Source organism: Streptomyces sp. NPDC041135 (genome assembly GCF_055592085.1).
On the sequence record NZ_JBVIYZ010000011.1, the window covers coordinates 56513 to 269595 of the forward strand.

At 72.0% G+C, this 213083-nt stretch carries 188 protein-coding genes, 3 tRNA genes and 1 riboswitch (1 of these 192 cut by a window edge); of the genes, 67 read left to right on the forward strand and 124 right to left on the reverse strand.

The features are described 5' to 3' along the window. From ACZ6CZ_RS24315 to ACZ6CZ_RS24325, 3 genes are all read right to left on the reverse strand, one after another. Positions 1–859, reverse strand: partial view of an ATP-binding protein gene (locus tag ACZ6CZ_RS24315; protein ID WP_469024808.1) — the beginning only. 1658 nt of this gene lie to the left of the window's left edge; only the first 859 of its 2517 coding nucleotides appear in the window; its start codon is at positions 857–859; its stop codon lies off the left edge, out of view. Between the two features lie 269 nt (positions 860–1128). Continuing rightward, positions 1129–1452: an STAS domain-containing protein gene (locus ACZ6CZ_RS24320; RefSeq protein ID WP_469024811.1), complete on the reverse strand. Its 324-nt coding sequence runs from the start codon at positions 1450–1452 to the stop codon at positions 1129–1131. 168 nt (positions 1453–1620) lie between these two features. Beyond that, positions 1621–2469 (reverse strand): 3-hydroxyacyl-CoA dehydrogenase family protein, encoded by an 849-nt coding sequence (locus ACZ6CZ_RS24325; RefSeq protein ID WP_469024814.1) that lies wholly within the window; start codon positions 2467–2469, stop codon positions 1621–1623. 330 nt (positions 2470–2799) lie between these two features. Here ACZ6CZ_RS24325 and ACZ6CZ_RS24330 point away from each other — a divergent pair, with 330 nt between their 5' ends. Together ACZ6CZ_RS24330 and ACZ6CZ_RS24335 are read left to right on the forward strand one after the other, a co-directional pair. Next, entirely contained in the window at positions 2800–3372 is a 573-nt protein-coding gene (locus ACZ6CZ_RS24330) for a cob(I)yrinic acid a,c-diamide adenosyltransferase (protein ID WP_469024817.1), read from the forward strand. A gap of 209 nt (positions 3373–3581) precedes the next feature. Beyond that, on the forward strand, positions 3582–5408 hold the full coding sequence (locus ACZ6CZ_RS24335; protein WP_469024819.1) for a glycosyl hydrolase family 18 protein: 1827 nt from the start codon (positions 3582–3584) through the stop codon (positions 5406–5408). Between the two features lie 76 nt (positions 5409–5484). Here ACZ6CZ_RS24335 and ACZ6CZ_RS24340 read toward each other — a convergent pair whose 3' ends face one another. From ACZ6CZ_RS24340 to ACZ6CZ_RS24465, 26 genes are all read right to left on the reverse strand, one after another. Beyond that, on the reverse strand, positions 5485–5931 hold the full coding sequence (locus ACZ6CZ_RS24340; protein ID WP_469024822.1) for a DUF2550 domain-containing protein: 447 nt from the start codon (positions 5929–5931) through the stop codon (positions 5485–5487). A gap of 128 nt (positions 5932–6059) precedes the next feature. Beyond that, entirely contained in the window at positions 6060–6434 is a 375-nt protein-coding gene (locus ACZ6CZ_RS24345; RefSeq protein WP_469024825.1) for a F0F1 ATP synthase subunit epsilon, read from the reverse strand. 119 nt (positions 6435–6553) lie between these two features. Further along, entirely contained in the window at positions 6554–7990 is a 1437-nt protein-coding gene (gene atpD / locus ACZ6CZ_RS24350; RefSeq protein ID WP_469024827.1) for a F0F1 ATP synthase subunit beta, read from the reverse strand. Next, the gene (locus ACZ6CZ_RS24355) at positions 7990–8904 is read right to left on the reverse strand and encodes a F0F1 ATP synthase subunit gamma (protein WP_469024829.1); all 915 of its coding nucleotides are present in this window, start codon (positions 8902–8904) and stop codon (positions 7990–7992) included. Before ACZ6CZ_RS24355 ends, atpD begins: the two co-directional genes overlap by 1 nt. Before the next feature lie 21 nt (positions 8905–8925). Further along, positions 8926–10518: a F0F1 ATP synthase subunit alpha gene (atpA, locus tag ACZ6CZ_RS24360; RefSeq protein ID WP_469024831.1), complete on the reverse strand. Its 1593-nt coding sequence runs from the start codon at positions 10516–10518 to the stop codon at positions 8926–8928. A 144-nt stretch (positions 10519–10662) separates the two neighbouring features. Continuing rightward, positions 10663–11478, reverse strand: a complete 816-nt coding sequence (locus ACZ6CZ_RS24365) for a F0F1 ATP synthase subunit delta (protein WP_469024834.1) — start codon at positions 11476–11478, stop codon at positions 10663–10665. Continuing rightward, positions 11475–12020: a F0F1 ATP synthase subunit B gene (locus ACZ6CZ_RS24370; RefSeq protein ID WP_469024837.1), complete on the reverse strand. Its 546-nt coding sequence runs from the start codon at positions 12018–12020 to the stop codon at positions 11475–11477. The genes ACZ6CZ_RS24365 and ACZ6CZ_RS24370 overlap by 4 nt, the downstream gene beginning before the upstream one ends. Before the next feature lie 37 nt (positions 12021–12057). Then, positions 12058–12306 (reverse strand): ATP synthase subunit c family protein, encoded by a 249-nt coding sequence (locus ACZ6CZ_RS24375; protein ID WP_469024840.1) that lies wholly within the window; start codon positions 12304–12306, stop codon positions 12058–12060. Positions 12307–12378: 72 nt separating this feature from the next. Continuing rightward, positions 12379–13215 carry a F0F1 ATP synthase subunit A gene (atpB, locus tag ACZ6CZ_RS24380; protein WP_469024843.1) on the reverse strand — a complete coding sequence of 279 codons (837 nt, stop codon included), beginning with the start codon at positions 13213–13215 and terminating at the stop codon, positions 12379–12381. A gap of 210 nt (positions 13216–13425) precedes the next feature. Beyond that, positions 13426–13863: a hypothetical protein gene (locus ACZ6CZ_RS24385; RefSeq protein ID WP_469024846.1), complete on the reverse strand. Its 438-nt coding sequence runs from the start codon at positions 13861–13863 to the stop codon at positions 13426–13428. Positions 13864–14198: 335 nt separating this feature from the next. Further along, on the reverse strand, positions 14199–15536 hold the full coding sequence (locus ACZ6CZ_RS24390) for an MraY family glycosyltransferase (protein WP_469024849.1): 1338 nt from the start codon (positions 15534–15536) through the stop codon (positions 14199–14201). A 172-nt stretch (positions 15537–15708) separates the two neighbouring features. Further along, on the reverse strand, positions 15709–16971 hold the full coding sequence (locus ACZ6CZ_RS24395; protein ID WP_469024851.1) for a serine hydroxymethyltransferase: 1263 nt from the start codon (positions 16969–16971) through the stop codon (positions 15709–15711). Positions 16972–17086: 115 nt separating this feature from the next. After that, positions 17087–17764, reverse strand: a complete 678-nt coding sequence (locus ACZ6CZ_RS24400) for an arsenate reductase/protein-tyrosine-phosphatase family protein (protein ID WP_469024854.1) — start codon at positions 17762–17764, stop codon at positions 17087–17089. Continuing rightward, entirely contained in the window at positions 17761–18408 is a 648-nt protein-coding gene (locus ACZ6CZ_RS24405) for an L-threonylcarbamoyladenylate synthase (RefSeq protein ID WP_469024857.1), read from the reverse strand. Before ACZ6CZ_RS24405 ends, ACZ6CZ_RS24400 begins: the two co-directional genes overlap by 4 nt. A gap of 52 nt (positions 18409–18460) precedes the next feature. Continuing rightward, positions 18461–19306: a peptide chain release factor N(5)-glutamine methyltransferase gene (gene prmC / locus ACZ6CZ_RS24410; RefSeq protein WP_469024859.1), complete on the reverse strand. Its 846-nt coding sequence runs from the start codon at positions 19304–19306 to the stop codon at positions 18461–18463. 33 nt (positions 19307–19339) lie between these two features. Continuing rightward, a complete protein-coding gene (gene prfA, locus ACZ6CZ_RS24415; RefSeq protein ID WP_469024862.1) occupies positions 19340–20416 on the reverse strand; it encodes a peptide chain release factor 1 in 1077 nt (358 codons plus the stop codon). A gap of 107 nt (positions 20417–20523) precedes the next feature. After that, a complete protein-coding gene (rpmE, locus tag ACZ6CZ_RS24420) occupies positions 20524–20748 on the reverse strand; it encodes a 50S ribosomal protein L31 (protein ID WP_469024865.1) in 225 nt (74 codons plus the stop codon). Between the two features lie 124 nt (positions 20749–20872). Continuing rightward, on the reverse strand, positions 20873–22009 hold the full coding sequence (locus tag ACZ6CZ_RS24425) for an LCP family protein (RefSeq protein WP_469024868.1): 1137 nt from the start codon (positions 22007–22009) through the stop codon (positions 20873–20875). A gap of 206 nt (positions 22010–22215) precedes the next feature. Further along, positions 22216–23991 carry a trypsin-like serine protease gene (locus ACZ6CZ_RS24430; protein ID WP_469025235.1) on the reverse strand — a complete coding sequence of 592 codons (1776 nt, stop codon included), beginning with the start codon at positions 23989–23991 and terminating at the stop codon, positions 22216–22218. A 164-nt stretch (positions 23992–24155) separates the two neighbouring features. Beyond that, positions 24156–26234: a transcription termination factor Rho gene (gene rho / locus ACZ6CZ_RS24435; protein WP_469024871.1), complete on the reverse strand. Its 2079-nt coding sequence runs from the start codon at positions 26232–26234 to the stop codon at positions 24156–24158. 406 nt (positions 26235–26640) lie between these two features. After that, complete coding sequence (gene thrB, locus ACZ6CZ_RS24440; RefSeq protein WP_469024873.1) at positions 26641–27558, reverse strand: homoserine kinase; 918 nt, start codon at positions 27556–27558, stop codon at positions 26641–26643. 453 nt (positions 27559–28011) lie between these two features. Then, positions 28012–29070 (reverse strand): threonine synthase, encoded by a 1059-nt coding sequence (gene thrC, locus ACZ6CZ_RS24445; protein ID WP_469024875.1) that lies wholly within the window; start codon positions 29068–29070, stop codon positions 28012–28014. A gap of 6 nt (positions 29071–29076) precedes the next feature. Then, the gene (locus tag ACZ6CZ_RS24450) at positions 29077–30375 is read right to left on the reverse strand and encodes a homoserine dehydrogenase (protein ID WP_469025237.1); all 1299 of its coding nucleotides are present in this window, start codon (positions 30373–30375) and stop codon (positions 29077–29079) included. Positions 30376–30534: 159 nt separating this feature from the next. Continuing rightward, positions 30535–31926, reverse strand: a complete 1392-nt coding sequence (gene lysA, locus ACZ6CZ_RS24455) for a diaminopimelate decarboxylase (RefSeq protein ID WP_469024878.1) — start codon at positions 31924–31926, stop codon at positions 30535–30537. Positions 31927–31945: 19 nt separating this feature from the next. Further along, a complete protein-coding gene (gene nrtL, locus ACZ6CZ_RS24460) occupies positions 31946–33025 on the reverse strand; it encodes an ArgS-related anticodon-binding protein NrtL (protein WP_469024881.1) in 1080 nt (359 codons plus the stop codon). A 96-nt stretch (positions 33026–33121) separates the two neighbouring features. Further along, positions 33122–33598, reverse strand: coding sequence for a response regulator (locus ACZ6CZ_RS24465; RefSeq protein ID WP_469024884.1), 477 nt, complete (start codon positions 33596–33598; stop codon positions 33122–33124). Between the two features lie 295 nt (positions 33599–33893). Between ACZ6CZ_RS24465 and ACZ6CZ_RS24470 the strand changes: the two genes are divergently transcribed. After that, positions 33894–33965, forward strand: a tRNA-Arg gene (locus ACZ6CZ_RS24470). 176 nt (positions 33966–34141) lie between these two features. Here ACZ6CZ_RS24470 and ACZ6CZ_RS24475 read toward each other — a convergent pair. The 18 genes from ACZ6CZ_RS24475 to ACZ6CZ_RS24560 all read right to left on the reverse strand — a co-directional run bounded on the left by ACZ6CZ_RS24475 (position 34142) and on the right by ACZ6CZ_RS24560 (position 51015). Further along, a complete protein-coding gene (locus ACZ6CZ_RS24475) occupies positions 34142–34525 on the reverse strand; it encodes a DUF6083 domain-containing protein (protein WP_469024887.1) in 384 nt (127 codons plus the stop codon). A gap of 193 nt (positions 34526–34718) precedes the next feature. Further along, complete coding sequence (locus ACZ6CZ_RS24480) at positions 34719–36092, reverse strand: tyrosine-type recombinase/integrase (protein WP_469024890.1); 1374 nt, start codon at positions 36090–36092, stop codon at positions 34719–34721. After that, a complete protein-coding gene (locus ACZ6CZ_RS24485; protein ID WP_469025240.1) occupies positions 36089–36259 on the reverse strand; it encodes a helix-turn-helix transcriptional regulator in 171 nt (56 codons plus the stop codon). The genes ACZ6CZ_RS24480 and ACZ6CZ_RS24485 overlap by 4 nt, the downstream gene beginning before the upstream one ends. Further along, positions 36259–37635 (reverse strand): replication initiator, encoded by a 1377-nt coding sequence (locus ACZ6CZ_RS24490; RefSeq protein WP_469024893.1) that lies wholly within the window; start codon positions 37633–37635, stop codon positions 36259–36261. Before ACZ6CZ_RS24490 ends, ACZ6CZ_RS24485 begins: the two co-directional genes overlap by 1 nt. Before the next feature lie 100 nt (positions 37636–37735). Next, positions 37736–38038, reverse strand: coding sequence for a SpdD-like protein (locus tag ACZ6CZ_RS24495; RefSeq protein WP_469024896.1), 303 nt, complete (start codon positions 38036–38038; stop codon positions 37736–37738). Positions 38039–38057: 19 nt separating this feature from the next. Next, on the reverse strand, positions 38058–38213 hold the full coding sequence (locus ACZ6CZ_RS24500; RefSeq protein ID WP_469024897.1) for a hypothetical protein: 156 nt from the start codon (positions 38211–38213) through the stop codon (positions 38058–38060). Between the two features lie 14 nt (positions 38214–38227). Beyond that, positions 38228–38407 carry a mobile element transfer protein gene (locus ACZ6CZ_RS24505; RefSeq protein WP_073889547.1) on the reverse strand — a complete coding sequence of 60 codons (180 nt, stop codon included), beginning with the start codon at positions 38405–38407 and terminating at the stop codon, positions 38228–38230. Between the two features lie 13 nt (positions 38408–38420). Then, a complete protein-coding gene (locus ACZ6CZ_RS24510; RefSeq protein ID WP_469024900.1) occupies positions 38421–39131 on the reverse strand; it encodes a DUF2637 domain-containing protein in 711 nt (236 codons plus the stop codon). Positions 39132–39215: 84 nt separating this feature from the next. Next, on the reverse strand, positions 39216–40583 hold the full coding sequence (locus ACZ6CZ_RS24515) for an FtsK/SpoIIIE domain-containing protein (RefSeq protein WP_469024903.1): 1368 nt from the start codon (positions 40581–40583) through the stop codon (positions 39216–39218). Positions 40584–40588: 5 nt separating this feature from the next. Continuing rightward, a complete protein-coding gene (locus ACZ6CZ_RS24520; RefSeq protein WP_469024906.1) occupies positions 40589–40936 on the reverse strand; it encodes an SCO3933 family regulatory protein in 348 nt (115 codons plus the stop codon). A gap of 186 nt (positions 40937–41122) precedes the next feature. Continuing rightward, positions 41123–41944 (reverse strand): integrase, encoded by an 822-nt coding sequence (locus tag ACZ6CZ_RS24525; protein ID WP_469024908.1) that lies wholly within the window; start codon positions 41942–41944, stop codon positions 41123–41125. Then, positions 41941–42792, reverse strand: a complete 852-nt coding sequence (locus ACZ6CZ_RS24530) for a sigma-70 family RNA polymerase sigma factor (protein ID WP_469024911.1) — start codon at positions 42790–42792, stop codon at positions 41941–41943. The genes ACZ6CZ_RS24525 and ACZ6CZ_RS24530 overlap by 4 nt, the downstream gene beginning before the upstream one ends. Before the next feature lie 175 nt (positions 42793–42967). After that, positions 42968–43357, reverse strand: coding sequence for an ATP-binding protein (locus ACZ6CZ_RS24535; RefSeq protein ID WP_469024913.1), 390 nt, complete (start codon positions 43355–43357; stop codon positions 42968–42970). A 95-nt stretch (positions 43358–43452) separates the two neighbouring features. Next, the gene (locus tag ACZ6CZ_RS24540) at positions 43453–44301 is read right to left on the reverse strand and encodes a helix-turn-helix domain-containing protein (RefSeq protein WP_469024915.1); all 849 of its coding nucleotides are present in this window, start codon (positions 44299–44301) and stop codon (positions 43453–43455) included. A gap of 477 nt (positions 44302–44778) precedes the next feature. Further along, positions 44779–45372 (reverse strand): hypothetical protein, encoded by a 594-nt coding sequence (locus ACZ6CZ_RS24545; RefSeq protein ID WP_469024918.1) that lies wholly within the window; start codon positions 45370–45372, stop codon positions 44779–44781. Positions 45373–45386: 14 nt separating this feature from the next. Continuing rightward, positions 45387–47153, reverse strand: a complete 1767-nt coding sequence (locus ACZ6CZ_RS24550; RefSeq protein WP_469024920.1) for a DEAD/DEAH box helicase family protein — start codon at positions 47151–47153, stop codon at positions 45387–45389. Then, positions 47150–49675, reverse strand: coding sequence for an ATP-binding protein (locus ACZ6CZ_RS24555; protein ID WP_469024923.1), 2526 nt, complete (start codon positions 49673–49675; stop codon positions 47150–47152). Before ACZ6CZ_RS24555 ends, ACZ6CZ_RS24550 begins: the two co-directional genes overlap by 4 nt. Positions 49676–49758: 83 nt before the next feature. Beyond that, positions 49759–51015, reverse strand: coding sequence for a DNA cytosine methyltransferase (locus tag ACZ6CZ_RS24560; RefSeq protein WP_469024925.1), 1257 nt, complete (start codon positions 51013–51015; stop codon positions 49759–49761). Positions 51016–51104: 89 nt separating this feature from the next. Here ACZ6CZ_RS24560 and ACZ6CZ_RS24565 point away from each other — a divergent pair, with 89 nt between their 5' ends. Then, complete coding sequence (locus ACZ6CZ_RS24565) at positions 51105–51569, forward strand: very short patch repair endonuclease (RefSeq protein WP_469024928.1); 465 nt, start codon at positions 51105–51107, stop codon at positions 51567–51569. Here the strand turns inward: ACZ6CZ_RS24565 and ACZ6CZ_RS24570 are convergent. After that, on the reverse strand, positions 51544–51735 hold the full coding sequence (locus ACZ6CZ_RS24570) for a hypothetical protein (protein WP_469024930.1): 192 nt from the start codon (positions 51733–51735) through the stop codon (positions 51544–51546). The genes ACZ6CZ_RS24565 and ACZ6CZ_RS24570 overlap by 26 nt on opposite strands. Before the next feature lie 431 nt (positions 51736–52166). On the opposite strand from ACZ6CZ_RS24570, the gene ACZ6CZ_RS24575 reads away from it, so the two are divergent. Further along, positions 52167–53375, forward strand: a complete 1209-nt coding sequence (locus ACZ6CZ_RS24575; RefSeq protein WP_469024932.1) for a restriction endonuclease — start codon at positions 52167–52169, stop codon at positions 53373–53375. Between the two features lie 362 nt (positions 53376–53737). On the opposite strand, the gene ACZ6CZ_RS24580 is transcribed toward ACZ6CZ_RS24575, so the two are convergent. Further along, on the reverse strand, positions 53738–53947 hold the full coding sequence (locus ACZ6CZ_RS24580; protein WP_469025243.1) for a DUF3761 domain-containing protein: 210 nt from the start codon (positions 53945–53947) through the stop codon (positions 53738–53740). Between ACZ6CZ_RS24580 and ACZ6CZ_RS24585 the strand changes: the two genes are divergently transcribed. After that, a complete protein-coding gene (locus ACZ6CZ_RS24585; RefSeq protein WP_469025268.1) occupies positions 53868–54089 on the forward strand; it encodes a hypothetical protein in 222 nt (73 codons plus the stop codon). The two genes, ACZ6CZ_RS24580 and ACZ6CZ_RS24585, sit on opposite strands and share 80 nt — an antisense overlap. 589 nt (positions 54090–54678) lie before the next feature. Here ACZ6CZ_RS24585 and ACZ6CZ_RS24590 read toward each other — a convergent pair. Next, positions 54679–55023: a hypothetical protein gene (locus ACZ6CZ_RS24590; RefSeq protein ID WP_469024934.1), complete on the reverse strand. Its 345-nt coding sequence runs from the start codon at positions 55021–55023 to the stop codon at positions 54679–54681. A gap of 386 nt (positions 55024–55409) precedes the next feature. On the opposite strand from ACZ6CZ_RS24590, the gene ACZ6CZ_RS24595 reads away from it, so the two are divergent. Next, on the forward strand, positions 55410–57662 hold the full coding sequence (locus ACZ6CZ_RS24595; protein WP_469024937.1) for a hypothetical protein: 2253 nt from the start codon (positions 55410–55412) through the stop codon (positions 57660–57662). Next, positions 57619–58191, forward strand: a complete 573-nt coding sequence (locus ACZ6CZ_RS24600) for a hypothetical protein (RefSeq protein WP_469024939.1) — start codon at positions 57619–57621, stop codon at positions 58189–58191. The genes ACZ6CZ_RS24595 and ACZ6CZ_RS24600 overlap by 44 nt, the downstream gene beginning before the upstream one ends. A gap of 62 nt (positions 58192–58253) precedes the next feature. On the opposite strand, the gene ku (ACZ6CZ_RS24605) is transcribed toward ACZ6CZ_RS24600, so the two are convergent. Then, positions 58254–59432: a non-homologous end joining protein Ku gene (gene ku / locus ACZ6CZ_RS24605; protein WP_469025246.1), complete on the reverse strand. Its 1179-nt coding sequence runs from the start codon at positions 59430–59432 to the stop codon at positions 58254–58256. A gap of 133 nt (positions 59433–59565) precedes the next feature. Between ku (ACZ6CZ_RS24605) and ligD the strand changes: the two genes are divergently transcribed. After that, positions 59566–60447, forward strand: coding sequence for a non-homologous end-joining DNA ligase (gene ligD, locus ACZ6CZ_RS24610; RefSeq protein WP_469024941.1), 882 nt, complete (start codon positions 59566–59568; stop codon positions 60445–60447). A 112-nt stretch (positions 60448–60559) separates the two neighbouring features. On the opposite strand, the gene ACZ6CZ_RS24615 is transcribed toward ligD, so the two are convergent. Next, positions 60560–61408 carry a nuclease-related domain-containing protein gene (locus ACZ6CZ_RS24615; RefSeq protein WP_469024944.1) on the reverse strand — a complete coding sequence of 283 codons (849 nt, stop codon included), beginning with the start codon at positions 61406–61408 and terminating at the stop codon, positions 60560–60562. Between the two features lie 100 nt (positions 61409–61508). Here ACZ6CZ_RS24615 and ACZ6CZ_RS24620 point away from each other — a divergent pair, with 100 nt between their 5' ends. The 7 genes from ACZ6CZ_RS24620 to ACZ6CZ_RS24650 all read left to right on the forward strand — a co-directional run bounded on the left by ACZ6CZ_RS24620 (position 61509) and on the right by ACZ6CZ_RS24650 (position 68393). Continuing rightward, a complete protein-coding gene (locus ACZ6CZ_RS24620) occupies positions 61509–62015 on the forward strand; it encodes a protein-tyrosine phosphatase family protein (protein WP_469024946.1) in 507 nt (168 codons plus the stop codon). Between the two features lie 174 nt (positions 62016–62189). After that, on the forward strand, positions 62190–62993 hold the full coding sequence (locus ACZ6CZ_RS24625; protein ID WP_469024948.1) for a hypothetical protein: 804 nt from the start codon (positions 62190–62192) through the stop codon (positions 62991–62993). Continuing rightward, positions 62990–64282 carry an ATP-binding protein gene (locus tag ACZ6CZ_RS24630; RefSeq protein ID WP_469024951.1) on the forward strand — a complete coding sequence of 431 codons (1293 nt, stop codon included), beginning with the start codon at positions 62990–62992 and terminating at the stop codon, positions 64280–64282. Before ACZ6CZ_RS24625 ends, ACZ6CZ_RS24630 begins: the two co-directional genes overlap by 4 nt. Positions 64283–64407: 125 nt before the next feature. Next, positions 64408–64902, forward strand: a complete 495-nt coding sequence (locus ACZ6CZ_RS24635) for an SH3 domain-containing protein (RefSeq protein ID WP_469024953.1) — start codon at positions 64408–64410, stop codon at positions 64900–64902. A 43-nt stretch (positions 64903–64945) separates the two neighbouring features. Further along, positions 64946–66307: an FtsW/RodA/SpoVE family cell cycle protein gene (locus tag ACZ6CZ_RS24640; RefSeq protein ID WP_469024955.1), complete on the forward strand. Its 1362-nt coding sequence runs from the start codon at positions 64946–64948 to the stop codon at positions 66305–66307. A gap of 23 nt (positions 66308–66330) precedes the next feature. Continuing rightward, complete coding sequence (locus tag ACZ6CZ_RS24645) at positions 66331–67788, forward strand: penicillin-binding transpeptidase domain-containing protein (RefSeq protein ID WP_469025249.1); 1458 nt, start codon at positions 66331–66333, stop codon at positions 67786–67788. Between the two features lie 44 nt (positions 67789–67832). Next, entirely contained in the window at positions 67833–68393 is a 561-nt protein-coding gene (locus ACZ6CZ_RS24650; protein WP_469024957.1) for a DUF3291 domain-containing protein, read from the forward strand. Here the strand turns inward: ACZ6CZ_RS24650 and ACZ6CZ_RS24655 are convergent. Then, on the reverse strand, positions 68377–69207 hold the full coding sequence (locus ACZ6CZ_RS24655) for a hypothetical protein (RefSeq protein WP_469025252.1): 831 nt from the start codon (positions 69205–69207) through the stop codon (positions 68377–68379). The two genes, ACZ6CZ_RS24650 and ACZ6CZ_RS24655, sit on opposite strands and share 17 nt — an antisense overlap. A gap of 166 nt (positions 69208–69373) precedes the next feature. Between ACZ6CZ_RS24655 and ACZ6CZ_RS24660 the strand changes: the two genes are divergently transcribed. The 4 genes from ACZ6CZ_RS24660 (at position 69374) to ACZ6CZ_RS24675 (ending at position 72570) form a co-directional block, all read left to right on the forward strand. Next, positions 69374–70312 (forward strand): AurF N-oxygenase family protein, encoded by a 939-nt coding sequence (locus ACZ6CZ_RS24660; protein WP_469024960.1) that lies wholly within the window; start codon positions 69374–69376, stop codon positions 70310–70312. Positions 70313–70404: 92 nt separating this feature from the next. After that, complete coding sequence (locus tag ACZ6CZ_RS24665; RefSeq protein WP_469024962.1) at positions 70405–71058, forward strand: TetR/AcrR family transcriptional regulator; 654 nt, start codon at positions 70405–70407, stop codon at positions 71056–71058. 10 nt (positions 71059–71068) lie between these two features. After that, positions 71069–71395 carry a hypothetical protein gene (locus ACZ6CZ_RS24670; protein WP_469024963.1) on the forward strand — a complete coding sequence of 109 codons (327 nt, stop codon included), beginning with the start codon at positions 71069–71071 and terminating at the stop codon, positions 71393–71395. A gap of 116 nt (positions 71396–71511) precedes the next feature. Then, a complete protein-coding gene (locus ACZ6CZ_RS24675) occupies positions 71512–72570 on the forward strand; it encodes a C40 family peptidase (RefSeq protein ID WP_469024966.1) in 1059 nt (352 codons plus the stop codon). A gap of 6 nt (positions 72571–72576) precedes the next feature. On the opposite strand, the gene ACZ6CZ_RS24680 is transcribed toward ACZ6CZ_RS24675, so the two are convergent. From ACZ6CZ_RS24680 to ACZ6CZ_RS24700, 5 genes are read right to left on the reverse strand one after another with little or no spacing between them, the layout of a single operon-like run. Beyond that, a complete protein-coding gene (locus ACZ6CZ_RS24680) occupies positions 72577–73833 on the reverse strand; it encodes a styrene monooxygenase/indole monooxygenase family protein (RefSeq protein ID WP_469024968.1) in 1257 nt (418 codons plus the stop codon). 24 nt (positions 73834–73857) lie between these two features. Continuing rightward, the gene (locus ACZ6CZ_RS24685) at positions 73858–74496 is read right to left on the reverse strand and encodes a GTP-binding protein (protein ID WP_469024970.1); all 639 of its coding nucleotides are present in this window, start codon (positions 74494–74496) and stop codon (positions 73858–73860) included. Further along, positions 74477–74899, reverse strand: a complete 423-nt coding sequence (locus ACZ6CZ_RS24690) for a DUF742 domain-containing protein (protein ID WP_469024972.1) — start codon at positions 74897–74899, stop codon at positions 74477–74479. The genes ACZ6CZ_RS24685 and ACZ6CZ_RS24690 overlap by 20 nt, the downstream gene beginning before the upstream one ends. After that, a complete protein-coding gene (locus ACZ6CZ_RS24695) occupies positions 74896–75393 on the reverse strand; it encodes a roadblock/LC7 domain-containing protein (protein ID WP_469024975.1) in 498 nt (165 codons plus the stop codon). Before ACZ6CZ_RS24695 ends, ACZ6CZ_RS24690 begins: the two co-directional genes overlap by 4 nt. After that, positions 75390–78356 (reverse strand): sensor histidine kinase, encoded by a 2967-nt coding sequence (locus tag ACZ6CZ_RS24700; protein ID WP_469024977.1) that lies wholly within the window; start codon positions 78354–78356, stop codon positions 75390–75392. The genes ACZ6CZ_RS24695 and ACZ6CZ_RS24700 overlap by 4 nt, the downstream gene beginning before the upstream one ends. 371 nt (positions 78357–78727) lie before the next feature. On the opposite strand from ACZ6CZ_RS24700, the gene ACZ6CZ_RS24705 reads away from it, so the two are divergent. Next, positions 78728–79516 (forward strand): protein phosphatase 2C domain-containing protein, encoded by a 789-nt coding sequence (locus ACZ6CZ_RS24705; protein WP_469024979.1) that lies wholly within the window; start codon positions 78728–78730, stop codon positions 79514–79516. A 34-nt stretch (positions 79517–79550) separates the two neighbouring features. Here the strand turns inward: ACZ6CZ_RS24705 and ACZ6CZ_RS24710 are convergent, their stop codons facing one another. Beyond that, a complete protein-coding gene (locus ACZ6CZ_RS24710) occupies positions 79551–80042 on the reverse strand; it encodes a MarR family winged helix-turn-helix transcriptional regulator (RefSeq protein WP_469024982.1) in 492 nt (163 codons plus the stop codon). A 226-nt stretch (positions 80043–80268) separates the two neighbouring features. On the opposite strand from ACZ6CZ_RS24710, the gene ACZ6CZ_RS24715 reads away from it, so the two are divergent. Further along, the gene (locus ACZ6CZ_RS24715) at positions 80269–81090 is read left to right on the forward strand and encodes a lysozyme (RefSeq protein WP_469024984.1); all 822 of its coding nucleotides are present in this window, start codon (positions 80269–80271) and stop codon (positions 81088–81090) included. Between the two features lie 88 nt (positions 81091–81178). Here the strand turns inward: ACZ6CZ_RS24715 and lon are convergent, their stop codons facing one another. Continuing rightward, the gene (lon, locus tag ACZ6CZ_RS24720; protein ID WP_469024987.1) at positions 81179–83602 is read right to left on the reverse strand and encodes an endopeptidase La; all 2424 of its coding nucleotides are present in this window, start codon (positions 83600–83602) and stop codon (positions 81179–81181) included. A gap of 211 nt (positions 83603–83813) precedes the next feature. On the opposite strand from lon, the gene ACZ6CZ_RS24725 reads away from it, so the two are divergent. From ACZ6CZ_RS24725 to ACZ6CZ_RS24740, 4 genes are all read left to right on the forward strand, one after another. Continuing rightward, entirely contained in the window at positions 83814–84503 is a 690-nt protein-coding gene (locus ACZ6CZ_RS24725) for a spermine/spermidine synthase domain-containing protein (protein ID WP_469024990.1), read from the forward strand. Between the two features lie 123 nt (positions 84504–84626). Continuing rightward, positions 84627–85364 (forward strand): response regulator transcription factor, encoded by a 738-nt coding sequence (locus ACZ6CZ_RS24730; RefSeq protein WP_469024993.1) that lies wholly within the window; start codon positions 84627–84629, stop codon positions 85362–85364. Then, the gene (locus ACZ6CZ_RS24735) at positions 85361–86473 is read left to right on the forward strand and encodes a HAMP domain-containing sensor histidine kinase (protein WP_469024995.1); all 1113 of its coding nucleotides are present in this window, start codon (positions 85361–85363) and stop codon (positions 86471–86473) included. Before ACZ6CZ_RS24730 ends, ACZ6CZ_RS24735 begins: the two co-directional genes overlap by 4 nt. Before the next feature lie 281 nt (positions 86474–86754). After that, positions 86755–90600, forward strand: a complete 3846-nt coding sequence (locus ACZ6CZ_RS24740) for a multifunctional oxoglutarate decarboxylase/oxoglutarate dehydrogenase thiamine pyrophosphate-binding subunit/dihydrolipoyllysine-residue succinyltransferase subunit (protein WP_469024998.1) — start codon at positions 86755–86757, stop codon at positions 90598–90600. 114 nt (positions 90601–90714) lie between these two features. Here ACZ6CZ_RS24740 and fxsT read toward each other — a convergent pair whose 3' ends face one another. The 8 genes from fxsT to ACZ6CZ_RS24780 form a co-directional block, all read right to left on the reverse strand. Next, on the reverse strand, positions 90715–93723 hold the full coding sequence (gene fxsT, locus ACZ6CZ_RS24745) for an FxSxx-COOH system tetratricopeptide repeat protein (protein ID WP_469025001.1): 3009 nt from the start codon (positions 93721–93723) through the stop codon (positions 90715–90717). Between the two features lie 128 nt (positions 93724–93851). Then, positions 93852–95279: an aKG-HExxH-type peptide beta-hydroxylase gene (locus tag ACZ6CZ_RS24750; RefSeq protein ID WP_469025255.1), complete on the reverse strand. Its 1428-nt coding sequence runs from the start codon at positions 95277–95279 to the stop codon at positions 93852–93854. Beyond that, positions 95279–96484 (reverse strand): FxsB family cyclophane-forming radical SAM/SPASM peptide maturase, encoded by a 1206-nt coding sequence (locus ACZ6CZ_RS24755; protein ID WP_469025004.1) that lies wholly within the window; start codon positions 96482–96484, stop codon positions 95279–95281. The genes ACZ6CZ_RS24750 and ACZ6CZ_RS24755 overlap by 1 nt, the downstream gene beginning before the upstream one ends. Before the next feature lie 177 nt (positions 96485–96661). After that, the gene (gene fxsA / locus ACZ6CZ_RS24760) at positions 96662–96895 is read right to left on the reverse strand and encodes an FxSxx-COOH cyclophane-containing RiPP peptide (RefSeq protein WP_469025007.1); all 234 of its coding nucleotides are present in this window, start codon (positions 96893–96895) and stop codon (positions 96662–96664) included. Positions 96896–96932: 37 nt separating this feature from the next. After that, entirely contained in the window at positions 96933–100397 is a 3465-nt protein-coding gene (locus tag ACZ6CZ_RS24765) for an SAV_2336 N-terminal domain-related protein (protein WP_469025009.1), read from the reverse strand. Between the two features lie 7 nt (positions 100398–100404). Next, on the reverse strand, positions 100405–101478 hold the full coding sequence (locus ACZ6CZ_RS24770) for an AAA family ATPase (RefSeq protein ID WP_469025011.1): 1074 nt from the start codon (positions 101476–101478) through the stop codon (positions 100405–100407). Between the two features lie 112 nt (positions 101479–101590). Further along, positions 101591–103879 carry a VMAP-C domain-containing protein gene (locus ACZ6CZ_RS24775; protein ID WP_469025014.1) on the reverse strand — a complete coding sequence of 763 codons (2289 nt, stop codon included), beginning with the start codon at positions 103877–103879 and terminating at the stop codon, positions 101591–101593. Beyond that, entirely contained in the window at positions 103876–104490 is a 615-nt protein-coding gene (locus ACZ6CZ_RS24780; protein WP_469025016.1) for a CU044_2847 family protein, read from the reverse strand. Before ACZ6CZ_RS24780 ends, ACZ6CZ_RS24775 begins: the two co-directional genes overlap by 4 nt. Positions 104491–104737: 247 nt before the next feature. On the opposite strand from ACZ6CZ_RS24780, the gene ACZ6CZ_RS24785 reads away from it, so the two are divergent. The 3 genes from ACZ6CZ_RS24785 (at position 104738) to ACZ6CZ_RS24795 (ending at position 107653) form a co-directional block, all read left to right on the forward strand. Continuing rightward, the gene (locus tag ACZ6CZ_RS24785) at positions 104738–104917 is read left to right on the forward strand and encodes a DUF6104 family protein (protein WP_469025018.1); all 180 of its coding nucleotides are present in this window, start codon (positions 104738–104740) and stop codon (positions 104915–104917) included. Between the two features lie 578 nt (positions 104918–105495). After that, the gene (locus tag ACZ6CZ_RS24790) at positions 105496–106503 is read left to right on the forward strand and encodes a DUF4097 family beta strand repeat-containing protein (protein ID WP_469025021.1); all 1008 of its coding nucleotides are present in this window, start codon (positions 105496–105498) and stop codon (positions 106501–106503) included. Position 106504: 1 nt separating this feature from the next. Beyond that, positions 106505–107653 (forward strand): PadR family transcriptional regulator, encoded by a 1149-nt coding sequence (locus ACZ6CZ_RS24795; RefSeq protein ID WP_469025023.1) that lies wholly within the window; start codon positions 106505–106507, stop codon positions 107651–107653. Positions 107654–107758: 105 nt separating this feature from the next. On the opposite strand, the gene ACZ6CZ_RS24800 is transcribed toward ACZ6CZ_RS24795, so the two are convergent. Further along, positions 107759–108724 carry a zinc-binding dehydrogenase gene (locus ACZ6CZ_RS24800; protein WP_469025025.1) on the reverse strand — a complete coding sequence of 322 codons (966 nt, stop codon included), beginning with the start codon at positions 108722–108724 and terminating at the stop codon, positions 107759–107761. Between the two features lie 147 nt (positions 108725–108871). After that, on the reverse strand, positions 108872–110104 hold the full coding sequence (locus ACZ6CZ_RS24805; protein ID WP_469025028.1) for an NAD(P)-dependent malic enzyme: 1233 nt from the start codon (positions 110102–110104) through the stop codon (positions 108872–108874). A 564-nt stretch (positions 110105–110668) separates the two neighbouring features. On the opposite strand from ACZ6CZ_RS24805, the gene ACZ6CZ_RS24810 reads away from it, so the two are divergent. Genes ACZ6CZ_RS24810 through ACZ6CZ_RS24820 form a run of 3 tightly spaced genes read left to right on the forward strand, consistent with a single transcriptional unit; the run spans position 110669 to position 113403 of the window. Continuing rightward, complete coding sequence (locus tag ACZ6CZ_RS24810; protein WP_469025029.1) at positions 110669–111628, forward strand: ABC transporter substrate-binding protein; 960 nt, start codon at positions 110669–110671, stop codon at positions 111626–111628. A gap of 36 nt (positions 111629–111664) precedes the next feature. Next, positions 111665–112600 (forward strand): amino acid ABC transporter permease, encoded by a 936-nt coding sequence (locus ACZ6CZ_RS24815; RefSeq protein ID WP_469025031.1) that lies wholly within the window; start codon positions 111665–111667, stop codon positions 112598–112600. Continuing rightward, positions 112597–113403 (forward strand): amino acid ABC transporter ATP-binding protein, encoded by an 807-nt coding sequence (locus ACZ6CZ_RS24820; RefSeq protein ID WP_469025032.1) that lies wholly within the window; start codon positions 112597–112599, stop codon positions 113401–113403. Before ACZ6CZ_RS24815 ends, ACZ6CZ_RS24820 begins: the two co-directional genes overlap by 4 nt. A gap of 98 nt (positions 113404–113501) precedes the next feature. Here ACZ6CZ_RS24820 and ACZ6CZ_RS24825 read toward each other — a convergent pair whose 3' ends face one another. Then, entirely contained in the window at positions 113502–114260 is a 759-nt protein-coding gene (locus ACZ6CZ_RS24825; protein WP_469025034.1) for a class I SAM-dependent methyltransferase, read from the reverse strand. A 100-nt stretch (positions 114261–114360) separates the two neighbouring features. On the opposite strand from ACZ6CZ_RS24825, the gene ACZ6CZ_RS24830 reads away from it, so the two are divergent. After that, positions 114361–115011 carry a CGNR zinc finger domain-containing protein gene (locus ACZ6CZ_RS24830; protein WP_469025036.1) on the forward strand — a complete coding sequence of 217 codons (651 nt, stop codon included), beginning with the start codon at positions 114361–114363 and terminating at the stop codon, positions 115009–115011. On the opposite strand, the gene sodX is transcribed toward ACZ6CZ_RS24830, so the two are convergent. Further along, positions 114894–115328, reverse strand: coding sequence for a nickel-type superoxide dismutase maturation protease (sodX, locus tag ACZ6CZ_RS24835; protein WP_469025038.1), 435 nt, complete (start codon positions 115326–115328; stop codon positions 114894–114896). The two genes, ACZ6CZ_RS24830 and sodX, sit on opposite strands and share 118 nt — an antisense overlap. A gap of 144 nt (positions 115329–115472) precedes the next feature. Here sodX and sodN point away from each other — a divergent pair, with 144 nt between their 5' ends. Then, complete coding sequence (gene sodN, locus ACZ6CZ_RS24840; RefSeq protein WP_469025041.1) at positions 115473–115868, forward strand: superoxide dismutase, Ni; 396 nt, start codon at positions 115473–115475, stop codon at positions 115866–115868. Between the two features lie 178 nt (positions 115869–116046). On the opposite strand, the gene ppk2 is transcribed toward sodN, so the two are convergent. Next, positions 116047–116934, reverse strand: coding sequence for a polyphosphate kinase 2 (ppk2, locus tag ACZ6CZ_RS24845; RefSeq protein ID WP_469025044.1), 888 nt, complete (start codon positions 116932–116934; stop codon positions 116047–116049). A gap of 165 nt (positions 116935–117099) precedes the next feature. Here ppk2 and ACZ6CZ_RS24850 point away from each other — a divergent pair, with 165 nt between their 5' ends. The 3 genes from ACZ6CZ_RS24850 to ACZ6CZ_RS24860 all read left to right on the forward strand — a co-directional run bounded on the left by ACZ6CZ_RS24850 (position 117100) and on the right by ACZ6CZ_RS24860 (position 118787). Continuing rightward, positions 117100–117498: a helix-turn-helix transcriptional regulator gene (locus ACZ6CZ_RS24850; RefSeq protein ID WP_469025047.1), complete on the forward strand. Its 399-nt coding sequence runs from the start codon at positions 117100–117102 to the stop codon at positions 117496–117498. Between the two features lie 62 nt (positions 117499–117560). Continuing rightward, the gene (locus ACZ6CZ_RS24855; RefSeq protein ID WP_469025050.1) at positions 117561–117977 is read left to right on the forward strand and encodes a VOC family protein; all 417 of its coding nucleotides are present in this window, start codon (positions 117561–117563) and stop codon (positions 117975–117977) included. Positions 117978–118019: 42 nt separating this feature from the next. Further along, positions 118020–118787, forward strand: coding sequence for a VOC family protein (locus ACZ6CZ_RS24860; RefSeq protein WP_469025052.1), 768 nt, complete (start codon positions 118020–118022; stop codon positions 118785–118787). A 13-nt stretch (positions 118788–118800) separates the two neighbouring features. Here the strand turns inward: ACZ6CZ_RS24860 and ACZ6CZ_RS24865 are convergent, their stop codons facing one another. The 4 genes from ACZ6CZ_RS24865 to ACZ6CZ_RS24880 all read right to left on the reverse strand — a co-directional run bounded on the left by ACZ6CZ_RS24865 (position 118801) and on the right by ACZ6CZ_RS24880 (position 122299). Beyond that, entirely contained in the window at positions 118801–119133 is a 333-nt protein-coding gene (locus ACZ6CZ_RS24865) for a DUF952 domain-containing protein (protein ID WP_469025054.1), read from the reverse strand. A 44-nt stretch (positions 119134–119177) separates the two neighbouring features. After that, positions 119178–119396, reverse strand: coding sequence for a hypothetical protein (locus ACZ6CZ_RS24870; protein ID WP_469025057.1), 219 nt, complete (start codon positions 119394–119396; stop codon positions 119178–119180). A 178-nt stretch (positions 119397–119574) separates the two neighbouring features. After that, positions 119575–120777 carry a family 2 encapsulin nanocompartment cargo protein polyprenyl transferase gene (locus ACZ6CZ_RS24875; protein WP_469025059.1) on the reverse strand — a complete coding sequence of 401 codons (1203 nt, stop codon included), beginning with the start codon at positions 120775–120777 and terminating at the stop codon, positions 119575–119577. A 115-nt stretch (positions 120778–120892) separates the two neighbouring features. Continuing rightward, on the reverse strand, positions 120893–122299 hold the full coding sequence (locus ACZ6CZ_RS24880; RefSeq protein ID WP_469025062.1) for a family 2B encapsulin nanocompartment shell protein: 1407 nt from the start codon (positions 122297–122299) through the stop codon (positions 120893–120895). A 295-nt stretch (positions 122300–122594) separates the two neighbouring features. On the opposite strand from ACZ6CZ_RS24880, the gene ACZ6CZ_RS24885 reads away from it, so the two are divergent. After that, on the forward strand, positions 122595–123188 hold the full coding sequence (locus tag ACZ6CZ_RS24885; RefSeq protein WP_469025064.1) for an N-acetylmuramoyl-L-alanine amidase: 594 nt from the start codon (positions 122595–122597) through the stop codon (positions 123186–123188). A gap of 129 nt (positions 123189–123317) precedes the next feature. Beyond that, positions 123318–124211 (forward strand): 1-aminocyclopropane-1-carboxylate deaminase/D-cysteine desulfhydrase, encoded by an 894-nt coding sequence (locus ACZ6CZ_RS24890; RefSeq protein WP_469025066.1) that lies wholly within the window; start codon positions 123318–123320, stop codon positions 124209–124211. A 34-nt stretch (positions 124212–124245) separates the two neighbouring features. Here ACZ6CZ_RS24890 and ACZ6CZ_RS24895 read toward each other — a convergent pair whose 3' ends face one another. Continuing rightward, a complete protein-coding gene (locus ACZ6CZ_RS24895) occupies positions 124246–125841 on the reverse strand; it encodes a Na+/H+ antiporter (protein ID WP_469025067.1) in 1596 nt (531 codons plus the stop codon). A gap of 62 nt (positions 125842–125903) precedes the next feature. Between ACZ6CZ_RS24895 and ACZ6CZ_RS24900 the strand changes: the two genes are divergently transcribed. The 3 genes from ACZ6CZ_RS24900 (at position 125904) to ACZ6CZ_RS24910 (ending at position 128041) form a co-directional block, all read left to right on the forward strand. Beyond that, positions 125904–126164: a UBP-type zinc finger domain-containing protein gene (locus ACZ6CZ_RS24900; protein WP_469025069.1), complete on the forward strand. Its 261-nt coding sequence runs from the start codon at positions 125904–125906 to the stop codon at positions 126162–126164. 318 nt (positions 126165–126482) lie between these two features. Then, complete coding sequence (locus tag ACZ6CZ_RS24905) at positions 126483–126896, forward strand: ATP-binding protein (RefSeq protein WP_004925829.1); 414 nt, start codon at positions 126483–126485, stop codon at positions 126894–126896. Between the two features lie 17 nt (positions 126897–126913). Further along, positions 126914–128041, forward strand: coding sequence for an RNA polymerase sigma factor SigF (locus ACZ6CZ_RS24910; RefSeq protein ID WP_469025071.1), 1128 nt, complete (start codon positions 126914–126916; stop codon positions 128039–128041). Between the two features lie 57 nt (positions 128042–128098). Here ACZ6CZ_RS24910 and ACZ6CZ_RS24915 read toward each other — a convergent pair whose 3' ends face one another. After that, on the reverse strand, positions 128099–128584 hold the full coding sequence (locus ACZ6CZ_RS24915; protein WP_469025258.1) for a hypothetical protein: 486 nt from the start codon (positions 128582–128584) through the stop codon (positions 128099–128101). 144 nt (positions 128585–128728) lie between these two features. On the opposite strand from ACZ6CZ_RS24915, the gene ACZ6CZ_RS24920 reads away from it, so the two are divergent. Together ACZ6CZ_RS24920 and ACZ6CZ_RS24925 are read left to right on the forward strand one after the other, a co-directional pair. After that, positions 128729–129697 carry a diacylglycerol/lipid kinase family protein gene (locus tag ACZ6CZ_RS24920; protein WP_469025073.1) on the forward strand — a complete coding sequence of 323 codons (969 nt, stop codon included), beginning with the start codon at positions 128729–128731 and terminating at the stop codon, positions 129695–129697. 319 nt (positions 129698–130016) lie between these two features. Further along, positions 130017–130274, forward strand: coding sequence for a WhiB family transcriptional regulator (locus ACZ6CZ_RS24925; protein WP_006142322.1), 258 nt, complete (start codon positions 130017–130019; stop codon positions 130272–130274). A gap of 153 nt (positions 130275–130427) precedes the next feature. Here the strand turns inward: ACZ6CZ_RS24925 and ACZ6CZ_RS24930 are convergent, their stop codons facing one another. Continuing rightward, the gene (locus ACZ6CZ_RS24930; RefSeq protein ID WP_469025075.1) at positions 130428–131903 is read right to left on the reverse strand and encodes a sensor histidine kinase; all 1476 of its coding nucleotides are present in this window, start codon (positions 131901–131903) and stop codon (positions 130428–130430) included. Positions 131904–132482: 579 nt separating this feature from the next. Here ACZ6CZ_RS24930 and nagB point away from each other — a divergent pair. Then, positions 132483–133268 (forward strand): glucosamine-6-phosphate deaminase, encoded by a 786-nt coding sequence (gene nagB, locus ACZ6CZ_RS24935; RefSeq protein ID WP_469025077.1) that lies wholly within the window; start codon positions 132483–132485, stop codon positions 133266–133268. 108 nt (positions 133269–133376) lie between these two features. On the opposite strand, the gene ACZ6CZ_RS24940 is transcribed toward nagB, so the two are convergent. The 4 genes from ACZ6CZ_RS24940 to ACZ6CZ_RS24955 form a co-directional block, all read right to left on the reverse strand. After that, positions 133377–134858 carry a glycoside hydrolase family 3 protein gene (locus ACZ6CZ_RS24940; protein ID WP_469025079.1) on the reverse strand — a complete coding sequence of 494 codons (1482 nt, stop codon included), beginning with the start codon at positions 134856–134858 and terminating at the stop codon, positions 133377–133379. A 9-nt stretch (positions 134859–134867) separates the two neighbouring features. After that, complete coding sequence (locus ACZ6CZ_RS24945) at positions 134868–135725, reverse strand: carbohydrate ABC transporter permease (protein ID WP_469025081.1); 858 nt, start codon at positions 135723–135725, stop codon at positions 134868–134870. Next, the gene (locus ACZ6CZ_RS24950; protein ID WP_469025084.1) at positions 135722–136708 is read right to left on the reverse strand and encodes a carbohydrate ABC transporter permease; all 987 of its coding nucleotides are present in this window, start codon (positions 136706–136708) and stop codon (positions 135722–135724) included. Before ACZ6CZ_RS24950 ends, ACZ6CZ_RS24945 begins: the two co-directional genes overlap by 4 nt. 129 nt (positions 136709–136837) lie before the next feature. Continuing rightward, positions 136838–138121 carry an extracellular solute-binding protein gene (locus ACZ6CZ_RS24955; RefSeq protein ID WP_469025087.1) on the reverse strand — a complete coding sequence of 428 codons (1284 nt, stop codon included), beginning with the start codon at positions 138119–138121 and terminating at the stop codon, positions 136838–136840. Positions 138122–138562: 441 nt separating this feature from the next. Between ACZ6CZ_RS24955 and ACZ6CZ_RS24960 the strand changes: the two genes are divergently transcribed. The 5 genes from ACZ6CZ_RS24960 to ACZ6CZ_RS24980 all read left to right on the forward strand — a co-directional run bounded on the left by ACZ6CZ_RS24960 (position 138563) and on the right by ACZ6CZ_RS24980 (position 145217). Beyond that, complete coding sequence (locus ACZ6CZ_RS24960) at positions 138563–139327, forward strand: GntR family transcriptional regulator (RefSeq protein ID WP_469025090.1); 765 nt, start codon at positions 138563–138565, stop codon at positions 139325–139327. Between the two features lie 188 nt (positions 139328–139515). Continuing rightward, complete coding sequence (locus tag ACZ6CZ_RS24965; protein ID WP_469025093.1) at positions 139516–139779, forward strand: DUF3311 domain-containing protein; 264 nt, start codon at positions 139516–139518, stop codon at positions 139777–139779. Continuing rightward, a complete protein-coding gene (gene mctP, locus ACZ6CZ_RS24970; RefSeq protein WP_469025095.1) occupies positions 139776–141404 on the forward strand; it encodes a monocarboxylate uptake permease MctP in 1629 nt (542 codons plus the stop codon). Before ACZ6CZ_RS24965 ends, mctP begins: the two co-directional genes overlap by 4 nt. 178 nt (positions 141405–141582) lie before the next feature. After that, positions 141583–141706: riboswitch (cobalamin riboswitch) on the forward strand. A gap of 122 nt (positions 141707–141828) precedes the next feature. Further along, positions 141829–144204, forward strand: coding sequence for a ribonucleoside-diphosphate reductase subunit alpha (locus ACZ6CZ_RS24975; protein WP_469025098.1), 2376 nt, complete (start codon positions 141829–141831; stop codon positions 144202–144204). 56 nt (positions 144205–144260) lie between these two features. Further along, entirely contained in the window at positions 144261–145217 is a 957-nt protein-coding gene (locus tag ACZ6CZ_RS24980) for a ribonucleotide-diphosphate reductase subunit beta (RefSeq protein ID WP_469025261.1), read from the forward strand. A 13-nt stretch (positions 145218–145230) separates the two neighbouring features. Here the strand turns inward: ACZ6CZ_RS24980 and ACZ6CZ_RS24985 are convergent, their stop codons facing one another. Further along, positions 145231–145515, reverse strand: coding sequence for a hypothetical protein (locus tag ACZ6CZ_RS24985; protein ID WP_469025101.1), 285 nt, complete (start codon positions 145513–145515; stop codon positions 145231–145233). 93 nt (positions 145516–145608) lie between these two features. On the opposite strand from ACZ6CZ_RS24985, the gene ACZ6CZ_RS24990 reads away from it, so the two are divergent. Beyond that, positions 145609–146574 carry a GlxA family transcriptional regulator gene (locus ACZ6CZ_RS24990; RefSeq protein WP_469025103.1) on the forward strand — a complete coding sequence of 322 codons (966 nt, stop codon included), beginning with the start codon at positions 145609–145611 and terminating at the stop codon, positions 146572–146574. A gap of 33 nt (positions 146575–146607) precedes the next feature. Here the strand turns inward: ACZ6CZ_RS24990 and ACZ6CZ_RS24995 are convergent, their stop codons facing one another. From ACZ6CZ_RS24995 to ACZ6CZ_RS25040, 10 genes are all read right to left on the reverse strand, one after another. Further along, positions 146608–147978, reverse strand: coding sequence for a bifunctional albaflavenone monooxygenase/terpene synthase (locus ACZ6CZ_RS24995; RefSeq protein ID WP_469025106.1), 1371 nt, complete (start codon positions 147976–147978; stop codon positions 146608–146610). Continuing rightward, the gene (cyc1, locus tag ACZ6CZ_RS25000) at positions 147975–149060 is read right to left on the reverse strand and encodes an epi-isozizaene synthase (protein ID WP_469025108.1); all 1086 of its coding nucleotides are present in this window, start codon (positions 149058–149060) and stop codon (positions 147975–147977) included. The genes ACZ6CZ_RS24995 and cyc1 overlap by 4 nt, the downstream gene beginning before the upstream one ends. A 352-nt stretch (positions 149061–149412) precedes the next feature. Next, a complete protein-coding gene (def, locus tag ACZ6CZ_RS25005; protein ID WP_469025111.1) occupies positions 149413–150063 on the reverse strand; it encodes a peptide deformylase in 651 nt (216 codons plus the stop codon). Positions 150064–150124: 61 nt separating this feature from the next. Then, the gene (locus ACZ6CZ_RS25010; RefSeq protein ID WP_469025113.1) at positions 150125–151105 is read right to left on the reverse strand and encodes a hypothetical protein; all 981 of its coding nucleotides are present in this window, start codon (positions 151103–151105) and stop codon (positions 150125–150127) included. A 110-nt stretch (positions 151106–151215) separates the two neighbouring features. Further along, positions 151216–152445 carry an HD-GYP domain-containing protein gene (locus ACZ6CZ_RS25015; RefSeq protein WP_469025115.1) on the reverse strand — a complete coding sequence of 410 codons (1230 nt, stop codon included), beginning with the start codon at positions 152443–152445 and terminating at the stop codon, positions 151216–151218. Continuing rightward, positions 152442–153782: an HD-GYP domain-containing protein gene (locus ACZ6CZ_RS25020; protein WP_469025118.1), complete on the reverse strand. Its 1341-nt coding sequence runs from the start codon at positions 153780–153782 to the stop codon at positions 152442–152444. The genes ACZ6CZ_RS25015 and ACZ6CZ_RS25020 overlap by 4 nt, the downstream gene beginning before the upstream one ends. A gap of 179 nt (positions 153783–153961) precedes the next feature. Next, entirely contained in the window at positions 153962–154276 is a 315-nt protein-coding gene (gene rsrA, locus ACZ6CZ_RS25025; RefSeq protein ID WP_469025120.1) for a mycothiol system anti-sigma-R factor, read from the reverse strand. Further along, positions 154273–155133, reverse strand: a complete 861-nt coding sequence (locus ACZ6CZ_RS25030) for a sigma-70 family RNA polymerase sigma factor (RefSeq protein WP_469025123.1) — start codon at positions 155131–155133, stop codon at positions 154273–154275. Before ACZ6CZ_RS25030 ends, rsrA begins: the two co-directional genes overlap by 4 nt. A gap of 91 nt (positions 155134–155224) precedes the next feature. Beyond that, entirely contained in the window at positions 155225–155851 is a 627-nt protein-coding gene (locus ACZ6CZ_RS25035; RefSeq protein ID WP_469025125.1) for an alpha/beta hydrolase family protein, read from the reverse strand. 1 nt (position 155852) lies between these two features. Continuing rightward, complete coding sequence (locus tag ACZ6CZ_RS25040; RefSeq protein WP_469025127.1) at positions 155853–156668, reverse strand: SOS response-associated peptidase; 816 nt, start codon at positions 156666–156668, stop codon at positions 155853–155855. A 142-nt stretch (positions 156669–156810) separates the two neighbouring features. Between ACZ6CZ_RS25040 and ACZ6CZ_RS25045 the strand changes: the two genes are divergently transcribed. The 4 genes from ACZ6CZ_RS25045 (at position 156811) to ACZ6CZ_RS25060 (ending at position 160547) form a co-directional block, all read left to right on the forward strand. Continuing rightward, positions 156811–157533: a M50 family metallopeptidase gene (locus tag ACZ6CZ_RS25045; RefSeq protein ID WP_469025130.1), complete on the forward strand. Its 723-nt coding sequence runs from the start codon at positions 156811–156813 to the stop codon at positions 157531–157533. 255 nt (positions 157534–157788) lie between these two features. After that, the gene (gene aroA, locus ACZ6CZ_RS25050) at positions 157789–159114 is read left to right on the forward strand and encodes a 3-phosphoshikimate 1-carboxyvinyltransferase (RefSeq protein WP_469025133.1); all 1326 of its coding nucleotides are present in this window, start codon (positions 157789–157791) and stop codon (positions 159112–159114) included. A gap of 13 nt (positions 159115–159127) precedes the next feature. Continuing rightward, positions 159128–160138 (forward strand): ribosome small subunit-dependent GTPase A, encoded by a 1011-nt coding sequence (gene rsgA, locus ACZ6CZ_RS25055; RefSeq protein WP_469025136.1) that lies wholly within the window; start codon positions 159128–159130, stop codon positions 160136–160138. 85 nt (positions 160139–160223) lie between these two features. Next, positions 160224–160547: a DMT family transporter gene (locus ACZ6CZ_RS25060; protein WP_361977201.1), complete on the forward strand. Its 324-nt coding sequence runs from the start codon at positions 160224–160226 to the stop codon at positions 160545–160547. Here the strand turns inward: ACZ6CZ_RS25060 and ACZ6CZ_RS25065 are convergent. After that, positions 160501–161205: a TetR/AcrR family transcriptional regulator gene (locus ACZ6CZ_RS25065; protein ID WP_469025139.1), complete on the reverse strand. Its 705-nt coding sequence runs from the start codon at positions 161203–161205 to the stop codon at positions 160501–160503. The genes ACZ6CZ_RS25060 and ACZ6CZ_RS25065 overlap by 47 nt on opposite strands. Positions 161206–161482: 277 nt before the next feature. On the opposite strand from ACZ6CZ_RS25065, the gene ACZ6CZ_RS25070 reads away from it, so the two are divergent. Then, positions 161483–162331: an inositol monophosphatase family protein gene (locus ACZ6CZ_RS25070; RefSeq protein WP_469025142.1), complete on the forward strand. Its 849-nt coding sequence runs from the start codon at positions 161483–161485 to the stop codon at positions 162329–162331. Positions 162332–162366: 35 nt separating this feature from the next. Here the strand turns inward: ACZ6CZ_RS25070 and ku (ACZ6CZ_RS25075) are convergent, their stop codons facing one another. Continuing rightward, positions 162367–163455 (reverse strand): non-homologous end joining protein Ku, encoded by a 1089-nt coding sequence (ku, locus tag ACZ6CZ_RS25075; RefSeq protein ID WP_469025144.1) that lies wholly within the window; start codon positions 163453–163455, stop codon positions 162367–162369. Between the two features lie 317 nt (positions 163456–163772). Between ku (ACZ6CZ_RS25075) and ACZ6CZ_RS25080 the strand changes: the two genes are divergently transcribed. Then, positions 163773–164165, forward strand: a complete 393-nt coding sequence (locus ACZ6CZ_RS25080; protein ID WP_469025146.1) for a CBS domain-containing protein — start codon at positions 163773–163775, stop codon at positions 164163–164165. Between the two features lie 115 nt (positions 164166–164280). Here ACZ6CZ_RS25080 and ACZ6CZ_RS25085 read toward each other — a convergent pair whose 3' ends face one another. After that, positions 164281–165735, reverse strand: a complete 1455-nt coding sequence (locus ACZ6CZ_RS25085; protein WP_469025264.1) for a catalase — start codon at positions 165733–165735, stop codon at positions 164281–164283. Between the two features lie 145 nt (positions 165736–165880). Here ACZ6CZ_RS25085 and ACZ6CZ_RS25090 point away from each other — a divergent pair, with 145 nt between their 5' ends. Next, on the forward strand, positions 165881–166297 hold the full coding sequence (locus ACZ6CZ_RS25090; RefSeq protein ID WP_469025149.1) for a Fur family transcriptional regulator: 417 nt from the start codon (positions 165881–165883) through the stop codon (positions 166295–166297). 142 nt (positions 166298–166439) lie between these two features. Here ACZ6CZ_RS25090 and ACZ6CZ_RS25095 read toward each other — a convergent pair. The 4 genes from ACZ6CZ_RS25095 to ACZ6CZ_RS25110 all read right to left on the reverse strand — a co-directional run bounded on the left by ACZ6CZ_RS25095 (position 166440) and on the right by ACZ6CZ_RS25110 (position 171761). Further along, positions 166440–166513: transfer RNA gene (locus ACZ6CZ_RS25095), tRNA-Met, on the reverse strand. Positions 166514–166610: 97 nt separating this feature from the next. Then, positions 166611–168440: a tetratricopeptide repeat protein gene (locus ACZ6CZ_RS25100; protein ID WP_469025151.1), complete on the reverse strand. Its 1830-nt coding sequence runs from the start codon at positions 168438–168440 to the stop codon at positions 166611–166613. A gap of 218 nt (positions 168441–168658) precedes the next feature. Then, a tRNA-Met gene (locus tag ACZ6CZ_RS25105) sits at positions 168659–168732 on the reverse strand. 89 nt (positions 168733–168821) lie between these two features. Next, complete coding sequence (locus ACZ6CZ_RS25110) at positions 168822–171761, reverse strand: UPF0182 family membrane protein (RefSeq protein ID WP_469025266.1); 2940 nt, start codon at positions 171759–171761, stop codon at positions 168822–168824. Positions 171762–171924: 163 nt separating this feature from the next. Between ACZ6CZ_RS25110 and ACZ6CZ_RS25115 the strand changes: the two genes are divergently transcribed. Continuing rightward, positions 171925–172467, forward strand: a complete 543-nt coding sequence (locus ACZ6CZ_RS25115; RefSeq protein ID WP_469025153.1) for a PPA1309 family protein — start codon at positions 171925–171927, stop codon at positions 172465–172467. 112 nt (positions 172468–172579) lie between these two features. Here ACZ6CZ_RS25115 and ACZ6CZ_RS25120 read toward each other — a convergent pair whose 3' ends face one another. From ACZ6CZ_RS25120 to ACZ6CZ_RS25135, 4 genes are all read right to left on the reverse strand, one after another. Then, positions 172580–173677 (reverse strand): YlbL family protein, encoded by a 1098-nt coding sequence (locus tag ACZ6CZ_RS25120; RefSeq protein ID WP_469025156.1) that lies wholly within the window; start codon positions 173675–173677, stop codon positions 172580–172582. Between the two features lie 60 nt (positions 173678–173737). After that, positions 173738–173902: a hypothetical protein gene (locus tag ACZ6CZ_RS25125; RefSeq protein WP_469025158.1), complete on the reverse strand. Its 165-nt coding sequence runs from the start codon at positions 173900–173902 to the stop codon at positions 173738–173740. 251 nt (positions 173903–174153) lie between these two features. Then, the gene (locus ACZ6CZ_RS25130) at positions 174154–174612 is read right to left on the reverse strand and encodes a molybdenum cofactor biosynthesis protein MoaE (protein ID WP_469025159.1); all 459 of its coding nucleotides are present in this window, start codon (positions 174610–174612) and stop codon (positions 174154–174156) included. A 145-nt stretch (positions 174613–174757) separates the two neighbouring features. Continuing rightward, complete coding sequence (locus tag ACZ6CZ_RS25135) at positions 174758–175870, reverse strand: SDR family oxidoreductase (RefSeq protein WP_469025162.1); 1113 nt, start codon at positions 175868–175870, stop codon at positions 174758–174760. Positions 175871–176062: 192 nt separating this feature from the next. Here ACZ6CZ_RS25135 and ACZ6CZ_RS25140 point away from each other — a divergent pair, with 192 nt between their 5' ends. Together ACZ6CZ_RS25140 and ACZ6CZ_RS25145 are read left to right on the forward strand one after the other, a co-directional pair. Beyond that, complete coding sequence (locus ACZ6CZ_RS25140; protein ID WP_469025165.1) at positions 176063–177583, forward strand: zinc-dependent metalloprotease; 1521 nt, start codon at positions 176063–176065, stop codon at positions 177581–177583. Then, positions 177580–178101, forward strand: a complete 522-nt coding sequence (locus ACZ6CZ_RS25145; protein ID WP_469025169.1) for an NUDIX hydrolase — start codon at positions 177580–177582, stop codon at positions 178099–178101. The genes ACZ6CZ_RS25140 and ACZ6CZ_RS25145 overlap by 4 nt, the downstream gene beginning before the upstream one ends. A gap of 61 nt (positions 178102–178162) precedes the next feature. Here the strand turns inward: ACZ6CZ_RS25145 and ACZ6CZ_RS25150 are convergent, their stop codons facing one another. The 4 genes from ACZ6CZ_RS25150 to ACZ6CZ_RS25165 all read right to left on the reverse strand — a co-directional run bounded on the left by ACZ6CZ_RS25150 (position 178163) and on the right by ACZ6CZ_RS25165 (position 182039). Beyond that, positions 178163–178918: an AIM24 family protein gene (locus ACZ6CZ_RS25150; RefSeq protein WP_469025172.1), complete on the reverse strand. Its 756-nt coding sequence runs from the start codon at positions 178916–178918 to the stop codon at positions 178163–178165. An 18-nt stretch (positions 178919–178936) separates the two neighbouring features. Further along, a complete protein-coding gene (locus ACZ6CZ_RS25155; RefSeq protein WP_469025175.1) occupies positions 178937–179617 on the reverse strand; it encodes an AIM24 family protein in 681 nt (226 codons plus the stop codon). An 11-nt stretch (positions 179618–179628) separates the two neighbouring features. Further along, on the reverse strand, positions 179629–181305 hold the full coding sequence (locus tag ACZ6CZ_RS25160; protein WP_469025177.1) for a TerD family protein: 1677 nt from the start codon (positions 181303–181305) through the stop codon (positions 179629–179631). A gap of 137 nt (positions 181306–181442) precedes the next feature. Continuing rightward, positions 181443–182039 (reverse strand): M48 metallopeptidase family protein, encoded by a 597-nt coding sequence (locus ACZ6CZ_RS25165; RefSeq protein WP_469025179.1) that lies wholly within the window; start codon positions 182037–182039, stop codon positions 181443–181445. A 231-nt stretch (positions 182040–182270) separates the two neighbouring features. Between ACZ6CZ_RS25165 and ACZ6CZ_RS25170 the strand changes: the two genes are divergently transcribed. Then, positions 182271–183485 (forward strand): TOMM precursor leader peptide-binding protein, encoded by a 1215-nt coding sequence (locus ACZ6CZ_RS25170; RefSeq protein ID WP_469025181.1) that lies wholly within the window; start codon positions 182271–182273, stop codon positions 183483–183485. Continuing rightward, entirely contained in the window at positions 183478–184830 is a 1353-nt protein-coding gene (locus ACZ6CZ_RS25175) for an ABC1 kinase family protein (RefSeq protein WP_469025183.1), read from the forward strand. Before ACZ6CZ_RS25170 ends, ACZ6CZ_RS25175 begins: the two co-directional genes overlap by 8 nt. A 133-nt stretch (positions 184831–184963) precedes the next feature. On the opposite strand, the gene ACZ6CZ_RS25180 is transcribed toward ACZ6CZ_RS25175, so the two are convergent. The 4 genes from ACZ6CZ_RS25180 to ACZ6CZ_RS25195 form a co-directional block, all read right to left on the reverse strand. Continuing rightward, on the reverse strand, positions 184964–185287 hold the full coding sequence (locus ACZ6CZ_RS25180; RefSeq protein WP_469025185.1) for a hypothetical protein: 324 nt from the start codon (positions 185285–185287) through the stop codon (positions 184964–184966). Next, the gene (locus ACZ6CZ_RS25185; RefSeq protein ID WP_469025188.1) at positions 185284–185652 is read right to left on the reverse strand and encodes a WhiB family transcriptional regulator; all 369 of its coding nucleotides are present in this window, start codon (positions 185650–185652) and stop codon (positions 185284–185286) included. The genes ACZ6CZ_RS25180 and ACZ6CZ_RS25185 overlap by 4 nt, the downstream gene beginning before the upstream one ends. Positions 185653–185828: 176 nt before the next feature. After that, positions 185829–186140, reverse strand: coding sequence for a hypothetical protein (locus ACZ6CZ_RS25190; RefSeq protein ID WP_469025190.1), 312 nt, complete (start codon positions 186138–186140; stop codon positions 185829–185831). A gap of 162 nt (positions 186141–186302) precedes the next feature. Then, the gene (locus ACZ6CZ_RS25195) at positions 186303–188582 is read right to left on the reverse strand and encodes an ATP-dependent DNA helicase UvrD2 (RefSeq protein WP_469025193.1); all 2280 of its coding nucleotides are present in this window, start codon (positions 188580–188582) and stop codon (positions 186303–186305) included. Positions 188583–188757: 175 nt separating this feature from the next. On the opposite strand from ACZ6CZ_RS25195, the gene ACZ6CZ_RS25200 reads away from it, so the two are divergent. After that, positions 188758–189015: a mycoredoxin gene (locus tag ACZ6CZ_RS25200; RefSeq protein WP_469025195.1), complete on the forward strand. Its 258-nt coding sequence runs from the start codon at positions 188758–188760 to the stop codon at positions 189013–189015. A 90-nt stretch (positions 189016–189105) separates the two neighbouring features. Here ACZ6CZ_RS25200 and nudC read toward each other — a convergent pair whose 3' ends face one another. The 5 genes from nudC to ACZ6CZ_RS25225 form a co-directional block, all read right to left on the reverse strand. Then, positions 189106–190050: an NAD(+) diphosphatase gene (gene nudC / locus ACZ6CZ_RS25205; protein ID WP_469025198.1), complete on the reverse strand. Its 945-nt coding sequence runs from the start codon at positions 190048–190050 to the stop codon at positions 189106–189108. Between the two features lie 84 nt (positions 190051–190134). After that, entirely contained in the window at positions 190135–191538 is a 1404-nt protein-coding gene (locus ACZ6CZ_RS25210) for a dipeptidase (RefSeq protein ID WP_469025200.1), read from the reverse strand. 47 nt (positions 191539–191585) lie between these two features. Next, positions 191586–195164 (reverse strand): ATP-dependent DNA helicase, encoded by a 3579-nt coding sequence (locus ACZ6CZ_RS25215; protein WP_469025202.1) that lies wholly within the window; start codon positions 195162–195164, stop codon positions 191586–191588. A 133-nt stretch (positions 195165–195297) separates the two neighbouring features. After that, positions 195298–198816, reverse strand: a complete 3519-nt coding sequence (locus ACZ6CZ_RS25220) for an ATP-dependent helicase (RefSeq protein ID WP_469025205.1) — start codon at positions 198814–198816, stop codon at positions 195298–195300. 296 nt (positions 198817–199112) lie between these two features. Then, entirely contained in the window at positions 199113–199499 is a 387-nt protein-coding gene (locus ACZ6CZ_RS25225) for an MGMT family protein (protein ID WP_469025207.1), read from the reverse strand. 177 nt (positions 199500–199676) lie between these two features. On the opposite strand from ACZ6CZ_RS25225, the gene ACZ6CZ_RS25230 reads away from it, so the two are divergent. The 3 genes from ACZ6CZ_RS25230 (at position 199677) to ACZ6CZ_RS25240 (ending at position 206107) form a co-directional block, all read left to right on the forward strand. Then, positions 199677–202619, forward strand: a complete 2943-nt coding sequence (locus tag ACZ6CZ_RS25230) for a lysylphosphatidylglycerol synthase transmembrane domain-containing protein (protein ID WP_469025209.1) — start codon at positions 199677–199679, stop codon at positions 202617–202619. A gap of 194 nt (positions 202620–202813) precedes the next feature. After that, a complete protein-coding gene (locus tag ACZ6CZ_RS25235; RefSeq protein WP_469025212.1) occupies positions 202814–204364 on the forward strand; it encodes an alpha/beta hydrolase in 1551 nt (516 codons plus the stop codon). Between the two features lie 195 nt (positions 204365–204559). Then, a complete protein-coding gene (locus ACZ6CZ_RS25240; protein WP_469025214.1) occupies positions 204560–206107 on the forward strand; it encodes an alpha/beta hydrolase in 1548 nt (515 codons plus the stop codon). A gap of 146 nt (positions 206108–206253) precedes the next feature. Here ACZ6CZ_RS25240 and moeZ read toward each other — a convergent pair whose 3' ends face one another. From moeZ to ACZ6CZ_RS25265, 5 genes are all read right to left on the reverse strand, one after another. Continuing rightward, the gene (moeZ, locus tag ACZ6CZ_RS25245) at positions 206254–207432 is read right to left on the reverse strand and encodes an adenylyltransferase/sulfurtransferase MoeZ (RefSeq protein ID WP_469025217.1); all 1179 of its coding nucleotides are present in this window, start codon (positions 207430–207432) and stop codon (positions 206254–206256) included. A 63-nt stretch (positions 207433–207495) separates the two neighbouring features. Next, entirely contained in the window at positions 207496–208245 is a 750-nt protein-coding gene (locus tag ACZ6CZ_RS25250) for a spherulation-specific family 4 protein (RefSeq protein WP_469025219.1), read from the reverse strand. Next, positions 208233–209192, reverse strand: coding sequence for an NAD-dependent epimerase/dehydratase family protein (locus ACZ6CZ_RS25255; protein ID WP_469025222.1), 960 nt, complete (start codon positions 209190–209192; stop codon positions 208233–208235). Before ACZ6CZ_RS25255 ends, ACZ6CZ_RS25250 begins: the two co-directional genes overlap by 13 nt. 241 nt (positions 209193–209433) lie before the next feature. After that, positions 209434–211050 carry a hypothetical protein gene (locus tag ACZ6CZ_RS25260; protein WP_469025224.1) on the reverse strand — a complete coding sequence of 539 codons (1617 nt, stop codon included), beginning with the start codon at positions 211048–211050 and terminating at the stop codon, positions 209434–209436. Then, complete coding sequence (locus tag ACZ6CZ_RS25265; protein WP_469025226.1) at positions 211047–212894, reverse strand: DUF3492 domain-containing protein; 1848 nt, start codon at positions 212892–212894, stop codon at positions 211047–211049. The genes ACZ6CZ_RS25260 and ACZ6CZ_RS25265 overlap by 4 nt, the downstream gene beginning before the upstream one ends. Positions 212895–213083: the final 189 nt, after the last annotated feature.

Here is a 213083-nt window from a genome sequence, read left to right on the forward strand (position 1 = left end):
AGCGCAGCGGCAGGCCCTCGGACTCGAACCAGAGGTCGCCGGCCCAGTTGGCCTCCTCCTCGGTCAGGACCCGGCCGACGGCGCGCTCCAGCAGTTCCACGCCCGCCGCCCGGTCCAGTCCGGTGAGGAAGACCTCCTCGACGGCCGAGTCGGCGGAGGGTGCGGGCACGTCCGGGGTGGCGGCCAGCAGGAAGGCGCACTCGGGGGTGGCGTCGATCAGCTCGTCCAGGCCGGCGCCGCCGAACTCCAGGTCGTCCAGGACGACGACCGCGCCGATCTCGCGGACCAGGCCGAGCAGCTCGTCCGGTGCGGGACGGTGCAGGGGGGCGCGGTAGGCGGCGTGGAAGAGGTCGTGCAGCAGGTCGGTGGCGGTGCGGTGGTGGCCGCTGAGGCGGATCACGCCGTCGGGGGCGAGGTCGGCGCAGTCCTCGGCGACGAGGTCGAGCAGCGCGGTGCGGCCGCTGCCCCCGGGCCCGGTGAGGCGTACGGAGCGGCCGCGGGCCAGCAGCCGGACGAGGCGCTCGCGTTCGTCCTGCCGTTCGAGGAGCGGCAGTGCCGGCCGGGCGGGGCCCGGCGGTACGGACGGCCGGGCGGCGCGTTCGGCCGCGGCGCGCTCGGCCGGGGTGCGCTTCTCGGGTCTGCCGGGCCGCTCGGCGGGCGGGCAGGGCTCTATCTCGCTGCCGTCCACGGGGTTGACCGTGAGCAGGCTGTCTCCCGAGACGAGGCGCACCGTGCGGGCGACGGTGTTCGGTCCCGGGGCGAAGTCGGGTGTCAGGGGTTCCCGCTGCGGGCGCTGGCGCGGCGCGAGGCCGTCACCGTCCCGGCCGTACTCCTCGGGTCCCCGGTTGGTCGGGTCCATAGGTCAAAGCCCCCAAAAGCGTCGTGTGCCGCCCGTGTCCGGCCCCTCCCGGCCTGCTGCACACCGCGCTGTCGCTTCTGGTCCGGGCCCGCTCGAGGGTTGCTCGGGGAGCGGGCGACCGAACCCTAAACCTTCGCTCAGTATCTCCGACAGCCCGGGGTACCGCCCCGCCCGAGACGTCACAGTCTCATGAGGATTGCGCGTGACGTGCGGGTGCGTGCCGTGCGTCCGGGTCTCCCCGACCGCGCGGTTCACACCCGTAGCGGAGGTCACACGCGGGGCAGTGACTCCACGCCGATACCGCCTTCGATGGCCAGGATCCGGTGCAGCCGGGTGGCCACCAGCAGGCGCTGCATCTGCGGCGGTACGCCGCGCAGCACCAGCCGGCGGCCGCAGCGGCCGGCCCGCCGGTGGGCGCCCATGATCACGCCGAGTCCGGTGGCGTCCCAGGAGTCCAGTTCGGACAGGTCGAGCACCAGGTCGCCGACTCCGTCGTCGACGGCCGTGTGCAGGGCCGTACGGGCGTCCGCCGCGCTGCGGACGTCGAGGCGGCCCCCGACGACCAGCTCGGCGTGGTCGCCCCTGATGTGCATATGCGCTCCCCGTGAGTGCGGCGGCGTACTGGCGTGACGATGCTGTGCACCGTCTGACTGCTCCAGCGGCAGAGCGGTTGCTGCTTGTGAGCGAACCGATACCGAATTCACCCCAGGGGGTGAAGCTCCCGGGGACTGTGCGGGGTCAGTGCCTCGACGTACGTGCGATCAGTACGTGTAGAAGCCCTGCCCGCTCTTGCGCCCGATGTCACCGGCGTCAACCATCCGGCGCATCAGCTCCGGCGGGGCGAACTTCTCGTCCTGCGACTCGGTGTAGATGTTGCCGGTGGCGTGCAGCAGGATGTCGACGCCGGTGAGGTCGGCCGTGGCCAGCGGGCCCATGGCGTGCCCGAAGCCCAGCTTGCAGGCGAGGTCGATGTCCTCGGCGGTGGCCACCCCGGACTCGTAGAGCTTGGTCGCCTCGACCACCAGCGCCGAGATGAGACGGGTCGTCACGAAGCCGGCCACGTCCCGGTTGACGACGATGCAGGTCTTGCCGACGGACTCGGCGAACTCCCGGGCGGTGGCCAGGGTTTCGTCGCTGGTCTTGTAGCCGCGGACCAGTTCGACGAGCTGCATCATCGGCACCGGGGAGAAGAAGTGCACGCCGACCACGCGCTCGGGGCGCTCGGTGACGGCCGCGATCTTGGTGATCGGGATGGCGGAGGTGTTGGAGGCGAGCACGGCGTCCTCGCGCACGAGCTTGTCGAGCACGCGGAAGATCTCGTGCTTGACCTCCAGCTTCTCGAAGACCGCCTCGACGACGACGTCGGCGTCGGCGGCGGCGTCCAGGTCGGTCGTGGCGGTGATGCGGGCCAGGGCGGTGTCGGCGTCGTGCGCCTCCATCTTCCCCTTGGCGACGAACTTGTCGTACGAGGCCTTGATGCCGTCGGTACCGCGCCTGAGGGCCTCGTCGGTGACGTCGCGCAGGACGACCTGCCAGCCTGCCTGCGCGGCGACCTGGGCGATGCCGGAACCCATGAGACCGGCCCCGATGACGGCGAGCTTCCGTGCCACTCCGACTCCCCTTACACGCTGTTTACGTAAGCCTCTTCGGCGGACGATAGCGCTCGTGAGGGGCTGTGTGACCGGTAAGTAACGCGCGTCACGTCTCATCTGACGGACATCACACCGGCAGGGGTCAGAACACGCCACGGACGGCGTAGTTGGCCGCCGCACGCCCGCCGGGACGGCCCCCGCGGCCGCTCGCCCGCAGGGGTGACGCGCCTGCTGCGGACGGCCGCGGGCGCCGCTTCCGCGGGCGCCGCGGCGGCCGCGGGCGGGGGCGGGCCGTGACAACGGGCACACGGGTCGTGCGGACGCCGGGCGCCTAACTACGCTGGCCCCATGGTCAATCTGACGCGCATCTACACCAGGACCGGCGACCAGGGCACCACCGCCCTCGGCGACATGAGCCGGGTCGCCAAGACGGATCTGCGGATCTCGGCGTACGCGGACGCCAACGAGGCCAACGCGGTGATCGGCACCGCGATCGCGCTGGGCAACCTGGACGAGGAGATCACCGGGGTGCTCACCCGCGTCCAGAACGACCTGTTCGACGTGGGCGCCGACCTGTCGACGCCGGTCGCCGAGGACCCGGCGTACCCGCCGCTGCGGGTCGAGCAGTTCTACATCGACAAGCTGGAGGCGGACTGCGACCGCTTCAACGAGCGGCTGGAGAAACTGCGCTCCTTCATCCTGCCGGGCGGTACGCCGGGCGCCGCGCTGCTGCACCAGGCCTGCACGGTGGCACGGCGGGCCGAGCGCTCCACCTGGGCGGCCCTGGAGGCGCACGGCGACATCATGAACCCGCTCACCGCGACCTACCTCAACCGGCTGTCCGACCTGCTGTTCATCCTGGCCCGCGCGGCGAACACGGAGACCGGCGACGTGCTGTGGGTCCCGGGCGGGGAGCGCTGAGGCACCGGCGGACAGCCGGGGCCGGGCGCGCCTGGAGGGCAATCGGCGGCGCCGGAAAGGCAGTTGCTGAACCGGCGCCGCCCGGGGGATGGCGTGCGGGAGTGGTCCAGACCTATTGACCTGTGGTCCAGACCTTTCTATTCTCGCGGCACTGTGGGCATGAAGGCTCAGTCATGCCCACGCCATCCCCGACACGAGGGAGGCGCAGCATGCGCTTCAGACACAGAGCCGCGGCAGGGTTCGCGACCCTGTTGCTCCCGCTGGCCGGTCTGGTCGGTCTCGCGAGCCCCGCCCAGGCCGCGGCCAACGCGACCGCCACCTTCACCAAGACCAGTGACTGGGGCACCGGCTTCGGCGGCCAGTGGACCGTGAAGAACACCGGCACCAGCTCCATCAGCTCCTGGACCGTGGAGTGGGACTTCCCCACCGGCACGTCCGTCGGCTCGGCCTGGGACGCGGACGTCACGTCCTCCGGCACCCACTGGACGGCCAAGAACAAGTCCTACAACGGCTCCATCGCCCCCGGCGCCACCGTCTCCTTCGGCTTCAACGGCACCGGCTCCGGCAACCCGTCGAACTGCAAGCTCAACGGCGACAGCTGCGACGGCACCACGGTGCCCGGCGACGCTGCGCCCTCCGCCCCCGGTACCCCGGCCGCCTCCGGCGTCACCGACACCTCGGTGAAGCTCAGCTGGGGCGCGGCCACCGACGACAAGGGCGTCAAGAACTACGACGTCCTGCGCGACGGCAAGGCGGTCGCCACCGTCACCACGACCTCCTACACGGACACCGGGCTCAGCGCCGGCACGGACTACTCCTACACCGTGCAGGCCCGTGACACGGCCGGCCAGACCGGCCCGGTCAGCGGCGCGGTCGCGGTGCACACCACCGGCGGCACCACCACTCCCCCGCCCACCGGCGGCTCCAAGGTCAAGCTCGGCTACTTCACCGAGTGGGGCATCTACGGCCGCAACTACAACGTCAAGAACCTGGTGACGTCCGGCTCGGCCGCGAAGATCACGCACATCAACTACGCCTTCGGCAACGTCACCGGCGGCAAGTGCGCGATCGGCGACTCCTACGCCGACTACGACAAGGCCTTCACCGCCGACCAGTCCGTCAGCGGCGTCGCCGACACCTGGGACCAGCCGCTGCGCGGCAACTTCAACCAGCTGCGCGAGCTGAAGGCGAAGTACCCCAACATCAAGGTGCTGTGGTCCTTCGGCGGCTGGACCTGGTCCGGCGGCTTCGGTGAGGCCGCGAAGAACCCGGCCGCCTTCGCCCAGTCCTGCTACGACCTCGTCGAGGACCCGCGCTGGGCCGACGTCTTCGACGGCATCGACATCGACTGGGAGTACCCCAACGCCTGCGGGCTCAGCTGCGACACCAGCGGTGCCGCCGCCTACAAGAACCTGATGCAGGCGCTGCGCGCCAAGTTCGGCTCCGGCAACCTGATCACCGCGGCCACCACCGCGGACGGCTCGGCCGGCGGCAAGATCGAGGCCGCCGACTACGCGGGCGCCGCCCAGTACGTCGACTGGTACAACGTGATGACGTACGACTTCTTCGGTGCCTGGGACGCCAAGGGCCCGACCGCCCCGCACTCCCCGCTCACCTCGTACTCCGGCATCCCGATCGCGGGCTTCACCACCGCCGACGCGATGGCCAAGTTCAAGGCGATCGGCGTCCCCGCGAACAAGCTGCTCATCGGCATCGGCTTCTACGGCCGCGGCTGGACCGGCGTCACCCAGGACGCCCCGGGCGGCACGGCCACCGGCCCCGCGGCGGGCACCTACGAGCAGGGCATCGAGGACTACAAGGTTCTCAAGACGTCCTGCCCGGCCACCGGCACCGTCGCGGGCACGGCGTACGCCCACTGCGGCACCAACTGGTGGTCGTACGACACCCCCGCCACCATCGCCTCCAAGATGGCCTGGGCCAAGAACCAGGGGCTGGGCGGCGCGTTCTTCTGGGAGTTCAGCGGTGACACCAGCAACGGTGAACTGGTGAGCGCCATCAACAGCGGACTGTCGTAGGCCGCCGGCGGCACACCGCGACACCCGCGTAGCCACATTCGCTCCCTCCGGCCCCGGCCGGGGAGAGTGAGTGTGGCTACGCCACGTTGACCCGCTGTCCGGGCGGCGCCGCCTCCAGCCAGGCGAGGAACCCGGTCAGCGCGTCCTCGCTCATGGCCAGTTCCAGCCGCGTGCCCCGGTGCGTGCAGGCGAGGACCACCGCGTCGGAGAGCAGCGCCAGCTCCTCCTCGCCGTCGGGCAGCCGGCGGCCGGCGACCTCGATCGCGGCCCGCTCCAGCACCCGGCGGGGGCGCAGCGCGTAGGAGAAGACGCGGTACCACTCGATGCGGTCGCCGTTGTAGCGGGCGACGCCGTAGCTCCAGCCCTTGCCGCCGGTCTCCGGCTTCTCGGGCACGTCCCAGCGCAGCGAGCAGTCGAAGGTGCCGCCGGACCGCTGGATCAGCCTGCGCCGCAGACCGAACAGGAACAGTCCCACCACCACGAGCGCGACCACGACCCCGCACACAGTCAGAGCGAGGACCATCGGCACCGACCTCCTCGTCTCCTAGGTAATGGAACGGAAAAAACTTCCACATTCGCCTCAGCCGCGGCCGGTACCGGATTGCTCCGGTGCCGGCCGCGGCTGAGGGACGTCGTCACACGGCGCTGGGGTCAGCGCGCCGCCGCCGCGCGGAGTCGTACGTCCGCCCGGCGCTCGGCGGAGGCGTCACCCTCCGCCTTCGCGCGCTCCAGCTCGCGCTCCACGCGCTGGACATCGATCTCGTCCGACAGCTCGGCGATCTCGGCCAGCAGCGACAGCTTGTCGTCCGCGAACGAGATGAAACCGCCGTGCACCGCGGCGACGACCGTTCCACCATCACTCGTACGGATGGTCACCGGGCCCGACTCCAGCACACCGAGCAGCGGCTGGTGACCGGGCATGACGCCGATGTCGCCGGACGTGGTGCGCGCGACGACCAGGGTGGCCTCGCCGGACCAGACCTGGCGGTCGGCGGCGACCAGCTCGACGTGCAGCTCAGCAGCCAAGGGTGGCTCCTCGGGTCACCACCCGGCGGTAGTGCCGGGTGTTGGGGTCAATTCTAGTAGGCGTGGGAGAGGGGGCGGGACGCGCCCGCCCCCTCTCACGACTCAGGCGGTCGCCCGGGTCAGGAGACGCCCAGCTCCTTCGCGTTCGCCTTCAGGTCCTCGAGACCGCCGCACATGAAGAACGCCTGCTCGGGGAAGTGGTCGTAGTCGCCGTCGCAGATCGCGTTGAATGCGGTGATCGACTCGTCCAGCGGCACGTCCGAACCGTCCACGCCGGTGAACTGCTTGGCGACGTGGGTGTTCTGGGACAGGAAGCGCTCCACCCGACGGGCGCGGTGGACGACGAGCTTGTCCTCCTCGCCGAGTTCGTCGATACCGAGGATCGCGATGATGTCCTGGAGGTCCTTGTACTTCTGCAGGATCGTCTTGACCCGCATGGCGGTGTCGTAGTGCTCCTGCGCGATGTAGCGCGGGTCCAGGATGCGGGACGTGGAGTCCAGCGGGTCCACGGCCGGGTAGATGCCCTTCTCGGAGATCGGACGGGAGAGCACCGTCGTCGCGTCGAGGTGGGCGAAGGTGGTGGCCGGGGCCGGGTCGGTCAGGTCGTCCGCGGGGACGTAGATCGCCTGCATCGAGGTGATCGAGTGACCGCGGGTCGAGGTGATGCGCTCCTGGAGGAGACCCATCTCGTCGGCCAGGTTCGGCTGGTAGCCCACCGCGGAGGGCATGCGGCCGAGCAGGGTCGACACCTCGGAACCGGCCTGCGTGAAGCGGAAGATGTTGTCGATGAAGAACAGCACGTCCTGCTTCTGCACATCGCGGAAGTACTCCGCCATGGTCAGACCGGCCAGGGCCACGCGCAGACGGGTGCCCGGGGGCTCGTCCATCTGGCCGAAGACCAGCGCGGTCTTGTCGATGACGCCGGAGTCCGACATCTCCTCGATGAGGTCGTTGCCCTCACGGGTGCGCTCGCCGACACCGGCGAACACGGAGACACCGTCGTGGTTGTTGGCGACGCGGTAGATCATCTCCTGGATGAGCACCGTCTTGCCGACGCCGGCACCGCCGAACAGACCGATCTTGCCGCCCTTGACGTACGGGGTCAGCAGGTCGATGACCTTGACGCCGGTCTCGAACATCTCGGTCTTCGACTCGAGCTCGTCGAAGTTCGGGGCCTTGCGGTGGATGGACCAGCGCTCGCCCTCGTACCGCTCGTCGACGTTCAGCACCTCACCGAGGGTGTTGAACACCTTGCCCTTGGTGAAGTCGCCGACCGGGACGCTGATGCCCGTACCGGTGTCGGTGACGGCGGCCTGGCGGACCAGACCGTCGGTGGGCTGCATGGAGATGGTGCGGACCAGGCCGTCACCCAGGTGCTGGGCGACCTCCAGGGTCAGCGTCTTCTTCTCGCCGGCGTTGGCCGGGTCGGCCACCTCGACGTGCAGGGCGTTGTAGATCTCCGGCATCGCGTCGACGGGGAACTCCACGTCGACGACCGGGCCGATGACCCGGGCGACGCGGCCCGTAGCCGTCGCGGTCTCAACAGTGGTGGTCATTAGCGGTCACTCCCCGCGGTCGCGTCGGCGAGGGCGCTGGCGCCACCGACGATCTCGCTGATTTCCTGGGTGATTTCGGCCTGGCGGGCCGCGTTGGCAAGACGGGAGAGCGTGTTGATCAGCTCGCCCGCGTTGTCGGTGGCCGACTTCATCGCGCGCCGCGTGGCGGCGTGCTTCGAAGCGGCCGACTGGAGCAGCGCGTTGTAGATGCGGCTCTCCACGTAGCGGGGCAGCAGGGCGTCGAGGACGTCCTCCGCCGACGGCTCGAAGTCGTACAGCGGCAGGATCTCGCCCTTGGGCCTCTCCTGCGCCACCTCCTCGAGGCGCAGCGGCAGCAGCCGTGCGTCGAGTGCCGTCTGCGTCATCATCGAGACGAACTCGGTGTAGACGATGTGGAGTTCGTCCACGCCGCCGTCCGCCGTCTCCTTCTCGATGGCCTCGATCAGAGGCGCCGCCACCTTCTTGGCGTCCGCGTACGTCGGCTCGTCGGTGAAGCCCGTCCACGACTCCGCGACCTTGCGCTCACGGAAGTTGTAGTGGGCGACACCGCGCCGGCCGACGATGAACGTCTCGACCTGCTTGCCCTCGCGCTCGAGGCGCTCGGTCAGCTGCTCGGCCGCCTTGATGGCGTTGGAGTTGAAGGCTCCGGCCAGACCGCGGTCGCTCGTGAGGAGCAGGACCGCGGCACGGACGGGGTTCTCCGCCTCCGTGGTGAGCGGGTGCTTGGTGTTCGACCCCGTACCCACCGCCGTGACCGCGCGCGTCAGCTCGGTCGCGTAGGGCGTGGAGGCCGCCACCTTGCGCTGCGCCTTGACGACGCGCGAGGCGGCGATCATCTCCATCGCCTTGGTGATCTTCTTGGTCGCGGTGACGGATCGGATGCGACGCTTGTAGACCCGGAGCTGGGCTCCCATGAGTCAGGTCCCTTCCTTACGTCACTTGGCGGCAGCGGCAGGAGTGTCCTCGCCGAGCAGCTTGCCGTCCGAGGTCTCGAACTGCTTCTTGAAGTCCACGATGGCGTCGGCGACGGCCGTCAGCGTGTCGTCGGACATCTTGCCGCCCTCGCGGATGGAGGTCATGAGGCCCTGCTCCTTGCGGTGCAGGTACTCCAGCAGCTCGCGCTCGAAGCGGCGGACGTCGGCGACCGGCACGTCGTCCATCCGGCCGGTGGTGCCGGCCCAGACGGAGACGACCTGGTCCTCGGTGGACATCGGCTGGTACTGGCTCTGCTTCAGCAGCTCCACCATCCGCTGACCGCGCTCCAGCTGCGACTTCGACGCGGCGTCCAGGTCGGAACCGAAGGCGGCGAACGCCTCCAGCTCACGGAACTGGGCGAGGTCGACGCGCAGTCGGCCGGAGACCTGCTTCATCGCCTTGTGCTGCGCGGAACCACCGACCCGGGAGACGGAGATACCGACGTTCAGCGCGGGGCGCTGACCGGCGTTGAACAGGTCCGACTCCAGGAAGCACTGGCCGTCGGTGATGGAGATGACGTTGGTCGGGATGAACGCCGAGACGTCGTTGGCCTTGGTCTCGACGATCGGCAGACCGGTCATCGAACCGGCGCCCATCTCGTCGGAGAGCTTGGCGCAGCGCTCCAGCAGACGGGAGTGCAGGTAGAAGACGTCACCCGGGTAGGCCTCGCGGCCCGGCGGACGGCGCAGCAGCAGGGACACGGCGCGGTAGGCGTCGGCCTGCTTCGAGAGGTCGTCGAAGATGATCAGGACGTGCTTGCCCTGGTACATCCAGTGCTGGCCGATGGCCGAGCCGGTGTACGGCGCCAGGTACTTGAAGCCGGCCGGGTCGGACGCCGGGGCGGCGACGATGGTCGTGTACTCCAGCGCGCCGTTCTCCTCCAGCGCGCGGCGGACCGACGCGATGGTGGAGCCCTTCTGGCCGATGGCGACGTAGATGCAGCGGACCTGCTTCTTCGGGTCGCCGGTGCGCCAGTTGTCACGCTGGTTGATGATCGTGTCGACGGCCAGGGCGGTCTTGCCGGTCTGGCGGTCGCCGATGATCAGCTGACGCTGACCGCGGCCGATCGGGGTCATCGCGTCGACGGCCTTGTAGCCGGTCTCCATCGGCTCGTGCACCGACTTGCGCTGCATGACCGTGGGGGCCTGCAGCTCGAGGGCGCGCCGGCTGTCGGTCTCGATCTCGCCGAGGCCGTCGATCGGGTTGCCGAGCGGGTCGACGACGCGGCCGAGGTAGCCCTCGCCGACCGCGACGGACAGGACCTCGCCGGTGCGCCGCACCGGCTGACCCTCCTCGATGCCGCTGAACTCACCGAGGACGACCGCACCGATCTCGCGCTCTTCCAGGTTCAGTGCGAGACCGAGAGAGCCGTCCTCGAACTTCAGCAGCTCGTTCGCCATGGCCGAGGGAAGACCCTCGATCTTGGCGATACCGTCGCCGGCGACGGTGACCGTACCGACCTCCTCGCGCGAGGCCGCGTCCGGCTTGTACGCCTGGACGAAGTTCTCCAGCGCGTCCCGGATCTCCTCCGGCCGGATCGTGAGCTCCGCCATCTGGGTTCCCTGCTCTCCTTGTTGGGCCCGAAGTTTCACTTGGGGGGTATTCCACGAGTCGGGGACTCCCCCCAATGAGAGGTGAATCCTCTGCACGGCCCAACCAGGGCCGTATGTACTGCGTGCTGCTTGTGTGTGGTGCTGCTAGCCCGCCATGCGGCGAGCGGCCTCGTCCAGCCGGTCCGCGAGGGAGCCGTTGATGATCTCGTCGCCGACCTGCACCCGGATGCCGCCGAGGACCGCGGGGTCCACGTCCAGGTTGAGGTGCATCCGGCGGCCGTAGAGCTTCGCGAGGACGGCGCCCAGGCGCTGCTTCTGCGGCTCGCTCAGCGGCACCGCCGAGGTGACGGTGGCGACCAGGCGGTTGCGCCGCTCGGCGGCCAGCTTGGACAGGGACTCCAGTCCCGTCTCCAGGCTACGTCCCCGCGGGGCGGTGACAAGGCGCGTCACCAGTCGCTCGGTGGCGGGCCGGGCCCGGCCGCCGAGCAGCCGGTGCAGCAGCTCGACCTTGGCGGCGGCGCCGGCCTTGCGGTCGGTGAGCGCGGCGCGCAGTGCGGTGCTCGAGGAGACGATCCGGCCGAACCGGAACAGCTCGTCCTCGACGTCGTCGAGCGTGCCCGCCTTCTCCGCGGCGGTGAGGTCGGCGATGTCCGCCAGCTCCTCCAGCGCGTCCACCAGGTCGCGGTTCTGCGACCAGCGGGCGCGGGCGGTGCCGGCCACCAGGTCGGCGGTCTCGCCGCTGACCTGTGCGCCGATCAGCCGCCGGACCAGTTCGGCCTTGGCCTCACCGGGCTGCGCCGGGTCGGTGAGCACCCGGCGCAGGCCGGCCTCGCGGTCGAGCAGCGCGGTGACGGCCGCCAGCTCGTCGGCGAGCCGAGCGGCGTCCACGGACGTGGAGTCCGTCAGCGCGTCAAGACGCTCCCGTGCGGCTGCCAGTGCCTCGCGGCTCGCTCCGTTCATCGCGTGGCCTCTGCCTTCTCCTCGAGCTCGTCGAGGAAGCGGTCGATCACGCGGCTCTGCCGGGCGTAGTCCTCGAGGGACTCGCCGACGAGCTTGCCGGACAGGTCGACGGCGAGCTTGCCGACGTCCTGGCGGAGCGCGGACGCGGCGGCCTTGCGGTCGGCCTCGATCTGGGCGTGACCGGCAGCGATGATCTCCTCACGCTGCCGCTGGCCCTCGGCCCGCATCTCGGTGATGAGCGCGGCACCCTGCTCCTGAGCCTCCTGGCGCAGGCGCGCGGCCTCGTGCCGGGCCTCGGCGAGCTGGGCCTTGTACTGCTCCAGAACGCTCTTGGCCTCGGTCTGCGCGGCCTCGGCCTTCTCGATACCGCCCTCGATCGCCTCGCGGCGCTGCTCCAGAACCTTGTTGATGTTCGGAAGGAGCTTCTTGGCGAGGAAGCCGAAGACGATGACGAAGGCGATCAGGCCGATGACGAGCTCTGGGATCGGCGGGATGAGGGGGTTTTCGGCCTCCTCCGCCGCCAGCAGAACCAGGGGGCTCATATCAGTGCCTTTCGTCTAATTATGCGCGACGGTCGGGTCAGGAGGTCGGGTAGACGAACGGCATGACCAGACCGATCAGGGCGAGCGCCTCACAGAAGGCGAAGCCCAGGATCTGGTTGGCGCGGATGAGGCCGGCCGCCTCGGGCTGGCGGGCGAGGGCCTGCGTGCCGTTACCGAAGATGATGCCGACGCCGACGCCCGGGCCGATGGCGGCGAGGCCGTAACCGATCGAGCCGAGGTTGCCCTTGATCTGGACGCCGGCGGCAAGGGTCTGGAGAGCGGACATGCCGGTTCTTCCTTCTCTTTCAATGACCGGTGGGGGTTGGCCACCGGATGCCTGAGTGGGTGGTCGGGGTGCTCAGTGGTGCTCGGCGAGCGCGCCCTGGATGTAGCTGCAGGTCAGCAGTACGAAGACGTACGCCTGGACAGCCTGGATGAAGAGCTCGAAGGCGGTCATCACGAGCACCATCACGAACGAGACACCGGAGTAGGCGATGCCGATGCCGTTCAGCATGTACCAGCTGGCGATCGTGAAGAGGAGCAGCAGCGTGTGACCGGCGAACATGTTGGCGAACAGTCGCACGGCGTGGGTGAAGGGCCGCACGAGCAGGTTCGAGAACAGCTCGATCGTCATCGACAGCGGGAGCACCGCGCCCAGCGACTTGTCGTAGCCGGTGAAGTTCTTGAAGGCGCCGACGAACCCGTGCCGCTTGAAGGTCAGGGAGACCCAGACGACGTAGACGATGCCGGCGAGCACGGCCGGGTACGAGATGATCGCCGTCACCGGGAACGCCGCGACCGGGATGATCGACCAGAGGTTCATCATCCAGACGAAGAAGAACAGCGAGACGACGAGCGGGACGTACTTCTCGCCTTCCTTCTTGCCGATGGTCTCGTAGACCACGCCGCGGCGGACGAAGTCGTAGCCCGCCTCGGCGACCATCTGGAGCTTGCCGGGGACGACCTTCGGCCGGGCGAACGCGGCCCAGAAGAAGCCGACGATGATGATCGACCCGAGCAGCGCCAGCAGCATCGTCTTGTTGAAGTACAGGTTGCTGTCCGCGTCGCCGAACAGCGGCTTGAACAGGAACGAGTGCAGGCCCGGAGCCGGGAAGCCGCACCCGTCGAACAGGTGGCAGCTCGTGTCGAAAGCGAGCGTCTGCGTCGGGTCAGCACTCACCGCGGGCTCCTTCATCGTGGCGCATAGGTACGGCAACCTCGTTGTGTCGGCGCGGCGTACGGCCGCGGTTCGGCACGGGACTGGTGTTACGGATGTGGGGGCGGCTGAGGGGCATCTCGCCTCGCGATTGAGCAGGCGTCAGCTCAGATGCCCGCGCCCGCGATGCCGCAGTTGGCACCGGACGATAGCAGGATCTCTCGTGCGCCTTTATCCCGGGCCTACCTCTCACGAGGAGTGCCCTGTCTTCTCGGGCTTGTCGCCCGTGGAGGGGTCGGGCTCGACGTACAGGATCTTGGCCTTCATGTGGGCGCGCGTCTGCGCGGCGATCCACGTGAGGGTCGCGACCACCAGCACGATGGCGAAGGCCCTGGGGTTGAACAGGGTGGTGTTCTTGAACGCGGCCATGAAGACGAACAGCAGCAGCAGCTGGACCGCGTAGAGCATCAGGCCCATCATCTGGAACAGCTGCGGGAAAGACTTGGCGGTGCGCTGGAGGACGTACAGACCCAGCCCCATGAACAGGATCACGATCAGCGTCGCGACGACGGCCCCGATCGCTCCCTTGCCGCCGGCGACCACACCGCTGACGACGGCGCCGATCACGCCGACGGCGGCCGTGGGCACGGCGGCCTGAGCCAGGATCCGGACGTCATTGGACGGCATGGCGGCAACTCCGCTTTCGAAGGGGGCAGGGTGTCGTCATGGACGAGCGTAGTCCCGGGCTGAGTGGTCACCTCACACCAATGGACCCTTGTACCAGGGTCCTTCGGATCTGTCCGGGGTTCTCGTGAACCGTATCACAAACTATTTGATGAGGTCTTTACCTGGTTGGTGTGCTTGCTGTCACACATGAGAGTGACAGTGCGCGTCTGTGCAGAAACCGCGCCCACTTGTCTGGTATTGGGGGAGTATGCTCCCCCACGAGTTGGCAATGCTCTAGTCAGATTCTTACCTTGCCGGACTCACCGAGGAGGCTCCGCGGCGGTGAGGAAGCGGTGTCAGCGGGAGCTGCCCGCACCCCGGCGGTCCAGGAAGCGCGACCGGGCGCCGATGGCGGTGGCCCCGCCGACGGCCGTCGCGCCGGCGGGCCGCACCGGCGGTTCCTCGTCCCCGGCGGGCTCAACGGGCGCTTCCGGTTGCGGCGTTGCGGGTGGCTCGGCCACCGCCCGGCGCCTGCGGTAGCGCGGCGGCACGAACGCCTCCGCCCACACCGGCGTGCGCGGCGTGAAGCGCGGCAGCAGGAGCAGGACCAGTCCGATCGCGCTGAGGAAGACCACCGTCAGCACGATCCACATCGACGCCGAGTTCACCGAGTACGCCAGCGCCCCGAAGCCGATCAGCGCCGACCAGAAGTACATGATCAGCACGGCCCGGCTGTGCGAGTGGCCGATCTCCAGCAGCCGGTGGTGCAGGTGCCCCCGGTCCGCGGCGAAGGGCGACTGGCCGCGCCAGGTGCGCCGCACGATCGCCAGCACCAGGTCGGCGGCCGGCACCGCGATGATCGTCAGCGGCAGCAGCAGCGGGATGTAGACGGGCACCGTCTGGTGCACGGCCGCCTTCTCGGAGCCCGCGTACAGGTTGAGCGCGTCCGGGTCGACCTGGCCGGTGATGGAGATGGCGCCCGCGGCCAGCACCAGCCCGATCAGCATCGAGCCGGAGTCACCCATGAAGATCCGCGCGGGGTGCATGTTGTGCGGCAGGAAGCCCAGGCACATGCCCATCAGGATCGCCGAGAACAGCGTCGCCGGGGCGGCGGCCTCGATGCCGTACGAGTACCAGATGCGGTAGGCGTACAGGAAGAACGCCGCCGCCGCGATGCACACCATGCCGGAGGCGAGGCCGTCCAGGCCGTCGACGAAGTTCACCGCGTTGATCGTGATGACCACGAGCGCCACCGTCAGCAGCGTGCCCTGCCACTGGGTCAGCGCCACGTTGCCGACGCCGGGCACGGGCAGCCACAGGATCGTCAGGCCCTGCATGACCATGACGCCCGCGGCGATCATCTGACCGCCCAGCTTGATCAGCGCGTCGATCTCGAACTTGTCGTCGAGGACACCGATCAGCCAGATCAGCGCGGCGCCGGACAGCAGGGCCCGCGGTTCGTTGGAGGTGGCGAAGACCTGGTTGAGGTTGGTCAGGTGGTCGGCGACCAGCAGACCCGCGCACAGCCCGAAGAACATGGCGATCCCGCCGAGGCGCGGAGTGGGCTCCCGGTGCACGTCACGTGCCCGGATCTCCGGCATGGCTCCGGCCACGATCGCGAACTTCCGTACCGGCCCTGTCAGCAGATACGTCACCGCGGCCGTGATGCAGAGCGTCAGCAGGTATTCACGCACGGGCTTCCCCACAGGTCTCGCTGGCCATCACAGCCCCACACCCTAGCGAGGGACGCATATGTGATGGGACTTCCGGGTGGCGACGATGGTTGCACGCGCACCTGTGCGCACGGCCACCCGGCCTCCCGCACGCGGCCCCCGCCCTCCGGTACGCGGCCGCCGCGGCCCGCGTTCAGCCGGCCCACGCAGCGCAGTCCGGTCCCGGGTACGGCGGGAACCGGCCCGTCAGCTCCCGCACCGCGTCCCGGGCCGCCGCCGGGTCCGTCGCACCGCGCAGCACCGCGCCCAGCAGCGCCCCGATCCGCGTCATCTCCGCCTCCCCCATGCCCTGCGTGGTCACCGCCGCGGTGCCCAGGCGCAGGCCACGGGCGTCACCGTGCGGCAGCACGCAGCAGTCCAGGACGATGCCGGCGGCGGCCAGCCGGCCGCGCGCGGTGCGCCCGTCGACGCCGAGCGGGGCCGGGTCGGCGGTGATCAGGTGGGTGTCGGTGCCCCCGGTGGTGACGGCGAGGCCCTCGGCGGCGAGCCGGGCCGCGAGCGTCCGCGCGTTGACGACCACCTGCCGGGTGTAGGCGGCGAACGCCGGGGTGGCCGCCTCGCCGAACGCGACGGCCTTGGCGGCGATGGTGTGCATCTGCGCGCCGCTCTGGGTGAAGGGGAACACCGCCCGGTCCACGCGTTCCGCCAGCTCGGCGCCGCACAGGATCATCCCGCCGCGCGGCCCGCGCAGCACCTTGTGGGTGGTGGCGCACACCACGTCGGCGTACGGCACCGGGCTGGGCGCCGCTCCCCCGGCGACGAGTCCGATGGGGTGGGCGGCGTCCGCGATCAGGTAGGCCCCGGTCTCGTCGGCGACCTCACGGAAGAAGGCGTAGTCGAGGTGGCGGGGGTAGGCGATCGAGCCGCACACGATCGCCTTGGGCCGGTGGGCGCGGGCCAGCGCGCGGACCTGGTCGTGGTCGACGAGCCCGCTCTCCGCGTCGACGCCGTAGCCGACGAAGTCGAACCAGCGCCCGGAGAAGTTCGCCGGGGAGCCGTGGGTGAGGTGGCCGCCGTGCCGCAGGCCGAGGGCGAGCACGGTGTCGCCGGGGCGCAGCAGGGCGGCGTAGGCGGCCAGCACGGCGGAGGAGCCCGAGTGGGACTGGACGTTGGCGTGCGCGGCCCCGAACAGCGTTTTGGCCCGCTCGACCGCGAGGCGCTCGGCGACGTCGACGATCTCGCAGCCGCCGTGGTGGCGGGCTCCGGGGTATCCCTCGGCGTACTTGTTGGCCAGCGGTGAGCCGAGCGCGCCGAGCACGGCGGGCGAGGTGAAGTTCTCGGCGGCGATCAGCTGGAGCGTGGTGGCCTGCCGGGCCCGTTCCGCCAGCAGGATGTCGGCCAGCTCCGGGTCCTGCCGGCGCAGGACATCGGCCTCGAGGGTGCGGGTGACCGACATGGCGGACTCCGGGACGGTCGACGGTGACGTACGTCCAATGTAGGCCCGGGTCGGGTGGGCTGCGCGGTCGCCGGGGCCCGCCGCGCGGCGGCGGGGGCGGCCCGGGGGCCGGGCCCTACGTGCGCGCGGGTACGCCGGTGAGGGCCGTGACGACCGGGTCCAGCGCCTCGTGTATCTCGTCGCCGACCGACCGGAAGAAGGGCAGCGGGGCGCCGTAGGGGTCGTAGACCTCGTCGGCCTCGGCCGTGGGCGCCAGCAGCCAGCCGCGCAGCGCGGCCGCCGCCCGCACCAGCGCGCGGGCGCGCAGGACCACGCCGTCCTCCAGGGGCGGCAGGGTCGCCGGGTCGATCGCGCGGACCAGACGGGTGAACTCCTTCAGCGTGAAGGTGCGAAGTCCCGCCGAATGGCCCATCGAGATGACCTGGGCGCGGTGGTCGCGGGTGGCGGTCAGCACCAGGTCGGCCCGGATGACGTGCTCGTCGAGGAGTTCCCGGCCGACGAAGCCGGAGGCGTCCGCGCCGAAGTCGGCCAGCACCGCCTCGGCGTTGGCCTCCATCGGGGCGCCCTCGTGGCCCCAGGTGCCCGCGCTCTCCACGATCAGCCCGCCACCGAGGACGCCGAGCCGCTGCGAGAGGAAATGGCGGGTCAGCCGCTCGGTGATCGGCGAGCGGCACACGTTGCCGGTGCTGACGTGGAGGATGCGGAAGCTGTCGCGCGGGAACCCGAACGTCGACGTCCGCTCCGCGCTGCGCTCCCCGTTGCCTATGCCACGCCCCGCGTCAGGGGCCGTCAATTCGCCACCTCGAGGTCGGGTACGACCTTGCGCAGCTCGTCCGGGGAGATGGCGCCCTCGCGCAGCAGCAGCGGCACCTCGCGGCTGACGTCGACGATGGACGAGGGCACGTTGCCCGGGGTCGGGCCGCCGTCGAGGTACACGGAGACGGAGTCGCCGAGCATCCGCTGGGCGGCGTCGCAGTCCTCCGGCGCCGGGTGGCCGGTGAGGTTGGCGGAGGACACGGCCATCGGGCCGACCTCGGTGAGCAGCTCGATGGCGACCGGGTGCAGCGGCATGCGCACGGCGACGGTGCCGCGGGTGTCCCCCAGGTCCCACTGGAGGGACGGCTGGTGCCGGGCGACGAGGGTGAGGGCGCCCGGCCAGAACGCGTCGACCAGTTCCCAGGCCAGCTCGGAGAAGTCCGTGACCAGGCCGTGCAGCGTGTTCGGGGAGCCGATGAGGACGGGGGTGGGCATGGTGCGGCCCCGGCCCTTGGCGGCGAGCAGGTCGGCGACGCCCTCCGAGGAGAACGCGTCCGCGCCGATGCCGTACACCGTGTCGGTCGGCAGCACCACCAGCTCGCCCCGGCGGACGGCGGACGCGGCCTCACGCAGACCGGTCGTGCGGTCGGTCGCGTCGTTGGTGTCGTATCGCCGTGCCATCTCTAGCGGGCCTCCTCGTACACGTGCTGCTGGGTTGACGTCACCGGGGTGCTCACGGCAGCGCCTTGCGGGCGGTGGCGAAGCGGGGCCGGTTGTTGAGGTCGGGGTGGTCGGCCGCGTCGGCCCAGCCGCGCTCCTCGGTGAAGATCCACGGCACCTGTCCGCCCTGCGTGTCGGCGTGCTCGACGACGACGACGCCGCCCGGGCGCAGCAGCCGGTGCGCGGTGCGCTCCAGGCCGCGGATCAGGTCCAGGCCGTCCTCCCCGGAGAACAGCGCCAGCTCGGGGTCGTAGTCGCGGGCCTCCGGCGCGACGTACTCCCATTCGGTCAGCGGGATGTACGGCGGGTTGGAGATGACCAGGTCGACCTGGCCGTCGAGGTCGGGGAAGGCGTCGAGGGCGTTGCCCTGGCGCAGGTCGACCCGGGAGCCCTCGACGTTCTTGCGGGTCCAGCGCAGCGCGTCCTCGGACAGCTCCACGGCGTGCACGCGCGAGCGCGGGACCTCTTGGGCGAGGGCGAGCGCGATGGCTCCGGAGCCGGTGCACAGGTCGACGATGAGCGGCTCGACGACGTCCATGGCGCGTACCGCGTCTATGGCCCAGCCGACCACCGACTCGGTCTCCGGGCGGGGCACGAACACGCCGGGTCCGACCTGGAGTTCCAGGTAGCGGAAGTAGGCCCGCCCGGTGATGTGCTGCAACGGCTCGCGCTGCTCACGCCGGGCGATGACCTCCCAGTAGCGGGCGTCGAAGTCGGAGTCCTTCACGGAGTGCAGCTCGCCCCGCTTCACGCCGTGCACGAACGCGGCCAGCTCCTCCGCGTCGTTGCGCGGCGAGGGCACGCCGGCGTCGGCCAGCCGCTGGGTGGCCTGGGCCACCTCTGCGAGCAGCAGGTTCACGCAAGTCCTCCGGGAGTACTCGTTCGGGCCGGGTTACGCGGCTGCCAGCTTCGCCGCCGAGTCCGCGTCGACGCAGGCCTGGATGACCGCGTCGAGGTCGCCGTCCAGGACCTGGTCCAGGTTGTAGGCCTTGAAGCCGACGCGGTGGTCGGAGATGCGGTTCTCCGGGTAGTTGTACGTGCGGATCTTCTCGGAGCGGTCCACGGTGCGCACCTGGCTGCGGCGGGCGTCGGCGGCCTCCCGCTCCGCCTCCTCCTGCGCGGCCGCGAGCAGCCTGGAGCGCAGGATACGCATCGCCTGCTCCTTGTTCTGGAGCTGGCTCTTCTCGTTCTGGCAGGAGGCGACGACTCCGGTCGGGATGTGCGTGATGCGCACGGCGGAGTCGGTGGTGTTGACGGACTGGCCGCCGGGCCCGGAGGAGCGGTAGACGTCGATGCGCAGGTCGCCCGCGTTGATCTCGACGTCGACCTCCTCGGCCTCCGGGGTGACCAGGACACCGGCCGCGGAGGTGTGGATGCGGCCCTGGGACTCGGTGGCCGGGACGCGCTGCACGCGGTGCACGCCGCCCTCGTACTTCAGGCGGGCCCACACGCCCTGGCCGGGCTCGGTGGCGCCGTTGCCGCCCTTGGTCTTCACCGCGACCTGGACGTCCTTGTAGCCGCCCAGCTCGGACTCGGTGGCGTCGATGATCTCGGTCTTCCAGCCGACGCGCTCGGCGTAGCGCAGGTACATGCGCAGCAGGTCGCCCGCGAACAGCGCCGACTCGTCACCGCCCGCCCCGGCCTTGATCTCCAGGATGACGTCCTTGTCGTCGCTGGGGTCGCGCGGCACGAGCAGCAGGCGCAGCCGCTCGGTCAGCTCCTCGCGCTGCTTCTCCAGGTCCTTCAGCTCGGCGGCGAAGTCGGGGTCGGCGGCGGCGAACTCACGCGCGGTCCCGATGTCGTCACCGGTCCGCTTCCAGGAGCGGTACGTGCCGACGATCGGGGTCAGCTCGGCGTACCGCTTGTTCAGCTTGCGCGCGTTGGCCTGGTCGGAGTGGACCGACGGGTCGGCGAGCTTCTTCTCCAGGTCGGCGTGCTCGGCGACGAGTTCCTCGACGGCCTCGAACATCTTGGGCTCCTGTACTGCGGGGTGAAGGGTAGGCGGGCGACCAAAAACGCCGGTCCCGGCGCACCCTCGGACGAGGGCACGGCCGTGGACCGGCGATTGGGGGCTCGCTACTTCTTGGAGCCGGCGGCAGCCTTGCCGAAGCGGGCCTCGAAGCGGGCCACACGGCCACCGGTGTCGAGGATCTTCTGCTTGCCCGTGTAGAACGGGTGGCACTCGGAGCAGACCTCGGCCCGGATGTTGCCGGACTCGATGGTGCTGCGGGTGGTGAACGACGCGCCGCAGGTGCAGCTGACCTGCGTCTCGACGTACTCGGGGTGGATCTCGCGCTTCAAGGTGTCTCCTAGGTTTCGGGAGGGCGCCGGGTCGCCGTTGCGGGATGCGGCAGGCGTGAACCGGAGCCGACGTACCAGTCTGCCAGGACTGGTGCCATCTCCCCAAACCGGGGGGCGAGCCGTTCTATTCCGCCGCCCCGGGCACCGCCCCCTGGGAGGCGCTCACCACGCCCTGCGCCTGGCCGGTGGCGGCGCCCTCGGTGGCGCTCGCCGGGACCGGCCGGTCGTTCCTCAGCGCGGTCCACACCTGCTGGGCCCTGGCCTTGCGCAGCAGGACGCGGTTGGGATCGGCCGGGTCGTAGCGGACCGGCACGGTGATCATGTCGAGGTGCGAGGCGCCGATGCCCTTGAGGCCGTCCGCGAAGTCCACCAGGGCGTTCACCGAGCCCAGCCCGGAGTCGGTGGTGACGGTCCGGGTCGCGGTGTCGGCGAGGTCGTACAGCTTCTTGGGGCTGCTGAGCAGGCCGACGTGGCTCACCTGTGCCAGCAGCGCCTTGACGAAGGCCTGCTGGAGCTGGATGCGGCCGAGGTCGGAGCCGTCGCCGACGCCGTGCCGGGTGCGGACCAGGCCCAGCGCCTGCGCCCCGGTCAGGGTGTGGGTGCCGGCCGGGAGGTCCAGATGGCTCTGCGGGTCCCGGATGGCCTTGCGCGTGGTGACCCGGACGCCGCCGAGGTCGTCGACGAGTGTGCGGAAGCCGGCGAAGTCGACCTCCAGGTAGTGGTCCATGCGGATGCCGGTGAGGGACTCGACGGTCTTCACGGCGCAGGCGGCGCCGCCGGTGGAGTAGGCGGAGTTGAACATCACGCCGGTCGCGGCCGGATGCGCGGTGCCGCCGGGGCCGGTGCAGGCGGGGCGGTCGACGAGGGTGTCGCGCGGTATGGAGACCACGCCGGCCTTCCGGTGGCCCCGGTAGACGTGGACGATCATCGCGGTGTCCGAGCGGGCGGTGCCGTCGTCGGTGCCGCCGCCGGCCTTACGGTTGGCACCCGAGCGCGTGTCCGAGCCGAGGACCAGGATGTTCTCGGAGCCGTTGTCCGCCTTGGCGGGCCGGTCGCCGCCGAGAGCCTGGTCGATGTCGACGCTGTCGAGGTTGCCGTTGAGCCTGACGTACACGTACCCGGCGCCGGCGCCGCCCAGGACGACGATGCCCGCGGCCGTCCAGGCGGTGACGAGCAGGGCGGTGCGTCGGGCGCTGCGGCGGCGCGGGACCGGACGGTCCGGTCCGGACCGGCCGGGCTCCGGGGTGCTCTCGGCGGACACGGTGCTCCTCGGGTATCGGTGGCGGTCGGATACCCCCTGCGTTCAGGGACAGGCACGGTCGGGCGCGGTCGGTACCGCTCCATCGTCGCCCCACCCGGCGGGGCGGGAAACCCGGGCCGGACCGCCGCAACGCACCGTGCCCGATCCGGGGAGGATCGGGCACGGTGGGTGACGGCTGGGCCGCGGATCACGGAGTGAGCCGCGGGTCAGCCCCAGATGTCGTACTGCTGGTAGCCGGTGCCGAGGGAGACCCTGGTGGCGAAGATCTCGCTGGTGGCCTTGCCGGTGCCCTTGTAGAGGTACAGGGTGCCGCCGGGGGTGCGGGCCAGGAAGTCGGCCTTGCCGTCGCCGCTCACGTCACCGACCGCGTCGAAGGCGTTGTAACCGCTCCAGGTGCGCACCTTGATCCGGCCGGAGAACGCCCCGGTGCCCGCCTTGCCGGTGCCCTTGTACAGGTACACGTAGCTGTTGCTGCCGGACCGGGCGAGCAGGTCGGCCTTGCCGTCGCCGGTGAGGTCGCCGCTGCCGCGCAGGGAGTTGTACTGGTTCCAGCCCGTGCCCACCTTCACGCGGGCCGAGAAGGTGCCGTTGCCCTTGCCCGGGTAGATCCACAGCGCGCCGCCGGAGTCCACGGAGAGCAGGTCGGGCAGGTAGTCGCCCGTGACGTCACCGGGCACGACGATGCGCTTGCGGGTCTTCCAGTCGGTGGCGATCCTCGTCTGGGCCCAGCTGCCGCTGGAGATCACGTAGTGCGTCCAGTAGACGTCGCCGGTCGCGCTGTCGCGGACGACGAGGTCCTGGATGCCGTCGCGGTCGAGGTCGGTCTGCAGGACGACGTTCACACCGTCCCAGTTGCCCCAGGAGACGCGGGTGGCGAGGGAGGTCCCCTTGGAGTCCTTCTCGTAGCCGGTCTTCGTGGAGGCCTCGCGCACCCACAGGTCGGCCTTGTTGTCGGCGTAGCTGAGGTTGGCGTCGGCGAGCTGCGCGTAGGCGGCGCCGACGTAGGTGCTGACCTTGGTGAAGACGCTGTACGCGCCCTTTGCCACGCAGTCCTCGACGCCCCAGGAGACGACGCCGACGACACGGCCGCCCACGACCAGCGGGCCGCCGGAGTCGCCGTTGCAGGCGGTCGTGGTGCCGGTGTCGCTGCCGGTGGCGGGGGTGCCCGCGCACACCATGTGGCCCTTGACGAAGTCGTCCGGGAAGGCGCCGGCACACGTGGTGTCCGACTTCACGGGCAGCGTGGCCGTCTTCAGCGTCTCGGAGATGTCCTGGGTGGTGGAGCTGGTGCGGCCCCAGCCGTAGACCTTGGCGCTGGTGTTCACCGCGTACGAGGCGGTGTCGCCGGACGTCGTCATCCGGATCGGCGTGGCCTTGACCGGGGCGGCGAGCGTGAGGACGGCGATGTCGTTGTCGAGGGTCGCCGCCTTGTACGAGGGGTGGTTCCACTGGCGCTGCACGCCGCTCACGGTGCCGCCGTGCAGGTCGCTGCCGCCGGAGCCGTCGCTGGTGGGCAGCTGGGCGGTGCCGGTGACGACGGCGCCGTTGGTGTACCAGTCGTAGCCCTTGACGCAGTGCGCGGCGGTGAGGATCTTCGTCGGCGAGACGACCGAGCCGCCGCAGAAGAAGCCGAGGTCGTCGCCCTCGTCGGCGGTGCCCTTGTCGTCGTAGTACCAGAGCTGGGCCATCCACGGCGCGGTCGTGATCGTGGTCTGGCTGCCGCCGATGATCTTCGCGTCGACGGTGGCGGGCGCCGTGGTGCCGGCGCTCAGCGACGCCTTCTTCACCGGCTGCCCGGCGGTGTCGTCACCGGCGAGCGCACCGGCGACACGCTGCTCCAGGGCGGCCGGCGACGGTGCGGCGAGGGCCGGCCTGACGGCCGGGGTGGGCAGCGCGGTGGCGGCACCGGCGGAGCTGGACAGCAGGGCCGCCGTCACGGCCGCGGCGGCACCGGCGGCGGCCAGCGGCAGGGCGATGCGGATCCGGCGTCTGTGACGACCGCCGGACGTGGGTGTGCTCAAGGGAGGTCCCCCCAGGAAGACGCAGAGTGTGGTGGGGCGCTTCACCGGCGCCCCGCTCTCTCTGCGCCAAAAGGCCGCCCCCCGTTACCGGAGCAACGGGGGGCGGCCTGCGGGGCGTCGGTGACTCAGTCGCCGTTGCCCGGGGTCGGCGTCGTCTTCTGGATCTGCATCAGGAACTCGCCGTTCGACTTGGTCTGCTTCATCTTGTCGAGCAGCAGCTCGATCGCCTGCTGCTGGTCGAGTGCGTGCAGCACCCGGCGCAGCTTCCAGACGACCGCCAGCTCGTCGTTGCCGAGCAGGATCTCTTCCTTACGGGTACCGGAAGCGTCAACGTCCACCGCCGGGAAGATGCGCTTGTCGGCGAGCTTGCGGTCGAGCTTCAGCTCCATGTTGCCGGTGCCCTTGAACTCCTCGAAGATCACCTCGTCCATGCGGGAGCCGGTGTCGACCAGGGCCGTGGCCAGGATGGTGAGCGAGCCACCGTCCTCGATGTTGCGCGCCGCGCCGAAGAACCGCTTCGGCGGGTACAGCGCGGTCGAGTCGACACCACCGGACAGGATGCGGCCGGAGGCCGGGGCGGCGAGGTTGTAGGCACGGCCCAGACGCGTGATCGAGTCGAGCAGGACGACCACGTCGTGACCCAGCTCCACCAGGCGCTTGGCACGCTCGATGGCCAGCTCGGCGACCGTGGTGTGGTCCTCGGCCGGACGGTCGAAGGTCGAGGAGATGACCTCGCCCTTGACCGACCGCTGCATGTCGGTGACCTCTTCCGGACGCTCGTCGACCAGGACGACCATCAGGTGGCACTCGGGGTTGTTGTGGGTGATCGCGTTGGCGACCGCCTGCATGATCATGGTCTTGCCGGTCTTCGGCGGGGCCACGATCAGACCGCGCTGGCCCTTGCCGATCGGCGACACGAGGTCGATGATCCGGGTCGTCAGCACACCCGGGTCCGTCTCCAGGCGGAGGCGGTCCTGCGGGTAGAGCGGGGTCAGCTTGTTGAACTCCGGGCGGCCGCGGCCGTGTTCGGGCGCCATGCCGTTCACGGAGTCGAGCCGGACCAGCGCGTTGAACTTCTCGCGCCGCTCGCCCTCCTTCGGCTGGCGGACCGCGCCGGTGACGTGGTCGCCCTTGCGCAGGCCGTTCTTGCGGACCTGGGCGAGGGAGACGTACACGTCGTTGGGACCGGGCAGGTAGCCCGAGGTCCGGATGAAGGCGTAGTTGTCGAGGATGTCCAGGATGCCCGCGACGGGGATCAGGACGTCGTCGTCGGCGACCTGCGGCTCGGCGATCTCGTCGCGGCCGCGACGGCCCCGGCGGTCGCGGTAGCGGCCCCGGCGGCCGCGCCGGCCGCCCTCGAAGTCGTCGTCGTCCTGCGGGCCGGCGTTGCGGTCCTGACGGCCGCCCTGCGGCTGGCTCTGCTGGCCGCCGCCGCGCTGGCCGCCCTGGCCCTGCTGGTCGTCGCCCTTGCCACGGCGGTCCCGGCCGTCACGGTCGCGGCCCTCGCGGTCCCGGCCGTCACGGTCGCGTCCGTCGCGGTCGCGGCCGCGCTCACGGCGGTCGCGGCGGCGGCCCTCGCCGTCACCGGCGTCGCCCTTGGCCTCGCCCTGCTGCGTCTGCGCGGGCGTCTCGGCCCTGGCCTCGCCCTTCGCCTCGGCGGCGACGGTCTCGGCGCCGGCGGGGCTGCCCGCGTCGGCGGTGGCACGGCGGCGGCGGCGCTCGGCCGGGGCGTCGTCGCCCCCGCGGTCGGCCTCCGCCCCGCGCTCGGCCGCGCTCGCGCGGGAGGGGCCTCCGGCGGGCTGGCCGGGGATCTCGATCTGCTGCTGGGCCACGGCCTTCTCGGCCGGGGCCTCGGCCACCTTCTCGGCCTTCTTCTCGGCGTCGTCGCCGGTACGGGTCCGCGAGGTGGTCCGGCGCTTCGGCTTGGTCTCGGCGCCGGCGTCGGCCTTGGCGGCCGGGGCGCCGCCGGAGGAGGCCTGCGCCTCCTTGATGACCTCGATCAGCTGGCTCTTGCGCATGCGCGCCGTGCCCCTGATGCCGAGGCCCGAGGCGACCTGCTGCAACTCGGCCAGCACCATGCCCTCGAGGCCGGTACCGCGGCGCCGCCGGGAGCCGGCACCGGTGGCAGGCGCGGAGGCGTCCGTGGCGGGCGCGGCAGCGGTCTCCTCGACACGTGCGCCCATCAGATCGGTGGTGTCGCTCACGAAGGGTCCTTCCCTGGAGCGGACGTCGGCCTGTCTGGCTCGGCGACCGGTTGTGCTGTCCGGCTGCGGTCCTGTCTTGAGTGGACCGTGCCGGGGCGGTGGTCCGCCAAAGGCGGCGGAAGAGGAATTTCTGGTGATGGCGCTTCCGCGAGTCGTGGCACCCGGTGTCACGTGGCGTGGTCGCACCGATTCCGGAGCGTGCCCTGCGGCCTGCTCAGCGCCCTCGCACGGCGTACTGCCCAGGTACGACGTACGGAACACGGAGTGGCTTGGGAGGCTCCCGGAAGAATGTCTGTCCCGGACGGGGACACAAAGCACCTCGCCATGGTGGGGTCGGGTGCAGACTTGAGGTTAACACTACCGGATCCAACAAACATTCCCCCTCTCGAAATCCGGCAACCGTGTGTCAGGGCGCAAGCGGCAGCACGCTCGCTCCCCGCGCGTCGAGGTTCAGCCGGTTGGCGGCCCAGCCCTCGCCCGCGAGGTGGGACACCTTGTCGGCGCTGCCGGCGTCGGCCAGCGCCATGACGGTGGGACCGGCGCCGGAGATCACCGCGGGGATCCCGTCGCCGCGCAGCCGCTCCACCAGCGCGGCGCTCTCCGGCATGGCCGGGGCGCGGTACTCCTGGTGCAGGCGGTCCTCGGTGGCGGGCAGCAGCAGCTCGGGGCGCCTGGTCAGGGCCTCGACGAGCAGTGCGGCGCGGCCCGCGTTGGCGGCGGCGTCGACGTGCGGCACGGTGCGCGGGAGCAGGCCGCGCGCGGTCTCGGTCAGGACCGGCTTACCGGGGACGAAAACCACCGGAACGATGGAATCACGGGGCTCCATCCTGATCGCGCGGGCGGCGCCGGCCTCCATCCAGGACAGCGTGAAGCCGCCCAGCAGACAGGCCGCGACGTTGTCGGGGTGGCCCTCGATCTCGGTGGCCAGTTCCAGCAGCGCGGCGTCGTCGAGGCGCGCCTCGCCGCCTATGGTCACCGCGCGCGCGGCGACGATGCCGGCGCAGATGGCGGCGGAGGAGGAGCCCAGGCCACGGCCGTGCGGGATCCGGTTGGCGCAGACGATCTCCAGGCCCCGGGGCTGCCCGCCGAGCAGGTCGAAGGCGGTGCGCAGGGAGCGGACCAGGAGGTGGTTCTCGTCGCGCGGCAGGGTCTCCTCGCCCTCACCCGCGATGTCGATGTGCAGCCCGGAGTCGGCCACCCGGACGACGACGTCGTCGTAGAGCCCCAGCGCGAGGCCCAGGGCGTCGAAGCCCGGGCCGAGGTTGGCGCTGGTGGCGGGGACGCGCACCCGGACGGCGGCGGCGCGGAACGCTGGACCGGCCATCGCTCGTTGACTCTCCTTGAGCTGCGTGATGGTCGAATGACATTCGATACGTACGAAAGGGGCCCCGGGCCGCTGCGAAGGTGCGGCACCGTGTCATATGCCTGGGCATATGCGGCGGGCGGGTTCGGTACAGCCTATCGAAGGAAGGTTCTGTGGCGACATAGGGCGCACGGGAGGCGCACGATGCGTGTCGCAAGCCCCCTGTGCACCGGGCCCCGGAGGGCCGGCTCACCTGGTCCGCGCGGGTGCCGTCGCCCTGGTCCCGGGCGGTGCGGTTCCCCGGCCGGGGAGGTGGGTCGGGCCGGGCGCGGGAGGCCGCCCGCACCGGAGGGGAAGCGGTCCGCCGCACCCGGATGTCCGGATGTCACGGCGGATGCCGGGCCGGATGTCACGCGGTGTTCACGTGCGCGCGCCGCCCGCCCGGGGGTCTCCCGAGCGGGCCGCGAGACGTTCTCAGGCGAGGCCCAGCCGCTCGGCCGCGGTGGCCGCGTCGACCGGCACGGTGACCGGCTGCGGGGCGCCGGCGACGGCCCAGTCGGGGTCCTTCAGACCGTTGCCGGTGACCGTGCACACGATCCGCTGCCCCGGGTCGACCTTGCCCTGCTCGGCCGCCTTCAGCAGACCGGCCACGGACGCGGCGGACGCGGGCTCCACGAACACGCCCTCCTGTGCCGCCAACAGCCGGTAGGCGCGCAGGATCTCACGGTCCGTCACCTCGTCGATGGCACCGCCCGACTCGTCCCGCGCAGCGAGGGCGTAGTTCCAGGAGGCGGGGTTGCCGATGCGGATCGCGGTGGCGATCGTCGACGGGTCCTTGACCACCTCGCCGCGCACGATCGGGGCGCTGCCCGCGGCCTGGAAACCCCACATACGGGGCGTCCGGGATGCGATGCCGTCGGCGGCGTACTCGGTGTACCCCTTCCAGTACGCGGTGATGTTGCCCGCGTTGCCGACCGGCAGGACGTGGATGTCGGGGGCGTCGCCGAGCATGTCGACGATCTCGAAGGCGGCCGTCTTCTGGCCCTCGATGCGCACTGGGTTCACCGAATTGACCAGCGCCACCGGGTAGTTGTCGCTCAGGCTGCGAGCGAGCGTCAGGCAGTCGTCGAAGTTCCCGTCGACCTGGAGGATCTTCGCGCCGTGCACGAGGGCCTGGCCCATCTTGCCGAGCGCGATCTTGCCCTGCGGGACCAGGACGGCCGACACCATGCCGGCGCGCACCGCGTACGCGGCGGCGCTCGCGGAGGTGTTGCCGGTGGAGGCGCAGATGACGGCCTTCGCACCCTCCTCCTTGGCCCGCGTGATGGCCATGGTCATGCCGCGGTCCTTGAAGGACCCGGTGGGGTTGGCTCCCTCCACCTTCAGGTGGACCTCGCAGCCCGTGCGCTCGGAGAGCACCTGCGCGGGCACGAGCGGCGTACCGCCCTCGCGGAGCGTCACGACCGGCGTGCTGTCGGTGACCGGAAGCCGGTCCCGGTACTCCTCGATGATTCCGCGCCACTGGTGGGTCATTGCTGGTTACTCTCCTTCAACCCGCATGATGCTGGCGACACCCCGCACGGTGTCCAGCTTGCGCAGCGCCTCGACGGTCCCGGTGAGGGAGGCGTCGGAGGCCCGGTGGGTGACGACGACGAGGGAGGCCTCGCCGACTCCGTCCTGTCGTGACTGCTGCCGAACCGTGTCGATGGACACGCCGTGCTCAGCGAACACGGTGGCCACCTGGGCGAGGACGCCCGGTTTGTCGGCGACGTCCAGGCTGATGTGGTAGCGCGTGACGACGTGGCCCATCGGCGAGACGGGCAGGGCGGCATACGCCGACTCGCCGGGCCCCGTTGCCCCGCTCAGTCGGTTGCGGCAGACGGCGACGAGGTCGCCGAGGACCGCGGAGGCGGTGGGCGCACCGCCGGCGCCGGGGCCGTAGAACATCAGCTGCCCGGCGGCGTCGGACTCGACGAACACCGCGTTGTACGCGCCGCGCACGGAGGCGAGCGGGTGGGTCAGCGGGATCATCGCGGGATGCACGCGCGCGGTGACGGACGCCCCGTCCTTGGCGCGCTCACAGATGGCGAGGAGCTTGATGGTGCAGCCCATCGCGCGGGCCGAGGCGAAGTCGGCCGCGGTCACCTCGGTCATGCCCTCGCGGTAGACGTCGTCGAGGCGCACGCGCGTGTGGAAGGCGATACCGGCGAGGATGGCGGCCTTGGCGGCGGCGTCGAAGGCCTCGACGTCGGCGGTGGGGTCGGCCTCGGCGTACCCGAGCGCGGTGGCCTCGTCGAGCGCCTCCTGGTAGCCGGCTCCGGTGGAGTCCATCTTGTCCAGGATGAAGTTCGTGGTGCCGTTGACGATGCCGAGCACCCGGTTGACCTTGTCACCGGCGAGGGACTCGCGCAGCGGCCGGATCAGCGGGATCGCGCCGGCCACGGCGGCCTCGTAGTAGAGGTCCTTGTCGTGCTCCTCGGCGACGCCGTGCAGCGCGGCCCCGTCCTGGGCGAGGAGGGCCTTGTTGGCGGAGACGACCGACGCGCCGTGCTCGAAGGCGGTGGTGATGAGCGTCCGGGCGGGCTCGATGCCCCCGATGACCTCCACGACGACGTCGATGTCGCCGCGCTTGACGAGGGCGGTGGCGTCCGTGGTGACCAGGGCCGGGTCGATGCCCTCGCGGACCTTGGAGGGCCGGCGGACCGCGACTCCGGCCAGCTCCACCGGTGCCCCGATGCGGGCGGCGAGGTCGGCGGCGTGCGTCGTCATGATGCGCGCCACCTCTGAGCCGACCACTCCACAGCCCAGCAGCGCCACCTTCAGCGGACGCGTACGCATCATCCGACCTCGTTTCCTCATACCTACGGTTGGACCAGTCTCACTCACCGGACGGCAGTTTCTACCCTTGGTCCGGATCGTGAGACATCAATTTCGTCCGGCGAACGGCAATCCCCGAAAGATCTCCCGCCCCCGGTACGTCAGCCGGCGCCATGCATGTCATCCGACGTCGAGGCGCAGCAGATCCTCCTCCGTCTCGCGCCGGACGATGACCCGGGCCTCCCCGTCGCGCACCGCGACGACCGGCGGCCGCAGCACGTGGTTGTAGTTGCTGGCCATGGACCGGCAGTAGGCACCGGTGGCGGGTACGGCGATCAGGTCGCCCGGCGCCAGGTCCGCGGGCAGGAACGCGTCCTTGACCACGATGTCCCCGCTCTCGCAGTGCTTGCCGACGATGCGCACCAGCATCGGCTCGGCGTCGGAGGTCCGCGAGGCCAGGGCGACGCTGTACGCGGCGTCGTACAGCGCGGTGCGGATGTTGTCGGACATGCCGCCGTCGACGGAGACGTACGTGCGCAGCCCCTCCAGCGGCTTGACCGTGCCGACCTCGTACAGCGTGAACGCGGTCGGCCCGACGACCGCGCGCCCGGGCTCCACGGAGATCCGCGGCGTGCGCAGCCCGGCGCCGGCGCACTCGCGGCCGACGATCTCGGTCAGCGCCTTGGCGATCTCGTGCGGCTCGCGCGGGTCGTCGTCGCTGGTGTAGGCGATGCCGAGGCCGCCGCCGAGGTCGATCTCGGGCAGCTCGACACCGTGCTCGTCGCGCACCTCCCGCAGCAGTCCGACGACCCGGTGGGCCGCGACCTCGAAGCCCGACATGTCGAAGATCTGCGACCCGATGTGCGAGTGGATGCCGATCAGCTCCAGCCCGTCGAGCTTCAGCGCCCGGCGCACCGCCTCGGCGGCCTGGCCGCCGGCCAGCGGGATGCCGAACTTCTGGTCCTCGTGGGCGGTGGCGATGAACTCGTGGGTGTGCGCCTCGACACCGACGGTGATGCGGATCTGCACCTTCTGGCGCCGGCCGAGGGACTGGGCGATGTGGGCGACGCGCACGATCTCCTGGAAGGAGTCGAGGACGATCCGCCCGACACCGGCCTCGACGGCCCGCTCGATCTCGGCGGGGGACTTGTTGTTGCCGTGGAAGGCGATGCGGTCGGCGGGCAGGCCGGCGGACAGGGCGGTCGCCAGCTCGCCGCCCGAGCAGACGTCGAGGTTCAGCCCCTCCTCGTGCAGCCAGCGCACGACGGCCCGGGAGAGGAACGCCTTGCCCGCGTAGAAGACGTCGGCGCCGTCGCCGAAGGCGGTGCGCCAGGCCCGCGCCCGGGCGCGGAAGTCGGCCTCGTCGAGGAAGTAGGCGGGGGTGCCGAACTCCTCGGCGAGCCGCTTGACGTCGATCCCGCCCACGGTGACGACACCGTCGCGGTCGCGGCCGACGGTCTGGGCCCACACCTTGGGGTCCAGCCGGTTGAGGTCGGTGGGCGGAGCGGCGTAGTGGCCCTCGGGAAGGACATCGGCGTGACGGGGCCCGGCGGGGTGTGCGGAACGGCTCATGATGTGTCCGGTGACTCTCTCAGAGGTGTTCGGGGGCGTCGATGCCGAGCAGGGACAGGCCGCCGGCCAGCACCGTTCCGGCCGCTTCGGCGAGCGCGAGCCGGGCACGGTGGGCGGCCGAGGGTTTCTGGTCACCCCGCGGCAGCACCGCCGCCAGGAACGGCAGCGTGGCATCGGCGACGGCGACGAGGTGCCGGGCGAGCCGGTCGGGCGCGCGGTGCGTGGCGGCGGCGGTGAGGACACGGGGGTGATCGGCGAGCGCGGCGACCAGCGCCCGCGCCTCCGCCGCCGCCTCCCCCGCCGTCTCCACGTCCCCCGGCTCCGCGCCGAAGCCGAGGCGGGCGGCGTTGCGGCCGAGAGCCCGGGTACGGGCATGGGCGTACCGCACCCGGAAGAGGGGATTGCCCTCCCGCTGCACGAGGTGCTCCGCGGTGATCCGGGGCCGGTCGTGCGGCGCGGGATACAGCAGCGCCCAGCGAGCGGCATCGGGCCCGAGCGCCGCGGGGTCCTCCGGGGCGGGGACGGGACGGAGGGTGAGGGGCTGGGTGAGACGGGCGGCCTCGCTGGTGAGGTCTCCCGGCCCGCTGTGGCTGAGACGGGCGGCCTCGCCGGTGAGGTCTCCCGGCTTGCCGTGCTGGATCTCGGTGCGGCCGCCCTGCGCGCTCACGAGCCGGCCCACGACCTCGGCGACGACCTCGGCCCGCACCTCGTCGGGCACGCGCAGCACGAGGACCTGGCCGGCGAGAGCGTCACCGTGCCCGTAGGCCGCCCCGCGCTCGCGGATCTCCGTGACGAGAGCGATGCCGGGGTCGGCGTCCCGGCTGAGCCGGATGTTCAGGAACCCCGGCCCGGTGACGACGACGTCCTCGACCCCCTCGACACCGATCAGCCGGGGCCGCAGCACCTCCGCGACCCGCAGCGGCGGCTGCCCCGCGGGCCGGGCGAGCTGCAACGCCACGTTGGTGGCGTAGTCCCCGCACCCTCCGGCCCCGGGCACCCCGACCACGACACGCTCCGGCACGATCACGTCCAGCACCCCGTCATCGACAGCGGCGCGCACTGCGTGCAGCACGGCGCGGGACATCTCGACGGGGGTCACGGGTCAAGGGTAGGGGTGGTTGGGGGGTGGGTGCGCTGGAGGTGGGTGGAGGGAGTCGGGGGGCCAGGGGGGTTCTGTTGTCCTGCCTGCCCCGAGTCAGGTACCGGTCCCGGTCGGGCCGGGCCCCGGTCCCGGGCCGGCACGTCCTCCCCGCCCGGCATGGCCTCCCCGCCCGGCACGCTGGACGGGGAGGGAAGCGCCCCGGTCCCCCGCCCGCTCGGCCTCACGGCGCCGGCTGATCAGCTGGGTGACCAACTGGACCAGCTCGGCGGGCTCGAAGGGCTTGGCGAGGAACGCGTCGACACCGACGTCGAGGCCGCTCTCCACTTCGTACTGCGTACAGGCACTGACGATGGCGAGGGGCACGTGCGCCGTACGCGGGTCGGCACGGAGATGCGCGGCGGTACGGAGCCCGTCGAGCCGCGGCATGACGACATCCAGCGTGACGACGTCGGGCTTCACCTGATGGATGACATCCAGACACTCGGCACCATCAGCCGCGGTCACGACCTCGAGCCCCTCCAGCTCAAGGTTGACCCTGATCAGCTGCCGGATCACCTTGTTGTCGTCCACGACAAGGACCCGGCCAGACGCGCCTGGCACAACTCGAGAGTAGGTCCGGTCCGGCCACCGCGTCCGGCTTTTCCGGAGTTCCACCCTCTGGGGGGACGGGCTCGATCCCGTGTCGGAGTGGCGGGGCCGGAGAGGGGGCGGGGAAGGGCGCGGGCGCTCCAGGTCGCCGTGAGACCGGCCGGGGACAGGCCGACTCCCGGCTCGCCCCGCCACCTGGAAACCCGTTCATGAACACCCCGACGGAGCTGGTAGTGTTCTACCCGTCGCCGCGAGCAACACGCTCCGCAGCAGACACGCCCCCGTAGCTCAGGGGATAGAGCAACGGCCTCCGGAGCCGTGTGCGCAGGTTCGAATCCTGCCGGGGGCACCCTAGATGAGGTGCCCAAAGACCCCGTCACCAGCGGAAACGCTGAGGCCGGGGTCTTCGCGTTTGTGCAGGCGTGTGCGGCCCGGAGCGGCCGTATGCCGGGGCCTGTGGACTATTCGTGGACAGGATCACGGAGCATCTGCCCAGGTCAGCCCTCACTTTGGGCGAGGAAGCCGTCACCCGGCATCCGGCCACTCCTGAGGGAGCTCCAGCGGCTTCGGGGCCTCCTGGCGCTCTGCTCGTCGCGCGTTCTCACCGCGGAGCGTCGTCAACCACGGCCAGAGATCCGGCAGCGGCTGCGCAGAGCAAGCCAACCGATGCTCGATACGACACCGCTGATATGGATCCGGCGGCCCCACCCCATAGACGGCCACTCGACCGTCGGATAGCTCAATCCACCGATACTCCGCCGGCACCGTATGGGCCAGCGGAGACATGTCCGGCTCAAGCAGCACCCAATCATGCTCAAGTGTCGGAACCCGGTCCTGCAGTAGGCCACAGTACGGACAGCGGAACTGCCCGCTGTGCAGTCGACGCGGCCCCTCTTCTGAATGCCCCATACAGTGAGCGTCGACAGCCCGGTGTCATATTCGTAGAAGCGAATTGGACGGGACCTCTGAGGCGTCCGCTCACTGATGATGCAGAAAGCGGCGCGGCAGGTGCACCGAACATCTACCGGCCGCCCCTGATGCGGCTGATACACGACCGAGCCCCCCGCTCATACAAGCGGAGGGCTCCAACGTACGTACGTGATCACTCGTATTCGCGCAACAGGTCCTCGATCTTGCGGTTGGCGATTTCCTGCCGTCCGTCGATGCACTTGGCGTAGCGGCTCAGCAGGACCTCGACGCTATTGCCCGCGCGCTCGGCGACCTCGGTCGGATCCACCCCGGAATTGAGCCAGGTCGACAGGGCCGAGTGCCGGAGGTCGTACGGTCGGGCGGCGAGCGGTGAGGCGACGGCAGCCGGCGGGAGCGCCAGCGCACGGGCCTCCTGCCAGACGCGGTAGTACGTGGACGAGCCGACCACTCCCCCGCGCTCGTTGGTGAACAGCCGCCCGTCCTCGGCGGTGCCGAAGGTGTCGAGGTGCTGCCGGAGGATCGCGACGAGCTGGGGCGGGATCGGCACGATGCGGACCTCCTCCGCCGGCCGGTTCTTCAGACCGCGGTCGTCATGGGTCTCGCCGGAGTCCGTCCACTGCTTGCCGACACTGGGACGCGTCCGGTTCAACAGGACTGTCCCCCAGCCAGTCTCGGGCAGCTTCACGTCCGCCCCGGTGAGACCGACCGCCTCAGCCGGACGCAGGGCGCCGTAGTACATGAGCGCGAACAGGCCGACGAGTCGACGGCCACGCGCACGGCCGTACCCACCGACATACGAAGCGGCGGTCAGCAGGGAACGAGCCTGTTCGGGATTGGCGACCACCCGGGGGTCAACCTCTCCGGTGACCTTCGGCTTCTTCCAGCGGATACCCGTGATCGGGTTCTCCTTGAACTCCCCGAGGTCCACCGCGTAGTGCAGCGCGTTGACGAGGGTCCGACGCTTGCGCCGGACGGTCTCCGCGGCTGCCGCCGTACCGTCGAGCTTCAGCCTGAGCGAGTCCAGGACGGCCCTGCCAATCGCGGCTTCGCCAAGGTTCGAGAGTGGACGCGACGCCTTGGCCACCCAGTGCAAAGCGTTTGCGACCTCGGTCGGCAATTCACGCTCGTCCGGGCCGGGAAGGACAAAGGCCCAGTTGCGAAGCGCCTTCCTGAGCAGTTCCTCGGACGGCTGCCCCGGACGCTCGTCGAGGAGGGCCATCGTCACTGCAGTCAGCGCTTCGTTGATCCCGTTACGTGTGTTCGGCGCCGCGTGCGGCCACTTCATAGCGAGGTACTTCAGAGCGAAGGCGTACCAAGTCATCGAGGCCGCCTTTTCGACCATCGATTCCGGTAGCCCCGTCACCGTGTCGAACTCTTCGCCGGCATGGGTGGCGCGGAGCAGCTTGGACCGGTAGTGGTCCGCCAGCCCTTTGGTGCGAAACTGCTCGGAGAAGACCTTTCCGGCGACCATCCATCGGACGTCATAGGACGGATTCTTGGTGTTCCGCTTCCGGACGCCCCACACCTTCACGTCGAGAGACTTCACGCCGCCGCCTCCAGCTGCCGCAGCCAAGCGGCGAAGTCGGCTCGCCACACCCGAAGTTCGCCGTTGGGCAGCTTGAACGCAGCTGGCCCCTGGCCCAGTTCACGCCACCGGTAGAAGGTGCGGCGGGACACCCCACCCAGCTCCGTGAGGATCTGCGGGACGGTCATCAGTTCGTCGCGCCGGTGGTCCACGTCAGCGCTCCTTCCGTGTCGTCGTCTGCCTGGCCTGTAGGGGCGCCAGTGCCGTGAGTGACGAGGTGTTCCGCTGCAGTCAGGCCCGTCCCGGCGAAGACCCAGTGCGAGAGGACGAGGACGGTGTCCGGGTCGGGCAGCGGGTGGCCGGCTTCGGCCGCGCGTTCACGGGTCAGGGCTTCGTTGTGGTCGGCGCGCTCCTGGCGGAGGGCGCCGAGGGTGACGGAGTAGGCGCGGGACTTGGTGGAGAAGTGGCCGCGGAAGCCGAGCATGTGGGCCCACCTGCGTAGGCGCAGGGCCTCGAGTTCGGGGAGCGCGCCGAGGTGCCAGCAGGTCAGGATCATCCGCCGGGCGTGGTCGGTGACGCCGGAGCCGATCAGGTCGGTGATCGGGTTGCGGATGGGGCGGTCGAGGGTGCCTGCGGTCTCGGCGCCCTTGGTGGCGTACTTGGCGATGTAGGCGGCCACGGCGCGGCTGGACAACTCCGAGGTGCCCGCGAAGTCGGCGGAGCGGATGGGGCGGATGTCGAGCTGCTCGCCGAAGCGGAAGGCGTACGACCGGCCGTCGAGGACGGGGCCGGGGGTTTCGGTGAGACGGACCGCCGAGCGGATCGCGTCGGTGAGCAATTCGGTTGTGGCCCAGGCCGGCGGGGCATCCTCGGCACCGTCCGGGCCGTCGAGGCGGATGACGGCGTGGAAGTGGACGGCGCCGCGCCGCTGGTACTCGGCGACCTTGGCGTACGAGACCTTGAGGCACTCGCGGAGGGCGGAACGTCCGATGCCCGCGCGGGAGGCGAGTTGCTGACGCAGGTAGGTGGTGAAACGGGCCCACAGTGCGCCTGCGTGCGCGTTCCACAGGACGGCCGCGCGGTAGTCGTACCGGTCCGGGTCGAGCGGCGTGCCCAGGGCGGGGTCGTCCTCCAGGTGCCTCCGACCGCAGCGGCACCGACCGCCGGCGGGCCGGTTGTGGACGGGGCCGAAGGAGGGGGCGGTGAAGGTGGCGAAGATGCGGGGGTGTTGGGCGACGGCCGGGCTGATGCCCTTGCCGCCGCTCAGGCCGGCTGTGACGAGGTGGAAGGTGTCCTTGCGGTACACCTCGGCGCAGGCGGCGCACCTGGTGGCGCGGCGGTTGTTGCAGCGGATGAGGAGCTGTCCGGCGGGGAGGTCGCGGTCTCCGATCTCCCGGACGATCTCGCCGGTTGCGGCGTGGACGTCGAGCCGGTGGCCCTCCATCCGTACCGGCCGCTCGCAGCCGCCGAGGCGCTGGATCTGCCGTGCGTAGGTGCTGAGGTCGCCGTGCTGGGCGAGGCTGGCCAGGTGGCGGATGGCTCCGGTCGGAGCCGCGGGACGCATGTGCGGGTTCCTCCTTGGAGAGCGGGCGTTGAGGCCCCCGCCCGACTTGTCCAGGGGGCTAGACATCGTGGGCATGCCGGACGGGGTGGTGCGGATGAGGTCAGCGCCTGGTGAGAAGGGAGCGCATGACGACGGCGCTGACGGCTACGGAGGTGGCCGTGATGGCGACGGCGAGGAGCATGGAGACCAGGACGGCGCCGACGACCAGGACCACGGCGGTGCCGCCGCCGACGAGGGCGAGCACGGTGCCAGGGGTGAGCTGGATGGCGGGGCGGGTCGGTGCCGGGGGGACGACGAGCGGCGGAGTCGGGATGGCCGGGGCGATGGTGGTCGGCTCGACGACGGTGGGCGGGGTGACCAGGCCGATGGGCTGGGGCATGGTCGGGATGTTCGGGCGGAACATGGGCGGATCTCCTTTCGCGTTATTTGATGAGGGAGTTGATGACTGGGGCCAGCAGGCTGTCGGCGAGGAGGTAGCCGCCGAGGAGCAGCACGGCGATGAGCCACCAAGGCGGGCGGATGAGCTTGACGCCCAGGACCCCGATGCAGAGCAGGGCGAGCCAGAGCGGGACGTTCATGCGGTGGTTTCCTCTCAGGCCGAGCAGCGGTGGGTGCGGGCGGCGAGTTCGGCGGCGGCGCGGCTGTCGTACTCGGCGGAGAAGTCGCAGCGGGGCGCGGTGCAGGCGGCCAGGTGGCGGTTCTTTCCGCGGTCGAGGTAGGAGGCGACGTTCACCGGGCCGATACGACGGACGTTGCGGAAGCGCCGGTGCATGGTGGTGCTCCTCTCAGAGGTGGGCGGCGACGGATGCGGTCATGGACGGGGGCAGGCCGAGCCGGGCGCGTACGGCGTCGGGGTCGGCGGGACGACCGGTGGCCGAGCGGTGTTCGTCGGCCAGGACGCGAGCGCGATCGATGAGGGCGGGCGGGAGTGCGACGGCTGGAACGGGAGCTGGGGAGGGCTCGGCGACCGGTTCGGCGGCAGTGGACGTAGCAGCGGGTTCGCAATCGCTGGACGGCGCCGGAAGCGCGTCCCGGTCCGGCGCGTCGGCAGCGGCCGGGGCCCGGCGCGACTCCTCAACCGCGTCAGTACCGTCGCCCGGTGCGGCCGGCGCTTCCGGGGCGTGCGGGGCGTGGACCAGGAGCGTTCCGCCGAAGAAGGCGACGGCGGGCCAACCGGCGACGACAACACGGAGCGAGGCAGGAACGTGGCCCAGGTCGAGGAGTCCGGCGGTGGCGACGTTGGCACCGAGGGACGCGGCCAAAGCGACCAGGAACCACAGCCGCGATCCCCCGGTCGGCCGTCCGACACGGTGCTGGTCACGCATCCGGCGCCAGGCGGCGACGAGCAGCAGGTCGACACTGACCGGGTAGGCCCACGCCTTCCACCCGCCCTGTCCGGACGCTTCGGCGAGATCGTGCAGGTGAGAGAAGGACAGGGCCCCGGCGATGACCGCCTGGACGAGCACGGCGTCTACGCGGACCAGGTGGGCACGCATGGGCACGGCGTTCCTTCCGGTTTCGGGCATGGAGGGGGTAAGGACGTGGCGTGAGGCGGTCACGCCTACCGAGGAAGAGCGCGGCTACCCGGTCACCGGGCGAGCTGTGGGCGCGGTAGCGGCAGGTGAGGCCGGACCGGCGGACTCCACGGCGATGGCGGGCCGGAAGGAGTCGAGCCGGGCCAGTTCCGGCATCAGGCCGGAGGTGTCGCGGCACACGGCCGCCGCTTCGTCGAGGGTCAGGTGAGGCGAGCGGACGCGGGACCAGCCGCCAGAGGAGTCACCGACGATCGCGACGCCGGGACGTTCGGCCGGGATGGAGGTAGCGGCCAGGGCCGCTTCAGGGGCGATGTCGGCCAGCGCCATGTTCGCCGACGCCTCGTCGTTGACCCGGTGGCAGACCCGCCCGGTCAACTGGGCGCGAAGCATGGTGGCGCCTTTGCCAAGTTCGGAGCCGAAGCGCTGTCCGCACACCTCCAGGTAGATGCCGGCGGCGCGGCCGAGCTGGGCGAGGCGGATGAGCTTGGTGACCATCGCGTCCCGTCGCTTCTCGTCGTCCTTTCCCGCGGCGAGGAAGAGTTCCGCCACCTCGTCCACGACGACTACGACCGGCACCGGCCGTACGTCATCCGGCAGCCCCCACACGTCCGAGGTGAGTACCGCGTCCGGGCCGGCCCCGCCACTAAGACCGATGAGGCGGAACCGTGCCTCCATCTCCGCCAGCAGGGCGTCGAGGAGGTCGTTCGCCCGGTCGGGATTGTCAGCGAGCGCGGACAACCTGGGTGCGAACGGAGCGAGTTCGACGCCCCACTTGCAGTCGATGCCCACGAGGACGACCGATTGGCGGGCCAGGCCGCACAGCAAGTTGCGCAGGTAGACGGATTTGCCGGACTGGGTGGCACCAAGGATCAGTTCGTGCGGCACGGTACGGAAGTCCCTTGAATGCCATCGGCCGTCTTCCCGCAGCGCAAGCGGAAAGCAGAGCGGACCAGCCGCCAGCCGACGCCGGGACGGCCGTACGTCCGCGAGTACGTCCCATCCGACCAACCGCAGTTCGAGCCACCCCGGTTTTGTGGGGTGCACGTACACCACGTGGGCGCCCCAGGCGTGCCGAAGCCGGTCGGCCGAGGCGGTGAAGTCCTCGGGCGCCTGCCCGGCCGCCATACGGAGCCGCATCACGAGACCGGACCCGGTCGGCAGCGGGAACGAGTGGCGAGGCGGTACGGGAGCCGCCTGCCGCCCCATCATCCGGGCCGTGGCCCGGCGAACGGCAGACGCCGGAACCGTCAGGCCGCAGGCGTCCATCGTCGCCCGGTATGAGATGAGCACCCGCACCATGACGACCGGATACCCGAGGAGCCACCAGAACAGGACCGGCACCCGCCGGCGCAGCACCAGCAGCGCAACCAGGACCAGCAGGACCGGTAACAGCACCCGGACCGTGTCAGCCATGGCCGTCAGCCCTGCACCGCGGCCGGGGCGTTGACCATGACGGCGTCCGCCCGGTAGGCGATGCCGTGACGGGTGCGGCCGCCGAACTCACTCTCCCAGGGCCGGGCCACCAGACCGGACAGGATGACCGGGGCGCCCATCACCAGGCCCTCACCAATGCCCTGCTCGGGAACGGTGACCTTGATCATGTCGGAGCCACCGGCCGCGATGAAGACCAGCTCCAGCGTCATCAGCCGCTGGTTGGTCACCGGGTCCACGGCGATCTCACCGGTCTGCCGGTCCCTCACCTTGACCTCGGGCAGCTTGGTGACGAGGAGCGTCGCAGCAGCAGTGTCCACGGGGATTACACGCATCGTTCTGTACCTCACTGGGTTGTCGGCGCCCTTGTTGCTCGGCGCCATCCGGTCTGAATACCCCCCTAGACAGTCAAGGAGGGAGCCCGCTCAAACTGTCTAGGGGGGTTGACGGTAAAAGTAGCCGACGATCCGTCAACTGTCTAGGGGGGTATACGAGCGTGTCTCAGAGTCAGCGGGAACGCGCTACGGCAGGACCCAGTGGAGGACGGTCGCGTCGTCGTGGGCCTTCCCGCGAGGCCAGCGCCGGCCGTCGGGGTCACTCTCCTCCGCCTCTCGCACGCGGCGGATCAGTTCGTCCGGCCCGGAGGAAGCGAGCACGGCCAAGCACTGTCGCCAGTCGGCGAGTTGGAACCGGTCGACGAGCCGCGTCGCACCATCGCTCAGCAGCGTCACGGTGGAGAGTGAGCCAAGCGGGACCGTACCGGTCAGCGCGTGCTGGGCCGCTTGCGGATCGGGCCCGGCGATCCAGAAGCCGCCCGGCCGGTTACGCAGCCCGGTCAGAGCCTCCCGGTAGTCGGCGAGCGCGGCGGAATGCTCGGGGGAACCGTTGGGCAGCGCGTCGACCGGCTCGCGCAGCCGCCTGCCGACTTCGTCCAGGCGACGGTCGGTGACGACGGCCGTGCCACCGTCCTTCTCCTCCAGGAGCAGAGAAGAGTCACCCAGGACCAGGTACTCCAACGTTCCCCCGTTGACCCGTGCGACGACGACCGTACTCGTGGGACTGGCCCGGTACGTCAGGTCGCAACTGCCGCTGTGCAGCGAGCGGACGCGGTCGATCGAGTCGGCCAGGCACTCGGTGAGCGGCCGGGTGGGGGGCGCGGAGACGGCTCGGAGCAGCAGGCCGCCCAACGTTCCGGAGAACCAGGCGACACCGTGGGTACACCCGGTCTCGGCACCGCTGACGCCGGCGCCGTCGAGGAGCACGGCCGCGCCGAGAGTAGCGGCGGCGAAGTCCTCGTTCTCTCGTTCCGGGTCGGCGGGGAGCGTGGCGAGGTCAACCCTCACGCCGACGTCTCCTCGTCGTGCCGGTATAGGGGAGAGAGCAGTTCGACGGACTGCGGTTCGCTGGTCTCGGGGTCGTACTCGACACCCACCAAGGTGGAGAAGCAACGGTCCCCCACCTGGCCCCACACCACGTTCAGGTCGGTGGCGAGCAGCTGTACGACACCGAGGGAGCCTTGCGTATGGATACCGGCGATCGCGAGCAGCGACCCGTTGCCGTCCGGGCGCGGCAGCCGACCGAGGTAACCGACGTCAGACGGCCGGGCCGGATCACTGTCCTGGCCCGAGCGGTGAACAGTGCCGGTATGCCGGTCCACCACCGTCCAGGGCCCGTCTTCCGCACGCTCCCAGTGCAGAACCGGGTCCTGGGCGTAGGTGTCCCACATCGCCTGGGACATGCGGGGGCCGCAGACCACGATCAGGCCGTCCCGGTTGAGGTCGATCTCACCGGTCACCGGCACATGCTCCGAGGCGACGTCGAGCCCGTACGACCGAGCCAGGTCCTCCAGCCGCTTGCCGGAGCTGACGTCGTCCACGGCGACAACGGTCCGACCGCGTTCGTCATCGCGCCGAAGCGGTGTGGCCACAGTGACGGCGCCCCGGCCGAGGAAAGCCCCTTCCGGCGCCGGGCCGGTGTGCCGGATCTGGTGAATCCGCCCGCGGCTCAGGCCGGCCTTCGCGGCGATCTGTGCGTACGACAGTCCTTGCGCGTGCAGGTCCTGCACCACTCGGCGACGAAGGCGGGCCAGCTCCGTCACCTCATGCTGCGCATCCGCCAAGCGAGTCGTCACCTCGCGCAGCAGCAGGTACGGATCATCAATCGCCATGATCCGTTGCAGCTCGTCCGACATGACCTCACCTCCTGGCAGTAACCAGGAGTCTAGGGCCCTAGACGGAATAGGAGGCAGTCGCCGCCCGGAACTCACGCCGATCACATAGAAACGCGCTCTTCTCCGGGGCACACCTCTCGGGCTCACACCTCCCGCCCGGCAAAGCAGTCCCCGAAGCGCGTCGAAGGCTGAGCACTCATGCGTTCGCCCGTACCAGATCGGCCCAGACCGAGCGCCCGTCGGGCGAGATCGTGTAACCCCAGTTCTTTGCCAGGACATCGATCAGCCGCAGCCCGCGACCCCCCTCTTCACCGCTGGTGACGGGGCACAGGTGAGGCACGCGATCGCCGCCCTGGTCGACCACCTGAATCCGCACGAAGTCGTCAGCAAGGCCGACCACCACCAGGAACCAGCCATCAGCCACGCCGCTCCGCGTGTGCCGCAGGGCGTTGGTCGCCAGCTCACTCACGACCAGGACGGCGTCCTCGACCGGACCGCGATCCGCGAGCAGGGAGGCGACGAAGTGACGAGCATGGGACACCTCTTCCGGCAGGCCGGGGAAGACACGGCACCACTTGCTGAGCATGGAGACCTCTCCGTTCGTCTAGGGGTCTAGACAGCGTGACGGCAGAGTATTCCCAGCCCGGAGCAGCAATCTAGGCATCAGGAGGAATTATTCCTCTAAGGAGTGAGGGTGTCTCCCAGGTCGCGGAACTCCTTCATCACCAGCAACAGCAGCTCGCGGACCTCGGGACCGAAGACGGCAGCGCGCTGGAAGCGAGCGAAGGTCTGCTCATAGGCGGCCACTTCAGCGGCGTCAGTCGACACCCGTTCGCTGTCGAAGGTCTCGATCACGACCGCCCGCTGGTCGCACAAGGTGAAGCCGTGCCGCGGCAGTACCGGCACCGGCCGGCGCCAGGGGACCACCCCGAGCCGTACCGTGCTCAGACTCTCCACCGCCAGCAATCGGTCGAGCTGCGCAAGCATCAACGCCGGGCTCCCCGGCCAGGTACGCAACACGGCCTCGGTGACCACGAACACCGACTCCCGCCCCGGCTCGTACAAGACGCTCTGCCGATCCACACGGGCGGCGACGGTCCGACCGACAGCCTCGGGCGTTGAACGAGGAGCACCCTCGAAGACATGCCGGGCGTACTCCGCGCTCTGCAACATGGCCGGCAGAACGACGCACTGAAACGAGTGCACCGACTGAGCCGACCGCACCTCTTCATCAACGGTCGTACCCGCAGCGGGATCAAGGGCGGTGGGCGCAGCGTCCTCGGCAGCGACCACGCCCGCCAGCAGCTCCCGGACCTCACGAAAGACCGACTCATCGACGCCAAGGGCGCCCAGGATCCGGTCAAGCACGGCCTGACTCGGAACCATGCGCCCGGTCTCGATCTTCGACACGGTCGGCTGTCCCACACCGGCCCGCTGCGCCAGCACGGCACCCGTCAGACCCGATTGCCCACGAAGCACACGAAGACGCGCCCCCAGCGCCTTCATCCGCTCCCGCCGCTCACTGCCCATGTCCAGGGTTCTACACCACGAGCCAACGGGCGCCGGTACGGCGGACACAGGAGCAGGAACCCAGCGTGATTCAAACTTTCTCTACTGGTTCAAGGCGGCTCGCTCCGCTCCCCGCGCGCGGCCCGGCCCCCGGCCGGGCCTGCGCTCCTGTCTCCGCCCCGCTCCAGCCCGGCCGGCGCCCGTGCCGCGCTCTACAGCGATCAGGCGCTTGAAGTCAGAGAAGGGGTACGTCGTGGCTGGGACGGTCGGCTCCACGGCTTTAGGCAGCCACTTTGGCGCGAGCCTCGAAGATCATGGCCCCAACGTCGTGCTTTAGCGGGCAGGTCCACAGACTGCCCGACGCGCTGGAAGCTTACGGGGCCATGATCACTCGCGCCAAAGCAGCTCCAGCCCAAAGCCGCTCCGCCGACCTTAGTCGCACCAGCGGCCACTTCCGAGCCTGGAAAGTGCAAGTTGACAGCCAGCAGAAGCCATCGCTTACCCCAGGCGATAAATCAAGACTTCCCTCTCCTCTTTCTTGAGACCCTTATCTTGACTGATAAGGTTCTTTGGTATCGAGGGAAGGAGGCTCAGGTCAATCTCAAGCGACTGCAAAGTATACACATCAATGCCCTGCGACTTCGCCGCGACAATATCGAGACCCAGTTCACGCAACTCGCGCATCCGCCGCTCAGTATGGACGGAGTCGGCGCTGATAATGCGGAGCATCATCGCTGGAACGGGAGTTCCCTGATGGTTAAGGAGAATAGTGAAGAGCTCCTCATGCACACGTGAGCCATACGGGACTTTCAGGTACTTCTCAGGGATCAGCCCCCCGTACCGGCGCGACAGTTCTCTGCCCAACCGCTCCCGTAGATCATGAAAGGTGGGGCAGCTCTCCGGCAAACTCTCCCGGAGGAGGGCTTGCATTGACTCTGCTAGTGCGCGCTTAGCGACGAGATACGTGTCGACTATGTCTTGCACCGACTCTTTTGGCGCTGCCAACTGATCCCGAAGTTGTTCCACCGCATAGAGGGTTTCGGACTTGAGGCTGCGCCAGCTCTGCTGCGAATTGTCACTCTTTCTCGGCATATCGCACACCTAACCTATTTGTTGACGACTCTCGCGAGGGCTTCTTCAGGAGGATAGCGGAGAATTTGAACGTCTTCGCCAGCGTTCTCAACCTCCTCAAGATCGCCAAGCCATTCGCGAAGAAACTCAGCCCCTTGACGGTCTTGACTATTGGCTCGCATGAAGGTGACCTGACTACCGATTTGTACCCGTGGATCACGGCGGCCTGTTTGCGTTTTGAGTGAGTCCTGCAGTTCTAGACCGGCAGCGAAGCGTCGGATATCGGAGACGAAATCGAGGACGATGACTCGATCCTTGTCCGGTGCCAGCCTCAAGCCCCTACCGAGCTGCTGCACAAAGATGCGTCGACTGTGCGTGACTCGCTGAAAAACGACGATGTTCACGTCGGGTACATCTACACCCTCGTTCAAGATGTCCACGGCACAAAGAATCCCCGTCCGGCCGTCGGCAAAGTCCCACAGGATTCGATTACGTGTCGCGGCGTCGACGGCCTTGCCTTCTGATGTGCGGGATGCAATCACTTGAGCACTCGTAAATCCCAAGGCATTGATGCGCCCAGCCATGCGCTCAGCATGATCGATGGTGCCGCAGAAGACGATTCCTCTCGGATTCCTCTGCTCCCTCCAGGCCTCAGAGAGTCGCTCTACGACGGCATCGTCCCACTCGTCGATAAAGAGTGTTCGATTCATCCCCCGGGGAGTGAGCGCCGGTGCGGACTTCGACAACCCTGAGCGCAGCAAGTCCCAGTCAATGTTATCGGTATACATTCGGTAATCGACGTTTGCGAGGTAACCGTCCTGAAGACCGCGAACCATGTCCACGTCCACCACTGGAAAATCAAACCACTGGTGCAGCGTCTTTCCGTCTGGGCGCCAGGGAGTGGCCGTCATCCCAACAAGGAACGACCCGCCATCGCCAGCAGAAAGCTCCTCCAAAACGGTGTTGTACGTGCTCGTCCCGAGATGGTGACACTCATCCACGATGACGAGTCCGTAATCGCTGACAGTGCCCCCCGAGGAGACAGTGCTCGCAACACTGTCAACACAGGCAAAAACGATATCAAGATCGGCGAGCGCGCTGGAAGTAGGCCGTTCGATCCCATTCCACACCCCAGTTGAGCGAGAGGCCGGCAGCATCGGCCAGAAAGAGCGCTCCAACTGGTAAACAAGTTCATTTCGGTGAGCAAGGACGAGCGTCTTAACTCCCGGACGCCTCATGGTGAAGCGCCGATAGAACTCTGCCGCGACGAAGGTTTTCCCTAGCCCGGTGGCAAGCACAACGAGAGCACTTCGCGATCCGTTGATCAATTCGCCCATCATGCTGTCGACAGCAGCGGCTTGATAAGAGCGTAGATTGTACTTATCGGGCTCCCTCTGAGAGAGAGCCTCTTCGGGAACTCTATCCGCTTGGCGAATGAGAGTCCGGCGATCCCATAGCTGCAAAGGAAGACCACTAGCCATGAGCTGAGCCTGTTGCGCAGTAGCCTTTGCATCGAACCCGCTTACACTGACAACCACTGGGACGTCTGCGTCGTAACGGCGGCACGCGGCAACTGTCTCTGCTATCACTTCCGAGCCCACAGGCACACGCCAGCGTTTGACCTGAAACAGCCAACGTCGGCCTCTGAGGGTAGCGATGACATCAGCGCCCCCGTCGCCTGAAGCTCCGGCCAGTTGAACGCCGGTATAGCCACGCGCAATAAGCAGGCGCTGGACGGTGCGTTCGAGGGCTTGCCATCCTGTACCGCGAAGGTACAAATCAGTGGCAATACGCTGCCTCATGAAATCTTGTCACCCAGGAATTCAGCTGCTGCACTGGCGCGAATGACGAGCAGTCGCTCAGGCTGCCCATAGCGAAGGTACGAGGCACAGTCTTGCAGGCAACGCAAGTACTTGAGGTGCAGCTCCTCCCGCAACTTCTCGGCGACCACGGGACCGAACTCTGACGCCTCAGGCCAATCATCGGACCACACTTGGCCGTTGAACCAGCTCTCAGGGTGACTATCGAAGAAAGATGCGAGCGTGTCCCGGTCACAGAAACGCAAGTAGCCCCCTGACTTTTTCAGACTGTTCAGCTCCGACAAATCAACACCGGAAGTGATCATCGATTCGGCCATTGAGCGTTGCTGCGCCTCGTCGAGTTCATCGTAAAAGTCCTCGGCTTTCGGGGCAGTTACGATCTTCTCTATGATGAGGTTGAACAAGTCTTTGATGCGGGCCCCGACGGTATCGGCGGTCTCGGTGACAGAGTCACCCCAACCTTCCCTCAGTACCTCAGTCGTAAGAGCTGCGATTGTGTGCCCGGGCTTGCCTTGCAAGTTTGCGTGCAGAGCGTACAAGTACTGAGCAGCTTCGGCAGCGATTAGGTACTCAGGCTTAATGCCTAGCGCAGTGAACGCAGAGTGACTCAAGTCGATGAATACAGAGAGTCGGCCAGGCTTTCGCTCGGTGACCATCGGGACTGACTCATTACCGTAAGAGGCAACTATGGGCCGCTTAACGGAAGATACTTTGATCTCGAGTGGATCACTTGGCTTCCCATTGCTCAGAGTGATGCTCAATGAGGTGGCGCCCAATTCGGGGTGCTCTTCTGCGGCCGAGGAGAGAGCCTCGGGACTTGCAGGGTGTGGGGTGCCCTTAACGCTGTTGCATACTGAGCAGTGCTCATCGCCAGCTTTATTGGCCGTACTACAGAATGCACAAGCCCACGGCAGCTCTACCTTGGGTACCTGCGAGGTGCCGCAGTGCGCACAGGAAACGGCCGATCGAGCGATCTCTTTTTGGCACTCTGAATTCCGACACTTCTTTGCGACGAGGACGTGCCCACAGTCATCACAGACTTCCGCACCTTGGGCATTCTGATAGCCGCACTCAGGGCATTCAACGGTCGCCGCAATAGGCGGGATGCCCGCGGTCTCAACGAGCTCCCACCATTTTTCGTCGTCGTAATAACCAGGCTCATGCCGCAAGAATCGCTGGTAGTACTCGTCCTCAATCTCACGTGAGATGCGGGCCGCCTTACCCTTAACGGGATCGTACTGGCCCATGTACATATCGCCAAGCCCAATCTGCCTGACCTTGCGATATCCCTGAAAAAGTCGGGAGACTGGCGTTTCGTTTGGCGATTCGGCAGGCCACTTTGTCGGCAACAGGGAACCGCCTCGAAGGAACTTCATGGCCGCCTGCCACTCAGCAGTAGCTTGCTGGAAGTTCTGCTTCTGAAAATCGACCGGGACCTGGTCCAGATACACTTCACCGATGATGCGTCCGTACTGCTGGTCAATCGGGTATTCTCGCTCTGGCTTGCCCGTGACCTCGTCGGTGTGCTCGAAGAACGCGGCTTTTTCAGCGACCCGGATAGCACGACCGTTCCTGATTAGATCAATGCCGAAATCGTCCTGGTCGTCAAACCGCTGAATGCCAACCCAGCCACGTACTCGGTGCACTACCTCCCTGCTCTCGGTGCTACCGCAGCGGGGGCAAGAATCCATATCCGCGAACTCGGCTCCGTCCCGCAAACACCTTCGTGAGCGCTCGACAACTTCGTCGAAGTCGATACGTGCGGGGATGTTGCCGTGCGTCTTGTGCTTGACGAAACGATCAGCGGACCATGCACAGTGCTCGAAGGCCTTGCATCGCTCTCCGTTTACGCTGATGTGCACCGGATCACCGAGTTCGCCGCGCAGCAAGGTCGCATAGCGACGACCAATACGCTCACGAAGAGTGTTCTTGGGAATCTTCGCGAGATCACGGATAAATCCGCTGTTTGCGTCGCCGTTCGGCCACCATCCACGGATTTCCACAACTGTGCCGCGCGATAGTCCCTGCGGCTTACTAGTCCGTTCCGCATTTACGGTGAAGGCGCCGTTCTGGATCAGCTTCGGCAAGTCCAGGACGACTTCCACGGCGTAATCATCTTCTTCGCGGGCCGAGACGACTTTCGTGACACGACCAAGCTTGCCGGTGGCAATGTTGAAGCCCATGCCAAACAGGCCAAGCGTGTCGAAGTGGTTTTTACTGCTGAAGCCGGCACGCATCGCGTTAGCGATTTGATCTTCAGACAGCCCCGCCCCGGTATCACGTATCCGGATGAGCCCCTCTCCCCTGCTCACCTCTGCGTTGCCTGGCACGTCGATGAAGACCTGACGGACCGGGGACAGAATTCCCGCTGTTTCTGCAGCCCTGAACGAGTCGATGGCGTTGTCGATAAGCTCGCTTAGCGCATCGAGCGGAGTGATGGGCGTGCGAGTGAGAGCCACCAGAACGTCTGGCGTAGGAGTAATGTCGAGCAACTTGTGCGCCATGAGCGCATCCCCCCCGGGATGATGTAACTGGACTGCCTGTAGATTACACCGTTGCTGCGTACACCGTCGGATATGGACGAGTGTTAACTGATCCGTGACCTAAACTCCGCGAACCGTGCGTGCCGGTCATGATCTTCCTGACCTATGAACCCCTTGAAGCCCGCCAGCTGGTACGCACGGCCTCCGAGTTGCTCGTCTTCCTTGATCACGAAGTCGCGTGCGAGCATCGCCATGCGACGCTCGAAGGTCCGCGCATCCATTTTCTCGCCGGACAGCTTTACTAGCTCTTTCGCCGTGAGTGGGAATGAAGCGTTCTTCAAGGCCAGGTAGAGCCGGTCGTGCATGACCTCATTCTCTACATCAGACAACTCTTTGGGTTGGCCTTTTCTGTTCAACGCGTCGGCGATAGCTGTGCCAACGGCGCGCGCTACGGGCGGAGGGAATGCGTTACCAATCTGCCGATACCTCGCAGTCTTCCGTCCGGTAAATCTCCACTCATACTCGGATCCGTCTTGCCAGCCTTGAATGCGCGCCACCATCTCAGTGGTCAGTTTGGGTACAAAGCTGACGGGGTGTGACTCGTTCGGTGGCGCATCAGCCACGCCCATCGCATCTACACCGAGAGTTCGCCATGCTGCCTTAGCCCGAGTCGGGCCGAGGTCAGCGCCCCCGTGCTTCTTTGAGCCACCCACGATGGTCGGTGCGATGCCCTGGGCCTTCTCCACCCATAGATCGGCACCAGCCCAGCCGCCCGCGCCCATCATCTTCTGCAGCACACTGCCCACCGTCTTGCTGGTAGGCGAAGGCTCAGGCCATTCGAACCACTGAGCATCCTCATGCCGCATGGCGACCAGGACGAAGCGGGGACGCAGCTGGGGCACGCCGTACTCGTTCGCCTGCAGGAGCTGCCAGTCAGACCAGTAGCCAAGATCCCGGAGGCGATCCTTCACGTGCTGACGATAGGCAGAGAACCGAGGCATGGACAGGCCACGCACGTTCTCCAGGAGCAGAGCCCGCGGCTGCATCTTCCCTGCCAGCTCGACCGCCCAGGCGAAGAGGTCCCGTTCGTCGGTCGCGCCCAGCTGCTTGCCAGCGATTGAGAAAGGCGGGCAAGGCACTCCACCAGCGAGTAGGTCCACGCCAACATACTCGTTGGGGTCCCACACGCTGTCGTCAGCTACGTCACCGTGCCGGACGTCCCAGTCCCTGTTCTCACGGAGTGTGTTGACCGCGTTCTCGTCGAGCTCTACCGCGAGGGCATGGTCGAAGCCCGCCAGCTCAAGGCCCAGCGACTGACCGCCAGCGCCCGCGCAGATCTCCACGGCCGACAGATCAGCCACGCTCATACCTCCGGGTTGTGATTGCACAGGTCTACCATCCTGACCCATGAAACACCCAGGGTCTGACAGACTTGACTACGGTGTAACGGATGGCCTCCAACACCGACCCCGCAGCGTCGACGCCGCCGACCCCCGGCCGCTCGCGCAACATGGCTGCAATCAAGCGGCGGGACACCAAGCCCGAGCGGACGATTCGCTCCCTGCTTCACGCCGCGGGGAAGCGGTATCGGGTGGATGTCCGCCTGCAGCTGGAGGGCGCGCGGCCGCGGCCAGACATCGTCTTTACGCGCGCGCGAGTAGCTGTCTTCGTGGACGGGTGCTTCTGGCACTGCTGCCCCGAGCATGGCCGGCAGCCGGGTGTCAATGGTGGCTACTGGGGGCCGAAGCTGGAACGCAACGTAGCACGTGACAGGGCTGCCGACGAAGCTCTGACAGCCGCAGGGTGGACAGTCGTCCGGGTCTGGGAGCATGAGGCTCCAGAGGAGGCCGTCGAGCGCATCATCGAGGTTGTTGACGCCGTTCGTCCTGCTAGTCGAGGCGCCCAAATTCGATGAGGTCCTGTACCGCGTCCTCTTCCCTGCGCAGCACGATCCAGCCGTCGCCATTGCTGTAGGCCAGCACGGAGCTCCCTGGCGACAGCCCCGCCTCGGCGAGTACGCCAAGGGGGAGGATGACCGAGCCGTCTTCTGCGATGGTCAGCTGGATTGGTTCCCTGAGCACGGGACAAAGCCTCCTATGCCTCAGCGATCGCCGCAAGCAGAGGGTGAGGTTGCAGATCGGGGCGTTCCGCAGAGACCTGTTCGTTTTCCCGGTACCCGCCAACCCCGGCTCCGGCCGTGGTCTCACTTCTCGTCTCGTTCGCATGCGTACCGTCCCGTCCCGAGTACCAGCACGAGAGAGAGCCCTGAGCCCCCGAGCGCGCGTAGATGCATGTGAACGGCTCCACACAGCCCTCCGCCTTCAGGCAATCCTCCTCAGCCAGCGAAGAGGTCCATCACAGGTTGCGGCCTCATCGCCCTCACCGTGACCACTCAAGCCCGTGCAGAGGATCTTACGCAGGGCTGTTGGCAGCCCTCACGGGCGGCCGTTCTGATCAGCCAAGCCCGCCACTCGGGCGCCTCTGTCAGTGCCTACTGGTAGATCTTGCGAGCATGGCCCTTCCTGCCGCTTCTGAGCCTCACGTAGCGTTCCCGGATCTGGAAACCGCTGACCTACTCGTCGACGCCTTCTACGCCGGCGGCACGAGTGGCAACACCGGCGACGATCCCATCTCTAAACTTGTAAAGGGAGTTGGTAACCAGGGCGGCTTCCGGTATTCCGGCTCCCCTACCAAGGGGACTGTGAAGTTGGCTGTGCTTTACACGAGCGGTAGCGATGTTGACTGGCCCGACCACCTGGACATCGAGACGGGCACCTTCACGTACTACGGAGATAACAAGAAGCCTGGTCAAGGCCTCCACAACACCCCACGGTCTGGCAACGTCCTCCTCCGGGACGTCTTCGCCGCATCGCACGGAACTGCAGATGACCGGGCCAAGGTGCCTCCGTTTCTCCTGTTCGAGAAGGCAGGCTCCCTAGGCCGGGCAGTGCGTTTCCGCGGGCTCCTGGCACCAGGCGGACCGACCCTCACATCTGACGACGAACTCGCTGCCATCTGGCGGACGACATCGGGGCTCCGGTTCCAGAACTACCGGTCACACTTCACCGTCCTCGACCATGACAGGATTCCGCGCAGCTGGATTGAGCACCTGCTCGACGGCGGTGACCCGCTGGGCGGTGCGTGTCCCGAGGTCTGGCGCACTTGGGTGGAGGGACGTGTCTACCGGCCACTGCTAGCGCCTACGACTACCGTCATCCGCTCCAAGGTCGAGCAGCTCCCGGACGACGCCCTAGGCGCGGCCATGCTGGAGGTGATCCGCGAGTACTTCCGCGAGCGGGAGCACGACTTCGAGGCGTGTGCCGTGGCAATCTGGCGTTTGATCGCCCGGAACACCGGACCAGTGGACCTTACGCGCCCCAGCAGGGACGGAGGGCGCGATGCCGTCGGCACCTACGGCCTCGGGCCGACATCCAGTCGCATCTCCATTGACTTCGCTCTCGAAGCGAAGTGCTACGGCGTCGGCAACTCGGTAGGCGTGCGGGAGGTCTCACGACTGATCTCCCGAATCAGGCATCGCAATTTCGGCGTCCTGGTAACCACTTCATACTTCCAGAAGCAGGTCCAAGAAGAGGTTCATGAGGATGGCCACCCGATCATTCTCATCGCAGGCCGCGACGTGATCGACGCCCTGCGCCACAACGGCCGCACGACTGTTGGCGCCGTCCGCCAGTGGCTGAAGCAGAGCTTCCCGAAGGCGTAGCTCGGAAGTCAGCGGCGGCCTATTTGTGGACTGGCTAGACGATCGAAGCAGCCTCTGCACCCTTAACCTGCTGAAAGCTGAGCGACGCACGGGCTCTCCGGAGCCGTGTGCGCAGGTCTGAATGCTGCCGGGGGCACCCAGTAATACAACGCCCAAGACCCCGTCATCAGCCGAAGCGCTGAGCCGGGGCCTTCGCGTATGTGGAGGCGTATGTGCCCCGGGGCGGTCGGTTGCATGCCGGAACCCATGGACATCGATGGGTCGAGACGCTTGGGGAACGCGGGAGGGACGGACGCCCGATGTGAATGTGCAACCGGTCCCACACTCACCCCACCGCCTGGAGCACCAGCCGGAGATGTCGGCTACCGGTAGAAGACAGCAACGCCACCGTGGTGCGAGCAGGCTCCCTGATGGTGGGCGGCGTACGAGTATGTGCCGTCGTTGCATCGAGCCGTCGCACCGGCCGCCGCGGAGCCCGAGCCACCTGACGAGGTGGACCCACCGCTGGACGATCCACCAGACGTCGAACTGCCACCCGTTCCCGACCCCGCGGCGCGCGCGGTGACGGTCACCTTGACCTTGACCCTCTTCGTGACCGTAGGCGCGGGTTTCGGCCTGGCAGTCACCGTTGCCGTCGCCGTCGCTGTTGCGGTGACCGTGGGCGCAGGCCGTGCCTTGCTGTCAGCCACCGACTTCGTCGTGCCGGAGCCCTGACCGTCCGCGCCGGCGCTGCCGACACCGATGATGAAGGCGACTCCCAGAGCGGGCAGTACGAAGCGCTTGCGGGCCCACTTGGGCGCAGGGCGGAAGGCCGGCGGTCCGGGTGGAGGCTGGAATGGCGGTTGAGGCTGGTAGTAGCTCACAGGACCCCCCTGTTCGAGTACGTGAGCGGCGAAACTACCCACCCAGACAGGACAGATGTGAGGGGCCGGTGAAGACAGTAATCCAGTTGTGACCTCACTCGAAGCTGTTCGCATGCCCGCCCCGCCAACCCCACTGGACGAGGAGTGGCACGACAACACCGATTGCAGCCACTCGGCCGCGTGTACTGCCTACCGCTTCAATCGCCAGTTCGCACTTCGTGGACGCCCTACTCCGCCACCAAGGCCCCAAGCGACTCGGACGGCGGCCGGCTCATGCGATGCGCTCCTGCCTCCGTTCCACCCGGGCCCCTCGGCGCCCGGACCGCGCGCCCAGCAGTCAGCCACCTGACGCCGGGGCCAGGCCCGCTAGGTCCGTCACGCCCCTGTGAGACCCGACCGCTCCCCCGCGCCTCGAAAACCCTGATGCCCAGCCCCTCGCCTCAACCTCGTATCTCACGCACCAACCGACCCTCCGCGTCGTACAGCTCCAAGCCGTACGCCAGGCCGAACCGCTCCAGAAACCCGCCCAGTTCATCCAGTCGCGTCGGATCGACCACCCCGTGCAGCAGCAGCTCCTGTCCCTCCAGCGGGGCCAGCTCCAGCTCGCACCAGTCGGTGCCTACTTCGTAGTCGTGCCAGGAGGAGGGCCGGGACCTCCAGCCGGCCCGGGCGAAGTGCTCGGCGACGGGTGACGCGGCTGGGCAGTTGTGCAGGATGCCGTGCACGTTGTTGGCGGTCTCGGACCACTCGGGGTGGAGGGCTTCGCCTTCTTCGGACGGGGTCACCCTCGCAGTATGGAGCGGTGGGTCCGGGGCCGCGGCGGGCATGGGCGGTAGGCGGTAGCCAAAAGCCCTGTCGGCAGCAGGGCGGGTGGGGAGCGTCGTCACGCCCGGGTGGGGCAATCACCGACCGGCCGCAGGCGGCAGACGGCACCGGCGGTGAGCAGTGGCCGCATGTCAAGGTTCGGTAACTTCCGCTGGTCAGAAGCTCAATCCAAGCTCAACTGAACGCTCGTCAGTGACCGGCGAATCAGTTCAAGCTTGGGCATACCCGTCAACGGCATCCGATAGCGGAATTACGGCCTCCGATTCCTCTGTTGGCAGGGTGAACTGATCATGGTTGTATGCCTCCCCGGCGTGAAGAGACTTATTCATGCCGCTACGGGAGTGAAATGACCAATCACATACACGTCAGGGCATCCAGAGGCGTCGTCGTCGGCGCGCTGGCCTGTGCTCTGGCCACTGGATTCATCGCGGTGCCGCAGGCTGTCGCGCCGCAGGCCGCGTCCGCCGGGGAGTGTGCGTCGAACGTGTCGACGTACGTCCTGGAGAAGAAGCCGGGTGCCGCCGTGAAGGCGGGCTCGTCCTTCACGCTGCGGAAATACCTCGACTGGGACCCGCAGGGCGGTGACGTCAACGGGCCGCTGTTCGACACGGAGAGGACCGCCTCGGTGGCGAGCACCAGTTCGCTGTTCACGGGTGGCCACGGGATCATCTACGAGGTCACCGCGGACGGCGCGCTGAAGACCTACCGGGACGACACCGCGTCCGGCGGCAAGCTGCTGACGCCGGTGCACACGTACGACGTCAACTGGACGGCGCGGCACAGCGCCTGGTCCGACGGCTCGGGGCTCGTCTTCGTCAACCACGACGGCGGCAAGCTCGAGATCTACAAGCAGGGCTCGCCGGCGACGGGTGACGGCACCCTCACGCTGCTCACCATCATCCCGAGCGGGAACCCGCAGGTGGAGGCGTTCAAGTCCGCCGACTCCGTCTGGGCCTACGGGGGCAAGGTGTTCACCCTGTCCCACGGGGAGATCCGCTCCTGGGCGTACGGCGAGGCGGCCGGCAACGTGACCGTCGCCGCCACGTCCACCGTGGTGGCGACCGGGCTGACCGGTGCCGCGCGGGCCTGGAGTCCCGGTCCCGGCACGGTCTACACCGCCAGCGCCCCCGCCGACACGACCACCGGCGTGGTGCGTTCCTACACCGGCTCGCCCCTGGCCCCGGCCAACGACTCGGTCTTCGAGGGTCTCTACGGCCCGGTCATGACCGACACCGCGAGCTGCCTCGCACCCGTGGCGGAGGAGAAGCCGCATCTGGGGGCGCTGCCCGCGGAGGACCCGGACGTGCCGGAGATCGAGCCGGAGCGTGCGCCCGACCCCGCGGGGACGGGGCCGAAGACCGTCTCGGGCCGGTTCACGCTGCCCAACGGCCGGCCCGCCGCGGGCTTCCCGGTGTCGGTCAAGCTCTCGACCGACACCAGTGACAGCACGGGCCCGGTCACGGAGCCGACCGTGGGCACGGTGACGACCGCCGCCGACGGCACCTGGTCCCTGACGCTGCCGGACACCCTGCCGGCCGCCGCTCAGCAGGCCGCGGACGACAACGGCGGCGCCCTCAACCTCAGCGCTACCGTGGAGGGTGCCACCACCTCGGGTGTGCCCGTGGTCGGCGTCGACAACGTCGTCGCGGCGCCCGCCTCCCCCGTGACCGGGCAGCCCACCACGTTCGCGGCCCAGGCGGTCGCGGGCGAACAGCAGCACAGCACCGCGATGACCCCGGCCTCCGCGCCCGACGCCCGGGACCCGGTGGAGCCCACCACCTCGCAGCTGACCAGCACCTACGCGGCGCAGCGCGAGGCCGACGCCTCCCTCGACGACGAGGCGGAGCCGCCGGCCTGGCAGAGCGACCGGTCGTCGCTGAGCGGTTCGTTCAATCCGAACGTCGTGAACGGGCAGGACATCAGCGGTCAGGTGGTCACGCCGTTCAACCCGGATTGCGAGACCGTGAAGTACAAGCTGTCCTCGAAGATCGCGTACACGACGGTCGGCGAGGCGCACGCGTACTGGGACACCAAGGCCACGTTCGACTACGACGCCAAGCTGTCCAGCACGATCGACACCGGCTACAGCGGTGGCGGGACGAACTGGAAGCTGAGCGGGTCGCGTTCGGTCGGCGGCTCCATCGGCCACGCCACGGGGTACACCAACAAGGGCCCCTACTTCGCGAAGCAGTGGAAGGTGCCGATCCGGTACACCAAGTACAAGAAGGTGCACTACTGCAACGGCGTGCCGCACGGCAAGTGGTACACGATCGAGGCCGGCCGGTACGACATTCCCGGCGGCGGCTCCACGGGCAAGTACGGCAAGGACGTGCGCTCCAAGGACGGCACGAAGTTCTACGGCGTGCCCAAGAGCCGCACGGCCGTCGTGCCCAAGGGGTCGTACTTCCAGCTCTCCGGCGGGCGGAGCATCAAGTGGACCGGAGCGGCGACCGTCTACGGCCTGACGATCGGTGCCTCCACCTCCTACGACCGTGATCACAAGCAGCGCATCACCGCGGGCAACGGCCGCTACAAGCACTACATTTGGGGTCTGCATGACAAGCCCTCGGGCAACCCCGGCATCTTCCTGTCGGACTAGTGCCGCCCTGCTTCTGCTGGCCGCGGCGCTGACCCTCTCGGGGTGCGCGGACCCGGCGGCGGACGGGCCGGAGACGGGGCACGCCCTCAGCGGCGGCAACCGGTCCAACGGCACCGTGGGGAGCGACCACGTCAAGGTGGGCGAGGAGTGGTGGGTCGCGTTCCCCAACGTCTCCAACACCACCGACCGGCCGGTGACGCTGACCGGGGTGAAGCTGCTCCGCGTTCCCTCCGGGATGAAACTCCTGGGGTACAAGGCGGTCAGCAGCGTGGAGTCGGAGGGTGAGGTCCTCATGGCCCGCCAGGGCGACCGGGACATGCCCGACATCGCCGGGCTCAAGGACTACTCACACACGCCGATCACCCTCAAGGGCGGCGGCTACGGCGACATCTATTACCTGGCGCACCTCAAGGTGACCGGCACGGTCGAGGGAGACGTTGACGGCTGCCGCTTCGCCTACGAGCAGGACGGCGTCGCCTACACCCAGACCCTGGCCTGTGACACGGCCCTAAGAGTGGAGAAAGGCTGAGACAGGCCCCTCCCGCGACAGGCCCCTCCCGCACCCGCGGGAGGGGCCTCGTGTTGTGCGGCTCACGCCGGGTGTCTGCGGGGCGTCGCCTTCTTGGCCGTCGCCTTGCCCGCGCCGGCCTTCCCCGTCGTCCCGCCCCCGTCGGCCTTCTCCGCCGTCCCGCCACCGTCGGCCTTCTCCGCCGTCCCGCCACCGTCGGCCTTTCCCGTCGCCTTGGCCGAAGTCTTCGCCGCCGCCTTGGCCGGGGTCTTCTTCGCCGCTCCCTTTCCGGCCGACGCCGACGGTTTCCCGGACGCCGGCTTCGCTGTCGCCGCCTTCGCCCCCGCCGCCTTCTTCGTACCCCCCGCCGATCCACCCCCCGCCCTCTTCCCCGTCGACGTCGACTTCTTCCCGCCCGTTTCCTTGGGCGTGGAGCCGCGTCGGCGCAATGGGCTGACCTTGGCCTCCTCGGCGGCCGGGGTCCCGCCGCGGGATTCCTTTGCTGCTCGGACGCTGCGTTCCAGGGCTGCCATCAGGTCGAGGACCTTGCCGCCGTCGGCCGGGGCGGGGGTCTCGGGTGGGGTCTCGCCGGCCGCCTTGGCTGCGATGACCTCCTCAAGGGCCGCCCGGTACTCGTCGTGCAGGTCGTCGAGGTCGACCTCGCCCAGGGTCTCCATGAGGGCGTCGGCGAGGTCGAGTTCCTTGTCGCGGACGGTGACGTTCTCGTCCGGGGCGACGCCCTCGGGGGTGCGTACCTCGTCGGGCCACAGCAGGGCGTGCATGACGATGGCGTCGCCGGTGACGCGCAGCATGCCCAGGCGTTCCCGGCCGCGCAGGGCGTACTTGCCGATGGCTACCTTGTCGCTGCGCCGCAGGGCCTCGCGCAGCAGGGTGTACGGCTTCGCCGCGGGGGCGCCGCCGACCGCCAGGTAGTAGGCGGTGTCCATCTGGAGCGGGTCGATGCGGTCGGCCGGCACGAAGGCGACGATCTCGATCGTGCGGGCCGTGGAGACCGGGATGTGGGAGAGATCCTCGTCGGTGATGGGGATGACCGTGCCGTCGGCGTCCTCGTAGCCCTTGGCGATCTCGCCGGAGCCGACCTCGCGGTCCTCCAGTTCGCAGAACTTCTTGTAGCGGATGCGGCCCAGGTCCTCGGTGTGGATCTGGCGGAAGGAGATCGAGTGGTTCTCGGTGGCGTTCATCAGCTTGACCGGGATGCTGACCAGCCCGAAGGAGATGGCGCCGTTCCAGATCGACCGCACGTGCAGCACCCGTCCTTCCGCCGTACCCGGGGGGCACCGTTCCCCGCGGCCTCCGGGGTGGGACCCGCCGTCCGCGACCCGCTCGGCCCGCCGGTGCGAGGTCCCGTACCGGAATGTCTGAGATTGTCATCTTATGACGCCGATCACAGAGGTGGAGGGGCGGAAGGTCGCGCTCAGCAATCTGGAGAAGGTGCTGTACCCGGCGACCGGCTTCACCAAAGGGGAGCTGCTGCACTACTACGCGACCACGGCCGCCGTGCTGCTGCCCCACCTGCGGGACCGGCCGGTGTCGTTCCTGCGCTATCCGGACGGGCCCGACGGACAGCAGTTCTTCGCCAAGAACGTGCCGCCCGGTACGCCCGAGTGGGTCACCACCGCCGAGGTGCCCCGCGCGGAGGGGCCCGCCCGGATGGTGCTGGTGCAGGACCTGCCGAGTCTGGTCTGGGCGGCGAACCTGGTCACCGAGTTCCACACGCACCAGTGGCTCGTGCAGACGCCCGGTGAGGCCGACCGGCTGGTGTTCGACCTCGACCCGGGGCCGCCGGCCGGGGTCGTCCACTGCTGCGAGGTCGCCCTGTGGCTGCGCGAGCGGCTCGCGGCGGACGGGATCGAGGCGTACGCCAAGACGTCGGGCTCCAAGGGGCTGCACCTGCTGGCCGCGGTGCGCGGGGCCGCCTCCGAGCGGGTGAGCGACTACGCCAAGGAGCTGGCCGTCGAGGCCGAGCGGGCCATGCCCCGGCTGGTCGTGCACCGGATGACCCGGAGCCTGCGGCCGGGGAAGGTGTTCGTCGACTGGAGCCAGAACGCCGCCCGCAAGACCACCGCCGCGCCCTACACCGTACGGGCCCGGCGCGAGCCCCTGGTCTCGGCGCCGGTGACCTGGACCGAGGTCGAGGAGTGCCGCTCCCCGGACCAGCTGACGTTCCGGGCGCCCGACCTCGCGCCCCGCGTCCAGGACCACGGCGATCTGCTCGCCGGCCTCCTCGACCGCGGGCACGCGCATCCCCTGCCCTGACCCGGGGCCGGGGGCCGGAGGGCCGGGGGCCAGGGGGCCGGGGGGCCGGGGGCCAGGGGGCCGGGGGGCCGGGGGGCCGGGGGCCAGGGGGCCGGGGGGCCGGGGGGCCGGGCTACACCCTCGCCCAGGTGTTCCGGTCCCGGGCCATCGCGTGCAGCGCCTCCACGTCCGCCGGCTTCAGCACCCCGCCCGCGCGGGCCAGGGCCGGCAGGTCCGTGTCCCGCAGGACGCGGACGCCGCGCGGCGGGGTGGTGACCGTGACCTCGGCCGGGCCGGCGAGGGCCAGGACCGGGCGAACCTCCGCGGTCAGGGCGTACCCGGCGCGGTCGGCGTCGGCCCGTACCCGGCGCAGCAGCGGACGCGGTTCACGGCGGCCCAGGGCGACGGCCGGGTCGCTCACCCGGACGCGCCGGCCGCGGGCGTCGAGGGTGTGGACGGCGTAGAGGCCGCCGGGGCCGATCAGCAGGTGGTGGATGCGGTCGCCGCCGGGCAGCGGGACGGAGTGCAGGGTGTGCCAGCCGGCGCCGTCCAGCCGGTCCAGGGCCTCGCCCACCACCTGTTCGGCGGCGAGGGCGCGCCGGCGCGGGTCGGGGCGCAGCCGGCGGGCGGGCCCGGGGCTGCGGTCGAGGGCCACCAGCAGGGCCTCGCCGGGGCGGTTGGGCGCCAGGTCGTCGTCGGGGTGCAGGGACAGCCGGGCCAGCTCGGCGGGACCGGGCACGGGCGGCGGGCCCACCGTCACCGGTCCGGTCAGGAACGGGCCGAGGGCGTCGAGCACGTCCTGCTCGTGTTCCTCGCCGAGGAGGCTGATCCGGGCCGTGTCACGGTCGTACCAGGCGACGTTGTGGCCGTCCGGGCGGCAGACGTACAGCCGTTCACGGCCGTGCCGCCAGGTCGGCACGACGCGCAGTGCGCTCGGTCCGCCCGATCCGCTCGGTCCGCCCGGTCCGCCCGGTCCGCTCATGCGCCATCACCCCTCGACCATGGGAACAGGCGGGGTGCTCGTCGGGCAAGAACCCGGTTACCGTGGACAGCGGTCGCCAGGGGAAGTGGGGGGAGCGCCGTTGCGGATTCCCGGGAAGCAGCCCGACGTACCGGCTCCGGAGAGCCCGTGGAACGAGATCGTGCCCGGCCTGTGGATGGGCGGGCACCAGTTCCGGGAGTCCTCGGGGGTGTTGCGGTTCGCCGTCGTCGAGGACGAGTTCGATGTCGTGCAGACCCTGCTCAGGCTGCCGGGCCACGGGCCCGCGCCGGGGGTGGAGCACCACGTGTGGGCGATTCCCGACGGTCCGCTGGACGGTACGCAGCTCGCGGGCGTGATCCGGCTGGCGAGGGCGGCGGGCGAGGCGCTGGACCAGGGCAGGAAGGTCCTGGTGCGCTGTTACCACGGCTACAACCGCTCGGGGCTCGTCGTCGGGCACACGCTGATGCGCGGCGGGCGGTCCGCCGAGGAGGCGATTCGGCTGATCCGCGGCCGGCGGTCCCCGTGGGCGCTGCACAACGAGCTGTTCGTGGAGTACCTGCGGGCCGGGCTGGCCACCGCCCGGCTGCTGGAGGAGCTGACCGAGTAACCCCGCTGCCGGGTGCGCGGACCGAGTGACCCCGACCGCCCGCGCGGGACCCGGCACCCCGCCGGGTGCGCAGCACCGCGTCGGGCACTCCCGACCGACCGCGCACAAGGGACTTATGTCCGCATAAGGTGTACGGCGTCGTGCCTCGCCCGAGCCCCAGGACCCAGGAGCACCGTGCCGTCCCGTCGCCCCGCGCCCGCCGCCCTCGCCGCGGCCGCCGTCGCCCTGCTGTCGGCGGGGGCGGCGGGCTGCGGTGACACCGGTGGGCTGACCGGCGCCGGCGCGACCCCGACGGCGGTCGGTCCCGCCCGGCTCTGGCCCGATCTGCGGCCCGCGTCCAGCCCGGCGTGGCCCTACGACGAGGCCACAAGGGAGGTGCTGAAGGGTCTCGCGGTGCCCGGCGACGACATCCGCCGGGCCGGGCCGGTCGACATCGTACGGGCGGAGATCGCCGCGCACCCGGACGACTACGGCGCCAAGGGGCCGTACCGCGGGACGGCGACGCGGATGAGCGACTGCGCGGCGGGCCGGGACCGGGCCCGCTGCCCGGTGCTGAAGGCGTACTACCGGGACCTCACGGGGGACGGCCGGGACGACCTGGCCCTGGGGTTCCGGTTGTACCCGACCAACCAGACCGCCGTGCGGGTCTACACGGTCGAGCGGCACCGGCTGGTGCAGGTGCTCGCCGACGACGACGCGATCGTCGGCGTGGAGCTGGCCGGGCGGTCGGTGATCGTCCGCTCCCCGGCCGGGATCTCCGGCTACGAGTACCGCACCACCTGGGTCTGGGACCCCGAGCAGCGGGCGATGGTGTTCAGCCGGGACGAGTTCCTGCGCACCGGCCAGGGCGGGCACACCCGGCGCCCGGCAGCCTCCACGGCTCCCCCGCCCTCGACGACGCCCGCTCCCCCGGCAGCCGCGCCCGCCCCGGCCTCCGCGTCCTCCTCCGGCCCGACCTCCCCCGCCGGGTCCCGATGAGGATCGCGCTGCCGCCCTGGTCGGTGACGCTCGCCGCGAAGGCGGCCGTCTTCATCACGGTGATGTGCTGCGCCATGGCCGCGCTGCTCGGCGTCATGGTGCACGTCTCGGTGACCGACCGGACCGTCGGCCAGGCACGGGGCCTGGCCCTGTCCCGGCTGGCCGGTGCGACGGCCGCCTACGAGGCCGGGGACGCGCTGCCGCGGGGCGCCGGCGTGGACCGGGCGGGGCTGCCGGCGGCGCTGCGGAGGCTGGCGGTGGCCGGGCGGCGCGGCACCATGGTCGCCGCGCGCGACGGGCGTCCCGCGATGTGGGCGGCCGGGCCCGTGGAGGGGCACCGGGCGCTCGCGGTGGAGGTCGACTACGCCCAGCAGGCCCGCACCATCGCCGGTCTCGACCGGTCCATCCTGTGGTCGTCGGTGCTGGCGATCACGGCGACGCTGCTGGTCGGCGCGTTCGCGGTGACCCGGGTGACGCGGCGGCTGCACGCGACGGCCCGGGTGGCCCGGCGGATCACCGCGGGCGACCTGGACGCGCGGGTGAACGACCCGCGGGCGACGGACCCGGGCCGTCCGCCGGACGAGGTGGCGGCGGTGGCGGCGGCGCTGGACTCCATGGCCTCCTCGTTGCAGAGCAAGCTGCTGAGCGAGCAGCGCTTCACCGCCGACGTGGCGCACGAGCTGCGCACCCCGCTGACCGGGCTGCACGCGGCGGCCGAGCTGCTGCCGCCGGGCCGGCCGACCGAGCTGGTGCGCGACCGGGTGGCGGCGTTGCGCACCCTCACCGAGGACCTGCTGGAGATCTCCCGCCTGGACACCGGCCGGGAGCGGCTGGAGGTGGACACCGAGGCGCTGGGCGCCCTGGCCCGGCGGGTGGTGCGGGCCTCGGGGACGGACACCGAGGTGCGGGTGGTGCGGGACGCCCGGGTGGAGACCGACCGGCGGCGGCTGGAGCGGGTGCTGGGCAATCTGGTCGCCAACGCCCACCGGCACGGGCGTCCGCCGGTGGTGCTGGCGGTGGACGGGCCGGTGGTGACGGTGCGCGACCACGGGGACGGCTATCCGGAGTACCTGGTGGCGCACGGCCCGCAGCGCTTCCGCACCGAGGGCGGGGCCACCGGGCACGGACTGGGGCTGACCATCGCGCTGGGCCAGGCGGAGGTGCTGGGCGCCCGGCTGGTCTTCGCCGACGCGGACGGCGGCGGCGCCGAGGCGACGCTGACGCTGCCCCAGTCGCCACCCCAGCCCCCGCCCCCGCCCGCGCCGCAGCCGACGGCCCCGGGCACCTAGGCCCCCCCGCGCACCAGCGCACCCGCGCCGCCGTCTCCCCGATGGCGCACTGTGACGGGCGCCGGCGAGACGGCGCTCCTAATGTGGCGAACAGTCAGCTTCGCCCGTGTTACGGAGGCCCCTCCATGTCCCTGCGCTGCTCATCCCTCCGCGGCCTGGCCCTGGCGGCCGCCGCGGCCACCCTCGCCGCCTCCGCCGCGGTCACCCCCGCCTTCGCCTCCGACGACGGAACGCCCCGTACCGGAACCGGCACCGGAACCGGCACCGAAGCCCGGGGCGGCCAGGGGGACAGCGGCGGCCAAGGGGACGGGGGCGGTCAGGGGGACGGGGGCGGTCAGGGGGACGGGGGCGGTCAGGGGAACGCGGGTGACCAGGGTGATCCCGGGACCTACCGGGGGGTGATCACCGCCCACGGCGGTCTGTGGCTGCGCGACCGCCCCGACCGGGGCAGCCGGCGCATCCGGTTCGCCGAGGAGGGCGAGATCGTCTCGATCTTCTGCAAGATCGGCGGGGAGCCGGTGGACGGCAACCCGCTCTGGTACCTGCTCACGGACGGCACCTGGGCGTGGGGCGCGGCGCGGTACATCGGCAACATCGGGCCCGCGCCACGCTGGTGCTGACCCGCACAGCACACAACAAGCCCGATTTGGGTAAGTTCCGGACATGACGAAGGTCGAAGCGGCCGTGGTGGCGGCGCGGGCGCCCGCACCCGCCGTGCGCCCGCCCCGGCGCCGCGGCGTCGAACTCGCCCTGATCGTGCTGGCCGTCGTGCTGTCGGTGTACGGCTACTGCGCGGTGGGGCTGGCGCAGGACGGCACCGTCCCGCCCGGCGCCGCCGGTTACGGCGCCGGGCTCGGCGTGCTGGCGCTGGTCGCCCACATCGCCGTACGCCTGCGCGCCCGGTACGCCGATCCGCTGCTGCTGCCCATCGGGGTGCTGCTCAACGGCCTCGGCCTGGTGCTGATCTACCGGCTGGACCTCCAGACGCCGGGCGACCGGGCGGCGCCGGCCCAGCTGGTGTGGTCCACGCTGGGCATCGGGCTGTTCATCTTCGTGGTGCTGCTGCTGCGCGACTACCGCGTGCTCCAGCGCTACGCCTACGTCTGCGTGGTCGCCGCCCTGGCTCTGCTGCTGCTGCCGATCCTGTTCCCGGCGGTCAACGGCGCCCGGATCTGGATCAGGATCGCCGGATTCTCCATCCAGCCGGGCGAGTTCGCGAAGGTGCTGCTCGCGGTGTTCTTCGCGGCCTACCTGGCCGCCAACCGCAGCGCGCTCGCCTACGCGGGCCGCAGGCTGTGGTGGATGCAGTTCCCCACCGGCCGGGTGCTCGGCCCGATCGTGACGATCTGGCTGCTGAGCGTCGGGGTGCTGGTGCTGGAGCGGGACCTGGGCACCTCACTGCTGTTCTTCGGGCTGTTCGTGGCGATGCTGTACGTCGCCACCGGGCGCACCGGGTGGATCGCGGTGGGGCTGCTGCTGGCCGTGCTCGGGGCGGTCGCCGTGGGCCGGCTGGAGCCGCACGTGCACAGCCGTATCCAGGACTGGCTGCACCCCTTCGCCTCGATCGAGGCGGGTCAGGGCGCGAACCAGGTGGCCCAGTCGCTGTTCGCGTTCGCGGCGGGCGGTGTCCTCGGCACGGGTCTGGGGCTCGGCCACTCGGTGCTCATCGGCTTCGCCGTCAAGTCGGACTTCATCCTGGCGACGGCCGGGGAGGAGCTGGGCCTGGCCGGGCTGTCGGCGGTCTTCCTGCTCTACGGCCTGCTCGTCGAGCGCGGCTACCGGGTGGGCCTGGCGCTGAGCGAGCCCTTCGGCCGGCTGCTCGCGGTGGGTCTGGCCTCGCTGGTGGCGCTCCAGGTCTTCGTGATCGCGGGCGGGGTGACCGGTCTGATCCCGCTGACCGGCATGGCGATGCCGTTCCTCGCCCAGGGCGGCTCCTCGGTGGTCACCAACTGGGCGATCGTGGCGCTGCTGATCCGGCTGAGCGACTCCGCCCGCCGCCGGCCCGACGGGCAGGTGACCGCATGACGACGTACGGCACCGGCGCGTCCATGACCAAGTACATCCGGCACTCGGCCGTGTTCTGCGCCGTGCTGCTGGTGGCGCTGCTGTTCAACGCGGCACGTGTGCAGGTCTTCGGGGCCGGTCCCTACGCCGGCGGCCCGGCCGACCACCGGACGGCGATCGCCCGTTACCAGCAGCCGCGCGGTGACATCCTGGTCGGCGGCGAGCCGGTCACCGGCTCCATGGACACCGGTGAGCAGCTGCGCTACGAACGCACCTACCGGGACGGCCCGTTGTACGCCCCGGTCACCGGTTTCTCCTCGCAGCAGTACGGCACGACGTTCCTGGAGCACAGCGAGGACGCGGTGCTGTCCGGCACCGATCCGCTGATGTCGCCGTTCCCGCTGTGGAACGAGGTGACGCGGGCGCGGACCCCGGGCGGGAACGTCGTCACCACCCTGAACCGGGGTGCCCAGCAGGCCGCGTACCGGGGGCTGGCCGGGCGCAAGGGCGCGGTGGCCGCGATCGACCCGTCCAGCGGCCGCATTCTGGCGCTGGTGTCCAGCCCGTCGTACGACCCGGCGGAGCTGTCCGGCAACGGCGAGGCGGTGACCTCGGCGTGGGCGCGGCTCAACCACGACCCGGAGAAGCCGATGCTCAACCGGGCGGTGCGGCAGACGTATCCGCCGGGGTCGACGTTCAAGGTGGTCACCGCGGCGGCGGCGCTGGACTCGGGTGTGGTCAAGGACCTGGACGCGCCGACGTCCTCGCCCGACCCCTACCGGCTGCCCGGCACCAGGACGCGGCTGACCAACGAGTCCGGCGGCTGTGTGAACGCCTCGCTGCGCGCGGCGTTCGCGTGGTCGTGCAACACGGTGTTCGCGAAGCTGGGGGTGGACGTGGGCCTGCGCGACATGGGAGCGACGGCGCAGGCGTTCGGGTTCAACGACACCCGGCTGCGCATCCCGTTCTCCGCCGCGCCGAGCACTTTCGACACCACTGTGGACAAGGCGCAGCTGGCGCTGTCGTCGATCGGGCAGTACAACACGCGGGCGACGCCGTTGCAGATGGCGATGGTGGCGGCGGCGGTGGCGGACGACGGCCAGCTGCGGCCGCCGTACCTGGTGGAGCGGACCACCCGCCGGGGCGGTGAGACGGTCGCGGGCGGCGGGGCGCGTCCCGTGCGGCAGGTGATGCTGCCGTCGACGGCCGTGCGGATGCGGCAGCTGATGACGGACGTGGTCCGGGAGGGCACCGGCAAGAAGGCGGCGATCCCGGGTGCCACGGTCGGCGGCAAGACCGGTACCGCGCAGCACGGGATCGGCAACGCCGGTGTGCCGTACGCCTGGTTCGTCTCCTGGGCGCAGGCCGACGACGCCCTGGAGCCGGGGGTGGCGGTCGCCGTGGTGGTGGAGGACGCGTCGGCGGACCGGGGCGACATCAGCGGCGGCGGGGACGCGGCCCCGATCGCCAAGGCGGTGATGCGGGCGGTTCTCGGCCTGTGAGACGGGGACTACCGGCGGGGGCGGGGCCGACCTACCGTTCGGCCATGACCGCACCCGCCACCGCGCACGACCTCGCCCAGGTGAACCTCGCCCGCCTCAAGTTCCCACTGGATTCACCGGAGTTGAAGGACTTCGTCGACGCGCTGGACCCGGTCAACGCCGTGGCCGACGCCGCGGACGGGTTCGTCTGGCGGCTTCAGGGTGAGGACGGCAACGCCACCGACATCCCCGTCCTCGGCGACGCGTGGCTCATCATCAACATGTCGACCTGGCGGGACACCGACGCGCTGACGGCGTTCATGTACCAGGGCCGGCACCGGGAGCTGCTGTCCCGCCGCCGGGAGTGGTTCGAGCGGGTGGCGGAGGCGATGACGGCGCTGTGGTGGGTGCCGGCCGGGTACCGCCCCACCGTCGCCGACGCGGAGGAGCGGCTGCTGCACCTGCGGGCGCACGGCCCGACGCCGTACGCCTTCACCCTGCGGACGTCCTTCCCGCCCGCCGGCGACGCCCCGGCGACGGCCGAGGCGCCCGAGGCGCCCGGGGGGACGGCCGGGGCGGCCGGCGAGACGCCCGGGGAGGCGCTGGCGGTCAGCCGATCGCTTTGATCATCTCGGAGCGGACCTGGAGCGTCCGGCGCGCGGCGGCCGCCAGGTCCACGTCGTGCGGGTCCTGGGCCATGGTCGCCGCGGTCACCTCGGCGACCGTGGCGCCGGTGTTGTCGTCGGCCCAGGCGCACACCGGCACGGTGATCTCCGTGCCCAGCTGGGTCTGGGTCAGCACCTCGCAGCTGACGGTGACGCCGAGGTCGAAGTCCTTCGCCGGTACGGCGAGGGTGGCGCTGTCGTTCTTGGCGGCGCCGCCCATCATGTTGTGCCGGGCCTCGTCGGTGTTCTTGAACCGGCCGTACATGCCCGACACGACCAGCGTGCCCTTGGCCTCGTCGCCGCCCAGGCTGTAGCGGCCGACGACGGCGGAGGTGACCTTGGCGTCCCAGGCGCCGTCGGCCTCGTCCTCGATCTTGCCGCCCTCGGAGTCGGAGAGGTCCTCGGTGAGTTCGTACGTCCCGTCCACCAGGGTCTTCGGCAGGGTGAGCATCATCTTCGCCTCGGGGAAGCCGCTCTCGACCTTCATCCCGACCACCGCGAGGGCCACGACGCCCGCCACGATCAGGACGAGGACGCCGCCCACGATCCCGAGCACCAGGCCGACCCGGCTCTTGCGCGGCGGCGGCACCACTCCCGGCCCGCCCCAGCCCGGGTAGGGCTGGGCCGGATACGGCTGCTGGGCCGGATACGGCTGCTGGGCCGGGTACGGCTGATGCTGCTGCGGGAAGGGCTGCTGCGGGGCGGGCTGCTGGGGCGGGTACGGCGTTCCGTAGGGGCCCTGCGGGAACTGCGGCGGCTGGGGCGGTGGAGGCATGGACACGCCAGCACGGTACGCCACCGGGCCCGCCCGCCAGGCAGACGGGCGGTCAACAAGTCGCGCTCAAGGGATTGACGAGCTTGCTGACAGGCAGTCTCATAAGAGGCGGAGCATGTGACCCCGGGTAACCCTTACGCACGCCGTACGACGAGGTGGGACTGCCATGACGACCCTGACGGAAGCGGACGCGCTCGACGGACTGCGCGACGCCCTCGGCCTGCTCAAGGACCGGGAACAGGTGGCCGAGCGCCTGCTCGTCTCTTCCGCCAAGCACTCCTTCGACCCGGACAAGGAGCTGGACTGGGACGCGCCCTTCGAGGAGGGCAAGTGGTTCTGGCCGCCGGAGCTGGTGTCGCTGTACGACACCCCCCTGTGGAAGCGGATGGGCGAGGAGCAGCGCATCCTGCTGTCCCAGCACGAGGCGGCGGCGCTGGCCTCGCTGGGCATCTGGTTCGAGATCATCCTCATGCAGCTGCTGGTCCGGCACATCTACGACAAGGCCGCCACGAGCGCCCACGTCCGGTACGCGCTCACCGAGATAGAGGACGAGTGCCGGCACTCCCGGATGTTCGCCCGGCTGATATCGCGGGGCGACGCGCCCTGGTACCCGGTGAGCCGGGCCCACCAGCACCTCGGCCGCCTGTTCAAGACCATCTCGACGACCCCCGGCTCGTTCACCGCGACCCTGCTCGGCGAGGAGGTCCTGGACTGGATGCAGCGCCTGACCTTCCCGGACGAGCGGGTGCAGACGCTGGTCCGCGGCGTGACCAAGATCCACGTGGTGGAGGAGGCGCGGCACGTCCGGTACGCCCGTGAGGAGCTGCGCCGCCAGATGGTGACCGCGCCCAGGTGGTCGCAGGAATTCACCCGGGTCACCTCCGGCGAGTTCGCCCGCGTCTTCTCGGTGGCCTTCGTCAACCCCGACGTCTACACCAACGTCGGCCTGGACAAGCGGGAGGCCATGGCCCAGGTCAAGGCCAGCGGCCACCGCCGCGAGGTCATGCAGACCGGCTCCAAGCGCCTGACCGACTTCCTGGACGACATCGGGGTGCTGCGCGGCGTGGGCCGCCGGCTGTGGCGCTCCTCCGGGCTGCTGGCTTAGGGCCTGGCGTCGGACCTGGCGTAGGGCCTGCCGCCCGGGTGGGGCCGCCGGGGCCGGTGGCGTCCGGGCGGGGAGCGATTACGCTGCCCGTCATGGCCTCCTCCGCGCCCACCCCCGCCTACCGACGGCTCAGCGTCGAGGAGCGCCGCGGTCAGCTCCTCGACATGGCGCTCACGCTGTTCGCCCACCGCGCCCCGGAGGACGTGTCGCTGGACGACGTCGCGGAGGCGGCCGGCGTCTCCCGCCCCCTGGTGTACCGCTACTTCCCGGGCGGCAAGCAGCAGCTGTACGAGGCCGCGCTCGGGTCGGCCGCCGAGGAACTGCGGCAGTGCTTCGACGAACCCCGCCAGGGCCCCCTCGTGTCCCGCCTGTCCCGCGCCCTCGACCGCTACCTGGCCTTCGTCGACCAGCACGCCACCGGCTTCAGCGCCCTGCTCCAGGGCGGCAGCGTGGTGGAGACCTCCCGCACCACCGCCATCGTGGACGGGGTGCGGCGGGCGGCCGCCGAGCACATCGTCAGCCACCTCGGCGTCACGGAGCCCGGCCCGCGGCTGCGCATGACCGTCCGGATGTGGATCACGGCCGTGGAGGCCGCGTCGCTCATCTGGCTCGACGAGGACAGGCAGCCCCCGGCCGGTGAACTGCGCGACTGGCTGGTCGACCAGTTCGTGGCCGCCCTCACCGTCACCGCCGCCCGGGACCCGCAGACGGCCGCGCTGGTCACCGCGCTGTCCGAGGATGTCTGACACTGGTGCCGTGAAGAGTCAGGACACCCCCTTCGAGGGCGGACCCATGGACGGGCGCGTGCTCCCCGTCCTGCTGGGCATGACCGGCCAGCCCCCGAAGACCTACCGCATCCCGGTCCCGGACGCCGCCGGCGGCCCGCCCACCGTCCTCGTCTACCGCCGCGTCCCGCGCCACCGGAGCAAGCGGCTCGGCACGGTGCGCGGGTGGGCGTACCGCTACGACCCCGAGGGCGGCGCCCGCGGCGGCCGGTCCCGCCTGCCGTGGTCGAGGCGCACCCCGCCGCCCGGATCGCCGGACGCCACGCCGCGCGGCGGGCCGGACGACGCCCACGGGTGACACGGTTGGGCCGAACCGCGCACGCTCGGCGCGCGGAGTGCGCGAAGCCGTGGTGATGCTCGCGGTGCGGAGGAAGGCGGAGAGCCCGCCCTGCCCCTCGCACCGGAGGTGATGACATGTCAGGAAGGTTGCTGCGCCTGGCCTGTACGGCCGCGCTCGCCACCCAGGCCGCCCTCGTGCCGGCACCCGCCGCGGCCGCCCCCGCGCCGGACCGGCCGGTGACCGAGCTGCTGACGGACCTTCAGAAGCTGTACCGGCAGGCCGAACAGGCCACCGAGGCCTACAACGCCACCGAGGAACGGCTGACCCGGCAGCGCGCCGAGGTCGCCCGCCTGGACGGCGAGCTGGCCCGCGCCCGCCTCACCCTCCAGGACAGCCGCGGCGCCGCCGGACGCCTGGCCAGGCAGCAGTACCAGAGCAGCACCGCCCTCTCCCCCTACGTACGGCTGCTGCTGGCCCGCGACCCGCAGCACGCGCTCGACGAGGGGCACGTCATCGGCCGGCTGGCGCGCGAGCGGGCCGGGACGCTCGGGCGGCTCGCGGGCTCCGAGAAGCGCAAGGACACCCTGGCCCGGCGGGCCCGCCAGGCCCTCGACACCCGGCTCACCCTCACCGAACGCCGCAAGAAGGAGCGCGACGACGTCCGCGCACGGCTCGCCGCGGTCGAGCGGATGCTGGCCTCCCTCAGCCCCGGACAGCTCACCGAGGTCGCGGCGCTGGAGAAGTCCGGGGTGGAGAAGGCCCAGCGCGAGGTCATGACCTCCGGCGCCCTCGCCACCGAGCGCGACCCCTCCCCGAGCGGCGACCGCGCGGTGCGCTACGCCGTGCAGCAGCTCGGCAAGCCCTACCGGTGGGGCGCCCAGGGCCCGGCGTCGTACGACTGCTCGGGGCTGACCTCGCAGGCCTGGGGGCACGCGGGCACGCCGATCCCGCGCACCAGCCAGGAGCAGTGGGCCCGCCTGCCGCACGTCCCGCTCGGGCAGCTGCGCCCCGGCGACCTCGTCGTCTACTTCCCCGAGGCCACGCACGTGGCGATGTACCTCGGGGACGGCAAGGTCGTGCAGGCGCCGCGCCCCGGCGAGCAGGTCACCGTCTCCCCGATCGCGTCGAACCCCATCCTCGGGGCCGTGCGCCCGGACCTGCCGCGGGGCACCGGCGCCCCAGAGCGGCTGTGAGGCGGCTCAGGCGTCCGGGGTCAGCGACGCCAGGTAGGCGGCCGTCTTCCCGGGCTCGTAGAAGAACTCCTCGAAGTCGGCCGGGTCGTTGAAGCCGTTCGCGAAGCGGTCGGCGGCCGGCGGGAGCTGGCCGGCGGCGCCGATCAGGTTCAGGACGTGCTCGGGCGGCGGCGCGAGCATGGTGTTGGTCCACTTGGTGACGTGCCGGGCGGTGTCCCAGTAGCGGTCGAAGGTGGCCCGCATCCACTCCTCGTCGAACGGCTTGTCGCCGTGCTCGAGGATGGACGCGAGGTAGGCGGCCGCGCACTTGGAGGCCGAGTTGGAGCCCTGGCCGGTGATCGGGTCGTTGGCGACGACCACGTCCGCCACCCCGAGGACCAGGCCGCCGCCGGGGAGCCGGCCGACGGGGTTGCGCACGGTCGGCGCGTACCGGCCGGCCAGCGTGCCGCCCGCGTCGGTCAGCTCCACGTCCGTGGCCCGCGCGTACTCCCAGGGCGTGAACCGCTCCATCAGCTCCAGGGTCAGGGCGAGGTGCCGCGCGGGGTCCTTGACGCCGTCGAAGACGTCCAGCGGGCCACCGGGTACGCCCTCCCAGAACAGGATGTCCGCGCGGCCCGAGGTGGTCAGGGTCGGCATCACGAACAGCTCGCCGACGCCGGGGACCAGGTTGCAGCGGACCGCGTCGAACTCCGGGTGCTCCGGGCGCGGGCCGAGTCCGTGGACGTACGACACCGCCAGGGCGCGCTGCGGCGCGCTGTACGGGGAGCGCTCGGGGTCGCGGGCGAACATGGACACCAGCTCGCCCTTGCCCGCCGAGACCAGGACGAGGTCGTAGGTGCGGGAGAAGTAGTCGAGGTCGGACACGGCGGCGCCGTGCACGACGAGCTGGCCGCCGCGCTGCGCGAACGTCTCCATCCAGCCGGCCATCTTGACCCGCTGGTCGACCGACTGCGCGTACCCGTCGAGCCGGCCCACCCAGTCGATCACGCGCTGGGTCGGGCCCGGGTCGTGCGAACCGGGTGCCGCGACCGAGACGCCGACGCCCTCGATCTTCGGGGCCTGCGACTCCCAGAAGTTCAGCTGGAGGTCACGCTCGTGCTGGAGTGCCGTGTGGAACATGCACTGCGTCGACATGACCCGGCCGGTGCGGATCTCGTCCGCGGTCCGGTTGGACATCAGGGTGACCTCGTAGCCGTGCGACTGCAGGCCGAGGGCGAGCTGGAGTCCGGACTGACCGGCTCCGACGACGAGTATCTTCCGCATGCGGGTGGTGCTCCTAGTTCGGGACTACTCGGGGGTTTCGTCCAGCGCGTGGCCGACCAGGGCCAGGAGGGTCTCGATCACCGAGATCCGGCGCCGCGCGTCCATGATCATGACAGGGACGTGCGCGGGTATCGTGAGCGCCTCCCGCACGTCCTCCGGCTCGAACCGCTCGCTGCCGTCGAAGTGGTTGACGGCCACGACGTACGGCATCCCGCAGCTCTCGAAGTAGTCCAGCGCGGGCCAGCAGTCCTTCAGCCGGCGGGTGTCGGCCAGGACGACGGCGCCGATCGCGCCGCGCACCAGGTCGTCCCACATGAACCAGAACCGCTGCTGGCCCGGCGTGCCGAACAGGTAGAGCACCAGGTCGTCGTCGAGCGTGATGCGGCCGAAGTCCATGGCCACGGTGGTGGTCAGTTTCCCGGGTGTGGCGGTGAGGTCGTCGGTGGCCTCGCTCGCCTCGGTCATCAGCGCCTCGGTCTGCAGGGGCGTGATCTCCGAGACGGCCGTGACCAGCGTCGTCTTGCCGACGCCGAAGCCTCCCGCCACGACTATCTTCGTGGCGATCGGCGCCCGGGTGCGGTCCGTCTGCCAGGACCTCAGATCCTCGTCGGGCCCGACGAGCGGAGAGACACCTTGAGCGGCGTCAGAGACGACGGAGTCCACTCAGCACCCTTTCCAGCAGAGCGCGGTCCGGCCGGCCCGTGCCGTGGCCGGTACCGGTTCCGTACACACGGATCTTTCCCTGGTCCGCGAGATCGCTCAGGAGCACGCGGACCACACCGAGCGGCATCTTCAGCAGCGCGGCGATCTCGGCCACCGTGCGCATCCGGCGGCACAGTTCGACGATGGCCCGCATCTCCGGCATGATCCGGCTGCTGAGGGACCCGTTCGTCAGTTCCTTGCGCTCCTCGGCGGCCTCGATGGCCGCGGTGCTGGCCACGAACGTCTCCACCAGGAGGACGTGGCCGAAGCGGGTGCGGCCGCCGGTGAGCGAGTAGGGGCGGACGCGGGCGGGCTTGCGGTCGCCGCCGCGCATCGGAAGCCTGTTCGGCACGGTGCTGCTCATCGGGCCCTCCCCGCCGGCTCGGACTCCAGTGACTTGCGTAGCTCGCTGCGCAGTTCCGGCGTCAGGACGTGGCCGGCCCGGCCGACGAACAGCGCCATGTGGTACGCCACCACGCTCATGTCGCACTCCGCGGAGCCGTGCACCCCGAGCAGTGAGCCGTCGCTGATCGACATCACGAACAGGCTGCCCTCGTCCATCGCGACCATCGTGTGCTTGACCGCGCCGGAGTCCATCAGCTTGGCGGCGCCGACGGTGAGGCTGCCGATGCCGGAGACGATGGTGGCGAGGTCGGCGGAGGAGCCGCGGGGGCCCTTCGGCGCGTCGGCCTCACGGGCCGGCGCGTTGCGGCCGGGGTCGGAGGAGAGGAGCAGCAGGCCGTCGGAGGAGACCACGGCGACGGACTGGATGCCGGGGACCTCCTCGACCAGGTTGGTCAGCAGCCAGTGCAGGTTGCGGGCTTCGCTGCTCAGTCCGAAGGTACTGGACGCGGTCAACTGCTTGCCTCCTCGACTGTGCCCCCCGTGGCTGGTGCGTGCGGTTCGCCCGCGTCCGGACGCCGGTTCCGGCCGGTCTGCCCGGCGATCTCCTCGGCGACCTCCCGGGCCCCTGCCTCCGCCCCCCGGCGGAAGCCGCCGAGCCTGCGGCGCAGGGCTTCGGCGTCCACCGTGCCGGTCCGCTGACGCGGGGGCGCGGCGGGGGCGGTGATCCTGGGGGTGCGCTTGGGCAGGCCCTTGTCGGTGACGGCCTCGGTCTCGGTCTCGGCTGCGGCTTCGGCGGCGGCTTCGGCGGCGGCTGTGGCTTCGGGCCCGGTTTCGGCTCCGGGCCCGGTTTCGGCTCCGGTGCCGGCGTCCGCCGAGGTCGCGGCTTGCTCCGCCTCGGTCGCGGCGTCCGGAGCGGTGGGAGCCTGGCCGCCCCGGCCCTCGGTGAAGTGCGTGGTGCCGGTGGGGCCCGCGGTGGCACCGGTGGAGGCGGCGACGTCCGGGAGCAGGAGTTCCATCGTCGTCTCGGCGGCGGTCTCCGCGGCCTGCCGGGGCCGGGTGGCCGACTCCTGCGTGCCGGACCCGGCCAGCTGGTGCACGGCGCTCCCGCTCGCGTCGGGCTCCCGGCCGGCCTCGTCCGCCGCCTGCACGCCAGCGGTGTCCGGCGCCGCGGTGTCCGGCGTGGCGTCCGGACCTGTGTCCGGGGTGGACGCCGCCCGCTCCCCCGCGCCCCGCACGGCCCGCTCCGCCAGCTCGACCAGCGGGTCGGCGTGCTTGGGGCGGGCGGGCAGGACGTTGGAGTTGGCCTCGGCGTGGGCGCCGGGCAGGGTGAAGGCGGGCGCGCCGCCGTGGGCGCTCCCGCCGGACGGGACGGCCACGGGCTCCGCCTGGGCCAGCAGCGACTGCGGCAGCACCACCACCGCCGCGATCCCGCCCTGCTTCTGCTCGCGCAGCCGGACGCGGACGCCGTGGCGGTGGGCGAGACGGGCGACGACGTAGAGGCCGAGGCCGAGGCCGTCGTCGCCCTCCTGGTCGTAGGGCGACTCGGGGTCGAAGGCGGCGAGGCGGGCGTTGAGGCGGTCCAGGCGGTCACCGGCCACGCCGATGCCCTCGTCCTGCACCGACAGCATGACCTCGCCGCTCTCCAGCAGCCAGCCGGAGACCTCGACGGGCGCCTCCGGCGGGGAGAAGGCGGTGGCGTTCTCCATGAGTTCGGCCAGCAGGTGGGAGAGGTCGTCGGCGACGAAGCCCGCGAGGTGCGCGTGCGGGGGCAGGGCGGCGATGCGGACGCGTTCGTAGCGCTCGATCTCGCTGACCGCCGCCCGGACGACGTCCACGAGCGGGACCGGGCCGTGGTGCTGCTGCACGTGCTCGGTGCCGGCCAGCACGAGGAGGTTCTCGCTGTGGCGGCGCATGACCGTGGCGAAGTGGTCGAGCTTGAAGAGGGTGGCCAGCCGCTCCGGGTTCTGTTCGCGCTCCTCCAGGCCCTCGATGACGGCCAGTTGCCGCTCGACCAGGCCCAGGGTGCGCAGGGCGAGGTTGACGAAGGTGCCGCCGATGCTGGTGCGCAGCCGCTCCAGCTGGGCGGCGGAGTCGGCGAGTTCGGCGCGCAGCTCCTCGCGGGCGTCGGCCATCTTCTGGCGCTGGCCGACCAGGTGCCTGCGGTCGGTCTCCAGGGTGGCGACCCGCTCGTGCAGGGCGGCGGCGTGCGCGTGCAGGGCGTTGACGGAGCGGACGACCTGGGCGAACTCGTCGTTGCGGCCGGTGAAGGCGATCGGTTCCTGGCTCGTGGGGTCCTCGGCCTGCGCCAGACGTGCCGAGCCGCGGCGCAGCACGGACAGCGGGCGGGTGAGGGTGCGGGCGAGCGCGGTGGCGATGCCGACGGCGAGGAGCATCAGGGCGCCGAGGACGGCGACGCGGATCTCCAGCGCGGTGACGTCGTCGTCGCGCAGCGCGGCGAGGTCCTTGGTGCGGTGGTCGTAGAGGGAGGACTCCACGCCCCGCATCAGCTCGACCCGGGCGGACAGGGCCGTGTCCAGCTTCTTGGCGCTGGTGGCGAGTTCCCGGCCGGAGAGCACGGGCTCGTCGGTGAGTGAGGCGAGGTAGGTGTCGGCGGAGTTGACCTCGGGGCCGGTGACCGTGGAGTCGTAGGAGCCGACGGCCTGCTTGGGCGCGGTGTCGTGGAAGCCGGCCAGGGCGGCGTCGGCGCGCAGCCGGGCCTGCTGGGCGGCCGCGGTGAGGGCGTCGCGCTGCTTGCGGTCGGCCCCGGTGGCGGTGGTCGTCGTGGTGGGCAGGCCGGTGACGGGGCTGATCACGGTCTGCTGGGAGGTGGGCACGCTGAGCGCGGCCAGCAGCAGGCCGCGGGCGGCGGCGGACTGCTGGACGGCCGTGTCCAGCTCGGCGAGCGCGTGGGCGCCGGAGCCGGCCCGGGGCGGCGTCCGCTCGGCCAGCTCCTCGGCCAGCCGGTGCAGGTCGGTGATGGCGGCCGAGTAGGCCTGGTGGGCCTGGAGGGCGGTGCTCTTGCCGGTGAGCGCGGAGCGGCGGACGGTGTCGATGCCGTCGATGTCCGTGCGCAGCCGGCCGGGGAGGTCGGATTCGGCCCGCAGGTCCTGGACCTGGCGGTCGACGCGGGCGCTGCGCTGCTCGGAGGGCGCCTTGGAGCGGGGCCGGCCCGCGGCGACGTAGGCGGTGACCTCGTCGCGTTCGTCGGCCAGGGAGTGGGCCAGGGCGAGGGCGTCCTGGGTGCGCTCCGCGAGGGTGACCAGGTCCTGGGAGTCGCTCAGCTCACCGGAGGCGGTGAGCAGGGACGGCGCTCCGGCGCCGGCCACGGCGGCGGCCACCGCGGCGACGGCGAGGATCAGCCGGTTGCGCACGTGGGTCGGGCGGCCCGTGCCGACGGGGGTGCGCTCGGCTCCCGCGTCGGGGACCGTCTGCTTGCCTGTGCGCCGAGGCCGCTTCTTCTGCACCGGTGCTCGCATTCCTGAACTCGTCTACCCAAGGGCCCGGATGGCGCTCCGTCATATCGGTGCCAAGTGGTGCGAACACCCGGTTCGTACGGTTCCCGACCCTCCCAGCGCCGGTGGGCAACGGTCGCGCATCACCTGACCCGCCACCCGAAGGAGTGAACATCGAAGGGGAGTTGGCGGGCAAGTTCGCGCGGCCCGTCCGCCGCCCCTGCGCGGCGGGCCGGTTGGACTCGCGCGGCAGGCTTTGGCAGTATTCGCCACCGCGCGGTGCCGGAGTGCGTCATTCCTGCCCAAAACAGGCGTCTGACCTGCGCACCCATCGCATTTCCACGATCGCCACCGGGGCCTGTGAAGGGTGTGGAGGCCTCGTGCAGACTGACCGGATGCGAACTGAACTCGTGTCGGAACCGGGTGCCGCCGACCGCCCCAACGAGGACTTCGCGGGGGTCGGACTACCCGCCTCCGGACAGGGCGGTTGCGTGATCGTCCTGGACGGGGTGACGCCGCCCAGGGACGGGACGGGCTGTCTGCACTCGGTGTCCTGGTACACCGCCCGGCTCGGCGGCGCCCTGACCGAACTGACCCTTTCGCACCGGGATCTGACGCCGGCCGAGATCCTCTCGCGGGCCCTCGCGCGCACCGCGGACGGCCACGCGGACACCTGTGACCTTTCTCACCCAAGGACGCCTCAGGCAACCGTCGCCCTGGTCCGCTGGTCCGCCGAGACCCTGGAGTACCTGGTCCTGTCCGACGCCGCGCTGCTGCTGCAGTCCCGCGACGGCACGGTCACCCCCGTCCTGGACGACCGCCTGGCCCGTCTGCCGCGCGCCGCGCTGGCCACCGACGCGCTCGTGGACGCGCACCTGCGCAACCGGGAGGGCGGCTTCTTCACGGCCGCCGCCGATCCGGCCGTGGCCGCCCGCGCGGTCACCGGCAGCGTCCCCCGCCACGAGGTCCGTGCCCTCGCGGCCCTGACCGACGGCGCGACCCGCTGGACGGACACCTTCCGCGAGGGCGACTGGACGGCCCTGTTCGGCGTCGTCCGCGAGGAGGGCGCCCGGTCCCTCGTCGACCGCGTCCGGGAACGGGAGGCGGCGGACCGCGAGGAGCGGGCGTTCCTCGGGCGCGCCAAGACCCACGACGACGCGACCGTGGTGTTCGTGGAGCTGTGACCGCGCCGGCGGCGGCGCACCGGGCGGCGGGCGGCTACCGCTCCATGACCCCGTTCAGCTCGCGCAGCAGCCGGGCCAGTTCGGCCACCTCGCGGCGGTCCCAGTGGGCGAGCTGGCTGACGTACCGGGCGCGGCGGGCCTCGCGGACCCTGCCGACGCGGCGGCGGCCCTCGTCGGTCAGGGCGACCAGCCAGGCCCGGCCGTCGGCGGGGTCGGGCTCGCGGGCGACCAGGCCGAGGTCCTCCAGGGCGCGCAGCTGGCGGGACATGGTGGCCTTGCCGACGCCGATGTAGGCGGCGAGCGCGGTGGCGCGCTGGCCGCCGTGCTCGTCGAGGCGGACGAGCAGGCCGTACGCGGCGGACTCCAGGTCGGGATGGACCTCGCGGGCCATCTCGCCCTGGTTGGCGCGGGCCCGCCGCAGCAGGACGGTCAGCTCGCGTTCCAGCGCCAGGAACTCCTGGTCCGCACCGCTCGGTGTCGGCTCGCCGGCGGTGTCCCGGCCACCGCCGTTTGCGTCCTCGTGCACGTCAGCACCCCTGCTTCGGTTTCGCGGTCCTGAAAGTTTCCGCCACAGGCCGTCATCGCCGCAGCTCCGCCAGTATTTCGCAGGCGTAGACCAACGGCAGCGTCCGGTTCCCCTTCCCCCGGCTTGTCTACGTGCGTAGCTTCTCTACCAGGCACTCCATGGCATGCCCACGCCAGAAGGTCTTCCGCGGTTCCTCCACCCCACTCCCCGCCCCGGAGGCACGACCATGCCCGTGCACAGACCCCTCCCCCGCTCCCGCACCCGCCCGGCGCTCCTCACGGCCCTGCTCGCCGCCCTCGCCCTCACCGTCCCCCTCACCAGCGCCCACGCCGCGACCACCCCCGCCCGCGGCACCGCCCGGATGGGCGCGGGCGTGGTGGCCCACGACGGCCAGGGCGGCGTCCCCAGCACGGGTGACGCCACCCAGACCGAGGGCGTCGACGTGGCCGGCTACCAGGGCAACGTCGCCTGGTCGACCCTCTGGAACAGCGGGGTTCGCTGGGCCTACACCAAGGCGTCCGAAGGGACGTACTACACCAACCCGTACTTCGCCCAGCAGTACAACGGCTCCTACAACGTCGGCATGATCCGCGGCGCGTACCACTTCGCGACCCCGGACACCACCAGCGGCGCCACCCAGGCCAACTACTTCGTCGACCACGGCGGCGGCTGGTCCCGGGACGGCAAGACCCTGCCCGGCGTGCTGGACATCGAGTGGAACCCGTACGGCGCCGCCTGCTACGGCAAGTCCGCCGCCGCGATGACCTCCTGGATCGCCGACTTCCTGAACACCTACCGGGCCCGCACCGGCCGCGACGCCGTCATCTACACCGCCACCAGCTGGTGGACGCAGTGCACCGGCAACTACGGCGGCTTCGCGGGCAGCAACCCGCTGTGGATCGCGCGGTACGCCGCCGACCCGGGGACGCTGCCGGCCGGGTGGTCGTACTACACGATGTGGCAGTACACGTCCTCCGGGCCGACGGTCGGGGACCACGACAAGTTCAACGGGGCGCTGGACCGGGTGCAGGCACTCGCCAACGGCTGACCTCCCCCGCGCCCGGCGCGCGGCGGCAGGGCGAAGGCCCGGGTTCCCCGCGGAACCCGGGCCTTGTGCGATGTGCCGCCGGCGTCCGTCACGCCGCCACCGGCACCTCCGGCGCCGCCTCGGACGTGGCCGGGGCGAGCGCCAGCTCCAGGACCTGGCGGACGTCGGTCACGGTGTGCACGTCGAGCGTGTCGAGCACCTCGGCGGGCACGTCGTCCAGGTCGGGCTCGTTGCGCTTGGGGATGACGACCGTGCGCACCCCGGCGCGGTGGGCGGCGAGCAGCTTCTGCTTCACCCCGCCGATGGGCAGCACCCGGCCCGTCAGCGACACCTCGCCGGTCATCGCCACGTCCGTGCGCACCAGGCGGCCGGAGAGCAGTGAGGCCAGCGCGGTGGTCATGGTGATGCCCGCGCTCGGGCCGTCCTTGGGGACCGCGCCCGCCGGGAAGTGGATGTGCACGCCCCGGTCCTTCAGGTCGGCCACCGGCAGCTCCAGTTCGGCGCCGCGGCTGCGCAGGAAGCTCAGCGCGATCTGCGCCGACTCCTTCATCACGTCGCCCAGCTGGCCGGTGAGGGTCAGGCCCGCCGCGCCCGTCTCGGGGTCCGCGAGGGACGCCTCGACGAACAGCACGTCACCGCCCGCGCCCGTGACCGCCAGGCCGGTGGCGACACCGGGGACGGCGGTGCGGCGCTCGGCCGGGTCCTGGGCCGACTCCGGGACGTGGTGCGGGCGCCCGATGAGCGCGCGCAGGTCCTCGTCGCGGACGGTGAACGGCAGCTGCCGCTCGCCCAGTTCGTGCTGGGCCGCGATCTTGCGCAGCAGCCGCGCGATCGAGCGCTCCAGGGTGCGCACGCCCGCCTCACGGGTGTACTCGCCGGCGAGCTTGCGCAGGGCGCTCTCGTCCAGCGTCACCTCGTCGCCGGCCAGGCCCGCCCGCTCCAGCTGGCGCGGCAGCAGGTGGTCCCGGGCGATGACGACCTTCTCGTCCTCGGTGTAGCCGTCGAGGCGGACCAGTTCCATCCGGTCGAGCAGGGCCTCCGGGATGGCTTCGAGCACGTTGGCGGTGGCGAGGAAGACCACGTCGGACAGGTCGAGTTCGACCTCCAGGTAGTGGTCGCGGAAGGTGTGGTTCTGCGCGGGGTCGAGGACTTCGAGCAGTGCGGCCGCGGGGTCGCCGCGGAAGTCGGAGCCCACCTTGTCGATCTCGTCGAGGAGCACCACCGGGTTCATCGACCCGGCCTCCTTGACCGCCCGCACGATCCGGCCGGGCAGCGCGCCGACGTAGGTGCGGCGGTGGCCGCGGATCTCGGCCTCGTCGCGCACGCCGCCCAGCGCCACGCGGACGAACTTGCGCCCCATGGCGTGCGCGACGGACTCGCCGAGCGAGGTCTTGCCGACGCCGGGCGGCCCGACGAGCGCCAGGACGGCACCGCCGCGCCGGCCGCCGATCACGCCCAGGCCCCGGTCGGTGCGCCGCTTGCGGACCGCGAGGTACTCGGTGATCCGCTCCTTGACGTCCTCCAGGCCCGCGTGCTCGGCGTCCAGGACCGCCTTCGCGCCCTGGATGTCGTAGGCGTCCTCGGTGCGTTCGTTCCACGGCAGTTCCAGGACGGTGTCCAGCCAGGTGCGGATCCAGGAGCCCTCCGGGGACTGGTCGCTGGCCCGCTCCAGCTTGTCGACCTCCTTCAGCGCGGCCTCGCGGACCTTCTCCGGCAGGTCGGCGGCCTCGACGCGGGCCCGGTAGTCGTCGGACTCCTCGCCCTCGGACTCGCCGTTCAATTCGCGCAGTTCCTTGCGGACCGCCTCCAGCTGCCGGCGCAGCAGGAACTCGCGCTGCTGCTTGTCGACGCCCTCCTGGACGTCCTTGGCGATGGTCTCGGCCACGTCCTGCTCCGCGAGGTGGTCGCGCAGCTGCTGGGTGGCGAGCCTGAGGCGGGCGACCGGGTCGGCGGTCTCCAGCAGTTCGACCTTCTGCTCGGTGGTGAGGAAGGGGGAGTACCCGGAGTTGTCGGCGAGCGCGGAGACGCCGTCGATGGCCTGGACGCGGTCCACGACCTGCCAGGCGCCGCGCTTCTTCAGCCAGCTGGTGGCCAGCGCCTTGTACTCCTTGACCAGTTCCGCGACCTGACCGGGCAGCGGGTCCGGCACGCTGTCGTCGAGCCGCGTGCCCTCCACCCACAGCGCGGCGCCCGGCCCGGTGGTCCCGGCGCCGATCCGCACCCGGGCGCGACCCCGGACGAGGGCGCCGGGGTCGCCGTCGGCCAGCCGGCCGACCTGCTCGACGGTGCCGAGCACACCCGTCGTCGCGTACGTCCCGTCGATGCGCGGCACCAGCAGCACCTTCGGCTTCCCGGGTTCCGAGCGCGCGGCGGCCTGGGCGGCCTCGACCGCGGCGCGCACCTCGGCGTCGCTCAGGTCCAGCGGAACCACCATTCCGGGCAGCACGACCTCGTCGTCGAGCGGCAGCACGGGCAGGGTGAGCGGAGTGAACGCCGTGGACTCAGCAGCCATGATCTCCCCTTCGGCAGTCAAGTTGAGCTATGCCGACTCAATGCTCGGAAGCCCTGTGGTGTTCCCGGGGAGGTGTTCGCTGTGAGCGATCAAGAGCGGGAGCCGGGAAACGCGCAGGTGACGGGCCGTCCAGAGGCGGCAGGAACACCCGGGAGGGGCGCCGCGCGCAAATCCCGTGCCCGGGGCGCCGGGTTCGAGCAGGATGAGGGCCATGACTGCCACGTACGACAGGCCGGTGGTCCTGGACCGGCGCGAGGGCCCCTACGGCGAGGTGGTGCTGCGCCGGCACGGCCCGCTGCTGCAGATCATCGCCAACGGCTGCTTCCTCATGGACACCTCCGACGGCCGTTCCGAGCGGCTGCTCGTCGACGCCGCCCGCGACGCCCTGGACGGGCGGCCCGCCCCCGAGGTGCTCATCGGCGGGCTCGGGGTGGGCTTCTCGCTCGCACACGCCGCAGCCGACCCGCGCTGGGGACGGATCACCGTCGTCGAGCGGGAGCCGGCCGTCATCGACTGGCACCGCCACGGGCCGCTGTCGGAGCTGTCCGGCGCCGCGCTGGCCGACCCCCGCACCCGGATCGTCGAGGCGGATCTCGTGCGGTACGTCAATGAGACGTCCGACACATACGACGCCCTGTGCCTGGACATCGACAACGGGCCCGGCTGGACCGTCACCGAGGACAACGACGGGCTGTACTCCCCCAGCGGACTCACAGCCTGCGCACGGGTGTTGACGGAGGGCGGAGTGCTCGCCGTGTGGTCGGCCGAGCCCTCGCCAGAATTTGAAGGAACCTTGCGGAATGCCGGGTTCCGGCAGGTGCGTACCGAAGAGGTGCCCGTTGCCCGGGGCGTTCCGGACGCCGTGCACCTCGCCGTGCGACCGGCCGTACGACCTGGATAGCGAGGCCGCCGCGAGTCCCCGTAATGTGCTTCCCTGACGCAGGTCATTCAAGCGTCAATCGCAACCATGCGCAGACCGAGGAACCACCCCACTGGTTCCGGAAAGCACACTCAGGGGCGGGCGATGGAGCAGACACACACCTCCCACAACGGCGCGGCGGCCACTCCCGGCGCCCAGCGCCGGATCCTGGTCGTCGAGGACGACCCGACGATCGTCGACGCCATCGCGGCCCGGCTGCGCGCCGAGGGATTTCTCGTACAGACCGCGGGCGACGGCCCCTCCGCCGTCGACACCGCCGAGGCCTGGCAGCCCGATCTGCTGATCCTCGACATCATGCTGCCCGGCTTCGACGGCCTGGAGGTCTGCCGGCGCGTGCAGGCCCAGCGGCCGGTGCCGGTGCTGATGCTCACGGCCCGCGACGACGAGACCGACATGCTGGTCGGCCTCGGGGTCGGCGCCGACGACTACATGACCAAGCCCTTCTCGATGCGGGAGCTGGCGGCCCGCGTGCACGTGCTGCTGCGCCGGGTGGAGCGGGCCGCGATCGCCGCCTCCACGCCGCGCTCGGGCATCCTGCGCCTGGGCGAGCTGGAGATCGACCACGCGCAGCGCCGGGTGCGGGTGCGCAGCGAGGACGTCCACCTCACCCCCACCGAGTTCGATCTGCTGGTCTGCCTGGCGAACACCCCGCGCGCGGTGCTCTCCCGCGAGCAGCTGCTGGCCGAGGTGTGGGACTGGGCGGACGCCTCCGGCACCCGGACCGTCGACAGCCACATCAAGGCGCTGCGCCGCAAGATCGGCGCGGAGCGCATCCGCACGGTGCACGGCGTGGGATACGCGCTGGAGACGCCGACGCCATGAGCGACGGGCGGCCGGCCGCGCGCAGGAGCCCCGGGGAGGAGCCCTGGGGCGGCGTACGCCCGTTCTCGATCAAGACCAAGCTGGGCGCGCTCGTCGTCATCTCGGTGCTGATCACCACCGGTCTGTCGATGATCGCGGTGCACACCAAGACGGAGCTGCGCTTCATCACGGTCTTCTCGATGATCGCCACGCTGCTGATAACGCAGTTCGTGGCCCACTCGCTCACCGCCCCGCTGGACGAGATGAACGCGGTGGCCCGGTCCATCTCGCACGGCGACTACACCCGCCGGGTGCGCGAGAACCGCCGGGACGAGCTGGGCGACCTGGCCGGGACCATCAACGTCATGGCCGACGAGCTGGAGGCCCAGGACCGCCAGCGCAAGGAGCTGGTGGCGAACGTCTCGCACGAGCTGCGCACCCCCATCGCGGGCCTGCGCGCGGTGCTGGAGAACGTCGTGGACGGCATCGCCGAGCCGGACACCGAGACCATGCGCACGGCCCTGAAGCAGACCGAGCGGCTGGGCCGGCTGGTGGAGACCCTGCTGGACCTGTCCCGGCTGGACAACGGGGTGGTCCCGCTGCGCGGGCGGCGCTTCGAGGTGTGGCCGTACCTGTCGGGCGTGCTGAAGGAGGCCAACATGGTCGCCTCGGCGCGCGCGGGCATCGCCTCCGGCTCCGGCAGCCACACCCGGACCGACGTCCATCTGCACCTCGACGTCTCCCCGCCCGAGCTGACCGCGCACGCGGACCCCGAGCGCATCCACCAGGTCGTGGCGAATCTCATCGACAACGCGGTCAAGCACAGCCCGCCGCACGGCCGGGTGACGGTGCGGGCGCGGCGCGGGCCGCAGCCGGAGTCGCTGGAGCTGGAGGTGCTGGACGAGGGGCCGGGCATACCGCGCTCGGAGTGGCGACGGGTCTTCGAGCGCTTCAACCGGGGCGCCGTGAACCGGCCGCACGGGCCGGGCAGCGACGGCGGCACGGGACTGGGCCTGGCGATCGCCCGCTGGGCCGTCGATCTGCACGGCGGCCGGATCCGTGTGGCCGAATCCGATCGCGGTTGCCGGATCATCGTCACTCTTCCGGGAGAGTCATCCGTGCCAAGTTGACGTAAAGTTCGAAGCGGAGCCACAAGATCCACGATCTTCCGCGCCGCCGGACACGTGTGATCAGGGAAGGCCTGCGGCGGAGTCCTGCCCGGGCCCCGCTCCGCGTACCCCTTCCACAGGTGAACCACGCTTGTTTCCCGCCATATCAAGCCCTGAAACAAGATTTCTGATGTGACTTACGCGACGATGAACCGGCCCGACCTGACCTTCACCGGCAGGGAGGCGTAGCCTTTATTCCCGCTGTCCATCACCTTGTGAAGCGGAAGAGGGCGGTTGCCGCCGTGTCGCCACAGTCCCCCAGTAACTCGAGCATCTCCACCGACGACCAAGCCGGGAAGAACCCCGCCGCGGCGTTCGGCCCCAACGAGTGGCTCGTCGACGAGATCTATCAGCAGTACCTCCAGGACCCGAATTCGGTAGACCGCGCCTGGTGGGACTTCTTCGCCGACTACAAGCCGGGGGCGCCAGCCTCCCCGGCTCCGGCGGGTAGTGCGGCCACGGGGGCCGCGGAGACCACCTCCACGGCTGCTCAGGCCCAGCCGGCGGCGCCGACCGCGCCCGCCCCGGCCCCCGCCGCACCCGCGGCCGCCGCACCGGCGCCCGCCGCGCAGGCGCCCGCCTCGGCCCCGGCTCCGGCCCCCGCCGCACCGCAGGCCGCCGCGCCCGCCCCGGCGCCCGCCAAGGCCGCCCCGCCGGCCCGGCCCGCCGCCGCGGCCCAGCCGAAGGCCAAGGCCGCCGAGCCCGCCGGCGCGGCGAAGGAGGGCCCCGAGCTGATCACGCTGCGCGGCCCCGCCGCCGCCGTGGCGAAGAACATGAGCGCCTCCCTGGAGCTGCCGACCGCCACCTCGGTCCGCGCGGTCCCGGTGAAGCTGCTGTTCGACAACCGCATCGTGATCAACAACCACCTGAAGCGGGCGCGGGGCGGGAAGATCTCCTTCACGCACCTCATCGGCTTCGCGATGGTGCAGGCCATCAAGGCCATGCCGTCGATGAACTGGTCGTTCGGCGAGAAGGACGGCAAGCCGACCCTCGTCAAGCCGCCGCACGTCAACCTGGGCCTGGCCATCGACCTGGTCAAGCCCAACGGTGACCGCCAGCTCGTCGTGGCCGCCATCAAGAAGGCCGAGACGCTGAACTTCTTCGAGTTCTGGCAGGCCTACGAGGACATCGTCCGCCGCGCCCGCGACGGCAAGCTGACGATGGACGACTTCACCGGCGTCACGGTCTCCCTGACCAACCCCGGCGGCCTCGGCACCGTCCACTCGGTGCCGCGCCTGATGCCCGGGCAGTCGGTCATCATGGGCGTCGGCTCCATGGACTACCCGGCGGAGTTCCAGGGCACCAGCCAGGACACCCTGAACAAGCTCGGCATCTCCAAGGTCATGACGCTCACGTCGACCTACGACCACCGGGTCATCCAGGGCGCCGCCTCCGGCGAGTTCCTGCGCCAGGTCGCCAACCTGCTGCTGGGCGAGAACGGCTTCTACGACGACGTCTTCGAGGCGCTGCGCATCCCCTACGAGCCGGTCCGCTGGCTCAAGGACATCGACGCCTCCCACGACGACGACGTCACCAAGGCCGCCCGCGTCTTCGAGCTGATCCACTCCTACCGGGTCCGCGGCCACGTCATGGCCGACACCGACCCGCTCGAGTACCGCCAGCGCAAGCACCCCGACCTGGACATCACCGAGCACGGCCTCACCCTGTGGGACCTGGAGCGCGAGTTCGCCGTCGGCGGCTTCGCCGGCAAGTCGATGATGAAGCTGCGCGACATCCTCGGCGTGCTGCGCGACTCGTACTGCCGCACCACCGGCATCGAGTTCATGCACATCCAGGACCCCAAGCAGCGCAAGTGGATCCAGGACCGCGTCGAGCGCCCGCACTCCAAGCCGGAGCGCGAGGAGCAGCTGCGCATCCTGCGCCGCCTGAACGCGGCCGAGGCCTTCGAGACCTTCCTGCAGACGAAGTACGTCGGCCAGAAGCGGTTCTCCCTGGAGGGCGGCGAGTCCGTCATCCCGCTGCTCGACGCGGTGATCGACTCCGCGGCCGAGTCCCGCCTGGACGAGGTCGTCATCGGGATGGCCCACCGCGGCCGCCTGAACGTCCTCGCCAACATCGTCGGCAAGTCGTACGCGCAGATCTTCCGCGAGTTCGAGGGCAACCTCGACCCGAAGTCGATGCACGGTTCCGGCGACGTGAAGTACCACCTGGGCGCCGAGGGCACCTTCACCGGCCTGGACGGCGAGCAGATCAAGGTCTCGCTGGCCGCCAACCCGTCCCACCTGGAGACGGTCGACCCGGTCATCGAGGGCATCGCCCGCGCCAAGCAGGACATCATCAACAAGGGCGGCACGGACTTCACGGTCCTGCCCGTCGCGCTGCACGGCGACGCGGCCTTCGCGGGCCAGGGCGTGGTGGCCGAGACCCTGAACATGTCGCAGCTGCGCGGCTACCGCACCGGCGGCACGGTCCACATCGTCATCAACAACCAGGTCGGCTTCACCGCGGCGCCGGAGTCCTCGCGCTCGTCGATGTACGCCACCGACGTGGCCCGCATGATCGAGGCCCCGATCTTCCACGTGAACGGCGACGACCCGGAGGCCGTGGTGCGCGTCGCGCGCCTGGCGTTCGAGTTCCGTCAGGCGTTCAACAAGGACGTGGTGATCGACCTCATCTGCTACCGCCGCCGCGGTCACAACGAGTCGGACAACCCGGCCTTCACCCAGCCGCTGATGTACGACCTGATCGACAAGAAGCGCTCGGTGCGCAAGCTCTACACCGAGTCCCTCATCGGTCGCGGCGACATCACCCTGGAAGAGGCCGAGCAGGCCCTCCAGGACTACCAGGGCCAGCTGGAGAAGGTCTTCACGGAGGTCCGCGAGGCCGCCTCCCAGCCGGTCTCCGGCCCGGTGCCGGACCCGCAGGCGGACTTCCCGGTCGCCGTGAACACCGCGGTCTCCTCGGAGGTCGTCAAGCGGATCGCCGAGTCCCAGGTCAACATCCCGGACGCCTTCCACGTCCACCCGCGTCTGCTGCCGCAGCTCCAGCGCCGGGCGGCGATGGTCGAGGACGGCACGATCGACTGGGGCATGGGCGAGACGCTCGCGGTCGGCTCCCTCCTGCTGGAGGGCACCCCCGTCCGCCTGTCCGGCCAGGACTCCCAGCGCGGCACCTTCGGCCAGCGCCACGCGGTGCTCATCGACCGCGAGTCGGGCGAGGAGTTCACGCCGCTCATGTACCTCGCCGAGGAGCAGGCGCGCTACAACGTCTACAACTCGCTGCTGTCCGAGTACGCCGTCATGGGCTTCGAGTACGGCTACTCGCTGGCCCGCCCCGACGCGCTGGTCATGTGGGAGGCGCAGTTCGGCGACTTCGTCAACGGCGCCCAGACCGTGGTCGACGAGTACATCTCGGCGGCCGAGCAGAAGTGGGGCCAGACGTCCGGCGTCACCCTCCTCCTGCCGCACGGCTACGAGGGCCAGGGCCCGGACCACTCCTCGGCCCGTGTCGAGCGCTTCCTCCAGCTCTGCGCGCAGAACAACATGACGGTCGCCATGCCGACCCTTCCGTCGAACTACTTCCACCTCCTGCGGTGGCAGGTGCACAACCCGCACCACAAGCCGCTGGTGGTCTTCACCCCGAAGTCGATGCTGCGCCTGAAGGCCGCCGCGTCGAAGACGGAGGAGTTCACGTCGGGTCAGTTCCGCCCGGTCATCGGCGACGCCAGCGTGGACCCGGCCGCGGTCCGCAAGGTCGTCTTCGTGGCGGGCAAGCTGTACTACGACCTGGAGGCCGAGCGGGTCAAGCGCGGCGTCACGGACACCGCGATCATCCGCATCGAGCGCCTGTACCCGCTGCCGGGTGCCGAGATCCAGGCCGAGGTCAACAAGTACCCGAACGCCGAGAAGTACCTGTGGGCGCAGGAGGAGCCGGCGAACCAGGGCGCGTGGCCCTTCATCGCCCTCAACCTGATCGACCACCTGGACCTGGCGGTCGGCGCGGACATCCCGCCGGGCGAGCGGCTGCGCCGCATCTCCCGCCCGCACGGCTCGTCCCCCGCGGTGGGTTCGGCCAAGCGGCACCAGGCCGAGCAGGAGCAGCTGGTGCGTGAGGTGTTCGACGCGTAGGCCTGCGGCACGCGCGCGAGGGGCCGGCCCCGAGTCCTCACGGACCCGGGGCCGGCCCCTTGTGCGTGCCCCGTGACGCGGGCGATGCCCGGGTGGCCGGCAGCCCGGCCGGTGTCAGCTCGCCTGGGGTTCGAAGTCCCAGTACGGGCGGTTGCGGGAGCGGGCCGAGATGGTGTGGACGTGCTGCGGACCGAGGGTGGCGGCCAGGTCGGACAGCGCCTCCTGCTCGACCTTCTCGGCCTGCTGGCGGTCCCGCAGGGCCCGCAGGTCGGCCGCGTGCGCGACGCGGGCGGAGAGGGTGAGCGGGTGGGTGCGGCCCAGGATCTCGGTCGCCCGGGCGATGGTGACCCGGCTCAGTTCAGCGGCGGACTCGGTCTCGCCGACGAGGTTGCGCAGCGCGGAGGCGTTGATGGCGCAGCCCAGGGTGTGCGGGTGGCTCTCCCCCAGTACCGCGGTCATGCCGGCCAGGGCCTGCTCGACGAGGACGTGCGCGTGCTCCCGCTCGCCGACGCTGCGCAGGATCAGGGCGTGGTTGGCGCGGGCTCCGATGGTGAAGGGGTGGTCCTCGGGCAGCAGCTGCTCGTAGCGGGCGATGACGGACTCGCCGGCCTCGCGGGCCTGGTCGATGTCGCCGTGCTCGCGGGCGAAGCAGCTCTGGCTGACGGCGGCGGCGAGGGTGAGCATGTGGGTGTCGCCCAGCTTGCGTTCGTAGCCCTCCAGCACCCGGGTGAGCAGTTCGCCCGCGCTGGCGCGGTCGCCGCCGCGCAGCTGGCACAGGGCCAGGTTGTGCTCGGCCCGCAGGGTGTCCTGGTGGTCGCGGCCCATGACCAGGTGGTACTCGCGGACGTTCCTGGCCTGGCTGGACTCGGCTTCCGAGTAGCGGCCCAGCAGGCGCAGGTCGACGGCGTAGGACACCTCGGAGAAGAGGGTCCAGGGGTGGCGGCCCTTGAGCAGCAGCCGGCGGGCGTCCAGGGTCTTCTGGTCGATGTCCCTGGCCTCTTCGTACCGGCCCAGCAGCCGGAGGGTGAAGCCGAGGTTGTTCAGGGCGCTGAGGGTGCGCGAGTCCTGTTCGCCGAAGAGGCCGCGGTAGGTCGGGTAGAGCCACTGGCACAGCTCGAGCGCCTCGTCGTAGCGGCCCAGGTTCCACAGGTCGGCCGCGAGGCCGCTGGCCATCCGCAGGTGGTCCAGGTCGTCGCGGCCCTTCTCCGCCCGCAGGCGTTCGACCGCGGCCCGCTCCAGGGCCTCGGTCTCCTCGAAGCGGCCGGCGGAGCGCAGCAGGTTCGCGTAGTGGTAGGTGACCTCCCACACGCGGGGGTGCGACGCGCCGAGCAGCCGGCGCCAGGCGCGCAGGGCGCGGGAGCCCAGTTTGACGCCTGCGCTGTACTCGCCCGCGAACCACATGTAGCGCAGGCAGTTGAGGACCAGGCTCTGCACCCTGCGGTCCTTGCTCTGCAGCACGTCGGCGTACTTCAGGTGCGGCACGATCTCGGCGTACGCGTCCCAGTTGCGGGTGTCGGTGGGCCGGCCGGGGTCGGCCTCGGCCAGCGCCCGCCGCACCACCTCGATGAACTCCTTGCGGTCGGCTTCGGGCATGTCCTTGTGCACGATCTGGTGCACCATCCGGTGCAGGTACACGGACTCGCCCGCGGAGGCCGCCTCGTCCAGCGCCGCCTCGTGGGACTCCAGGCGCACCACCGAGTACTGGCGCAGCTGGTTGATGGCCTTGTTCCACAGCAGCGGGTCGTCCAGCAGTCCGGCCAGCTGCTCGGGGAGGTCGTCGTGCGGCATGTCCTTGAGCAGCCGGACCGGGATGAACCCGGGGGCGAAGAAGGTGCACAGGCGCAGCAGGTCGACCGACTCCGGGACGGTCTCGCGGAGTTTGTTCAGCAGTATCGACCAGGCGGTCTGGAAGGCCAGCGGGAAGTCCGCGGACACCTTCACCACGTCCTGGTCGATCCCGCCGTCCAGCAGGGCGATGTACTGCCGCACCGACAGGTCGGAGTCGTTCAGCCAGCCGGCCGTCTGGTCCAGCAGCAGGGGCAGGTCCTCCAGCGCGTCGGCCAGCTGGTCGGCCTCGGGCTCGGACAGCCGGGGCGCGCGGCGGCGGATGAACGCGACCGACTCGTCGCGGTCGTAGACGGGGACCTCCAGCAGTCTGCTGTTGTGCTCGCCCCATTCGGGGTTGCGGGAGGTGATCAGCACGTGGCCGGGGCCGGTCGGGACCAGGTCCCAGATCTGGTCGGGTTCGTCGGCGCCGTCCAGGACGAGCAGCCAGCGGGAGTACGGGGTGCCGCGGCGCAGCGCGTCACGCACCGCGCGCAGCCGCTCGCCGTACTCGGCGCCGGTGGACAGGCCGAGTTTCGGGGCGAGTTCGGCGAGCAGCCGGCGGTAGGTGACGCGTTTCTCGGCGTTGACCCACCAGACGACGTCGTACTCGGAGCCGAAGCGGTACACGTACTCGGCGGCCAGCTGGGTCTTGCCCACCCCGGACATCCCGTGCAGGGTCAGCACGCCCGCACCGGTCTCGCTGCCCTGGAGCAGGTGGTAGGCGTCGTTCAGCAGGGGTTCGCGGCCGGTGAAGCGGGTGTTGCGGCGGGGCACTCCGCCCCAGACGTCGGACACCGAGGCCGGGAAGCGCGGGGCGGGGCGGGTGACCGCCGCCGTCGGCGGGGTGTCGGCGGGCAGGTCGAGGCGGTCCAGCAGCCGCCGTTCGGCCTCGTCCGCGCCCATGTTGGTGAGGTCGACGGGGGCCAGCACGGCGGTGGCGGAGGGCACGGAGGCGTTGGTGACGGACACCGCGGCGAACCGGGAGGGGTCGGGCGCGACGACCTCCCGCAGGGCGGTGTTCCACTCCTCGTGGGTGCGCGGGCCGAGCTGGAAGTACCACTCGCTGACCAGGATCAGGATGCGGCCCTCGGACAGCGCCAGGTCGCTCAGCAGGCCCGACAGCGACTGGTCCGGCGGCGCGTCCCAGCGCAGGTACACCACACGCACGCCGCGCCGCTCCAGCCGGTCGCCGATCCACGCCGCCCAGGCCCGGTTGAACCCGGCGAAGCTGACCGTGACGGTCGGCTTCGCGGCCCCCTTCCCGGTCGGCCCGACCGGTGTACGAGCTTCAGACATGCGGCGGCCTCCAGCGCGTAGTCACGGAATTCTAGAACCTCGGCGTGGCTCCGGGGAGTCCGGCGACTGCGGGAACCGGCGCCTCGGCTCGTCGATCTTTGCGCAGCCGAGGCCGTGAAGTCGGCATTTCACCGATTCGTGAGCGGCGGAGCCGGAGGCCGGCGCTGCGCCCACAGGGTGCGTACGGCTCTGACGTACGCCTGCGCGCGCGCCGTGTACCCCCGGGGTGCGGGGTGTGCGGCGAGCCGTTCGTGGGTGGCGGCCATGCCGTCCACGAACAGCCGGCCCGCCGGTGTCAGGTCCGGCGAGCCGACGAGTGCCGGCAGGGCGGCGCCGACCTGTGCCTGGTAGCGGGCGTGTTCCGCCCACGCGGACGCCGTCTCCCGCCCGGCCTGCTCGGCGGCCAGCGCCCGCCGCTGGAAGAAGTCCGCCAGCGCCAGGTGCGAGTACGCCCCTTGCAGCAGCCCGTCGTACGGCCGCGGGTCCGGGCGCCAGGGCGCGAAGTAGCGGGCCTCGGGTCCCGCGGTGTGCAGCGTCAGCAGGTCGCTCAGCGCGGCGAGTTTGGTGTGCTGCAGTTCGTGGACGAGGGTCGCCGCGAAGGCCACCGGGGTGGCCGGGGCGGTGCTCAGCAGCGCGCCGAACGCCTCACGCCGGGTGCCGCTGCAACTGCCCCGGCCGCCGGAGCCGGGCGGCATCCGGAGCGGGACCAGGCAGCGCAGCAGGGCGAGCGCCTCCGCCGGCCGGTGCTCGCCCCCGTCGCGCAGTACGGTGGCGGTGCCCGCCCAGGTGTGCAGCCAGCGTTTGCGCTCGGCGTCGTCGGGGTCGGCGGGTCCGCTCAGCGCGTACTGGTCGGGTGCCGGGGGCGGGGCGCGGTAGGGGTCGAGGTCGTCCAGCGGCATGGGCGCGCCGCCGGGCAGCAGCCCGGGCAGGGCGTGGGCCGGCGTCCAGGCGGGGGCGCCGGACCAGGCGCCGGTGCCGCTCTCCAGGTACACCGTCACGTCGACGGCGCCGGGCTGACGGAAGGTGACCCGGCCGTCCCGGTGGCTGACCCGGACCCGCTCGTCGCCCGGTCCGGCCGTGCGCAGCGCGCCCAGGGAGGGCAGGGTGAGCACGCCGTCGCGGGCCGTCAGGAAGGTGGTGAACGGCAGGCCGGCCCGGGCCCCGGCGACCGCGGCGACGGCGCTGAAGTGGGCCAGGTCCCGGTCCAGGGCGTGTCTGCGCTCGGGGGTGAGCCGTCCGCCGCGGGGGGCCAGTCCGGTCAGGCAGCGCTTGGCCCAGGGGCCGGTCATCGGGTGGGTGAGCCGTTCCCGGGCCGGTGAGCGCGGTCCGGGGCGGGCCCGGTCGGCGGCCGTCAGCAGCGCCCAGTCCTCGCGCAGCCGCCGCTTCGCCGCCCGGGAGCAGACGTCCGGTCCGGCCGCCTGCGCGGCGTCGAGCACGGCGCGCACCATGAGCAGCCGCCGGGTGTCCTGGTCGCGGACGAGGAGCGCCAGGGTGGCGGGGCCGCCCTCGGTGCGGCTGAGTTCGGTGAGTGCACGGTCCGGGACCGCCGGAAAGATCACGGGGTGCCCCCTTCGGAAGAGGCCGGGACCGGCGGGCGGGTGTCCGCGGTGTCCCCGGCGAGCCGTCCGGCCACGTGCTGGATGAAGCGCTGGAGGTCCGCGCAGTACACGGACGGGTTGCGGAAGCCGTGTCCGGCCCGGTAGCGGTGGGCGTAGTGGCCGCCTCCGCAGACCGTGAGCAGCGGGCAGGCCCGGCAGCGGCCGGCCAGGGCCGCCGGGCCCGCCTGCCGGGCCGCCACCGAGGGGTGGCGCAGGGCTTCGTCGAAGTCGTGGCGGAAGACGTCGAGGCCGGTGCGGGCGGCTCCCTCGTACGCCGACTTCAGGGAGTCGACCTGCTCGATCGAGCCGTCGGTCTCGACCACGAGGGCGTCGAAGGGCGCGAGGCCCAGCGACTCGGTGGCGGCCGGCAGCCCCAGCAGCAGCGCGAGGCACTCCTCGAAGAGCCGCACGCGCGTCTCCCGCCGCTCGGCCGACCACCAGCGGTCGAAGACCCGGCACAGCCACGCGCCGTGCCGGGCGTCGCCCCAGTGCGGCGGCGGGGCGCTCCAGTTGCCGTGCGGGAGCAGCAGGTCCAGCGCGGGCGGGCGCAGCGTGAGCACGGACTCGTACCACTCCACGGGGTCGGTCAGCGGGTCGACGACGGTGAGCACGCCCGCGTACGCCGCGGGGAAGCGGTCGGCGACCAGTCGCGCGCCCCGCTCGGCGGCCGGCCAGGACGGCCGCCCGGCGTGGTCGACGCGCTGGGTGTTGTGCGCGGCGCGGCCCCCGTCGAGGCTGATGCCGATCCGGATGCCGCGTCCGGCGAGCACGGCCACGCGCTCGGCGGTCAGCAGGGTGGCGTTGGTCTGCACGACGGCCTGGACCGTGCAGTCACCGGGCACCCGGGCGCGCACGTCGTCGGTGAAGCGGGCCAGGGTGCCGGCGCCCGCCAGCAGGGGTTCGCCCCCGTGCAGGACGAGTTGGACTGCTGTCAGGCCGTGGCCGCGGGCGTGCCGGGCGATGCGGTCGGCGGTGCGCTCCAGGACCTGCTGGGACGCGGCGGCCGGGCGGGTGCGCCAGCCGCTGTCGGGGCCCTCGTAGAGGTAGCAGTAGCGGCAGGCGAGGTTGCACCGGCCGTGCACCTTCACGATGAACTGCCGGAAGGGCCGGGGCGGCGGGCGGTGGGGGGAGGCGGTCTCTTCGGACAACTCCAGCACCCCCATGCCGTACGCCCGCGCGGCCGCGTCCGCGAACGCACCACGGAGCTTCCGCCCGTAGGAGACCGCATTCCCGTCCGGCGCCCGTAAGCAAACCCGGGGTGACCGAGGTTGTCTGTTTCCGTCCTCGAATGACCGATAGCGAGCGGCCTTTCGTGGCGGGTCCGGGCAACCGGGCCGGTGTCAGAGGCAGTTGTTGAAGCCCCAGAGCGTCTCGCTCGGCCGCTCCGCCCGTTCCCGCAGGTCCGCCAGCACCTCCGCGAGGACGGGGTGCCGCACCGTGCTCAGTTCCTCCAGGTCGAGCGTCAGCAGATCCGGCAGCGGCTCCCCGTGGTCCGTGTGTGCGGCGCGATCGGCGTGGTCGGCGCTGTCCCCGTGGTCCGTGTCGTCCGCCGCGTGCCCGTCGGGTGTGTTCATCGTCCGGTTCCCCTTCCCGTGCGCGAGGTGCGTGCGTTCAGTCCAGCTCCGCCAGCCGGCGCGCCGTGTCCGCGGCCGTCGGCTCGCCCGTGGCCAGACTGCCGTCGGGCAGCCTGGCCCACTCCGCGCGGGCCGCCCGGTAGGCCTCGCGGGCCGCGCGCGGGCGGGTCATCGCCTCGTAGGACATACCCCGCCAGTGGTGTGCCTGCGCGCCCAGTTCCACCGCTTCCTGACGCCGGCGCTCGGTCGGGGCCGCCGCCTCGGCCTCCCGGGCGGACTGCGCGGCCATGCGGAAGGCGTCGACGGCGTCGTCCAGCCGGGTCGGGCGGCCCAGGCCGCGGTAGGCCTCGTACTGGGTCCGCCCCAGCTCCAGCCGGCACCGGGCGGCCAGCAGCGGGTCGGCCGCCTCCGCCGCCGCCAGCCCGAACAGGTGCTCCGCCTCCCGCAGGTCCACGCGGTCGCCGCGCGAGCGGTAGCGCAGGATCAGCGCCCGGCCCAGCAGCAGCAGCCGGTGCGCGGCGTGCCGGCTGCCCGCCGGTGTCTCGGTACGGCAGTCCCGCAGCACCCGGATCGCCTGGGACAGCGGCTCCCAGCCCCGGGTGCCGCTCTCCGCGGCCGCCCGGCGCAGCAGCGCCTCCCCCCACTCGGCCAGCACGTCCGCGTACCCCGCCGCGTCCCGCGACATGTCCCGCGCCGCCACCGCGAACGCCTCGGCGGCCTCCCGCAGGTCGCGCGGGTCGCCGCTCTCGGCGTACCGGGCGACCCGGACGCGGCCCGCGCGCACGTGCAGCGGCGAGCGCAGGCTGCGCTTCGTGGTGAGCGCCAGGCCCTCCTCGACGCGGCGGCCCGCCTCCTCCAGGTCACCGCCCGCCATCAGCAGGGCGTCGACCAGGTCGAGGCGGACACGGACGCGCTCACCGGCCGGGTCGGCGCCCGCCGCAGGCTCCGCGCGCTCCTCGGCGTCCAGCGCGTCCCGCAGGGACCTGGCGGCCTGCTCGGCGTACCCCCGGACCTGCTCGGGACCGCTCGTGCCGGCCGCCAGACGCAGCAGGAGCCTGCCGTGGGCCAGCGGCAGGGCGGGCGGCCGGTCGCGGCGGTCGGGCCAGACGTCGGCGAAGGCCTCCAGCATGCCGACCGCGCCCTGCAGCACCGCGCTGTCGCCGCCCAGCCGCCACTGCGCCTCCAGGGCCCCGACCCGCTCCAGGGTCAGCCGCAGCGCCTCCTCCGGGTCCAGGCCGGGGGCGGCGCAGGCCACCGCGTACTCCCGGTCGGCGCGGCGCAGCAGGTCCAGGGCGCCGGGCCGGTCGCCGTGGCGCCTGCGGTCGGTGGCCGCGGCGTGCAGCACCCGGGCCAGCGCCGCCCGCTCGTGCAGCGCGTGCGGATGGGCGACCGCCCGTTCGGCGGCCGTCTCCGCCTCCCGCAGCAGCTCCGCCCCGCCCTGCACCTCCCACAGCCGCAGCGTGCAGCGCGCGTACTCGGCCCACAGCCCGGGGTCCGCGCCGGCCGGGCGCTCGTGCTCCGTCGCCCCGCGCAGCAGCTGCACGGCGTCGATCAGGTACTGGATCATGCCCTCGTCGTCGAACCGGGCGAGCAGGGCGCGGGCGCGTACGACCGCCCGGTGCGCGGGCCGGTCCCCGGGGGCGGGGCCGCTCGCGGGGCCGTAGAGCCGGAACTGCTCGGGCAGCGGCATGAAGCGCTCCAGCACGCGTGCCGCGACCTCCGCGAAGGGCTGCGGGACCGGGGTGCCGTCATCGCCGCCGCCGGCCCGCTCCGCGCCGAGGCCGCCGATCCCGCCGTCCCCGGTGTACGCGCGCTCGCCCGGCAGGCCGGCGCCCGATGCGTGGGGCCCCGCGGGGCCGCCGTCGCCGAGCTGGGCCAGGGCCAGCGCCGGGAAGTTGGGGCCGCCCTTGCCGAAGCGCTGCTCGATGTACTCGGAGCAGTGCTTGAGCACCAGTACGGCCTCGTCCCGGCCGAGCGTGGACAGCAGCGCCTCCCGCACGTCCGGCTGCATCTCGTACCACTGGGCGCCGTCGTGCGCGTGGTCCTGCCCGGCCCGGGTCAGCAGGCCGCCGAGCAGCACCTCGGCGAGTTCCGAGGGCCCGGAGCCGGGCAGCATGGTCCGCTGCACCAGCTGCATCACCGGCAGGCAGAGCGGGGCGGCCGCGAGGTAGACGGCGAGCCGGCCGGCGGCCGGGGAGGCGGCCGACCGGAACCGGCTGACCCGCTCCACCGGGGTCGGCGTACGCGCGGGCCGGGAGCCGGGGGCGGGCGGCTGGTCGGCGCGCACCCAGCCCACCGCGCCCGCCACCGGCCCGGCACCGGCCCCGGACAGCAGCCGTGCCCAGGCGCCGAGGGCGACCGGTTCGGGCGGCAGCACCGGCACCGGCAGCACCCCCCGCTGCGCTCCCGGTGACGTGCCGCCCGGCACCCGCACCCGCAGCGCGGTGGCGCCGCCCAGCGTCTCCCCGCGGGTCAGCTCGCCGTACGTCACCGGCAGCCGGGTGCGGTTCCACAGGCGCTGCGGCAGCGGCTGGAGCACGGCCGTGGGCGACAGCCGGGAGAGGTGGTGCAGCAGCCGGTGGGCGCGGCCGCTGCGCCACAGCGGTCCCGCGCAGTCGCTGACCAGCAGGGTGACGCGGCGGCCGGTGGGGTCGCTCAGCCGGTCCGCGGTGTGCAGCGGCGCCGCGCGCACGTCCGCGCTGCGGCTGACGGCGGGCGCGCCGTCCGGGTCGGTGTGCAGATGGCTGACCTGGATGTCGGCGAAGGCGCCCAGCTGGCCGAAGACCTGCTCCAGCTCGGCGAACATGCGGTCCCACACGCGCATCGAGGGCGCGGCGTCCAGCACCAGCTGCAACCGCGCGTCGCCCCGGGTGACGGCGCGGTGCACGGGCAGGATCAGGCCCCCGGCGCGGGCGCTGCACTCGGCCGTGGCCGTCTCGTCCAGCTCCGTGCGCAGCGGCGGCGCGGCGCTGCGGTAGGCCTGCAACGGGCGCAGTGCCCGCTGGAGTTCGAGGGGCGCGGGCAGCACCGGCGCGGCGGGCACGCCGACCGGCAGCGCGGTGAGCCGCCCGCCGCCCGGGGTGCGCTCGGTGCCGCCACGGGGCAGCGGGTACAGCGTCACCCGCCGGTCGGGGCCCGCGGCTGCGGACTGCGGCCCGGGGCGCGCGGCGGGCCGCTCACCACCCGCCGCGGGGGTGTCCGCGGCCCGGGGCGCGGGGTGTTCGGCGGTTCGCCCGGGGAGCCGTGGGCCCGTCGCGGCGGCGGGTTCGTCCGGGTCGCACGCGCCGGGCGGCCGCGCCCAGCGGGCCAGCCACAGCGCGTCGCTCAGTCCCTCCGCGTCCGGGTCGAGCCCGATCTCCCGCAGCCGGGCGACGAGTTCGGCCAGCGGATCGCCGCCGCCGGGGCCGTGGCGGCCGGCCGCGGCGTCCGGGCCTGGCTGGAACGGGCCGGGCGGGAACGGGCCGGGCGGGAGCGGGCCGGAGCGCGCCGCTGCGTCGGGCATCAGCGCCTCACCTCGGGCGGTCGAGTCGCTGGATGAGCAGGTCGGCGAGTCGGTCGCGGCTGGGCGGGGCGGCCGCGTCGGTGAGGTAGATGGCGTTCAGCAGCTGGTCGGCGGCGAGGAGTTCGCTGCGGGAGCGCTCCAGGAAACGGTTGATCAGGTCGTCGCCCGCGCGGGCCGCTTCGTCGCCGAGGTGGGCGCGGACGAAGGTGGCCAGCCGGTTGTGGTCGGGCCGGTCCAGTTCCAGGTGGATGCAGCGGCGCATCAGCGGCGCCGGGAAGTCCCGCTCGCCGTTGCTGGTGAGGACCACGAACGGGAAGGCACGGCAGCGCACCCGGCCGTCGCGGACGCGGACCTTGGTGCCGTCGGCGGTGAGCACCTCGGCCTCGCCGTCCGGCAGCCGGTCGGCGATGCGCTGCAGCTCCGGTATCTCGAACTCGCCCTCCTCCAGGACGTTCAGCAGGTCGTTGGGCAGGTCGATGTCGCTCTTGTCGAGTTCGTCGATGAGCAGCACCCGTGGCGTGTCGGAGGGCAGCAGCGCGGTGCCCAGCGGGCCGAGGCGGATGTAGCTGCCGATCGCCTCCACGGCCCCCGGGCCGCCCGCCGCCGCTTCGGTCCCGCCTCCGGCTCCGGCTTCCCGGCCGGGCTCGGGCAGGGGTGCGCCGCCGCCTCCCTGCGCGGCGATCTGCACGTCCTGCAGGCGGGCGATGGCGTCGTAGTGGTAGAGGCCGTCCTGCAACGCGGAGCGGCTGACGATGGACCAGCGCAGCACCTCGCCCAGGCCCAGCTCGTAGGCGACGGAGTGGGCCAGGGTGCTCTTGCCCGCGCCCGGGCTGCCGGTGACGAGCAGGGGGCGGCGCAGATACAGCGCCGCGTTGATCATCTCCAGCTCCTCGGCGCCGGGCCGGTGCAGCTCGGCGAGGTGGCGGTGTGCGCCCAGCCTGCGGTCCCGGGAGCCGTCGCCGGTGCCGGCCGCGTCCCGGCCGGCGAAGTCCCGCCAGGGCGGCGGCGGCGGCAGCCGGCTCATTCCGTCGTGCGGTTCGCCGGCGCCTCGGTAGATGAGCCACTCACTGGATTCGGTCATGATCCGGTCCTCGTCGTCACTCGTCCGCCAGGGCAAGCCGTCGAACGTGCATCACGGTATCCATCCGCGGGTGTCTGGGTAAGGGGCCGAGGGGCGCACGGCGCGCGTGGCGTCACGGCGCCTCCAGCAGGTCGCCGGTTCCGGGCAGCGGCTGGTGCGGATCGTCGTACAGGAGCGCGATGCCGTCGGCCCAGAACGCCTCGGTGAGCCCCTCGCGCATCCGCGCGCGCAGCCCGTGCACCAGGTCGGGCAGGACCGCCACGTCGTCCCCGTCGTCGACGGACATCTTGACGCCCCGGTGGAACTCCCCGCAGACGGCGTCCGGTTGCTGCCGCCAGCGCCGCCACAGGACCACTCCGAAACCGGCCCGCACCAGACGGCCGAGCGCGGCGGCGTCGTCCTCGTAGCGCAGGTCGCCGTGGCGGCACAGCACCGGTACGGTCCGCTGCGGCAGGCCGCGCAGGTCCGCGACGTCCGGCACCGGTTTGCGCACCCCGTCGTCGCAGTCCAGGATCTCCGCCTGGGCGTCCAGGGCATGCAGCCGGCGCCAGCGGTCGCGGCGTTCGAGGTCCTGCTCCTCGGGCGTGCCGCCGGGGCTGCCGGGCCACTCCGGTTCGCCGTACTCGGGCAGCTGGTCCCAGTCGGAGCAGCGCACGACCACGGGCCGCTGCGCCCCGAGCGGGGCGGCGCCCGGCCAGGGCCGCCAGCCGTCGACGGCCAGCCCGAGCAGCAGGTGCGGCAGGGCGACGTGCAGCGCGACGGGCCGGCCGGGGTCGTCGCAGCGGCGGAAGGCCTCGGCGAGCGGTTCGGCCACCTGGGCGGGCAGGTCCTCGAGCGGGGTGCGCTCGCACTCGTGCAGGCGGGTCACCTCGCCGTCGGGGCGGGCCACGGAGATCGACCAGTCGCAGCGCTCGGGCTCCCAGCCCCGGCGTAACACCTCCAGCAGCACGGACAGCCGCGGCACCACCTCACGCGGGTGCTCCCGCACGCGCTCCCCGGCCGCCCATCCGGGCCCGGCTCCGGCCCTGTGCCCGGCCACCGGCCCGCCCGGACCGGCTCCCCCGGTCCAGGTCCGGGGGGCGCCTGCGGGACGGGGCTCCGGTGCGGCGGTGGGGGTGGTCGGAGCAGCGGGGACGGTCCCCGTGGGCGCGGTGGGAGCGGTCCGGGTGTCTCCCGTGGGGGCGGGCGGGCGGCGGCGGCGCTGTCCGAGCCACTCGGCGCGCCGGCGGGCGAGGCCGTTGCGGTAGCCGCTGTCCAGTCCGGTCGCGGTCTGCCTCACCCAGCTCCACAGGGCCTGTTCGGCGGCGAGCGCGCTCGGGGTCGGCGGCCGCTCGGTGGCCATCACGCGCATCGCGTAGTCCAGGACGAGTTGCAGCGCGCCGTCGTGCCGGGCGTTGCCGTACAGGACGCCGAGGCCGTCGCGCCAGCCGCGGGGGGCCGGGGCCAGGGAGGGCAGCCGGAAGTTCGGCAGGGAGTCGAGGATGTCGAGCAGGCTGCGGGTGCTGACCGGCGGCGGCAGGTCGGCGAGCCGGCCGAGCAGTTCGGCGCGCTCGTCGGGGCCGAGCGTCCGGCCGGGACGCGCGCCCAGCTCGCCCTGTACGTCCGTCCAGGTGGGCCGCCGGGAGTCCGAGGGCTGCTGCCGGTCGCGGTGATAGCGGTCGTGGGCGTGGAAGACGGCCTGGTAGGCGTCGTCGTGCTCGGTGCGCGTCCCGTCCGCCGGCGCGGGCAGCGTGCGCAGCCGCTCGACGCCCGTGGAGGTGCCGCCGTTGCCGTGGTCCGCGCGGGACTTCAGTACGCCGACCACCTCGCCGCGCACGGGGTCGATCACCGGGCCGCCGGAGACGCCGAGCGGCAGGTCGTTGTGTCCCAGACGCATCTGCACTCCCGCCGACCAGCCGCCGATGGTCCCCTGCACGGAGAGGAACCCGTCCAGGATCTGCAACTGCCCTCCGGTCACGGTCCAGCCCGCGTAGAACACGCGGCCCTCGCCGTAGTGCGCCGCGGGCCGCTCGGAGACGTACACGCAATCGTGGCCGACGGGTTCGCGCAGCCGCAGCAGGGCCAGGTCCGGGGCGGGCCAGCTGCCGGACACCGGTCGCCCGGCCTGCTCCGGCAGGGTCGCCGCCACCCGGCCGGGGACGGAGGCCGGGCCCTGCCCCGGGCCGGTCTCGTAGACCACCTCGACCTCGCCCCCCTCCCCGCCGTGTACGACGTGTGCGCAGGTCAGAACCCAGTTCGGGGCGATGAAGAAGCCGCTACCGAGGAAGGTGCCGGGTTCGTCCAGGGCATACCCGGCACCCGGGCGATGAATGCGGACGGTCGCCGCCAGAACGAGTTCACGAAGGGCATGGTGGGCGGCGTCGAAGCCGTCCGGTGCGCCCCCGTCGTGCCGGTCCGTCATGCTCCGCTCCCGGCGGCGGGGCCATGGACACCCCCGTGCGCCGGGGCGCCGGGAGACGCGCCGGTGCGGGGGGCGCCATGGGCGCCGGGGGCGGAGGCGGAGGGACTCGGGGCGCCGTGGGGGGCGGAGGCGGAGGGACTCGGGGCGCCGTGGGGGCCGGGGGCCTGGGCAGGCGGGCCCGGGGCGCCGTGGACCCCCGCGGCACCGTCCGGACCGGGCTGCTGGGTGGCGCCGGGGTCCGCGTCGGGGTGGGCGGGTTCCGGTGGGCCGCCGCCGTTCCAGGTCAGGGTGACCGTGATCCCGGCCTTGGCCTCCCCGTCCGCGAGCAGCCCCACCACCTTGCCCGCCTTCGCCGTCAGCTCGATCCCGAACTCGACGCTGACCTCGTCCGGCCGCACCGCGCGCAGCGGTCCGGCCAGCGACCGCGCCACCCCGGTGACGAGCGAGTGCAGGCTCTCGACACTCGCCTCCACGCGCTCGGCGAACCCGGTGTCCGTGTACGACAGCTCCCCCGGCGGCACGGCCAGTTCCCCGGCCCCCGAGATGCGCGCCCACACCGGTGTGCCGTCCGGCAGCTCGATCCGCGCCACCCGCGTCACTTCCTGGCCCATACAGCTCCCCGTTCCCCCCCGGTCACCGGGCCCCCGCGACACCGCTCGCCGGCGGCGGACCGGCCGCGGGGTGTCCCTGGCACGGCAGCACCCGGCGGCCCGCGGGCGCGGCGCTCCGTGCGCCTATTCTGTTGCTGTCCCTGTCGTGGCCTCCCGGCGGGAGGACGGCACCCCCGCTTCCTGTGGGGAGAGGGTTCTTCCCCCGCGCGAGCGGCCCTACCCCTGCACTGACCACGGAGCACCGTCCATGTACTTCACCGACCGAGGCATCGAGGAACTGGAGAAGCGGCGCGGCCAGGAGGAGATCACCTTCGAGTGGCTCGCCGAGCAGTTCCGCACGTTCGTCGACCTGAACCCCGACTTCGAGGTCCCGGTGGAGCGACTGGCCACGTGGCTGGCCCGCCTGGACGACGAGGACGACGAGTAGCCGCCGGCCGGACCGGACGCCCCGTCCGGCCGGACCGTGATACCTACGGGCGGGCCCCCTCCGGACCGGGGCTCCGTGAACCCGTGATCCCGTGATCTCTTGATCCCTTGATCTCTTGATCTCTTGATCTCTTGATCCCGTCGCTCCTTTCCCGGCCGTGGACCGTCCCGGCCGGCGCCGTTTCTGCCGGCGCCTTTCCTGCGGTGCCGCACGTGCTGCCGCTCACCGCTCTGGTCGACGTGCAGTTCACTGTCCGCACGCGCTGCCGTGCGCCGGGCGTCCGGTCCGACGCCCATTGCGCCGGTGCGCCTCCGCACTCGCACCTACCGCCGCCCTGCCGCACCGCTCCCCACCGCGCGACGTCGCGCGGCGATGGTCGATGCCTACGGCGGTGCCGCGCCGCGCACGAGACCCGCCTCCCGCAGCCCGCAGCCCGCAGCCCGCAGCCCGCGGAGCCGCACGCGAATCACTCGAGAGGGTGCCTTGACTTTCCCCCGCCGCGATATATCGTGAATGTCAGAAGACGCGATATGGCGTGTCACGACCGGCCGCCGGTCCGACCGAGGAGGTCTCCCACCATGCCCGAGTGGTCCGTCGCCGAGCCCCGCAAGCTCACGTTCGACGCTCCCGTGAGCGACCTGCACGTCCGCATCGTCAACGGCACGGTGAACGTCGTGGGCACGGACGAGGGTTCCGCCAGGCTGGAGGTCTCGGACATCGAGGGTCCGCCCCTGGTGGTCACCCAGGAGGGCGGCACCCTCACCGTGGCCTACGACGACCTGCCGTGGAAGGGCTTCCTGAAGTGGCTCGACCGCAAGGGCTGGCGCCGCAGCGCGGTCGTCTCACTGGCCGTCCCGGCGGACACGCGCGTGGAGGTGGGTGTGGTCGGGGCCGCCGCGGTGGTCTCCGGGCTCCGCGGACCGTCGGTGGTCAAAGGGGTCACCGGCGACACGACCCTGGTCGCCCTCTCCGGACCGGTCCGCGCGGACACCGTCTCCGGGAACCTGGAGGCCCAGGCGGTCACCGGCGACCTGCGGTTCAACTCCGTCTCGGGCGACCTGACCGTGGTGGAGGGGGCGGGCTCCGCCGTGCGGGCCGATTCGGTCAGCGGGTCGATGATCGTCGACCTGGACGCCGACGGTCCCACCGACGTCCGGCTGACCAGCGTCTCCGGGGAGATCGCGATACGGCTGCCGCATCCGGCGGACGCGGTGGTCGAGGCCAACACGGCCAGCGGCACCATCTCCAACGCCTTCGACGACCTGCGGGTCCACGGCCAGTGGGGCGCCCACAAGATCACCGGCCGCCTCGGCGCGGGCACCGGCAAGCTCAGGGCGACCACGGTCTCCGGTTCGATCGCCCTGCTGCGCCGCCCGCCGCGCGAGGACTACGAGGACATCCCCCATGAGCCCCGGCCAGGTACGGAACCGCAGGCCACCCCGCCCGCTCCCGCAGACATCGGCGAGGCCCCGGGCGCCCCGGATGCCGCCGGGTCCCCGGTCGCTCCCGACCCTTCCGGCAGCCCTGCCGGCCCCGACAGCCCCGACAGCCCGGCCGACGGCACGACCGACAAGAAGGTGCTCTGACATGCCCCCCGTCTTCGCCCACGGCCGTCTGCGCCTCTACCTGCTCAAGCTGCTCGACGAGGCCCCGCGCCACGGCTACGAGGTGATCAGGCTGCTCGAGGAGCGCTTCCAGGGGCTGTACGCCCCGTCGGCGGGCACGGTCTACCCCCGGCTGGCCAAGCTGGAGGCCGAGGGCCTGGTCACGCACACCACCGAGGGCGGCCGCAAGGTGTACGCCATCACGGACGCCGGCCGGGCCGAGCTGGCCGACCGCAGCGGTGAACTGGCCGACCTGGAGCTGGAGATCCGGGAGTCGGTCGCGGAACTCGCCGCCGAGATAAGGGCCGACGTGCGCGGCGCCGCCGGGGACCTGCGGCGCGAGATGCGGGCGGCGGCCAGCGAGGCCCGGCGGGACGGCAAGACGGGCACCGGCGCGCAGGGCTCCGACGGGGAGCACGGCGACCTCGGCGACAACGAGGCCTGGCGGGCCGCCAAGGAGGAGATGCGCCGCGTCAAGCAGGAGTGGAAGGAGCAGGCCCGCCGCGCCAAGGAGGAGAGCCGCCGGGCCCGCGACGAGGCCCAGCGGGCCCGCCGTCAGGCCCAGGAGGCGCAGGCGCGGGCACGTGCTCAGGCGCAGGACGAGGTGCAGCGCATCGCCCGGCGGGTCCAGGAGCGGGTGCAGGACCACTTCGCGCGCGGCGACTGGCCGACGGGGGTCCGCGAGGGTCTGACCGAGCTGGCGAAGGAGTTCGGCGACTTCGGCAAGGACTACGGGAAGGCCTTCGGCAAGGACTTCGGCTTCGGCCGCCCGCAGGGCAGCGACACCGACACGGGCACGGGCACCGATACCCGCCCCGGCACGGGCACGCGTTTCGACAAGGGGTCCGGCACCGGCACCGCAGCCGGTGGCTCAGCTCCGTCGGCGGCGCAGGCCGAGTACACCTCCACCCCGGAGGACTTCCCGGCGGAGTACGAACCGGCCTGGGCCCACGAGGACCCCACCGGCGACCCGGCCCGCGACCTGGACCGCCTGCTCGACCGCTTCCGGGACGACATCCGCGACGCGGCCCGCGACCACGGCGTCACACCGGACCAGCTCGGCGACACCCGCCGTCATCTGTCGACGGCGGCGGCGCACATCGGGGCGATACTGCGCCGCCCGAAGGTCTGAGGCACCGGCCTCCGAGCGAGATCCCCCGCGCGCGGTCGGCGCGGGGGGGGGGACGCTCTCGGTGCCCTGCGCCGACGTCGGATGCCGGACGTGGGACGTGGGACGTCAGCCGTTGGTGAGGACGATCTTCCCGAACTGGTCGCCCGAGGCCAGGCGTTCGAAGCCCTCGCGGGCGCGGTCGAGGGGCAGCACCTCGTCGATCACCGGACGGACACCGGTGGCGGCGCAGAAGGCGAGCAGGTCCTCCAGCTCGTCCTTGGTGCCCATGGTCGAGCCGACGACCTTCAGCTCCAGGAAGAAGATACGGGTCAGCTCCGCGTGCGAGGGCCGGTCACCGCTGGTGGCACCGGAGATCACCAGCGTGCCCCCGGGCCGCAGCGACTTCACCGAGTGCGACCAGGTGGCCGCGCCCACGGTCTCGATCACGGCGTCCACCCGCTGCGGCAGCCGCGCCCCGGGCTCGACCGCCTCGACGGCGCCCAGCTCCAGGGCCCGCTTCCGCTTCGCCTCGTCGCGGCTGGTGGCGAAGACCCGCAGGCCGGCCGCCTTGGCCAGCACGATGGCGGCCGTGGCGACGCCGCCGCCCGCGCCCTGCACCAGGACCGAGTCGCCGGGCCGTACCCCGGCGTTGGTGAACAGCATCCGGTAGGCCGTGAGCCAGGCCGTCGGCAGGCAGGCGGCCTCCGCGAAGGACAGCTCCTTCGGCTTGGGCAGGATGTTCCAGGTCGGTACGGCCACCTGCTCGGCGAACGTGCCCGGGTAGCGCTCGGTGAGGATGGAGCGGGGTTCCCGGGGGCCGACGCCGTGGCCGCTCTGGCCGATGACGGAGTGCAGGACGACCTCGTTGCCGTCCTCGTCGACGCCGGCGGCGTCGCAGCCGAGGATCATCGGCAGCCGGTCCTCCGGCAGGCCGACGCCCCGCAGGGACCAGAGGTCATGGTGGTTGAGGGAGGCGGCCCTGACGTCGACGGTGCTCCAGCCGGGCCGGGCCTCGGGGGCCGGACGGTCCCCCGACTCGAGGCCGGACAGCGGCTGGTCGGGGTCGATTCGGGCGGCATAGACAGCGAACATGGGCTCGACGATAGGTTCCCGGTCCCGCGGACGGAACCACGGCCCGCTGTGACACATGCCCTCTTGCACATCACCCGGACGGGCAGGCGAGCGGGTAAAAAATGGCCCCGCCCGAAGGGGCGGGGCCATTCGGGTCAGCGGCGCCGGCTAACGCCGGGCGACGCCCTCGGCGCGGGCGGCCGCGGCGACCGCCGCGGTGACCGCGGGAGCGACCCGCTCGTCGAACGGCGACGGGATGACGTAGTCCGCCGCGAGATCGTCACCGACGACCCCGGCCAGCGCCTCGGCCGCGGCGATCTTCATGCCCTCGGTGATCCGGCTGGCCCGCACCTGGAGCGCGCCCGCGAAGATGCCCGGGAACGCCAGCACGTTGTTGATCTGGTTCGGGAAGTCCGACCGCCCGGTGGCGACGACGGCCGCGTACTTGTGCGCGACCTCCGGGTGCACCTCGGGGTTCGGGTTGGCCATGGCGAACACGAAGGCGCCCTCGGCCATGGAGGCGACGGCCGCCTCCGCGACCGTGCCGCCGGAGACGCCGATGAAGACGTCGGCACCGGCGAGCGCGTCCTCCAGCGAGCCGCTGAGGCCGGCCTTGTTGGTGAAGGAGGCCACTTCCCGCTTCACCGGCGTCAGGTCCTCGCGGCCGGCGGCGACCACGCCCTTGCGGTCGGCCACCGCCACGTCTCCGATGCCGGCCTCGACCAGCATCTTCGCGATGGCGACACCGGCCGCGCCGGCACCCGAGATCACGGCGCGCAGGTCGGCGATGGACCGCCCGCTCAGCCGCGCCGCGTTGCGCAGCGCCGCCAGCGTCACGACCGCCGTGCCGTGCTGGTCGTCGTGGAAGACCGGGATGTCCAGGCGCTCCTGGAGCTTGCGCTCGATCTCGAAGCACCGGGGTGCCGAGATGTCCTCCAGGTTGACCCCGCCGAAGGACGGGGCGAGGCGGACCACGGTCTCCACGATCTCGTCGACGCCGGTGCAGTCGAGCGCGATCGGCACCGCGTCCACGCCACCGAACTGCTTGAACAGGATCGCCTTGCCCTCCATCACCGGGAGGGAGGCCTGGGGACCGATGTCCCCGAGCCCGAGCACGGCCGTGCCGTCGGTCACGACGGCGACGACGGACGACTTCCATGTGTAGTCGTTGACCAGGTCGGGCTGTTCCGCGATCGCGGTGCACACGCGCGCCACACCGGGCGTGTACGCGAGGGAAAGGTCGTCCTTGTCACGGATCGGCACTGTGGCCTGCACGGCCATCTTGCCGCCCCGGTGGAGCGCGAAGGCCGGGTCGAAGGAATCGAGGGGCTCGGCCCCGCCGTCCTGATCGGTATTGCCCGGTGCGCTGTCGCTGCGAGGATTGACGATCTCCGCTGCCACTTCGTTGTACCCCTTAGGTATGCATGGTTTGAGGGTCGACCACTCCTGGTGAGGGGTGGGCGGGCACCGCGCACGGCCCGATTTCTGATACGTACGAGCGCATACGCGACGGGCGCGCCGCACACGCGCCCTGAGCCCCGGATGAGGGGTGTAAAGAACCTTCTTACCGGACGGACGGTACCCGCGACGAGTCCATTAGGTGCAAGGTCACATTTCGGGTCCCGGGGTGCCGTCGGCGGACGGCGGACGGCCGGCGCGACGCGAGACGCACGCCGACGCGACGCAGACCACACCCGTTCACGCCAGTCGCTCACATCGTGAGATGACCAGAAGATTTTCCGGCCGGAGCGGCGTATCTCCGCAGATGGTGCGGCCTTGATGGGCCGAGTTGACGGTACTGACGTGCTTCGGGGGTCACCCGTTATCCGATTTTGACATAGCGGGCCCCCTGAATGGCGTAGTCCGAATGGCAAGATGCCGTAAACCCACGAGGTCGCGACACCCAAAGGTGTGTGTTCTCGTCGACGCATCGGCATCTCCACCATCCCGCCGGAGGAACCCACGATGACCGCAAGCTCCACCCGTCGTACCACCGCCGCGCAGTCCCGGCTAGCTGCGGTCGGCGCGATCGCGGTCGCAGGCGCCCTGCTGCTCACCGGCTGCGGTGACCAGACCAAGGACAAGAACGAGGCCTCCTCGAGCGCCTCCTCCAGCACCGCTCCGCTGGCCGACAAGCTGCCCCAGTCGATCCGCGACAAGGGGGTCATCAAGGTCGGTTCGGACATCGCCTACGCTCCGGTGGAGTTCAAGGACTCCTCCGGCAAGGTCACCGGCATCGACCCGGAGCTGGCCGCCGCCATGGGCAAGCAGCTCGGGGTGACGTTCCAGTTCGACAACGGCACCTTCGACGCGCTGCTCACCGGTCTGCGCTCGGGCCGCTACGACATCGCGATGTCGGCGATGACCGACAACAAGAACCGCCAGGAAGGTGTCGACCCGGACACCGGCAAGAAGGTCGGCGAGGGTGTCGACTTCGTCGACTACCTGACCGCCGGTGTGTCGATCTACACCCGCAAGGGCGACACCGAGTCCATCGCGACCTGGTCCGACCTGTGCGGCAAGAAGCTCGCCGTGGAGCGCGGCACCGTCTCGGAGGACCTCGCGAAGGCCGAGGCGCAGAAGTGTCCGAGCGGCAAGAAGCTCACCATCGAGGCCTTCGACGACGACCAGCAGTCGCAGACGCGGCTGCGCTCGGGCGGTGCCGACGCGGCCTCCTCCGACTTCCCGGTGGCGGCGTACGCGGTGAAGACCTCCGGTGGCGGCAAGGACTTCCAGATCGTCGGCGACCAGGTCGAGGCGGCGCCGTACGGCATCGCGGTCGCCAAGGACGACGCACAGCTGCGGGACGCGCTGAAGGCCGCGATGGACGCCATCATCAAGAGTGGCGAGTACCAGAAGATTCTCGAGAAGTGGGGTGCCGAGGACGGCGCCGTCAAGCAGTCCGTGATCAACGGCGGCAAGTGACCCGCGCACCCGAGCGGCCACCGAGAGGCAACACCCGTGACTGACATTCACAAGACGGCGGGGCCGACGGACACTCCGCCGGCCGGCCCGGAGGCCATCAAGGCCATCCCGGTCCGGCACTACGGACGGTACGTGTCCGCGGTCGTCGCGATCGCGCTCCTCGTAGCGATCATCTACGCGTTCAGCCAGGGCAGGATCAACTGGAACGCGGTACCGGACTACTTCTTCGACGACCGGATCCTGACCGGTGTCGGCAAGACCCTGCTGCTGACGTTCCTGTCGATGCTGATCGGCATCGTCGGCGGCGTGCTGCTCGCGGTGATGCGGCTGTCGAAGAACCCGGTGACCTCGTCGATCTCCTGGTTCTACATCTGGTTCTTCCGCGGCACCCCGGTGCTGGTGCAGCTGTTCCTGTGGTTCAACCTCGGCCTGGTGTTCGAGTACATCAACCTGGGCCCGGTCTACAAGAACTACTGGTCGGACTTCATGACGCCGCTGCTGACGGCGCTGCTCGGCCTCGGTCTGAACGAGGCCGCGTACATGGCGGAGATCTGCCGGGCCGGTCTGCTCGCGGTCGACGAGGGCCAGACCGAGGCCGCGCACGCGCTCGGCATGAGCCACGGAAAGACGCTGCTGCGCATCGTCATCCCGCAGGCCATGCGGGTGATCGTGCCGCCGACCGGCAACGAAGTCATCAACATGCTGAAGACGACCTCGCTCGTGGCGGCCGTCCAGTATCCCGAGCTGTTCCGCTACGCGCAGGACATCGGGCAGAACTCCGGTGCCCCGGTGGAGATGTACTTCCTCGCCGCGGCCTGGTACCTGATCATGACGTCGGTGCTGAGCGTCGGGCAGTACTACGTCGAGCGGTACTACGCCCGCGGCTCCAGCCGCCAGCTGCCGCCGACGCCGTGGCAGAAGGTCAGGACCAACATGCTCTCCCTGGGCCGGCCCAAGGGAGGCATGGCATGACCGACAAGCTGAGCAAGATCCAGGACACCCCGCCCACGGGCACCGTCCCGATGGTCAGGGCGCAGGGCGTCCACAAGTCCTTCGGGCACGTCGAGGTGCTCAAGGGCATCGACCTGGAGGTGAAGCCGGGCGAGGTGTTCTGCCTCATCGGCCCCTCCGGTTCGGGCAAGTCGACCTTCCTGCGGTGCATCAACCACCTGGAGAAGGTCAACGCGGGACGCCTGTACGTGGACGGCGAGCTGGTGGGCTACCGACAGCAGGGTGACAAGCTCTACGAGCTGCGTGACCGCGAGGTCGCCCTGAAGCGCCGGGACATCGGCATGGTCTTCCAGCGCTTCAACCTGTTCCCGCACATGACGGCCGTGGAGAACGTCATGGAGGCGCCGGTCCAGGTCAAGGGCGCCAAGCGGGCCGACGCGCAGCAGCGCGCGATGAGTCTGCTGGAGCGCGTGGGGCTGGCCGACAAGGCCGGCAACTACCCCTCGCAGCTCTCCGGCGGTCAGCAGCAGCGGGTGGCCATCGCCCGGGCCCTGGCCATGGACCCGAAACTGATGCTGTTCGACGAGCCGACCTCGGCCCTCGACCCGGAGCTGGTCGGTGACGTCCTCGACGTCATGCGCGACCTCGCCGAGTCGGGCATGACGATGGTCGTCGTCACCCACGAGATGGGCTTCGCCCGCGAGGTGGGCGACAGCCTGGTCTTCATGGACGGCGGCGTGGTGGTCGAGTCCGGCCATCCGCGCGAGGTCCTGACCAACCCGCAGCACGAGCGGACGCAGTCCTTCCTCTCGAAGGTGCTGTAACCGGCGGACGAGCGGCACGGCGGCCCGGGGCCGCGCACGGCGAGGGGCGGTACGGATTCCGTACCGCCCCTGTCGCTTGTCCGCCCCCGGCCCGCGGCCTACTTCAGTGCCAGCAGCAGGGTGTCCGAGGGGGAGCACCACACCGGCCGGGCCTCGCCGAAGCCCTGCTCGCGCAGCACGCGCGCGTGCCAGGCCGCGGACGGCATGTCGCCGTCGGCGTGCTCGCCGTAGATCTCGTACCGGCGGGCGGTGGGCCCGGCGAGGGCGGGGTCCTGCGCGGCCAGCCGCCACCACTGCGACCAGTCGAGGGCGCCGTCCCCCTTGGCCTGCTCCATGCGGGCGTGGCGCTGGGCGCGCTCGGCGGCGTTGATCCGGGGCGTGCTGTCGTCGATCATGTGGTCCGCGTTCATGAACACTCCGCCGTCGCGGACCAGTTCGGCGATCTGACCGTAGAGGGACGTGAGGGGTCCGGCGTGCAGCCAGTGCAGGGCCGTGGCGGTCAGGACGGCGTCGTAGGTGTCGTGGGGCAGGCGCGCCCGCCAGTCGGGGTCCTTGAGGTCGGCCGTGACGAGGGTGACCCGCCCGTCGCCCGCGAAGGTGCCCCCGGCGATGGTGAGCAGGGCCGGGTCGAGGTCGACGCCGGTGCTGGTGGCGCCGGGGAGGCGGGCCAGCAGTCGGGCGGTGATGGTGCCCGTGCCGCAGGCCAGGTCCAGTACGCGCGGGGCCGGGCCGGTGAACGCCTCGACCATGTCGAGCATGATCCGGAAGCGGTCCTCGCGGTCCGGCATGTACCACTCCTGCTGCCGGTCCCAGCTCTCCTGCCAGGCGCCCCAGTCGGTTCCGGTGGTGGTGGTCATGGAAACCCGGTCTCCCCTCGCCCGCGTAATACCCTGGATGCACGACCGGCTGTTACTCGACCGCAGACCTGACCATAGAGCGCCTCCGTAAGGACTACAAGTGGAACTGGCCTATTACTCGGACTACGCCGTACGTCTCGTCAACAGCGAGGAGCCGGCCCGGGGCAAGGACGTGCTGACGTCGGTCGAGGCCGTCCGCGACCTGTTCGGCGCCAACGCCTCGGCGGCCCGCCGTGCCACCGACGCCGACGTCACCCGCTTCCGCTCGGTGCGGGCACGGCTGCGGTCGGTCTTCGAGGCGGCCGACACCGGCGACGAGACCCTCGCCGTGGACCTGCTGAACTCCCTGCTCCTGGAGTTCCCGGTCAGCCCCCAGATCTCCGGCCACGACCACCGGGACGAGGACGACCGGCCGCTGTGGCACATGCACCTGGCCGACCACCCGTCGAACGCCACCGCCGGCTACGCGGCCATCGCCGCCATGGGCCTGGCCTTCCACCTCACCGAGTACGGCGTAGACCGGCTGGGCCTGTGCCAGGCCGCCCCCTGCCGCAACGCCTACCTGGACACCTCGACCAACCGCTCCCGCCGCTACTGCTCCGACCGCTGCGCCACCCGCGCCAACGTGGCCGCCTACCGGGCCCGCAAGCGTCTGGAGGCCGACCGGTCGGAGCGCACCGGCCGCGCCGCCGACAGCGCCCAGCGCGCCAGCGCCAGCGGTGAGCGCCGGCCGGCCTCCAGCGGGCGGTAGCGCCACCACACCCGGGCCAGGATCAGCTCCTCGGGCACGGTGCCGTAGTCGGTGCTGTCCCCGCCGGCGTAGGGATTGTCCCCGAGGACCCACCAGCCGCCCCCGCGGCGCTCCACCGCCCGCTTGACGACGAGCAGGTCCTGCTGGAACGGATGGCGCAGGACGACGACGTCACCGGGCCGCACCAGCGCGCCGTAGCGCACCAGCAGCCGGTCCCCGTGCCGGAGCGTGGGGACCATCGACGGTCCCGTCACCTCGGCCACTCCCAGGGGCGGGACGCTCCTGCCCCGCTCGCTCTCCTGCGACAGCTCCGGCATCCCCGGCACCTCCCCGTCCGTTCCTCCACCAGTCTCGGTCTCCCCCCGGACTTTTGTCCTAAGCCCTAGGGGGCACCCGCGAAAACCGATCCCTCAGGGAGTAATGTCCCACCTGAGAAGACGATCACGAGGAAGGAATGCTCCATGCTTTCCCGCCTGTTTGCCCCCAAGGTCAAGGTCAGCGCGCACTGCGACCTGCCCTGCGGCGTGTACGACCCGGCCCAGGCCCGCATCGAGGCGGAGTCGGTGAAGGCCACGCAGGAGAAGATGGCCGCCAACGACGACCCGCACTTCCAGACGCGCGCCACCCTCATCAAGGAGCAGCGCGCCGAGCTGGCGAAGCACCACGTCTCCGTGCTGTGGAGCGACTACTTCAAGCCCCCGCACTTCGAGAAGTACCCGGAGCTGCACCAGCTGGTCAACGACACCCTGAAGGCGCTGTCGGCCGCCAAGGCGTCCACCGACCCGGCCACGGGTCAGAAGGCGCTGGACTACATCGCCCAGATCGACAAGATCTTCTGGGAGACCAAGAAGGCCTGATCCCCGATCACGCTTTTCGACCTGCAATTATTTTCCTGACTTGCAGTGTCTTCCGGCCCGCACCCGGTCCGTCGGCCGCCGAACACGGCGTCCTGACGGCCCGGGTGCGGTCTTGTCCGGGTCCGGCCCGCCTGCGGTCCTGTCCCGGTCCGGCCGGCGTACGGCCACCGGCCGGGGGTCAGCCCAGCGTGTCGTCCTCGCCCGCCTCCAGCAGGCCCGCCGCCGCGCCCACGACGCGGGGATCGGGGTCGCCGACGACCTCCGGGTCCTTGTCGTCGTAGCCGAAGCGGGCCAGCACGCTGCGCATCGCCTCGACGCGGGCCCGCTTCTTGTCGTTGCTCTTCACCACGGTCCAGGGCGCGTGGGTGGTGTCCGTCGCGCGGAACATGGCGACCTTGGCGGCGGTGTAGTCGTCCCAGCGGTCGAGGGACTCCAGGTCCATCGGGCTGAGCTTCCACTGCCGCACGGGGTCGACCTGACGGATCGTGAACCGGGTGCGCTGCTCGCTCTGCGACACCGAGAACCAGAACTTGACCAGGTCGACGCCGTCGTCGACGAGCATCCGCTCGAACAGCGGGGCCTGGCGCATGAAACGGTTGTACTCGTCGTCCGAGCAGAAGCCCATCACCCGCTCCACGCCCGCCCTGTTGTACCAGGAGCGGTCGAACAGGACGATCTCGCCCGCGGTCGGCAGGTGCTCGACGTACCGCTGGAAGTACCACTGCCCGCGCTCGCGTTCGGTCGGCTTCTCCAGCGCCACCACCCGGGCGCCGCGTGGGTTGAGGTGCTCGGTGAACCGCTTGATCGTGCCGCCCTTGCCGGCCGCGTCCCGGCCCTCGAAGAGGATGACGAGCCGGCGCCCGGTCTTCTTGATCCAGCTCTGGAGCTTCAGCAGTTCGATCTGCTGGAGCCGCTTGTGCCACTCGTACTCCTTGCGCTCCATCCGCCGGCCGTAGGGGTAGTTCTCCCGCCAGGTGTCCACCGGACTGCCGTCGGGCCGTATCAGCACCGGGTCGTCGGCGTCCGTGTAGTCGACCCGCAGGCCTTCCGTGATCAGTGGTGTCATCCGCCTCGTCCTCGTCGTGTGCGGCGCCCCGTGCCGTGCGGCGTCCTCGTCGCGGGTGCCCGGTGACGTCCCGGCGGAACGGTGACGTGTCATCGGAATCGCGGCACGATCACGGATCTCCGCGGACCCGGCGTCCGCGCGCTGACGCCGTGCCATCCTGGAGCGGTGACCCTGGAGGACCTGAGGCGGCTGCGGCGGGCGCGTGACCGCATGGACCGCGAGTACGCCGAGCCGCTCGACATGACCGAACTGGCCCGCACCGCCCTGATGTCCCCCGGCCACTTCCAGCGCAGCTTCCGCAAGGCCTTCGGCGAGACCCCGTACGCCTACCTCATGACCCGCCGCGTCGAACGCGCCAAGGCGCTGCTGCGCCGGGGCGACCTCACCGTGACCGAGGTGTGCATGGCCGTCGGCTGTACCTCGCTCGGGTCGTTCAGCTCCCGCTTCACCGAACTGGTCGGGGAGACGCCGAGCGCCTACCGGGCGCGCTCGCACGAGGCGGGCGCGGTGATCCCGTCGTGCGTGGCCCGGACCTTCACCCGGCCCGCGCGCCGGCGGTACTGACCGGCCGCGGCGGAATCACGGTTGGGCGGGCGGGAGCGCCGGGCACGATCTAGCGTGAGCGCATGGATGTGAAACTCGCGCAGTGCTTCATCGCGGTGGACGACCACGACAAGGCGCTCGCCTTCTACCGGGACGTCCTGGGCCTGGAGGTCCGCAACGACGTGGGCTTCGAGGGGATGCGGTGGGTGACGGTGGCCTCGCCGCTCCAGCCCGACGTGGAGATCGTGCTCGAGCCGCCGGACGCCAACCCGGACGCCTCCCCCACCGACCGGCAGGTGCTGGCCGAGCTGCTGGCCAAGGGCCTGCTGCGCGGGGTCATCTTCACCACCCCCGACTGCGACGCGCTGTACGAACGGGTCCGGGACTCGGGCGCCGACGTGCTGCAGGAGCCCACGGACCAGCCGTACGGGGTGCGGGACTGCGCCTTCCGGGACCCGGCGGGCAACATGCTGCGCTTCATCGAGCGGCCCACCGGCTGAAACGCCCTGCCCGCCCGGCACGATCGTTCCTACGCTGCGTCCATGAACGACATCCGCTGGACCCATGTCTTCGCCGACCGCCCCGCCGCGCGCCTCGCCGCGGCCCACGCCTTCTGGACCGCCGTCACCGGCACCCGGCTGTCCGCGCCGCGGGGCGCGCACGGGGAGTTCGCGACGCTGCTGCCGGACGGCGCGGACGCCTGTGTGAAGGTGCAGGGCGTCCTCGCGGGGGACGGCGGCGCGCACCCCGACTTCTGTGTGACGGACGTGCCGGCCTTCCTCGTCCGGGCCCGGGAACTCGGCGCGGAAACGGTCGCCGAGCACGAGGGCTGGGCGGTGCTGCGCTCGCCCGCGGGCCAGCCGTTCTGCGCCGTCCCCTGGCAGGGCGAGGCGATACGCCCGCCGGTGGTCGCGGGGAGCCGGCTGGACCAGATCTGCCTGGACGTGCCGCCGTCCGCCTTCGAGGCCGAGACCGCGTTCTGGGTGGGGCTGACCGGCTGGGACCTGCTGACCGGCTCGCTCCCGGAGTTCCGGGTGCTCAGGCCGCCGCCGGGGCTGCCCGTCCGGGTCCTGCTCCAGCGCCTCGGTGCGGAGCGCCCCGCCTCCGCCCACCTCGACCTGGCCTGCGCGGACATCGAGCAGACCCGGGTCCGGCACGAGCGGCTGGGCGCCGTCCCGGTCGCCCGGGGCCGGCACTGGACGGTGATGCGCGATCCGGCGGGCGGCACCTACTGCCTCACCGGCCGCGACCCGGACACCGGCGGACTGCCGCCCGCGGCCGTCGCCGCACCGGCCCCGCCGGCCGGCTGATCACCGCCGCCCGTCACACCCAGGGCTCGACGTCCACCACGGCGTCGACGGGAATCGGCCCGTACACGTGCGGGAACTCCTCGCCGCCCGGCTCCGCGGCCTCGTACCGCACCGGCGCACCCACCTTGGCCGGGTCCACGACGAGCACCACCAGCTCGTCCGGGCCGTCGTAGGAGCCGTACAGGAAGGCCGCCACCCGCGGGAGTTGGTCGCGGGTGGAGAGGTGCACGAAACCCTCCTCCTGGAGAGTGCGGCCCCGGGTCGACATCTCGTAGGCCCCGCGCGCCCGGGCCTCGTCCCACAGGGAGCGCTCGGTGATGTGGAGGAGGTACGGCAGTTTCGGCATGCCACCACGCTACGGCCTCACCCCGGCCGCCCGCGACGAACCCGTCACCCCGCGGCATCCCGGGGTTCGTCGGGTGTCCCGGTGCCGGCGTCCGTGGGCTGTTGTGCGGCAGTGGTGGCGGTGGCGGCGGACGCCGCGCAGTCCGGGTTGCGGCAGGGGCCCGCGGCCCACACCGGGACCCAGGCGCCCAGCGTCTTGTGGCGCCGGACGACCGTCTCGACGGGCTGCCCGCACCCGGGACAGAAGCGCTGCCGGCTGTCCATGTCCTCAGCGTAGGACGGCCGGGGCCGCGGCGCTCCCCCACGCCGGCTCCGTCGTGGCTTCCCGGGGCCCTGGACCGCACCGGAGCTGCCCCGGTGCCCCCCGGCTCACCGGACCGGAGGCCCCGGTCACCGTGCGGGATCAGGGACCGCACGGGCCGGGAGCGCCGCGGTGGCCCGGTCAGCTGGTGCGGCGGGTGACGAACTCGGCCAGGGCCAGCAGGCCGCCCGCCTCCTCCGGGTCCGGGACCGCGCGGGACAGCTCCTGCACCGCCCGGGCCATCCGGTCGGCGGCCTCGGCCTGGGCCCAGTCCCGGCCGCCCGCCTCCTCCACGGCCCGTGCGGTGCGGGCGATGCCCTCCGCGTCCCCGGGCACGTGCGGTGCCGTGTACAGCTTGGCCAGTTCGGCCGAGGCCGGGGTGCCCGAGGTGAGGGCGGCCACCACCGGAAGCGACTTCTTGCGGGCCGCGAGATCCGCCCCGGCCGGCTTGCCGGTGCGCCGTGGGTCGCCCCATATCCCGATGACGTCGTCGATCAGCTGGAAGGCGAGCCCGGCCTGCCGGCCGAAGGCGTCCAGTGCCGCCACCGCCTCCGCCGGCGCCCCCGCGTACAGCGCGCCGAGCGCGCAGGCGCAGCCGATCAGCGCCCCGGTCTTGGCCTCCGCCATGGCGAGCACCTCGTCCAGGGCGACCTGGTCCGGTGGGCGCTGCTCCAGGGCCGTGTCGGTGTGCTGGCCGGCGCACAGTTCGACGACGCAGGCCGCGAGCCGGGCGGCGGCCGGTCCGGCCGCCAGGTGCGGGTCCTCGGCGAGCAGGCCGAGGGCCAGCGCCTGGAGTGCGTCCCCGGCGAGGATCGCGTCGGCGTCGCCGAACACCGTCCAGGCCGTGGGCCGGTGGCGGCGCGAGGTGTCCCGGTCCATCACGTCGTCGTGCAGCAGGGTGAAGTTGTGGACCAGCTCCACCGCCGCCGCCGCCCGCGCGGCCGCCGCCCGCGCGGTGGGTCCGCCGAGCGCGGTGGCCGCGGTGAGGACCAGCGCGGGCCGGATGGCCTTGCCCGCGTTGCCCTCGGCCGGGGTGCCGTCCGCATGCTCCCAGCCGAAGTGGTACAGCCCGACCCGGCGCATCGAGGTGGGCAGCGAGTCGAGGGCCGCGCGCAGTGCGGGATCGACGACGGCCCGGGAACGCTCCAGGATCGCGGCGGCCTCCTGTCCGGCCTCCTGTCCCTCGGGCAGGGCCGCCGTCGCCTCGGCCGGGCCGGGCGTCGGCTCCGGGAGGGGTCCGTGCCGCTCGCGCGGGCCGGGCGTGGGCCTGCCCTGCGGCGGCTCGGCGGGCGGCGCCGCCCCCGGCGCGCGTCCCCTGGTCCCCGCCGTCATGAATTCGGCCATGGCTGCTCCCCCTCGTGACGTGCCCCGGCGGTGGTGTCTCCGCTCCGGCTGGGCGCGTACTCCGGGGGTGTACCCGCCCCTGTGGGCGGGGACGCAGCCGCCAAGTGCGGGAACGTCACCTCCACCGGCCGATCTCGACGTTCTCCAGGACGCCGAGCGCGTCGGGCACCAGGACGGCCGCCGAGTAGTAGGCCGTCACCAGGTAGTTGATGATGGCCTGTTCGTTGATGCCCATGAACCGCACCGACAGGCTGGGCTCGATCTCGTCGGGCAGCCCGGACTGCCGCAGACCGATGACGCCCTGCTCCGCCTCGCCGGTACGCATGGCGATGATCGAGGTCGTACGGGCCTCGCTGACCGGGATCTTGTTGCACGGGTAGATGGGCACACCGCGCCAGGTGGGGATGCGGTTGCCCGCGATGTCGATGGTCTCCGGGACCAGTCCGCGCTTGTTGAGTTCGCGGCCGAAGGCGGCGATCGCGCGCGGGTGGGCCAGGAACAGCTTGGTGCCGCGCCGGCGGCTGAGCAGCTCGTCCATGTCGTCCGGGCTGGGCACACCGTCGTGAGGCTGGAGCCGCTGGTCGTACTCGCAGTTGCTGAGCAGCCCGAACTCCGGGTTGTTGACCAGCTCGTGCTCCTGGCGCTCCTTCAGCGCCTCGACCGTGAGCCGCAGCTGCTGCTCGGTCTGGTTCATCGGCTGGTTGTAGAGGTCGGCCACGCGGGAGTGGATGCGCAGCACGGTCTGCGCGATGCTCAGCTCGTACTCGCGCGGCCGGGTCTCGTAGTCCACGAAGGTGTGCGGGATCTCCGGCTCACCGCTGTGGCCGGACGCGAGCTCGACGGCCTTCTCGCCGTACTTGTTGGTGCGCTGGTCGGGGATGGAGCGCAGCTGCTCGAGGTGGCCGCGCAGCGAGTCGGAGCGCTCGGCGACCTGCTCGAAGTCCTGCCGGTTGAGGATGAGCACCGTGCACGCGGTCTGGGCGCGGGCGGTGTACTCCCAGATGGCGTCCGGGTCGAGCAGCGCCTGGTCGCCGAAGTAGGCGCCGTCGGCGAGGACCCCGAGGACGGCGTCGTCGCCGTAGGGGCCCGTGCCGACCTTCTCGACCCGGCCGTGGGCGAGCAGGTACACCTCGTCGGTCTGGTTGCCGAACGAGGTGATCGTCTCCCCGGCGGTGAAGTCCCGCTGCTGGCAGCGGCGGGCCAGCTCGGTGAGCACCTCCTCGTCCTCGTAGGACCGCAGGGCCGGCAGCTCGCCCAGCTCGGCGGGGATGACCTCGACCTGCCGGCCGGTCTTGACGAAGGTGATGCGGCCGTCGCCGACCGCGTACGTCAGCCGCCGGTTGACCCGGTACGTGCCGCCCTGCACGTCGACCCAGGGCAGGGTGCGCAGCAGCCAGCGGGAGCTGATCTCCTGCATCTGGGGAACGGACTTGGTGGTGGTGGCCAGGTTCCGCGCTGCCGCCGTGCCCAGGGACTGCTGCGGCTTGTCCTGATCCGTGCGGACCTCTTCGCCTACCGACATAGAAAACTGCCCTCCCATGGATCGCCCGGTGCCGGACCGCACCCGGCACCGGTCTCTCGCATCAGGCTTCCAGCACCGAACGTGCCCGCGCCATTACCCGAAAGAGCGGGAATGGATCATCGCACTACTGGGCAGAAAGAGGGATCCCGTCCGGCACTCCCCGGATGCGCCGCTTGTCCGGATCGGCTCGCACACCGCCCGAACGACGTGACCCGGGACGTCCGGTTCCGGTTGGTCCCGCCGGTACGCAACGGTCGCGGTCGGCGGCCGCCGGCCCGGTGCGAAGGAGTCGGTCATGGCCACACCCATGTCCGCCGGCGGCTTTCTGGCCGCTCTGCGGGCGGAGGGCGTCACCGTCGTCGAAGTGGGCGACTGGAAACATCACAACCGCAACCACAAGGGCCCCTGGGGCCCGGTGCACGGCGTCATGATCCACCACACGGTCACCGAGGGCGGCGCCCGCACCGTGGCCCTCTGCCGGGACGGCCACGCGGAGCTGCCGGGGCCGCTGTGCCACGGCGTGATCACCAAGGACGGCACGGTCCACCTGGTCGGCCACGGCCGGGCCAACCACGCCGGACTCGGCGACGACGAGGTGCTGCGCGCGGTGATCGCCGAGAAGCGGCTGCCGCCGGACAACGAGGCGAACACCGACGGCAACCGGTACTTCTACGGCTTCGAGTGCGAGAACCTCGGCGACGGCGAGGACCCGTGGCCCGAGGCCCAGCTGGAGGCGATCGTGCGCGCCGCGGCGGCGGTGTGCCGGCACCACGGCTGGACGGAGCGGTCGGTGATCGGGCACCTGGAGTGGCAGCCGGGGAAGGTCGACCCGAGAGGGTTCACCATGGCCCGGCTGCGCGAGCGGATCAGGGAGCGCCTGAAGGATTAGGCCTGCCGTACGCGGCGAGAGGGCCCGGCGGCGGACCCGGGCCCGGCCCGGTTGCCGCGGGACCCGGACCCGTTGCCTCGGGCCCGGCCCCGTGCCGCGGGCGCCGATCCCGGGCGACAGAATGGGGCCGTGACCGGCCCCGACGCGCTCAGCCCCCGCCTGCCCTCCCCGCTGGAGGAGGTGGCGGACGACCGCTTCGCCCGCCGGGGCCTGCGGCTGCTGCTGAAGCGGGACGACCTGATCCACCCGGAACTGGTCGGCAACAAGTGGCGCAAACTCGCGCCGAACCTGCGGGCGGCGGCCGGGCGTACGGTACTCACCTTCGGCGGCGCCTACTCCAACCACCTGCGGGCCACCGCCGCCGCGGGACGGCTGCTCGGGCTGCCCACCGTCGGCGTGGTCCGCGGCCAGGAGCTGGCCGGGCGCCCGCTGAACCCCTCCCTGGCCCGGTGTGCGGCCGACGGGATGCGGCTGCAGTTCGTCGACCGGGCGACCTACCGCCGCGCGGCCGAACCGCCGACGCTGGCCGCGATCCTGCGCGCGGCCGGCGCCGAGGGGGCGTACGTCGTCCCAGAGGGCGGCAGCAACGCCGGCGCCGTACGCGGCTGCCGGGCGCTCGGCGAGGAACTGCGCGGGCGGGCCGACGTGGTGGGGGTCGCCTGCGGCACGGGCGGCACGCTGGCCGGGCTGGCGGCGGGGCTGGAGGCGGGGCAGCGCGCCCTCGGCGTCCCCGTGCTGCGGGGCGGCTTCCTCACCGACGCCGTCACGGAGCTGCAGCAGCGCGCGTTCGGCGGGCGCCGGGGCACCTGGTGGCTCGACGACCGCTTCCACGGCGGCGGTTACGCCCGCACCACGTCCGCGCTGGAGGCGTTCGCCGAGGAGTTCGAACAGCGTCACGGGCTGCCGCTGGAGCGGCTGTATGTCGCCAAACTGCTGCACGCCCTGTTCACCCTGGCGGACGAGGGCGCCTTCCCGCGCGGGACGGTCGTCGCCGCCGTCGTCACGGGCCGCCCGTTCCCCTGACGTGCCGGGGCGGGAGCCGGTGCGGAACCCTCCCTCAGGCCGCCTCGCGGTAGGCCGCCGCCTCCTCCAGGTCCAGCCGCCGCAGCAGCGCGCGGAGCATCTCGTCGTCGATGTAGCGGTGGTCGCGGAGCTTGACGAAGACCTCGCGCTCGGCGCTGATCATCTCCCGGGACAGGCGCCGGTAGGTCTCGTCGACCGACTCGCCGGTGACCGGGTTGACCTGGCCCAGGCGCTCCCAGACGGCGTTGCGGCGGCGCTCCAGGACCGTGCGCAGCCGGTCGGCGAGGGGCTGGGGCAGGGTGTTGCGCTCGTCGGTGAGCAGTTCGTCGAGGCGGCTCTCGGCGGCCCGGGAGGCCTGTGCCTGGGCGTTGGCCTCAGCGAGGGTCTGGCGCTGCGGGTCGGGCCCGGGAAAGTTCAGCAGGCGGATCAGCGGGGGCAGGGTGACGCCCTGGAGGACCAGGGTGCCGATGACCGTGGTGAAGGTCAGGAACAGGATCAGGTTGCGCTGCGGGAAGGGCGTGCCGCCGTTCACCGTGAGCGGGATGGAGAAGGCGATGGCCAGCGAGACCACCCCGCGCATCCCCGCCCAGCCCGTGACCAGCACGCCCCGCCAGGTGGGGTTGTCCTCGCGCTCCCTGACGCGCGCCGACAGCAGGCGCGGCACGAAGGCGGCCGGGTAGACCCAGACGAACCGGGCCAGGATCACCACCAGGAAGACGGCGACGGCGTAGAAGGCGGCGTCCGCGCCCCGGTACGCGCCGAGGCCCTTGAGCACGAACGGCAGCTGGAGGCCGATCAGGGCGAAGACCGCCGACTCCAGGACGAAGGCGACCATCTTCCACACCGCCTCCTCCTGGAGCCGGGTGGCGAAGTCGACCTCCCACGCGCGGTGGCCCAGGTACAGGGCGACGACCACGACCGCGAGCACGCCCGAGGCGTGCAGCTGCTCGGCGACGCCGTAGGCGACGAACGGGATGAGCAGGGAGAGCGTGTTCTGCAGCAGGGGTTCCTTCAGGCGCCTGCGCAGCCAGTGCAGGGGCGCCATCAGGGCGAGTCCGACGCCGACGCCGCCGACCGCGGCGAGCAGGAACTCGCGGACCCCGCCCGACCAGGTGGCGCCCGCTCCGACCGCGGCGCCCAGGGCCACCTTGTAGGCGGTGATCGCGGTGGCGTCGTTCAGCAGGGACTCGCCCTGGAGGATGGTGGTGATCCGGGACGGCAGTCCCACCCGGCGGGCGACGGCCGTGGCGGCGACCGCGTCCGGCGGCGCCACCACCGCGCCCAGCACCAGGGCGGCCGGCAGTGGCATGCCGGGCACGAGCCGGTAGACGGCCCAGCCGACGACGAAGGTCGCGAAGAGCACGTATCCGACCGACAGCAGCGCGACGGGCCGCACTTGGGCGCGCAGGTCGAGGTAGGAGCTGTCGGACGCCGAGGTGTACAGCAGCGGGGGCAGCACCAGCGGCAGGACGATGTCGGGGTCGAGGGTGTAGACGGGCACCCCGGGGAGGTAGGAGACGATCAGGCCCACCGCCACCAGCAGCAGTGGCGCCGGCACCGGGGTGCGCCGGGCGGCCGCGGCGACCGCCGCGCTCCCCGCCACCAGCAGCAGCAGTGGCATCACGTCCATCGTCCTCGCCCACCCTTGTTTTTCCGCGCGGCCACCCGCACACCCGTCGTAACCTGGCAATCATGAAACAGTGCACGCACGCCGACGCGCTGCCGCACCCCGAGCCGCGGCCGCTGAACGAGACCTGCCCGCAGTGTCTCGCGGACGGCACGCACCCGGTGCAGCTGCGGCTCTGTCTGACCTGTGGCCACGTCGGCTGCTGCGACTCCTCGCCGGGCAGGCATGCGACGGAGCACCATGAGACGACAGGTCATCCGGTGATGCGGACCTTCGAACCCGGCGAGAGCTGGCGGTGGTGCTTCGTGGATCACGTGCTCGTATGAGAAGGCCCGTGGGAGAAGGGCCCGCGTGCGGCGTCCCGTGGCGAGGCGGTCCGTGTGACACTTCAAGGGGCCGCCGCGCGGACGGTTCAGGCGTCTGACGTCGGGGTACGTCAACCCGGCGCGCGCTCTTCCCATTTGGATCCGCGGAACCCCTAGACACGGAGCGTATCCACAGCTTTACTGTGAGTGACGCCAGGGGGTCGGGGTCCCGGGGACAGGAGCGTTCCGAGCGCGATAGCGTCACCGCTGTACCACTGTCGCGTTACCCCGGGGGGCGACCCTCGGCCCCGTAAAGCTTGTACCACCATGGAGGTGAGGGTGTCCCAGATCGCAGGCGAGCCCGCGACCCAGGACTTCGTGGAAGTCCGGCTGCCGGCTGCGGGTGCCTACCTGTCGGTGCTGCGGACGGCCACGGCCGGTCTCGCCGCCCGCTTGGACTTCACCCTGGACGAGATCGAGGACCTGCGCATCGCCGTCGACGAGGCCTGCGCGATCCTGCTCCAGCAGGCCGTGCCCGGCTCGGTGCTCAGCTGTGTCTTCCGGCTCGTCGACGACTCGCTGGAGGTCACGGTCTCGGCCCCGACCACGGACGGCCACGCGCCCTCGCGCGACACCTTCGCCTGGACCGTGCTGTCGGCCCTGGCGGGCAAGGTCTCGTCCGCCGTCGACGAGGACAAGACCGTGTCGATCAGCCTCTACAAACAGCGCGGCGCGGGACCCGGGCCGGCGTGAGGAACGGGGACGGGCCGGTGCGGGACGAAGAGCGCGGCACACGGGGACTGCCGACGGGCGCGGAGCCCGCGGACGCTTCCCGACGTACGGCGGGCGGTATCGACGGCATCCCCGAGCAGGCCAGGCCCCACCCGGAGGACGACTCCGAGCGGGTCGGCCCGGGCGATGCCACGCGAAGCGCGCCTCCACACGGGCTGAACGGGGTGGTGCCCCCGGTCCACGGGGCGGCCCCCGCGGACCCTCCCGCCCACGCGCAGCCGAGGGCGGGCGAGGAGGCGAGGGCTCGGGGAAGGGCTACGGGCGGGACGATGGGCGAGCACGAGCGGAACGCCGAGGACGAGGCGCTGGTCGCGGAGGCCGTACAGGCCACCCCGCACACCCCGCACACGCCGCAGGACCGCAGCGGGGCGCGGGCGATGTTCATCGAGCTGCGCAAGCTGCCGGACGGCAGCCCGGAGTACGCCGAGCTGCGCAACAAGCTGGTGCGGATGCACCTGCCGCTCGTGGAGCACCTCGCGCGCCGGTTCCGCAACCGCGGCGAGCCGCTGGACGACCTCACGCAGGTCGCCACCATCGGGCTGATCAAGTCCGTCGACCGCTTCGACCCGGAGCGCGGCGTGGAGTTCTCCACGTACGCCACCCCGACGGTCGTCGGCGAGATCAAGCGCCACTTCCGCGACAAGGGCTGGGCGGTGCGCGTCCCGCGGCGCCTGCAGGAGCTGCGGCTGTCGCTGACGACGGCCACGGCCGAGCTGTCCCAGCTGCACGGCCGCTCGCCGACGGTGCACGAGCTGGCCGAGAAGCTGGCCATCTCGGAGGAGGAGGTCCTGGAAGGACTGGAGTCCGCCAACGCGTACTCCACGCTCTCCCTGGACGTCCCCGACACCGACGACGAGTCGCCCGCGGTCGCCGACACCCTCGGCGCGGAGGACGAGGCGCTGGAGGGCGTCGAGTACCGCGAGTCCCTCAAGCCCCTGCTGGAGGACCTCCCGCCCCGGGAGAAGCGGATCCTGCTGCTGCGCTTCTTCGGCAACATGACCCAGTCGCAGATCGCGCAGGAGGTCGGCATCTCGCAGATGCACGTGTCCCGGCTGCTGGCCCGGACGCTGGCGCAGCTGCGCGAGAAGCTGCTCGTCGAGGAGTAGCCGAGGAGCAGCGGCCGGGACCGCCGGCGGGCCCCGGGACCCATCTCTCAGGGGGCCCTACGGCCGCTTCGGCTCCTGTGCGCGGCCCGGTCCCCGGATGCCGAGGGCCCGGGTCGTCTCGCCGTTGACCAGCAGCACGAGGGCCGCGACGGCCACCACGGCCAGCACGATCCCGGCGGGGATCGCCAGGCTGTCGGCCCGCAGCAGGTTGTAGGCGACGGGCAGCGCCATGATCTGGGTGATCACCGCGGGGCCGCGGCTCCAGCCCCGCAGCAGCAGCAGTCCGCGGGCCGCGAGCAGCGGCAGCAGGGCGAGCACGACCAGGGTGATGCCGCCGGTCACGGCCTGCCCGCGGTCGTCCGGGGAACCGGTGAGCCCGAGGACGAGGATCCACACACCGCCGGCCAGCAGCGCGAGGCCCTCCAGTCCGGTCAGCGCGGCCGCCCAGGTCAGCCGGCGCGGGCGGGCCGCGGACGCCTCGGCGGCTTCAGGGGCGCCGGGGGCTTCGGAGAGGTCCGGGGCGGGATTCTGCTCACTGCTCACCTCGAAAGGGTAGCCCTCGCGGTCCCGCGGCGGCCCGTACCCCCGCAGGGGGACGACCCGAGTGTCCAGGCTCACGCCCGCTTCCTTCACCGGATCCACGGATCGCCCTGGGCCGGATACCCCCCAGTAGGTACGCTGCAATCCATGCGTGCACTTCTCGTGGTCAATCCGGCGGCAACCACCACAAGCGCACGTAGGCGCGACGTACTGATCCACGCGCTGGCGAGCGAGATGAAGCTGGAGGCGGTCACCACCGAGTACCGCGGCCACGCGCGCGATCTGGGCCGGCAGGCGGCGCAGAGCGACGACATCGACCTCGTGGTGGCCCTCGGCGGTGACGGCACGGTCAACGAGGTCGTCAACGGCCTGTTGCACCAGGGGCCCGACCCGGACCGGCTGCCCGGCCTCGCCGTCGTCCCCGGCGGCTCCACCAATGTCTTCGCCCGCGCCCTGGGCCTGCCCAACGATCCGGTCGAGGCGACCGGCGCCCTGCTGGACGCGCTGCGCGAGGGCAGCGAGCGCGTCGTAGGCCTCGGTCTGACCTCGGGGCCGCCCGGCACCGAGGACGAGGCGGTCCCGGCCCGCTGGTTCACCTTCAACGCCGGTCTGGGTTTCGACGCGGGCGTGGTCGGCCGGGTCGAGCAGCAGCGCGAGCGGGGCAAGAAGTCGACGCACGCGCTGTACGTCCGCCAAGTGGTGCGGCAGTTCCTCGGTGAGCAGCACCGGCGGCACGGCACGATCAGCCTGGAACGGCCGGGAGCGGATCCGGTCGGCGAACTGGTCGTCGCCATAGTCTCGAACACGTCTCCTTGGACGTATCTCGGCAATCGCCCCATGTATACGTCGCCTAAGGCCTCGTTCGACGCGGGTATCGACGTACTCGGTCTCAGCCGGCTGTCGACGGCCGCTGTCGCCCGGTATGGCACCCAGTTGCTCACTTCGTCCCCCGAGCGGGGACCCCATGGAAAGCACGCCCTCTCGCTGCACGATCTGGACGAGTTCACCTTGCATTCGAAGGTCCCGCTGCCCCTTCAGATGGACGGTGACCATCTGGGGCTGCGTACGAGCGTGACGTTCACAGGCGTACGCCGTGCACTGCGTGTGATTGTGTGAGCGGAACGACCCAAACTCCTTTCACTCGAACGTTTAGGCCAGCATGCACCCCATGGAAGTACGGCTGTGACCTACTCGACACCGAGGAATCAAAAAAAACTTTCCGGAAGGGGTTGTATCCGTAGCTGAGGTTTGCGAGTCTCTACGTGGCGATCGGGACGGCCCGCAACATCGGCCTCCGCTGATCACCGGAACCCCTCGACACACACAGGACCTCCTCCAGGGAAGCTGGCGGTCGGCCCTTCACTTGTTGGGGGATTCGTGAAAGCGTTCACATTCACAAGCAATCAGCACGTAATACCAAGGAGAGGTAGCAGCCATGGACTGGCGTCACAACGCCGTTTGCCGCGAGGAAGACCCCGAGCTCTTCTTCCCCATCGGCAACACCGGTCCTGCGCTGCTGCAGATCGAGGAAGCCAAGGCCGTCTGCCGTCGCTGCCCCGTTATGGATCAGTGTCTGCAGTGGGCGCTCGAGTCCGGCCAGGACTCCGGCGTCTGGGGTGGTCTCAGCGAGGACGAGCGTCGCGCCATGAAGCGCCGTGCCGCCCGCAACCGGGCCCGTCAGGCCTCCGCCTGACAACACCCGCCCCGCGAGCCTGAGCTTGGCGGCGCGTACAGCGAGTACGCATCTCCCGCCCCCGAGCCGCAGCGCGCAGTACCCCCGATGCGCTAATACAGCAGCAACGAGCTTCGGCCCCGGACCACTTGGTCCGGGGCTCAATGCTTTTCGCTACTTCTGCGCCCGCACCGGGATGTCGAGGATCACCCGGGTGCCCCGCCCCGGCGCCGGGACCATGTCGAAGGTGCCGCCCAACTCGCCCTCGACCAGCGTCCGTACGATCTGCAGGCCGAGGTTGCCCGAGCGGTGCGGGTCGAAGTCCTCGGGCAGGCCGACGCCGTCGTCCTGGACGGTGACCAGCAGCCGGGCCTCCTTGGTGGTGCCGCCCCGGGCCGCAGCGACCTCGACGGTGCCGGTGTCGCCCTCACGGAAGCCGTGCTCCAGGGCGTTCTGCAGGATCTCGGTGAGCACCATCGACAGCGGGGTGGCGACCTCGGCGTCGAGTATCCCGAAGCGCCCGCTGCGCCGGCCGGCCACCTTGCCCGGCGAGATCTCGGCGACCATCGCCAGCACCCGGTCGGCGATCTCGTCGAACTCCACGCGCTCGTCCAGGTTCTGCGACAGCGTCTCGTGCACGATGGCGATCGAGCCGACCCGGCGGACGGCCTCCTCCAGCGCCTCCCGGCCGCGTTCGGAGTCGATGCGCCGGGCCTGGAGGCGCAGCAGGGCGGCGACCGTCTGCAGGTTGTTCTTCACCCGGTGGTGGATCTCCCGGATGGTGGCGTCCTTGGTGATCAACTCGCGCTCGCGGCGCCGCAGTTCGGTGACGTCCCGCAGCAGGACCAGGGAACCGATGCGCGTGCCCTTGGGTTTGAGCGGGATGGCCCGGAACTGGATCACCCCGTCGTGGGCCTCGATCTCGAACTCGCGGGGCGCCCAGCCGCTGGCCAGCTTCGCCAGTGCCTCGTCCACCGGCCCCCGCGTCGGGGCGAGTTCGGCGGTGGTGTGGCCCAGGTGCTGGCCGACCAGGTCGGCGGCGAGGCCCATGCGGTGGTAGGCGGACAGCGCGTTCGGGGAGGCGTACTGGACGGTGCCGTCCGCGTCGAGACGGATCAGGCCGTCGCCGACCCGCGGCGAGGCGTCCATGTCGACCTGCTGGTCGGGGAAGGGGAAGGAGCCGGCCGCGATCATCTGCGCCAGGTCGGAGGCGCTCTGGAGATAGGTCAGCTCCAGGCGGCTCGGGGTCCGCACGGTCAGCAGGTTGGTGTTGCGGGCGATGACGCCGAGGACGCGCCCTTCCCGGCGGACGGGGATGGACTCGACCCGGACGGGGACCTCCTCGCGCCACTCCGGGTCGCCCTCGCGCACGATCCGGCCCTCGTCGAGCGCCGCGTCCAGCATGGGGCGCCGGCCACGCGGGACCAGGTGGCCCACCATGTCGTCCTGGTAGGAGGTGGGGCCGGTGTTCGGGCGCATCTGGGCGACGGAGACGTACCGGGTGCCGTCGAGGGTGGGGACCCACAGCACCAGGTCGGCGAAGGAGAGGTCGGAGAGCAGCTGCCACTCCGAGACCAGCAGGTGGAGCCACTCGAGGTCGGAGTCGCTCAGAGCGGTGTGCTGGCGGACCAGTTCGTTCATGGAGGGCACGTCTGCGAGCGTACCCGGGCGAATGCGGGGGCCGGAAAACACCCGCGGGCCGCGGCGCCTGGGAGGGACCCTCAACCCTCCCGGCACCGCAGCCCGGAGCAATCTCGGCCGGCGGGGTGTGCGGTCCCGGTCGGCCGAGGTGAGGAGCCGGGGCAGTCAGGGCAGAGAGCCTCGGATCCTCCGTCCGCCTTCCTGTGCGGGGAAGGCGGAAGTCCTTACGCATTCTGGACTAGACCACGGGGCGTGTCCATGCGTGGTGTGTTCGTCGGGCGGTCTTGGGCGGTCTTCACGCGCGGCGTCCGCACGTGTCCGAGCGTGCGCGTACGTGGTGATTCAAGCCTAGCCCGCCCGGGTCGCCCGCGGGGCCGGACGGCCGGGGCAATTTTCCGCCGGACGCGGCCTGTTCCGCCCCCGCCGGGCCGCCCGGGGCGGGCGGCCCGGGGCCACGCGAACCCCGGCCCGCGTGCGGTACGCGGCGGTGTGCGTCTGGGCCCGGCGGGCCCCGCTCTGTTAGATTGGTCTAAACCACAGAGCCCTTCCGGGTGCCATCGAGTCCCCTCTTCAGAACGGCAGGCCAGCGTGGAAGTTGTCATCGTTCCGGACGCCGCGGCGGGCGGCGAGCTGATCGCCGAGGCCATGGCCCAGCTGCTCGGACGCACGCCCCGGGCGCTGCTCGGGGTGGCCACCGGCTCGACCCCGCTGCCCGTCTACCAGGCGCTGGCGGCCAAGGTCCGCTCCGGCGCCGTGGACGTCTCACGGGCGCGGATAGCGCAGCTCGACGAGTACGTGGGGCTGCCCGCCGACCACCCGGAGTCCTACCGCTCGGTGCTGCGGCGCGAGGTCCTGGAGCCGCTCGGCCTGGGGATGGACGCGTTCATGGGCCCCGACGGCACGGCCGAGGACGTCCAGGCGGCCTGCGCGGCGTACGACCGGGCGCTGACCGAGGCCGGGGGCGTTGACCTGCAACTGCTCGGCATCGGCACCGACGGCCACATCGGTTTCAACGAGCCGTGCTCCTCGCTCGCCTCGCGCACCCGGATCAAGACCCTGACCGAGCAGACCCGGGTCGACAACGCCCGCTTCTTCGACGGCGACATCGACCAGGTGCCGCACCACGTCATGACCCAGGGCATCGGCACGATCCTGGAGGCCCGGCACCTGGTGCTGCTGGCCACGGGCGAGGGCAAGGCCGACGCGGTCGCCGCGACCGTCGAGGGACCGGTCGCCGCCGTGTGCCCGGCCTCCGCGCTCCAGCTGCACCCGCACGCCACGGTCGTCGTCGACGAGGCCGCCGCCGGCAAGCTGAAGCTGGCCGACTACTTCCGCCACACCTACGCCCACAAGCCGCGGTGGCAGGGGATCTGACCCCCGGCACGCCCCGCGGACGCACCCTGCGGACACGCCCGAAGGCGCCGGTCACCCGAGAGGTGACCGGCGCCTTCGCCGTGCGGTCGCGGTGCGGGGACCCGGGTGTCAGACCCCGGTGATGACCTCCGCCGCCGCCCGGCCGCAGACGCGGGCCGCACCGTGGGTGGCGATGTGCAGGGCGCCCCGGGGGGCGGCCTGGGGCACTCCCATCTCGACGACGACCGTGTCGGGGCGGGCCTCCAGGAGGGCGTCGAGGGCCGCCGTCATCCAGGGGTGGCGGTGCTCGTCGCGGACCACGGCGACGACGCGCCGCTCCCCCGCGTCGGCCAGCGCCCGCTGTCCGGCCGTCTCGCCGGTGAAGCTGCCGGTGCGCGTGCCGGGCAGCAGCCGCTCCAGCTCGGCCGCCACGCCCCACGGTGTCTCGTCCCCGACGGCGATGTTGGCCACGGGGGTGAGGGCGGCGACGTACGGCGCCTCGGTGAGCGGCGCGAAGGCCGCGGCGCCGGTGACGCGCAGGGCGCGGCGGGCCGCCCGCAGGCCGACCTCGGCGTCGGGGGCCGCCGGCGCGGCGACCGCACCGGCCGTCCAGGCGGCCAGCTCCCGCACCCGCCGGGCCGCGTCCGCCAGCCGCTCCTCGGCCAGCTCGCCGGAGCGCACGGCGGCCACCAGGGCGTCGCGCAGGCGCCGTACCGTCTCGTCGTCGGCGAGGCCGCCGCCCACGCAGATCGCGTCGGCGCCGGCGGCGATGGCGAGGACGCTGCCGTGCTCGATGCCGTAGGTGCCCGCGATGGCCTGCATCTCCATGCCGTCGGTGACGATCAGGCCGTCGTAGCCGAGGTCGCCGCGCAGCAGGCCGGTGAGGATGCGGGGGGAGAGGGTGGCCGGGCGGTCCGGGTCCAGGGCGGGGACCAGGATGTGGGCGCTCATCACGGCGCGGGTGCCGGCGGCGACGGCCGCGCGGAAGGGGACCAGCTCGCGGGTGTCCAGGACGCCGGTGTCCGCGTCGATGCGGGGCAGCGCGAGGTGGGAGTCGACGGCCGTGTCGCCGTGGCCGGGGAAGTGCTTGGTGCAGGCCGCGACGCCGGCCGACTGCAGGCCGGTGACGTAGGCGGCGGTGTGCCGGGCGGCCAGGTCGGTGTCGGCGCCGAAGGAGCGGACGCCGATGACCGGGTTGGCGGGGTTGGAGTTGACGTCGGCGGAGGGGGCCCAGTTGAAGTTGACCCCGCAGGCCGCGAGCCGGCGGCCCAGCTCGGCGGCGACCGCCCGGGTCAGCTCGGGGTCGTCCACGGCGCCCAGGGCGTGGTTGCCGGGGAAGGAGGAGCCGGTGCGCACCTCCAGCCGGGTGACGTCGCCGCCCTCCTCGTCGATCGCGACCAGGACGTCGTCCCGCTCGGCGCGCAGCTGGGCGGTCAGCGCGGCCAGCTGCGCGGCGTCGGTGATGTTGCGGCCGAACAGGCCCACCGAGGCCAGGCCCTCGCCGAGCCGGCGCAGCAGCCAGTCGGGGGCGGTGGTGCCCGTGAACCCGGGCTGCAGCACGGTCAGCGCGTCCCGCGTCAAGGTGTCGATACCGCTGGCGAATGTCGTCATCGGGTGGCGTTATCCCTTCACGGCGCCCGCGGTCAGGCCCGCGGCCATCTTGCGCTGGACGAGGAGGAACAGGACGACGATCGGCACGGCCATCATGGTGGCGCCGGCCATCATCGGGGCGTACTCGGTGCCGTGCTTGGTGGTGAAGTTGCCGAGCCAGACGGTGGCCGTCTGGTTGTCCTGGCTGAGCAGCATCAGGGCGTACAGGTACTCGTTCCAGGCCTGGATGAACCCGTAGACCGAGGTGGCGACCATGCCGGGCGCGAGCAGCGGGAAGACGACGCGCAGGAAGGCGCCGGTGCGGGAGCAGCCGTCGACCATGGCGGCCTCCTCCAGCTCCCGGGGGATGTTGACGATGAAGCCGCGCAGCGTCCACACCGTGAAGGGGAGGATGAAGGTCAGGTAGGTGATGATCAGGCCGGTCAGCTTGTCGTACTGCTCGAGGTCGTTGAGCAGCAGGAACACCGGGATGATCATGGCGACCAGCGGGACCATCTGCACGGCCAGGATGCCCACGATCACGATCTTGCGGCCGCGGAAAGCGAACCGGGAGATGGCCAGCGCGGCCAGCATCCCGAAGACGATGCCGATCGCCACGACCGACAGCGACACGATCAGGCTGCGCCCGACCGGGCCCCAGAAGTCGGCGATGTCCAGCGCCCGGCTGAAGTTGGACAGGGTCAGCCCCGTCGGCAGCAGGCTCGGGTCCGGGTCGATGGCGTCCTTGGCGGGCTTGAACGCCGTGTTCAGCATCCAGTAGACGGGGAAGCCGATGGTGACGAAGACCAGCAGGCCGAGGAGGTTCCAGCCGAGCCGGGACTTCCCCGCACGCCCGCCGGGGGTGGGGATGGCGCTCGTGCCGCTCACTCGACTTCTCCGATCTTCAGCATCTGGCGCATGTACACGGCGACCACACCGAGCAGCAGGACGACGGTGATCAGGGCGATCGCCGAGCCCTGGGCGTAGTCGTTGACCACGAAGGCGCGGTCGTAGGAGTAGGTCGTCAGCAGCTGGAACTCGGCCTCGGGGTGGCCGTTGCGCATCACGAAGACCTGCGGGAAGACGCCCATGTCCCAGATGACCGAGAGGGTCGTCAGCATCACGACGATGGGCTTGAGGATGGGCAGGGTGACGTACCGGAAGACGCCCCAGGCGCCCGCGCCGTCCAGCCGGGCGGCCTCCTCCAGTTCGGCGGGGACCTGGGTGAGGCCGGCGCTGAGGGTGATGACGACGAAGGGGACCGCTCCCCAGACCACCAGCAGCATGATGACGGCCAGGCCCTGCGGCCCGCTCGCGAACCAGTTGTGGCCGATCAGATCGACCCCCGGCACCTTGCTGAGCAGGGCGTTGAGGATGCCGTAGTCGGCGTCGAAGAGCCACTTGAAGACGGTGGTGGCGACGATGACGGGCATGCCCCAGCTCGCCACCAGCGCGATGTTGACCAGGGTCTTCACCCAGCCGGAGACCCGCTGGAGCAGCAGCGCGATCAGCATCCCGGCGACCATGGTGAAGATCACCGAGCCGGCCGCGAAGACGATCGTGCGGACCACGACCTGCCAGAACTCGTCGTCGGCGAGCACCTTGGAGAAGTTGTCGAAGCCGACCGACTCCGCCGGCTGGAAGCCCCACAGCTGGGACTGGCCGAACTTCTGGAACGACAGGGTGACCAGGCGGACCAGCGGATAGCCCATGACCAGGGCCAGGACCAGCAGACAGGGGGCGAGCAGCAGCCAGGGCGTGCCCGCCCCGCCCGCCGTCCGCGCACGGCGTGGTCGCTCCGGGACGCCCGGTGGCGGCGCCTGCCGCGGCGGTGGCAGCTTGGCGGGGGTGGTCGTGTCTGCGGCACTCATCGCGCGCTCCTCAGCGGTCCCTCAGGGTCGTACGAAGGCAAGGCCCCGCACGGCCGCACGCCGGGTGGCACCCCGGGCGCAGCCGCACGAGAAGCAGGGCCCTGCCGGCGGCAGAGCCCTGCGCTCGGGTCACTTGGTGTTGATGACCTTGTCGATCGCGGCGTCCGCGTCCTTCGCGGCGTCCTCGACCGACTTCTTGCCGGTACCGATGCTCTGCAGCATCGTCTGCAGGATCTGGGCCTTCTCGACCTGGCCCCAGCCCGGTGCCATCGGCACGAACCAGTTGGACTCGGCCGCGGTGGCCGGGACGGCCGTCGCCGGGTCGTCCTTCAGCGTCGCGAGGTCGGTCTTGTTGTTGGGCAGGTTGCCCTTGGCGATCAGGCCCTTCTGGCCGGTGCTGCCGGTGAAGGCGTTGATCCACTCGGCGGCGACGCCCTGGGCCCTGGACTTCACCGGGACGGCGAGGTCGGAGCCGCCCAGGAAGACCGGCATGTTCTTGCCCGACGGACCGGGCATCACGAAGTTCTCGAGGTTGTCCTTGAGCTTGCCGGTCTTGTCGTTCTTCGGGTCGGCGGCGGTCGCGCCCTCCCAGGCCGCGCCGAAGATCATGGCGGACTTGCCCTGGCCGTAGACGATGTAACGGTCGGACTCGTCCTTGGTCTTGTCGCCGTGCATGTAGGAGTCGACGACCTTCTTGAACGCCTTCAGGCCCTTGACCGACTCGGGCGAGGAGAGGCTGGCCTTCCACTGGCCGCCCTCCTCCTTGGCGATGGCGCCGCCGGCGTCGTAGACGAAGGACATGGCCGCGTACCAGTCACGGGTGGGCTGGTACCAGGCGCTGAACTTGCTGCCTTCCTTCTTCTGGATCTTGTCCAGGGCGGCGGTCAGCTCGGCGTAGGTCTTCGGGGGCGTCTTGACGCCGACCGAAGCCGCCACGTCCTTGCGCCAGTTGGCGACGCGGGTACCGGCGTAGTACGGCACGCCGTAGGTCTTGCCCTCGTAGGTCACCGAGGCCTTGAGGCCGTCCAGCCACTGCGCCGAGTTGTCGAACTGCCCCGCCTCGACCGGCGCGAAGGCGCCCTTGACCATGTAGGGCAGCATCTCGGTGTTGCCCATCTCGACCACGTCGGGGGTCTTGTCCGTGGCGAGGACGGCGTCGAGCTTGGCGTTCTTGTCGGGCCAGCCGTAGTACTCGTGCTTGATCTTGATGCCGGGGTGCTTCTTCTGCACGGCGGCGTCGGCGGCCTTCACCAGGTTGGGCCAGTTGTTCTGGGCGTCCACGGTGAGCCAGACGGTCAGCTCCTTGGCGTCCGCCCCCGATGAGTTGCCGTCGTCCTTGTTGTCGCTGCCACACGCCGCGATGGAGACGACCATGCCCGCGATACCGATCGCGGCTATCAGCTTGCGCTTCACGCCACCCTCCTCAGGGATGCCACAAACCCCCCTGCCTCCCCGCGGTGTCACGTCGACGCGTCGTACCGCCCTTGGGGCCGGGACCTGGACCAATGGTGTAGACCAGTAGGGGGAGCTTGGCCCAGACCAATAGGCCTGTCAAGGGTGTTCAACCGGCCTCCAGGCAGCCGTGATGCGACCGAGATATGCAGGGACCTTTCATTGCGCAAGCGACAGATCGGACGGACCAGTTCCGCACCCCGGCCGGTAGACCACTGCCGCGCCGACCCCCGATGGACTAGACCAACGGGGACGGCGGCGGTATACAGAGGAGATCACGGAGCGCGGGCGGACCCGGGGTCGTCCCTGGTGCACCCCTGCCAGGAGAAGCCGTGCCACGATGTGAGCCGTGGCCGATGGGAAGTCGGTCGCTTTCGGCACCCGGAGCCGGGAAGGCAGAGCATGAGCACCGACGTCAGCAGTGCGGAGAACGAGGCCGGCGCGACCGTCCGTACCGCCCGCGTCCCCAAGTACTACCGCCTGAAGAAGCATCTGCTCGACATGACGGAGACCCAGGCGCCGGGCACGCCGGTGCCGCCCGAGCGGACGCTGGCGGCGGAGTTCGACACCTCCCGGACCACCGTCCGCCAGGCGCTGCAGGAACTGGTCGTCGAGGGCCGGCTGGAGCGCATCCAGGGCAAGGGCACCTTCGTCGCCAAGCCCAAGGTGTCCCAGGCGCTGCAACTGACCTCCTACACCGAGGACATGCGCGCCCAGGGCCTGGAGCCGACCTCCCAGCTGCTGGACATCGGGTACATCACCGCCGACGACCGGCTCGCCGGCCTGCTCGACATCACGGCCGGCGGACGCGTGCTGCGCATCGAGCGGCTGCGCATGGCCAACGCCGAGCCCATGGCGATCGAGACCACCCACCTGTCGGCCAAGCGCTTCCCGGCCCTGCGGCGGTCGCTGGTGAAGTACACCTCCCTCTACACCGCCCTCGCCGAGGTCTACGACGTCCATCTCGCCGAGGCCGAGGAGACCATCGAGACCTCGCTGGCCACCCCGCGCGAGGCCGGCCTGCTCGGCACCGACGTCGGCCTGCCGATGCTGATGCTCTCCCGGCACTCCGTGGACCAGCAGGGCCGGCCCGTGGAGTGGGTGCGCTCGGTGTACCGGGGCGACCGGTACAAGTTCGTGGCGCGCCTCAAGCGCCCCCAGGACTAGGACCTCTCGTTCGGACCACGTCCGCGCATACCGTCCGCGCGTACCGTCCGGGGCTGAATTACGGGACCGATATACGGACGAGGGCTTCCGCTGTCTCGACACCGTCACCTAGATTGCCTGCGCATTACAACAGGTGATCAACACCTGCGCACCGCACAGGTGGTCGTCGAGGGGACGGAGCGTGTGTCATGTCAGATGCGCCTGAAGTGAGACAACCGGTGGTCACACCGGTCCGCGTGGTCATCGCCCTCTGTCTCGCCGCGCCGTTCGCGGCGATGCTGTGGGTGGGCTCCTACGCGAAGACCGACCCGGCGTTCATCGGCATCCCGTTCTTCTACTGGTACCAGATGCTGTGGGTGCTCGTCTCCACCGCGCTGACCGTCACCGCGCACCAGCTGTGGCGCCGTGACCAGCGCTCCCGCGACGCGGTCCGGGGAGGTGCGTCGCGGTGAAGGACGGCGTGAACGGCGTCGCGCTCGGCGTCTTCATCTTCTTCTTCCTGGCCGTCACGGTCCTGGGCTTCCTGGCCGCGCGCTGGCGCCGGGCCGACGACGAGCACTCGCTCGACGAATGGGGCCTGGGCGGACGGTCCTTCGGCACCTGGATCACCTGGTTCCTGCTCGGCGGCGACCTGTACACGGCGTACACCTTCGTCGCCGTTCCCGCGGCGATCTACGCGGCGGGCGCCTCCGGCTTCTTCGCGGTGCCGTACACGATCCTGGTCTACCCGCTGATCTTCACCTTCCTGCCGCGGCTGTGGTCGGTGTCGCACAAGCACGGGTACGTGACGACCTCGGACTTCGTCCGCGGCCGCTTCGGCTCCAAGGGCCTGTCGCTCGCGGTGGCGGTCACCGGCATCCTCGCGACCATGCCGTACATCGCGCTCCAGCTCGTCGGCATCCAGGCCGTGCTGGACGTGATGGGCGTCGGCGGCAGCGCGAGCAGCAACTGGTTCGTCAAGGACCTGCCCCTGCTGATCGCCTTCGGCGTGCTGGCCGCCTACACCTACTCCTCGGGCCTGCGCGCCCCCGCGCTGATCGCGTTCGTGAAGGACGCGCTGATCTACATCGTCATCGCGGTGGCGATCATCTACATCCCGATCAAGCTCGGCGGCTTCGACGACGTCTTCGCCAAGGCGGGCCACGCCTTCGCGCAGGTCAACCCGGCGACCGGGAAGCCGCGCGGCGCCCTGGTCCCGGCCGAGGCAGGGCAGTGGACGTATGCCACGCTGGCGCTGGGCTCGGCGCTCGCGCTGTTCATGTACCCGCACTCGATCACCGCGACGCTGTCCTCGCGCAGCCGTGAGGTGATCCGCCGCAACACCACGATCCTGCCGCTGTACTCCCTGATGCTCGGCCTGCTGGCGCTGCTGGGCTTCATGGCGATCGCGGCCGGGGTGAAGGTCACCAACGGCCAGCTGGCGATCCCGCAGCTGTTCGAGGACATGTTCCCGGACTGGTTCGCGGGCGTGGCCTTCGCGGCGATCGGCATCGGCGCGCTGGTGCCGGCGGCGATCATGTCGATCGCGGCCGCGAACCTCTTCACCCGCAACATCTACAAGGACTTCATCAAGCCGGACGCCACGGCGAAGGAGGAGACCCGGGTCTCCAAGATCGTGTCGCTGCTGGTGAAGGTCGGCGCGCTGGTCTTCGTGCTGACCATGGACAAGACCGTCGCCATCAACTTCCAGCTGCTCGGCGGCATCTGGATCCTGCAGACCTTCCCCGCCCTGGTCGGCGGCCTGTTCACCCGGTGGTTCCACCGCTGGGCGCTGCTCGCGGGCTGGGCGGTGGGCATGATCTACGGCACGGTCGCCGCGTACGGTGTCGCCTCGCCGACCCAGAAGCACTTCGGCGGCTCGGCGAAGGAGATCCCCGGCATCGGGGAGATCGGCTACATCGGCCTGACCGCGTTCGTGCTCAACGTGGCCGTCACCGTCGTGCTGACCTTCGCCCTGCGGGCGTTCAAGGCCCCCGAGGGCCTCGACCAGACCAGTCCCGCCGACTACACCGCGGACGCGGGCGACCCGGGCGTCCAGGTGGAGCTGCCGCCGGCGACCGCGGACAGCGCCCACTGAGCGGGCCCGGACGGGCCGGCCGCCCGCTTACGCGGCGGCCGCGGACCGGCCGCCGCTGAACGGTTCCCGACGGGCCGCCGTGCGCACCGCGCAACGGCGGCCCGTTTGTCATGACATGACGCTCCGGCACCGCGCGACACAACATATGGGGGTGCTCGCCGAACCCGGCACCAGATGTATGCTCATGCTCGCTGTCGCCGCAGGGGAATCCGGTGCGAATCCGGAACTGTCCCGCAACGGTGTACACGCGTGCGTCCGCACGCCTGGTCAGTCCGAGGACCTGCCGGCAGCGCGCCCGGCCGTCCGGTCCGGGTGCCGAGACGTCCGGGCCTCGTGGAGTGGGCAGGTGGACGCGGCGCCGCCTGCGCCCGTGTGCCATCCCCTGCCCCGCGAGGCCCCGTGCCGAGCGAGGGAGAGCCCCCACGTGACCATCGCGCCAGCAGATCCGGCCTCAGTCAGCGTGCCGGAGACCGACGGTCCCGGTGCCGCGCTGCTGCGGACCCTGACCGAGCTGACCGCCGACCTGCCCGACGCCGACCCCGGCCGGGTCGCCGCCGCCGCGCTGCGGGGGCGGTCAGCGGCGGCCGACGAGGCGGAACTGCGCGAGCTGGCCACGGAGGCCGCCGCCGGCCTCATCTCCGAGGACCCCGCCTACTCGCGGCTGGCCGCCCGCCTGCTGACCCTCACCGTCCGCGCCGAGGCCGCCTCCCAGGGCGTGACGTCCTTCACCGCGTCGGTCGCCACCGGCCACCGCGAGGGGCTCATCGCCGACCGCACCGCGGCCTTCGTCCGCCTGCACGCGGCCCGCCTCGACGCGCTCGTCGACACCGGCGCCGACGACCGCTTCGGCTACTTCGGCCTGCGCACCCTGCACAGCCGCTACCTGCTGCGGCACCCGATCACCCGCAAGGTGATCGAGACGCCCCAGCACTTCCTGCTGCGCGTCGCCGCCGGACTTGCCGAGGACGACACCGTGCGGGCGCTCGACGAAGTGGCCGCGCTCTACCGGCTGATGAGCCGGCTGGACTACCTGCCGTCCTCCCCCACCCTGTTCAACTCCGGCACCCGGCACCCCCAGATGTCGTCCTGCTACCTCCTCGACTCCCCGCTGGACGAGCTGGACTCCATCTACGACCGCTACCACCAGGTCGCCCGGCTCTCCAAGCACGCCGGCGGCATCGGCCTGTCCTACTCCCGCATCCGTTCACGCGGTTCGCTGATCCGGGGCACCAACGGGCACTCCAACGGCATCGTGCCGTTCCTGAAGACCCTGGACGCCTCGGTGGCCGCCGTGAACCAGGGCGGCCGGCGCAAGGGCGCGGCCGCGGTCTACCTGGAGACCTGGCACTCCGACATCGAGGAGTTCCTGGAGCTGCGCGACAACACCGGCGAGGACGCCCGCCGCACGCACAACCTCAACCTCGCGCACTGGGTCCCGGACGAGTTCATGCGCCGGGTCGACGCCGACGGCACCTGGTCGCTGTTCTCCCCGGCGGACGTGCCGCAGCTGGTGGACCTGTGGGGCGAGGAGTTCGACGCCGCCTACCGCGCCGCGGAGGCCGCGGGCCTGGCGCGCAGAACGCTGCCCGCGCGTGAGCTGTACGGCCGCATGATGCGCACCCTCGCGCAGACCGGCAACGGCTGGATGACCTTCAAGGACGCCGCCAACCGCACCGCCAACCAGACGGCCGAGCCCGGGCACGTCGTCCACTCCTCCAACCTCTGCACGGAGATCCTGGAGGTCACGGACGACGGGGAGACCGCGGTCTGCAACCTGGGTTCGGTCAACCTCGGCGCCTTCGTGGACGCGGCGGCCGGTGACATCGACTGGGAGCGGCTGGACGCCACCGTGCGCACCGCCGTCACCTTCCTCGACCGCGTCGTCGACATCAACTTCTACCCGACCGAGCAGGCGGGCCGCTCCAACGCCCGCTGGCGGCCGGTGGGCCTGGGCGCCATGGGCCTTCAGGACGTCTTCTTCAAGCTGCGCCTGCCCTTCGACTCGGCCGGGGCGCGCGCCCTGTCGACGCGGATCGCCGAGCGGATCATGCTCGCCGCCTACGAGGCGTCCGCCGACCTCGCCGAGCGCAACGGCCCGCTGCCGGCCTGGCAGAAGACCCGTACGGCGCGGGGCGTGCTGCACCCCGACCACTACGGGACCGAGCCGGCCTGGCCGGAGCGCTGGGCGGCGCTGCGCGAGCGGATCGCGTCGGTCGGCCTGCGCAACTCGCTGCTGCTGGCCATCGCGCCGACGGCCACCATCGCCTCCATCGCGGGCGTGTACGAGTGCATCGAGCCCCAGGTGTCGAACCTCTTCAAGCGCGAGACCCTCTCCGGCGAGTTCCTCCAGGTCAACACCTACCTGGTGGAGGACCTGAAGCGGCTCGGCGTCTGGGACGCGCGCACCCGGGAGGCGCTGCGGGACTCCGCCGGCTCGGTGCAGGGCTTCACCTGGATCCCGGCGGACGTCAGGGAGCTGTACCGCACGGCGTGGGAGATCCCGCAGCGCGGGCTCATCGACATGGCCGCCGCCCGCACCCCGTACCTGGACCAGGCGCAGTCCCTGAACCTGTTCCTGGAGACGCCGACCATCGGCAAGCTCTCCTCGATGTACGCCTACGCCTGGAAGTCGGGCCTGAAGACGACGTACTACCTGCGCTCGCGGCCGGCCACCCGCATCGCGCGCGCCGCCCGCGCCCAGGCCCGGCCCGAGGCCACCGTCCCCGCCCAGCAGGCCGCCGACCCCGACGCCGTCGCCTGCTCCCTGGAGAACCCCGAGTCCTGCGAGGCCTGCCAGTGACGACCGACCGTGACAGCCGACTGCTCGACCCGGGCTTCGAGCTCACCCTGCGCCCCATGCGCTACCCGGACTTCTACGAGCGCTACCGGGACGCGATCAAGAACACCTGGACCGTGGAGGAGGTCGACCTCCACTCGGACGTGACCGACCTCGCGAAGCTCACGCCGGCCGAGCAGCACCTGATCGGCCGTCTGGTCGCGTTCTTCGCGACGGGCGACTCGATCGTGGCCAACAACCTGGTGCTGACGCTCTACAAGCACATCAACTCCCCCGAGGCGCGGCTGTACCTGAGCCGCCAGCTGTTCGAGGAGGCCGTCCACGTCCAGTTCTACCTGACGCTGCTGGACACCTACCTGCCCGACCCGGAGGACCGCAACGCCGCCTTCGCGGCCGTGGAGAACATCCCCTCCATCCGGGAGAAGGCGGCGTTCTGCTTCCGGTGGATGGACTCGGTGGAGAAGCTGGACCGCCTGGAGACCCGCTCCGACCGCCGCCGCTTCCTGCTGAACCTGATCTGCTTCGCCGCGTGCATCGAGGGCCTGTTCTTCTACGGGGCCTTCGCGTACGTCTACTGGTTCCGCAGCCGGGGTCTGCTGCACGGCCTGGCGACCGGCACCAACTGGGTGTTCCGCGACGAGACGATGCACATGTCGTTCGCCTTCGACGTGGTCGACACCGTCCGCAAGGAGGAGCCGGACCTCTTCGACGACGCCCTGCGGGAGCAGGTCACCGACATGCTGCGGGAGGCCGTCGAGGCCGAGCTGCAGTTCGCGCGCGACCTGTGCGGTGACGGCCTCCCGGGCATGAACACCGACTCCATGCGCCAGTACCTGGAGTGCGTGGCCGACCAGCGCCTCACGCGGCTCGGCTTCGCCCCGGTGTACGGCTCGGAGAACCCCTTCTCCTTTATGGAGCTGCAGGGCGTCCAGGAGCTGACCAACTTCTTCGAGCGGCGTCCCTCGGCGTACCAGGTGGCGGTGGAGGGCACCGTCGACCTGGACGAGGACTTCTGAGCGACGGCCGGTCTCAGACGGGACGGGTCAGGCCGCGGTGACCGCGGGACGCGCCGCACGCGGCGGGTGCCGCGGGCGCGGCGGGCCGGGTGGCGGCGCCGGGCCTGCCCGGCCCGCCGGGGGCGGGGTTCCCGGCCGCCCGGTCCGTCCGGGCGGCCTCGGCGTCACGCGCCGCCCGCAGCTCCCGGTCGACGCGCCGGTCGCGCACAATGCCGATCACCGAGGGCAGGGTCATGAGGACCAGGATCCCCAGCACGGCGAGCATTCCGATCAGGCCTTCGATCTGGTTTCCGTTCATGCACACCAGTCTCACGCCGGACACTCCTTACCGGCAGTGGCAGTACTGCCGCACCCCCTCGAATTACTGCCACTTCCGGGGCACACTGGCAGCATGCTGAAAAACGTCGCCGCGGTCCTGCTGAACGGCGTGCACCCCTTCGAACTGGGCGTGGTCTGCGAGGTCTTCGGGATCGACCGCAGCGACGAGGGGCTGCCGGTGTACGACTTCGCCGTGGTGTCGGCGGAGGGACCGCAGCTGAGCACCCCGGTCGCCGGCCTGAGCATGTCGACACCGTTCGGCCTGGAGCGGCTGGAGGAGGCCGACCTGATCGCCGTACCGGCCGGCAGCTCCTACGCGGCCCGGTCCTACCCGCCCGCGCTGCTGGACGCCCTGCGCCGGGCCACCGGGCGCGGCACCCGGGTGCTCAGCGTCTGCTCGGGCGTCTTCCTGCTCGGCGCGGCCGGGCTGCTCGAGGGCCGGCGCTGCGCCGTGCACTGGCGGCACGCCGACGAGCTGGCCCGGCGCTTCCCCCGGGCGGTCGTCGAGCCGGACGTGCTCTACGTCGACGAGGACCCGGTGATCACCTCGGCGGGCACCGCCGCCGGGATCGACGCGTGCCTGCACATCGTGCGCAAGGAGCAGGGCCCCGAGGTCGCCAACAAGATCGCCCGGCGGATGGTCGTACCGCCGCACCGGGACGGCGGGCAGGCGCAGTACATCGAGCGGCCGCTGCCCAGGTCGCCCTGCGACACGGTCGGCGAGGTGCTGGTGTGGATGGAGGAGCACCTCGACCAGGAGGTCACCGTCGAGCAGCTTGCCGCCCGCGCCCACATGGCTCCGCGCACCTTCGCCCGCCGCTTCCAGCAGGAGACCGGCACCACTCCCTACCGCTGGCTGCTGCGCCAGCGGGTGCTGCTGGCCCAGCGGTTGCTGGAGGGCACGGACGAGACCATGGACGCGATCGCCTGGCGCGCGGGCTTCGGTACGGCGGCCGCGCTGCGCCACCAGTTCGTCCGGGCGCTGGGCACCACCCCGAACGCCTACCGGCGCGCGTTCCGCGGTCCGGAGGCCGCCTGAGCGCGCGCCGGGCGGTGGCGGGCCGCGCTCACCTCACCACGGCACGGGCGTCAGCAGCAGCCGGTTCGGCCGCAGCGTGATGCCCACCCGGGTGCCGTCGTCGCAGTCGCCGGCCCGCTCGAACCGGTACTTCGCCGAGACCGCCGCGGTGATCAGGGACAGCTGGGCCATGGAGAAGTGGTCGCTGGGGCACTTGCGGTTGCCGGTGCTGAACGGGCTCATGGCGTGCTTCGGCACTTCCTTGACGCGCTCCGGCAGCCAGCGGTCGGGGTCGAAGTCGAGGTGCCCGGAGTAGGAGCGCGCGTCGCGCTGGATCGCGTAGGGGCTGTAGACGATGTCCGCCCCGGCCGGAATGCGATAGCCGCCGAGCGTGGTGTCGGTCACCGCGCGGCGCGTCAAAATCCACACGGCGGGCCGCAGCCGCATCGCCTCGACGACGACATTGTTGGTGTGCGTCAGCTTCCGGACGTCGTCGAATGCGACGGGCCGGCCGCCGGTCACCGATTCGACCTCCGCGCGTACCCGGGCCGCGTGTTCCGGATGTTCCGCGAGCACCTGGAGGAGCCACATGATCGTGGAGGCGACTGTTTCGCTTCCGGGGGTGAGTATCGCGACGACCTGGTCGTGGATCTCCTGTTCCCCGATCGGTTCGCCATTGTCGTCCTTCGCCTCGAGCAATGCCGTCAGCAAATCGTCCGGCTTTTGACCAGATGCGCGGCGTTCGGCGACGATCTCGTCGACGAGGAGATGTAAATCGGCCAGTGCCCGGTTGAATTCGCGGTTGGCCGGGAACGGCAGCCGGTAGAGCGGTCCCAGGGGCACCACCATACGGCGGTACATGCCCCGGAAGACGGTGGCGAGAGCGACGCACAGCCGTTCCGCGCGCTCGTCCATGAAGTCGCCGCGCAGCAGGCAGCGGGCGGCGATGCGCACGGCGACGCGGAAGGACTCGGTGGTGCAGTCGACGGTGTCGCCAGGCTGCCAGCGCCCGGTCAGCGCGTGCGCCTCCTGCTCCATCACCGGTCCGTAGGCGGGGATGGCGTCCAGCCTGAAGGCGGGCTGGATGGTGCGCCGCTGGCGCCGGTGGCGGGGCCCGTTGGCCGTGGCCACGCCCTCCTTGCCGAGCAGCCCCTCCAGGGACTCCCACAGCGGTCCGTCGATTCTGTAGTCGGGGCTGAGCGCGAGCGCGCCGGTCAGCGCCGGCGTGGTGACGGCGTACACCGTCTTGGGGCCCAGCTTGAGGCGTACGACGTCGCCGTGGTCGCGCAGCCCGGCCATGAAGGCGAGCGGGTCGCGCACCAGCTTCCAGCCGTGGCCGAGGACCGGGACACCGCCGCCCGCCAGGGGCGGCCGGCCCCGTCCGGGTGCCCCGGAGGACGCCGGCCGCACGGATTCGACGGTCATTTCTCACCTGCCGCTTCGTTGTTGACGTACGGGGGCGTGGACCGGTCGTCCCAGCTGTCGACCATGTACCGGCCGGACTCGTGGTGGAACCAGTAGACGGAACTGAACCAGTTGCGCATGTTCGCGACGCAGGCCCGGACCGCGGCTCCGCATTCCTTTCCGCGTACCGTTCCGTCGTCGAGTCCGTCGGCGAAGAACAGGGCTTCACGCTCGGCGTCCGGGAATGCGCTGACGCATTCCTGGACGCGTCGCCTGATGTCCTCGACGGCCTCCTCGAGGGACATTCCCTCGTGGGTGATGAGACTGAGTCCGAGATTGTGCACCTCGTCGCCCGCTATTTCCTTCGGCAGCGAGCAGAGGTCGTTGTACCAGGCGGCGAAATCCTGGCTGAGCAGTGCCGGACGGCGATATGCCGGGTGTTTTCGCACCGCGTCCGGGAGTTCGGTTCCCGCGCTCGGCTCGAGCAGGTCCGTCCATATCCAGTGGGCGAAGGTGAGGCGGCGCAGGGCGAGATACTCCTCGACACCGGGGACGTACCCTTCGGTGCGGTTGCGGAACTCGCGGTCGTACGCCTCGATCACCGCATGGAAGTGCCGGGCGAACCGGCGGTTCCAGGAGCGCGGCAGGAACGAGTACAGCCGCACCACGCTGTCCGCGAACGCGGAGACCAGGGGGTCCGGGTGGTGCAGGTGGTGCCGTGGTGCGTCGAGAGCCGCGTGCAGGCGGTGCCGCAGTCGCCGCCAGTCGCCGCTCCGGCCGTGCACGATGTCGCGGTCGTGGCGGTCGTCCCAGACGAAGAACCACGCGCTGTAGTCCGCTACGGCCTGCAGCACCTCGTCCGAGGCGCCGAGGTAGTACCCGGCCATGAGGTCGGTGTAGCACAGGCCGTCGGCATATTCCCGCACCTTCTCCGCCGGCATGAGCCGCTTTTCGAGGAGCCAGAGCCGGGTGTTCTCCTGAAGTCGCGGCCAGTAGGGGTGCAGTTGCCGGGGAAACGCGGCCTCGATCACCGGGAGGGCCAGGGAAGGTGGAACCGCGACCGCCGTCGGCGTCGATGTGGTGCTGTGTGGGAAAGCTCGCACGGACAAACCCCTCTCAGCCGCCAGGAGCGCACACCCCTCCCCCTGTGCCGGGCGTGCGCCGTTGCGTATCCCCGCACTTCCATTCAGCCCTACAACTGACCGGTCTGGGAACGGATTTGCTCCATCCACTCCCCCCTGATTGCGAAACCCCCTCTTGCGCGACCGATCGGTGACCAGTAGGCGTCCATCCCGGATCAGGTGTCCGTCGCGCGGGTGTGCGGCGTGTGCGAGTACGACGCACGGATGTCCGGCGCGCGGGTGTCCGGGCATGACGAAGGCGCCCGGCCGGGATCTCTCCCGGCCGGGCGCCCCGGTCCGCTCGCGACGGCCTCGCCGCCGGTGCTCACACCGCTCAGTCGTTGGCGACCACGGGGTAGCGTGGCTCGTTCTCGGCCATCTGCCGCAGCGCGTCCTTGCGTTCGCGCTTGGAGAGCCGGTCGATGTAGAGGTAGCCGTACAGGTGATCCGTCTCGTGCTGCAAACACCGTGCGAAGTAGCCGGTGCCGCGCACCCGGATCGGGTTGCCCTTCTCGTCCTGCCCGGTCACCTCGGCGTAGTCGGGCCGGGCCAGCGGCGCGTACGCCGTCGGCACGGACAGGCAGCCCTCGTTGGAGTCGTCCAGGCGGCGCCGGTCGGCGGGCAGGTCGACCAGCTTCGGGTTGCACACCACGCCGACGTGCCGGACGCCCTCGTCGTCGGGGCAGTCGTAGACGAACACCTTGCGGTCCACGCCGATCTGGTTGGCGGCCAGGCCCACGCCCTCCGCGGTGCGCTGCGAGGCGAACATGTCCGCCACCAGCTGTTCCAGCTCCGCACCGAACTCGGTGACGTCCTGGCACTCCTTGTGCAGCACCGGGTTGCCGACGACCGTGATCGGCCGGGAGGTACCCCGCTCGCGCCAGGCGCCCTCGCGCTCCTCGGTGTCCCCGGTGTCGATGACGAAGCCCTCGTCGTCCACGGGGAGCACGCCCGCGTGCTGGTGATCGGTGTCCTGCTGCGCCATGACCGACGTATGCCTTCCTGCAAGAACGGGGGTGGATGCGGATACAGGGTACGGCGAACGGTCAGCAGACCTCTTCGAGATCCCGCCAGTCACGCGAGTCGGGGCTGTCCGCGACCCATCCGTCGAGCAGCCCCCGCACCAGCGAGGCCGGCGCCGCCACGCCGCACTCCCGCTCGGGCACCCACAGCTGCCCGGCCGTGCGGTGGCCCAGCGGCCCGGGGTGTCCCGGCTCGCTGTGGTCGTGCGGATCGAGGTGCACACCGTCGCCCTCGTCCGACGGCATCCGTGACTCCGAGCACATGCGGCACAGCAGCCGCACCGACGACGACCAGTCCTCCGCGGCGAACCCCGCGTCGGCGGCCAGCTGCTCCAGCGCGTCCCGGTCCGCCTCGGTGGCCGCCTCCAGCAGCACCACCCAGGTGGGCACGGGCGACGGCGCCCACAGCTCGATCTCGTCGAAGACCGGGTAGGCGTGCCCGGTGGCGGTGGTCCGCTCGCCGTGCGGCACCCCGTCGTGCAGGACGACCTCGCCCCAGCGCCGCCCGGACGACGGCAGCGGGATGGACAGCACCTCGATGCGCGCCGGGTCGAGCCTGCGGCCCCACACCACCTCGGCCTCGCCCTCCGGCGACAGCCGTACGGCCGCGCTGCCCAGGTCCATGCCGAGCGGCTCCCCGGAGGCGGTCACCCCGCCGGGCACCTTCAGGCCGTAGGCCTGCCAGGCGCGCCGGGCCAGCGGCCAGTCCTGCAGCGCGGTGGCGGCGATGCCGACGTTCCACCAGTCGGGCGCCCCGCTCTCGCGGTCCAGCAGGGCCACGGCCCGCAGCCCGGCCGCCCGGGCCTGCTCCCAGTCGTGCCGGAACTTGTGCAGCAGGGCGAGGTTGAACCAGGACTCCGACAGCCAGGGCTCCAGGTCGGCGGCGCGGGTCAGCAGTTCCCCCGCGTCCTCGTACCGGCCATCGCCGATCAGTGTGAACGCCCGGTCGGTGGCCTGCCGCCAGGAGGCGGAGGGCCGGTGCCGTCCCTTGCCGAAGATCCTCACGATTCCCGCCTGCCAGTTCCAGTTCCCACAGTGGGCTGGCTTGTGCCCCCGGACACCCTCTCCCTGGCATCCAACCACGTACGGCGGGAGAGGCGCTCATTACCCATGGGTTACCCAGCCAGGGGCAGGGTCAGACAGTCCCGGGCGAGCACCCGGCCGAGCGCCTCCACCACGTCCGGCGCGTAGTCCCCGGCGGTACCGAGCCGCAGGTCCTCCAGCGCCGTCAGCGGCCCGCCGGGCCCGGCCTCCCGGGTCTTCTCGTCGTAGGCGTTCACCGCCCGCACGATCCGCGCGGCGACCGGCTGCTCCCGGTAGGGGTCGGCCTGCCGCTCGACGACGACCGCCACCGCCGCGTCCACCCCGGTCTGCCGGACGACGGCCCCGCCGAGCAGCGCGATGCGCCGCTGCTCCTGCGGCGGCAGTCCGGCGGTGGCGCCGGCCGGGACCGGGTCGACCAGGCTCAGCTGGCCGATGTCGTGCATGAGGGCCGCGTACTCCAGCACGGTCAGCTCCGGCCCGGACAGGCCCAGGTCCCGGCCGACGGCCCGACTGAGCGCGGCGACCCGGCGGGCGTGCCCGGGCGGGGTGTACCCGGCTATCTCCGTGGCCCGGGCGAGGGAGGCGATGGTCTGGCGGTAGGTGGTACGCACGGCCGCGTACCGGCGGAACGCCAGCTGGGTCAGCAGCAGCGGCAGGCAGAACACCGGCAGCGCCCACAGCCCCGCCACGGCGACGCCCAGCGCCATCACCGCGCCGGTCGCGCACACGGCGGACCCGATGCCGAGCAGCCCGCCCAGTTCCTCGCGCAGCAGCGGGCCGAACGGCCAGCGGGTGCGGGCGTGGGCGAGCGCGGCGGCGAGAACCGCGTCGCACAGCGCGGTGAGCACCAGCAGCGCGACCAGCAGCAGGGCGTAGGCCGGGCCGGCCCAGGCCCGGAACGCGCCCTGGTTGTACAGCGGTTGGAAGCAGGCGGCGGCGAAGCCGACGGTGAGCAGGCGCCGGGCGAGGTGGTCGCGGGCCGGGGTCAGGCCGCGCCGGACGTGCGGCACGCCGCCGAGCAGACAGGCGGCGAGGACGACGGAGACGACCTGCGGGGCGTCGTGCAGGCCGGGCCGCCCGGCGTCGGCGCCGAGCAGGGCGTACGACAGCGAGCCGGCGGCGCCGAGCGGCGCGGCCTCCCGCGGGCGGGCGCCGCTCCACCGGGTCAGCTCGCCGACGGCCGTGAGGAGCCCGAAGGCCAGCGCCACCCCCCGGTCCTCCAGGCCGCTCCACAGGGTGTCGGCGAGGCAGAGGGCGGCGAGCAGCGCGGCACCGCCGTGGATCAGCCGCAGCGCGGTCACCGGTGGGCTCCCGGGCGGCTGCCCGCCGGCTGGGGCGCGGGTGCCGGATGCGGGGCCTCGTCGGCGGTGACGGCCGGGTGCCAGCCGTGCCGGTCCAGGGCGCGCACCAGCGCGGTGACCATGCGGGGGTCGAAGTGGGCGCCCGCGCACCGCTCCAGCTCGGCCACCGCCGCCTCGACGGGCCGGGCCCGGCGGTAGGAGCGGGTGGAGGTCATCGCGTCGAAGGCGTCGGCGACGGCGACGACCCGGGCGCACTCGGGGATCTGCCGGCCGGCCAGCCCGTAGGGGTAGCCGCTGCCGTCCATCCGCTCGTGGTGGTGCAGGATCGCGGCCCGGGCATCGCCGAGGAAGGAGATGCCGCGCACCATCTCGTGCCCGTACTCGGGGTGCAGTTCGATGATCCGCCGTTCCTCGGGGGTCAGCGGACCGTCCTTGCGCAGCAGCCGGGTGGGCACGCCGAGCTTGCCGACGTCGTGCAGGATGCCGGCGAAGCGCAGTACCTCGACGCGTTCGTCGTCCATGCCGAGTTCGCGGGCGATCAGCACGGAGGCCCGGCCGACGCGCTCGCTGTGCCCGCGGGTGTAGCCGTCCTTGATGTCGACGGCCTGCACCAGCGCGCGGATGGTGGCCTGGTGGGCGGCTCGTTCCCGGTGGTACTGGGCGAACGCCCAGCAGGACACGCCCATCGGCAGCAGCACCAGCAGTGCGGCGACGGGGCCGTACGGGCTGCGCCACAGCACGGCCATCATCAGCCCGGCCAGCCCGTGCACCCCGACCGGCGCCAGCGAGCGGGCGAGCAGCGCGTGCCGGACGCGCCGGGCGGGCACCCCGGCCCGCTGTCCGAAGGGTGCGGGCGGTGTGCCGAGGCCGACGGCCAGGATGCCGCCGTCGAGCAGGGCGAGCACCAGGGCGAAGGCAAGCACCCCGGCCCCGGCGGGCAGCAGCACGTACGGGAAGCGGGAGGCGGCGACCGCCTCCCGGCCGCCCAGCGTGCCGTGCACGGTGGCGGCCGCCCAGACGGCGAGCGCCGGCTGGACGGCCCGCCAGAGACGCCGCAGCGGGGCGGTCCGCCGCCCGGCGCCGGGCAGCAGGGCGGCGGGCAGCGGCACCAGCGCGGCGGCCGGCGGGGCCAGCAGGAACGCCCCGGCGAGCAGCACGGGGTAGAAGGTGCCGGCGAAGCGGACCCGGACCACGTGCTCGCACAGCGCGTACAGCGCGGCCAGCGGCACCACCGCCCACCAAGGCGTGCCCGTCCCGGGCAGCGGCAGCACACAGGGCAATGCCAGCAGGGCGACGCAGGCGACGTACACCCGTGCCCGGGCCGGGACCGCCTCCATCACACCCCTCCCCCGACCGTGCCTGTCCGGGCTCGGAGCCTAGGGCGGTCGTCGGGGGATCCGGGGCCGGTGCCCGGAGGATTAGCACATTCGGGTGACGGCGGCCGGTGCCCGGCGCTCCTGGACCTCGGTCAGGCGGCCGGGCCGGCCGTCAACCGGCGGCGGTCACCGGGCGGCGGTCACGACTCGGGGGACGTCACCTGAGGGGTCGCCGTCACGTCGTGCTCGGGCACCGCGTGCCCGGAGCGGATCAGGTCGATCCGACCCAGCACCTTGGCACGCAGGTCGCTCGGTACGTCGTCGTGCCCGCAGCACCGCTTGACCAGCTTCTTCACGGCCTGCTCCAGACCGTACTTCTCGAGACAGGGCGAGCACTCCTCGAAGTGGTGCTGGAACTTGTCGCGGTCGACGTCCGGCATCTCACTGTCGAGGAACTCGTAGAGGTGGTTCAGCACCTCACTGCAGTCCGTCTCGTGCGGCTCTCCGCAGCTCATGAGCCCGAGCCTTTCGCTTCGTTCGACTCCCCGGCGCCCGCCGGGACCAGCCCGCGCTCACGGGCGTAGTCCTCCAGCATGCCGCGCAGTTGCCGGCGGCCCCGGTGCAGCCGGGACATCACCGTACCGATGGGTGTCCCCATGATGTCCGCGATCTCCTTGTACGCAAAGCCCTCTACATCGGCGAGGTAGACGGCGATGCGGAATTCCTCGGGGATCGCCTGCAGCGCCGACTTCACGTCCGAGTCGGGCAGGTGGTCGAGCGCCTGCGACTCGGCGGAGCGCAGACCCGTCGACATGTGCGACTCGGCGCGCGCGAGCTGCCAGTCCTCGATCTCCTCCGCGGCGGAGCGCTGCGGTTCGCGCTGCTTCTTGCGGTAGGAGTTGATGAACGTGTTGGTGAGGATCCGGTACAGCCACGCCTTGAGGTTGGTGCCCTCCCGGAACTGGTGGAAGGACGCGTACGCCTTGGCGTACGTCTCCTGCACCAGGTCCTCGGCGTCGGCCGGGTTGCGCGTCATGCGCAGCGCGGCCGAGTACATCTGGTCGAGGAACTCGAGCGCGTCGCGCTCGAAGCGCGCGCTGCGCTGCGCGGTCGACTCCGTGCCCGCGCCCGCGCTCATGCCCTGGCCCTCGGGCTGCTCCGCCTGGCCGTTGTCGGTCCCTGCGTCGGTCCCAGTGACCGGACCCACCTCCTCAAGATCCCGGGCGGGACCGAGACCGGCCCCACTCGTTTCGGAGGATAGAACACGACCCGGTCCCGCCGCCGCTCGAATCGGAGCGGTCTTGGCCGCGTGCAGCACCGTCCAGTCCAGGTCAGCGCGGCTGCTGCGGCTCGGGCATGTGGTCGGACCCATGCGGCGGACTTCCTCTCCTCGGACGTCGGTGCCGGTTCTTCAGCACGTCTGTCCGGCACAACAGTGACCCGCCGCGCGGCATTCCCCCGCGTCACCCGAGTGACGCCAGCCACCGCACGACGGCCCCGGTCACGGCCTGAAGCGCCTGCTCCTGCGTGATCCCGGCCCGCTTGGGCACCGCGAGGCCGTGGTCGCCCTCCGCCACCCCGACCAGCTCGTACGGCCCTTCGGGGAACTCCGCGGGCCGGCCGAAGGGGTCGTTGCCGCCCTGGACCACCAGGGTGGGCACCCCCGCGCCGAGCAGTTCCGCTGCCCGGGACTTCTCCGGCCGGCCCGGCGGGTGCAGCGGGAAGCTCAGCGCGAGCACGGCGTGCGCGCCCAGTGCGGCGGCGGTGCGGCAGGCGACCCGGGCGCCGGCGCTGCGCCCGCCGGAGACCACTGGCAGCCCGGGCGCGGCGAGCGTGGGCCACACCCCGCGCCAGCCGGTGTCCAGGGTCTTCGGCGCGGGCGCGACCTTCCGGCCCGCCACCCGCCAGGGCTGCTCGACGAGGGCCACGGTGACGCCGTGCCCGGGCAGCACCCGGGCGAGCGCCTGGAGGTCGCGTGCCCCGACACCGCCGCCGGCGCCGTGGCCCACCGCCAGCACCAGCCGCGCGTCCTTCGCCTCGTGCCAGGTCACGCGCGCGGTCCCGGCCTCGGTCTCGACAGTTTCGATCACGCTAGAAGAGTGTGCCCTCCTCCGGCGCCGCCAGCTCCTTCAGCAGCTCCGGGCCGTTGTTGCGGACGTTGCTGACGGCCGTGGAGACCGGGTACGCGCGCAGCAGGCCGGGCGGGGGCGGGGTCAGCAGGCCGCGCAGCTCGTCCGGGTCGGTGCGGCCGGGGTCCAGCCAGGCGTCCCAGCGGTCCGGGGTGAGCATCAGCGGCATCCGGGGGTGGATGTCGGCCAGCGAGCGCGGGCCCTCGGCGGGGGCGCCGGCCAGCGGGGTCCGCTCCGCCTCGGTGGTGATCACCGAGCAGGTGACCCACCAGGCCCGCGGGTGGTCGTCGGGCAGGGTCCGGTCCCGCCAGAACTCGTACAGGCCGGCCATCGCGAACACGGCGCCGTCGGCGGGCAGCACGAAGTACGGCTGCTTGCGGGGCCGCTTGCGCCTGCCCTCGGTCTCCAGCTGCCGCTCCTGCTCGCCGGTGACCCACTCGTAGTAGCCGTCGGCGGGCACGACGCAGCGCCGGGCGGCGAAGGCGCGCCGGTAGGCGGGCTTCTCGTGGACGGTCTCGGCGCGGGCGTTGATCATCCGGGCGCCGCCCTCGGGCGTCTTCGCCCAGGAGGGCACCAGCCCCCAGGTGAGCCTGCGCAGCTGCCGGACCGGGCGCAGGCTGCCGGTGTCCTTCACCGGGCGGTCCAGGACGGCGTGGACCTGCTTGGTGGGGGCCACGTTGTAGTCCGGTTCCAAGGTCTCCTCGGGCTCCCACTTCTCGATCTCGAAGATTTCCGCGAGATCCTCGGGCCCACGACTGGATGCATACCGTCCGCACATACGTGTCACACTGCCAGGCCCGCCCGCCCCCCGACCACCCGCCCACCGAACCCGCCGCACCCCGCGCACCTGCCGGACGCGGCGGACCCGCCGCACCCCGCCGCACTCGGGGGCACCCGACGAAACGGAGTCACCGCAGACCATGGACAGCCTCGCCGCCCTCGCGCTGCCCGGCCTCTGGGACCGGCTGACGGGCACCCAGCCCGACCCCGATCTGTGGGTGGTGCTGGCCACCCTGGCCGCCGCGCTGGCCGTGGTCGTCCCGCACCCGCTGTGGCGCCTGTCCCGCAACGCCATCACCATCGCGCACGAGGGCGGCCACGGCCTGCTGGCGCTGCTCACCGGCCGCACCCTGACCGGGATACGCCTGCACTCCGACACCAGCGGCCTGACCCTCAGCCGCGGCAAGCCGCACGGCCTCGGCATGATCCTCACCGCGGCGGCCGGGTACACCGCTCCCCCGCTGCTGGGCCTCGGCGGGGCCGCCCTGCTGGCCACGGGTCGCATCACGCTGCTGCTGTGGGCGGCGACCGCGCTGCTGGTGGCCATGCTGGTGATGATCCGCAACGCCTACGGCGTGCTGACCGTGGTGCTGACGGGCGGCGCCTTCCTGCTGGTGTCCTGGCTGGCCGGGCCCCAGGTGCAGGCGGCGTTCGCGTACGCGGTGGTGTGGTTCCTGCTGTTCGGCGGGGTCAGGCCGGCCTTCGAGCTCCAGGCGAAGCGGTCGGGCGGCGGCGCCGGCGACTCGGACGCGGACCAGCTGTCCCGGCTGACCCATGTCCCCGCGGGGCTGTGGCTGTTCCTGTTCCACGCGGTGTCCCTGTGCTCGCTCATCGGCGGCGGCCGCTGGCTGCTGGAGGGCTAGGGCCTGTCGTTCGGATCAGGTCGGCTGAGCGGAACCGCGCCTCTCGGCCGACCCGAGCGGGGCGTGGCGCGTGCAGCCGCAAGGCGGAGGAGGGAGTCGACGCGGAGCGTCGAGGACCGACGACAACGCCGCAGATGTGCGTGCCACGCCCCGCGACGCCGACATGATCCGAACGACAGGCCCTACGTCCTGTTGCCGTCCTGTCCGGCCGGACGGCACCGCACCGGGACGACGGCCTCCTTATAGAGTGGCCCCATGCCCGAAAACCCCGCCCTCTGGCCCGCCCCGCACGCGAGCGGAGCCGTCGACGCGACGGTCCACGTGCCCGGGTCCAAGTCGGTCACCAACCGCGCGCTGATCCTCGCCGCCCTCGCCTCGGAGCCCGGCTGGCTGCGCCGCCCGCTGCGCTCCCGCGACACGCTGCTGATGGCGGCCGCACTGCGCGCGTTGGGCGTCGGCATCGAGGAGGGCGTCGGCCCCGACGGCACGGGCGAGGCCTGGCGGGTGATCCCGGCTGTCCTGCGCGGCCCGGTCTCGGTCGACGTCGGCAACGCGGGCACCGTGATGCGCTTCCTGCCGCCGGTCGCCACGCTGGCCGACGGCCCCGTCCGCTTCGACGGGGACCCGCGCTCCTACGAGCGGCCCCTGAACGGGGTGATCGACGCGCTGCGGGTGCTCGGCGCGCGCATCGACGACGACGGCCGGGGCTCGCTGCCGCTCACCGTGCACGGCGGCGGGGCGCTGGACGGCGGCCCGGTGTCGGTCGACGCGTCCTCGTCGTCCCAGTTCGTCTCCGCGCTGCTGCTGTCGGGACCGCGCTTCAACCAGGGCGTCGAGGTCCGGCACACCGGTGCCACGCTGCCGTCCGTGCCGCACATCCGGATGACCGTCGACATGCTGCGCGCGGTCGGCGCCCAGGTGGACACCCCGGAGGCGGGTGGCGAGCCGAACGTCTGGCGGGTCACCCCGGGCGCGCTGCTCGGCCGGGACCTGACGATCGAGCCGGACCTGTCGAACGCCCAGCCGTTCCTGGCGGCGGCCCTGGTCACCGGCGGCAAGGTGATCGTCCCGGACTGGCCGGAGCGCACGACCCAGCCGGGTGACCGGCTGCGGGAGATCTTCACCGAGATGGGTGGTTCCTGCGAACTGACCGACTACGGCCTGGTGTTCACCGGGTCCGGCGCGGTGCACGGCATCGATGTCGACCTCGGTGACGTCGGCGAGCTGACCCCCGGCATCGCCGCGGTCGCCGCCCTCGCCGACTCCCCCTCGACCCTGCGGGGCGTGGCCCATCTGCGGCTGCACGAGACGGACCGGCTGGCCGCGCTGACCAAGGAGATCAACGAGCTGGGCGGTGACGTCACGGAGACGGCCGACGGCCTGCACATCCGCCCGCGCCCGCTGCACGGCGGCACCTTCCACACCTACGAGGACCACCGCATGGCGACGGCCGGTGCGATCATCGGCCTCGCGGTCGACGGGGTGCGGATCGAGAACGTGGCGACGACCGCGAAGACCCTGCCGGACTTCCCCGAGCTGTGGACCCGGATGTTCGGGAGCGACAGGGGCGACGGGGCGTAGGGGACACACCGCGATGCGCCGTTACGGCAAGCACACCGACGAGGACGACATCCGCTCCCGTCCCAACCGCAAGGGCAACCGGCCGCGGACCACCATCCGGCCCAAGCACGAGGACGCGGCCGAGGGCATGGTCCTCACCGTCGACCGGGGCCGGCTGACCTGCCTCGTCGACGGCCGCCCGGTGCTGGCGATGAAGGCCCGCGAGCTGGGTCGCAAGGCGGCCGTGGTGGGCGACCGGGTCGCCCTGGTCGGCGACCTGTCCGGCCAGAAGGACACCCTCGCGCGGATCGTCCGCATCGCGGAGCGCACCTCGGTGCTGCGCCGCACGGCCGACGACGACGACCCCTACGAGCGGGTCGTCGTCGCCAACGCCGACCAGCTCGCCATCGTCACCGCGCTCGCCGACCCCGAGCCCCGGCCGCGGCTGATCGACCGCTGCCTGGTGGCGGCCTTCGACGGCGGTCTGACGCCCCTGCTGGTGCTGACCAAGTCCGACCTGGCCCCGCCGGACAAGCTCCTGGAGCTGTACGGCGCCCTGGACATCCCCTACGTCGTCACCAGCCGGGAGGAGCTGGAGAACGGCTCCGCGGTGGCCCGGGTGCGCGAGCAGCTCGCCGGAAAGAGCACGGCGTTCGTCGGGCACTCCGGTGTCGGTAAGACGACCCTGGTCAACGCGCTGGTGCCGCTGGAGCTACGCCGTTCGACCGGGCACGTCAACGCCGTGACAGGACGCGGCCGGCACACCACCACCTCGGCGCTGGCGCTGCCCCTGTCGGGCGACGACGGCTGGGTCATCGACACGCCGGGCGTGCGCTCCTTCGGCCTGCACCACGTGGACCCCTCCCGGGTCATCAACGCCTTCCCCGACCTGCAACCCGGCACCGAGGGCTGCCCGCGCGCGTGCAGTCACGACGAGCCGGACTGCGCACTGGACGCCTGGGTGGCCGAGGGGCACGCCGACCCGGCCCGGCTGTACTCGCTGCGCCGGCTGCTGTCCACGCGGGAGCGCACGGACGGCGACTGAGCGCCGCGTTGTTTCGGGTGGGCCGACCGCAGGTAAGTGCATAATCGCACCGAGCCGGAGATCCGGGCGTACGAGAGGACAGCACATGGCGTGGCTGCTGGTCGTCGTGGCCGGGATGCTGGAGACCGGCTTCGCCGTCTGCCTCAAGCTCTCGCACGGATTCACCCGGCTGTGGCCGACGATCGCCTTCGCCTCCTTCGCCCTCGGCAGCTTCGGCCTGCTCACGCTCTCCCTGCGCAAGCTGGACGTGGGCCCCGCCTACGCGGTGTGGACCGGCATCGGCGCGGCCGGAACCGCCATCTACGGCATGGTCTTCCTCGGCGACCTGGTGTCCACCCTGAAGATCGTCTCGATCAGCCTGGTCATCGTGGGCGTGATCGGCCTCCAGCTGTCGGGCTCGGCGCACTAGGAGTACCGGATCGCGGGGCCCGGCCCTCCTGCGGCCCGGGCCCGTCCGGTCCCGCTCCCGCGCCGCGGCGCAGCGCGCCCCTGACCAGCCCGGCCACGCCGCCCTCCGCCGGCGGCGCCGCGACGCAGGACAGGGCGAGACGGACGGCGAGTTCGCAGCAGTGGGCGAGGTCACCGGCGTCCGGATCGGCCGCGCCGGGTCCGCACAGCGCGGCGAGGGCGCGGTCGCGGACGAGCGCCACGAAGTCACCGGGCGAGGGCAGCGGTCCGTCGGCCCGGCGCTGGGCCGGCACCGCCGACGCGGACGGCACGACGGTGAACGCCGGGCAGGGCAGGCGCTCGTTCCAGCAGCCGGTGAGCATGGCGCGGACGAGCGCGTTGTCGCGGGCGGCGGAGGCGGTCCACTCGGCGGTCGCGACGAGCCGGTCCCGGGGCGCGGCGGCCCCGGCGAGCGCGCGCTCGACACCGGCGAGGAAGCCGTCGGCCTCCCGGCGCACCAGTGCCCGCGCGAGCCCCTCCTTGCTGCCGAACTCGTTGTACAGGGTCTGCCGGGACACCCCGGCGGCCGCGGCCACCTCCACCATGCGTACGGCGGACCACGGCCTGCGGGCGAGCGCCGTGTACGCGGCGTCCAGCAGGGATTCCCGGGCAGCGGGCATCTCGCCTCCCTGGAGCAAGGGGCTCTGCGCCCAGATTTGACGCGCCCCGCAGCACTGTCAAGGGTTCGCGGAGGCACCGGGGGGCGCCTTTCCGGACGCCCCGAGCCGCCCGCCACCGCCACCGCCCCCACCGCCACCGCTGTCCCAGCCGCCCCCGCCGCCTCCGGCCCCGCGTACCGCCGCACGGCCCGGCCCCGGATCCCCCTCCCGGTGCGCCACGTGCGGTGCACCCCGGCCCGTGTGGCTGCGCCGCGCGCCGCCCGGATACGGTGCCTCCATGCCCGATTACCTCGACGACCTCCGTCTCGCCCACGTCCTCGCGGACGCGGCCGACGCCGCGACGACGGCCCGCTTCAAGGCGCTCGACCTGAAGGTCGAGACCAAACCGGACATGACCCCGGTGAGCGAGGCGGACAAGGCGGCCGAGGAGATCATCCGCGGTCAGCTCCAGCGGGCCCGCCCGCGCGACGCGATCCTCGGCGAGGAGTACGGCGTCGAGGGCACCGGGCCGCGCCGCTGGGTGATCGACCCGATCGACGGCACGAAGAACTACGTACGCGGGGTCCCGGTCTGGGCCACGCTGATCTCGCTGATGGAGGCGGTGGACGGCGAGCCCGCACACCCGGGCGGTGAGACGAGCGGGGAGGCGAGCGGGGAGGGCTACCGGCCGGTCGTCGGCCTGGTCTCCGCGCCCGCCCTGGGCCGCCGCTGGTGGGCCGCGAAGGGCCACGGCGCGTACACCGGCCGCAGCCTGTCCTCGGCGAGCCGGCTGCGCGTCTCCGGGGTCTCGGGCCTGGCGGACGCCTCCTTCGCGTACTCCTCGCTGTCCGGCTGGGAGGAGCAGGGCCGGCTCCCCGGCTTCCTCGACCTCACCCGCAAGGTCTGGCGCACGCGCGCGTACGGCGACTTCTGGCCCTACATGATGGTCGCCGAGGGCAGCGTCGACTTCTGCGCCGAGCCCGAGCTGTCCCTGTGGGACATGGCGGCCAACGCGATCATCGTCACCGAGGCGGGCGGCACCTTCACCGGCCTCGACGGCCGCCCGGGCCCGCACAGCGGCAACGCGGCCGCCTCCAACGGGCTCCTCCACGACGAGCTGCTGGACCACCTCGGCCGTACGTCCTGACCCCGGGGGCGCCGGCACCGGTCCGCCGCGCCGGGTCAGGCGCTGCGGGGCCGCCGCCCGCCCGCCCGCTTCGCGGCCTGCCGGCCCGTCTGCTCCCCGGCCTGCTCCCCGGCCGGTTTCCCGCCCTGGTCCCCGGTCCGCTTCGCGCCCTTCCGGCCGGATGCGCCGGCGGCGGTCCGGGCCGCCGCGGTCCCGCCCGCCGCGGTGCGCTTGGCGGCGGCCGTGGCCTTCTTCGCGGGTGACTTCGCGGCGGTCTTGGCCGCGGTCTTGGCGGCGGTCTTCGCGGGGGTCTTCCTCTGCGGCTCGGGCAGCTCGTGCACCTCGGCCGGGCCGGCGGCCTCCCCCCGGGAGGCCTTCGCCTGCTGCACGGACGCGTTCAGCGCGGCCATCAGGTCCAGCACCTGCGCGGGCTGCTCCGGCTCGGGCGCCTGGGGCAGCGGCTGGTGCTCCCGCTTCGCCTCGATGATCCGGGCGACGGCCTCCGTGTACCGGTCGTGGAACTCCTCGCCCTCGAGGTCGTCGCGGGTCATGGTGTCCATGAGGGCGAGCGCGCCCTCGATCTCGTCCTCGTCCAGCTCCACCGCCGGCGGGTACAGCTCCTCGGGCGAGCGGATCTCGTCCGGCCAGCGCATCGAGTGCAGCACCAGTGCGCCCTCCCGTACCCGCAGCAGCCCCAGGCGCTCCCTGCCCGACCAGGCGTACTTGGCGACGGCCACCTTCGAGGAGCGCCCCAGCGCCTGCGCGAGCAGCTTGTACGGCTTGGCCGCGACCTGCCCGTCCGGCTGGAGGTAGTAGCCCTCGCCGATGCGCAGCGGGTCGACCGACTCCAGCGGTACGAACGCCTCGATCTCGATCGCCTTGGCCGTCGGCAGCGGCAGGTTGCGCAGCTCCTCGTCGGTGATCGGGACGACCTGCGTCCTGGTCAGCTCGTACCCCTTGCCGATCTCGTCCTGGCCGACCTCCCGGTCCTCCAGTTCGCAGACCTTGCGCACCCGCACCCGTCCCATGTCCTCGACGTGGTACTGGTGGAAGCGCACGCTGTGGTCCTCGGTCGCGCTGACCACGTGGATCGGCACCGTGACCAGTCCGAACGAGATGGCGCCGGACCAGATGGTTCGGGGCATGGCAGTGACCTCCGTGTCTCCCCGAGCCAGACCAGGCTATGAGAGCCGCCGCGGCCGCGCAGGTCCGGGCTCCGCCGTCCGGCTCACGTCCATGACCCGGGCTCCGCCGCACGGCTCGCGTCCGTGCCCGGGCGCCCGGGCGCACCCCCACCCGGTGCGGACGTCGCGCGCGCTCTCAACGGGCCGCGCGCGCCCTCTTGTTGACCTGCGCTTTGCCTGTCACTCTGAAGGCTCCCCCCACTTGTGAACTTGTGAATCCGTCAACCGTCGGGGTCACGGCCTCACGCGCGCGGATTCCCTAGGAGGTGCTCCACCACATGCTCGTCCGCGACGCCATGAGCACGCTGGTCCTGACCGTCGGCCCCGCCCACACCCTCCGCCAGGCAGCCACCCTGATGTCCGCCCGCCGGGTCGGCGCGGCCGTCGTGCTCGACCCGGAGGCCGGCGCCATCGGCATCCTCACCGAGCGCGACATCCTCAACTCCGTCGGCCTGGGCCAGGACCCGGACACCGAGCGCATCCACGCCCACACCACCAACGACGTGGTGTTCGCCACCCCGGCCTGGACCCTGGAGGAGGCCGCCCGCGCCATGGCGCACGGCGGCTTCCGGCACCTGATCGTGCTGGACGGCGGCGAGCCCGCCGGCATCGTCTCGGTCCGCGACATCATCCGCTGCTGGGCCCCGGCCCGGCAGCACGCCCCCGCCTGAGCACGCCGGTGGGCCGGCCCCCGCGAGGGGACCGGCCCACCGGCCGCGCCGCGCCGCGCTGCTCTGTCAGGCGTCGCGTGTCAGGCGTCACCTGGCAGGGCCGGGCGTCGCGTGATCAGGCGCGCAGTGCCTGGACGGCGGCCTCCAGCCGCTTGCCGAAGTCGGCGTCCGCCTGGCTGAAGTTGCCGATCGCACGGTCGACGATGTCCTCGCGGCCGACCCCGGCGAGCGACCCCGCCAGGTTGGCGACCAGCCGCTCCTTCTCGTCCTCCGACATCAGCCGGTAGAGGTTGCCGGCCTGGACGAAGTCGTTGTCCTCGGCGTGCACCGGGGTCGGGTGGGTGCCGGTGCCAGCCGTGAAGCCGTCGAACGGCTGCCACAGCGGCCGGCCCGTCTGGGCGGGGCCGCCGAAGCTGTTCGGCTCGTAGTTCTTCGCGCCCTTGTGGCGGCCGTCGTACAGGTAGCCGTCCCGGGAGTGCGTGCGCGCCTCGGTGGCGTGCGGGCGGTTCACCGGCAAGTGGTCGGCGTTGATGCCGACGCGGTAGCGGTGGGCGTCGCCGTAGGCGAAGAGGCGGCCCTGGAGCATCTTGTCCGGGGACGGGCCGATACCGGGCACGAAGTGCGCCGGGGAGAAGATCGACTGCTCCACCTCGGCGAAGACGTTCTCCGGGTTGCGGTTCAGCTCCAGCTTGCCGATCTCGATGACCGGGTAGTCCGCATGCGGCCACACCTTGGTCAGGTCGAACGGGTTGAAGCGGTAGGCCGCCGCCTCGGCGACGGGCATGATCTGCACGCCGACCGTCCAGCTCGGGTACTCGCCGCGCTCGATGGCCTGGCGCAGGTCGCGCTGGTGCGAGTCCGGGTCCCGGCCCGCGAGCAGCTCCGCCTCGGCGGCGGTGAGGTTCCTGATGCCCTGGTCGGTCTTGAAGTGGTACTTGACCCAGAAGGCCTCGCCCGCCTCGTTGTTCCACTGGTAGGTGTGCGAGCCGAAGCCGTCCATGTGCCGGTAGGACGCCGGGATGCCGCGGTCGCCGAACAGCCAGGTCACCTGGTGGGTCGACTCCGGCGACAGGCTCCAGAAGTCCCAGACGTTCTCCGCCTCCTGGCTGCCCGTGTACGGGTCGCGCTTCTGGGTGTGGATGAAGTCGGGGAACTTGATGGCGTCCCGGATGAAGAAGACCGGGGTGTTGTTGCCGACGAGGTCGTAGTTGCCCTCCTCGGTGTAGAACTTCAGCGCGAAGCCGCGCGGGTCGCGCACGGCGTCCGCCGCGCCCAAGTTGCCCGCCACGGTCGAGAAGCGCAGGAACGTCTCCGTCCGCTTGCCGACCTCGGAGAGGAACGCGGCGCGGGTGTAGCGCGTGACGTCGGCGGTGACGGTGAAGGTGCCGTACGCACCGGCGCCCCGGGCGTGCACGACCCGCTCCGGGATGCGCTCCCGGTTGAAGTGGGCCAGCTTCTCCAGCAGCAACTGGTCCTGGACGAGCACCGGGCCGCCGACGCCCGCGGTCTCGCTGTTCCGGTTGTCGGCAACCGGTGCACCGGCCTCCGTAGTGAGCGGTCCCTGCGTCACGTGCGCCTCCAGCGTCATGCCTGACCAATCCTGTCCACGGGTCAAATCCACTCTCGATCCTACAATGGACATTGTCTAAGTCAAATGTCGATCCAAAGTCACACTTGTTCGGGACCTGGTCCTCCTAGCTGTTAGGCTGGTGCTCATGAGCGACCTTCTGGAACGGCTGCGCGGACGCGGGTGGCGCATGACCGCGCAGCGACGCGTGGTGGCCGAGGTCCTGGACGGCGAGCACGTCCACCTGACGGCCGACGAGGTGCACGCACGCGCCGTCGCCAAGCTGCCCGAGATCTCCCGGGCCACCGTCTACAACACGCTGGGCGAGTTGGTCACCCTGGGCGAGGTGCTCGAGGTCAGCACGGACCAGCGCGCCAAGCGCTACGACCCGAACGCACACCAGCCGCACCACCACCTGGTCTGCGCCCGGTGCGGCGCGATCCGCGACGTCCATCCGGTCGGCAACCCGCTCGCCGACCTCCCCGACTCGGAGCGCTTCGGCTTCGCGGTCTCGGACGTCGAGGTGACGTACCGCGGCCTGTGCCCCGCCTGCGCATCGGCCTAGCCGGCCCCCTCACTCCCCCGGAAGCCCCGGCGCCCTTGCGGCACCGGGGCTTCCGCGTGCGCGGCCTCGGGCGGCAGCCACCGTGCGCGCCAAAAAGCCGAGGGCCGGAACCCATGTCTGGATTCCGGCCCTCGGCCTTCAGTAGCGGGGACAGGATTTGAACCTGCGACCTCTGGGTTATGAGCCCAGCGAGCTACCGAGCTGCTCCACCCCGCGTCGGTAAACACGACAGTACGCGAGGGGAGGGAGGGGAAGCAAATCAATACCGGGGCGAGTGGCCGGGGTCACGTTCCCGCACGTCCCGGGGCGCGTCTCAGGCCGACAGCTCCTCCCGCAGCGCGTCCCGCAGCCGGCCCGCCCGTTCCGCCACCTCGACCGGCCCCAGCGCCACCGCCAGGTCGGCCCAGCGCTGGCCCTCCGCCAGCTCACCGCGACGCGCGTAGAGCAGGGCCAGCCGGAGCGCCGCCCGTCCGTGCCCGGCGTCGGCGGCCCGCTTCCACCACACCGCCGCCTCCGGCTCGCTCCCCTCCCGGGCCAGCAGCAGCCCGAGGTTGAACGCCCCGTTGCGCGACCCGGCCTCGGCCGCCGACCGGTACCAGCGCGCGGCCTCGACCACGTCGCCGCGGGCGGCCGCCAGCATCCCGACCCGCACCTGGGCGCGCCGGTGCCCCTGCGTGGCCGCCCGCTCGTACCACTCCTCGCACTCGGTCTTCTCGTGCGCCGTCTCGCCCAGCTCGTGCTCGGACACCGGCGGCCGCCGCGCGTCGAGCACGGTCGCCAGCCGGTACGCCGCCTCGGGGCTCCCGCCGCCCGCCGCGCAGCGCAGGTGCCGCTCGGCATCGAGCTCGTCGCCCTCCCGCAGCCGGGCGATGCCGACCTGGAGCGCCGCCTCGGTGTGCCCGGCGGCCGCCGCCCGCTCGTACCAGCGCAGCGCCTCGGCGTCCTCGCCGCGGCCGGCGTACAGGATGCCCAGGTTGAACGCGGCGTCGACGCTGCCGGCCTCCGCCGCCTTGGAGAACCACGGCTCCGCGCCGCTCGTGTCGCCGCCCTGGAGCAGCAGGACGGCCAGCGCGTTGGCCGCCTCCCGGTGCCCGGCGTAGGCCGCGCGCCGGTACCACTGCTCGGCCTGGGCGGTACGGCCCTGCTCGGCGCAGAGCAGCCCGAGGTTGTACGCCCCGTTGTCGTCCCCGGCCTCCAGGGCCGCCCGGTACCAGCGCTCGGCGGTCTGCGTCTCGCCGCGCTCGGCGTGCAGGGCGCCCAGCGCGTTGGCCGCGTTGCCGTCGCCGTCCTGGGCGGCACGCAGCCACCACACCGCGGCACTCTCGGTGTCCCCGGCGTCGCGCAGCAGGAAGCCCAGCGCGCAGGCGGCCCGGGCCTCGCCGTCCTTGGCGGAGGTCAGGTACCAGCGCCCCGCCTCCTTCAGCAGGCCGCGCCGCTCCAGGATCGCGCCGAGGTGCAGCGCGGCCCGCCGGTGGCCGCGCGCGGCGGCCTGCCGGTACCACTGCTCGGCCTCGTCGGCGGCGTCGTCGGGCCCGGGCTCGTCCTCGAGGGCGGCGGCGCGGTCCGGGTCGTCCCCCGCGGCCCTGCGGTCGATCGCGCGCGCGAGCCGGTAGGCGGCCTCCCGGTGCCCGCGTTCGGCGGCGGCCCGCATCCAGTGCCCGGCGCCGGCGTCACCGCGGTGCTCCAGCAGGTCGGCGAGCGCGTAGGCGCCCAGCGCGTGCCCCTGCTCGGCGGACTGGCGCAACCAGTACTCGGCGGCGGGCTCGTCGCCGCGCTCGCGGTGGTGGCGGCCGAGCGCGTGGGCGGCGGCGGCGGAACCGGCGACGGCGGCGATGCGCCACCAGCCGGCGGCCTCGTCGGCGTACCCGCGCTGGTGCAGCAGGACGCCCAGGTTGTTGGCGGCCGCCCGGTCACCGGCGGCGGTGGCGGCACGCAGCTGGGGCTCGGCTCCGTCGAGATCGCCGCGGCGCAGCAGCAGGGCGCCGAGCACGCTCGTCGCCTCGACGTCGCCGGCCTGCGCGGCGAGTCGCAGACGTACTTCCTCGGCGGCCTCCCCCATCTCGTCCTGGGAGGGTTCCGCACCGGAAGGCTGCACAAATCGCCCTGTCCCGAACAGAGTTGCCTTGTCCCCCATAACGTCCATCGTCGCACCACCTGCAACCTGGGTACACCCGGTATACCGCAGCCCGTGAGGTCACTTCAGCGTTTTGTCGACATGCCCACAGAGAGACAAGTCAAACACGGATCGCCCAACTCCCCCCAGCGGCGCGGCGCCTGTGCGCATCGGCACATGCGTTCGCCGCCCTCGTCCGAACATCACGAAGGCCCGGATCCTCAAGGGATCCGGGCCTTCGATGGCAGTAGCGGGGACAGGATTTGAACCTGCGACCTCTGGGTTATGAGCCCAGCGAGCTACCGAGCTGCTCCACCCCGCGCCGTTTGCTTCGTAACCGTACCACGGCGCGGAGGGGGCCCCTGACCAGCGGCCTCCTCAGCCTCTCCCCTCAGCCACTGCTCTCAGCCGCTAGCCTCCCGAGCCCTCGCTGGGACTGGCGCTGGGGCTACTGCTGGGACTGGCGCTCGGGGTGGCGCTCGTGCCGGCCTTCTTGTCGGCCTTGTCCTGCGCCTCCTCGGCCCGCTTCAGCGCCGCCTCCAGGTCCTTCTGCGCCTTGGCGTACGCCTCCCAGTCCGGCTTCCTCAGGGCCTCCTGCCCCGCGTCGAAGGCCTTCTGGGCGTCGGTCAGGGCCTCCTGGACGGTCGGGTTGGCGGACGTCGGCGGGTTGCCCGTGTCGTTCTCCGGTGGCGTGGTGACGGGACCCTTCACGCCGAACACCTTGTCCAGCGCCTCGCCCAGGGTGTTCTCGAAGGCGGTCTCGCCCTCGTAGGTCACCAGCACCTTGCGCAGCAACGGGTACTTGAGGCCGCCGCCGCGTACGTAGACCGGCTCCACGTAGAGCAGTCCTCCGTCCAGCGGCACGGTCAGCAGATTGCCGTACTCGATGTCGGAGTCGCCGCCCTTGAGGAGCTTGATGGCCGCGGCGATGTCCTGTTCGGAGTTGAACTGGCTCTGCACCTGTTTGGGCCCGTCGACCGTGGTGCTCGTCGGCAGTTTCAGAATTCTGATCTTGCCGTAGTCACCGGTCCCGGCCTCGGCGTCGACGGTCATGAACGCGCTGAGGTTGTCGCGCCCGTTGGGCGTGAACGTCGTCGACAGCGAGAACGCCTGCGCCGACTGGTCGGGCATCTTCATGCTCACGTAGTACGGCGGCACCGCGTTGCCCGACTTGTTGGTCGGGTCGTCGGGCACCTGCCACACCTCGCTGCCGGTGAGGAAGGTCTGCGCGTCCGTCACGTGGTAGCGGGTGAGCAGCTCGCGCTGCACCTTGAACAGGTCCTGCGGGTAGCGCAGGTGGTCCATCAGCGCCTGCGAGATCGCGGTCCGGGGCTGCACCGTGCCGGGGAAGGCCTTCATCCAGGTCTTCAGCACCGGGTCCTCGGTGTCCCACTGGTACAGCTTCACCTCACCGGTGTAGGCGTCGACGGTCGCCTTCACGGAGTTGCGGATGTAGTTGACCTGGTTCTGCTGGGCCACCACCGCGCGGGAGTTGTTGGTGGCGGTCAGCGAGTCGGCCGTCGTGTCGCCCAGGGTCGTCCGGGAGGCGTACGGATAGCCGTTCGTCGTGGTGTACGCGTCGACGATCCACTGGATCCTGTGGTTCACCACCGCCGGGTAGGCGTCGCCGTCGATGGTCAGCCAGGGGGCGACCGCCTCGACCCGCTCCTTGGGCGTGCGGTTGTACAGGATGCGCGAGCCCTTGCCGATCGCGCCCGAGTAGAGGATCTGCGGCTCGTTGAACGCCAGCGCGTACGCGGCCCGGTTGACCGGGTTGGCGAGGTTGACGCCGCTGGTGCCGGCGTAACTGGTGGTCTGCTCGCCGTTGTCGTCGGAGTAGTCGATCTCCTTCTGGGGACCGCCGACGATCGAGTACGTGGTGGTCTTCTCGCCGTAGTAGACGCGCTGCTGGTACGTGCCCAGGTCGCCCTTGGAGGGCAGGTCGTACTCGGTGAAGACCGGACGGCCCTCGGAGTCGGCCTCGGTGCCCTTGGCGGCGACCACGCCGTAGCCGTGGGTGTACCGGAAGTGGTCGTTGATCCAGTTGTTCTTCGGGACGCCGGTGAGGTCCAGCTCACGCAGCCCGATGACGGTGTCCTGGTCCTTGCCGTCCTTCGTGGCGTACCGGTCGACGTCGAGGTTGGTGGGGAACCCGTAGTAGTTACGCATCTGCTGGAGCTGCTGGAACGTCGGCGAGACGATGTTCGGGTCCAGGATGCGGATGCTGGCGGCGGAGCCGACGTCGTCGCGCAGCTTCGTCCGGTCCGTGGTGGTGCTCTTGCCCGCGTACTCGGTGACCTTGGTGTCGTCGATGCCGTACGCCTCGCGGGTCGCCTTGAGGTTCTTCTGGACGTACGGCGCTTCCTTGGCCTGCTCGTTGGGCTGGACCTGGAACTTCTGGACGATCGCCGGGTAGAGCCCGCCGATGAGGATCGCCGAGAGGACCATCAGGCCGAAGCCGATGACGGGCAGCTGCCAGGTGCGCCGCCACAGGGTGGCGAAGAACAGCAGCGCGCAGATCACCGCGATGCAGAACAGGATCGTCTTGGCCGGCAGGTAGGCGTTGGCGTCGACGTACCGCAGGCCCGTCCAGTTGTCGGTGGCCTTGAAGTCGCTGGACTTCACCGCCAGCCCGTACCGGTCGAGCCAGTAGGCGACCGCCTTCAGGGCGACGAAGATCCCCAGCAGCACCGACAGGTGGCCCGTGGCGGCGGCGGTGGCACGCGCGCCCGGGCTGGTGATGCGCAGGCCGCCGTACAGGTAGTGGGTGAGCGCGGCGGCGATCAGGGACAGGATCGCGGCGGCGAACCCGAAGCCCAGCAGGAACCGGTACCAGGGAAGATCGAAGGCGTAGAAGGACACGTCGAGGTGGAACTGCGGGTCCTTCTGGTGGAAGGGCACGCCGTTGACCCACATCAGCCAGGTGCGCCACTGGCTGGACGCCGAGGCACCCGCGATCAGCCCGACGAGGGCGGTCACGCCCAGCAGCAGCCACGTCTTGTACGGCGCGATGCCCATCCGGTAGCGGTCCAGGCTCTGCTGCTCCATGGACATGGCACTCAGCGGGGGCCGCAGCCGGTGCGCCAGCCAGATGTTCAGCCCGACCGCGACCGCCATCAGCAGACCGAAGACGAAGAACAGCCCGATCTTCGTCCACAGGGTGGTGGTGAACACGGACGAGTAGTGCACCGACCGGTACCAGAGCCAGTCCGTCCAGAAACCCGCGAACATGGTGAACGCCATGCCGAGCACGGCGAGGACGCCCAGTGTCATGAGCAGGGTCCGGACACGCCGGGACGGGCGGCCCGCTCTGATCCGTGGCCCCGTCGGGCCGCCGCCGCGGTCGGGCATCTGGAAAGCCAAGGTGCGCACCTCGAAGTCGCTGTCGGTCCGTCAGGTCCCCGTTGTCGTGGACCGTCCGTGGTCCCCGGTGATCGAGGGTCCACACCTATGCAACTTACTCAGGGTTTACTCGGTTCCCGATTCCGGCCCTGAACGAGGCAGGATTGTGACCATGTCCAACACTCCCATGGCAGCGAACCCGCTCACCCGGGCCGTACTCGAGATCGACGAGTACGCCTCCGGCCTCGGCTGGGACCAGCCCGCTCGCCTCTTCGCCCTCGTAGACACCGCACGGCTGCGGGCCCAGGAGCCCTCGCTCGCGGCTCAGCTCGGCCTGGAGGACGAGCCCCAGACCACCGGCCTCACCCCGATCGAGCAGGAGGAGATCGCCGCGGACAAGCCGCTGGACGACTTCCTCGGCACCATCGCCTGGCCCGACGCGGTGGCCGGCTGCGCGCTCACGGTGGAGCGCCTGATGCTGCCGCCGTCCGCCGAGGCGCAGGTTCCCCAGGGCCTGAGCGGCGCCCGGCTGACGAAGTGGGTGGCGGAGCACCCCGAGCGCCAGGAGGTCCGGATGACCGTCGCGGTGCTGCGCGACGGCTCCCGTGAGTCGGCGCTGCGCCTGCGCGAGAAGGACTCCCCGACCGAGGTCCTGACCGGCCCCGACCTGGTCCCCGGCCTCGCGGACGCCCTGGCGGCGACCTTCGAGGACTGACACCCCGGCCCGGCTCCCGCCCGGGCGGCCGCACGGCCCGCCCCGCGGGTCGGCGGTACGGCGCCGGGGGCGCCGCGCGCGGGGCGCCCCCGGCCGCGTACGCGCGTGTGCGTCAGCCCTTGGCGGTGCACCGCGGCAGTGCGGCGGTGTCGCCGCCGCGGATGTCCTTCAGGGCGCCGAGCGCGTCCTTGATCGTTTTGACCTTGACCAGGGTCAGGCCGCTCGGGGTGTCCTTGGCGGCGGCCGCGCAGTTGTCGGCGGGCGTCAGGAAGTACCGGGCGCCCTTGCTGCGCGCGCCGACGGTCTTCATCTCGATCCCGCCGATCGGCCCGACCGTGCCGGCGTCGTCGATGGTGCCGGTGCCGGCGACGAAGGTGCCGCCCGTGAGGCTGCCCGGGGTGAGCTTGTCGTAGATCCCGAGGGCGAACATCAGTCCGGCGCTGGGTCCGCCCACGTCGGCGAGCTTGATGTCGATGATGAACGGGAAGGTGTGGTCGGTCCCGGCGGAGATGCCGACGATGGCGCGCTTGGTGCCGCCGTCGTCGGAGGCCGTCGTGGTGATGGTGACCTTCTGGGTCGCGGTCGCCGTCCGGTGCGCCTTCTCGGCGGCGGCCTGCTCCTTGGCGGGCACGACGGTGAAGACGACGTCCTGCCCGGGCTTGTGCTCGGTCACCAGCTTGGCCACGTCGGACGGCTGCTTGACCGCCGTGCCGTCGACGGCCTTGATCACGTCACCGGCGTGCAGCCTGCCCTCGGCCGGGGAGCCCTTGACCACGGTGGAGACGATCACCCAGGACTTCACCGGGACGTCCAGCTGCTTCAGGGCGGCGACCTTGGCGCTCTCCTGGGACTGGCTGAACTCCTCGGCGTTCTCCTGGGTCGACTGCTCCTCCGTCTTGCCGTCCGGGTAGAGGGTGTCGTGCGGCACGATCTTGCTGTCGTGGGCCAGCCACCCGTACACCGCCTCCACCAGGTTCATCCGGAAGTCGGCGCTGGTGACCCTGACGGTGGTCATGTTCAGGTTTCCGGAGGTCGGGTAGGTCCGGCGTCCGGAGATCTGCAGCACCGGCTCGCCGTCGTGGTCCCCGAGCGTGTTCACCGTCGGACCCGGGGACATCTCCGCGTACGGCACGGGAATGAGCACTCCCGCGCACAGGAGCGCGATCAGCATCAGGGTGGAGGCGAGCATCGTCGCGGTGCGGCGTGGCATGCCACGACAGTACGGGACGGCTCTGTCAGCGCACCGTCAGGGCACCCCGGAGCGCGGGCCTCACACGCCCGGGTGGGACTTCTCCATCGCCGCGCGGAAGCGGGCGTACCCGTCCAGCTCGGGACCGTCGCTGCGGGCCTTCCGGGTCCGGCCGGCCCAACTTCCCCACAGACCGGCACCGATCCCAGCCACCAGCGGAATCAGCAACCAGGCGAGCGCCGCCATGCCGACCTCCCAACCCCATGAGTGTCCGCAACTGACTGATCAGCAGATTAACCTTCCGCACGGACAACGCTCACGGCAGGGGTGCGGTTACGCAACCGGAACCACTCCACCGGCGGACCCCTCGCCTCACCGGGCCACGGCCCTGCAACGAGGCGCTACGCGCCCACCCGCCCACCCGTCACCCGACCACCACCCCCCAACGAGGCGCTACGCGCCCACCCGTCACCCGACCACCACCCCCCAACGAGGCGCTACGCGCCCACCCATTCTTCGGTGCCGTCCGAGAACCTCTGGTGCTTCCAGATCGGCACCTCGTGCTTGAGGTCGTCGATCAGCTGCCGGCAGGCCTCGAAGGCCTCCCCACGGTGGGGGCACGACACGCCGACGACGACCGCGAGATCGCCCACCGCCAGATCACCCACCCGGTGGACGGCCGCCAGCGCCCGCACCGGGAACCGCGTGACCACCCGCTCCGCGATCCGCCGCATCTCCGCCTCGGCGCTGGGGTGGCACGAGTAGCCGAGCGCGTCCACGCCGGTGCCCTCGTCGTGGTTGCGCACGGTGCCCACGAACAGCGCGGTGCCCCCGGCCGCGTCGTCGCCCACGGCACGGAAGACCTCGTCCACCGACAGGGCGCTGTCCCGGACGGCGATCAGCTTGATGGGGTCGGGAGCCGCCTGCTCACCGGGGTGATCGTTCGTGGGTGCCATGCCCCCATCGTGCCGCACGCGCGCGACGGACCGGAATATGAGTTTCCCCCGTCACGCGCGCGGGACCGTTGGAGCGTCCTACAGGCCTGCCCCGCCGGACGGGACGGAACGGGGCCAGGCCGCGTCGCACGGCCCGCCGGCCCGGTCAGATCCGCCGCCGCGCCTTGCGGGCCCGCCGGACCACCGCCGCCGCGCCCAGCAGGGCGACCGTGGCGCCCGCCGCGCCCGCCGCCGTCGCGTCCTTGCGGCCCAGCCGGCGCCCGGCCACCGTGTGCCGCCCGGACACCTCGGCCAGCAGCTCCGCGAGGACCTCCTCGTTGGTCCAGCGCGGCCGCCACCCGGCCTCGTGCAGCCGGCTCCCGCTGACCACCCAGGGGTACATCGTGTACGCCAGGTCCCCGGCCGGTGAGGGGGTGAGCCCGATGCGGTGCAGCCGGGCCGCCGCGCCGAGCGCGACCGCCGACGGCAGCTCCATCCGCCGGATACCGCTCAGCTCCTCGACCTCCTCCTGCTCCAGCCACCCGTCGCACCCCACGACCAGCTCGCCGTCCACCTTCTCCAGCACCGCGTACTCCAGCGCGCCGCACAGGTCCTCGACGTGGCAGAACTGCCAGGCGGGCCGCGACCCGGCCACCACCAGCAGCCGGGGCGACTCGAAGTACCGGGTCAGCGCGGTGTCGGTGCCGCCGACCAGCACCGCCGGCCGTACGACGGTGACGTTCAGCCCCGGGTGCGCCCGGGGCGCGCGCCGCGCGAGCCGCTCGATCTCCAGCAGGTCCCCGACGCCCGTGGCCTCGGCCGTGGCCCGCAGCTCGGCGTCCTCCGACAGCGGCAGCTCGTTCTCCGGCAGCGCCCCGTAGACCATGGCGGACGTGCACAGCACCACCCGGTGCACCCCGGCGGCCGCGGCCGCCGTCAGCACGGTCTGCGTCCCCCGCACGTTGTAGGCCGTACGGGCGGCCGCGTCACTGCCCAGGTCCAGGTCGAGGGCGAGGTGCACCACCACGTCCACGCCGCGCAGCTTGTCCGCGATCGCCGGATCACGGACGTCCAGGATGTGCCAGCGGGCCGCCGCGCACTCCCCGCGCCGCTCGTCGATGGCGACGACCTGCTTGATCTCCTCCGAGGCGGCGAGCCGCTCGGTGAGCAGCGCGCCCACCCCGGTGGCGGCACCGGTGACCGCGACGACGGGTCCTCGGGCGGCGGACGGGGCCGAAAGGTTTCGCGCTGCGCGAACCTGCGGATCTGGGGAACTCACCGGGCGTCTCCAGCGGTTGTCTTCAGTACGGGCGCGAGTGACGCGTACGTACCAGGTGGCATCCATCCTGCCGCAGGCCGACTGTCGGCGAAGCACCGAGGCCCGATCGGGTCCAGGTGTCTACGCTGGGTGGTGTTGTCGGGCAGCCGCGCCGCCGGAGAGAACCGGTGGCCTTACCAGCCGAGGAATCCCGTGAGTGACACCCCATTCGGATTCGGCCTTCCGCCGGAGGAGCCGGAAGACGGCGACGAGGGCAAGAAGAAGGACCAGAGGAGCGGTGGTGGGCAGGGACCGGCCGATCCGCTCGGCTTCGGGCTGCCCGGTGCCGGAGGCTTTGGCGGCCCCGGCGCGGACAACCCGCTCGCTGCCATGTTCGGCTCGCTGAACCCCACCGACCTGGGCGCCGCGTTCCAGCAGCTGGGCCAGATGCTCTCCTACGAGGGCGGCCCGGTGAACTGGGACATGGCCAAGCAGATCGCCCGCCAGACGGTCTCCCAGGGCACGTCGGACGGCGTCAAGGACGCGAGCGTCGGCCCGGCCGAGCGCACCGCCGTCCAGGAGGCCGTCCGTCTCGCCGACCTCTGGCTGGACGACGCCACGTCCCTGCCGTCGGGCGCCGGCTCGGCGGTGGCCTGGTCGCGCGCGGAGTGGGTCGAGGCGACCCTGCCCGCGTGGCGGGAGCTGGTCGACCCGGTCGCCGAGCGGGTGGGCACGGCCATGGGCGACGTCCTGCCCGAGGAGATGCAGGCCATGGCGGGCCCGCTGATCGGCATGATGCGCTCGATGGGCGGTGCCATGTTCGGCACCCAGATCGGGCAGGCCGTCGGGGTCCTCGCGGGCGAGGTCGTCGGCTCCACCGACATCGGCCTGCCGCTGGGTCCGGCCGGCAAGGCCGCGCTGCTGCCGGCCAACGTCGAGGCGTTCGGCAGGGACCTCGGCGTGCCCAAGGAGGAGGTGCGGCTCTACCTCGCCCTGCGCGAGGCCGCCCACCAGCGCCTGTTCGCCCACGTGCCGTGGCTGCGCTCCCACCTCTTCGGCGCGGTCGACGGCTACGCGCGCGGGATCAAGGTCGACACGGCCAAGCTGGAGGACGTGGTCGGCCAGTTCGACCCGCAGAACCCGGAGCAGCTTCAGGACGCGCTGCAGCAGGGCATGTTCCAGCCCGAGGACACGCCCGAGCAGAAGGCCGCCCTGGCCCGTCTGGAGACCGCGCTGGCGCTCGTCGAGGGCTGGGTGGACGCGGTGGTCCACGCCGCCGCGAAGCCGCGCCTGGCGTCCGCCGACGCCCTGCGGGAGACCCTGCGCCGCCGCCGCGCCACAGGCGGACCGGCGGAGCAGACGTTCGCCACGCTGATCGGCCTGGAGCTGCGCCCGCGCCGGCTGCGTGACGCCTCCCGGCTGTGGGCCTCGCTGACCGACGCGCGCGGCGTCGACGGCAGGGACGCCCTGTGGGCCCACCCGGACATGCTGCCCACGGCCGGCGACCTGGACGACCCGGACGGCTTCGTGCACCGCGAGCAGCTGGACTTCTCCGAGCTGGACAAGATGCTCGGCGACGCGGCGAGCGCCTCGGCCGGGAAGACCGACCTGCGCAAGCACGACGCGCTGGACACCCCGGCGGACGCCTCCGCCGACGCCGCGGACGACGCTCCCCAGGACGACGGCAAGGACGACGGCAAGGCCACCGGCGGCAAGGGCGACGGCGCGGAGTGAGCCTGTACGACGACGCGGTCCTCGTGCTCAAGAACCATGAGGGCCAGGAAGAGCTGCGCCAGGCCTATCTGGACCACCTGGCCGAGCACCCGGACGGCATGTGGAAGGCCTGCCACGCCGGTCACGTGACGGCGAGCGCCCTGGTGCTCGACCCGGCGCGCGGCCGGGTCCTGCTCACCCTGCACCGGAAGCTGCGGATGTGGTTGCAGATGGGCGGCCACTGCGAGCCCGGCGACGCCACCCTGGAGGCGGCGGCCCTGCGCGAGGCGGCCGAGGAGTCCGGCATCCCCGGGCTGACCCTCCTCCCGGGCGGCCCGGTGCGCCTGGACCGGCATCCGATCCCGGCGCCCTGCCACTGGCACTACGACGTGCAGTACGCGGCCGTGGCCCCGCAGGGCGCCGAGCACGCGATCAGCGACGAGTCGCTCGACCTGCGCTGGTTCGCCTACGCCGACGTGCCGGACGTGGCCGACGAGTCGGTCGTCCGCCTGCTGGAGGCCGCCCGCGCGCGTCTGTAGCGGTGGGAGAACGGGTGCGGGGCGGCCGCCCGGCGGCCGCCCCCCGGGTCGCCCTCCTGGGTCAGCTCCAGGCGTTGCCCTGGTTCTGTCCCCGCGCGCCCTGCTGGCCCATGCCGAACTGCACGGCGACGCCCTGGCCGATGACGACGTTCTGCGGCGGCAGCAGTTCACTCGGCTGGACGAGCGCGAACCCGGAGCCCATGAAGCTCAGCTCCCAGCCCTCCCCGGTGCTGCCGCGCCGCCGCCACACCCCGGAGGAGTGCGTCTGGGCCTGCATCTGCACCCGCAGCCCGGTGGACCAGGCGACGATGGCGTCGGCGTCGCAGTTGGCGTACTTGTCGGGCGTGACCTCCAGCAGCAGCGGCGCGCCCGAGGTCATCAGGGCGACCTTGCCGCGCCCGGTGATGTTGAGCTGGTACTTCCCCGAGCCGGAGATGCCGTAGAGGCTGTCGACGGCGATGACCTCGTGGTGCAGCGAGGAGTCCATGGCGAGGACGTAGCTGCTGTCGACGGTGAGCCCGTCCTGCTCGACGTCCATGACGTGGATGTGCTGAGCGAGGTTGGCGAGGTAGACGGTGCCCTGCCCGTGGCAGCGCATCAGGTCCAGGCCCTCGCCGGTGCGGGCACGCGCGTGTGCCTGGTGGTGGCTGCGGTACTCGGCGTCGAACTCGACGAGGCCCTGGTAGGCGACCATGGTGCCCTTGCGGGCCAGGAGGTCGTCGCGGCCGTCGAGGACGATGCGCAGCATCTGCTTGTTCTGCAGGCTGTAGCGGTCCTGGGCCTGGGAGTCGTTGAAGGCGAAAAGCGGGCTCTGCATGATGACTGTGGCTCCCCCTCAGCCCCGGAACCGCAGGCGGTCGGTGCTGTCCTCACTGGGCTGGACGACGACGATGCCCTGGCCGGAGAAGGCCATCTGGTAGGCCTCCCCGCTGCCCCGGCCGATCAGCGACTGGGCCTTGAAGCTGCGCTTGCCCTTCACCTTGAGGTTCGGGGACCAGGCGACCAGCGCGTCCGGGTCGACGTAGGTCTCGTCCTCGCCGCCCCCGCAGTCGACGACGATCGGCTTGCCCCGGGAGGTCAGCGCGACCCAGCCCTGCCCGGAGATCCTGGTGTTCCACAGGCCCTGCCCGGCGAACTTCGCCAGCCCCTTCACCCGCTCCACGCCCCAGCTGAGGTGGGCGTCGAAGGCGAGGAGGTTGGTGGCGTTGACGGAGATGCCGTCGCCGTTGAGGTTGATCACGACGACGTCGGCGCCGTAGTCCGCGAGGTAGAGCAGGCCGTCGCCGGAGCACTTCATCAGGGGCGCGCCCTCGCCGGTGACCCAGTCCCGGGCGATCTGGCGGACCGCCGGCGGGTTGGGCTCGTACTGGATGAAGCCTTCGTAGGCGACCATCGAGCCCACGCGCGCGAGGAGGTCGTTGCCGGTCTGCATGGCGACCTTCAGCATGTGGTTGCCGTGGGTGTCCATGCGGGCGGTGACGGGTGCGGGGGCGTAGCCCGCGAGTGGCTGGTTCATGACGGGCTCCCTCAGACCTCGTACGGCTGGACGACGATGAAGTTGCCGGGAGCGCCCCGGAACTGCAGGTTGACGCTCTCCCCGGTGTCGCCCGCGTAGGCGTTGCGGCGCATCCTGACCTGGCTGGAGACGATCACCTGGGAGGCGGCCGACCAGGCGACCACCGCGTTGCAGTCGGCGAACGTGGTCGGCGTCACGGGCAGCACGACGGGCGTGCCGTGCGTCTTGACGACGATGGTGCCGGTGCCCTGGAACTGCATCGTGAACAGGGCGCCGCCGGGGATGCCGTGCCCCTCGACGCGGCGGACCTCGTACTGCAGGCTCTCGTCGAAGGCGAGGACGTTCTCGGCGGAGACGCAGATGGCGTCCCCCTGGAGTTCGACCGGGTGCAGGTGCGTGGAGTTCTCGGCGAGGAACACCTGGCCCTGGCCGGTGCAGCGCATCAGCTGCATCTCCTGCCCGGTGGCGTTGCCGACGATCCGGCCGGCGAATCCGGCGCCCTTGTAGCTGAAGTCGACCTTGCCCTGGTAGAGCACCATGCTGCCCTGCCGGGCCAGCACCGGCTGGCCGCCGATTCCGAGGTCGACGCGGATGAGCTTCTTGTTCTGCTGCGTCCAGCGCTGCCCGGTGGGCGTCTCCTTGAACTTCTGGAGCGCGGCGCCCACCCCGGCGCCGCCCTGGGGAGCGCCCTGCGGCACCCCGTAGGAGGCGGCGGCCTGCTGCCCGGGGACCTGGCCGTACGGCGGCTGCTGCTGGCCGTAGCCCGGTGGCGGGGTCGGCTGACCGTAGCCGGGCGGCGGCGCGGGGGCGTGCGGGGCGGGGGGCTGACCGTAGCCGGGCGGCATGGGGGCGCTCGGGGCGCCGGGGGCGCCGCCGTAGGACGGCTGCTGCGGCGGGAGGCCGAAGGGCGCGGGTGCCGGGGCCGGGGCCGGGGCCGGCGGCGGGACGGTGCCCGGGGGGTGCGGGGTCAGCGGGGCGATGACGGTGGGCGCCGCGTGCACGTTCGGGCCGGCGGGCGCGGGGGGCGGCGTGAAGCCCTGCGGGGCCGGCGGGGAGGGCGCGGGGGCGCCGAACGCGGGCGCGGGGGTGCTCCCGGGCGGCGGGGCGAACCCGGGCGCGGCGTTGCCCGCCGGCTGCTGCGGCGCGGCGGGCGCCTCCTCGTCCAGCACCTCGCCGCCGAAGTTCTTCAGCAGCGCCTCCAGGCCGCCGTCGAAGCCCTGGCCGACGGCGGCGAACCGCCACACGTCCTTGAAGTAGAAGTCGCCGAGCATCACGGCCCGCTCGGTGGAGAACTCGGCGCCGCTGAAGGAGTAGCGGGCGACCTCCTCGCCGCCGGCGACGACGCGGAGGTATCCGGGGCCGATCTGGGACATCTGCCCGGAGCCATCGACGGTCGCGGTGAACGACAGCTTCCGGATCTGCGGCGGGATCTGGTCCAGCGTGACGCGGAAGGACTCGGTGTCGCCCGCCTGCGCGCCCAGCAGCTGGATGGACTCCTCGGGCGACTTCGGCTGGTTGAAGAAGATGAAGTACCGGTCGTCGGAGAGGCGTTCCTCGGCGTCGAGGCCGAAGCAGCTGATGTCGAAGTTCAGTCCGGGGGCGGAGATCTGCACGCCTACGTACAGATCCGTGCCCGGCGTGAGGTCACTGATCCTGGCCTTGTGGCCGCGTTGGAATTCCCTGGCCATGCGTTACGACCGTCCCCCATCCCGAATGCGAGTGCGTCGCGCCAGGCTAACGGCAAACTCCGACAACCGGCGCAGCCGGTACAGACCCGGTACACAACCGGATCCGGACCCGCCGGGAACCGCCTCGCGCGGGCCGGTCACTCACCGGGCGCGTCGGGCAGCTGCGGCAGCCGGCCGGCGGCGGCCACCCCTTCGAGGTAGCCGCGGGCCCGCTCGGTGCGCGGGTAGGCCTCCAGCAGCCGCCAGAAACCGGGGCCGTGACCGGGCACCAGCAGGTGGGCCAGCTCGTGGCAGAGCACGTAGTCGACGACGTACTCCGGCATGCCCTGGAGGCGGTGCGAGAGCCGGATGCTGCCCTCGGCGGGGGTGCACGAACCCCAGCGGGTGTTCTGGTTGGTGACCCAGCGCACCGAGCGGGGCCGGGCCCGGCCGCCGAAGTACTGCTCCGACAGCCGCCGGGCGCGCTCGGCCAGCTCGGTGTCGCCCAGCACCCGCCGGCTCTCCTGCGCGGCGAGCTTGTCGAGCATGACGCTCACCCAGCGCTGCTCCTCCGCCTCGGACATGCGGGCGGGGATGAGCACGACGGTGCGATCGCCCTCGCGGTACGCGGAGACCGTCCGGCGGCGCCGGGCACTCCTGCGGACCTCGATCGCGCTCGCCCCCGAGCCGCTGGGCGGCTGGCTCGTCGTGCTGCGCTGTGGTTGTCCGGCGCGGTGCAGGGGATCGGCGGGCACGCCCCGACGTTACCCGCTGCGCAGGGGGGAAGTCCCGGCTGCGGGACGGTTCCGCGCCGATCCCCCACCATGCGTCTGATTCGTACGACGAATACCCCCGGCCTGTGGACAACTTGCGGCACCCCGCGGCAGGGCCGGGCATGCTGGCAGTCGTCGGCGCAGCACGACCGGCTGCGCCGACCGATGGGGACGAACGGGACTTTTCCTTTTCCAGGGCTACGGGGGCCTGTCATGCATCCGATGGTGAAGCCCGCGCTGCGGCGCGGCTGGCGCGACCTGAACACCGTGCAGTTCGGGATGACTCCGGCGCACGCGATGACACTCGGTCCGATGGACACCGCGACGGGCAGTTTCCTGGAACTGCTCAACGGCACCCGCGGGCCGGCGCTGCTGCGGGAGGAGGGCCGCCGCATGGACCTGCCGGACGGCCATGTCGACACCTTGGTGCGACGGCTGACACGGGCGGGTCTGATCGACGACGCGCGCGGCGGCGGTCCGGCCGCCGCGGCCCTGCGGGAGGAACCGGACGTCCTGGACCGGCTGCGGCCCGACCTGGCGTCACTGTCCCTGACCACGCGGGAGCCGGGTGAGGCCCTGGACCGGCTCGCGGCACGCCGCTCGCTGCGCGTGCAGGTGCGGGGCGCGGGCCGGGTCGGTTCGGTGCTGGCCTCCGTGCTGTCGGGCGCGGGGATCGGCGAGGTCGACGTGCGTGACATCGGACACGTGGAGCCGTGGGACGTCGCGCCGGGCGGAGCGGCCGCGGACGCCGTCGGGGAGCGCCGCGGCGAGGCGGCGCGGCAGGCCGTGCGCCGCGCGGCGCCGGACCGTCCGCCGCGCCGCACCCGCGCCACGCCGTCCGGCACCGGTGAGCCGCCTCTGTCCCTGGTGATCGTCGTTCCGCGGGACGACGTCCTCGTGCACGCGCCCGACCCCGGTGCGGCGGAAGCCCTCATGACCTCGGGCACGCCTCATCTCTACGCCGGCGTCGTGGAGGGCACCGGCGTCGTCGGGCCCCTGGTCCTGCCCGGGGAGACGAGCTGCGCGGGCTGCCTGCACCAGGGCCGCACCGACCGGGACCCCGCCTGGCCCCGCCTGGTCACCCAGTGGCGCTCGGGCAGGGCCCGCCAGATCGGCCCCTGCGACGTGACGCTGGCCACGACGGTCGCCGGTCTGGCCGCCGCCCACGCCCTGTCCTTCCTCGACGGGCAGTCGCCCTCCAGCACGGGCACACGCTGGGAGGTGTCACTGCCCGCACTGCGCTGGCACTCCCGCCCGGTCCTGCCGCATCCCGCCTGCGGCTGCGGGGCGGCGCGCGGAGGTGAGGCAGAGCACACCTCCACCAACGGGGAGCCGCGCGCGACAATGGCGGTGCGACGGCCGTCGACGGAGCGACGACGCGAGGCAGACGCGGCGCGGCCGACTGGTACTTGGAGGGCGCATGTCTGATCTTCCCCGCAAGGCGGTCACCCGGACCGCCAAGCTCGCCGCGCTCCCGCTCGGCTTCGCCGGCCGGGCGACCTGGGGGCTGGGCAAACGGATCGTGGGCGAGTCCGCGGAGATCGTCGGCCGGGAGCTGCAACAGCGCACGGCGGAGCAGCTGTTCAAGGTCCTCGGGGAGCTGAAGGGCGGTGCCATGAAGTTCGGGCAGGCCCTGTCGGTCTTCGAGTCCGCCCTCCCCGAGGAGGTCGCCGGCCCCTACCGGGCGGCGCTGACCAAGCTCCAGGAGGCGGCCCCGCCGATGCCCACCCGCACGGTGCACGCCGTGCTCGACGAGCGGCTGGGGACGGACTGGCGGGAGCTGTTCCTGGAGTTCGAGGAGAAGCCGTCGGCGGCGGCCTCGATCGGGCAGGTGCACCGCGGGGTGTGGCACGACGGCCGCGCGGTGGCCGTCAAGGTGCAGTACCCCGGCGCGGGCGAGGCCCTGCTGTCCGACCTGACGCAACTGGCACGCTTCTCCCGTCTGCTGGGGCCGCTGGTGCCCGGGATGGACATCAAGCCGCTGCTCGCCGAACTGCGCGACCGCGTCTCGGAGGAGCTGGACTACGGGCTGGAGGCGCAGGCGCAGGCGGCGCACGCGCGGGAGTTCGCGGACGACCCCGACGTGGTCGTCCCCGCGGTGGTGCACCAGTGCGACCAGGTGCTGGTCACCGAGTGGATCGACGGGATCCCCCTCTCGGAGGTCATCGCGGACGGCACGCCGTCACAGCGCGACCGGGCCGGTCAGCTGCTGGCCCGCTTCCTCTTCTCCGGCCCCGCCCGTACCGGTCTGCTGCACGCCGACCCGCATCCCGGCAACTTCCGGCTGCTCCCCGGCGGCCCCGGCGGCGAGGACGACTGGCGGCTGGGCGTGCTGGACTTCGGCACCGTCGACCGCCTGCCCGGCGGCCTGCCGACGCCGATCGGCGACTCCCTGCGGATGACCCTGGACGGCGACGCGGAGGCGGTCTACGCCCTGCTGTCCGCCGAGGGGTTCGTCAAGGAGTCCATAGAGCTGGACCCCGACGCGGTGCTCGACTACCTGCTGCCGATCATCGAGCCCGCCCGGGTCGAGGCTTTCACCTTCACCCGCGGCTGGATGCGCGGTCAGGCGGCCCGCATCGCCGACCCCCGCTCCCCCGCCTACCAGCTCGCCAAGCGGTTCAACCTGCCGCCCGCCTACCTGCTCATCCACCGGGTGACGCTGAGCACCATCGGGGTGCTGTGCCAGCTGGGGGCGACGGTGCGGCTGCGTGACGAACTGGAGGAGTGGCTGCCTGGCTTCGTCCTGGAGGAGACCACGGAGACGGCCTAGGCGGACCGAGCCGCTGACTTGGCCTGGGCGCGGGGCGTGACGCGCCGCGGGGGCCGGTCCGTCGTTCGGACCGGCCCCCGCGGGGAGCCCGTTCGCCTCCCTGGTCGGGAGGCCACGGTTCAGTCGGAGCGGATCACTGCATGACGGCCATGGCGAGCGCCCGGCGGGCACGCAGCGAGGCGCGCTCGGCCCGGCGCTGCATCCGGCGGGCGGTCGCCAGGCGCACGGCCCGGCGTTCCCGCTCGGCCTCGTGCAGTCGCTCGCGCATATGCGCGCGAGCCATGGCTTCTGGGATGAGTTGCATCTCTCGGGTCCTGTTCTGGCGCGAGTCGGTCGCGCCGGCGGTGGTGAAGTCTTGGATCGCGGAGCCCGCGGGCTCGCTGGTGGACGGCTTCATCGGGGCCTGCTTCTTGGGGTCGTGCGTGAGGGGACGGTCGATCGTTCCGGGGGTGTTCATGCCGTGACCGGGTTCTTGCGCGGGCGGCCACGCGGCCGCTTGCGGGCGACGACGACGCCCTGGACGAACAGCTCGCCACCCCAGACGCCCCAGGGCTCGCGGCGCTCCTTGGCCCCGGCGAGGCAGGCCTCGACCAGCGGGCAGGTGCGGCAGAGGGACTTGGCGTACTCGACGTCCGCCGGCGACTCGGCGAAGAAGACCTCCGGGTCGTAGGAACGGCAGGGGACGGGTACGCCGAGGTTCTCGATGGCTTCGTCGAGAGCGGTGAGCGCGGTGAGCGGGAACAAGGTGGAGTCCTCCGTGAGGCCGGGCGGGGGGATCGTTTCCGAAGGCGGTACGGACGGGGCGTGCGCTTCGAGTTGCACGGGTCGGTGTCCTCGTCTGGTCGTTTCCGGCCCTGTGGGGCCGGGAGGCGGCTGGTACCGGGTTCTTGTCTTGTCCCGAGGCCCCTTCGCTCCGCTCTCCCCGCTCGGGGAAAACAGAAGGGCCGCGGATCCCGGATGGGGTTCCGCGGCCCTGAAGGCGCCGGCCTGATCGTCGATCAGGCTGGATCACTCCAGGGTTCTGGCCCACGGAAGGCCCACATCTGGTGGTGCTGCGTCGTCTTGACTCCGGCACCGGTCGCCGCAAAGGCATAGGCATGCGCCTGTGCCGCTACCGCTTCCAGTGCCTTGGTCGGTCGCTCATTGCGCTCACGGACGGGAAGACCCGCCAGAGACAGGGAGGACGCCGGACGGACGGCACGAATGCCGGACAGACCGGTGCCCAGGGTCGAGGCGCCGAGCATGCACAGGGAGACGGTCGAGCGATCGGTCATTTTGGCCGCGCTGCTGATGGTGTTGATGCTGATCACTGGACTCGCCTCCTCTCGGCGTCTCAAGGGCTGGGATGAACCAGCCATCGGATATGCAAGTAGAGCACGGAATCAGGGCCTCGGAGAAGGCCGCCGTTTCCGTGCCTAGAACCTATGGGGATTCGCGGGGCATGCGCAAACTATTTTTTCGACGAGTTCGCATCAGTCCTCCCCGTCGGCCTCGCCGACCTCCTGGCCTGCGCAGATGGCCAGCACATCGGCCCCGTAGCGGTCCAGCTTCCGGGTGAGGACGCCGGGGATGCGGGCCAGCTGCGCGGGGCTGTCGGGACGGGCCTCGGCGATGGCCATCAGGGTCCGGTCGGTGAAGACGCAGAAGTCCGGCTGGCCGCTGCGCCGGCCCTGCACCGCCCGCCACTCCCGCAGCCGGAGGTAGAGACCCTCGTCCATGTCGGAGGGGCAGTCCTCGCAGCGCATCAGCTTCATCTCGCCCGCGTCGGTGAGGGTGCGCCCGCAGACGCGGCAGCGGGCCGGGCTGCGCTGGGCGCGCCGGGGGACGCTCGCGACGCCGCCGGTGATCCCCCGTTCGATGCCGCCGGCGGCCCCGGCGGCGGCCCGGCCGACGGTGGCCGTCGTGCCGGGGCGCAGGCCGTCGAGGAAGTGGCTGGGCCGGCGGCTCGCGCGGCCGCCGGGCGAGCGGGACAGGGACCAGGACAGGTGGAGCCGTTCCCGGGCGCGGGTCACGCCCACGTAGAGCAGCCGGCGCTCCTCCTCGATCTGCTCGTCCGTGCGGGCGTAGGTGATCGGCACCATGCCCTCGGCGATCCCGACCAGGAAGACGACGTCCCACTCCAGGCCCTTGGCCGCGTGCAGGGAGGCCAGGGTGACGCCCTGCACGGTCGGGGCGTGCTGGGCGCCCGCCCGCTCGTCGAGTTCGGCCACGAAGTCGCTCAGGCCGGCGCCGGGCCGGGCGGCGGCGAAGTCGTGGGCGAGGCCGACGAGCGCGGCCAGCGACTCCCAGCGCTCCCTTACGGCTCCGGAACCGGCCGGGGGCACGGTGGTCCAGCCCTCTCCCGACAGGACGGCGCGCACCTGGGAGGGCAGGTCGACGGCGTCGTCCAGCAGGGAGTCGTTGCCGCCGAAGCGGGCCGCGCCGCGCAGGGCGGTCCCCGCCTTGCGGACCTCGGGGCGGTCGAAGAAACGCTCGGCGCCGCGCAGCTGGTACGGGACCGCGGCGTCCGCGAGTGCCTGCTCGTAGGTCTCGGACTGGGAGTTCGTGCGGAACAGGACGGCGATCTCGGCGGCCGGGACGCCCGAGTCGATGAGTTCCCGGATGCGGCGGGCGGCGCCCTCCGCCTCGGCGGGCTCGTCGGTGTACTCGGTGAAGACCGGCTCGGGGCCCGCAGCGCGCTGGGAGATCAGCTCCAGGCGGTGGTCGGCGGCGCGGCCGCTGGCCTGGGCGAGCAGACCGTTGGCGAGCCGGACGACCTGGGGGGTGGAGCGGTAGTCACGGACCAGCTTGACGACGGTGGCGCCGGGGTGGCGGGCGCGGAAGTCGAGGAGGTGGTCGGGGGTGGCCCCGGTGAAGGAGTAGATCGTCTGGCTGGCGTCCCCGACGACGCACAGGCTGTCGCGGTCGCCGAGCCACAGTTCGAGCAGGCGCTGCTGGAGGGGGCTGACGTCCTGGTACTCGTCGACGACGAAGTGCTGGTACTGGGAGCGGACCTGGTCGGCGATGTCGTGCCGGTCCTGCAGCACGGCGACGGTCAGCAGCAGGACGTCCTCGAAGTCGATGACGGCGCGCTGCCGCTTGAGGTCCTCGTAGGCGGCGTAGAGGTGGGCGATCTCGGCCGGGTCACGGGGGGCCTCGCGGCCTGCCTTGGCGGCTGCCGCCGGGTAGTCGGCGGGGACGGTCTGGGTGACCTTGGACCATTCGATCTCGGCGGTGGTGTCCCGCAGCTCGCCGCGGTCCAGGCGGACACCGCACGCGGCCGCCGCCTCGGCGACGAGCTGGATCTTCCGGTCGATGATCCGGGGCATGGAGCCACCGACGGCTTTCGGCCAGAAGTACTGGAGCTGGCGCAGCGCCGCGGAGTGGAAGGTGCGGGCCTGCACGCCCTGCGCGCCGAGCTGCCGGAGGCGGCCGCGCATCTCGCCCGCGGCGCGGTTGGTGAAGGTGACGGCGAGCACGCTGGAGGGCTGGAGGATGCCGGCCCGGACCCCGTAGGCGATGCGGTGGGTGATCGCCCGGGTCTTGCCGGTGCCCGCTCCGGCCAGCACGCACACCGGTCCGTGCAGGGCGGTGGCCACCTCGCGCTGCTCGGGGTCGAGCCCTTCGAGCACCGCGTCGGCCGAGTCCGGTGCCTGCGGGAAGAGAGGGGAGTGCGTTGCTGCTGTCACACAGCCATGCTGCCAGGTCCCGCGGGACGGCTGTGCCGGTTGTCCACAGGGACGGGCTCGCAGTCGTACTAATGCGGCACGCATCACGCCGGCCGCACCGGCGGAGCGGGCGTGACGTACGTCAGGGGCGGGCCCGGGGCACGTGCGGGGCGGGTCCGCGACGGGTCCGGGGGTACGCGCGAGGCGGGGAATGGCGCGCCGGTCGCGTACGTTCCTCCTCTGGACGACCTTCCCGAGCTGCCTGAGGAGCGCGAGAGACATGCAGGGCACTGTGACGATGTACAGCACGACTTGGTGCGGTTACTGCCGGCGGCTGAAGAGCCAGCTGGACCGCGAAGGTATCGGCTACACCGAGATCAACATCGAGCAGGACCCGCAGTCCGCGGCGTTCGTCGAGCAGGCGAATGGCGGAAACCAGACGGTGCCCACGGTGCGTGTGGTGCCGGCCGGCGGCGGGAACGAGGTCGTCATGACGAACCCCAGCCTGGCCCAGGTGAAGCAGGCCCTCGCGGTCTGACGCCACCCGGCACGGCGGCAGCGCGCCCCCTGAGGTCGAGACGACCGCAGGGGGCGCGCTGCCGTGTGGGACCGGTGTGCCGGCCGGGTCCTATGTGAAGCTGCGGGTGGGCAGGGGTTTGCCGTACCAGAGTTCGATCAGGCGGGCGGCGATGGAGATGCCGTACGGCGGCAGCACCTCGCCGGCCTCGAAGGCGGCGTGCAGCTCCTCGCGGGAGAACCAGCGGGCCTCGTGGATCTCGTCGCCGTCGACCTCGATGTCGGTCGAGGTGGCGCGGGCCATGAAGCCGAGCATGAGGCTCGACGGGAAGGGCCAGGGCTGGCTGGCGACGTACTCGACCTGGCCGACGGTGATGCCGGCCTCCTCGAAGACCTCTCGGCGCACCGACTGCTCGATGGACTCCCCGGGCTCGACGAAGCCGGCGAGCGTGGAGAAGCGGCCCTCGGGCCAGTGGACCTGGCGGCCCAGCAGGATGCGGTCGTCCTCGTCGATGACGGCCATGATCACGGCCGGGTCGGTGCGCGGGTAGTGCTCGGCGCCGCAGGCCGGGCAGCGGCGGATGTGGCCGGCGGCGGCGATGACCGTGCGGTCGCCGCAGCGGGAGCAGAAGCGGTGGGTGCGCTGCCAGTTCTCCAGCCCGACCGCGTGCACCATGAGCCCGGCGTCCCGCGGCGACAGCAGCAGGCCCGCCTCGCGCAGACCGGCCGCGCGGGCCGACTGGTCGATGCGGCCGGGCAGGGAGTCCTTCTGCAGGGCGAAGTAGCTGACGCCGTCCTCGTCGATGCCCAGGAAGTAGCGGTGGGCCTCGGTCAGGGGCGCCTCGAAGGAGGGCGTCATGACGAGTTCGGTCCGGCCGTCGGGCGTCTCGTCGATGAGTACCTGGCCGCCGGACACCACGAAGCAGCGGGTCGTGGGATGGCTCCACGCGGCCGCCAGCCAGGCCTCGTCGAGCCGGTGGTGGGCGGCGCGGTCGATGCCGCTCGGAGCGGTGAGCGAGATGGGCCGGTCGGCGGTGTGGTCGATCCAGGTGGTCACGGGTGCTTCCAACTCCCCCAGTGGAACGGTCGGTTCGGTGGGTGGTTCGGCGGGCGGCGGGGCAGCGGGCCGGGCGCGGGCGGGTCAGGACGCGCGGGGCCAGGTGCGGGCGAGGTCGTCCCACAGATAGGCACTGGTCTCCACCCCCTTGAGCAGGAGATCCAGTTCGACCTTCTCGTTCGGCGCGTGCCAGCCGTCGGAGGGGACGGAGATGCCAAGGAAGAGGACGGGGACGCCGAGCACCTCCTGGAGGTCGGCGGCGGGGCCGGAGCCGCCCTCGCGGGTGAAGCGGACCGGGCTCTCGAAGGCACGGCCCATGGCGCGGACCACCGACTCCAGGGCGGGGTGGTCGAGCGGGGTCAGGCACGGGCGGGTGGCCGAGCCGAAGGTGATCTCGTGCCGGATGCCGGCGGGGATCCGCTCGTCGGCCCAGGCGCGGACGGCCTTCTCGATGTGGTCGGGGTCCTGCCCCGCGACCAGCCGGAAGGACAGCTTGACCATGGCCGAGGACGGGACGACGGTCTTGCTGCCGGGGCCCTGGTAGCCGCCGCCGATGCCGTTGACCTCGGCGGTCGGGCGGGCCCAGATGCGTTCCAGGGTGGTGTGTCCGGCCTCCCCGTGCGCGGCGTGGGACTTGGCGGTGCGCAGCCACGTCCGCTCGTCGAAGGGCAGCTCGGCGAACAGCTCGCGCTCCCGGTCGGTCAGCTCGACGATGCCGTCGTAGAAGCCGGGTACCGCCACGCGCGCGTGCTCGTCGTGCAGCGCGGCCACCAGCCGGGCCGCGGCGGTGGCCGGGTTGGGCACGGCGCCGCCGAAGGAGCCGGAGTGGATGTCCTGGTCGGGGCCGTACAGCCGGATCTCGCACTCGGCGAGGCCGCGCATGCCGGTGCACACCGTGGGTGTGTCCTCGGCCCACATGCCGGTGTCGGAGACGATCACGGCGTCGGCGGCGAGCCGGCCGGCGCGCTCCTCGACGAGGGCCCGGAAGTGCGGCGAGCCGGACTCCTCCTCGCCCTCGATGAGCAGCTTGAGGTGGACGGCGGGGGCGGTGCGGCCGGTGGCGGCCAGGTGGGCGCGGACGCCGAGTGTGTGGAAGAACACCTGGCCCTTGTCGTCTGCCGCCCCGCGCGCGTAGAGGCGGTTGCCGCGGACGACGGGCTCGAAGGGCTCGCTGTCCCAGCCGTCCTCGCGGGCGGCGGGCTGGACGTCGTGATGGCCGTAGACGAGCACGGTGGGCGCTTGCGCGTCGGCCGCGGGCCACTCGGCGAAGACGGCCGGGGCGCCCGGTGTCTGCCAGACCTCGGCGGTCGGGAAGCCGGTGTCCTTCAGCTTGGCGGCGAGCCAGTCGGCGCTGCGCCGTACGTCCGTCGCGTGCTCGGGCTGGGCCGACACGGACGGGATGCGCAGCCACTCGGCGAGGTCGTCGAGGAAGGCGGCGCGGTGCTGCTCGATGTACGTACGGACGGCGCTGTCCGGGGTCTGGCTCATGCTCACGAGCCTATCCGCCCGGACGGGCATCCTCGGCGGGCGGTTCGTCACACTCGGCTTCCACCGTCGGCGGCCCCTTCGGGCTCCGCCGTCAGCAGCCTCTCCAGTTCCGCCCGCCCCGGCAGCCGCGCCGGCCGTACGACCTCGCCGCCGCGCACGTACAGGAACGCGGCCGTGACGGACTCGGGCGGCACGCCCTGCTGCTCGGCCCAGGCGAGCCGGTAGACGGCGAGCTGGAGGGGGTCGGCGGTGCCGGCGCGGCCGGTCTTCCAGTCGACGATCTCGTACGTCGCGCCCTCGCCCTCGCCGTCGCGGTAGACGGCGTCGATACGGCCCCGTACGACGCGGCCGGCGAGGGTGAGCTGGAAGGGCGCCTCGACGCGGTAGGGCGTGCGGTGCGCGTACTCGGTGCGCTCGAAGGCCTCCTTCAGCGCCTCCAGGTCGTGTTCGTCGGCGATCTCGGCGTCGCTGCCGGGCAGCTCGTCGGGCTCCAGCATCGGCAGCGTCAACGCCTCGAAGCGGGCTTCGACCCATGCGTGGAACCTGGTGCCCCGGCGCGCGGCGGGTTGCGGGGGGCGCGGCATGGGGCGCGCGAGTTCCTGGGCGAGCCGGTCGGGGTCCTCGGCGAGGAGCAGCACCTGGGTCGCGGTCAGCGTGGCCGGCAGGGGTACGTCGGTGACGCTCTGCCGGGCGCGCAGCAGCTCACCGGCGAGGGCGTCGAGGTCGCGGTCCCAGGAGGCGATGGTGCGCGCCTCCTCGGGAGTGAGGGCGCTGCGCGTCGCGGGCCCCGCGCCACGGGGGCGTGCGGGGGCGTGCGCCTGGTGCGGGATCGTCACCGGGCGCGCGGTGGCCCGGGGACCGCGGCCGTCGCCGCCCCGGCCGCCGGGGCGGTCCCCGGGAGCGGTCGCGGCGCCTGGCGGAGGCTGCTCGTCCTCGAACAGCGGCGGTTCGCCGTCGTGGGGCGGCGCGTCCTCGTAGGGCGGCGCGTCCTCATAGGGCGGTTCGTCGTCGTACGGCGGTGGTTCGTCGTAGGGGGGTTCGTCGTCGGGTGGCGGGGGCCAGTCCGGGTCGTCGTGGGCGGCGGGGTCGTGGGTGACCGGCGGGCGGCCGTCGTCGGACGCGGCGAAGGAGTCGAGGTGGGCGAGGACGGTCTCGGCGGCCGCGCGGCGGCGGGCCAGGGCGTCGTCGTCCAGGGGCAGCGGCCACACCTGGTCGGCGGTGGCCGTGTGCAGGGCGGGGTTCTCCTCGCCCTCGGCAGGCTCCTCCGCCCAGGCCTCGATCTCACCGTGGCCGGCGGCGCAGTGGTCGTGGAGGGCGGTGAGGAAGCCGGACGGGCCGCGCGGCTTCTTCTGGCTGGGGCCCCACCAGTGACCGGAGCCGAGCAGCAGGGAGCGGGGGCGGGTGAAGGTGACGTAGCCGAGGCGGAGTTCCTCGGTGTGCTGGTGCTCCTTCATGGCCTCGTGGAAGGCCTTCATGCCGCGCGCGTCCCAGGACTCGATGTCGGGCAGGGTGTCGGTGTCGCCGCGCAGGGCGTGCGGCACCACCTTGGCCTGGGCGGTCCACTTCTCCCGCCCCTGGCCGCTGGGGAAGGTGCCGGCGACCAGTCCGGGGACGGCCACGACGTCCCATTCGAGGCCCTTGGACTTGTGCGCGGTGAGTACCTTGACGGTGTTCTCGCCGCCGGGCAGCGCGTTGTCGAGGCCCTTCTCGTACTGGGCCGCGGTGCGCAGGAAGCCGAGGAAGGCCAGCAGGGTGGCCTCGCCGTCGCCGGCGGCGAAGGAGGCGGCGACGTCCAGGAAGTTGGACAGGGTCTCGCGGCGGCGGGCGGCCAGCGCGTGCGGGGACGCCGACAGTTCCACCTCCAGGCCGGTGACGGCCAGGACGCGGTGCAGGACGTCCATCAGCGGGTCGGCCAGCGAGCGGCGCAGCTCCCGCAGTTCGGCCGCCAGCCGGGCGAAGCGCACGCGCGCGTCCGGGGAGAACGGCAGCCCGTCGTCGTCGCCCGCGCCTTCGTGCAGCGGCGACTCCAGGAACGTGTCCAGGGCGTCCGCGAGCGATATCACCTCGGACGGGTCCACTCCTTCGACCGCCTCGGCGAGCCTGCGGTCCGGGTCGTCGGCGTCACCCGCGCGCGCGTGGGCCACCAGCAGGCGGGCGCGGCGCCCCAGGAGGGCGAGGTCGCGGGGGCCGATGCGCCAGCGGGGGCCGGTCAGCAGGCGGACCAGGTGGGCGTTGGCACCGGGGTCCTGGAGGACCTCGCACACGGCGACCAGGTCGGCGACCTCCGGCAGGTGCAGCAGGCCGGAGAGGCCGACCACCTCGACGGGGACGTCACGGGCGACGAGGGCGCCCTGGATCTCGGCGAAGTCGGTCGCCGTACGGCACAGCACGGCGATCTCCCCGGGGGCGGTGCCGGTGCGCACCAGGTGGGCGACGGAGTCGGCGACCCAGTCGATCTCCTCGGCGTGGGTGCGCAGCAGGGCGCAGCGGACCGTGCCGTCGCGTTCGGCGCCCGGGGCCGGGCGCAGGGCCTCCACGCCCGCGTGCAGGGCGCGCAGCGGCTGCGCGAGGCCGTTGGCCAGGTCGAGGAGCCGGCCGCCGCTGCGCCGGTTCTCGCTGAGCGCCTGCCGGGCGGCGGGGCGGCCGTCGGCGTGCGCGAAGTGCTCGGGGAAGTCGTCGAGGTTGGCCACGGAGGCGCCGCGCCAGCCGTAGATGGCCTGGCAGGGGTCGCCCACAGCGGTCACCGGGTGGCCGGTGCCGCCGCCGAACAGGCCGGCCAGCAGGACGCGCTGGGCCACGGACGTGTCCTGGTACTCGTCCAGGAGCACCACCCGGAACTCCTCGCGCAGCAGACGGCCCACCTCGGGAACGCGGGCCAGGGCGGCGGACAGGGCGATCTGGTCGCCGAAGTCGAGCAGGTCGCGCTCGCGCTTGGCCGCCCGGTAGCGCAGGACGAGGTCGGCGAGTTCCCGGCGGGCGGCCGCCGTCTCGGGGACCTTGCGCAGGTCGGCGTTGGTCAGCTTGGCGCCGTCGAGGGTGCGCAGCAGGCCGGCGTCCCAGGCGCGCAGATCCTCGGGCCGGACCAGGTGTTCGGAGAGTTCGGAGTCGAGGGCCAGCAGGTCGCTGACCAGGTCGGCGAAGGACCGGGTCAGCGCCGGGTAGGGGCCGGGGGCCTCGCGCAGCACGCGCGCGGCGAGCTGGTAGCGGGTGGCGTCGGCCAGCAGCCGGGACGACGGTTCCAGGCCGATGCGCAGGCCGTGATCGGTGAGCAGGCGGCCGGCGAAGGCGTGGTACGTCGAGATGGCCGGTTCGCCGGGCGGGTTGTCGGGGTCGATGACGTCGGGGTCGGTGACGCCCGCCTTGATCAGCGCCTTGCGGACGCGTTCGGCGAGTTCGCCCGCCGCCTTGTTGGTGAAGGTGAGGCCGAGGACCTGCTCGGGGGCGACCTGGCCGGTGCCGACCAGCCAGACGACGCGGGCGGCCATCACGGTGGTCTTGCCCGACCCGGCTCCGGCCACGATCACCTGCGGGGCGGGCGGCGCGGTGATGCAGGCCGTCTGCTCCGGAGTGAACGGGATGCCGAGCAGCTCTTTGAGCTGCTCGGGGTCGCTGATACGGGAGGGCATGTCGTCAGAGGCTAGTGGCGAACACTGACAACCGGTGCCGGATTGCCCCGGTGTGCGAGGAGAAGCGCAGGTCAACGGCTGTGGTGCGATGCGTCACGCGGGGCCTCCCACGCCACACCCACCGCCGGCCCGCTCACTCCACCACGTGCCGCCCCTCCGGCCGTGCGCTGCACGACGCGCGGAACGCGCAGTGCGCGCAGTGCTGGCCGGTGGTCGGTGTGAACCGCTCGTCGAGCACCTTGCCCGCGGCGGTCGCCAGCAGTTCCCCGGCCCACTCCCCCGACGGCGGCTCCTGGGCCTGCACCTTGGGCAGGCTCTCGCCGCCGTCCCGCTTGGCCGCGCCCTGGCGCAGGTGCACCAGTTCCGCGCCGCCCGGCTCGGGGCGGATCCCGCCGAAGGCCTCGTCGACGGCGCCCTCGCGGACGGCGAGCTGGTAGACCGCGAGCTGCGGATGCCGGGTCACCTCCGCGGCGCTGGGTGCGTGCTTGCCGGTCTTGAAGTCGACGACGTAGGCGCGGCCGTCGCCGTCCGTCTCGACGCGGTCCATCTGACCGCGGATGCGGACCTGGACGTCACCCGCCTCCAGGGTGACGTCGAAGTCCTGTTCACTGGCCACCGGCGTGCGTCCCGTGCGGTCCAGCACGTGCCACTTGAGGAAGCGTTCGAGCGCCGCGCGCGCGTGCTCCTTCTCCTGCGCCGACTTCCAGGGCGCGTCGAAGGCCAGCGCGTTCCACACCGAATCCAGCCGTTCCATCAGCACGTCGAGATCGGCGGGGGTGCGCCCGGAGGCGACCTCGTCGGCGAGGACGTGGACGACGTTGCCGAAGCCCTGCGCGACGGTGGCCGGGGCGTCGGCCTTCACCTCGCGGCCCAGGAACCACTGGAGGGCGCAGGTGTTGGCGAGCTGGTCCAGGGCGCTGCCGGAGAGGACCACGGGCTGGTCGCGGTCGCGCAGCGGCACCTTGCTCTCGGTCGGCTCGAACATGCCCCACCAGCGGTACGGGTGGGCGGACGGCACCAGCGGTCGGCCGTCCTCGTCGGCGAGCGCGGCGAGCCTGGCCAGCCGCCGGGCGGCGGCTTCCCGGAGGGTGGCGGACACGCGCGGGTCGACCGTCGTGGCCCGCAGCTCGGCGACGAGCGCCGCCACCGACAGGGGGCGGCGGGGGCGTCCGGTGACGTCCTGCGGCTCGACGCCCAGTTCCGTGAGGAACCGCGAGGGCTGGTCGCCGTCGTCGGCCGGTGCCTTCACCGCGGTGACGACCAGGCGCTCACGCGCGCGCGTGGCGGCCACGTAGAACAGCCGGCGCTCCTCGGCGAGCAGCGCCCCCGGGCTGAGCGGTTCGGCGAGTCCGTCGCGGCCGATGCGGTCGGCCTCCAGCAGGGAGCCGCGGCGGCGCAGGTCCGGCCACAGGCCCTCCTGGACGCCGGCGACCACGACCAGCCGCCACTCCAGGCCCTTGGAGCGGTGCGCGGTCATCAGGCGGACGGCGTCCGGGCGTACGGCGCGGCGGGTGAGGGTGTCGGCGGCGATGTCCTCGGCGGCCGTCTCCTCCAGGAAGTTCAGCGCGCCCCGGCCTCCGGTGCGCTCCTCCGCGCGCGCGGCGGTGGCGAACAGCGCGCAGACGGCGTCCAGGTCGCGGTCGGCGTTGCGGCCGGCCGCGCCGCCGCGCCGGGCGGCCCGCTCCAGGCGCGCGGGCCACGGGGTGCCCTCCCACAGGTCCCACAGGGCCTCCTCGGCCGTGCCGCCGCCCGCGAGGCGTTCCCGGGCCTTGCGCAGCAGCGCGCCGAGACGCTGGGCGCCGCGCGCGTACGCCGGGTCGTGGGTGACGAGGCGTTCGGGCTCGGCGAGCGCGCGGGCGAGCAGCGCGTCGGAGGGCGGCGGCAGCGAGTTGCCGACGGCCCGCTCCTCCTCGCGCAGGGCGCGGCCCAGGCGGCGCAGGTCGGCGGCATCCATGCCGGCGAGAGGGGAGGTGAGCAGGGTGAGGGCGGTCTCGGTGTCGAGCCAGCAGCCGCCGGACTCCTCGGCGGGCCCGGCCGGGACCTCGGCGGCGGGGTCCTGACCCTCGGGGGCCGGGACTTCTCGGGCGGGGTTTTGCTCCTCGCTGGCCGGAGTGTCTGCGGCGGGCTCTTGCTCCTCGGTGACCGCAGCTTCTCCGGCGGGCTCTTGCTCCTCCGGGGCCGGGGCTTCTCCGGCGGGCTCTTGCTCCTCCGGGGCCGGGGCTTCCGCGGTCGGCCCGGCGGGGCCGGGGTGCCGGGCGGCCTCCGCCGTGGCGACCGCCTTGAGCGCCGTCAGCAGCGGTGCCACCGCCGGCTCGTGCCGCAGGGGGAGGTCGTCGCCGTCGATGTCCAGCGGGACACCGGCCGAGGTGAGGGCCCGGCGCACGGTCGGGATGGTGCGGGAACCGGCGCGCACCAGGACGGCCATGTCGCGCCAGGGCACACCGTCCTCCAGGTGGGCCCGGCGCAGGATGTCCGCGATGTTGTCCAGCTCCGTACCGGGCGTCGGGTACGTGTAGACCTCGACGCGGCCGCCGTCCCGTACCGGGGCGAGGTCTCGGTGGGCGCGGACCTTGTCGGCGGGCAGGCGGGTCAGCGGCATCCGCTGGGTGAGCAGACGGGTAGCGGAGAGCAGCGCGGCGCCCGAGCGGCGGGAGGTGCGCAGCACCTCTACGGGGGCCGGGCGGCCGTCCGCGCGCGCGAAGGCGGCCGGGAAGTCGAGGATGCCGTTCACGTCGGCGCCCCGGAAGGCGTAGATCGACTGGTCGGGGTCACCGAGGGCGACCAGGGTGCGCCCGCCGCCGGCCAGGGCGTGCAGCAGCCGCACCTGGGCCGGGTCGGTGTCCTGGTACTCGTCGACGTAGACGGCGTCGTACCGGGCGGCGAGCCGCTCGGCGACCCCCGGGCGGCGGGCCAGCAGGACCGCACGGTGGACCAGCTCGGCGTAGTCGAGGACGCCCTGGAGGTCGAGCACGTCGAGGTACTCGGCGAGGAAGGCGGCGGCGGCCCGCCAGTCGGGGCGGCCGATGCGCCGGGCGAAGGCGTCCAGGGTGCCGGGGCCGAGACCCAGCTCGCGGCTGCGGGCCAGGACGGCGCGGACCTCGTCGGCGAAGCCCCGGGTGGTCAGGCAGGCGCGCAGCTCGTCCGGCCAGCGCACGTGGGTCAGCCCGAGCCGCTCCAGGTCGGGCTGGCCGGCCAGCAGCTCGCGGACGGTGACGTCCTGCTCCGGGCCGGAGAGCAGCCGCAGGGGCTCCACGAACAGGCCGGTGTCCTGGTGGGCGCGCACCAGGGCGTAGCAGTAGGAGTGGAAGGTGGTCGCCCGAGGCGCGCGGGCCGCCCCCATCCGCAGGGCCATGCGGTCACGCAGGTCGACGGCGGCCCTGCGGCTGAACGTCAGCACGAGGATGCGCTCGGGGTCACCGCCGCGGGCGATCCGCGCGGCCACGGACTCGACGAGGGTGGTGGTCTTGCCGGTGCCCGGACCTGCGAGGACGAGCAGCGGACCGGTGCGGTGGTCAACCACGGCACGCTGTGCGGCGTCCAGACGAGGGGGGTCCACCGCGGCCGGCGGGGTACGGACCAGTCGGTAAGCGCCACGGCTCCCCTGCCGCACCTGGGGGTGCGGCAGTCGCCTGGTGGAGGAAGAGGAGCTCACGTGGTTCGCCGGTCCTGGTGGGTGTGCTGGTGGGAAGGCGGTCGCGCGTGGAGGGCGGTGGCCGCGGGGCGAGGGGGACACGTGCAACCGGCGTCGTACCGGACGAGGCCCCGCCGAAGGAGGCTACGCCCGGGGAGTTCACGCGAGCGGAGCTTCCGCTCCTTCGCTCACGCCTCCGGCGACACGGATGTCCCACCCCTTTCGAACGTACGGCATGGCGCGGGTGTCCCCGCGTTCCCGGATGTCCCCCGAACGGGCCACGGGTTCCTCGTGGAGGCAACCGATGGCGGAAGCTGTCAGGTGTGACCCTCCGCGCCCGCGCCGCCGTCCCACCGGGCCCGCCGCATGTCGAGCCGCGGCAGATGGCCCTCGGCCGCCCTGCTCGCCGCCTTCAGCGGGGTCCCCTCCGCGCGGTAGTGACCGAGGGCCCGCAGTTCGCTGCCGGGCAGCAGGGCTCCGTCCGCCCGCACGACCCGCCACCACGGCACCGCGCCGCCGTAGAGGGCCATCACCCGTCCGACCTGGCGCGGGCCGCCCTCCTCGAGCCACTCGGCGACATCGCCGTACGTCATGACGCGCCCCGGCGGAATCCGCTCCGCGACCTCCAGGACCCGCTCGGCGTATTCCGGCAGCGCGTCCTCGTACCCCTCTCGGGTGTCCTCGGGAAGGCTCTGCTCGCTCATTCGTCCCATCCTGCCGCACCCCACCGACATCCCGCGGCCGGTCCGCGCCCTCGCCCCGCGGCGGCGCTTCCGGCAGACTGTGCGACTCCGCAGGTGGACCCTGATGCCCGCGCCCGCCGGTCGCGCATGCCACCATCGTGCGGGCGGTGACTGGTGATACGAGACCAAGAAGAGACCATGAAGCAGCAGGGCGTGCACCCCGAGGGCGCGGAGGGCAGCTCTGACGGGCCCGCGCGCCCGGACACCGCCCGCGCGGGCACCGACGACGCCGGCCCGGCCGGGACGGCACGGGTACCGGACGCCGCCGGCCCGCCGCACGCACCCGACTCCGCCGGCCCGCCGCACGCACCGGCCTCGGCCGGGACGGCGCACGCCGCCGCTGCGGATGCGAACGCGGACGCGGATGGCACCGGCCTCCCCGGCACCACCGGCGCGGCACCCGGTTCCGGCGCCCACGAGCCCACGGACGCCCCGCGCGATCCGGAGGCCCCGGACACCCCGAACGACCCGGACGGGTGCGACGACGCGCGCGCCGACGCCGTGGAGGGCGACGAACCGCTGCTCCCCGCGCGCGTGCACCGCCCGTCCGACCTGATGCGGCTCCTGGTCGGCGTCTTCGCGATCGCCGTGCTGCTGGCGGTCGCCGCGTTCGCGCACGGCACCACCTCGGGCCTCGAGCAGGACATCAACAAGGGCACCGGACAGGCGCCCGACCTGCTGATCCGGTTCGCCGGGCTGGCGTCCAGCATCGCGATCCTCCTAGTGCCGGTCGCCTTCGCGATCGAGCGGCTGATCAAGCGGGACGGGCTGCGCATCGCCGACGGCGTCCTCGCGGCGGTCCTGGCCCACGGTGTGACGCTCGCCACCGACCTGTGGGTCGCCCGGGCCGCCCCGGGGTCCATCCAGGAGGCGCTCACCCAGCCCTCACCGGGTGACATCCACGCCCTCACCGACCCGGTGCACGGCTATCTCGCGCCCGTCATCGCCTACATGACGGCGGTCGGCATGTCCCGGCGGCCGCGCTGGCGCGCGGTGCTGTGGATCGTGCTGATGCTCGACGCGTTCTCCATGCTGGTCACCGGCTACACCACCCCGTTCTCGATCATCCTGACCGTGCTGATCGGCTGGACCGTCGCCTACGGCACCCTCTACGCGGTCGGCTCGCCCAATGTGCGTCCCACGGGGCAGACGCTGATGGCCGGTCTGCGGCACGTCGGCTTCCGCCCGGTCAGCGCGGCGCGTGAGGAGAGCCCGGAGGCGGAGAACGGCGACCGGGGCCGGCGCTACTTCGTGACCCTGGAGGACGGCCCGCCCCTGGACGTCACCGTGGTCGACCGGGAGCAGCAGGCGCAGGGCTTCTTCTACCGCGCCTGGCGCAACCTCACCCTGCGCGGCTTCGCCACCCGCTCCAGCCTCCCGTCGCTGCGCCAGGCGCTGGAGCAGGAGGCGCTGCTGGCGTACGCGGCGATCGCGGCGGGCGCGAACGCGCCGAAGCTGATCGCCACCTCCGAGCTGGGCCCCGACGCCGTGATGCTCGTCTACGAGCACACCGGGGGCCGCACACTGGACTCGCTGGCCGACGCGGAGATCACCGACGACCTGCTGCGCCACACCTGGCACCAGGTGCGGGCCCTGCAGTCGCGGCGCATCGCGCACCGCAGGCTGGCCGGTGACGCGATCCTGGTGGACCGTTCCGGCACGGTGATCCTCACCGAGCTGCGCGGCGGCGAGATCGCGGCCGGTGATCTGCTGCTGCGCATGGACGTCGCCCAGTTGCTCACCACCCTCGGCCTGCGGGTGGGTGCCGAGCGGGCGGTGGCCTCCGCGGTCGGCGTCCTCGGTCCCGACACGGTCGCCGACTGCCTGCCGATGCTCCAGCCGATCGCGCTGACCCGCTCCACGCGCGCGACGCTGCGCCGGCTCGCCCGGGAGCGCGCGCACCGCGAGCGCGAGGCCGTCCTGGAAGCGTCCCGGCAGGCCAAGCAGGCCCGGCTGGAGGAAGCCGCCCAGGACACCGGGACCGCCCAGGAGAAGCCCGACAAGAAGGCCGTGCGCGCCGAGCAGCGGGCCGAGAAACGGGCCATCGACGACGCCATCGACGAGGCGCGCGAAGAGGACCTGCTGACGCAGATCCGGCACCAGGTACTGCGGATCAGACCGCAGGCACCCGTGGAGCCGGCCCGCCTGGAGCGCGTGCGCCCGCGCACGCTGATCAGCTTCATCGCCGGCGCGATCGGCGCCTACTACCTGCTGACCCAGCTGACGCACATCGAGTTCGGCACGCTCTTCGCCCGGGCCCAGTGGGGCTGGGTGATCGCGGCGGTGCTGTTCTCCGCGCTCAGTTACGTCGCCGCGGCGATGGCGCTGCTGGGGTTCGTGCCCGAGCGGGTGCCGTTCGTGCGGACCGTGGCCGCGCAGGTGGCGGGCTCGTTCGTGAAGATCGTGGCGCCCGCCGCGGTCGGCGGTGTCGCCCTGAACACGCGCTTCCTGCAACGTGCGGGGGTGCGGCCGGGCCTCGCGGTGGCGAGCGTCGGCGCCTCCCAGCTGTTCGGGCTGGGCTGCCACATCCTGATGCTGCTGTCCTTCGGCTATCTGACCGGCACCGAGAAGACGCCGTCGCTGTCGCCGTCCCGGACGGTCATCGCCGGGCTGCTGACGGTGGCGGTGCTCGTGCTCGTGGTCACCTCGGTGCCGTTCCTGCGGAAGTTCGTCGTCACGCGCGTGAGGTCGCTGTTCGCGGGCGTCGTACCGCGCATGCTCGACGTCCTGCAGCGGCCGCAGAAGCTGGTCACCGGCATCGGCGGCATGCTGCTGCTGACCGCCTGCTTCGTGATGTGCCTGGACGCCTCCATCCGGGCCTTCGGCGACGACTCGACCTCGCTGAGCATCGCCAGCGTCGCCGTCGTCTTCCTCGCCGGCAACGCGCTCGGGTCCGCCGCGCCGACCCCGGGCGGCGTGGGCGCGGTGGAGGCCACCCTGACGGTCGGTCTGATCGCCGTCGGCCTGCCCAAGGAGGTCGCCGCGCCGGCCGTCCTGCTGTTCCGGCTGCTGACGCTGTGGCTGCCCGTACTGCCGGGCTGGCTGGCCTTCGGCCACCTCTCGCGCAAGGGCGCCCTGTAGCAGGCCGCGGCGCCGGTTCAGAGATACGGGGCCTCTTCCCGGCCGGTGCGCGGAGAGGCGCGGGCGCGCCGGCAGAGCGGCGTGGGCAAGCCTGCGAAGCTTCGCCGGCAGGCCTGCCCGGTGGCCGGTTCGGGGCCTACCTCATACGGCTCGCGCCCCGCGCGCCCCGGCGTGCGCGCCCTCAGGATGGACATATGCCCAACCCCTCCCGGCCGCGCGCCACCGCCCTGTCCGCCACCGCCGTGCTGCTCGGGGCCCTGCTGGCCGGCTGCGGCGACGGCTCCGGGAACGGGAACGGGGACCTCACGGCGCAGCACCTTGACTGGCAGGACTGCCCGGCGCCGTCCGAGGCGGAAGGCGGCGGCGGCTCCCCCTCCCCGCTGCCGAACGGCGGCACGTGGCAGTGCGCCACCATGAAGGCGCCCCTGGACTGGAGCAAGCCCAAGGGTGACACCATCGGGCTCGCCCTGATCCGGGCCAGGGCCAGCGGCCGGGCGGACGCGCGGATCGGCTCGCTCGTGTTCAACTTCGGCGGCCCCGGCGGCAGCGGCGTGGCCACGCTGCCCGCGTTCGGCGAGGACTACGCCGCCCTGCGCACCCGCTACGACCTGGTGAGCTTCGACCCGCGTGGGGTCGGCCGCAGCGATCCCGTCGAGTGCGAGAGCGACGCCCAGCTCGACGAGTACTTCCAGCAGGACGCCACACCCGACGACAGCGCCGAACGCACCCAGCTGGTGAACCGCACCAAACAGTTCAACGCAGCCTGCGACAAGCACTCCGCGAAGGTGCTGCCGCACGTGCGCACCACGGACGCGGCCCGCGACATGGACCTGATGCGCCAGGTGCTCGGCGACCCGAAGCTCTACTACTTCGGCATCTCCTACGGCACCGAGCTGGGCGGCGTCTACGCCCACCTGTTCCCCAAGAAGGTGGGCCGGGCGGTCTTCGATGGGGTCGTCGATCCCACGGAGGACCCCGAGCAGAGTTCGCTGGGGCAGGCCAGGGGCTTCCAGCTGGCGCTCGACAACTTCGCCGACGACTGCACCTCCAAGACCACCGACTGCCCCCTCGGCGACACGGCGCAGGACGTGAAGGACCGTATCGCCAAGCTGCTCGCCGACCTGGAGAAGAAGCCGATCCCCGGCGTCTTCCCGCGCGACCTCACCCAGACCGCCGCGACCAACGGCATCGCGCAGTCCCTGTACTCCAAGGACTTCTGGGAGTACCTGACCGAGGGCCTGGAACAGGCCTACGACGGGGACGGCAAGATCCTCATGCTGCTGTCCGACTCGATGAACGGCCGCAACGAGAACGGCGAGTACAGCAACATCACCGCGGCGAACGTCGCCATCAACTGCGCCGACGACAAGGCCCGCTACACCCCGGGCTACGTCGAGCAGCGGCTGCCCGCGTTCCGGGCCGCCTCCCCGTTGTTCGGGGACTTCCTGGCGTGGTCCATGGTCAGCTGCACCGACTGGGCCGTGCCGGGGGCGGCCGAGCATCCCGACGTCAGCGCGCCTGGGTCGGCACCGATCCTCGTGATCGGCAACACCGGGGATCCGGCGACCCCGTACGAGGGCGCCAGGAAGATGGTGGACGCGCTCGGCAAGGGCGTCGGCGTCGAGCTGACCTACCGCGGCCAGGGGCACGGCGCCTACGACAGCCGGAACAAGTGCGTGCAGGGTGCCGTGAACGGCTACCTGCTCGAGGGCAGGGTGCCGAAGACCGGCACCGTCTGCTCCTGACACCGCACCGACGAGCCGGGGGGATGAGCGGCACCGACGAGCCGGGCGGACGAGCCGAGCCGATCACTGCGGGCAGGACAGGAACCGCAGGTCAAAGGGTTATCCACAGGCTGTGACGGGCTCAGGACGCCCGACCTACCATGGCCTGAACGCCCCTCGCCGAGCAGTGCGGAGGGCTCGTGAGGGGGGTTGCGCATGTCTCGTATCGCACGGTGGACGGCCGCCGTGGCCGCGGTGGTGCTGCTGGCCGGCTGCGGCGGCCCGGCCGGCGGCAGCGGCGGGGACAAGGGAGAGGAGCGGTCCGGTACGGCGTCGGGGTCCGCGACCGGCCCCGCGACGGCCGCTCTGCCCGCCTCGCTCACCCGTCAGCGGCTCGACTGGGGCCGCTGCAAGGCCACCGGGGGCTCGCCGGCGCCGAGCGGTGAGTGGCGGTGCGCGACGCTGAAGGTGCCGCTCGACTGGTCGAAGCCGGGCGGCCGGACCATCGGTCTCGCACTCATCCGGGCCCGCGCCGGCGGCGGCGACCGCATCGGTTCACTGCTGTTCAACTTCGGCGGCCCCGGCGGCTCGGGCGTGGCCATGATGCCCTCCTACGCCGCCATCGTCTCCGGGCTGCGCCGGAGCTACGACCTGGTGAGCTGGGACCCGCGCGGGGTAGGGGCCAGCGAGGGCGTCCGCTGCCGCGACGACCGGGAGGTCCGGGCCGCCGAGGCGGTCGACGCCACTCCGGACACCCCCGCCGAGGAGAAGGCCTACCTCCAGGACGCCACCGCCTTCGGCAAGGGCTGCCTGCGCACCGCCGGGCCGCTGATGGCACACGTCTCCACGACCGACACCGCGCGCGACATGGACCTCATGCGCCAAGTGCTCGGCGATGCGAAGCTGCACTACTTCGGCATCTCCTACGGCACCGAACTGGGCGGCGTGTACGCCCACTTGTTCCCCGGACAGGTGGGGCGGCTCATCCTGGACGCGGTGGTGGACCCGACCGCCGACACCGTCGGCCATGCCGAGAACCAGACGAAGGGCTTCCAGCGGGCCCTCGACGACTACGTGAGGTCCACCGGCCAGGACCCGCGGCAGGGCTCCCGCACGATCGCGGCCCTGCTGAAGCGGATCGACGCCGCCCCGTTGCCCACGTCGTCCGGGCGGAAGCTCACCCAGACCCTCGCGGTCACCGGCATCATCCTGCCGCTGTACAACCGGGCGGGCTGGCCGATGCTGACCAGCGCGCTGAAGGCGGCGCGGCGGGGCGACGGCTCCGAACTGCTGTCGCTCGCCGACCAGTACAACGACCGTGACGCCTCGGGCCACTACGGCACGGCGACGCAGGCCCAACGGGTCATATCGTGCCTGGACGACCGGCAGCGGCCCACGCTCGCCGAGACGAAGAAGGCACTGCCGCGCTTCGAGCGGATCTCACCGGTGTTCGGGGACTTCATGGGCTGGGACACCGCGGGCTGGTGCCACGACTGGCCGGTGGCGGGCCAGTACGACACCCCGGAGGTGAGCGCACCGGGCGCGGCCCCGATCCTGCTGGTCGGCAACACGGGCGACCCGGCGACGCCGTACGAGGGTGCCCGCAGGATGGCGGACGAGCTGGGCAGGGGCGTCGGAGTCGAACTCACCTGGAAGGGCGAGGGACACGGGTCCTACGGCAGCGGGAGCGACTGCGTGGACTCGGCGGTGGACGCCTACCTGCTGCACGGCACGGTGCCGAAGGACGGCACGGTCTGCTCCTGACGGCGGCGAGAGTGGAGGCACCGGGCTTCCCGGCGGTCCCGAACGGCGGCCGGCCGGTGCCGTCCGGCAACGACACCGGCCCACGGCCCCTGAACGGGCCAGGGTCGTGGGCCGGGTCCGGCGTCCCGGTGAGGGAGGCCGGTCGGTCAGTACACCGGCTTGTGCGGTTCGATCTGGTTGACCCAGCCGATCACGCCGCCGCCGACGTGCACGGCGTCCGCGAAGCCCGCGGACTTCAGCACGGCGAGGACCTCCGCACTGCGGACACCCGTCTTGCAGTGCAGGACGATCTTCCGGTCCTGCGGCAGGCCCCCGAGGGCGCTGCCCATGAGGAACTCGTTCTTCGGGATCAGCTTGGCGCCCGGGATGGAGACGATCTCGTACTCGTTCGGCTCCCGGACGTCGATGATCTCGATGTTCTCGCCGTCGTCGATCCACTCCTTGAGCTGCTTGGGAGTGATCGTCGAGCCGGCCGCCGCCTGCTGGGCCTCCTCGGAGACGACGCCGCAGAAGGCCTCGTAGTCGATGAGTTCGGTGACGGTCGGGTTCTCGCCGCAGACCGCGCAGTCGGGGTCCTTGCGGACCTTGACCTGGCGGTACTGCATCTCCAGGGCGTCGTAGATCATCAGTCGGCCGACCAGCGGCTCACCGATGCCGGCGAGCAGCTTGATGGCCTCGTTGACCTGGATGGAGCCGATGGACGCGCACAGCACGCCCAGGACGCCGCCCTCGGCGCAGGAGGGGACCATGCCGGGGGGCGGGGGCTCCGGGTAGAGGCAGCGGTAGCAGGGGCCGTGCTCGGACCAGAACACGGAGGCCTGGCCGTCGAAGCGGTAGATCGAACCCCATACGTACGGCTTGTTCAGCAGCACGCACGCGTCGTTGACCAGGTAGCGGGTCGCGAAGTTGTCCGTGCCGTCGACGATCAGGTCGTACTGGCTGAAGATGTCCATCACGTTGTCGGCCTCGAGCCGCTCCTGGTGAAGGACCACGTTCACGTACGGGTTGATGCCGAGGACGGAGTCACGGGCGGACTCGGCCTTGGAGCGGCCGATGTCGGCCTGGCTGTGGATGATCTGGCGCTGCAGGTTCGACTCGTCGACCTCGTCGAACTCCACGATGCCGAGCGTGCCCACGCCCGCGGCGGCCAGGTACATCAGCGCCGGCGAGCCCAGGCCGCCGGCGCCCACACAGAGCACCTTGGCGTTCTTCAGCCGCTTCTGCCCGTCCATGCCCACGTCGGGGATGATCAGGTGGCGGGAGTACCTGCGGACCTCGTCTACGGTGAGCTCAGAAGCCGGCTCGACCAGGGGTGGCAACGACACGGGGACTCCGTTGGTCGGTCAATCACTACAGTTGTTCTCCCTGTAACACTGCCACGGGCTTCTTCATTCCGAGACACCTGTTCCGATCCGCGAGACGATGTCGTCCCAGTAGCCGGGCATCGCCTCCCAGGGGTCGATCCGTCCGCCGCGGTCGGTGCGGTCCGTGAACCAGATGGTCGCCGCTCCCTGCCAGCGGGCTATGCGCAGTGCCTCCTCCAGATGGCCGCGCGGCACGCTGTGCACGAAGTGGCAGAAGCGGTCGGGCGGGTAGGCGGCGGTCCACTCGGCGGCCTGCGACCAGCGGTAGTCGGACCAGGGGCCGGAGAAGGTCACCAGCTGGTCGGCGTGCTCGGCGTACCCGGGGTAGGGGTGCGTGCCGTGGTCGAGGACGAGGTGGGCGCCATCCCTCAGTGCGCGCAGTGCCGTCAGCGTGCGGCGGACTTGGGGCAGGGCGGCGCGCTCGGTGGGGCAGCGGTGCAGCAGGAAGCCGTCGACCCGGTACCAGTCGAGGTGGTGGCCCGCGTCGCGGAGCAGGTCGCCCTCGGCACGGGCGCCGTGGGCGGTGTCCAGATGGCCGAGGACGCGAACGCCCGCGGCCCGCAGCCGGGCGACCGCCTCCAGGCAGTGCGGGTCGGGGCGGGTGCCGGGCCCGGCCCCGACGTCGAGGACGACCCAGTGCAGCGGGGTGCCGGGGCGGGCGAGTTCCCCCCACTCGGTGGGCGCGACGAGGGGGTGGGCGTAGCCGGGCACCCCGAGGGCGGTGCGGACGCCGGTGCTCGCGCTGTCCGAGCGGGCGCTGGTCAGATGCGGCATGCCGCCTCCATCCAGATGTCGGCGAGGGACTCCTCGAGGTTGATGCGGGGGCGCCAGCCGAGACGGTCGCGCGCGGTGCGCACATCGGCCTGCTGCCAGCTGCCGCAACCGTCCGGGTACGGGAACGCGACCGGGGCCGCGTGGTCGGGGTCGGGCCGCGGATGGCCGATGGCCGCCCGCAACGGGCCGGGCGGGCCGTCGAGTTCGTGCAGGGCCCCGCCGTATCCGGCGACCCTGGCCAGTACGGCGGCGGCGTCGCGCAGGCGGACGGCGCGGCCCGAGCCGATGTTGATGACGCCCTGGGCGGCGGAGAGCGACGCGGCGTGCACGGCGCGGGCGACGTCCCGGACGTCGATGAAGTCCCGCTGCACGCCGAGCCCGCCGAGCTTGAGTTCACCGTCGCCGGACTGCATCGCGCGGCGCATGGCCTCGGCGAGGCGGCCGAGCGGGGAGCCCGCCGGGGTGCCGGGGCCGGCCGGGGAGAACACCCGGAGCACGACGGCGTCCAGGCCGGACCCCAGGACCAGTTCGGTCGCGGCGAGTTTGCTGACGCCGTACGGTCCGCCGGGCCGGGGCACCGCGTCCTCGGCCGTGGAGGACCCGGGCTGGCTGGGGCCGTACTCGGCGCTGCACCCGATCTGCACCAGGCGTGCCCCGCAGCCGCTGCGGCGCAGTGCCTCGCAGACGGTGGCGACCGCGACGGTGTTGTGCCGGGTGAGTTCGCGGGCGCCGCCCCGGGTGGCGCCGGCGCAGTTGACGACGACCCCGGGGTGGACCGCGTCCAGGAAGCGGGTGAGCGCGCCGGGGCTGCCGCTGGCGAGGTCGAAGCGGACGTCGGCGTCGTCGCCGCGGCCCAGCGCGGTCAGCTGGACGGCCGGGTCGGCGAGCAGGCGGTCGGCCACGAAGCGGCCGAGGTAACCGTTGGCTCCGATCAGCAGGACCCTCATCGGGTGGCTCCCGGGGTGTGCGCTCCGGTTGCTCCGGTGGTTCCGGCCGCTCCGGGTCGGGAGGTGGTCATCTGGCGGTCTCCTTCAAGGGGTGATGCAAGAGGTGATGCGAGTGCCTCCGGCGGTGGGCCGGGCTGCGGTGGGAGCGGGGCTGCTGAAGTGGGCGGTGGGCCGCCCGGACGGCGGGGACGCCACCTGGTCCGGGCCCGGTGGCAGGCGGTGTCGGCGGAGGGCGGGCGGCTCACTCGTCCGCTCCGGTCGGCGCGTGGGCCGCGGCCCGGGTGAGGGTGCGGGCGGCGTGGACCAGGAGGGTGAGGGCTGCCGTGCCGGAGGCCAGTGCCGGGACGCCGCCCGCGCCCCAGGTGTGCACGAGAGTCTCGACGGGAGTCGCCAGGCCCTCGCAGCCGGGAAGGCGACCGGCGAGGACCAGACCGACGGCGAGGGCCTCGGTCGCGGCGGTGGCGGCGAGGGCGTGCGCGGCGGCGTGCGGGACGCGGTGGACGGTGAGGAGGCGGGCCAGCAGCAGGAGGGCGCCGAGGGTGAGCGTCTGCGGGTAGGCGGCGGGTTGGCACAGGGCGGCCGCGCACACGGCCAGCAGCACGGTGAGGGCCCCCAGGAACAGGGCGACGGCGCCGAGCAGCAGCGGTCGGACAGCGGCGGTGAACTCCGCCAGGCCGCGGCTGCCGGTGAGTCTGCGGCGCGCGGCCGCCGAGAACAGCTGGGCGGTCCAGGCCGCCGGGACGCAGGCCAGCAGGAGGGCCAGGACGGGGGCGGTCGCCGTGGGCCAGGGGCCGTCGGGCAGGCCGGTGGGCGGCGCGTCGGGGCCGCCTGTCATGACCGAGCGCAGCAGGCCGTCGCCGAGGAGGGCGTAGCCGAACAGCCAGGTGGTCCACGCGCGCGTGGCGGACGCCGTGCGCCAGGTGCGGGCGCCAGGCGCGGCGAGGGGCCCGCGACGCAGCGCGGCACGCACCCCGAGGGTGACGGCGAGGGCGCCGCCGACGGCGACGAGGAGGCGGGAGCGGCCCTGGGTGAGGTGCAGGCCCGCGACGGCGGCGCCGCCCAGGGCACCGGGGAGACAGGCGAACGGGAGCCGGCCGGGGCGGACGCGGGTCGGTGCGGGGGGTTCGGGACGGGGCCGGGGCTCGCCGTCGCGGGGTACGCGCGCGTACAGCTCCTCGGCGAGCGAGAAGACGTCGCGGTGCCGGAAGCGGGTGGCGGTCCGGTCGGTGACCCCGTGCGCCTCCAGGCCGGCGGCGATCTCCAGCGGGTCCACGGCCCTTTCGCACAGCTCGCGGTGGCGGTGCAGCAGGGCCTTCACCGGGTCGGCGGGACCCCGGCGGGCGGGTCCGCGGCCACGGTCGGCGTCGCCGGGGTCCGCTGCCGCGGGCCGCCCGGCCTGCATCACGGCCGGCGCCCCGGCCACCGCCTGGGCCGGTACCTCCCCGTCGGTTCCGGCACGCCGGCCGAGGCCGTGGGCCGGGCCCCGGTCGCCGAACACCTCGACGGAGACGTCACCGGGCAGCACAGCGGTCAGGTCACGGTCACCGGGCAGATCGACGCACTGGTCGACCGAGTCACCGGCCGGGTCGACGGACAGATCGACGGACAGGTCGACCGAGTCACCGGCCAGGTCGGCGAAGGCGCCGGCGGGCGCGGCGTCCTGCGTCTCCGGGGCCGCCGTGAGCCATCCAGCCGACCGGGCGTCCCAGGCACCGGGGCTGCGCGGCACGCCCGGCCGCTCCGGCCCGAGCCCGTTCACCCCGCCACCCGGCCCCCTCGCCCCGGCACCCGCCCCGCGTACCTCGCAGGCCGGCCCGCTCGCCCCACCGGCCAGGTCCTCCCGCTGCCCCGCGCTCATCGCGTCCCCTCCGCCGCCGCGAGGCCGGTCGCCCGCACCGGTGCGCCCATCGCCCAACCGGGGCGGAGCAGGACGTGAGAGGTGGGTCCGGTCAGCCGGCCGGGGACGTGGGCCTCGGCGGGCGCGGCGAACGGGAGGGGGTCGCCGGCCTCGTCCAGAACGACCCGGCGCACCGGGCTGTGCGAGACGATGTCCAGGTAAATGCCGTGGAATGCCGCGAGGTTCTGCTCGACGGTGAACAGCTCGAGCGCGCGGGCGCGTGCGGCGGCACCGAGGCGCGCACGGCGCTCGGGGTCGCGCAGCAGCGCCACGCACGCCTCGGCGAGCGCCCGCGGGTTGCGCGGCGGCACGACGAGCCCGGTGCCGCCGATGACCTCGACGACCGCGCCGACGTCCGTGGACACCGTGGCGCGGCCGCAGAACATGGCCTCGACCAGGCCGACCGGGAAGCCCTCGACGACGCTGGACAGGACGACGACGGCACCGGCGGCGTAGGCGTCGGGGAGGGTCGGGGCCTCCGGTCCGCCGATCTCCTCGAAGGAGACCGGGTTGTCGCCGACCGCGTGCGCGCCCTCCGCCTCGTCCGGGAAGAGCTGGGCGGCCAGCGCCCGGCAGTGGCCCAGATAGGCCGCGCCCTCGGAACCCGCGGCGGCACCGATGATCCGCAGCCGTGCTGTGGGCTCCTGCTTGCGGACCTCGGCGAAGGCGTGGAGCAGGGACACCAGGTCCTTGGCGGGTTCGACGCGGCCGACCCACACCAGGGTGTCCGGGTCGGCGCGGTCCGGGGACTCGCCGACCTCGGCGAAGCGGGACGCCGCCATACCGGGGTGCACCGTGCGGATCTTGGCCCGGTCGGCGCCGCAGCGTTCCTGCCAGCGGCGGGCGTGGGTGTTGCCGGGGGTGATGACGGCGGCCCGGTGGTAGACCTCGGCGGCCAGCCGGCCGTGGAAGGCGGCGAGCAGGGCGCGTACGGCCGGGGCGGCGGCACCGGCACCGGCACCGAGGGTCAGGTAGTGGGTGCGCAGCTGGACGCCGTACTCGGTGAGCAGCAGCGGCACCTCGCAGAAGTGCCGGGCGAGCAGTCCGGGCAGGGCGGCGGGGCCGCCGGCGGTGGCGTGGCAGAGGTCGGCGGCGCCGAGGCCGTCGTCGTCGTACCAGTCGAGGGACAGGGGGCGCAGGGCGCGTTCCAGGTGTGCGGCGACGGTGAGGAGGTCGGGCACGCGTGCCTCGCGCGCCGGGGGCAGGGCGCCGGGCGCGCGGCACGCGCGTTCCAGGATGCGGACGGCGGTGTCGGAGCGGAGGGCGCCGACGAGCCCGCCGTCGTCGCGGGCGAGTTCGGCGAGCCCGTAGAGCGCGCTGCGGAAACGGTCCGCCTGGTCGTCCGTCCCGCCGCCCGCCACCCCGGCGTACGCGGTGCCCGCCGCGTCGAGCACCGCGCGGGAGCGGTCGGCCGGCGCGGTCACGCCGGTCGCGCCGATCCCGTCGATTCCGTCGATCCCGTCGATGCTGTCAGTGCCGGCGGGCGCCGTTCCCGCGGCCGCGGCGCACAAGGCCTCGACCAGCTCGCCGTAGCACGCGGCGAAGCGCCGGCGCGCGCGCCGCCCGTGGACCGTCCCGTCGCCCCCGGCCGTCCATGGGGGTGCCGTACGCACCCGGCCGACCTGCGGCGGAAGCGGCACCCAGGCCTGGTCGCACCGGCCCTCGTCCTGCCGGCGCCGGGTGCCGCCGAGCGCGTAGATGTCGAACTCGTGCTGCTCGAGCCCGCGCACGAGCCGGTCGCACCAGAGCCTGGCGTCACCGCTCACATACGGGTAGTCACCCTCCGTCAGCAGCCCGATCCGCATGTGTGCACCCCCGATCTCCCGTTAGGGGAGCCGCCGTTGCCCCGGCGGCTCGCAGCGGGACGAAGGTATGCGGACAAGGCGGTGGCGGGGAGGGGAGTGTTTTTTTTTTTCCCCCCCCCAAGCGGAGGGCCCTCCCCTTTCTTTCCCCGCGCCCCTCCTCCCTCCCTCCCCACCTCCCCTCCCCTCCCC

Excerpts from the sequence above, each read along its gene's own strand:
- ACZ6CZ_RS24715 (WP_469024984.1), top strand. The coding sequence starts at position 80,269 with ATGCCCGTGCACAGACCCCTCCCCCGCTCCCGCACCCGCCCGGCGCTC.
- ACZ6CZ_RS24765 (WP_469025009.1), bottom strand. The coding sequence starts at position 100,397 with ATGCCCGACGCAGCGGCGCGCTCCGGCCCGCTCCCGCCCGGCCCGTTC.
- ACZ6CZ_RS24330 (WP_469024817.1), top strand. The coding sequence starts at position 2,800 with ATGGTCAATCTGACGCGCATCTACACCAGGACCGGCGACCAGGGCACC.
- ACZ6CZ_RS24705 (WP_469024979.1), top strand. The coding sequence starts at position 78,728 with ATGCGAACTGAACTCGTGTCGGAACCGGGTGCCGCCGACCGCCCCAAC.
- ACZ6CZ_RS24615 (WP_469024944.1), bottom strand. The coding sequence starts at position 61,408 with ATGAGCGGACCGGGCGGACCGGGCGGACCGAGCGGATCGGGCGGACCG.
- ACZ6CZ_RS24335 (WP_469024819.1), top strand. The coding sequence starts at position 3,582 with ATGCGCTTCAGACACAGAGCCGCGGCAGGGTTCGCGACCCTGTTGCTC.
- ACZ6CZ_RS24735 (WP_469024995.1), top strand. The coding sequence starts at position 85,361 with ATGAGCGACGGGCGGCCGGCCGCGCGCAGGAGCCCCGGGGAGGAGCCC.
- ACZ6CZ_RS25045 (WP_469025130.1), top strand. The coding sequence starts at position 156,811 with ATGGACAGCCTCGCCGCCCTCGCGCTGCCCGGCCTCTGGGACCGGCTG.
- ACZ6CZ_RS25115 (WP_469025153.1), top strand. The coding sequence starts at position 171,925 with ATGTCCAACACTCCCATGGCAGCGAACCCGCTCACCCGGGCCGTACTC.
- ACZ6CZ_RS24860 (WP_469025052.1), top strand. The coding sequence starts at position 118,020 with ATGAACGACATCCGCTGGACCCATGTCTTCGCCGACCGCCCCGCCGCG.
- ACZ6CZ_RS24650 (WP_469024957.1), top strand. The coding sequence starts at position 67,833 with ATGACCGCACCCGCCACCGCGCACGACCTCGCCCAGGTGAACCTCGCC.
- ACZ6CZ_RS24755 (WP_469025004.1), bottom strand. The coding sequence starts at position 96,484 with ATGGGGGTGCTGGAGTTGTCCGAAGAGACCGCCTCCCCCCACCGCCCG.
- ACZ6CZ_RS25260 (WP_469025224.1), bottom strand. The coding sequence starts at position 211,050 with ATGAGCGCGGGGCAGCGGGAGGACCTGGCCGGTGGGGCGAGCGGGCCG.
- aroA (WP_469025133.1), top strand. The coding sequence starts at position 157,789 with ATGCCCGAAAACCCCGCCCTCTGGCCCGCCCCGCACGCGAGCGGAGCC.
- ACZ6CZ_RS24505 (WP_073889547.1), bottom strand. The coding sequence starts at position 38,407 with ATGCACCGGCGCTTCCGCAACGTCCGTCGTATCGGCCCGGTGAACGTC.
- ACZ6CZ_RS24545 (WP_469024918.1), bottom strand. The coding sequence starts at position 45,372 with ATGCCGAGAAAGAGTGACAATTCGCAGCAGAGCTGGCGCAGCCTCAAG.
- ACZ6CZ_RS25080 (WP_469025146.1), top strand. The coding sequence starts at position 163,773 with ATGCTCGTCCGCGACGCCATGAGCACGCTGGTCCTGACCGTCGGCCCC.
- ACZ6CZ_RS24825 (WP_469025034.1), bottom strand. The coding sequence starts at position 114,260 with ATGACCACCACCACCGGAACCGACTGGGGCGCCTGGCAGGAGAGCTGG.
- ACZ6CZ_RS24895 (WP_469025067.1), bottom strand. The coding sequence starts at position 125,841 with ATGGACGTGATGCCACTGCTGCTGCTGGTGGCGGGGAGCGCGGCGGTC.
- ACZ6CZ_RS25250 (WP_469025219.1), bottom strand. The coding sequence starts at position 208,245 with ATGCCGCATCTGACCAGCGCCCGCTCGGACAGCGCGAGCACCGGCGTC.
- ACZ6CZ_RS24575 (WP_469024932.1), top strand. The coding sequence starts at position 52,167 with ATGGCCCTTCCTGCCGCTTCTGAGCCTCACGTAGCGTTCCCGGATCTG.
- ACZ6CZ_RS25230 (WP_469025209.1), top strand. The coding sequence starts at position 199,677 with ATGAAGCAGCAGGGCGTGCACCCCGAGGGCGCGGAGGGCAGCTCTGAC.
- ACZ6CZ_RS24675 (WP_469024966.1), top strand. The coding sequence starts at position 71,512 with ATGTCAGGAAGGTTGCTGCGCCTGGCCTGTACGGCCGCGCTCGCCACC.
- ACZ6CZ_RS25155 (WP_469025175.1), bottom strand. The coding sequence starts at position 179,617 with ATGAACCAGCCACTCGCGGGCTACGCCCCCGCACCCGTCACCGCCCGC.
- ppk2 (WP_469025044.1), bottom strand. The coding sequence starts at position 116,934 with ATGACACCACTGATCACGGAAGGCCTGCGGGTCGACTACACGGACGCC.
- ACZ6CZ_RS24530 (WP_469024911.1), bottom strand. The coding sequence starts at position 42,792 with ATGTCGGACGAGCTGCAACGGATCATGGCGATTGATGATCCGTACCTG.
- ACZ6CZ_RS24795 (WP_469025023.1), top strand. The coding sequence starts at position 106,505 with ATGCCCCCCGTCTTCGCCCACGGCCGTCTGCGCCTCTACCTGCTCAAG.
- fxsT (WP_469025001.1), bottom strand. The coding sequence starts at position 93,723 with ATGTCTGAAGCTCGTACACCGGTCGGGCCGACCGGGAAGGGGGCCGCG.
- ACZ6CZ_RS24940 (WP_469025079.1), bottom strand. The coding sequence starts at position 134,858 with ATGACGACATTCGCCAGCGGTATCGACACCTTGACGCGGGACGCGCTG.
- ACZ6CZ_RS25040 (WP_469025127.1), bottom strand. The coding sequence starts at position 156,668 with ATGTGCGGACGGTATGCATCCAGTCGTGGGCCCGAGGATCTCGCGGAA.
- ACZ6CZ_RS24550 (WP_469024920.1), bottom strand. The coding sequence starts at position 47,153 with ATGAGGCAGCGTATTGCCACTGATTTGTACCTTCGCGGTACAGGATGG.
- ACZ6CZ_RS25195 (WP_469025193.1), bottom strand. The coding sequence starts at position 188,582 with ATGCGTGCCGCATTAGTACGACTGCGAGCCCGTCCCTGTGGACAACCG.
- ACZ6CZ_RS25150 (WP_469025172.1), bottom strand. The coding sequence starts at position 178,918 with ATGCAGAGCCCGCTTTTCGCCTTCAACGACTCCCAGGCCCAGGACCGC.
- ACZ6CZ_RS24960 (WP_469025090.1), top strand. The coding sequence starts at position 138,563 with ATGAGCACCGACGTCAGCAGTGCGGAGAACGAGGCCGGCGCGACCGTC.
- ACZ6CZ_RS24405 (WP_469024857.1), bottom strand. The coding sequence starts at position 18,408 with ATGGCACGGCGATACGACACCAACGACGCGACCGACCGCACGACCGGT.
- ACZ6CZ_RS24965 (WP_469025093.1), top strand. The coding sequence starts at position 139,516 with ATGTCAGATGCGCCTGAAGTGAGACAACCGGTGGTCACACCGGTCCGC.
- ACZ6CZ_RS24690 (WP_469024972.1), bottom strand. The coding sequence starts at position 74,899 with ATGAGCAGCACCGTGCCGAACAGGCTTCCGATGCGCGGCGGCGACCGC.
- ACZ6CZ_RS24635 (WP_469024953.1), top strand. The coding sequence starts at position 64,408 with ATGTCCCTGCGCTGCTCATCCCTCCGCGGCCTGGCCCTGGCGGCCGCC.
- ACZ6CZ_RS24660 (WP_469024960.1), top strand. The coding sequence starts at position 69,374 with ATGACGACCCTGACGGAAGCGGACGCGCTCGACGGACTGCGCGACGCC.
- ACZ6CZ_RS24565 (WP_469024928.1), top strand. The coding sequence starts at position 51,105 with ATGGCCTCCAACACCGACCCCGCAGCGTCGACGCCGCCGACCCCCGGC.
- ACZ6CZ_RS24775 (WP_469025014.1), bottom strand. The coding sequence starts at position 103,879 with ATGACGGACCGGCACGACGGGGGCGCACCGGACGGCTTCGACGCCGCC.
- ACZ6CZ_RS24490 (WP_469024893.1), bottom strand. The coding sequence starts at position 37,635 with ATGCGTCCCGCGGCTCCGACCGGAGCCATCCGCCACCTGGCCAGCCTC.
- ACZ6CZ_RS24495 (WP_469024896.1), bottom strand. The coding sequence starts at position 38,038 with ATGTTCCGCCCGAACATCCCGACCATGCCCCAGCCCATCGGCCTGGTC.
- ACZ6CZ_RS25125 (WP_469025158.1), bottom strand. The coding sequence starts at position 173,902 with ATGGCGGCGCTCGCCTGGTTGCTGATTCCGCTGGTGGCTGGGATCGGT.
- ACZ6CZ_RS24655 (WP_469025252.1), bottom strand. The coding sequence starts at position 69,207 with ATGCCTCCACCGCCCCAGCCGCCGCAGTTCCCGCAGGGCCCCTACGGA.
- ACZ6CZ_RS24375 (WP_469024840.1), bottom strand. The coding sequence starts at position 12,306 with ATGTCCGCTCTCCAGACCCTTGCCGCCGGCGTCCAGATCAAGGGCAAC.
- lysA (WP_469024878.1), bottom strand. The coding sequence starts at position 31,926 with ATGAGCCGTTCCGCACACCCCGCCGGGCCCCGTCACGCCGATGTCCTT.
- ACZ6CZ_RS24340 (WP_469024822.1), bottom strand. The coding sequence starts at position 5,931 with ATGGTCCTCGCTCTGACTGTGTGCGGGGTCGTGGTCGCGCTCGTGGTG.
- ACZ6CZ_RS25070 (WP_469025142.1), top strand. The coding sequence starts at position 161,483 with ATGCCCGATTACCTCGACGACCTCCGTCTCGCCCACGTCCTCGCGGAC.
- ACZ6CZ_RS25130 (WP_469025159.1), bottom strand. The coding sequence starts at position 174,612 with ATGGCACCCACGAACGATCACCCCGGTGAGCAGGCGGCTCCCGACCCC.
- ACZ6CZ_RS24355 (WP_469024829.1), bottom strand. The coding sequence starts at position 8,904 with ATGGGAGCCCAGCTCCGGGTCTACAAGCGTCGCATCCGATCCGTCACC.
- ACZ6CZ_RS24510 (WP_469024900.1), bottom strand. The coding sequence starts at position 39,131 with ATGCGTGCCCACCTGGTCCGCGTAGACGCCGTGCTCGTCCAGGCGGTC.
- ACZ6CZ_RS24320 (WP_469024811.1), bottom strand. The coding sequence starts at position 1,452 with ATGCACATCAGGGGCGACCACGCCGAGCTGGTCGTCGGGGGCCGCCTC.
- ACZ6CZ_RS24515 (WP_469024903.1), bottom strand. The coding sequence starts at position 40,583 with ATGGCTGACACGGTCCGGGTGCTGTTACCGGTCCTGCTGGTCCTGGTT.
- ACZ6CZ_RS24950 (WP_469025084.1), bottom strand. The coding sequence starts at position 136,708 with ATGAGTGCCGCAGACACGACCACCCCCGCCAAGCTGCCACCGCCGCGG.
- ACZ6CZ_RS25180 (WP_469025185.1), bottom strand. The coding sequence starts at position 185,287 with ATGAACACCCCCGGAACGATCGACCGTCCCCTCACGCACGACCCCAAG.
- sodX (WP_469025038.1), bottom strand. The coding sequence starts at position 115,328 with ATGCCGGAGCTGTCGCAGGAGAGCGAGCGGGGCAGGAGCGTCCCGCCC.
- ACZ6CZ_RS24485 (WP_469025240.1), bottom strand. The coding sequence starts at position 36,259 with ATGACCGTCCCGCAGATCCTCACGGAGCTGGGTGGGGTGTCCCGCCGC.
- ku (WP_469025144.1), bottom strand. The coding sequence starts at position 163,455 with ATGCCCCGAACCATCTGGTCCGGCGCCATCTCGTTCGGACTGGTCACG.
- ACZ6CZ_RS25060 (WP_361977201.1), top strand. The coding sequence starts at position 160,224 with ATGGCGTGGCTGCTGGTCGTCGTGGCCGGGATGCTGGAGACCGGCTTC.
- ACZ6CZ_RS24925 (WP_006142322.1), top strand. The coding sequence starts at position 130,017 with ATGGACTGGCGTCACAACGCCGTTTGCCGCGAGGAAGACCCCGAGCTC.
- ACZ6CZ_RS25175 (WP_469025183.1), top strand. The coding sequence starts at position 183,478 with ATGTCTGATCTTCCCCGCAAGGCGGTCACCCGGACCGCCAAGCTCGCC.
- atpD (WP_469024827.1), bottom strand. The coding sequence starts at position 7,990 with ATGACCACCACTGTTGAGACCGCGACGGCTACGGGCCGCGTCGCCCGG.
- ACZ6CZ_RS24800 (WP_469025025.1), bottom strand. The coding sequence starts at position 108,724 with ATGTTCGCTGTCTATGCCGCCCGAATCGACCCCGACCAGCCGCTGTCC.
- ACZ6CZ_RS24920 (WP_469025073.1), top strand. The coding sequence starts at position 128,729 with ATGCGTGCACTTCTCGTGGTCAATCCGGCGGCAACCACCACAAGCGCA.
- ACZ6CZ_RS24725 (WP_469024990.1), top strand. The coding sequence starts at position 83,814 with ATGACTGCCACGTACGACAGGCCGGTGGTCCTGGACCGGCGCGAGGGC.
- ACZ6CZ_RS25255 (WP_469025222.1), bottom strand. The coding sequence starts at position 209,192 with ATGAGGGTCCTGCTGATCGGAGCCAACGGTTACCTCGGCCGCTTCGTG.
- lon (WP_469024987.1), bottom strand. The coding sequence starts at position 83,602 with ATGGCTGCTGAGTCCACGGCGTTCACTCCGCTCACCCTGCCCGTGCTG.
- ACZ6CZ_RS25100 (WP_469025151.1), bottom strand. The coding sequence starts at position 168,440 with ATGGACGTTATGGGGGACAAGGCAACTCTGTTCGGGACAGGGCGATTT.
- ACZ6CZ_RS24985 (WP_469025101.1), bottom strand. The coding sequence starts at position 145,515 with ATGAACGGAAACCAGATCGAAGGCCTGATCGGAATGCTCGCCGTGCTG.
- ACZ6CZ_RS24730 (WP_469024993.1), top strand. The coding sequence starts at position 84,627 with ATGGAGCAGACACACACCTCCCACAACGGCGCGGCGGCCACTCCCGGC.
- ACZ6CZ_RS24865 (WP_469025054.1), bottom strand. The coding sequence starts at position 119,133 with ATGCCGAAACTGCCGTACCTCCTCCACATCACCGAGCGCTCCCTGTGG.
- ACZ6CZ_RS24810 (WP_469025029.1), top strand. The coding sequence starts at position 110,669 with ATGACCGCAAGCTCCACCCGTCGTACCACCGCCGCGCAGTCCCGGCTA.
- ACZ6CZ_RS24820 (WP_469025032.1), top strand. The coding sequence starts at position 112,597 with ATGACCGACAAGCTGAGCAAGATCCAGGACACCCCGCCCACGGGCACC.
- ACZ6CZ_RS24855 (WP_469025050.1), top strand. The coding sequence starts at position 117,561 with ATGGATGTGAAACTCGCGCAGTGCTTCATCGCGGTGGACGACCACGAC.
- ACZ6CZ_RS24665 (WP_469024962.1), top strand. The coding sequence starts at position 70,405 with ATGGCCTCCTCCGCGCCCACCCCCGCCTACCGACGGCTCAGCGTCGAG.
- rsrA (WP_469025120.1), bottom strand. The coding sequence starts at position 154,276 with ATGAGCTGCGGAGAGCCGCACGAGACGGACTGCAGTGAGGTGCTGAAC.
- ACZ6CZ_RS24600 (WP_469024939.1), top strand. The coding sequence starts at position 57,619 with ATGACAAGCCCTCGGGCAACCCCGGCATCTTCCTGTCGGACTAGTGCC.
- ACZ6CZ_RS24785 (WP_469025018.1), top strand. The coding sequence starts at position 104,738 with ATGTACTTCACCGACCGAGGCATCGAGGAACTGGAGAAGCGGCGCGGC.
- ACZ6CZ_RS24995 (WP_469025106.1), bottom strand. The coding sequence starts at position 147,978 with ATGACCGTCGAATCCGTGCGGCCGGCGTCCTCCGGGGCACCCGGACGG.
- fxsA (WP_469025007.1), bottom strand. The coding sequence starts at position 96,895 with ATGAACACACCCGACGGGCACGCGGCGGACGACACGGACCACGGGGAC.
- ACZ6CZ_RS25225 (WP_469025207.1), bottom strand. The coding sequence starts at position 199,499 with ATGAGCGAGCAGAGCCTTCCCGAGGACACCCGAGAGGGGTACGAGGAC.
- ACZ6CZ_RS25160 (WP_469025177.1), bottom strand. The coding sequence starts at position 181,305 with ATGGCCAGGGAATTCCAACGCGGCCACAAGGCCAGGATCAGTGACCTC.
- ACZ6CZ_RS25030 (WP_469025123.1), bottom strand. The coding sequence starts at position 155,133 with ATGGGTCCGACCACATGCCCGAGCCGCAGCAGCCGCGCTGACCTGGAC.
- def (WP_469025111.1), bottom strand. The coding sequence starts at position 150,063 with ATGGCGCAGCAGGACACCGATCACCAGCACGCGGGCGTGCTCCCCGTG.
- ACZ6CZ_RS24870 (WP_469025057.1), bottom strand. The coding sequence starts at position 119,396 with ATGGACAGCCGGCAGCGCTTCTGTCCCGGGTGCGGGCAGCCCGTCGAG.
- ACZ6CZ_RS25170 (WP_469025181.1), top strand. The coding sequence starts at position 182,271 with ATGCATCCGATGGTGAAGCCCGCGCTGCGGCGCGGCTGGCGCGACCTG.
- thrB (WP_469024873.1), bottom strand. The coding sequence starts at position 27,558 with ATGGCCGGTCCAGCGTTCCGCGCCGCCGCCGTCCGGGTGCGCGTCCCC.
- atpA (WP_469024831.1), bottom strand. The coding sequence starts at position 10,518 with ATGGCGGAGCTCACGATCCGGCCGGAGGAGATCCGGGACGCGCTGGAG.
- ACZ6CZ_RS24880 (WP_469025062.1), bottom strand. The coding sequence starts at position 122,299 with ATGTCGGTAGGCGAAGAGGTCCGCACGGATCAGGACAAGCCGCAGCAG.
- thrC (WP_469024875.1), bottom strand. The coding sequence starts at position 29,070 with ATGACCCACCAGTGGCGCGGAATCATCGAGGAGTACCGGGACCGGCTT.
- ACZ6CZ_RS24645 (WP_469025249.1), top strand. The coding sequence starts at position 66,331 with ATGACCAAGTACATCCGGCACTCGGCCGTGTTCTGCGCCGTGCTGCTG.
- ACZ6CZ_RS25265 (WP_469025226.1), bottom strand. The coding sequence starts at position 212,894 with ATGCGGATCGGGCTGCTGACGGAGGGTGACTACCCGTATGTGAGCGGT.
- ACZ6CZ_RS25020 (WP_469025118.1), bottom strand. The coding sequence starts at position 153,782 with ATGGAGGCGGTCCCGGCCCGGGCACGGGTGTACGTCGCCTGCGTCGCC.
- ACZ6CZ_RS24395 (WP_469024851.1), bottom strand. The coding sequence starts at position 16,971 with ATGTCGGTCACCCGCACCCTCGAGGCCGATGTCCTGCGCCGGCAGGAC.
- ACZ6CZ_RS24680 (WP_469024968.1), bottom strand. The coding sequence starts at position 73,833 with ATGCGGAAGATACTCGTCGTCGGAGCCGGTCAGTCCGGACTCCAGCTC.
- atpB (WP_469024843.1), bottom strand. The coding sequence starts at position 13,215 with ATGAAGGAGCCCGCGGTGAGTGCTGACCCGACGCAGACGCTCGCTTTC.
- ACZ6CZ_RS24900 (WP_469025069.1), top strand. The coding sequence starts at position 125,904 with ATGAAACAGTGCACGCACGCCGACGCGCTGCCGCACCCCGAGCCGCGG.
- ACZ6CZ_RS24385 (WP_469024846.1), bottom strand. The coding sequence starts at position 13,863 with ATGCCGTCCAATGACGTCCGGATCCTGGCTCAGGCCGCCGTGCCCACG.
- ACZ6CZ_RS25240 (WP_469025214.1), top strand. The coding sequence starts at position 204,560 with ATGTCTCGTATCGCACGGTGGACGGCCGCCGTGGCCGCGGTGGTGCTG.
- ACZ6CZ_RS25120 (WP_469025156.1), bottom strand. The coding sequence starts at position 173,677 with ATGCCACGCCGCACCGCGACGATGCTCGCCTCCACCCTGATGCTGATC.
- ACZ6CZ_RS24980 (WP_469025261.1), top strand. The coding sequence starts at position 144,261 with ATGCGCTACCCGGACTTCTACGAGCGCTACCGGGACGCGATCAAGAAC.
- ACZ6CZ_RS24790 (WP_469025021.1), top strand. The coding sequence starts at position 105,496 with ATGCCCGAGTGGTCCGTCGCCGAGCCCCGCAAGCTCACGTTCGACGCT.
- ACZ6CZ_RS24770 (WP_469025011.1), bottom strand. The coding sequence starts at position 101,478 with ATGACCGAATCCAGTGAGTGGCTCATCTACCGAGGCGCCGGCGAACCG.
- ACZ6CZ_RS24475 (WP_469024887.1), bottom strand. The coding sequence starts at position 34,525 with ATGGGGCATTCAGAAGAGGGGCCGCGTCGACTGCACAGCGGGCAGTTC.
- ACZ6CZ_RS24370 (WP_469024837.1), bottom strand. The coding sequence starts at position 12,020 with ATGAGCCCCCTGGTTCTGCTGGCGGCGGAGGAGGCCGAAAACCCCCTC.
- ACZ6CZ_RS24540 (WP_469024915.1), bottom strand. The coding sequence starts at position 44,301 with ATGGGCAGTGAGCGGCGGGAGCGGATGAAGGCGCTGGGGGCGCGTCTT.
- ACZ6CZ_RS25235 (WP_469025212.1), top strand. The coding sequence starts at position 202,814 with ATGCCCAACCCCTCCCGGCCGCGCGCCACCGCCCTGTCCGCCACCGCC.
- ACZ6CZ_RS24535 (WP_469024913.1), bottom strand. The coding sequence starts at position 43,357 with ATGCTCAGCAAGTGGTGCCGTGTCTTCCCCGGCCTGCCGGAAGAGGTG.
- ACZ6CZ_RS25065 (WP_469025139.1), bottom strand. The coding sequence starts at position 161,205 with ATGCCCGCTGCCCGGGAATCCCTGCTGGACGCCGCGTACACGGCGCTC.
- ACZ6CZ_RS24990 (WP_469025103.1), top strand. The coding sequence starts at position 145,609 with ATGCTGAAAAACGTCGCCGCGGTCCTGCTGAACGGCGTGCACCCCTTC.
- ACZ6CZ_RS25200 (WP_469025195.1), top strand. The coding sequence starts at position 188,758 with ATGCAGGGCACTGTGACGATGTACAGCACGACTTGGTGCGGTTACTGC.
- ACZ6CZ_RS24630 (WP_469024951.1), top strand. The coding sequence starts at position 62,990 with ATGAGGATCGCGCTGCCGCCCTGGTCGGTGACGCTCGCCGCGAAGGCG.
- ligD (WP_469024941.1), top strand. The coding sequence starts at position 59,566 with ATGACGCCGATCACAGAGGTGGAGGGGCGGAAGGTCGCGCTCAGCAAT.
- ACZ6CZ_RS24555 (WP_469024923.1), bottom strand. The coding sequence starts at position 49,675 with ATGGCGCACAAGTTGCTCGACATTACTCCTACGCCAGACGTTCTGGTG.
- ACZ6CZ_RS24450 (WP_469025237.1), bottom strand. The coding sequence starts at position 30,375 with ATGCGTACGCGTCCGCTGAAGGTGGCGCTGCTGGGCTGTGGAGTGGTC.
- ACZ6CZ_RS25210 (WP_469025200.1), bottom strand. The coding sequence starts at position 191,538 with ATGAGCCAGACCCCGGACAGCGCCGTCCGTACGTACATCGAGCAGCAC.
- ACZ6CZ_RS24640 (WP_469024955.1), top strand. The coding sequence starts at position 64,946 with ATGACGAAGGTCGAAGCGGCCGTGGTGGCGGCGCGGGCGCCCGCACCC.
- ACZ6CZ_RS25215 (WP_469025202.1), bottom strand. The coding sequence starts at position 195,164 with ATGCCCTCCCGTATCAGCGACCCCGAGCAGCTCAAAGAGCTGCTCGGC.
- prfA (WP_469024862.1), bottom strand. The coding sequence starts at position 20,416 with ATGTTCGAGGCCGTCGAGGAACTCGTCGCCGAGCACGCCGACCTGGAG.
- ACZ6CZ_RS24365 (WP_469024834.1), bottom strand. The coding sequence starts at position 11,478 with ATGAACGGAGCGAGCCGCGAGGCACTGGCAGCCGCACGGGAGCGTCTT.
- ACZ6CZ_RS24700 (WP_469024977.1), bottom strand. The coding sequence starts at position 78,356 with ATGCGAGCACCGGTGCAGAAGAAGCGGCCTCGGCGCACAGGCAAGCAG.
- ACZ6CZ_RS24520 (WP_469024906.1), bottom strand. The coding sequence starts at position 40,936 with ATGCGTGTAATCCCCGTGGACACTGCTGCTGCGACGCTCCTCGTCACC.
- rsgA (WP_469025136.1), top strand. The coding sequence starts at position 159,128 with ATGCGCCGTTACGGCAAGCACACCGACGAGGACGACATCCGCTCCCGT.
- ACZ6CZ_RS24500 (WP_469024897.1), bottom strand. The coding sequence starts at position 38,213 with ATGAACGTCCCGCTCTGGCTCGCCCTGCTCTGCATCGGGGTCCTGGGC.
- ACZ6CZ_RS24595 (WP_469024937.1), top strand. The coding sequence starts at position 55,410 with ATGACCAATCACATACACGTCAGGGCATCCAGAGGCGTCGTCGTCGGC.
- ACZ6CZ_RS24780 (WP_469025016.1), bottom strand. The coding sequence starts at position 104,490 with ATGGGCCAGGAAGTGACGCGGGTGGCGCGGATCGAGCTGCCGGACGGC.
- ACZ6CZ_RS25090 (WP_469025149.1), top strand. The coding sequence starts at position 165,881 with ATGAGCGACCTTCTGGAACGGCTGCGCGGACGCGGGTGGCGCATGACC.
- sodN (WP_469025041.1), top strand. The coding sequence starts at position 115,473 with ATGCTTTCCCGCCTGTTTGCCCCCAAGGTCAAGGTCAGCGCGCACTGC.
- ACZ6CZ_RS24875 (WP_469025059.1), bottom strand. The coding sequence starts at position 120,777 with ATGGCCGAATTCATGACGGCGGGGACCAGGGGACGCGCGCCGGGGGCG.
- ACZ6CZ_RS24885 (WP_469025064.1), top strand. The coding sequence starts at position 122,595 with ATGGCCACACCCATGTCCGCCGGCGGCTTTCTGGCCGCTCTGCGGGCG.
- ACZ6CZ_RS25110 (WP_469025266.1), bottom strand. The coding sequence starts at position 171,761 with ATGCCCGACCGCGGCGGCGGCCCGACGGGGCCACGGATCAGAGCGGGC.